Origin of the sequence: Leptospira noumeaensis (assembly GCF_004770765.1) — a bacterium.
In the GTDB taxonomy this organism is placed as follows: domain Bacteria; phylum Spirochaetota; class Leptospiria; order Leptospirales; family Leptospiraceae; genus Leptospira_A; species Leptospira_A noumeaensis.
Genome location: NZ_RQFK01000026.1, coordinates 978,857 through 1,209,542, shown reverse-complemented (window position 1 = coordinate 1,209,542; position 230,686 = coordinate 978,857). Strand labels below are relative to the sequence as shown.

210 protein-coding genes, 4 tRNA genes and 2 pseudogenes (2 of these 216 cut by a window edge) are annotated in these 230,686 nt (G+C 37.6%); 101 read left to right on the top strand and 115 right to left on the bottom strand.

Features of this window, described 5'->3' with window-relative positions; translation table 11 throughout:
- Both EHQ24_RS13905 and EHQ24_RS13900 read left to right on the top strand, forming a co-directional pair.
- Positions 1-702 carry the 3' portion of a serine hydrolase domain-containing protein gene (locus tag EHQ24_RS13905; protein ID WP_135602170.1) on the top strand. Its footprint begins 480 nt before the window's first position, so 702 of the gene's 1,182 nt are visible here — the last part of the coding sequence; its start codon lies beyond the left edge, outside the window; the stop codon is at positions 700-702.
- A 4-nt stretch (positions 703-706) separates the two neighbouring features.
- The gene (locus tag EHQ24_RS13900; RefSeq protein WP_135602169.1) at positions 707-1,018 is read left to right on the top strand and encodes a hypothetical protein; all 312 of its coding nucleotides are present in this window, start codon (positions 707-709) and stop codon (positions 1,016-1,018) included.
- A gap of 9 nt (positions 1,019-1,027) precedes the next feature.
- On the opposite strand, the gene EHQ24_RS13895 is transcribed toward EHQ24_RS13900, so the two are convergent.
- From EHQ24_RS13895 to EHQ24_RS13885, 3 genes are read right to left on the bottom strand one after another with little or no spacing between them, the layout of a single operon-like run.
- Entirely contained in the window at positions 1,028-1,945 is a 918-nt protein-coding gene (locus EHQ24_RS13895) for a TonB family protein (protein WP_135602168.1), read from the bottom strand.
- Positions 1,926-2,951, bottom strand: a complete 1,026-nt coding sequence (gene ruvB, locus EHQ24_RS13890; protein ID WP_135602167.1) for a Holliday junction branch migration DNA helicase RuvB — start codon at positions 2,949-2,951, stop codon at positions 1,926-1,928. The genes EHQ24_RS13895 and ruvB overlap by 20 nt, the downstream gene beginning before the upstream one ends.
- A gap of 1 nt (position 2,952) precedes the next feature.
- Positions 2,953-4,119, bottom strand: a complete 1,167-nt coding sequence (locus EHQ24_RS13885) for a trypsin-like peptidase domain-containing protein (protein ID WP_208725779.1) — start codon at positions 4,117-4,119, stop codon at positions 2,953-2,955.
- 124 nt (positions 4,120-4,243) lie between these two features.
- On the opposite strand from EHQ24_RS13885, the gene EHQ24_RS13880 reads away from it, so the two are divergent.
- Positions 4,244-4,804, top strand: a complete 561-nt coding sequence (locus tag EHQ24_RS13880) for a DJ-1 family glyoxalase III (RefSeq protein ID WP_135602165.1) — start codon at positions 4,244-4,246, stop codon at positions 4,802-4,804.
- Between the two features lie 42 nt (positions 4,805-4,846).
- Here the strand turns inward: EHQ24_RS13880 and EHQ24_RS13875 are convergent, their stop codons facing one another.
- The 8 genes from EHQ24_RS13875 to rpsT all read right to left on the bottom strand — a co-directional run bounded on the left by EHQ24_RS13875 (position 4,847) and on the right by rpsT (position 12,546).
- Entirely contained in the window at positions 4,847-5,203 is a 357-nt protein-coding gene (locus EHQ24_RS13875; RefSeq protein WP_135602164.1) for an STAS domain-containing protein, read from the bottom strand.
- A gap of 43 nt (positions 5,204-5,246) precedes the next feature.
- Entirely contained in the window at positions 5,247-6,848 is a 1,602-nt protein-coding gene (locus EHQ24_RS13870) for a carboxyl transferase domain-containing protein (protein ID WP_135602163.1), read from the bottom strand.
- Between the two features lies 1 nt (position 6,849).
- The gene (locus EHQ24_RS13865) at positions 6,850-7,755 is read right to left on the bottom strand and encodes an alpha/beta fold hydrolase (protein ID WP_135602162.1); all 906 of its coding nucleotides are present in this window, start codon (positions 7,753-7,755) and stop codon (positions 6,850-6,852) included.
- Positions 7,756-7,757: 2 nt separating this feature from the next.
- A complete protein-coding gene (locus tag EHQ24_RS13860) occupies positions 7,758-8,789 on the bottom strand; it encodes a GlmU family protein (protein ID WP_135602161.1) in 1,032 nt (343 codons plus the stop codon).
- Between the two features lie 3 nt (positions 8,790-8,792).
- A complete protein-coding gene (gene glmS, locus EHQ24_RS13855) occupies positions 8,793-10,628 on the bottom strand; it encodes a glutamine--fructose-6-phosphate transaminase (isomerizing) (RefSeq protein ID WP_135602160.1) in 1,836 nt (611 codons plus the stop codon).
- Positions 10,613-11,989, bottom strand: a complete 1,377-nt coding sequence (glmM, locus tag EHQ24_RS13850; RefSeq protein ID WP_135602159.1) for a phosphoglucosamine mutase — start codon at positions 11,987-11,989, stop codon at positions 10,613-10,615. Before glmM ends, glmS begins: the two co-directional genes overlap by 16 nt.
- Positions 11,990-12,094: 105 nt before the next feature.
- Positions 12,095-12,167, bottom strand: a tRNA-Val gene (locus tag EHQ24_RS13845).
- Between the two features lie 103 nt (positions 12,168-12,270).
- A complete protein-coding gene (gene rpsT / locus EHQ24_RS13840) occupies positions 12,271-12,546 on the bottom strand; it encodes a 30S ribosomal protein S20 (protein ID WP_100741859.1) in 276 nt (91 codons plus the stop codon).
- A 121-nt stretch (positions 12,547-12,667) separates the two neighbouring features.
- On the opposite strand from rpsT, the gene EHQ24_RS13835 reads away from it, so the two are divergent.
- Genes EHQ24_RS13835 through EHQ24_RS13820 form a run of 4 tightly spaced genes read left to right on the top strand, consistent with a single transcriptional unit; the run spans position 12,668 to position 16,421 of the window.
- Positions 12,668-12,952 carry a hypothetical protein gene (locus tag EHQ24_RS13835; RefSeq protein WP_135602158.1) on the top strand — a complete coding sequence of 95 codons (285 nt, stop codon included), beginning with the start codon at positions 12,668-12,670 and terminating at the stop codon, positions 12,950-12,952.
- The gene (locus EHQ24_RS13830; protein ID WP_135602157.1) at positions 12,949-14,085 is read left to right on the top strand and encodes an LIC_10450 family protein; all 1,137 of its coding nucleotides are present in this window, start codon (positions 12,949-12,951) and stop codon (positions 14,083-14,085) included. The genes EHQ24_RS13835 and EHQ24_RS13830 overlap by 4 nt, the downstream gene beginning before the upstream one ends.
- The gene (locus EHQ24_RS13825; RefSeq protein ID WP_135602156.1) at positions 14,082-14,876 is read left to right on the top strand and encodes a hypothetical protein; all 795 of its coding nucleotides are present in this window, start codon (positions 14,082-14,084) and stop codon (positions 14,874-14,876) included. The genes EHQ24_RS13830 and EHQ24_RS13825 overlap by 4 nt, the downstream gene beginning before the upstream one ends.
- A 15-nt stretch (positions 14,877-14,891) precedes the next feature.
- Positions 14,892-16,421 carry a thiolase C-terminal domain-containing protein gene (locus EHQ24_RS13820; RefSeq protein WP_135602155.1) on the top strand — a complete coding sequence of 510 codons (1,530 nt, stop codon included), beginning with the start codon at positions 14,892-14,894 and terminating at the stop codon, positions 16,419-16,421.
- Between the two features lie 61 nt (positions 16,422-16,482).
- Here the strand turns inward: EHQ24_RS13820 and pheS are convergent, their stop codons facing one another.
- From pheS to EHQ24_RS13785, 7 genes are read right to left on the bottom strand one after another with little or no spacing between them, the layout of a single operon-like run.
- A complete protein-coding gene (pheS, locus tag EHQ24_RS13815; protein ID WP_135602154.1) occupies positions 16,483-17,508 on the bottom strand; it encodes a phenylalanine--tRNA ligase subunit alpha in 1,026 nt (341 codons plus the stop codon).
- Positions 17,505-18,899: a UDP-N-acetylmuramate--L-alanine ligase gene (locus EHQ24_RS13810; protein ID WP_135602153.1), complete on the bottom strand. Its 1,395-nt coding sequence runs from the start codon at positions 18,897-18,899 to the stop codon at positions 17,505-17,507. The genes pheS and EHQ24_RS13810 overlap by 4 nt, the downstream gene beginning before the upstream one ends.
- On the bottom strand, positions 18,896-19,510 hold the full coding sequence (locus EHQ24_RS13805; RefSeq protein WP_135602152.1) for a hypothetical protein: 615 nt from the start codon (positions 19,508-19,510) through the stop codon (positions 18,896-18,898). The genes EHQ24_RS13810 and EHQ24_RS13805 overlap by 4 nt, the downstream gene beginning before the upstream one ends.
- A gap of 1 nt (position 19,511) precedes the next feature.
- Complete coding sequence (locus EHQ24_RS13800; RefSeq protein WP_135602151.1) at positions 19,512-20,585, bottom strand: hypothetical protein; 1,074 nt, start codon at positions 20,583-20,585, stop codon at positions 19,512-19,514.
- Entirely contained in the window at positions 20,582-22,453 is a 1,872-nt protein-coding gene (locus EHQ24_RS13795) for a motility-associated ABC transporter substrate-binding family protein (protein WP_135602150.1), read from the bottom strand. The genes EHQ24_RS13800 and EHQ24_RS13795 overlap by 4 nt, the downstream gene beginning before the upstream one ends.
- A gap of 3 nt (positions 22,454-22,456) precedes the next feature.
- Positions 22,457-23,188: an ABC transporter permease gene (locus tag EHQ24_RS13790; RefSeq protein WP_135602149.1), complete on the bottom strand. Its 732-nt coding sequence runs from the start codon at positions 23,186-23,188 to the stop codon at positions 22,457-22,459.
- Positions 23,185-24,114 carry an ABC transporter ATP-binding protein gene (locus EHQ24_RS13785; RefSeq protein WP_135602148.1) on the bottom strand — a complete coding sequence of 310 codons (930 nt, stop codon included), beginning with the start codon at positions 24,112-24,114 and terminating at the stop codon, positions 23,185-23,187. The genes EHQ24_RS13790 and EHQ24_RS13785 overlap by 4 nt, the downstream gene beginning before the upstream one ends.
- 32 nt (positions 24,115-24,146) lie before the next feature.
- On the opposite strand from EHQ24_RS13785, the gene EHQ24_RS13780 reads away from it, so the two are divergent.
- A complete protein-coding gene (locus EHQ24_RS13780) occupies positions 24,147-25,661 on the top strand; it encodes a PAS domain-containing sensor histidine kinase (protein WP_135602147.1) in 1,515 nt (504 codons plus the stop codon).
- Positions 25,658-26,053: a response regulator gene (locus EHQ24_RS13775; protein WP_135602146.1), complete on the top strand. Its 396-nt coding sequence runs from the start codon at positions 25,658-25,660 to the stop codon at positions 26,051-26,053. The genes EHQ24_RS13780 and EHQ24_RS13775 overlap by 4 nt, the downstream gene beginning before the upstream one ends.
- Before the next feature lie 24 nt (positions 26,054-26,077).
- On the opposite strand, the gene EHQ24_RS13770 is transcribed toward EHQ24_RS13775, so the two are convergent.
- The gene (locus EHQ24_RS13770) at positions 26,078-27,079 is read right to left on the bottom strand and encodes an adenosine kinase (RefSeq protein WP_167483082.1); all 1,002 of its coding nucleotides are present in this window, start codon (positions 27,077-27,079) and stop codon (positions 26,078-26,080) included.
- An 82-nt stretch (positions 27,080-27,161) separates the two neighbouring features.
- Here EHQ24_RS13770 and EHQ24_RS13765 point away from each other — a divergent pair, with 82 nt between their 5' ends.
- The 5 genes from EHQ24_RS13765 to EHQ24_RS13745 are packed head-to-tail and all read left to right on the top strand — an operon-like array spanning position 27,162 to position 34,638.
- On the top strand, positions 27,162-29,231 hold the full coding sequence (locus EHQ24_RS13765; RefSeq protein WP_135602478.1) for a TonB-dependent receptor: 2,070 nt from the start codon (positions 27,162-27,164) through the stop codon (positions 29,229-29,231).
- Positions 29,231-30,514 (top strand): hypothetical protein, encoded by a 1,284-nt coding sequence (locus EHQ24_RS13760; protein WP_244310425.1) that lies wholly within the window; start codon positions 29,231-29,233, stop codon positions 30,512-30,514. The genes EHQ24_RS13765 and EHQ24_RS13760 overlap by 1 nt, the downstream gene beginning before the upstream one ends.
- 35 nt (positions 30,515-30,549) lie before the next feature.
- Positions 30,550-32,202 (top strand): 2,3-bisphosphoglycerate-independent phosphoglycerate mutase, encoded by a 1,653-nt coding sequence (gpmI, locus tag EHQ24_RS13755; protein ID WP_135602145.1) that lies wholly within the window; start codon positions 30,550-30,552, stop codon positions 32,200-32,202.
- A 7-nt stretch (positions 32,203-32,209) separates the two neighbouring features.
- Positions 32,210-34,258, top strand: a complete 2,049-nt coding sequence (locus EHQ24_RS13750) for a serine hydrolase domain-containing protein (RefSeq protein WP_135602144.1) — start codon at positions 32,210-32,212, stop codon at positions 34,256-34,258.
- 44 nt (positions 34,259-34,302) lie between these two features.
- Positions 34,303-34,638 (top strand): STAS domain-containing protein, encoded by a 336-nt coding sequence (locus EHQ24_RS13745; RefSeq protein ID WP_135602143.1) that lies wholly within the window; start codon positions 34,303-34,305, stop codon positions 34,636-34,638.
- Position 34,639: 1 nt separating this feature from the next.
- Here the strand turns inward: EHQ24_RS13745 and EHQ24_RS13740 are convergent, their stop codons facing one another.
- A complete protein-coding gene (locus EHQ24_RS13740) occupies positions 34,640-37,036 on the bottom strand; it encodes a SpoIIE family protein phosphatase (RefSeq protein WP_135602142.1) in 2,397 nt (798 codons plus the stop codon).
- A gap of 84 nt (positions 37,037-37,120) precedes the next feature.
- Here EHQ24_RS13740 and pgsB point away from each other — a divergent pair, with 84 nt between their 5' ends.
- The 5 genes from pgsB to EHQ24_RS13715 are packed head-to-tail and all read left to right on the top strand — an operon-like array spanning position 37,121 to position 40,695.
- Positions 37,121-38,317, top strand: coding sequence for a poly-gamma-glutamate synthase PgsB (pgsB, locus tag EHQ24_RS13735; protein WP_135602141.1), 1,197 nt, complete (start codon positions 37,121-37,123; stop codon positions 38,315-38,317).
- Positions 38,310-38,774 (top strand): poly-gamma-glutamate biosynthesis protein PgsC, encoded by a 465-nt coding sequence (gene pgsC / locus EHQ24_RS13730; RefSeq protein ID WP_135602140.1) that lies wholly within the window; start codon positions 38,310-38,312, stop codon positions 38,772-38,774. Before pgsB ends, pgsC begins: the two co-directional genes overlap by 8 nt.
- Positions 38,774-39,904, top strand: coding sequence for a poly-gamma-glutamate system protein (gene pgsW / locus EHQ24_RS13725; protein WP_135602476.1), 1,131 nt, complete (start codon positions 38,774-38,776; stop codon positions 39,902-39,904). Before pgsC ends, pgsW begins: the two co-directional genes overlap by 1 nt.
- Before the next feature lie 6 nt (positions 39,905-39,910).
- Complete coding sequence (locus tag EHQ24_RS13720) at positions 39,911-40,099, top strand: hypothetical protein (RefSeq protein WP_135602139.1); 189 nt, start codon at positions 39,911-39,913, stop codon at positions 40,097-40,099.
- 53 nt (positions 40,100-40,152) lie between these two features.
- Positions 40,153-40,695, top strand: a complete 543-nt coding sequence (locus tag EHQ24_RS13715; protein ID WP_135602138.1) for an LIC_12238 family plasminogen-binding lipoprotein — start codon at positions 40,153-40,155, stop codon at positions 40,693-40,695.
- Here the strand turns inward: EHQ24_RS13715 and EHQ24_RS13710 are convergent.
- Positions 40,679-42,769, bottom strand: coding sequence for a tetratricopeptide repeat protein (locus EHQ24_RS13710; protein WP_135602475.1), 2,091 nt, complete (start codon positions 42,767-42,769; stop codon positions 40,679-40,681). The genes EHQ24_RS13715 and EHQ24_RS13710 overlap by 17 nt on opposite strands.
- A 178-nt stretch (positions 42,770-42,947) precedes the next feature.
- Here EHQ24_RS13710 and EHQ24_RS13705 point away from each other — a divergent pair, with 178 nt between their 5' ends.
- Entirely contained in the window at positions 42,948-43,625 is a 678-nt protein-coding gene (locus EHQ24_RS13705) for a hypothetical protein (RefSeq protein WP_135602137.1), read from the top strand.
- Positions 43,626-43,786: 161 nt separating this feature from the next.
- Positions 43,787-46,249 (top strand): PAS domain-containing hybrid sensor histidine kinase/response regulator, encoded by a 2,463-nt coding sequence (locus tag EHQ24_RS13700; protein WP_135602136.1) that lies wholly within the window; start codon positions 43,787-43,789, stop codon positions 46,247-46,249.
- A 49-nt stretch (positions 46,250-46,298) separates the two neighbouring features.
- On the opposite strand, the gene EHQ24_RS13695 is transcribed toward EHQ24_RS13700, so the two are convergent.
- From EHQ24_RS13695 to EHQ24_RS13660, 8 genes are all read right to left on the bottom strand, one after another.
- Entirely contained in the window at positions 46,299-46,616 is a 318-nt protein-coding gene (locus tag EHQ24_RS13695; protein WP_135602135.1) for a hypothetical protein, read from the bottom strand.
- Between the two features lie 36 nt (positions 46,617-46,652).
- Positions 46,653-47,369: a phosphate signaling complex PhoU family protein gene (locus tag EHQ24_RS13690; RefSeq protein ID WP_208725778.1), complete on the bottom strand. Its 717-nt coding sequence runs from the start codon at positions 47,367-47,369 to the stop codon at positions 46,653-46,655.
- 54 nt (positions 47,370-47,423) lie between these two features.
- A complete protein-coding gene (locus EHQ24_RS13685; RefSeq protein ID WP_135602134.1) occupies positions 47,424-47,900 on the bottom strand; it encodes a chemotaxis protein CheW in 477 nt (158 codons plus the stop codon).
- 27 nt (positions 47,901-47,927) lie between these two features.
- Positions 47,928-48,605: a hypothetical protein gene (locus EHQ24_RS13680; protein WP_244310423.1), complete on the bottom strand. Its 678-nt coding sequence runs from the start codon at positions 48,603-48,605 to the stop codon at positions 47,928-47,930.
- A gap of 231 nt (positions 48,606-48,836) precedes the next feature.
- Entirely contained in the window at positions 48,837-49,907 is a 1,071-nt protein-coding gene (locus EHQ24_RS13675; RefSeq protein ID WP_135602132.1) for a mannose-1-phosphate guanylyltransferase, read from the bottom strand.
- A 52-nt stretch (positions 49,908-49,959) separates the two neighbouring features.
- Positions 49,960-50,211, bottom strand: a complete 252-nt coding sequence (gene hfq / locus EHQ24_RS13670; RefSeq protein WP_135571899.1) for an RNA chaperone Hfq — start codon at positions 50,209-50,211, stop codon at positions 49,960-49,962.
- A 21-nt stretch (positions 50,212-50,232) separates the two neighbouring features.
- Complete coding sequence (gene miaA, locus EHQ24_RS13665; RefSeq protein WP_135602131.1) at positions 50,233-51,123, bottom strand: tRNA (adenosine(37)-N6)-dimethylallyltransferase MiaA; 891 nt, start codon at positions 51,121-51,123, stop codon at positions 50,233-50,235.
- Entirely contained in the window at positions 51,120-51,623 is a 504-nt protein-coding gene (locus EHQ24_RS13660; protein ID WP_135602130.1) for an FYDLN acid domain-containing protein, read from the bottom strand. The genes miaA and EHQ24_RS13660 overlap by 4 nt, the downstream gene beginning before the upstream one ends.
- 104 nt (positions 51,624-51,727) lie before the next feature.
- On the opposite strand from EHQ24_RS13660, the gene EHQ24_RS13655 reads away from it, so the two are divergent.
- The gene (locus tag EHQ24_RS13655) at positions 51,728-52,507 is read left to right on the top strand and encodes a pyridoxine 5'-phosphate synthase (protein WP_167483081.1); all 780 of its coding nucleotides are present in this window, start codon (positions 51,728-51,730) and stop codon (positions 52,505-52,507) included.
- On the opposite strand, the gene EHQ24_RS13650 is transcribed toward EHQ24_RS13655, so the two are convergent.
- On the bottom strand, positions 52,476-53,483 hold the full coding sequence (locus EHQ24_RS13650) for a tetratricopeptide repeat protein (protein WP_135602128.1): 1,008 nt from the start codon (positions 53,481-53,483) through the stop codon (positions 52,476-52,478). The two genes, EHQ24_RS13655 and EHQ24_RS13650, sit on opposite strands and share 32 nt — an antisense overlap.
- Positions 53,484-53,595: 112 nt before the next feature.
- Here EHQ24_RS13650 and EHQ24_RS13645 point away from each other — a divergent pair, with 112 nt between their 5' ends.
- Together EHQ24_RS13645 and nadB are read left to right on the top strand one after the other, a co-directional pair.
- Positions 53,596-55,434 (top strand): S41 family peptidase, encoded by a 1,839-nt coding sequence (locus EHQ24_RS13645; protein WP_135602127.1) that lies wholly within the window; start codon positions 53,596-53,598, stop codon positions 55,432-55,434.
- 52 nt (positions 55,435-55,486) lie between these two features.
- Positions 55,487-57,088, top strand: a complete 1,602-nt coding sequence (gene nadB / locus EHQ24_RS13640) for an L-aspartate oxidase (protein ID WP_135602126.1) — start codon at positions 55,487-55,489, stop codon at positions 57,086-57,088.
- A 149-nt stretch (positions 57,089-57,237) separates the two neighbouring features.
- Here the strand turns inward: nadB and EHQ24_RS13635 are convergent, their stop codons facing one another.
- On the bottom strand, positions 57,238-57,822 hold the full coding sequence (locus tag EHQ24_RS13635) for a hypothetical protein (protein WP_135602125.1): 585 nt from the start codon (positions 57,820-57,822) through the stop codon (positions 57,238-57,240).
- Positions 57,823-57,849: 27 nt separating this feature from the next.
- The gene (locus tag EHQ24_RS13630) at positions 57,850-58,065 is read right to left on the bottom strand and encodes a hypothetical protein (protein WP_135602124.1); all 216 of its coding nucleotides are present in this window, start codon (positions 58,063-58,065) and stop codon (positions 57,850-57,852) included.
- Between the two features lie 284 nt (positions 58,066-58,349).
- Here EHQ24_RS13630 and EHQ24_RS13625 point away from each other — a divergent pair, with 284 nt between their 5' ends.
- Positions 58,350-59,480: a tyrosine-type recombinase/integrase gene (locus tag EHQ24_RS13625; protein WP_135602123.1), complete on the top strand. Its 1,131-nt coding sequence runs from the start codon at positions 58,350-58,352 to the stop codon at positions 59,478-59,480.
- Between the two features lie 287 nt (positions 59,481-59,767).
- On the opposite strand, the gene EHQ24_RS13620 is transcribed toward EHQ24_RS13625, so the two are convergent.
- Positions 59,768-60,064 (bottom strand): DUF805 domain-containing protein, encoded by a 297-nt coding sequence (locus tag EHQ24_RS13620; RefSeq protein WP_135602122.1) that lies wholly within the window; start codon positions 60,062-60,064, stop codon positions 59,768-59,770.
- Positions 60,065-60,167: 103 nt separating this feature from the next.
- Between EHQ24_RS13620 and EHQ24_RS13615 the strand changes: the two genes are divergently transcribed.
- Positions 60,168-60,776, top strand: a complete 609-nt coding sequence (locus EHQ24_RS13615) for a DJ-1/PfpI family protein (RefSeq protein WP_135602121.1) — start codon at positions 60,168-60,170, stop codon at positions 60,774-60,776.
- A 387-nt stretch (positions 60,777-61,163) separates the two neighbouring features.
- Here the strand turns inward: EHQ24_RS13615 and EHQ24_RS13610 are convergent.
- The 7 genes from EHQ24_RS13610 to sppA form a co-directional block, all read right to left on the bottom strand.
- A tRNA-His gene (locus EHQ24_RS13610) sits at positions 61,164-61,235 on the bottom strand.
- Between the two features lie 16 nt (positions 61,236-61,251).
- Positions 61,252-61,325: transfer RNA gene (locus EHQ24_RS13605), tRNA-Arg, on the bottom strand.
- Positions 61,326-61,342: 17 nt separating this feature from the next.
- Positions 61,343-61,414: transfer RNA gene (locus tag EHQ24_RS13600), tRNA-Pro, on the bottom strand.
- Between the two features lie 59 nt (positions 61,415-61,473).
- The gene (locus EHQ24_RS13595) at positions 61,474-62,145 is read right to left on the bottom strand and encodes a tetratricopeptide repeat protein (RefSeq protein WP_135602120.1); all 672 of its coding nucleotides are present in this window, start codon (positions 62,143-62,145) and stop codon (positions 61,474-61,476) included.
- Positions 62,146-62,150: 5 nt separating this feature from the next.
- Positions 62,151-62,891, bottom strand: a complete 741-nt coding sequence (surE, locus tag EHQ24_RS13590) for a 5'/3'-nucleotidase SurE (RefSeq protein WP_135602119.1) — start codon at positions 62,889-62,891, stop codon at positions 62,151-62,153.
- Between the two features lies 1 nt (position 62,892).
- Positions 62,893-63,501: a hypothetical protein gene (locus EHQ24_RS13585; protein WP_135602118.1), complete on the bottom strand. Its 609-nt coding sequence runs from the start codon at positions 63,499-63,501 to the stop codon at positions 62,893-62,895.
- Positions 63,498-64,463, bottom strand: a complete 966-nt coding sequence (sppA, locus tag EHQ24_RS13580) for a signal peptide peptidase SppA (RefSeq protein ID WP_135602117.1) — start codon at positions 64,461-64,463, stop codon at positions 63,498-63,500. Before sppA ends, EHQ24_RS13585 begins: the two co-directional genes overlap by 4 nt.
- Before the next feature lie 174 nt (positions 64,464-64,637).
- On the opposite strand from sppA, the gene EHQ24_RS13575 reads away from it, so the two are divergent.
- Positions 64,638-65,153 (top strand): LIC10415 family protein, encoded by a 516-nt coding sequence (locus EHQ24_RS13575; RefSeq protein ID WP_135602116.1) that lies wholly within the window; start codon positions 64,638-64,640, stop codon positions 65,151-65,153.
- Positions 65,154-66,542 (top strand): APC family permease, encoded by a 1,389-nt coding sequence (locus tag EHQ24_RS13570; RefSeq protein ID WP_135602115.1) that lies wholly within the window; start codon positions 65,154-65,156, stop codon positions 66,540-66,542.
- Here EHQ24_RS13570 and EHQ24_RS13565 read toward each other — a convergent pair.
- Positions 66,539-68,011 carry a potassium/proton antiporter gene (locus EHQ24_RS13565; RefSeq protein ID WP_135602114.1) on the bottom strand — a complete coding sequence of 491 codons (1,473 nt, stop codon included), beginning with the start codon at positions 68,009-68,011 and terminating at the stop codon, positions 66,539-66,541. The genes EHQ24_RS13570 and EHQ24_RS13565 overlap by 4 nt on opposite strands.
- A gap of 27 nt (positions 68,012-68,038) precedes the next feature.
- Positions 68,039-68,434: a hypothetical protein gene (locus tag EHQ24_RS13560; RefSeq protein ID WP_135602113.1), complete on the bottom strand. Its 396-nt coding sequence runs from the start codon at positions 68,432-68,434 to the stop codon at positions 68,039-68,041.
- A 78-nt stretch (positions 68,435-68,512) separates the two neighbouring features.
- Here EHQ24_RS13560 and bcp point away from each other — a divergent pair, with 78 nt between their 5' ends.
- A complete protein-coding gene (gene bcp, locus EHQ24_RS13555; protein ID WP_135602473.1) occupies positions 68,513-68,986 on the top strand; it encodes a thioredoxin-dependent thiol peroxidase in 474 nt (157 codons plus the stop codon).
- Entirely contained in the window at positions 68,983-70,461 is a 1,479-nt protein-coding gene (locus EHQ24_RS13550) for a leucyl aminopeptidase (protein ID WP_135602112.1), read from the top strand. Before bcp ends, EHQ24_RS13550 begins: the two co-directional genes overlap by 4 nt.
- Before the next feature lie 106 nt (positions 70,462-70,567).
- Here the strand turns inward: EHQ24_RS13550 and EHQ24_RS13545 are convergent, their stop codons facing one another.
- From EHQ24_RS13545 to EHQ24_RS13535, 3 genes are all read right to left on the bottom strand, one after another.
- Positions 70,568-71,785, bottom strand: coding sequence for an MFS transporter (locus EHQ24_RS13545; RefSeq protein WP_135602111.1), 1,218 nt, complete (start codon positions 71,783-71,785; stop codon positions 70,568-70,570).
- Between the two features lie 62 nt (positions 71,786-71,847).
- A complete protein-coding gene (locus tag EHQ24_RS13540; protein ID WP_135602110.1) occupies positions 71,848-74,418 on the bottom strand; it encodes a SpoIIE family protein phosphatase in 2,571 nt (856 codons plus the stop codon).
- Positions 74,415-76,016, bottom strand: coding sequence for a Ppx/GppA phosphatase family protein (locus EHQ24_RS13535; protein WP_135602109.1), 1,602 nt, complete (start codon positions 76,014-76,016; stop codon positions 74,415-74,417). The genes EHQ24_RS13540 and EHQ24_RS13535 overlap by 4 nt, the downstream gene beginning before the upstream one ends.
- Before the next feature lie 144 nt (positions 76,017-76,160).
- Between EHQ24_RS13535 and EHQ24_RS13530 the strand changes: the two genes are divergently transcribed.
- Positions 76,161-77,183: a rod shape-determining protein gene (locus EHQ24_RS13530; RefSeq protein ID WP_002972591.1), complete on the top strand. Its 1,023-nt coding sequence runs from the start codon at positions 76,161-76,163 to the stop codon at positions 77,181-77,183.
- Positions 77,184-77,675: 492 nt separating this feature from the next.
- Here the strand turns inward: EHQ24_RS13530 and EHQ24_RS13525 are convergent, their stop codons facing one another.
- On the bottom strand, positions 77,676-79,016 hold the full coding sequence (locus EHQ24_RS13525; protein ID WP_167483080.1) for a WG repeat-containing protein: 1,341 nt from the start codon (positions 79,014-79,016) through the stop codon (positions 77,676-77,678).
- Positions 79,017-79,202: 186 nt separating this feature from the next.
- Between EHQ24_RS13525 and EHQ24_RS13520 the strand changes: the two genes are divergently transcribed.
- The 3 genes and pseudogenes from EHQ24_RS13520 to EHQ24_RS13510 form a co-directional block, all read left to right on the top strand.
- Positions 79,203-79,418, top strand: a complete 216-nt coding sequence (locus tag EHQ24_RS13520; protein ID WP_167483079.1) for a hypothetical protein — start codon at positions 79,203-79,205, stop codon at positions 79,416-79,418.
- 114 nt (positions 79,419-79,532) lie between these two features.
- Positions 79,533-80,003: a hypothetical protein gene (locus tag EHQ24_RS13515; protein ID WP_135602106.1), complete on the top strand. Its 471-nt coding sequence runs from the start codon at positions 79,533-79,535 to the stop codon at positions 80,001-80,003.
- A 146-nt stretch (positions 80,004-80,149) separates the two neighbouring features.
- Positions 80,150-80,269, top strand: a pseudogene (locus tag EHQ24_RS13510) (rod shape-determining protein); the annotation flags it as partial.
- Between the two features lie 108 nt (positions 80,270-80,377).
- On the opposite strand, the gene EHQ24_RS13505 reads toward EHQ24_RS13510, so the two are convergent.
- From EHQ24_RS13505 to EHQ24_RS13490, 4 genes are all read right to left on the bottom strand, one after another.
- The gene (locus tag EHQ24_RS13505; protein WP_135602105.1) at positions 80,378-80,956 is read right to left on the bottom strand and encodes an SCO family protein; all 579 of its coding nucleotides are present in this window, start codon (positions 80,954-80,956) and stop codon (positions 80,378-80,380) included.
- An 82-nt stretch (positions 80,957-81,038) separates the two neighbouring features.
- The gene (locus EHQ24_RS13500; RefSeq protein ID WP_135602104.1) at positions 81,039-82,382 is read right to left on the bottom strand and encodes a c-type cytochrome; all 1,344 of its coding nucleotides are present in this window, start codon (positions 82,380-82,382) and stop codon (positions 81,039-81,041) included.
- Positions 82,379-83,776 carry a c-type cytochrome gene (locus tag EHQ24_RS13495; protein WP_135602103.1) on the bottom strand — a complete coding sequence of 466 codons (1,398 nt, stop codon included), beginning with the start codon at positions 83,774-83,776 and terminating at the stop codon, positions 82,379-82,381. The genes EHQ24_RS13500 and EHQ24_RS13495 overlap by 4 nt, the downstream gene beginning before the upstream one ends.
- Positions 83,777-83,853: 77 nt before the next feature.
- On the bottom strand, positions 83,854-84,234 hold the full coding sequence (locus tag EHQ24_RS13490) for a hypothetical protein (protein ID WP_135602102.1): 381 nt from the start codon (positions 84,232-84,234) through the stop codon (positions 83,854-83,856).
- Between the two features lie 977 nt (positions 84,235-85,211).
- Here EHQ24_RS13490 and EHQ24_RS13485 point away from each other — a divergent pair.
- From EHQ24_RS13485 to EHQ24_RS13475, 3 genes are all read left to right on the top strand, one after another.
- Positions 85,212-86,030, top strand: a complete 819-nt coding sequence (locus EHQ24_RS13485; protein ID WP_135602101.1) for an arylamine N-acetyltransferase family protein — start codon at positions 85,212-85,214, stop codon at positions 86,028-86,030.
- 98 nt (positions 86,031-86,128) lie between these two features.
- Positions 86,129-86,629 (top strand): group II truncated hemoglobin, encoded by a 501-nt coding sequence (locus tag EHQ24_RS13480; protein WP_244310422.1) that lies wholly within the window; start codon positions 86,129-86,131, stop codon positions 86,627-86,629.
- A gap of 205 nt (positions 86,630-86,834) precedes the next feature.
- Complete coding sequence (locus EHQ24_RS13475; protein ID WP_135602099.1) at positions 86,835-87,743, top strand: LEPBI_I2678 family protein; 909 nt, start codon at positions 86,835-86,837, stop codon at positions 87,741-87,743.
- Between the two features lie 97 nt (positions 87,744-87,840).
- Here EHQ24_RS13475 and EHQ24_RS13470 read toward each other — a convergent pair whose 3' ends face one another.
- Positions 87,841-89,406: a methyl-accepting chemotaxis protein gene (locus EHQ24_RS13470; protein ID WP_135602098.1), complete on the bottom strand. Its 1,566-nt coding sequence runs from the start codon at positions 89,404-89,406 to the stop codon at positions 87,841-87,843.
- 328 nt (positions 89,407-89,734) lie between these two features.
- On the opposite strand from EHQ24_RS13470, the gene EHQ24_RS13465 reads away from it, so the two are divergent.
- The 5 genes from EHQ24_RS13465 to EHQ24_RS13445 all read left to right on the top strand — a co-directional run bounded on the left by EHQ24_RS13465 (position 89,735) and on the right by EHQ24_RS13445 (position 95,575).
- Positions 89,735-92,341 (top strand): FAD-binding protein, encoded by a 2,607-nt coding sequence (locus tag EHQ24_RS13465; protein ID WP_135602097.1) that lies wholly within the window; start codon positions 89,735-89,737, stop codon positions 92,339-92,341.
- The gene (locus EHQ24_RS13460) at positions 92,338-93,420 is read left to right on the top strand and encodes a hypothetical protein (RefSeq protein ID WP_135602096.1); all 1,083 of its coding nucleotides are present in this window, start codon (positions 92,338-92,340) and stop codon (positions 93,418-93,420) included. The genes EHQ24_RS13465 and EHQ24_RS13460 overlap by 4 nt, the downstream gene beginning before the upstream one ends.
- Before the next feature lie 23 nt (positions 93,421-93,443).
- Positions 93,444-94,430, top strand: a complete 987-nt coding sequence (locus tag EHQ24_RS13455) for an alpha/beta fold hydrolase (RefSeq protein WP_135602095.1) — start codon at positions 93,444-93,446, stop codon at positions 94,428-94,430.
- 86 nt (positions 94,431-94,516) lie between these two features.
- The gene (locus tag EHQ24_RS13450; RefSeq protein WP_135602094.1) at positions 94,517-94,954 is read left to right on the top strand and encodes a DUF3995 domain-containing protein; all 438 of its coding nucleotides are present in this window, start codon (positions 94,517-94,519) and stop codon (positions 94,952-94,954) included.
- 63 nt (positions 94,955-95,017) lie between these two features.
- Complete coding sequence (locus EHQ24_RS13445; RefSeq protein ID WP_135602093.1) at positions 95,018-95,575, top strand: dihydrofolate reductase family protein; 558 nt, start codon at positions 95,018-95,020, stop codon at positions 95,573-95,575.
- 40 nt (positions 95,576-95,615) lie between these two features.
- Here the strand turns inward: EHQ24_RS13445 and EHQ24_RS13440 are convergent, their stop codons facing one another.
- Positions 95,616-96,887, bottom strand: coding sequence for a Kelch repeat-containing protein (locus tag EHQ24_RS13440; protein ID WP_244310421.1), 1,272 nt, complete (start codon positions 96,885-96,887; stop codon positions 95,616-95,618).
- Positions 96,888-97,072: 185 nt separating this feature from the next.
- Between EHQ24_RS13440 and EHQ24_RS13435 the strand changes: the two genes are divergently transcribed.
- Positions 97,073-97,444: a DUF2200 domain-containing protein gene (locus EHQ24_RS13435; RefSeq protein ID WP_135602092.1), complete on the top strand. Its 372-nt coding sequence runs from the start codon at positions 97,073-97,075 to the stop codon at positions 97,442-97,444.
- Here the strand turns inward: EHQ24_RS13435 and EHQ24_RS13430 are convergent.
- Both EHQ24_RS13430 and EHQ24_RS13425 read right to left on the bottom strand, forming a co-directional pair.
- A complete protein-coding gene (locus tag EHQ24_RS13430; protein WP_135602091.1) occupies positions 97,436-98,176 on the bottom strand; it encodes a type 1 glutamine amidotransferase domain-containing protein in 741 nt (246 codons plus the stop codon). The genes EHQ24_RS13435 and EHQ24_RS13430 overlap by 9 nt on opposite strands.
- Positions 98,177-98,229: 53 nt before the next feature.
- Positions 98,230-99,645 (bottom strand): beta-propeller fold lactonase family protein, encoded by a 1,416-nt coding sequence (locus EHQ24_RS13425; RefSeq protein WP_135602090.1) that lies wholly within the window; start codon positions 99,643-99,645, stop codon positions 98,230-98,232.
- 304 nt (positions 99,646-99,949) lie between these two features.
- Here EHQ24_RS13425 and EHQ24_RS13420 point away from each other — a divergent pair, with 304 nt between their 5' ends.
- The gene (locus EHQ24_RS13420; RefSeq protein WP_135602089.1) at positions 99,950-101,038 is read left to right on the top strand and encodes a calcium:cation antiporter; all 1,089 of its coding nucleotides are present in this window, start codon (positions 99,950-99,952) and stop codon (positions 101,036-101,038) included.
- A 7-nt stretch (positions 101,039-101,045) separates the two neighbouring features.
- Here the strand turns inward: EHQ24_RS13420 and EHQ24_RS13415 are convergent, their stop codons facing one another.
- The 3 genes from EHQ24_RS13415 to EHQ24_RS13405 all read right to left on the bottom strand — a co-directional run bounded on the left by EHQ24_RS13415 (position 101,046) and on the right by EHQ24_RS13405 (position 107,580).
- Positions 101,046-103,433: a ribonucleoside-diphosphate reductase subunit alpha gene (locus EHQ24_RS13415; protein WP_135602088.1), complete on the bottom strand. Its 2,388-nt coding sequence runs from the start codon at positions 103,431-103,433 to the stop codon at positions 101,046-101,048.
- A gap of 22 nt (positions 103,434-103,455) precedes the next feature.
- Positions 103,456-104,427 (bottom strand): ribonucleotide-diphosphate reductase subunit beta, encoded by a 972-nt coding sequence (locus EHQ24_RS13410; RefSeq protein WP_135602087.1) that lies wholly within the window; start codon positions 104,425-104,427, stop codon positions 103,456-103,458.
- A 411-nt stretch (positions 104,428-104,838) separates the two neighbouring features.
- Positions 104,839-107,580, bottom strand: a complete 2,742-nt coding sequence (locus EHQ24_RS13405; RefSeq protein ID WP_135602471.1) for an ATP-binding protein — start codon at positions 107,578-107,580, stop codon at positions 104,839-104,841.
- Positions 107,581-107,702: 122 nt separating this feature from the next.
- Here EHQ24_RS13405 and EHQ24_RS13400 point away from each other — a divergent pair, with 122 nt between their 5' ends.
- A complete protein-coding gene (locus EHQ24_RS13400; protein ID WP_135602086.1) occupies positions 107,703-108,104 on the top strand; it encodes a class I SAM-dependent methyltransferase in 402 nt (133 codons plus the stop codon).
- A 43-nt stretch (positions 108,105-108,147) separates the two neighbouring features.
- Here the strand turns inward: EHQ24_RS13400 and EHQ24_RS13395 are convergent, their stop codons facing one another.
- Positions 108,148-108,564 (bottom strand): SRPBCC family protein, encoded by a 417-nt coding sequence (locus tag EHQ24_RS13395; protein WP_135602085.1) that lies wholly within the window; start codon positions 108,562-108,564, stop codon positions 108,148-108,150.
- A gap of 46 nt (positions 108,565-108,610) precedes the next feature.
- Positions 108,611-109,060, bottom strand: coding sequence for an SRPBCC family protein (locus tag EHQ24_RS13390; protein ID WP_135602084.1), 450 nt, complete (start codon positions 109,058-109,060; stop codon positions 108,611-108,613).
- A gap of 77 nt (positions 109,061-109,137) precedes the next feature.
- On the opposite strand from EHQ24_RS13390, the gene EHQ24_RS13385 reads away from it, so the two are divergent.
- The 3 genes from EHQ24_RS13385 to EHQ24_RS13375 are packed head-to-tail and all read left to right on the top strand — an operon-like array spanning position 109,138 to position 111,133.
- Positions 109,138-109,956, top strand: a complete 819-nt coding sequence (locus EHQ24_RS13385) for a helix-turn-helix transcriptional regulator (protein ID WP_135602083.1) — start codon at positions 109,138-109,140, stop codon at positions 109,954-109,956.
- Between the two features lie 7 nt (positions 109,957-109,963).
- Complete coding sequence (locus tag EHQ24_RS13380; RefSeq protein ID WP_135602082.1) at positions 109,964-110,737, top strand: putative signal transducing protein; 774 nt, start codon at positions 109,964-109,966, stop codon at positions 110,735-110,737.
- Between the two features lie 39 nt (positions 110,738-110,776).
- Positions 110,777-111,133, top strand: coding sequence for a DUF3703 domain-containing protein (locus EHQ24_RS13375; RefSeq protein WP_135602081.1), 357 nt, complete (start codon positions 110,777-110,779; stop codon positions 111,131-111,133).
- A gap of 16 nt (positions 111,134-111,149) precedes the next feature.
- On the opposite strand, the gene EHQ24_RS13370 is transcribed toward EHQ24_RS13375, so the two are convergent.
- The 3 genes from EHQ24_RS13370 to EHQ24_RS13360 form a co-directional block, all read right to left on the bottom strand.
- Entirely contained in the window at positions 111,150-112,166 is a 1,017-nt protein-coding gene (locus tag EHQ24_RS13370) for a hypothetical protein (RefSeq protein WP_135602080.1), read from the bottom strand.
- A gap of 245 nt (positions 112,167-112,411) precedes the next feature.
- The gene (gene omp85, locus EHQ24_RS13365) at positions 112,412-113,935 is read right to left on the bottom strand and encodes an Omp85 family outer membrane protein (protein WP_135602079.1); all 1,524 of its coding nucleotides are present in this window, start codon (positions 113,933-113,935) and stop codon (positions 112,412-112,414) included.
- Between the two features lie 146 nt (positions 113,936-114,081).
- Complete coding sequence (locus tag EHQ24_RS13360; protein WP_135602078.1) at positions 114,082-115,635, bottom strand: methyl-accepting chemotaxis protein; 1,554 nt, start codon at positions 115,633-115,635, stop codon at positions 114,082-114,084.
- A 463-nt stretch (positions 115,636-116,098) separates the two neighbouring features.
- Between EHQ24_RS13360 and lsa14 the strand changes: the two genes are divergently transcribed.
- From lsa14 to EHQ24_RS13340, 4 genes are read left to right on the top strand one after another with little or no spacing between them, the layout of a single operon-like run.
- Positions 116,099-116,488: an adhesin Lsa14 gene (gene lsa14 / locus EHQ24_RS13355; protein ID WP_135602077.1), complete on the top strand. Its 390-nt coding sequence runs from the start codon at positions 116,099-116,101 to the stop codon at positions 116,486-116,488.
- A 12-nt stretch (positions 116,489-116,500) separates the two neighbouring features.
- A complete protein-coding gene (locus EHQ24_RS13350; protein ID WP_135602076.1) occupies positions 116,501-116,818 on the top strand; it encodes a TRL-like family protein in 318 nt (105 codons plus the stop codon).
- A gap of 2 nt (positions 116,819-116,820) precedes the next feature.
- Entirely contained in the window at positions 116,821-117,156 is a 336-nt protein-coding gene (locus EHQ24_RS13345) for a TRL domain-containing protein (protein ID WP_135602075.1), read from the top strand.
- Between the two features lie 3 nt (positions 117,157-117,159).
- Positions 117,160-118,152: a hypothetical protein gene (locus EHQ24_RS13340; protein WP_135602074.1), complete on the top strand. Its 993-nt coding sequence runs from the start codon at positions 117,160-117,162 to the stop codon at positions 118,150-118,152.
- Between the two features lie 90 nt (positions 118,153-118,242).
- Here EHQ24_RS13340 and creD read toward each other — a convergent pair whose 3' ends face one another.
- The 4 genes from creD to EHQ24_RS13320 all read right to left on the bottom strand — a co-directional run bounded on the left by creD (position 118,243) and on the right by EHQ24_RS13320 (position 123,630).
- A complete protein-coding gene (gene creD / locus EHQ24_RS13335; RefSeq protein ID WP_135602073.1) occupies positions 118,243-119,571 on the bottom strand; it encodes a cell envelope integrity protein CreD in 1,329 nt (442 codons plus the stop codon).
- A gap of 74 nt (positions 119,572-119,645) precedes the next feature.
- On the bottom strand, positions 119,646-121,055 hold the full coding sequence (creC, locus tag EHQ24_RS13330; protein ID WP_279633559.1) for a two-component system sensor histidine kinase CreC: 1,410 nt from the start codon (positions 121,053-121,055) through the stop codon (positions 119,646-119,648).
- Positions 121,056-121,089: 34 nt separating this feature from the next.
- Entirely contained in the window at positions 121,090-121,758 is a 669-nt protein-coding gene (locus EHQ24_RS13325) for a response regulator (RefSeq protein WP_135602071.1), read from the bottom strand.
- Between the two features lie 9 nt (positions 121,759-121,767).
- Positions 121,768-123,630: a gamma-glutamyltransferase family protein gene (locus tag EHQ24_RS13320; RefSeq protein ID WP_135602070.1), complete on the bottom strand. Its 1,863-nt coding sequence runs from the start codon at positions 123,628-123,630 to the stop codon at positions 121,768-121,770.
- A 324-nt stretch (positions 123,631-123,954) separates the two neighbouring features.
- Here EHQ24_RS13320 and EHQ24_RS13315 point away from each other — a divergent pair, with 324 nt between their 5' ends.
- Positions 123,955-124,413 (top strand): hypothetical protein, encoded by a 459-nt coding sequence (locus EHQ24_RS13315; RefSeq protein WP_135602069.1) that lies wholly within the window; start codon positions 123,955-123,957, stop codon positions 124,411-124,413.
- A gap of 82 nt (positions 124,414-124,495) precedes the next feature.
- On the opposite strand, the gene EHQ24_RS13310 is transcribed toward EHQ24_RS13315, so the two are convergent.
- Together EHQ24_RS13310 and EHQ24_RS13305 are read right to left on the bottom strand one after the other, a co-directional pair.
- A complete protein-coding gene (locus EHQ24_RS13310) occupies positions 124,496-125,362 on the bottom strand; it encodes a DUF4349 domain-containing protein (RefSeq protein ID WP_135602068.1) in 867 nt (288 codons plus the stop codon).
- Between the two features lie 59 nt (positions 125,363-125,421).
- Entirely contained in the window at positions 125,422-126,675 is a 1,254-nt protein-coding gene (locus EHQ24_RS13305; RefSeq protein WP_135602067.1) for a U32 family peptidase C-terminal domain-containing protein, read from the bottom strand.
- 127 nt (positions 126,676-126,802) lie between these two features.
- Between EHQ24_RS13305 and EHQ24_RS13300 the strand changes: the two genes are divergently transcribed.
- From EHQ24_RS13300 to EHQ24_RS13280, 5 genes are read left to right on the top strand one after another with little or no spacing between them, the layout of a single operon-like run.
- Positions 126,803-127,306 (top strand): hypothetical protein, encoded by a 504-nt coding sequence (locus EHQ24_RS13300; protein ID WP_135602066.1) that lies wholly within the window; start codon positions 126,803-126,805, stop codon positions 127,304-127,306.
- Positions 127,307-127,351: 45 nt separating this feature from the next.
- Entirely contained in the window at positions 127,352-128,749 is a 1,398-nt protein-coding gene (locus EHQ24_RS13295; RefSeq protein WP_135602065.1) for an OmpP1/FadL family transporter, read from the top strand.
- Between the two features lie 13 nt (positions 128,750-128,762).
- A complete protein-coding gene (locus tag EHQ24_RS13290; RefSeq protein ID WP_135602064.1) occupies positions 128,763-129,254 on the top strand; it encodes a hypothetical protein in 492 nt (163 codons plus the stop codon).
- Between the two features lie 9 nt (positions 129,255-129,263).
- The gene (locus tag EHQ24_RS13285; protein ID WP_135602063.1) at positions 129,264-129,671 is read left to right on the top strand and encodes a hypothetical protein; all 408 of its coding nucleotides are present in this window, start codon (positions 129,264-129,266) and stop codon (positions 129,669-129,671) included.
- A gap of 3 nt (positions 129,672-129,674) precedes the next feature.
- On the top strand, positions 129,675-130,082 hold the full coding sequence (locus EHQ24_RS13280; protein ID WP_135602062.1) for a heme-copper oxidase family protein: 408 nt from the start codon (positions 129,675-129,677) through the stop codon (positions 130,080-130,082).
- Between the two features lie 82 nt (positions 130,083-130,164).
- Here EHQ24_RS13280 and EHQ24_RS13275 read toward each other — a convergent pair whose 3' ends face one another.
- Positions 130,165-130,602, bottom strand: coding sequence for a bacteriohemerythrin (locus tag EHQ24_RS13275; protein WP_135602061.1), 438 nt, complete (start codon positions 130,600-130,602; stop codon positions 130,165-130,167).
- 295 nt (positions 130,603-130,897) lie between these two features.
- Here EHQ24_RS13275 and EHQ24_RS19325 point away from each other — a divergent pair, with 295 nt between their 5' ends.
- From EHQ24_RS19325 to EHQ24_RS13210, 13 genes are all read left to right on the top strand, one after another.
- Entirely contained in the window at positions 130,898-131,128 is a 231-nt protein-coding gene (locus EHQ24_RS19325) for a hypothetical protein (RefSeq protein ID WP_208725777.1), read from the top strand.
- A gap of 182 nt (positions 131,129-131,310) precedes the next feature.
- Positions 131,311-131,922, top strand: a complete 612-nt coding sequence (locus EHQ24_RS13265; RefSeq protein ID WP_135602060.1) for a GNAT family N-acetyltransferase — start codon at positions 131,311-131,313, stop codon at positions 131,920-131,922.
- A 9-nt stretch (positions 131,923-131,931) separates the two neighbouring features.
- On the top strand, positions 131,932-132,696 hold the full coding sequence (locus tag EHQ24_RS13260) for a phytanoyl-CoA dioxygenase family protein (protein ID WP_135602059.1): 765 nt from the start codon (positions 131,932-131,934) through the stop codon (positions 132,694-132,696).
- 243 nt (positions 132,697-132,939) lie between these two features.
- Positions 132,940-133,239, top strand: a complete 300-nt coding sequence (locus EHQ24_RS13255; RefSeq protein WP_135602058.1) for a PadR family transcriptional regulator — start codon at positions 132,940-132,942, stop codon at positions 133,237-133,239.
- Between the two features lie 29 nt (positions 133,240-133,268).
- Positions 133,269-134,453, top strand: coding sequence for a chromate efflux transporter (gene chrA / locus EHQ24_RS13250; protein ID WP_208725776.1), 1,185 nt, complete (start codon positions 133,269-133,271; stop codon positions 134,451-134,453).
- A gap of 80 nt (positions 134,454-134,533) precedes the next feature.
- Entirely contained in the window at positions 134,534-135,031 is a 498-nt protein-coding gene (locus EHQ24_RS13245) for a DinB family protein (protein WP_135602057.1), read from the top strand.
- A 1-nt stretch (position 135,032) separates the two neighbouring features.
- Positions 135,033-135,440 (top strand): hypothetical protein, encoded by a 408-nt coding sequence (locus tag EHQ24_RS13240; RefSeq protein WP_135602056.1) that lies wholly within the window; start codon positions 135,033-135,035, stop codon positions 135,438-135,440.
- The gene (locus EHQ24_RS13235) at positions 135,430-135,879 is read left to right on the top strand and encodes a GNAT family N-acetyltransferase (protein ID WP_135602055.1); all 450 of its coding nucleotides are present in this window, start codon (positions 135,430-135,432) and stop codon (positions 135,877-135,879) included. The genes EHQ24_RS13240 and EHQ24_RS13235 overlap by 11 nt, the downstream gene beginning before the upstream one ends.
- 27 nt (positions 135,880-135,906) lie before the next feature.
- Positions 135,907-136,512 (top strand): FMN-binding negative transcriptional regulator, encoded by a 606-nt coding sequence (locus tag EHQ24_RS13230; RefSeq protein WP_135602054.1) that lies wholly within the window; start codon positions 135,907-135,909, stop codon positions 136,510-136,512.
- Positions 136,513-136,590: 78 nt separating this feature from the next.
- Positions 136,591-138,153, top strand: a complete 1,563-nt coding sequence (locus EHQ24_RS13225; protein ID WP_135602053.1) for an NAD(P)/FAD-dependent oxidoreductase — start codon at positions 136,591-136,593, stop codon at positions 138,151-138,153.
- A gap of 2 nt (positions 138,154-138,155) precedes the next feature.
- Positions 138,156-139,454 (top strand): DUF2079 domain-containing protein, encoded by a 1,299-nt coding sequence (locus tag EHQ24_RS13220; RefSeq protein ID WP_135602052.1) that lies wholly within the window; start codon positions 138,156-138,158, stop codon positions 139,452-139,454.
- Between the two features lie 41 nt (positions 139,455-139,495).
- Complete coding sequence (locus EHQ24_RS13215; protein WP_135602051.1) at positions 139,496-140,071, top strand: LBF_2127 family putative lipoprotein; 576 nt, start codon at positions 139,496-139,498, stop codon at positions 140,069-140,071.
- Positions 140,041-140,403 carry a hypothetical protein gene (locus EHQ24_RS13210; RefSeq protein ID WP_135602050.1) on the top strand — a complete coding sequence of 121 codons (363 nt, stop codon included), beginning with the start codon at positions 140,041-140,043 and terminating at the stop codon, positions 140,401-140,403. Before EHQ24_RS13215 ends, EHQ24_RS13210 begins: the two co-directional genes overlap by 31 nt.
- On the opposite strand, the gene EHQ24_RS13205 is transcribed toward EHQ24_RS13210, so the two are convergent.
- The 6 genes from EHQ24_RS13205 to EHQ24_RS13180 are packed head-to-tail and all read right to left on the bottom strand — an operon-like array spanning position 140,400 to position 151,793.
- Positions 140,400-141,758, bottom strand: coding sequence for a TolC family protein (locus EHQ24_RS13205; RefSeq protein WP_135602049.1), 1,359 nt, complete (start codon positions 141,756-141,758; stop codon positions 140,400-140,402). The two genes, EHQ24_RS13210 and EHQ24_RS13205, sit on opposite strands and share 4 nt — an antisense overlap.
- Before the next feature lie 8 nt (positions 141,759-141,766).
- A complete protein-coding gene (locus EHQ24_RS13200; protein WP_135602048.1) occupies positions 141,767-144,829 on the bottom strand; it encodes an ATP-binding cassette domain-containing protein in 3,063 nt (1,020 codons plus the stop codon).
- 2 nt (positions 144,830-144,831) lie between these two features.
- A complete protein-coding gene (locus EHQ24_RS13195; protein ID WP_135602047.1) occupies positions 144,832-145,935 on the bottom strand; it encodes a beta-barrel domain-containing protein in 1,104 nt (367 codons plus the stop codon).
- Positions 145,928-148,993 (bottom strand): peptidase domain-containing ABC transporter, encoded by a 3,066-nt coding sequence (locus tag EHQ24_RS13190; protein ID WP_135602046.1) that lies wholly within the window; start codon positions 148,991-148,993, stop codon positions 145,928-145,930. Before EHQ24_RS13190 ends, EHQ24_RS13195 begins: the two co-directional genes overlap by 8 nt.
- The gene (locus tag EHQ24_RS13185; protein ID WP_135602045.1) at positions 148,994-150,604 is read right to left on the bottom strand and encodes a transferase; all 1,611 of its coding nucleotides are present in this window, start codon (positions 150,602-150,604) and stop codon (positions 148,994-148,996) included.
- Positions 150,605-150,611: 7 nt separating this feature from the next.
- The gene (locus tag EHQ24_RS13180; RefSeq protein ID WP_135602044.1) at positions 150,612-151,793 is read right to left on the bottom strand and encodes an acetyl-CoA C-acetyltransferase; all 1,182 of its coding nucleotides are present in this window, start codon (positions 151,791-151,793) and stop codon (positions 150,612-150,614) included.
- Between the two features lie 104 nt (positions 151,794-151,897).
- Here EHQ24_RS13180 and EHQ24_RS13175 point away from each other — a divergent pair, with 104 nt between their 5' ends.
- Positions 151,898-153,280 carry a DUF6938 domain-containing protein gene (locus EHQ24_RS13175; protein ID WP_244310420.1) on the top strand — a complete coding sequence of 461 codons (1,383 nt, stop codon included), beginning with the start codon at positions 151,898-151,900 and terminating at the stop codon, positions 153,278-153,280.
- A 6-nt stretch (positions 153,281-153,286) separates the two neighbouring features.
- Here the strand turns inward: EHQ24_RS13175 and EHQ24_RS13170 are convergent, their stop codons facing one another.
- Positions 153,287-153,595, bottom strand: coding sequence for an Hpt domain-containing protein (locus tag EHQ24_RS13170; protein WP_135602042.1), 309 nt, complete (start codon positions 153,593-153,595; stop codon positions 153,287-153,289).
- A 143-nt stretch (positions 153,596-153,738) separates the two neighbouring features.
- Between EHQ24_RS13170 and lpxA the strand changes: the two genes are divergently transcribed.
- Positions 153,739-154,545: an acyl-ACP--UDP-N-acetylglucosamine O-acyltransferase gene (gene lpxA, locus EHQ24_RS13165; RefSeq protein WP_135602041.1), complete on the top strand. Its 807-nt coding sequence runs from the start codon at positions 153,739-153,741 to the stop codon at positions 154,543-154,545.
- Complete coding sequence (gene galE, locus EHQ24_RS13160; protein ID WP_135602040.1) at positions 154,542-155,510, top strand: UDP-glucose 4-epimerase GalE; 969 nt, start codon at positions 154,542-154,544, stop codon at positions 155,508-155,510. Before lpxA ends, galE begins: the two co-directional genes overlap by 4 nt.
- Here the strand turns inward: galE and EHQ24_RS13155 are convergent.
- Genes EHQ24_RS13155 through EHQ24_RS13135 form a run of 5 tightly spaced genes read right to left on the bottom strand, consistent with a single transcriptional unit; the run spans position 155,505 to position 160,473 of the window.
- Complete coding sequence (locus EHQ24_RS13155) at positions 155,505-156,293, bottom strand: M15 family metallopeptidase (protein ID WP_135602039.1); 789 nt, start codon at positions 156,291-156,293, stop codon at positions 155,505-155,507. The genes galE and EHQ24_RS13155 overlap by 6 nt on opposite strands.
- A 26-nt stretch (positions 156,294-156,319) precedes the next feature.
- Positions 156,320-158,389, bottom strand: coding sequence for an ATP-dependent DNA helicase RecG (gene recG, locus EHQ24_RS13150; protein ID WP_135602038.1), 2,070 nt, complete (start codon positions 158,387-158,389; stop codon positions 156,320-156,322).
- Positions 158,386-158,787, bottom strand: a complete 402-nt coding sequence (locus tag EHQ24_RS13145; protein WP_135602037.1) for a hypothetical protein — start codon at positions 158,785-158,787, stop codon at positions 158,386-158,388. Before EHQ24_RS13145 ends, recG begins: the two co-directional genes overlap by 4 nt.
- A complete protein-coding gene (locus EHQ24_RS13140; RefSeq protein WP_135602036.1) occupies positions 158,788-159,792 on the bottom strand; it encodes a metallophosphoesterase family protein in 1,005 nt (334 codons plus the stop codon).
- Positions 159,793-160,473: a hypothetical protein gene (locus tag EHQ24_RS13135; protein WP_135602035.1), complete on the bottom strand. Its 681-nt coding sequence runs from the start codon at positions 160,471-160,473 to the stop codon at positions 159,793-159,795. It lies immediately after the preceding gene.
- A 57-nt stretch (positions 160,474-160,530) separates the two neighbouring features.
- Between EHQ24_RS13135 and EHQ24_RS13130 the strand changes: the two genes are divergently transcribed.
- On the top strand, positions 160,531-161,532 hold the full coding sequence (locus EHQ24_RS13130; protein ID WP_135602034.1) for an NAD(P)H-dependent glycerol-3-phosphate dehydrogenase: 1,002 nt from the start codon (positions 160,531-160,533) through the stop codon (positions 161,530-161,532).
- On the opposite strand, the gene EHQ24_RS13125 is transcribed toward EHQ24_RS13130, so the two are convergent.
- The 10 genes from EHQ24_RS13125 to EHQ24_RS13080 form a co-directional block, all read right to left on the bottom strand.
- Complete coding sequence (locus tag EHQ24_RS13125; protein ID WP_135602033.1) at positions 161,529-161,933, bottom strand: MAPEG family protein; 405 nt, start codon at positions 161,931-161,933, stop codon at positions 161,529-161,531. The two genes, EHQ24_RS13130 and EHQ24_RS13125, sit on opposite strands and share 4 nt — an antisense overlap.
- Positions 161,934-162,059: 126 nt before the next feature.
- A complete protein-coding gene (locus tag EHQ24_RS13120) occupies positions 162,060-162,851 on the bottom strand; it encodes an alpha/beta fold hydrolase (RefSeq protein WP_135602032.1) in 792 nt (263 codons plus the stop codon).
- 5 nt (positions 162,852-162,856) lie between these two features.
- A complete protein-coding gene (gene map, locus EHQ24_RS13115; RefSeq protein WP_135602031.1) occupies positions 162,857-163,612 on the bottom strand; it encodes a type I methionyl aminopeptidase in 756 nt (251 codons plus the stop codon).
- The gene (gene arsS, locus EHQ24_RS13110; RefSeq protein ID WP_135602030.1) at positions 163,613-164,587 is read right to left on the bottom strand and encodes an arsenosugar biosynthesis radical SAM (seleno)protein ArsS; all 975 of its coding nucleotides are present in this window, start codon (positions 164,585-164,587) and stop codon (positions 163,613-163,615) included.
- A gap of 2 nt (positions 164,588-164,589) precedes the next feature.
- Complete coding sequence (locus EHQ24_RS13105; RefSeq protein ID WP_100741706.1) at positions 164,590-164,928, bottom strand: arsenosugar biosynthesis-associated peroxidase-like protein; 339 nt, start codon at positions 164,926-164,928, stop codon at positions 164,590-164,592.
- Positions 164,929-165,085: 157 nt separating this feature from the next.
- On the bottom strand, positions 165,086-166,555 hold the full coding sequence (locus EHQ24_RS13100; protein ID WP_244310419.1) for a TolC family protein: 1,470 nt from the start codon (positions 166,553-166,555) through the stop codon (positions 165,086-165,088).
- Entirely contained in the window at positions 166,552-169,683 is a 3,132-nt protein-coding gene (locus tag EHQ24_RS13095) for an efflux RND transporter permease subunit (RefSeq protein WP_244310458.1), read from the bottom strand. The genes EHQ24_RS13100 and EHQ24_RS13095 overlap by 4 nt, the downstream gene beginning before the upstream one ends.
- A 166-nt stretch (positions 169,684-169,849) precedes the next feature.
- Positions 169,850-170,626: an enoyl-CoA hydratase/isomerase family protein gene (locus EHQ24_RS13090; RefSeq protein WP_135602027.1), complete on the bottom strand. Its 777-nt coding sequence runs from the start codon at positions 170,624-170,626 to the stop codon at positions 169,850-169,852.
- 1 nt (position 170,627) lies between these two features.
- On the bottom strand, positions 170,628-172,676 hold the full coding sequence (locus tag EHQ24_RS13085; RefSeq protein WP_135602026.1) for an AMP-dependent synthetase/ligase: 2,049 nt from the start codon (positions 172,674-172,676) through the stop codon (positions 170,628-170,630).
- A 68-nt stretch (positions 172,677-172,744) separates the two neighbouring features.
- Positions 172,745-172,957, bottom strand: coding sequence for a hypothetical protein (locus tag EHQ24_RS13080; protein WP_231292475.1), 213 nt, complete (start codon positions 172,955-172,957; stop codon positions 172,745-172,747).
- 166 nt (positions 172,958-173,123) lie between these two features.
- On the opposite strand from EHQ24_RS13080, the gene EHQ24_RS13075 reads away from it, so the two are divergent.
- Together EHQ24_RS13075 and EHQ24_RS13070 are read left to right on the top strand one after the other, a co-directional pair.
- Positions 173,124-173,354, top strand: coding sequence for a hypothetical protein (locus tag EHQ24_RS13075; protein WP_084764902.1), 231 nt, complete (start codon positions 173,124-173,126; stop codon positions 173,352-173,354).
- 205 nt (positions 173,355-173,559) lie between these two features.
- Positions 173,560-175,107: a MutS-related protein gene (locus EHQ24_RS13070; RefSeq protein ID WP_135602025.1), complete on the top strand. Its 1,548-nt coding sequence runs from the start codon at positions 173,560-173,562 to the stop codon at positions 175,105-175,107.
- Positions 175,108-175,109: 2 nt separating this feature from the next.
- Here EHQ24_RS13070 and EHQ24_RS13065 read toward each other — a convergent pair whose 3' ends face one another.
- Genes EHQ24_RS13065 through EHQ24_RS13035 form a run of 7 tightly spaced genes read right to left on the bottom strand, consistent with a single transcriptional unit; the run spans position 175,110 to position 184,209 of the window.
- Positions 175,110-177,188, bottom strand: coding sequence for an AsmA family protein (locus EHQ24_RS13065; RefSeq protein WP_135602024.1), 2,079 nt, complete (start codon positions 177,186-177,188; stop codon positions 175,110-175,112).
- 7 nt (positions 177,189-177,195) lie between these two features.
- Positions 177,196-178,152: an ABC transporter ATP-binding protein gene (locus EHQ24_RS13060; RefSeq protein ID WP_135602469.1), complete on the bottom strand. Its 957-nt coding sequence runs from the start codon at positions 178,150-178,152 to the stop codon at positions 177,196-177,198.
- A complete protein-coding gene (locus tag EHQ24_RS13055) occupies positions 178,145-179,134 on the bottom strand; it encodes an ABC transporter ATP-binding protein (RefSeq protein WP_135602023.1) in 990 nt (329 codons plus the stop codon). The genes EHQ24_RS13060 and EHQ24_RS13055 overlap by 8 nt, the downstream gene beginning before the upstream one ends.
- The gene (locus EHQ24_RS13050; protein ID WP_135602022.1) at positions 179,131-180,180 is read right to left on the bottom strand and encodes an ABC transporter permease subunit; all 1,050 of its coding nucleotides are present in this window, start codon (positions 180,178-180,180) and stop codon (positions 179,131-179,133) included. The genes EHQ24_RS13055 and EHQ24_RS13050 overlap by 4 nt, the downstream gene beginning before the upstream one ends.
- Complete coding sequence (locus EHQ24_RS13045) at positions 180,177-181,187, bottom strand: ABC transporter permease subunit (RefSeq protein WP_135602021.1); 1,011 nt, start codon at positions 181,185-181,187, stop codon at positions 180,177-180,179. Before EHQ24_RS13045 ends, EHQ24_RS13050 begins: the two co-directional genes overlap by 4 nt.
- Before the next feature lie 3 nt (positions 181,188-181,190).
- Positions 181,191-182,237, bottom strand: a complete 1,047-nt coding sequence (locus EHQ24_RS13040; protein WP_135602020.1) for a carotenoid 1,2-hydratase — start codon at positions 182,235-182,237, stop codon at positions 181,191-181,193.
- Positions 182,230-184,209, bottom strand: coding sequence for a SpoIIE family protein phosphatase (locus tag EHQ24_RS13035; RefSeq protein WP_135602019.1), 1,980 nt, complete (start codon positions 184,207-184,209; stop codon positions 182,230-182,232). The genes EHQ24_RS13040 and EHQ24_RS13035 overlap by 8 nt, the downstream gene beginning before the upstream one ends.
- 137 nt (positions 184,210-184,346) lie before the next feature.
- Between EHQ24_RS13035 and EHQ24_RS13030 the strand changes: the two genes are divergently transcribed.
- Positions 184,347-184,799 carry a hypothetical protein gene (locus EHQ24_RS13030; RefSeq protein WP_135602018.1) on the top strand — a complete coding sequence of 151 codons (453 nt, stop codon included), beginning with the start codon at positions 184,347-184,349 and terminating at the stop codon, positions 184,797-184,799.
- On the opposite strand, the gene ispF is transcribed toward EHQ24_RS13030, so the two are convergent.
- The 3 genes from ispF to EHQ24_RS13015 are packed head-to-tail and all read right to left on the bottom strand — an operon-like array spanning position 184,796 to position 186,816.
- Positions 184,796-185,290, bottom strand: a complete 495-nt coding sequence (gene ispF / locus EHQ24_RS13025; protein WP_135602017.1) for a 2-C-methyl-D-erythritol 2,4-cyclodiphosphate synthase — start codon at positions 185,288-185,290, stop codon at positions 184,796-184,798. The two genes, EHQ24_RS13030 and ispF, sit on opposite strands and share 4 nt — an antisense overlap.
- A 5-nt stretch (positions 185,291-185,295) precedes the next feature.
- Positions 185,296-186,282 (bottom strand): quinolinate synthase NadA, encoded by a 987-nt coding sequence (gene nadA, locus EHQ24_RS13020; protein ID WP_135602016.1) that lies wholly within the window; start codon positions 186,280-186,282, stop codon positions 185,296-185,298.
- Positions 186,283-186,303: 21 nt separating this feature from the next.
- On the bottom strand, positions 186,304-186,816 hold the full coding sequence (locus EHQ24_RS13015) for a hypothetical protein (protein WP_135602015.1): 513 nt from the start codon (positions 186,814-186,816) through the stop codon (positions 186,304-186,306).
- On the opposite strand from EHQ24_RS13015, the gene EHQ24_RS13010 reads away from it, so the two are divergent.
- From EHQ24_RS13010 to EHQ24_RS13000, 3 genes are read left to right on the top strand one after another with little or no spacing between them, the layout of a single operon-like run.
- The gene (locus EHQ24_RS13010) at positions 186,776-187,534 is read left to right on the top strand and encodes a hypothetical protein (RefSeq protein ID WP_135602014.1); all 759 of its coding nucleotides are present in this window, start codon (positions 186,776-186,778) and stop codon (positions 187,532-187,534) included. The genes EHQ24_RS13015 and EHQ24_RS13010 overlap by 41 nt on opposite strands.
- A gap of 35 nt (positions 187,535-187,569) precedes the next feature.
- Positions 187,570-188,148: a penicillin-binding protein activator LpoB gene (locus EHQ24_RS13005; RefSeq protein WP_135602013.1), complete on the top strand. Its 579-nt coding sequence runs from the start codon at positions 187,570-187,572 to the stop codon at positions 188,146-188,148.
- Positions 188,149-188,164: 16 nt separating this feature from the next.
- The gene (locus EHQ24_RS13000; RefSeq protein ID WP_135602012.1) at positions 188,165-189,571 is read left to right on the top strand and encodes a COG3014 family protein; all 1,407 of its coding nucleotides are present in this window, start codon (positions 188,165-188,167) and stop codon (positions 189,569-189,571) included.
- A gap of 3 nt (positions 189,572-189,574) precedes the next feature.
- Here the strand turns inward: EHQ24_RS13000 and ftsZ are convergent, their stop codons facing one another.
- The 7 genes from ftsZ to EHQ24_RS12965 form a co-directional block, all read right to left on the bottom strand.
- A complete protein-coding gene (gene ftsZ, locus EHQ24_RS12995; protein WP_135602011.1) occupies positions 189,575-190,768 on the bottom strand; it encodes a cell division protein FtsZ in 1,194 nt (397 codons plus the stop codon).
- A gap of 10 nt (positions 190,769-190,778) precedes the next feature.
- A complete protein-coding gene (ftsA, locus tag EHQ24_RS12990) occupies positions 190,779-192,017 on the bottom strand; it encodes a cell division protein FtsA (protein ID WP_135602010.1) in 1,239 nt (412 codons plus the stop codon).
- Position 192,018: 1 nt separating this feature from the next.
- The gene (locus EHQ24_RS12985; protein ID WP_135602009.1) at positions 192,019-192,750 is read right to left on the bottom strand and encodes a cell division protein FtsQ/DivIB; all 732 of its coding nucleotides are present in this window, start codon (positions 192,748-192,750) and stop codon (positions 192,019-192,021) included.
- 128 nt (positions 192,751-192,878) lie between these two features.
- Positions 192,879-193,244, bottom strand: coding sequence for an LIC_10421 family protein (locus tag EHQ24_RS12980; RefSeq protein WP_135602008.1), 366 nt, complete (start codon positions 193,242-193,244; stop codon positions 192,879-192,881).
- 298 nt (positions 193,245-193,542) lie between these two features.
- Positions 193,543-195,249, bottom strand: a complete 1,707-nt coding sequence (locus EHQ24_RS12975; protein ID WP_135602007.1) for a caspase family protein — start codon at positions 195,247-195,249, stop codon at positions 193,543-193,545.
- A 59-nt stretch (positions 195,250-195,308) separates the two neighbouring features.
- Positions 195,309-196,586, bottom strand: coding sequence for a DUF1574 domain-containing protein (locus EHQ24_RS12970; RefSeq protein WP_135602006.1), 1,278 nt, complete (start codon positions 196,584-196,586; stop codon positions 195,309-195,311).
- Positions 196,576-198,132, bottom strand: coding sequence for an MBOAT family O-acyltransferase (locus EHQ24_RS12965; RefSeq protein ID WP_135602005.1), 1,557 nt, complete (start codon positions 198,130-198,132; stop codon positions 196,576-196,578). Before EHQ24_RS12965 ends, EHQ24_RS12970 begins: the two co-directional genes overlap by 11 nt.
- Positions 198,133-198,192: 60 nt before the next feature.
- Here EHQ24_RS12965 and EHQ24_RS12960 point away from each other — a divergent pair, with 60 nt between their 5' ends.
- The 8 genes from EHQ24_RS12960 to EHQ24_RS12925 all read left to right on the top strand — a co-directional run bounded on the left by EHQ24_RS12960 (position 198,193) and on the right by EHQ24_RS12925 (position 210,230).
- Positions 198,193-200,100 carry a RecQ family ATP-dependent DNA helicase gene (locus tag EHQ24_RS12960; protein WP_135602004.1) on the top strand — a complete coding sequence of 636 codons (1,908 nt, stop codon included), beginning with the start codon at positions 198,193-198,195 and terminating at the stop codon, positions 200,098-200,100.
- A 121-nt stretch (positions 200,101-200,221) separates the two neighbouring features.
- Entirely contained in the window at positions 200,222-201,466 is a 1,245-nt protein-coding gene (locus EHQ24_RS12955) for an amidohydrolase family protein (RefSeq protein WP_135602003.1), read from the top strand.
- The gene (locus tag EHQ24_RS12950; protein WP_135602002.1) at positions 201,456-203,540 is read left to right on the top strand and encodes a sensor domain-containing protein; all 2,085 of its coding nucleotides are present in this window, start codon (positions 201,456-201,458) and stop codon (positions 203,538-203,540) included. Before EHQ24_RS12955 ends, EHQ24_RS12950 begins: the two co-directional genes overlap by 11 nt.
- A gap of 42 nt (positions 203,541-203,582) precedes the next feature.
- On the top strand, positions 203,583-205,982 hold the full coding sequence (gene pheT, locus EHQ24_RS12945) for a phenylalanine--tRNA ligase subunit beta (RefSeq protein ID WP_135602001.1): 2,400 nt from the start codon (positions 203,583-203,585) through the stop codon (positions 205,980-205,982).
- A gap of 47 nt (positions 205,983-206,029) precedes the next feature.
- On the top strand, positions 206,030-207,991 hold the full coding sequence (locus EHQ24_RS12940) for a 7TM diverse intracellular signaling domain-containing protein (RefSeq protein WP_135602000.1): 1,962 nt from the start codon (positions 206,030-206,032) through the stop codon (positions 207,989-207,991).
- 25 nt (positions 207,992-208,016) lie between these two features.
- Positions 208,017-208,574, top strand: a complete 558-nt coding sequence (locus EHQ24_RS12935; protein WP_425270095.1) for a gamma carbonic anhydrase family protein — start codon at positions 208,017-208,019, stop codon at positions 208,572-208,574.
- A 43-nt stretch (positions 208,575-208,617) separates the two neighbouring features.
- The gene (locus EHQ24_RS12930; protein ID WP_135601998.1) at positions 208,618-209,838 is read left to right on the top strand and encodes an MFS transporter; all 1,221 of its coding nucleotides are present in this window, start codon (positions 208,618-208,620) and stop codon (positions 209,836-209,838) included.
- A 71-nt stretch (positions 209,839-209,909) separates the two neighbouring features.
- Positions 209,910-210,230: a DUF1330 domain-containing protein gene (locus tag EHQ24_RS12925; protein ID WP_135601997.1), complete on the top strand. Its 321-nt coding sequence runs from the start codon at positions 209,910-209,912 to the stop codon at positions 210,228-210,230.
- Here EHQ24_RS12925 and EHQ24_RS12920 read toward each other — a convergent pair.
- The gene (locus EHQ24_RS12920; protein ID WP_135601996.1) at positions 210,227-210,736 is read right to left on the bottom strand and encodes an acyl-CoA thioesterase; all 510 of its coding nucleotides are present in this window, start codon (positions 210,734-210,736) and stop codon (positions 210,227-210,229) included. The two genes, EHQ24_RS12925 and EHQ24_RS12920, sit on opposite strands and share 4 nt — an antisense overlap.
- Before the next feature lie 89 nt (positions 210,737-210,825).
- On the opposite strand from EHQ24_RS12920, the gene EHQ24_RS12915 reads away from it, so the two are divergent.
- Together EHQ24_RS12915 and EHQ24_RS12910 are read left to right on the top strand one after the other, a co-directional pair.
- Positions 210,826-212,718 carry a putative bifunctional diguanylate cyclase/phosphodiesterase gene (locus EHQ24_RS12915; RefSeq protein ID WP_135601995.1) on the top strand — a complete coding sequence of 631 codons (1,893 nt, stop codon included), beginning with the start codon at positions 210,826-210,828 and terminating at the stop codon, positions 212,716-212,718.
- 83 nt (positions 212,719-212,801) lie between these two features.
- Complete coding sequence (locus EHQ24_RS12910) at positions 212,802-213,728, top strand: cation diffusion facilitator family transporter (protein ID WP_135601994.1); 927 nt, start codon at positions 212,802-212,804, stop codon at positions 213,726-213,728.
- On the opposite strand, the gene EHQ24_RS12905 is transcribed toward EHQ24_RS12910, so the two are convergent.
- Positions 213,720-214,322, bottom strand: coding sequence for a glutathione S-transferase family protein (locus EHQ24_RS12905; RefSeq protein ID WP_135601993.1), 603 nt, complete (start codon positions 214,320-214,322; stop codon positions 213,720-213,722). The two genes, EHQ24_RS12910 and EHQ24_RS12905, sit on opposite strands and share 9 nt — an antisense overlap.
- The gene (locus EHQ24_RS12900) at positions 214,306-214,902 is read right to left on the bottom strand and encodes a DAPG hydrolase family protein (RefSeq protein WP_244310418.1); all 597 of its coding nucleotides are present in this window, start codon (positions 214,900-214,902) and stop codon (positions 214,306-214,308) included. The genes EHQ24_RS12905 and EHQ24_RS12900 overlap by 17 nt, the downstream gene beginning before the upstream one ends.
- 45 nt (positions 214,903-214,947) lie before the next feature.
- Here EHQ24_RS12900 and EHQ24_RS12895 point away from each other — a divergent pair, with 45 nt between their 5' ends.
- Entirely contained in the window at positions 214,948-215,559 is a 612-nt protein-coding gene (locus EHQ24_RS12895; protein WP_208725774.1) for a TetR/AcrR family transcriptional regulator, read from the top strand.
- A gap of 25 nt (positions 215,560-215,584) precedes the next feature.
- Here the strand turns inward: EHQ24_RS12895 and EHQ24_RS12890 are convergent, their stop codons facing one another.
- The gene (locus EHQ24_RS12890) at positions 215,585-216,790 is read right to left on the bottom strand and encodes an MltA domain-containing protein (RefSeq protein WP_135601992.1); all 1,206 of its coding nucleotides are present in this window, start codon (positions 216,788-216,790) and stop codon (positions 215,585-215,587) included.
- A gap of 514 nt (positions 216,791-217,304) precedes the next feature.
- Between EHQ24_RS12890 and rpmH the strand changes: the two genes are divergently transcribed.
- The 8 genes and pseudogenes from rpmH to EHQ24_RS12850 all read left to right on the top strand — a co-directional run bounded on the left by rpmH (position 217,305) and on the right by EHQ24_RS12850 (position 224,149).
- Complete coding sequence (gene rpmH, locus EHQ24_RS12885; RefSeq protein ID WP_081431642.1) at positions 217,305-217,466, top strand: 50S ribosomal protein L34; 162 nt, start codon at positions 217,305-217,307, stop codon at positions 217,464-217,466.
- Positions 217,467-217,495: 29 nt separating this feature from the next.
- Positions 217,496-217,798 (top strand): annotated as a pseudogene (locus EHQ24_RS12880) (ribonuclease P protein component); the annotation flags it as partial.
- Entirely contained in the window at positions 217,795-218,022 is a 228-nt protein-coding gene (gene yidD, locus EHQ24_RS12875) for a membrane protein insertion efficiency factor YidD (protein WP_135596247.1), read from the top strand. The pseudogene EHQ24_RS12880 and the gene yidD, both read left to right, overlap by 4 nt.
- Before the next feature lie 3 nt (positions 218,023-218,025).
- A complete protein-coding gene (gene yidC / locus EHQ24_RS12870) occupies positions 218,026-219,981 on the top strand; it encodes a membrane protein insertase YidC (protein ID WP_208725771.1) in 1,956 nt (651 codons plus the stop codon).
- A 28-nt stretch (positions 219,982-220,009) separates the two neighbouring features.
- A complete protein-coding gene (gene jag / locus EHQ24_RS12865; RefSeq protein ID WP_135587501.1) occupies positions 220,010-220,741 on the top strand; it encodes an RNA-binding cell elongation regulator Jag/EloR in 732 nt (243 codons plus the stop codon).
- Positions 220,734-222,119, top strand: a complete 1,386-nt coding sequence (gene mnmE, locus EHQ24_RS12860; protein ID WP_135601990.1) for a tRNA uridine-5-carboxymethylaminomethyl(34) synthesis GTPase MnmE — start codon at positions 220,734-220,736, stop codon at positions 222,117-222,119. Before jag ends, mnmE begins: the two co-directional genes overlap by 8 nt.
- 80 nt (positions 222,120-222,199) lie before the next feature.
- On the top strand, positions 222,200-222,451 hold the full coding sequence (locus EHQ24_RS12855) for a hypothetical protein (protein WP_135587505.1): 252 nt from the start codon (positions 222,200-222,202) through the stop codon (positions 222,449-222,451).
- 63 nt (positions 222,452-222,514) lie between these two features.
- The gene (locus EHQ24_RS12850) at positions 222,515-224,149 is read left to right on the top strand and encodes a hypothetical protein (RefSeq protein ID WP_135601989.1); all 1,635 of its coding nucleotides are present in this window, start codon (positions 222,515-222,517) and stop codon (positions 224,147-224,149) included.
- A gap of 40 nt (positions 224,150-224,189) precedes the next feature.
- On the opposite strand, the gene EHQ24_RS12845 is transcribed toward EHQ24_RS12850, so the two are convergent.
- Together EHQ24_RS12845 and EHQ24_RS12840 are read right to left on the bottom strand one after the other, a co-directional pair.
- Positions 224,190-225,101: an ankyrin repeat domain-containing protein gene (locus EHQ24_RS12845; RefSeq protein WP_135601988.1), complete on the bottom strand. Its 912-nt coding sequence runs from the start codon at positions 225,099-225,101 to the stop codon at positions 224,190-224,192.
- Between the two features lie 5 nt (positions 225,102-225,106).
- Positions 225,107-226,855, bottom strand: coding sequence for a GMC oxidoreductase (locus EHQ24_RS12840; RefSeq protein ID WP_135601987.1), 1,749 nt, complete (start codon positions 226,853-226,855; stop codon positions 225,107-225,109).
- A 132-nt stretch (positions 226,856-226,987) separates the two neighbouring features.
- Here EHQ24_RS12840 and EHQ24_RS12835 point away from each other — a divergent pair, with 132 nt between their 5' ends.
- Positions 226,988-228,019 (top strand): DUF2804 domain-containing protein, encoded by a 1,032-nt coding sequence (locus EHQ24_RS12835; protein WP_135601986.1) that lies wholly within the window; start codon positions 226,988-226,990, stop codon positions 228,017-228,019.
- A gap of 10 nt (positions 228,020-228,029) precedes the next feature.
- On the opposite strand, the gene EHQ24_RS12830 is transcribed toward EHQ24_RS12835, so the two are convergent.
- On the bottom strand, positions 228,030-230,686 hold the 3' portion of the coding sequence (locus EHQ24_RS12830; protein ID WP_135601985.1) for an efflux RND transporter permease subunit. 430 nt of this gene lie beyond the right edge of the window; the window shows 2,657 of its 3,087 coding nt (coding positions 431-3,087); its start codon lies off the right edge, out of view; it ends in the stop codon at positions 228,030-228,032.

Below are 230,686 nucleotides of genomic sequence, written 5' to 3'. Positions count from 1 at the left end.
ATGTCTTCAGGACTTGCCGCCGAAGAAGGATATGAAAGTGGTCCGTTAAAATCTTCTGTGATCGCAATGTTATATACAAGAGGACGAAAAGATATGGGAGCCTTTTGTGCAGGCCTTCCCCTCCGTGCAGAACCTGGAACCCAAGTTTATTATTCTAGTTGTGATACCAATATCCTTTCTGCCATTCTCAAAAAAGTATATGGAGTCGAAGAATACGACAAACTTCCCTTTGAAAAAATCTTCAAACCTCTTGGAATCACAAACGTAACTTTTGAAAGAGATGGTTCGGGAACTTATATTGGTTCTTCCTATCTTTATATGACAGCCAAAGACTTGGCAAAAATTGGGTATTTGTATTTAAACGATGGGATATGGAACGGCGAACGTTTGTTACCTGAAGGTTGGGTACAGTTTACCAGGACTCCAGCCCCTGGTTACATATCCACACCATACTCTGAAGATTTAGCAGAGGACAATTATACTGCCCACTGGTATGCCAACACAGGTGTTCCCGAAAGAGGAATCCACGAACCTTGGCCCGATGCCCCAAAAGATACCTTTGCTGGCCTTGGTCACTGGGGCCAGATGTTGTATGTAATCCCAAGTCTTGATTTAATCATTGTTCGGTTTGGGGATGACCGCGAAAAAGCGTTTATCAAAAATGATTTTTTAAAATTAGTGAAAGAGTCGGTAATTCGGTAATCATATGAAAAGAAAAATCTCTGTTCTCCTTTCTTTATTGTTTTTATTTATTTTGTTTTGGGCACAATGGAACTGGAAACACCTATCCAGTTTCCCATCCATCATCTCAAGTTTTTATTCAAAAGAATATTGTAGTTGTTACTTTGTGATGCAACTTTCCGAGGAACAATGCCATGACTTTGCTCGCCAGTGGGTTCCCATTAGCGAATTCAAGTTAGATAAAGAAAACACATCAGTGACTGTAAAAGGACTGGGACGAACCAATACGGCAAAATATCTTTCTAAAGAGTATGGTTGTACCCTTGTGACAGAATAAAAATACCCACTAACGATAATATCTGATTCCGGGAAAGATGAAGTTGATTCCAAAAATAAGACCTTTGGATTTCACTTCTTCTGGAACCGGGCCAAAGTTTTGGCCTCGGATAGAATCCAAACATGCTTGGTCTACCACCACTTGGCCTTGCGAAGAAACCAAACGTACATCAAGCACTTGGCCTTGTTCGCTTAACATAAATAAAACTTTTGTTTCCCCTTCTTTGATTCCTTCTCGTGCCACAATCCCTGCCACGTCTCGGTAAGCATAGTTTCCACCACCTGGCGGAGCAAAAGATTCTTCAATTCGTTTTAACATGTTTTTAAAGTAATAATAACCTGCTAATTGTTTGGTGGGAATTGTGAGGGCTTTGGCTCCGTCCCATCGAAACAAAAAGTCTTGTTGGAATCTATAATTAAACGGAATTTTTGTCATTTGTCCGGAACTTGCGGACTGGTTCGGACTTTCTTCAGCATTGGAATTGGTTTTAGGATCTGCCTTGAAAATTCCTACTTCAAATAGTTCTTCTTCTTTGGATTGTTCTGATTTGGGTTGGGCTTTGCTTGGAGTGGAAGCAGAACTTCCCATGATGAATTCACGAAATTGTGTGAGTGTATGAAATCCTTGTTTTTCGGTAAGACCGCCGCCGCCCGACGAATCTTTGTTAGAGAGTGCTTTGTATTCGTCTTTTTTGTCTGGGTTGATGAACTGTTGTTCTACAAGAACTTCGTAAATTTTTTCCTGTTCTTTCGGCCCTAACATTTCGGCGGCTTGTTCTTCTGCCAACATCTTCCAAAGCATATTCCTTGTGATGAGATGGGCGAGTACAAAGGAAGCGATGAGGATGACAAAGGTGAAAGCGAAGAAAAGTCTACGTTCCCCTTCTTCCTTTTCAGGTAACCGGAAATCAAAAGAGAGTTGGGCCATTTTCGCGATTTTCCCCGATATTTCCAGTATATACAATTCCCAAATGTTCGTAAGCCTTTTTCGTAGCCACTCGGCCTTGTGGTGTGCGGTCAATGAGGCCCACTCGGACAAGAAAAGGTTCGTACGTGTCTTCTAAGGTACGTTCCTCTTCCCCAAGAACCACAGCAATGGGTTTGATTCCCACAGGCCCACCACCATAACGATGGATGAGGATGTCCAAAATTTGGCGATCCACCGCATCGAGGCCCAAATGATCCACTCCCATCCTTTCAAACGCAAACCGACATGTCTCTAAACTAACAGAGGTTTCATTACGAACTTCGGCAAAGTCCCGAACTCGTTTTAAAAGATGGTTGGCAATCCTTGGGGTTTTTCGGCTTCGTTTTCCGATCTCCAAAGCCACTCCGTCCCCAAGAGACACACCTAGTAGTTTTGCGGAACGATCCACGATGATTTGCATTTCCCCATCGGTATAAAAATCCAGTTTGAGATGGATTCCAAACCTTGACTTTAAGGGTTCGCTCACAAGTCCAGAGCGAGTTGTGGCACCGACAAGGGTAAAGGGTTGGAGTTGGATCTGGAGGGCGTTGGCAGTGACACCTTCGCCAACCACAAGGTCTACAAAGAAGTTCTCCATCGCCGGATAGAGTAACTCTTCTTGTTTTTTGATAAAGCCGTGGATTTCGTCGATAAAGAGGACTTCGTTGGTTTTCAGTAAGGTTAAAAATCGAACAAGATCAGCTCCCTTGGAGATGGCAGGAGCGGATGTGGGAGTAAAGGCCACTGCCAGTTCATTGGCAATGATATTGGCTAGTGTGGTTTTGCCAAGGCCAGGAGGGCCGGAAATTAGAACATGGTCGAGGGGGCTCTTTCGTTTCCGAGCCGCCTCTATATAAACCGAAAGATTGGCCAGAACCTCTTTTTGCCCGATAAATTCGGATAATTTTGTGGGGCGAAGGCTCGGTTCATCTTCGCCCGGTTGGATCCAATCTTCTCTTAAACTCACCTCAATTTGGTTTCTGCTCTGGAGTGATGGAAGTCAAGATTTCATTTTTATTTCGAATGATTTTTATCTCAATTCGTTTTCCAATTTTGGAAGATCTCACAAAACCAATGAGTTCTTCGGGTGTTTGGATTTCTTTTCCACCCATTTCTACAATCACATCATAGAGTTTCAAACCAGCTTTATCGGCAGGAGATCCTTTTATGATTTGGCGGACAATGGCACCTTTTGTATCTTTGAGTTTGAGTTGTTCTACGTCTTCCTCATTGACAGCATCAAGACCCACACCAATCCAAGGACGAGTGACTTTCCCGTTGGTTTTGATTTCTTCAGCAACTCTCCGTGCTTCGTTGATAGGTATGGTAAATCCAATTCCCACAGAGCCACCCGATTGAGACGCAATCATACGATTGATCCCGATCACTTCCCCTCGAATATTGAGGAGTGGGCCTCCACTATTTCCTTGGTTGATGGCAGCGTCAGTTTGAATGTAGGATAAACCAGAGGAATCAATTCCGCCTCGTTGTACTGCAGACACAACACCTACAGTAAAGGAATGTTCAAAACCGAGCGGGGCGCCAATGGCAATGGCCCAGTTTCCTACTTTTACTTTATTGGAATCAGCAAGCACAATCGGACGAAGTGTTCCCTTAGGAGCATCTATCTTGAGTAAGGCGATGTCCATCGTTTCGTCAGAACCAATGAGTTTCGCATCAAAGGTTTTTTGATTTTTAAACTTCACTGTGAGTTTGTCCATGTCTTTGATCACATGGTGGTTCGTCATAATATAACCTTCTTCGTTAAGGACGATTCCAGAACCAAGACCAGATTGTTTTTGTTTCATCACACGACCTGACCCACCGGGACGTCCAAAAAAATGGTCAAAATATGGATCTCCTGAAAACGGGTGTTGTTGGACATTCACAGTCCTTTCTGTGGCAATCGATACCACACTTGGTGAAACTTTATCAAATACTTCTTGGAAGGCATCTTCTAAAGCCACAGCTTGAGTTTGGGCGGGAGACAATTTATCAGTCCCATCTGCTTTTAATTGCAGTGGGTTCTCGGAAGAATTTCCACAAGTGAGGATGGGTGACAAAAATGTTCCCAAAAGTAAAAAACTAAAAGCAATGGCAAGGTAACGTAATGGATTCGTTTTTTTAAAAGTCATAGACACTAAGCACTCTCTCCTACTTATATAAGACCCCCAGAGCTCCAGGAAAGTTCTCATTTCTTGGAATCGTTTTTTTACAAAAAAACTTGAACATTTTGTTCCAAACCAAACTAGTCTTAGTATGGCAAAACGAGTTTTGATTCCCCTCTGTCCTGGCTTTGAAGAAATGGAAGCCATCATCCTCATTGATGTTTTAAGAAGAGGAAATGTAGAAGTCACCTCAATAGGAAAATCAAAAGATCCCATCCTTGCTGCAAGAAAGACCCTCCACTTGGCAGACAAAATTTTTTCAGAAATCAATTCCAGTGAATTTGATGCCATCCTCCTTCCCGGTGGACTCGAAGGAACCAAACAACTCATGGCGGATCCAGAAATTAGTTCCATTCTAAAATCCTTCCAAAACCAATCAAAAATGATTGGTGCCATTTGTGCGGCTCCGAATGTACTTAGAAATTTAGATATCATTTCCGGTGATGATCCTTATACGGCTTTTCCTTACTCGAATGATTTAGCCAAAGGAAAAGGTGGAAAGTATACGGGAGATAGGATTGTTTCACATAACCATATCCATACGAGCATTGGCCCTGGTTCTGCTTTTGAATTTGCTTTGTATATTTTAGAAATATTGGAAGGTAAGGAAGTGATGGAAAAAGTGAAGGTTAGTTTACAACTTCCGTCATAACATTAACGAAAAGTTTTACAAAAAAAGCGCACAAAACTTTGATTATTCGGAAGATTCTCTTTCTTCCACGAGGGAAAGGACGGCATTTTCTTCAGTATCAAACACTTCCAAATGGCTTTCCATTCCTGTGAGTTTGAATACCTTAGCCACCGAACCATGAACACTACAGACTTTTAAGTTTCCATGATACTTTTTTAGTTTGTACATGGCTGTCACAAGTGTTCCAATTCCGGAACTGTCCATAAAGGGAACCTTTTCCAAGTTCACCACAATTTCGTATTGGTTTTTACGCATTTTATCATCGAGAATGTCTTTCAATTCTTTTGCATTGTACAAATCAACCTCACCCTCAATGGTGATGATGGCAACTTGATTGGATGACTTCTCGCGGATGATCATTTGTAATTAGTTTGCATTTCGAATGAGAATGAAAAGTCAAAAATTACATTCGAAAGACACCAAATGGTTTTCTTTCTTCTTTCCTTCGACTGAGGACAGACAAAGCTCTACCTAAAATTTTCCGAGTATCCGCAGGATCAATGATCCCATCATCCCAAAGGCGAGCAGAACTATACACAGCCGAAGACTTCTTTTCATAGTCTTCTAAAATTGGTTTTTTAAACGTCACTTCTTCGCCTGCCTGAATGGATTCTCCTGCTGCTTCCTTTTGGTCTTTTTTCACAGTCCAAAGTACGTTTGCCGCTTGTTCGCCTCCCATCACAGAAATCCGAGCATTGGGCCACATCCATAAAAATTCAGGTGCAAAAGCGCGACCACACATTCCATAATTTCCAGCACCGTAAGAACCACCAGTAACGATAGTTAGTTTGGGAACTGTTGTCGTAGAAACTGCGTTAACCATTTTGGCACCGTCGCGAGCAATTCCATTGTTTTCGTATTTTTTTCCCACCATAAACCCTGTGATGTTTTGTAGGAATAAAAGTGGAATTCGCCTTTGGTCACAAAGTTCTATAAAATGTGAAGCTTTAAGGGCAGACTCCGAAAACAAAACTCCATGGTTGGCAATGATCCCCACAGGATATCCATACACTTCGGCAAACCCAGTGACAATGGTTGTGGCATATAGTTTTTTAAATTCATGAAACCTGGAACCATCCACAATCCTTGCAATGATTTCTCTTGGATCGTATGATTTTTTAGAATCTCTTTCGATGATTCCATAAATCTCTTCTGTGGGATACAAAGGTTCTTCTGTTTCTTTAGGGGCTGTTTCTAACTTTATATTTAGATTTTTGACAATAGAACGAGTGATTTCCAATGCATGGAAATCATCTTCTGCATAATGGTCTGTCACCCCAGACACACGGCAATGAACATCCGCACCACCTAACTCTTCACCGGTGACAACTTCCCCTGTGGCTGCTTTGACAAGTGGTGGACCACCAAGGAAAATAGTTCCATTTCCTTTCACAATAACAGATTCATCAGACATAGCGGGAATGTAAGCACCACCTGCGGTACAAGACCCCATAACGACGGCTATCTGAGAAATTCCTTTGGCACTCATTCGTGCTTGATTGAAAAATATACGTCCGAAGTGGTCTTTGTCTGGAAATACTTCGTCCTGCATGGGTAAAAATGCCCCACCAGAATCTACTAAATAAATACAAGGAAGGGAATTATTTTCGGCAATCTCTTGGGCACGAACATGTTTTTTGACTGTGAGAGGATAATAGGTTCCTCCTTTGACTGTGGCGTCATTGGCAACAATCATACAGTCCACACCTTCCACCTTTCCAATTCCAGTGATGATTCCAGCCGAGGGAACGGGATCAGGATACACACCTTCTCCAGCTAATCCACAAATTTCCATAAACTCGGTGCCCGCATCGATGAGTTCGGCAATTCGTTCTCTTGCTGTCAGTTTTCCTCTTGATTTATGTTTTTCAAGGGCTTTCTTTCCACCACCTAACTTTACATTATCGATAACTTGGCGAATGGGCACTAAAGTTTCTAAATAAGCCGTACGATTGGCAACAAAATCGGAGGTATGCGGGTTCGTCTTAGAGATGATTCTTTCCATATTATTCCTTATTCTGTTTGTTAAAATGAAAGGTTTTCGTTTTTTTATGCGAAAAGGAATCTACAAAGTAGTGGAGTTTTTCAAAAACCACTTCTGGACATTCTTCCATGGGTAGATGTTTGGAAGGTAAAAAAACAAGGCTACTCGTCCGAAGTGTTTCTTTCATATACTCTGTTTGCGATGGAGAAATACGAAAATCTTCTTCACCAATATAAATTTGACGAAGACCCACAAAGTTTTTGGCACCTTCTTCAATTTCCCGAAGGGCATGAGTGGAACGATCCACATTCCGAACAAACTCTAATGTGTTTTTACGAGCCTTTCCTTCGAATAACAAATGGTACATGGTCTTTTCCCATTCATAAGTTAAATGGTGTGTTTTTTTCACAAGGAATAGTTTATAAAACATCCGAAGGAGTGGTGGACGAAATAAAAAGGAGAAAACTTCACCGATCAAAGGTAAACGAAGGAAATGTAAGGGAAAATAAAATCGAAATTTAGGTAACTTCATAAATCCACCAAGAATGGATAAGGATTTATATTGGTTTGCGTGTTCTTTAAAGGTGAAACAAAGGATAGGGAGAGCATAATCAAAGGCCACAACATGGACTTTTTTATCTCCAACAACTTTCTCTAAAAATGGAGCCAAATAATGGGCCTGGAGTCTATGAGAGAGGGGGCCATCCGGCCTTGTGCTAAATCCAGTTCCCAAAAAATCTAATGCAATCACTCGGTAATGAGTGGATAATAAATCTACCAACTTTCGATAGTTATATGATGTAGTCAAAAACCCAGGAAGTAGTAAAATAATTTCATCACCCTTCCCTTCATCCAAATAGAAAAAACGTAATTCATCAATTTCTATTGTTTTTCCAGAATTGATATGTTCTAACAAACTGGGTGTCATGTTCACTCCGCAAAACTTCCGTATAACTTTCTCAAATACTCTTCTTCAAATTCAAAAAGATTCATACCACGACGGGCCATGATTTTTTTGGTATCAAAAAGAAACTCTTCCAAACGGTAACGTCCACCCGGTTTGATCCAAGTGAATGCTGGCACATAACCTTGGATTCTGGATTCTACAATGTTACTTGCTATATCAAATACTGTACCTGTATTCGACATCACACCAATCGCTAGTTTTGTAAAAGGGCCAATGAGAGATCCAAACTTTATTGTTCCTGTATTCACAGTCGAATCACCGATCTTTAGTTTGATGATTCCATAATTATTTTTTAAATCACTCGTTGTGGACAAAGCACCTAAGTTTACCCAAGTAGAAACAAAACTATGACCAAGGAAACCTTCATGGTGTTTGTTGGTATAATCTAAGATGATAGAATTTTCGACTTCCCCACCAATCCGGCACTGGTTCCCAATGAGAGAACCCCCGGTGATCCGAGCATTGTCTATTTGAGTATTTTTTCCTACAAAAAGCGGGCCTTCTAAAAAACTAAAAGAAGAAATTTTGGCTCCATCTTCGATAAGGATTGGTCCATGGGTTGTATCAAAAACAACGCCGGGATACACAGTCGCTTGCGGGTGGATGTAGAGGTGTTTTTCTTTTCCAACAATATGAAACCCCGATTGTTTTGCTTTGTACTTTTGACGAAACCGTTTCCAATCTTTTTCTAAAGTCAGTGTGTCTTCAATGATAGAAGTAACGGTTCCAAGTAACTCCCATGGTAAATAAGAATCAGAACTATAAATCGAATCATAGGAATCCAAGTTAGCAGGCAAAACATGTGGATACCGATGAAAGATTAGTTTTTCAAATTCTAGATTTGGGCCTTTATAAAAAATTTTGGCCCCTGGATACTTACCTTCTAATTTTTCGAGTAAGGTGATCCCACCAAGATTCCATTCAAAAAAAGAATGAAACCTAGATAGTGGTTCAAGAGACGGATTTCTTTTGGAATCGTCAAGTAGAAGGTTCACTGTTTACTCCACAGTTACAGATTTCGCTAAGTTTCTCGGTTGGTCCACATTACATCCCCTAAGGATTGCTATGTGATAAGACAAAAGTTGCAAAGGAATGACAGCAAGTAACGGAACAAGAGCATCCGCAGTTTTTGGAATTTCAAACGTATAATCTGCCATAGATTTAATGTCTGTATCGCCTTCTGTGACAATGGCAATGACTTTTCCTTTTCTTGCTTTTACTTCTTGGATATTAGAAATTACTTTTTCATAGGAACCATCTTTTGTAGCGATGAACACAACAGGCATGTCTTCATCGATAAGGGCAATTGGTCCATGTTTCATTTCTGCTGCTGGATATCCTTCTGCATGAATATAAGAAATCTCTTTTAACTTCAATGCCCCTTCGAGTGCCACTGGGAAATTGAACCCACGCCCCAAATAAAGGAAGTTAGATGCACGGTAATAGTTCTCAGCAATTTTTAAGATTTCTTCATCTTTTGTTAGAATTTTTGCCACCTTATCAGGGATGGAATCCAACTCGAGAAGGAGAGTTTGGTAATCAGACAATGAGATAGAACCTTTTTTCAGTCCTAAATAGAGAGCCATCATTGTCAGAATGCTAACTTGGGAAGTGAAGGCTTTTGTGGAAGCCACACCAATTTCAGGGCCCGCATGAAGGTAAGCACCCGCATGAGAAGCACGTGCGATGGAAGAACCCACCACATTACAAACTCCAAAAATAAGAGCACCTTTCGACTTAGCAAGTTCAATGGCTGCCAGTGTGTCTGCTGTTTCACCAGATTGGGACACAGCAATGATCACATCTCTTTCTGTCACGATGGGATTACGATAACGGAACTCGGATGCATATTCTACTTCTGTAGGAATCCGAGCCAGGTCTTCAAATAAATACTCACCGATAAGCCCGGCATGCCAAGAAGTTCCACAACCCACAAGGATCAAACGATCCGCATTTAAAAAACGGTTTAAGTATTGGTCAATCCCACTTAAGAACAAATGGTGTTCTCTTGAGACAAGACGTCCACGCATGGCATCACGCACAGACTTAGGTTGTTCAAAAATTTCTTTCAACATAAAGTGAGGGTATCCACCCTTTTCTATGTCTTCCAAATCTAATTCTAATTTTTGAATGAATGGAGTTTTGGTTACGTTTTCTAAGTTTTTAACTACCAAATCTCCATCTTTGATGATGGCCATTTCTTGGTCGTTTAAATACGTTACATTGTTCGTATATTCAATGATAGGTGTTGCATCAGATGCTACAAAATATTCATCTTCCCCAATTCCAATCACAAGAGGAGAACCTTTTCTTGCGGCAATCATCATCCTTTCATTTTCTTTCGATAAGATGACGATGGCATAAGCACCCACCACTTCATTCAAAGCCAGACGAACGGCTTCTTCAATGGAACAATTGTTTTGTTTTTTAATTTCTTCAATTAAATGGATGAGAACTTCAGAATCAGTATCTGATTTAAATATATGTCCGTTCCCCTCTAATTCTTTTTTGATGGATGCATAGTTTTCAATGATCCCGTTATGGATGATTGCTAATTTTCCATCGGAACTTGTATGAGGGTGGGCGTTTCGATCATTAGGCTCTCCATGTGTGGCCCAACGAGTGTGACCGATTCCAAGCGTAGCCACTAGTTTTCGATTACCAATTTCATTTTCTAAATCGGCAACTTTCCCTTTCTTTTTAACGATATCAAGTCCACCGTTTAACAACGCAACACCAGCGCTATCGTAACCGCGGTATTCAAGACGTTTTAAACCTTTAATGATGAGAGGGAGTGCCTCTCTTTTACCTAAATAACCTACGATTCCACACATTGTTTTACCCTCTTTAAGGTAGTTTCCAAATCAGATTTGGATTTAGTTTCAGTAATGACACGAAAGATTGGCTCTGTATTGGAAGGACGAATGTGAATCCAAGAATCGGATACATACATCCAAAGTCCGTCTTTCTCTGAAATGACTTTCGGAGAAAACTCAGACTTAAATTTTTCATAAAGACTTTCTAAAGACATTCCCGTTGCCAAAGGAAAGGATTGTTTGTCCATGTATAAATTTGGGAGCTCATCTAAAAGAACATCGGCGGATTTACCAGTTTCAGCCATCAAATTTAAGATATGAGCAATTCCGGACAAAGTGTCCCGACCAAATGATGGGATGTTTGGATCAATCACTCCCCCATTCCCTTCTCCACCAAACACTGCTTTGGTCTTAATCATTTCTTCTACTACGTTTGCTTCACCCACTTTGCTACGAATGACTTCGGCTCCAAACCGAGATCCTACCTCTTCGTTTAAAAAAGAAGTAGATAAGTTCACAACAACTTTGGCTTTTTTCTTAGCCGTAGATAAAACATTCATGAGTGCCAATGGCAAAGTATATTCTTCTGATACAGCACCGCGTTTGGGTGAAAACAATACAAGTCTATCTGCATCAGGATCCAAAGCAAAACCAATGTCTGCTTTGGATTTTTTGAAATATGGTTCTACTGATTTTAAAGCAGCAGCCGTTGGTTCCGGAGGCCTTGGAAAAGTTCCATCGGGATTGCAGTTATGGGCCACAACCTTACAACCTAACATTTGTAAAAATCTAGGAACTACATAAGATCCGGCACCACCGACGGCATCCACAAATACTGTAAATTTTTTCTTTTTGATTTTAGCAACGTTTACACGTTTCAAAACAGAAGACAAATGGAGATCAATATAATCTTCACCAGAATCAATATAACCTTTGGGAGAAATTTGTTCTTTGGGATAAGATCCGTTTTGAATGATGGAAAGAAGTTTTTTATTTTCCTCTGCCGAAAAGAAAAAACCTTTTTTAGAAATGAATTTAAATGCGTTCCAATCCATAGGATTGTGTGAGGCGGAAATCATAATTCCACCATTGGCTTTGGAAAGATTCACAACCGCTTTGGTTGTTGGGGTAGGAACAAGTCCCAATGTTAAAACAGAATTTCCAGAAGCTAACAAAGCTGAGGTGAGAAGTGATTCCAAATAAGGGCCACTGGGTCTTGAGTCCCGCCCAATCACTGCCGTCCCACCATTCATCATAGAAGCAAAGGATTTTGAAAATGCCAATGCCTCTTCCAAGCCAAACCCCTGTCCTATTTTTCCCCGAACACCGGAGATAGAAATCATTAGGGAGGACAGATCATACTCTTTTGTAAATCGCATACAATACTATCAAAGCTGGTGGATTCACACTGCAAGTCTATCTTTTTGCTTTTTGGAATGTGTCAGAGGAGTGGAATAAACGTGAAGATTAAAAGAAAAACGGTTTGGGCGATGACAGGATTGAACTGCCGACCCGCTGCTTGTAAGGCAGCTGCTCTCCCAGCTGAGCTAATCGCCCGTTAATATGACCAGTGAACCTGAGTGAAGTTTTTTGTAAATCAGATTTAGAAATAAAAAAGGCCACCATTGGTGGCCTCATTCCTTCTAGCTAAAAGCAAATGTTAGGCGGCTTTTGTCTCGATGGAGTTGATACGAAGTGCCATACGAGATTTTTTACGATCCGCATTTTTCTTATGAATTAATTTCGTTTTTGCAGCTCTATCCAATTTGGATGCAAGTTTAGAGAATACAGTAAGAGCTTCTGTTTTGTCTCCAGCTTTGATTGCTTTGAGAAGGAGGCGAGCATAAGTTCGCAATTCAGTGCGATCCTCACCATTTCGCTCTTTTCTACGAGCGGTTCTGCGAATGTCTTTTTTAGATGATTTTAAATTAGCCAAGGAATGTCCCCTACGAGGAATTTTTACTTATCTTTTGAGTACCACCCTGACGGTCAAGGCGAAAGAGAAAAAAATGGGTACCAAAGAGGGCTTTCACAACCTCTTCCCATAGGAGAAAAACATGTTCCCCATTCTCATTTGGATCGATTCCGAACTCTTTGAGATCCTAAAACAAAAACACTTGGATCTGGCCCTTGTCGTAAAAATGGCTATTTTATCCCTGAAAATAGAGGGAATGGAGCCAGGAACCTTTGAGAAACGCGAATCAGGCCATTATGAACGTATGGAACTCAGTCGATACGATTTTTTTACCTTAACTTTGATTTCTCGGGAGAAGGAAGTTGACCCGAACGTATTACTCTCGTATGCTTTCACAGAAGCTTTGTTGGAAATTTTAAGACTGTGACACCTGAAAAATCAAAATTCCATTATATAAAAATTGATTCCATTTCAGAAATTGATCCTCTCAAATTGTCAATTTCTCAAATCCAACAAAGGTATATCGATAAAGATAACAACCGTTATGCGCTTCGTTTTAATAAAGACACCCGTAGAATTGAGATTTTAAAACTCATTGGCAATCATTTTGAAGTGGTTCCGCAGTCTCCCTCTTCAGCCTCCAGTGACACAGCTAAAACTGCAACAAATCCGACAACTCAAGTCACACCTCCACCCACTACACAAATCTCTGAGGGTTTAAAAGCAAATCCCATATTAGGGAAGTTAGTTGGATTACAATCCTCAACTCAGCCAAATCCAACGGACAAACCGCTTGAATCTCAAAAAGACAATCCCGATTCCGATCCAGAAGATAATCTGATGCAGGAAGATGTAGATTTGGATATTTTTGAAGGAGAAACACCACCTCCCCTTACGACCGAGGAACCACTTTCTCATGACGGTCTTCTCAACACACCGGATTTACCAAAAACGGAGGAACCGGAAGGAATCACAAATACAGAACCCAACTTACAAGTGGGAGAAGACGGCGACAAAACGGCCTTCCAAAGTATAGAAGACTTTATCAAATTATTATCCACTTATAGGGAACGTGTCACAGCCATCATTCGGAACTTACAATCTTCTCGGATCTTTGAACTCACCGGTGACCCATCCGAAAACAAAAATATTGTTGGGAACTTTGCTCGTGAAATGGAATCACAAGTATTTGAAGCCCTTGATAAAATGATCGATCTTCACAAGGAAATGACATCTTATCCTCGTCCTATTACGTATTATATCTCAAAAGCACCTGCAGAAAAAAGGGAAGAAATGAAATTTATTGAATCGGATAAAGAAAAATTAAACAGACTCCATCTGTTTGAAATGCAAAGACATTCCGATACTATAGTCAAAGATTTCAAAAAACTTAGTTTGCAATTGTTGAATATTTTAAACCTAAAGAATGAAATTCAGGTCAAACAATTACAATATGCAAATCAGTTGATGTATGTAGATGCAAAAAATGCATCCCTATATTTTGCACAAGATTTGGATAAAACCATACTTGATATTGAGAACTGGAAACAATCGAAATGAAAGAACTGTCGGAAGCAGAAACAAAAGCAATATTAGAAAAAATCAGATCAGAATACAAAGAACACGGAAAACTAAATCCTAAGGCATTTGACCAAACAGGATTCGAACAAAGATATTTACAAGTCCTGAAACTCCGTGGCAACATCACAAAGTTTCTCACAGAAGAAGTGACTTTCCTCGAACAATTAAAATCCAAATTCCAAGAACTTGCGGCCAAAAAAGAAGCAGCAAAAGCACAAACTCTAAATCGAATTATGGACGAGTCCATTGAGAAGTTAGCTAATTATAAAAAAGTAGATTTCCATCCACTCGCAAAAGTTGAAACAAGATACTTCTACGGTGCTATGTTGGATTTTACAGAAACAGAACTTCCGGTTCTTATTTATATCTTCAAAGGAACCCCAGAATATTCCTATTTACAAGATGCTGTTTTACAAGTCGAACGAATTGGAATGACAAGACGTGGCCTTCCTTCCATGAAAATGCAAGAGTTCATCAAAACCTTACTGGATGCGAATGGAAACAATATTGTGATTGAAAAGGCATCCCAAAATCTTTTAAAAGACGGATGTATTGCTCTAAAAAATATCACAGTTTCTGTGTTAGATTTAGTCGGCAAAAACAGGATCAATCCTGATATGATTGTCCAAGTCAACGATAAGGATTATCCTCATGCGTTTAATGCCTTTAACGGAAAAAAATTCGGCGAAAGCCTGACTTTGATTACTGAACGTTGCAAACAAATCATACAAGATTTTCGAATGAATGCGTTGATGAATATGGAAGGTTAATTCTAATGAGCCATCATGAACCCAATTCTACTCGGTGTCGCTGACACCATCGAATCTGAATTTGATTCGGAAGTTTATAAAAATCTTTCTCCTTTAGAAAAATACCATTCTATATTATTTCGTTCTGTAGATAAACTATTTGGTTTTCTCGGAACGGATCGTTCTAAAATTGCACCCTTTTTAACTGATTTTGTATCTATCGAAGCCCAGTCTCTTGGCCGAGAAGGGTATGGATTTACAGTCAAAGATTCCAATGATTTAGGTTTTGGAGGACTTGCTTGTCATACCGTGGATTTAGGTGGGGCCAGTGTAGGCGGTGCCATTGGCCAAGCACATACCATTGTCAAAGCCAATCCTTATGCTGTTGTTCTTGTGGCCGCTGCCGATGTTCCCAAATCAGTATTCAAACAAATATCTGATTTAAAAAGACTCACGGCCACTGTTTGCCACAAAGATTGGGAAATGCCTTATGGGGCGACCCTCATTGGTCTTTATTCTTTGTTATGTGAACGAATGATGTTTGATACTGGAGTGACCAGTGATGATTTAGAAGAAATCACAAAACACTTTCGGTCACTTGCCGAATCCAATCCCCGGGCTTTCCAATTCCAAAAACCACTCACGGAAAAACAGTTAAAAAAACCCCTTTCTGGAGTTTATAGTACACCGATGATTGCCATTGTCACCGATCATGGATTTGCCACTCTCATCACTTCTGAATTCATGAAACAGAAGTTAATTGAAAACAAAATCATCAAAAAAGATGCCGAACATATTTACTTAGCGGGTTCCGGACATAGTGCCCATGCGGAATACTTCATACAAAAAAAAGACTTAAAAAGTCCAGCCGCACTTGCTTGTGAAAGAGCCGTGGCCTCTTCTGGATTCAAACGTTCTGATATTGATTATGCTTGGATTTATGATTGTTTTACAGGAATGGTCATCCATGAAGCGGGTTTGTATTTTGGTGTACCACCGAAAGAAACTGCAACGGCACTTCGCAAAGGAAAAATTTCCAATGGAACAAAAGAAATTCCAATCAATTTGGGTGGAGGAATTTTAAACTACCAAGCTGCCATGGCACTTTCGGGAGCGACAGGTCTCATTGACATAGCGAGCCAATATGGCCTTGCCGTAGATCCCATTCCAAAAACACTGGAGACACCGCCTAGCGTCAGTTTGCTTGGAGGAAATGGAGGAATAGATAGCATCAATTCCGTAGTTTTATTTTCCAAAGAAAAACCTAAATCAGAAACAAGAGAACCTTTGGCTTTAAAACCATTGGAAGTCAATGTCCCAAATCCAAAAGTGGGAGAAAAAGCCACCATCCTTAGTGTAAGCACCATTTATTTCAATCCAGGTGGAGAAAAAAAACCACCTTACCTCATTGCCTGCTCGACAAAAGAAAATGGAGAGATGGTTCTAACGAACCTTTATGGAAAAGATGGAGTAGAAATTGTATCCAAAGAAGGACTCTCTCTTGGAAATTCAAAAGTGGAATTCCAAGAAATCGAAGGAAAAATCCAGGCGGTGCTTTTAGGTTAAAATGAAAAAGGCCAAGGACGGTAAGTCTTTGGCCTTTTGGTTCAACAACCACCTAACAAAACTAAAACTGTTTTAAGAACCTTAAATTTCCTGATTGGAAATACCGGATGTCATGGATTCCATAACGCATCATCACAAGACGGTCAAGGCCAAGACCAAAAGCAAACCCAGTCCATTTTTTAGAATCAAGTCCTGCTGATTCAAGGACATTTGGATGAACCAGTCCACAAGGGAGTAGTTCCAACCAACCAGAATGTTTACACACACTGCAACCATCTCCACTACAAACCAGACAGTTGATATCGAGTTCAAAACCTGGTTCCACAAATGGAAAGTATCCCGGTCTTAGTCTTGTTTTGATTTCTTTTCGAAACACACGAGAAAGAAGTGTTTCCATAGTATAAATCAAATGTGCGACTGAAATATTTTCACCCACAACCATCCCTTCTACTTGGTAAAACGTATTTTCGTGAGAGGCATCCACCTCTTCATATCGAAACACACGACCAGGAGCAATGATCCGAAAAGGAGGTTTTAGTTTGCGAAGGGCACGCACTTGGATGGCTGAAGTATGAGTTCTGAGTAAATTTCCATCTTCCGTATAAAACGTATCTTGCATATCACGAGCGGGATGGTCTTCCGTAAAATTGAGAGCACCGAAATTGTTTTCATCCGTTTCTACTTCCGGCCCATCCATCACAGAAAAACCCATAGAAGTAAAGATATCTTCAATTTCGTATTGGATTTGAGAAATGGGATGAAGGCTTCCTCTTTCTTTGGGCGCCAGTGGTCGCAAACTATCAAAAAATTCTTGGCCTAACTTGTTTTCATAAAAACTTTCTTTTAAAGAAGTTCTTTTGGTTTCAACAAAACTTTCGAGTCGGTTTTGTGCTTCGTTCGCTTGTTTCCCTACTGTTTTTTTCTCTTCCACGGATAAGGCGGCAAGACCTTTTAAAACAGAAGTGAGTTTTCCTTTTTTACCAATGAATTGGTTTTTTAAAGAATCCAAATCTTGTTCGGATGTGGCTGAAGATAAAACAGACTCTGCTTCTTTAACTAAAACTTCGATTTCTTGGGATAGGCTCATACAGATTCTCGTAATTCGATTAATGATTTTAATTCAGGATAAATTCCACCAAAGGCACCATTCGACATCGCAAGGATGATTACTTTTTCTTTTTGAAATTTTGGTAGAATCTTTTTTAGAAGGACTGGAATTTCTTTGGGATCTTTTGCATACAATGCGTCTTTCTTTGTATTCTTTGAGATGTCTTTTACTAGTTTTTTGACATTCAAACGTAAGGATTTATTTACCTTATCTACTTGATACACTTCGGTAACGATGCTGACATCACTTCCTTTAAAACATTTAGCAAAATCGTCTTGGAAAACATTTCTATGTGAGGTGGCACTTCTTGGTTCAAACAGTGAAATGATTTTATATCCAGGATAGGCTTCTTTGTGAGCTCGTATCGTTTCTTGGATGGCCACAGGATGATGAGCAAAATCTTCTACAAGTAAACTCTTATCGGAAACAAATAGATTTTCTTGTCTTCGTTTGACACCTGGGAAAGAAACCACAGCTTCTAAAATTTCTTTTCTTTTTTGAGGAGCAATTTCCAAACAAATACGAGTCGCCACTTCCACATTGCGGTAGTTATGTGATCCAATCAAAGATGGTTTTAATTTTGTTTTGGTTCGCATCTCAGATAAAATACCTTTTTCATATTTAAAAATGGAGTTTTTGTCTCCTAAATCAAAGGATTCCACGGGTGCATGTTTATAATCTTTTGTGATTTCCACGAGGTTCCGAGAACCTTTCCAATAAAAAACCTTACCACGACCAGGAACCAAATTTAACAGGCGTTTGAACATGGTTTTGATTGCATTGAGATCAGCAAAAATATCAGCATGATCAAAATCTAAAGCATTCATTGCTAAGTAGTATGGTCTATAATGTAAAAACTTAGAACTTTTATCAAAGAAAGCAGAATCGTATTCATCTCCTTCGATGACAAAATAATCTCCTTCCCCCAGAGCAAAACCAGGGAATCCGTCTTTGCGAATCCCACCCACAAAAAGACCGGGTTTTAATCCAATGGATTCTAAAATCCAATGAGTTAAAAACGTTGTTGTTGTTTTGCCGTGCGTTCCAGAAATCACGATGGGTTTTTTATTTTTCAGAAAAAATGTTCCGATGGCCTGGGCCATACTCATGTATTCCATTCCGGTATTTAGAACTTCTTCTACTTCTGGATTCCCACGTGAAATCGCATTTCCTATGATGACTAAATCCGCACCTTTAACATTTTCTTTACGATAACCAGATTTAGGTGATAATCCCCACTCTACCAATTTATCAGACATAGGTGGGTAAAGATTTTGATCAGAACCTGAAACGTCGTGACCTTGATTTTTTAGCATATAGGCCAAATTACCCATAGCAATCCCACCAATGCCTACCAAAAAGATTTTCAAAAGAGTACCGTCCTAACCAGGTTGTAAATAAATAGAGGAACCGAAAGAAGAACCAAAAAAAATAAAATCACTTTCATAAGGAAAAATAAAAAATCAAAGGATGTCCATTCTCTTCGGTGTGATAAATAATAATAAGCTAAATGTAAGGAATATAAAAAACCAACACCTAACGCAAACAAAGGTATTGGTGCAGGAAAAATCCAAAAGATCGTTGTGGCACTGAAAGGAAGATAGGAAATCATAAACACATGTGGCTCTGGTCCTTCCCAATCTTTGGTACGGTCACGCATCTGATGATACATCCGAAAACTATCAACCAACCGAATCAGAACATAGAATCCTAAATAAAAAAAGAATAAGGTCAACATCCCTTGTGTGTAAGTTAACTTTGTTTCTTCATCGACTGTAGATACTTTGAACAAAACAATTTGGATTAAATTACCGAGAAACTTGGCCGCTGGTGCGAGAAGGATGAGTTGGAGATGGGCCAACCACAAATCACGACCACCTAAATCCGTTTTATGATAATAGGATTCGAAGGCGGACATGGGAGAGTAGAATAAATCTCGGATCATTTCCATCCGAGATGCGACTGTAGAAACTTTTTGCACCTTATTGGATTTTCTGGTTGGGACGCTCGTACCGGGAAGCACTTTTCACTTTCATGACAGCATTCACCAGATTTTGGAAGGATTCTTCTTTCATCCAAGTGATGGATTCCGTAAAATAAGGAACCAGTTCCCTACGCACCGGCCTCCATTTTCCCGAATCGGATTCCCATAACGGATAAAAAGAAAGTCGAAACTTGATTCCTTCCGATTGGGTTACATCCAACACCGCTTCAGGAACTTGTGTCGAATTCAGTTCAGGAAAAGCCGGGGCACCCGTCTCGTCGATATAGAATTCTACTTTTAGTCCCTTCACCACAGATTCCCATTGGTTTCCCACATCCGGTGGTAAAACAATCCTTTCACCGGTAATACGGCTCCAATCATTTACATAAACATTGTATTGGTTTTTTTTGGCACGATTTTCGGCCTTTACATTCACAACCTGACCAGAAAAAGACAGTTCCTTCAAGTAACCATCATTAAACGTAACATACATTTTTTCACGAAAACTAGTAACTGGAGAACGGAACTTTTCTATCAGATAGTTATAAGGAGCTATAACCTCGTCTTTTACTAAAACAGATATGCGACCTTCATCCGATCCAATTTTTTTACCAAACAACAATTGTTTGTCTTTCGAAAATTCAATATCTGTTCCGTTTTCTTCTGATAAAGTCAAAGATGGTGAACTAATCCCCAAACAGTAAGTCTTTTGAATTTCAGGTGTAGATTTTTCAATCAACTTTGTTTTAAGAACACTGAGTTCGGAAAAACTATTTTTTACATTGTAATTGGCTTCATAAGAAGTTTGTTTTCCATTTTTTATGGATGATACTGTATAAACTGGAGTTAAGTTCCATCCACGAGGAATTTTACGAAACACCATAGTTTCATCAGCAAACTTTGGCTCCATAACACCACACCAATCTTCTTTCGGTGGAATGTATTGAATGGACTTCCAATCTTCTTTCCAAAAATTTGTCTCAGAAATGTTCTCTGGATGGTCTTCCATCCAGTAGAAAAGTAAAAACAACCCAACAAAGGCAAGGACTACTAAACTAATTTTCTGTTTCATACTTCAATCATAGAACTTTTTCGGCGAACATAGACAAAGTAGGATCCCGCTGCCAGAATGAATCCAGGGAACAAAAACACTCCAATCACCCATGCAACTAACTTTTGATTGTCGGAAAGGGAAATGGTATCAAGTTCTTCTTTTTTAAGTGGAATTTCTGCAACAGCAGTGTCTTGGAATAAACCTGTGATGGACACAGTGGAAAACTGAGAGTTCATCGCGTACGGAATGAACTGATCAGTAATCCAAGAAGTACCAGTATGTAAAATAATTTTTCCTGATTTTTCACTCACAAGTGACATGGGTGTTAAAACAACGGAAAGAATTTTACTTTCACGTTTTTCGTTAGGATCTAGTTTTCCATTTTTATTTTCATCTGTATAAGCTTCGAATCCAGATTCTAACAAAGTTTCTGATTTAAAAACATAGGGAGATGGAATGGTAGCATCTGTTTCCAAATAACCACTGTAAGGAAAAAGAATTCCCATATCTTTTTTCTGAAGTAAATCAGTGAGCCTGTTGTCTGGAAAACGTTTAGCCACAACAAACCCCGGTTTTTCTTCTCTTTCAATGAGCTGAGTAGATTTGAATTTCAGGCCAGCCGTTGTCAGTAACCACCCGAAATCTTCGTTTCCTTTCGGTTCCATGGTGATGAGAAGTTTGCCATTTTTTTCCAAAACAAATTTAGTAATTTCGTCTTTTGCTTCTTTGGAAAATGGAACAGTAGGCCCAAGAACCACTAACATTTCTGCATCTTCTGGCAATTTGGAAGGCCAACCTTGTGCAAATCCAAGTTCCGCTACTTTAAAATTTAAAAATTGTAAAGAAGAAACAAACCGGTTTACTTGTTCATTGGGAAGTGCCTTAAAGGACATTCCATACCTTTCTCCATTGGAAACGGTAAAATATACTTTTTTCTGTTCCGTAGTGACATTTAGAAGGGCGCCAACTAACTTACGTTCCAAGTCTTCCAAATCTTTAGTTTCTTTGGCAATTACCCTTTCTTCTGCAAAAGGAGTCCCCGATGTGAGTAAAGATTGTTTCTGGGAACGGACAAAAATAGTTCCATTAGAAACCTGTCCAAACTCTTTTAACAAATCAACTTCTACATCCGCATTGATAAACTGAACGGTTATATGTGAATTTTCTGCTTTGATTTGATCCAAAAGGATTTCAATATCCGGACGAACTCGAGTGAGAGCAAATGCAGCCAACTTATCTCCGTTTGCTGGCCCATCCGCTTCCAAAGGACGAGGATAAAATGCAGTGATCGTAATATCTTTTGTGATTGGTTTGATAAGATTTCGGGAAATTTGAGAAAGAGAAAATTTACCCTGGCTACTCAAATCAAAGTTATAGTTACGTTTGATAGCAAAATAGTTAACAGCAACGATGATTGGAAGAACAAACAAAAATCCAAGAACTGCATTTTGTAGTAGGGAATTTTTGGATTTTGCTAAATTACTTTGTGCTTCTAAGGATGATTTTCCAATTTCAAGTAAAACCACTTGGAGTAAAAATACGATCGAAAGAAGGACTACGCAAAGTAAAAGAAATTCTCTTACCTTTGGAATGGCACTGACTTCTTCATTGAATCCAGCTACCGGTTTTAGATCTAAAAAATCACGTAAAACAGACAACAAAAAGGCACCAATCCCAAATCCGGCAGCGATATAGCGGTTTTGGTCTTCTTTACGCAAACCTTTAGAGAAGGCTCGAATGATGGTATCAAAAGCTAAAAATAAAAAGATAACGCCAAGGAAAATAATTCTTCTTTTGGGATCCACAACCATCCCATCAAACAAGAAATAGGCGAAAAGTGAAAGTAAACTAATAAACGGTAAAATTCTATCTGCAGTTAAAAACATGATCTACCCCCTCCATCTCCTGGATTCCAGAACCTTTACGGTAAGATATAAAAACAAAAATGTTCCGCTTAAGAAAAACACTATCCCCGTCAAAGGAACTACACCTTTCGCAAAAGCAGCAAAGTGGGAAAAAATATGTAAGTGAAAGAGAACCTTTCTAGTTGTTGCTTGGAAAAGATGTGAAAAATATCCCACAACCCAAAGTGTCAAAATAATCAAAACCGAAATTAAAAGTGAAATCATTTGGTTTTTGCCGAGGCTTGATCCAAACATTCCGATCGTAAAAGTAAAGACACCTAACAAAAATACTCCGACACTACCGGATGCTACCATATAAAACGGAGCTTTCCAAAATGAATATAACAACAATGGAAAAAGTCCATTGATAAAAACGGTAATGATTCCACAAACCGTGACACCAAAAAGAAATTTACCAAAAACAATTTCCAAATCGGTAACAGGGGAAGTAAAAAGTAATTCCAAAGTTCCTTTGTTTCGTTCTTCAACAATCGATCCCATAGATATGATGACCATGGCGATGAGAATGGTTGTCATAAAGGAAATGAAAGTGATGTAAGTTGCAATTTCATAATTTGCAGTTCCATTAAAGTTTAGAATCATCACAAAAAGTGCATTTAAAAATGCAGTTCCGCCGAGAACCAATGGCCCCATATATGTTCCAAAAAATAATCGTAATTCTTTTTTATAGATCCAAACAGCCGTTTGCCAGTTCATATTTTCTCCATAAAAATTTGTTCTAAAGACACTTCTTGTTTTTTCAAAGATTCAATTTGAATTCCACTAGCTAAAGCCTTAGAGAACAAAGATTCTTTGAATCGTTTTGGATTTGTTGTTCGCACTAAAAATTGAATTTCTTCTTTATTGGTTCCTAGCTCAGACAAACTATCACCATCACCAATCGCTGATTTCATAAAATTAAGCAGTTCATCGGCACTCTTACCAGAAAGACCAACTTCCCATCCAGCAAGTCGGTTCATTTCTTCTTCCAATCTACCGAGTGAAAGTTCTTGTTTCAAACTTCCTTTGTGTAGAAATAAAAACTTATCACAAGTTTTATAAATTTCAGTAAGGATATGACTAGAAATCAGAACTGTATGATCACCTGCGAGACTTCGAATTAAATTTCGAATTTCGACAATTTGTTTTGGATCTAGTCCCGAAATTGGTTCGTCCATAATCACAATCTCAGGATCACCAAGTATTGCTTGTGCAATTCCAACACGTTTGCGAAATCCTAAAGACAAAGTTCCAATCAACTTATCTTTAACTGCCGTAATGTTGGTTTTAGACAAAACTTTTTCAATTTCCGATTCAAGTTTTGATTCCTCAATTTTTTTGATCCGACCTACAAATTGAAGATACTCTGTAATGGTCATATCTTCGTAGAGAGGAGGAGTTTCAGGTAGATATCCGATTTTCTGTTTTGCTTCCAAAGGAAAGTCAAAGATAGACTTTCCATCTATGGAAGCATCGCCCGCACTAGGGATCAAATACCCTGTCAGGATTCGGATGGTAGTGGTTTTTCCGGCGCCATTGAGGCCCAAGAGACCCACAATTTCGCCTTTTTCTAATTTGAAATTAAGCCCTGAGATGGCTCGTTTTTCACCGTAAAATTTTGATAAATTGCTGACTTGAATCATAACTCTGGTTTAGTTTTCTTATACCTGCACCTATGAATGAATTTCTGGAAAAAATCAAAGGCTTTTTCAAGGATGAAGATAGCTTTTTTGATGCAAAGCAACTTCTGCAACAGAATTGGCACAAATTTGTCCCCCAATACTTCGACAAAATCCTGGAAACTCGTGCAAATGCCGTATTTGTCTTAGATAAGAACCTAAATTATACCTACGTGAACACTTCGGCAGAACGTATGGTGGAAAAATCCGCCAGTCAGATGTTAGGGCAAAACATCTGGGATCTGTTTCCGAACCTGGACGAAACCGATTTTGGCAAACAATTATCAAATGCGATTAAAAATAGAGAACCATTTCGGTCAGATGAGTTCTTTTTGCAATCGAAAGGATGGTTTGCGACTCAAGTTTTTCCACAGGAAAATTTTACCATCCTCATTGCGACAGAAATTACTTCTGAAAAAAATGCTAAGGATGATTACAGCCAAGTCCTCAATAAAAACAAAGCCATCTTAAATTCTCTTCCTGATAAACTGTATGGAATCCGTAAAGATGGATCTGTAATTGATCACAAAGAATTTCCCGATTTTAAAGGTTGGGATTCGCTTCACGAAGGTAAAGAAGTTAGGATCACAAGAATTGAAAATCTATTTCCAACCAAAAAACTCATCGAAATTGAATCCATCTTAGAACAAGTTTTAGAAACTGGTGGAACCAAAACTTATGAATATTCCATTGAAGACTACGATGGAAAAAAATATTTTGAGGCCCGATTTACAAAAACTGGCGAAGATGATGTTCTCACCATCGTCAGGAACATCACTGAACGAAAAAAAGCAGAAGCCTTAAAAAACGAATTTATCAGTTTAGTAAGCCATGAATTACGCACTCCTTTAACATCCATTAAAGGATCCATCGATTTATTACTTGCTGGTGTTGCCGGGGAACTCTCCAACCAAACCAAATCTCTTCTCAATATCTGTAGGAAAAATACACAAAGATTAGTGCGTTTTGTAACAGACTTATTGGATATAGAAGCTTTAGATTCAGGAAATATTAATTTCAAATTCAGAACCTATCGTTTAGAAGAAATCCTTCAAAGTTCTGTCGATGGAATGAGAACCTTTGCCGAACAATACCATGTTTTATTAAACTATGATCAAAACTTTCCATCCACATCTGTTTTTGTAGATGAAGATAGGTTAAATCATTGTATTACAAATCTAATTTCCAATGCAGTGAAGTACACTCCCAAGTTTTCGGAAGTGTACATTACGGTAGTTCCTTCAGACACTCATGCACAAATATTAATCAAAGACAATGGCCCAGGAATTGATCCGAATTTTGCTCCAAGATTGTTTCATAGATTTGCACAAGGAGCGCCACCGAAAGATAAATTAGTTGGTGGTTCAGGACTTGGACTTTCTATCACCAAAGGATTTGTCGAAGCAATGAAAGGAAAAATATTTTTCACTTCTGATGACAAAGGAACTGTTTTTACTATCGAATTTCCAATCATAAAACCTGGATTCATTCCTTCTGGATACAATCAATGACAGAATCAACCTTAAAACATGTATTAATTGTTGAGGATGAAGAAGATATCGTTGAAATTCTTCGTATTGCTTTAGAGTTTAACTCGAATTACCAGATAAGTTTTGCAAAAACTGGACCAGAAGGTCTACAAAAAGCCATCATCCTACAGCCCGACTTAATCTTGTTAGATGTTCTAATGCCTGGTATGAATGGAATGGAACTTATCGAAGAATTAAAAATTTTTCCAGAAACTAAAGAGATTCCTGTAGCTTTTATAACATCTAGGGTTTTAAAAAATGAAATTTTGGAATACCAAAAAAGAGGAGGCATTGGTGTGATCGAAAAACCCTTTGCCCCTCTTGAAATTGCTGATAAAATTCAAACCCTTTGGGAAGATTCGAAAAAAATTTAAGACCTTTATTCTTATCTATTAAAATTAAACGTCTTTAAACCCAGTCAAAATTTCGTCTTGTCTTCCCATAAGGCGCACTGACAAACGTGGGCCCACTTCACAAACAATACGAGAAGCAACGTAATTTCCCCAACGGGCAGACTTTTGTGCCGAGTATCCTTGCGTCAGTCCATACAATACTCCCGCAGCGAAAGCATCACCTGCTCCCGTTGTATCAATTGGTTTTACAGGAAAACCGGGGACGAGTGTGATCTTTCCATTTTCAGCAACGTAAGCACCTTCTTTACCAGCAGTCATAAATACTAAAGGACAAAGTTTGGATATAAACTCAACAGCATCTTCCGCAGTTTTTGCTCCACTAAGAGCCAATCCTTCTTCAGAATTACAAAAAACAACATCAACGTATTCTTTTGTTAGATGGATGAATTCATCTCTGGAACGATTCACACAAAATGGATCACTATATGTAAAAGAAACTTTTACATTGTTTTCCTTTGCAACTTTCATAGAAAGTTCACTAGCTTTTTTTGTAGAATCTCCATCCCATAAATAACCTTCGACATAAACAAATTTGCTTTTTTTAAGATTTTCTACATCGATATCATCCGGACCAAGTGAAGTAGAAATGGCAAGATTGGTTAACATCGTTCTTTCAGCATCTGGTGTAGTTAAAACCACACAAGTTCCTGTATGTCCGTTTTTATCAGGAGTGGTTTCAAAAAGTACACCTGCATCTTCCATATCTTTTTTATAAAATTCGCCGTAAGTATCATGGGTAACTTTACCCGTATAACAACATGTTCCACCTGAATTTGCAATGGCAATCATGGTGTTGGCAGCACTGCCACCAGAGCGAAGTTCTTTTTTTTCATCATGAAGGTCTGCAAGAATTTGACCTTGTCTTGATTCATCCACAAGGGTCATCACACCTTTCGTGATATTTTGTTTTTGTAAAAAATCGGGATCAATAAAGGCAATGATATCTACCAGGGCGTTTCCCACGCCGAATACGTCGTAATGCTTCATGGGGACAATGCTTTTTTCCTTTAGGGAATTGACACTCAATTTTCCTGTTCCAGGTTGGCAAGTACCGAGAAAATACGGCTCCATGGTTTCCTATTTCCGATTATCAATTTTACTTTTTTTATGTTTCTCATCCCTTACGTTACTTGCTCAAAACAAAGAAACAAAAGAAGTTGAGATTAGAGCCAATGTAGAAAACCAATCAAAAAATTCCAATTTTGCCAAAAACCCAACTGGATTTCAGAAAGAAATAGATTTAACATCAACAAACACTCGATATACGAGTTTGCCCGATGTATTAAACCGAGAAGCAGGAGTTCGGGTGAGGCAATACGGTGGACTCGGTTCTTATTCCACTCTCTCATTGCGCGGAACCAATCCCAACCAAACTAAAATCTATTGGAATGGGGTTCCTATTAATAATTCTATGGGAGGTGAAATCAATTTAGCAGATTTACCTTTCGACAATTTAGATAAAATTGAAATTTATAAATCGGGTACTCCCGCAGGATTTTCTGGGTCAGCAATCGGAGGTTCTATCAATCTAATTTCAAAATCAAAAATAGATAAACCGATTACACGAATCAATTTGATGGGAGGAAGTTTTAAAACTGCCAAAGCCACAGTGACCCATATGGATCAGTTTTCAGGTGGATCTTATTTTGTACAGGCTCTCCAGGAAACTTCTGACCAAAACTTTAGTTATCTCAATAACAAAGGAACTGTTTTATTTAATACTTACGATGATACGATTGACACACGTAAGAATGCACAATTTCGAAAAACCGGATTCACGGGAAACCTCTCGCTTGAATTTGGAAAAACAAAAATAAACATTCTAAATGATTACATACACAGAAAACAAGGGTTACCCGGTCCAGGCAATAGACAAACCGTTGCGGTAGAACGAGTTTTTAGTAAACTTTCAACTGCAGTCACTACGGAAACAAACGAATTTCTTTTTCAAAACCTGACTCTTGAAACAAAAACTTATGGTAACTTTTCTAAAGATGATTTTTTCGATCCTAAATCTGAATTTAGTTATGGAACTCCCAACTCATATACAAAAACAAACCAATATGGATTTCAACTCACACCCACATTATATTTATTAGAATACAATCAAGTGCTCCGAACCTCTTTCCAAACGGAGCAAGAATTTTTCACTCGGTACGAAAAAAGATACAATCACGAAACAGAAAGAAAAGAACCGAAAAAACGTAGAGATACTTTAAGTGCTACATTTCAAGACGAAATCAGACTTTTTTCCAACCGACTTTTTTTAGTTCCACAAGTACGATTTGAACGGTTTTCCGACAGATTTGGAAAAGATGAAACAAGTGTTCGTAACCAACTTTTAGACCCACTCACTGATGTATTTTATGTAAAACAAGCTTTCACCAATCCAAGTTTTGGAATTAAAATTGTTTGGATCAAAAAAGAAAATTTAGAATTTGGAACACTTGCAAACATTAGTAAAGACTTTCGCATTCCCACCTTCTTAGAATTATTTGGTGAACGTGGAAGTATCGTTGGGAACACTAAATTAAAACCAGAACAAAGCCGAAACGGTGATTTTGGATTTTATCTCCATTCAAAACCAAGTAACAATTGGAAAATTCAATCCGATATTTCCATTTTTCAAAAAAGAATTTATGATATGATATTGTTTTTACCCAATTCGCAATTCACACTTAGGCCAGAAAACGTAGACCAAGCTCTCATTCGAGGTTTGGAAACTAGTCATAATTTCATTTGGAATAAAGGAATCAAATTTAACTTTAATTATACCTACCAAGATGCAAAAAACTATTCGGAATCTCCATCCCTCAACGGGAAGTATTTACCGCTCCGATCTAAAAGCCAGGGCAGTGCACTCCTCGCATTCTTCAAAGAATATGGAGAAATTGGATTGGAATACCAATACATCGGTGCCAATTTTAGAGACAGAACCAATGAATATCTGGGTTACTTACCAGCCAGACAATTTTGGAACCTCTACATACAATATATACCTTACAAAAACTTAGAAACAGGAAACGAATTGATTTTAGGATTTGAAGTTCGTAATCTAACAGACAAACGGGTTGAGGACTTGGTCGGATATCCATTACCTGGCCGCAGTTATTATTTTACAGGGAGCTACCGATTCTAATGTCCAATACCACCAATAGCTTTCATGATAAATACAACCCCCTACGCAGGATATACGCACTACGAGTATTCGCTGCAAGGTATCTGAATTTCAAATACAACGCCCTACGCGGGATATACGCATTGCGAGTATTTCCCATCCTTTTCTTTTCTTTCCATTGTGCACAATTGGAAATTGAAAAACCTAATTTCTTTCAATTTCTTTTTTTATCGGCTTCTCCCACTTCCGTGGGTGTTGTTACATCTGACTTTGCTAGTGGAGGTAGGTTTAAGACATTTGAACCAAACTCGTTTACTACATTTCCCACATCCATCCCCATACATTCAGATGCAGTGGGCAGATATACAAACGATAGAGTTTTTATAGTCAATCGATTGAATCGTGACAGTATCCAAGTATTAAATCCACAGATTGGATTTATCACCGAACAAGAGTTTAGTGTTGGCCAAGGAAAAAATCCACAAGACATTTCTGTTTGGAACGACAAATATTTTATTAGTTTATATAATTCAGATGAATTGGCTATTTATTCAAGAACAAATGGAACAAAAATAGGTGGTGTTTCCTTTACTTCACTTCGAGAAACTTTTTCAACCTCGGGAATTCCAGATAGTTCAGTAGAATCATCTTATATGATTCAGGAAGGATCCAGTTTATTTGTATTGTTACAAAGATTGGATAGAAATGATGTATCAGGATATTTGCCGCCTAACTCAGATTCATATCTTGTAGAAATTGATATGGACCTAAATTCAATCAAAGCCGTTTATACTCTGCCTTACAGAAATCCAAGTTCCAAAATTCAAAAAATTAATTTGTTCGGTGAACCTCATTTGGTGATGTCGTGCGTAGGACGTGTAGGTTTTATTTCTCAAATTGATGCCGGAATCATAGCCTTTAGATTAAACACTCGCCAATTTCATCCAAATCGACTTTTTGCCGAAGAAACTGCCGGTGGAGATATTCTCGCCTTTCAAATCAAAAATGAAGAATTAGGTTTTGCAGCTGTTCTAGATTCTGGATTTACAAAAACAGTCCAGGCCTTTCGACCAAGAACTGGCGAACGAATTGGAACCTTATTACAAATACCTGGGAATATAGGAATTAGTCTTTCTGGTTTATTACTTACGAATGAAGGAAAACTTCTCGTTGGATCCACAGATTTCAATCGACCAGGAATTTATGTTTACGATTCGAATTTAGGAAATGTTCTTTTAAACCCAGTTCCTAGTTCCGTAGAACTAACACCTTTTGATATCTTCCAGTTGCAAAATCTTCAATAAATCTCAAAGTGGAAAAAAACAGGGGAATCTAATCTATGTTAACTCTAAAAAAACAATCCAAAGGCCCATTAGCCAAACAAGTTTTGCTCATCATCTTAGATGGAGTTGGGTTTACAGATAAAGGATACGAAAATGGTAATGCTGTAGCGAAAGCAGATATGCCTGTATTAAAAGGCCTTTGGAAATCTCACCCTACCGTATTATTAAAAGCACATGGAACTGCGGTGGGAATGCCAAGTGATGAAGATATGGGCAACTCAGAAGTAGGTCATAATGTTTTAGGATCTGGAAGAATTTTTGATCAAGGTGCCAAATTGGTTTCTCAATCGATAGAAAATGGAAGTTTGTTTACTGGACCTATTTGGAAAAAAACTGTTTCCAATTGTAAATCAAATAAGTCCACTTTTCATTTTCTTGGTCTATTTTCTGATGGAAATGTTCACAGTCATATCGACCATCTAAAAGCACTCATCGATCATGTAATTAAGGAAGATATCAAAAAAATACGTCTCCATATTTTGTTAGATGGAAGAGATGTTCCCGAAAAATCTGCGTTAGACTATCTAAACCCTTTTGAAGAATATTTAGATTCCTATAGAAACAAAGGAATCGACATTTTGATTGCATCAGGTGGGGGAAGAATGGAACTCACTATGGATCGATATGATGCTGATTGGTCTATGGTAGAAAGAGGTTGGAATCATCATGTTGAGGGAGAAGGCCGCGTTTTTGCTACTGCGAAGGAAGCCATTGAAACGTTTCGAAAAGAAAACCCATCAGTCATCGACCAATACCTTCCAGGATTTGTGATTGGAGATTCCAATGGAAAACCTGTTGGTAAAGTAGAAGATGGAGACTCCGTTGTGTTCTTTAATTTTCGAGGTGACCGAGCCATTGAAATTTCCAGAGCGTTTACAGAGGAATCATTAACAAATTTCAATCGTAAACGTTTTCCAAAAATTGAATTTGCAGGAATGATGCAATATGATGGAGACCTATTCATCCCCAAACAATACTTAGTTGCTCCACCAACCATTGATCGCACTATGGGAGAATATTTTGCAAATACTGGGGTGGCACAATATGCTCTTTCAGAAACTCAAAAATACGGCCATGTTACTTTTTTTTGGAACGGAAATAGATCTGGTTACTTTAACCAAACTTTAGAAACTTACGAAGAAGTAAAATCAGACATCATTCCTTTTGACCAGAAACCTGAGATGAAAGCAAAAGAAATTACAGACAACCTTATACTTGCTCTCACTTCACACAAATTTCCTTTTTTAAGAGTGAACTATGCAAATGGAGATATGGTAGGTCATACCGGAAATATGGATGCCACTGTTCGAAGTTTAGAATATCTTGATGTTTGTTTGGATCGTATCAAAAAAATCTGCGATGAAACTGGTACAATTTTATGTATCACCGCTGACCATGGGAATGCTGATGAAATGTATCAACTTTCCAAAAAAGGTACTGCTGAAATTTCAAAAGAAGGAAAACCGGTTCCAAAAACAAGCCACACACTCAATCCCGTACAGTTTGTACTATATGATCCTTCGGGAAAAATCCAACTCAACCAAAACATAAAAGAAAAAGGTCTCGCCAATGTCGCAGCAACCATGATGGATCTTTTAGGATTTGAAGCGCCAGAAGGATACCATCCAAGTCTAATCAACAGAGATTAATTGCAAAATGCGTTTTCGGATTCTCATTTGTTTTCTTTTCAGTTTATTTTTTACAAACTGTGGAGAATCCGAAATAGGCTCTTTCTCAGAAGAAACGAAAGAAAAAATTCGAAAAAGAATCAAACAAGAAGGATTCCTGGGTGTAGTCCTCATTTCCCAAGATGACAATATCCTGTTTAGAGAATCCATTTTTCCTGGTAAAAAAAGGAAAAATTCACAATTATACAAAAAACATAATTTTCCGTTAGGTGAATCAACCAAAACTTTCACTTCCTTTGTGATTCATATGTTGGAAGAAGAAAAAAAAATTTCTTTAACCGACCCCGTTACTAAACATCTCAAATGGTTTCCTTATCCTAAAATTACGATTGGGCATCTATTACATCACACATCTGGTTTGCCAAAAATTATAGAATTTCTCCCAAACTTTGATACAGAAAAAAATCACTTAAAACGTGATGATGTCAAAAGGATATTTTTAGAATCCAAATTAAAACCTGCCTTTCCACCAGGTGAATATTGGAAGTACAGTCGACTTGATTATGTATTTTTGTCTTACATCATCGAAAAGGTTTCTGGATCAACCTACTCCAAATTTTTAAAAGAAAAAGTTTTTGATCCACTAGGATTCCAACATTCAAACGTAGATTCAAATGAAGTATTAATAGGAAATAGCGGAATTTACTCCACACCGGAAGATTTATCTCTATTTAGTTTGGAATTAAAAAAACCAAAATTAATCTCAAAAACTTCCAGAGACAGTTTGATCAAAAAAACTGTTTTATCTGACTCCATATCTGAAGATCCAATTGCTTTTGGCGAAGGCGTTTTTGTTGGAGATTATTTTTATTGGACTTATGGTAAAGAAAAGGGAATTTCAAACTTTATATATCATGACTTAAAGAGTAGAATTTTTATTACAATTATAAGTCCCTATGGAAACAGCAAAGGTGATTTATCTTCAATAAAATCAATCTTAACAGAAATCATTTTTGATGCTAAAAAATTAAACCTCAAAAAAAGAACCAATCTTCCAAACGAAATATATATAGAAGACTTAATGAAAGAGGAAAAAGTTCCTTCACTTGGAATCGCCGTTTTTAGGAACCAGGGATTAAGTTGGAAAAAAATGTATGGAACAAAAACTCAACATACACTTTTTCGTGCAGGTTCTTTGTCTAAAACTATGACCGCAACCGCAACACTTCGATTAGTTGAATCTGGCCAACTAGATTTATACTCAAACTGGATTGGAAAACTCAAACAGTACAAAGTGTCCGTCCCTAAAGGTAAAAGAAGATCAATTGTAAATCTTGATTTATTGTTATCGCATACAAGTGGACTTACTGAAAAAGGAAATTGGGATGATCCGATCAACTCAGGAAAAAAACATTTACGAGAGTTAAAAGATACAAATACAACAAAAGGAAATGGATTGAAATTGTATTATAAACCGGGAAGTAAATCTCGTTACTCTGGCGGCGGATACAGCATTGTACAAGAAATTTTAGCCGAACGAACAGGAAAATCATTTCAAAACCTAATGTCTGAAGTTGTTTTTCAACCTTTACACATGACAAGAAGTACATTTCGTCAAAACCTAACGGCTGATGATGATCGCCTCGATGGTTATGATGAACAAGGAAACCTACTCCCTCAAAAATCCTTTGTCACTCCTGAACTTTCCTCAGGCGGGCTTTGGACAACACCGGAAGAAGTGGGATTATTATTTCATGAAGTGGCGAAGGCGAAACAAGGAAAATCAAACTTTTTGTCCAAAGACTCTGCCGAGTATCTGCTTTCTCCGAAAATGAGTGCCGCCAACCTCACAGTCCATGCCCTTGTCGCCCATGGATTTTTCTTAAATCGCACTGGCAAAACCGAATATTTCTTTCATGGAGGCCATACAAAGGGACATAAGTCGCTTGCCCTTTTCAACACAGAAAAAGGATATGGAGTGGTCATTATGACCAATTCGGAAAATGGTTCTAAACTAATTTGGCGAATCCTCAGATCGATCTCAGTAGAAGAAAAATGGGACAAGTTCGTCAATTAATCTATTGACCAAATCGGAAAATTGGCTATCCTCAAAGCGGTTCAATGGAATATACAGAATCTAAATTCGACGGCATTGTTGTTCTGAAATTATTCGGCAACTTAGATATGTTAAATGCCGGTATACTCAAAGAACGAATTAAAGAATCTGCATCCCAAGAAGAACATCGGTTTATTTTTGATTTAGAAGGAGTCAGCTTTATTGACTCTTCGGGATTTGGACTCATCATGTCGCTTAACGACAAATTGACAGAGTTAGGTGGTGGTTTGCGAATTGTAAACGTTTCCAAAACCATTCGCCAGATTTTTCGCATTTCTAAAATTTCTTCTGTGATTCAAATTTTCGAAAGCACAGAAGAAGCTATCAATTCTTTCAAATAACTCAAGTTACGGAAGTTGCGACCATTTTTTGCCAAAAGTTTTTTAACTTGAGTAGTTTTGGATTTTCGGGTGCCATTTCTTGTAAAGCCAATAGAACTTCTTTCGAACGTTCGATGTCTCTTCTGTGCATTAGAATTTCTGCAAGTAACAATAGATTATTAAAATTTTTCGGATCTCTAAACCGAAGTTTTTCTGCAAAATCTGTGGCTAATTCAAAGTCTCTTCTTTGTTTATGTGCATAGGCAATATAAAACAAAAAATCGGTGTCCCCTGGATTCAGAAATAAATAACGATTAGCAAGTTCGATAGCTTTTTCATAATCCTTAGATTTCATATACAACTTAGATAATTCTCTTAAACAATAAAGATCATCTGGTTCCGAATCTAAAGCAAGTTCTAAAGCAAAAATTGCATTGTTCCATTCTCCATCACGATAGGATTGAATCCCTTCTCCCAACATTTGGTAATAAACATTTGTTTTTGTGGATTCTTTCGCGGCGTAAGCAACTTCCTCTAAAAATGCAATTCTCATCAAACTTAAATCATCGGTTAAATCACCAAATAAATACATGGCTTTACAAATTTGATTTAGATCACCACCACCTTCCCGAACATGTCTTAAAAAAACAGTTTCATCATCGTTGATGACTCTGTTTCCTCCAGATTGTCCAACAAACAAATCATCACGGCCATCCGATCCCAAAATGAGAACATCCCCTGGACGTAAAGGGTAAATTTGGATCACTACTTCGTCACCACTCATCTCAGTAAACCCAATCTTTCGAAGGGAATGTTCATTTTCGAGAAAACTTGCATTTCCATCGCGAAACAAAACAATCCAAGGATGTTCTGCATTGATATAATATAATGTTCCCGTTTCTTCGTCAACTAATCCTAGTATGGCGGATATTAACATATGGCCGTCAAAACTAATAAAAACGTTGTGAACCTCTTGGAAACATTCCTTTAGCCAACGTTCGGGATGTCTATCCTGCATATAACGCAACTTTTGTGTTCGAGTTATAATAGACTTAAAAACTGTTCCCATTACAAGAGCACCACCCGCACCTTGGATGGACTTACCCATAGCGTCTGCGTTTAAAAATACTGTGTATTTTTTACCCATCAAATAGATAGAATCCGAAACTGAAAGGTCACCACCAATTTCAGATTGTTTGTTCCTGAACGTAAATTGTTTCATCTGACGTTCGAAAATTTTGATCGAAACAGTTTCTGATTTTGCAAATGAACCACGTAAAGGTTTGATGAGCAAAGATGTTAAAAAATAATCTCCATCTTGTTTGTCTTGGAGTTTTTGCATTTCCGATAAAGTTTCATTTAACTCCCTTGTACGTTGGTCCACCATTTCTTCCAAATGATTTTGGTGTTCGGCCAATTCCTCTTTCATTTCGACAAAAACTCTTCCCATTTGCCCAATTTCATCACTTCGATGAGTTGGTAAAGTTTCTGGTTTCCACTGGTCTAAATCTACCATGGCGGTAGTGAGAAGTTTGATTGCTTCTACCATATCGCGAGAAAACAAAAAGGAAATAAGGAAAATAACACCACATAATACAAGTGATGCGACAACAAAAAACGACCAAATTTTCCATGTTTTAGATTCTACTTCATTTTCATCAATCATCACATGAAACACTAATTGTTTTACCGACTGAGAACTTCCAACATAAGGAATTTTAACTAAATAATATGGTTTACTTTGAAAGTGGAACCTTTGTTCTTCCATTAACAAATTTGGTTTTTCATTCATCACCAAACGAATCATATCTGATCCTATTGTTTTTACTTTTCCTTCTTGAAAAATTGCTAAATGAATTCGATTGTCTTTAGAAATGGTTTTTGTAAAACTATCATCTACTAGTTGGCCAATGAGAACGGTTCCCCGACCAAAAAGTGGAGCCGCCAACCGAAATCCAAGTCCACTATGTCCATCTTCCAAAGCCGCAGTTGATTGCCCGTTCAAAGCATTTCGAATGATGGGTTGGTTTTTTTTATCATCGCCAAAATCTTTGGGACGATGCACACGAAACAAAACTTTTCCCTTATTGTCTCCAATTTCAAAAATAGACAAACCATATCTTTTTAAGATTTGTTGTAGGTAAGGTAGTTCCTTCGATAAAACGGAACGATCACTGAGTCCCCTCTCTAAAATTCCCCGAGTTTGAGAATTAAAAGTAATTTCTTCTAGTAACAAACGCAGTTTTTCTTCTTTAAATTCCAATTCCCTTTGAAAATTTCGCGAAAGATCCTCTGCCCGTTGTGTTTGAGGGATATTTTTCACCGATTGTAAAAGATAGGCGAAACTAGTCGTGAGAGCAATTACAAGAAGAATTTGACTCACACTCAGTATTAATAAGAATTTGTAACGTATGCTCATAGAAAACTACGTGCATCTTCTCAGTTTTGAGTTACAATCAAATGACATTCCGTTGAAGGAAATGTATCATCAAATAAATTTCAGATGAAACCAAACGCCTTTCTTTTTTTTCTAATTATCCTTGTACTCTTACTTTATTATACATTTGAATATTTTTTACACAACCGAACGATTAAAAAGTTCAAACATCGAATCCATGTCAACGGGACGAGGGGTAAATCAAGTGTAACAAGACTCATACGAGCAGGACTTTCCGCTACAGGGGTGACCGTTTTTGCAAAAACGACGGGGACAATGGCTCGAATGATTTTTCCCGATGGATCAGAAGAATCAATCACTCGATTTGGAAAACCATCCATTTTAGAACAAATTAAAATTCTAAAAAAGGCGAACCAAGTTGGAGCCGAAATCGTTGTATTAGAATGTATGGCATTGGAGCCACGTTACCAATGGGCAAGCGAAGGACAAATTCTAAAGTCAGACATTGGAGTGATTACTAATATCCGGGAAGACCATCTGGAAGTGATGGGACCAAATTTAATCGATGTCGCCAAATCGTTATTATCTGGTTGTCCAATCAATGGAACCCTTATTACAGGAGTTACAGAATTTGAAAGTTTAGTCCAAGAGGTATGTAAGGACAGAAATTCAAACGCCATCATCACAAAAGAAGAATCGCTAGAAAAAATTACAGATGAAGAAATGAACAAATTCTCTTATTGGGAACATAAAGAAAATGTAAATTTAGCACTGACTGTTTGTGAATTCCTGGGAGTCGATCGCAAAAAAGCTCTTGAGTCTATGTGGAAAGTAAATCCAGATCCTGGTGCACTTTCAGTGTCACCCATTCATTTTTTTGGAAAAGAATTTTTATATGTAAATGCTATGGCCGCTAACGATCCAAATAGCACACAGTTCATCTGGTCTTCTGTCATCCAAAGATACCCGCATTACAACAAACGATATATTTTGTTTCATACAAGGGAAGACAGGCCAGAACGGAGCCACCAATTAACAAAAGAATTTGCCAACTGGGATGGATACGATGCAGTCATTTTAATTGGATCATCGACTTCCTTAGCTTTTAAATATTTAAAAACCTATTCCAAAAAAGACATTCCCATATTTGTTTGGGAACATTTAAGTTTAGATGGAATTTTTGAATCCCTACTCTCAATTCTTCCTAAACAATCTTTAGTTTTTGGAATTGGAAATATAGTTGGTCTGGGAATGGATCTATCTTTATACTTAAAAAATCGGTCGGAACAAACCAATGAATGAAATTCTCCCTTTGTCTATAGGGCTAAGCCTCGTTGTCAGTTTGGTTTTTTCAGAACTATTTGGCATTTTGGGAACGGGTCTCGTTGTACCAGGTTACTTAGCTTTATCCTTCCATCATCCCAAAGACATAGCCCTTACTTTTCTCATCGCTTTCCTTTCCTATCTTTGTGTAGAAATTTTATCTAATTTTTTACTTATCTTTGGAAAAAGAAAAATCGTATTTATTCTGTTATTTGGTTATTTTTTCGGTTATTTGTTAAACTACCAAGTTCTTCCCGATTTAGATATCGCATACCTTTCCGAAGTGAGAGGGATTGGGTTTATCATTCCTGGACTCATTGCTATTTGGTATGAAAGACAAGGTGTATTAGAAACAACTTCTGTTCTGATCCTTGCTTCTATTTTCGTAAAAATTCTCCTTATTTTCATTTTAGGTACAGAGTTAGAAACTTTATGATGACTAAAATTTATTGGTCTCCTTGGAAACATTCCAGGATTGCGTTATTTCTCTTAGCGATCTTAGGAGTTTTAGGTTTATTATTAATTGAAACTTGTAAGGTAAAAAAAGAACAATCCTATTTCAAAAAGAAACTTCATGCGGCAAAACTAGCAGAACGTGGGTTTCAGATTCTAAAACCAGAACTATTAAAACACAAAAAACCAGATTATAAAGAATTAGATCCAACAAACTCTGGTCTCATCGGCGACTTCTTAACTCCTGTTACAAGTAACACGGGATCTCTTTCCGCAAAACAAACATCTATTAATCCAAACTTTGCAGCGATTATGATCCAACTTTTTAAAAAAGCAAAGTTAGAAGAAGGTGACACGGTTGCTGTGGCTATATCCGGTTCTTTTCCTGCTGTCAATATTTGTTTATTTGCAGCCCTTGATACCATGAAACTGAAACCAATTATTATTTCGAGTGCTTCGGCATCACAATTTGGAGCGAACCATCCACAAATGCTTTGGTTGGATATGGAAAGAGAACTTGTTGAGTCGGGAATTTTTTCATTTAAGTCAAGTTATGCGTCACTTGGAGGAATCCAAGACAAGGCAATGGGAATTTCAAAAGAAGGGAAAGAATTACTCGGCCGCGCTTTACAAAGAAACCAAGTCAAACTCCTTGATCCCATTCATTTTGATGATTCCATTGAAAAACGTATGAAACTATATGAAGAGTTGGCAGTTGGAAAACCTATCAAACTCTTTGTGAATGTTGGTGGGGGCACAACAATTCTTGGAACAAATCTCGGAAAACAAGTTTTCAAAAATGGACTCATCACCGGTTTACCCGAAGAAGTCCATATCCCCAATTCAGTCATCAAATCCTTTTTAGAAAAGGAAATTCCGGTCATCAACTTCATTCAAATTGAAACCTTAGCGCGAAAGTTCGGCCTACCCCAAACGCCAAAAAAAGTTCCCAAACCTGGAGAAGGAAAAGTATTTTATTCAGAAGAATACAGTCCCTTACTTTATCTTTCCGTTTTCTTTTTTCTCCTAGTGGGATTGTATGGTGTAACCAAGCTCGGTTGGGGAGAAAATGAAGAAGATCGACATCTTCCGAAATCCCTTCGGGCACGTTGAGGTCTTATGGCAAAAATCCTAGTCCTTTCCATCTTACTTTTTTTCATTTTACGTTGGGTGAGCCGCATCCTCATTTTGCCTGCGAAAATTGCAGAAGAATTTGGGAAAAACCAAAGATCGTCAGATCCGCAAGAGAGGAATTCATTTCCCCCGAAAGAAAAAGATATCTCAGAACGCGGAAAAATTATAGAATAAAGTTTCGATTTCCGAGCAGGCGAATTCTAAATTCTGTCGAAAATGAAACTAAGATGAGACAGAATTCGGTGCCTAGTCCCCTCATTCAGATTTTTTACAAACGAATATTTTCCATCCTTCCCATTCTATTCACAATCACTTTCATCCAATGTGGAGTTCCCAAAGGTGAGTTTGGTTGGACTACCACCCAAATGGAAGAAATGGATATTTTGGAAAAACAAATCCAAACCATCACTGATTATAAAATGATGCGAGATGATCTTATCTTTTCTCCGACCGATACCATCCACTATGTGTACCAGTTCTCTAGAAATCCTGGTTCAGAAACTGACTTTTATATTTCACTCAATCGTTATGAATTGGACTTCGTTGAAATTGATATCAAAAAGAAAAGAGCGGAACCAGATTCCCATGCCATCCGAGATGAATTTTCTCTTTTAAGAACTGGTGAGTATTTAATCAAAATTGTTCATGAAGGTGATACAGTTGATGAAGTAAAATTTCGTGTATTACCAGATGAAGGTTATACGCAAGAGAATCTAGAACAAGAATTGGCTGGTGACCAAACAGACGAAATTATTAAATACTCTCGTTAATCGGTGGTTGTATATTTCCAGTTTCTAAAATTTTCCTAACTCGCTCTAACTCTTTCAGAGCAACTCGTATGTCTGTTTCACCACCTTCACTGATGATTCGTTCATAAAATTCTTTTGCTTTAACAAAATCTCTCGTTTCCTCTGCGAGAACACCCAATCTAAATAAAATTTTAATCAAAGGGATTTTACTTCTTTTTGTTTCCAACACACGAATGACTGCCTCTTGGTCTTCAATTTTCAAATCCATCAACCGATATTGGGAAAGGATATCATCGAGTGTTGTGACCATCAGATCTTTTTTTAGAGTTTGTTTTTTCTCAATTAATTCTTTGAGTTCATTTTCTGCGAGGATCAACTTTTCATCTAACTTCTTCCACTGAGCAAAAGAAATATTCAGTTTGTTTCTCTCTAATTCATTTGATTTGTGTTTTTTATCTTTTTTACTGAGATAATAATAAGCAATGGATTCCAATTCCGTGAGACCAGTGTCAACATCCAAAGAAGGATTCCAATCCTTACTATTGCGTTCTAACCAATACTCTAAAAAAGAAACTCCCCTATCGGGATCACCAATTTGCGTATTAAAAAATACTCCAATTTCATAGGCAACTCTCGTTTTATCAGCGGAATCTGGTGATAAATTGAAATACTTTTCGTAATATTGACCGGCGATGATATTGCGTTTTAAGTCTGCATTGATGGTAGCTAAACGAAGATTCGCTTTTGTAATTTTTTCTTTTTCTTCTTCCGAGGGGTTTTTCAATTTCAAAAGTTCATTCAAAGCCTTTTCATAAAAATCTACGGCTCTTTCCTTTTTACCATCCTGTCTATATTGTTCCGCAATATCATTAAGAACATATGGATTTTCATTCCAAACTCGGTAAGCTCTTTCTAAAATTAACTCATAAGCAAAAAAATCGGTATTCCGTTTGTAATCAAATAAAACATAAATCCCTTTACCGGCAGTTCCCAGCTTATTCACAATTTTAAGGCGTTCTTTGTTATCATCTTCTAATTTTCTAACTACGTTGGCAAAGGCATACAGATCTTTTGATTCAACTTGTTTTCGTTTATCGAGATAAACTAAATATCGTAAGTTAACCGATTCATCATATTTTTGTTTGGTTAGTTTTCTATTTTCTTCTGCAATACGAACATCTTCTTTCCAAACTTTTGATTGCGGAGCCAAGTTTGATAAACTTTTTCCTTCGCGAATCCAATTACTTTCTTTAATATGGATTTCATCTTTAGTTTTTTTCAACTTATCTTCTGATTGTTTCCATTCGTTAAACAAACGATCATGTTCTTTGGCCGATGATGCATCATACCCGAGAACATCTTCCTTTTGCCATTCTCCTTTTCGAAATCCTTCTTCGGTCATTTCCAAAGGATGGTATCTAAATGCGGCAAGATAATGACGCAGCGCAGGTGCATATTTTTCCGACTCAACATACAAGCGAGCAAGCCTTATATGTAAGTTGTATAATAATGGAGAATCACGAACAATATAAGTTTCAGAATTTTTATGAGTGCTTTGCCATAACAAAAGACGAATATCATTCATCTCTGTTCTTGAATTATAAACGTTTCCTTTTTCTCGATCTTCCCAAATTCGTTTTTCTTCAATGAACTGGCTATAATAACGTTTGAGAAGACCTTCCGCCTCACGAATCTTAGTTTCTAGATTCTTAGGTCCTGATTCCACTGCAGCTTCCACCGGGGTGTCTCCCCCTGGAATCACAGGAATATCTGCCGCATTGGGATCTACAGCTTTCGGTTCTTCCCGAAGCGCAATTCCAGAATCTTCATCGATAGGAATTCGTTTTTCTGAATCCAGAGTTTGGATCTCTTCCGTAGAAATTACCTGTAAGGGAGATAAATAAAGTCCAGATAAGGGGTTCCGGCGGTCTTCTTCCCCAGCCCAAATTCCCCCACTTCCCACTGGGATGAGAAAAATAAATCCAAAGGTAAAGGTTAGGCAGATTCGAAAGTAACCCACGCGAAAAAGTAACTGACTTACCTTTTTCACCGACTCACAAAAGTGCCCCAGTTTCCAAAGAAAGTGACTTTCCATTTTTGCTCCGTTAACTTTCCCCAATTTTCCTTGGGCCCGATCCTTCAGTTTCAATTCGTTTGGATTCCCTGGTCTTACCTATCGGCGAAAAATCAAATTTCGACAACCAAAAGGTGTTGTATAATTGGAATGACTGGCGTTCACTGTAAGGCAATTCACCAGCAGAACTGGATCTCTTATGTCAAAAAACATCGTGGAAAGGTATCTTGTCCTTAAAAACAAATACCGAAATTATGATACCAAATACGCCCTAAAACGAATGCAGGCCTTCCGACTTGCTACTCAAGAATTATCACGTAAAGGGTATGAAGTTGCCTTGGAACTGCTGGGATCCATCAACTTTGGTATTGTAGATCCAACCTCGGACGTTGATTGTATTTTGATGCTGGAATGTGATCTTCACAAAGATCAAAGTTGTTGTCCCGCTCACTGCACAAATATGAGTTTTGTAAAAACAGAAATTTCAAAATTTGTTTCGAAACGATTGGCTCCCGAAACGGTTAACATCGATTATCTGGACACAATTAACCTAAAGTATGTAGAAGAAAAAATTAGAACGGAATCAGTTCTAGGTGATGAGACATTGTATTGCCTTTTGTTTTATCGGAATATCGGTAGACCAGTCAACCGCCCACTTTTCATTCCCTTCTGTGACCAATTGGAAGAAAATCACGATTTTGTAAAAGAAATTATGTCTTGGGCAGCCGAAGCCTTAGAAGGTTATCTCAACACCAACCAACATAGAATGTCTTTCAATAAATACAATGAAAGAATTCGAGCAAGGGGTCTCAGTCTTCCCGAAGGTTTACAACAAGAATTACAGGCTTATATGGAAGGAAAAGGAAAACCTTCCTAATTTCTAGTAGGTGTACGAGTTTTTAATCCACAAAACTTAATTTATCTTTTCACCGATCCCTTTTCGGATGAGTGAATCGATCATATAGATAGCTGTTCTCGATTTACATCCGATCATAATATTTTTGTTTACCTTTAAAATCGAATCATTAAATTTCTGCCATGCTGGAACGAATTTGGTCAAAAAGGGGTAAATTATTTCCTTACCTTTTGTTGAACATAGTCCTCTTTATTTTTGTCGCCATGGCCTTCCTATTTTATACTGCCAGCGAAAGGAATATTGATGAAGCAGAAGAAAACAGATACCATTCTTTACAAATTGCAAATGAACTCCGCCAATCTTCAGACCAACTCACTAATTTAGTGCGGTTGTATGTCATCCAAAGAGACAAAAAATATAAAACATACTTCCAAATGATTTTGGACATTCGGAATGGCAAACGTCCAAGACCAAATAACTATAGCTATGCCTATTGGGATCTTGTCATTGCAAACAAACTTTCTCCTCCTTCCGAAGAAGGAGAAACCATCAGTATTTATGAATCAATGAGAAATGCAAATTTCCATGAATCAGATTTCATTTTACTTTCGGAATCAAAACTTAAATCAGACGAACTTACAAAAATTGAATTTGAGGCCATGTCTATTGCAGAAAGGGACATGGGAAAAGGATCCAAAGCAAATCCTAGAGCCATTACTCTGTTATACGACGATAACTACCTTCGTGCCAAAGCAGAAATCATGAAACCAATCAATGATTTATACGATCAATTAAATGATCGAACTACAAAAGCAATTGAAGATGCAAAAAATGTAGTTTTTCTTTTAAGAACCGTACTCATAATCACTGGAATTATCTTTGCAATCAGTTTGTTTTTAACACATCGATCCCTAACTTCCATCATTGGAGGTAGTGTGGATGAGGCATTTCGAAAAATATCCTTACTTGGTGATGGAAATTTTTATGGCGATATCCATCCCGTTGATCATAGAAACTCCATTTTAGGTAGATTAAACACTACTCAAAAAAGACTACAGGAATTATACGAAGATGGGGAATCCACAAAACAACGATTAATTAATAGCGAATCTAGGCTTCGGGAAATTTTGGACAATGTTTCGGCTTGTATTTATTTGAAAGATATAGACGGAAGATACATATTCGCAAACAAAGAAGTTTGTAATTTATTTGGGAAACCTCTAGAAGAAATTTTAAACCAAAAGGATGAAAAATTTATAGATAAAGAAATTGCAAAAGTTTTGATTTCAAACGACGAATCCGTTCTTATCGATGGGATCACACTGCGAACAGAAGAATCTATTAAGTACGTACATAACGAGAAGGTCACATCCTATCTTACTGTAAAAATTCCCTTACGAAACCAAAACGGTGAAATTTACGCACTCTGCGGGATATCAACAGACATTAGTATCACAAAAGAAATTCAAAATGAATTAGAAAGAGCTAGAGATTTTGCCGAAATTGCTAATCGAGCCAAGTCAGAATTTTTAGCGTCCATGAGTCATGAAATTCGAACTCCATTGAACGGAGTCATTGGTCTCACACAAATTTTATTTAAAACCAATTTAGACGAAGAACAAAAATCACTTGTCACATCCATTGCTTCTGCTGGCAAATCTCTCCTTATCATTCTCAATGATATCTTAGATTTTTCAAAAATCGAAGTTGGGAAAATGAAAATCGAAAAACTAAATTTTGACATCCACCATTTAGTTTCCGAAGTTTATGATTTATTATCCATTGAATCCAAATGGAAACCTATCGATCTAAAACTAGAAATTGATCCCAATGTTCCTAAGTTTATTTATTCTGATCCCGGTAGAATTCGCCAGATTATATTCAATTTACTCGGGAATGCCATTAAATTTACAGAAAAAGGTTCCGTAACTCTTCGTATCAAAAGAGAATCCGATAAAATTCGCATCGAAGTAGAAGATACAGGAATTGGTATTTCAAATGATAAAATTGAATCCATTTTTCATAAATTTTCACAAGCTGATGCTTCCACCTCAAGAAAATATGGTGGGACTGGACTTGGTCTTTCCATTTCGGAACGCCTTGTCTCTTTACTTGGTGGCACCATTGGTGTCAGTAGTGAACTAAAAAAAGGCAGTCTGTTTTGGTGTTTGTTACCTATCGAAAAGGAAGATTCAACAAATATAGAAAAAAAAACAGATGAAAATACCACCAAACAAAATTTATTCGAATCCACCTTTGCCAACCAAAACTTTCTGATTGTTGAAGATAATATTCTAAACCAAAAAGTAATGGGTGGACTCTTAAGAAAATTTAATATCAACTTTGATGTCGCTGAAAATGGACAGGAAGCCGTAACCCTATTCCAACAAAACAAATACGATTTGATTCTTATGGATTGTGAAATGCCTGTTATGGATGGTTTTGAAGCCACGGAAAAAATTAGAGAACTAGAAAAAAACAAAACGGAAAAAACAATCATCATTGCTGTCACTGCCCATGTATTAGCCGAACATAAAGAAAAATGTTTTGCAGTGGGAATGGATGGATTTATTGGAAAACCATTTTATATAGAATCTTTATTCCAAACATACCAGGAGATCAGCCAAACAAAAAATCTGGTTTAACCAAATTCGTCCCAACTCATTGTAATTAGTCTAGGCAACTGATTCCAAGTTAGGAATTAGTTACATGGGAAATCTCACCGTCACCATAAGTCTTTGTGACTTCTGCAATGATGACTTGGTATCCCGCATACCATTTCGTATATTGTGATTTTGCTAGTGTATGATCGGAATAGGTTCTTAAAGATTCCAAACCAAGATTGGATTTAAAATAATAAACAACTGCCATAGTACCTTGTTCCAAATTCACCCAACTATCTTTTCCCAGATATTCTGGATGGTTTTCTACATGAGATTCAATAGACTTGTCCAAAGTTTCGAACTCGGAATCTGATTTTTTTTGTTTAAAAATAAAAGTAGCACTAATCATTTTATATTTTGAATTAAAATAACTTTCGAACGAAAGTTATTGGTAATTGGAAGCTTTTGTATTGATATTTTCCAAATGGCGGATGTCTTTTCCGGTATTGAGTCGAACAAGTTCTTCTGCTACGTTCACAGCATAATCACCTAACCTTTCCAATGCGAGAATGATTCGATACACATCTGCAAATTCTTGTTTTTCCATATCCGGAACAGATCTATATTTTTGGAAAGCTTGGTCACAAAGGGCATTTAATTCATCTTCTAAAGTATTGACACTGCCCATAAATCTTTCTTTTTCTTCTACAAGAGATTCAATGGCCATTCCTGCAAGTGTAGTCACTCGAGATAAAATGAGAGTCATAGGTTCTTCGTTTTTAAAAAGGCCTTTGCGAATTGTTTTATGACGGAACACATCGGCACAGTTGACCACTTGGTCTCCCATCCTTTCCATGTTTCTTGTAATCCGAATGGCCGAGAGCGCAAACCGCAAAGGATCTTTTTTTAAAACAATATCGTTATCTACATCACCCATTCCGAGAATGTTACGGTTACTCACTGCTTCTAAAATTGCATTTTGGGAAAGGTTATCATTTTCTTTTTCTAAATCATCGATGAGATCATCCCTTTCCACAATCCGTTCTGCTTGGGCATAATCATCATCTTCCAAAGCTTCACTAAGAAGAATCACCTGCTCCAAAACAAGTTCAGCCATGGAGTATAAATTTTTTCTTAGGTAATAAAACTTGGAGATGATCATATTTTACTTACTATGGTTTTGTTTAGAAAAAATTTTCTTTACTCTTGTTTGGCGTTAGACGGTCGCGAGTTCTGATACTTCTTCTACTGTTAAGATTTTTTCAATATCGATGAGGATGATAAACCGATTGTCCTTTTTTCCAACACCAGTAATGTATCTCGAAGATATCCCTTTGACTGAAGGTGGAGGTGGATCCACTTGGTTTGCTGGAAAATGTACAACATGAGAAACTTTATCAACAATCACTCCAATCGACTTACCGGCAACATTGATGACAATGGCACGATCGGCGGTTTCCGTGATGTTTTTGATGTTCAAACGTTTGGCAAGGTCAATCATACGAACGACTTTGCCACGAATGTCCATAATCCCTGCAAAAAAACTTTTGGATTGTGGAACACGGATTAGGTTAGTAATTTTGACAATTTCTTCGACTATGGTGATGGGAATGGCATACTCTTCATCGCCCAAATTGAATATAATGTACTGCTCATGAATGAATTGGTTTGCGGATGATGTTTCTTTTGCCATATAACTTTCTACAATGTAACCTACGCACTAAAAGTAGACGTAGCCATTATAGAAAAAATATGAGCCGAAACTGAGAAATGACAACACTTTTGTCATTAGGACAGAACGTTTTCTGACAAGAAAATCGAGAAGTCCAGCGGCCATTCCCAAAATCCCTAAAGTCAAACCTAATACGACATAATCATAGTAGAGATAGTAAACCAAACATCCAAATCCGACACCCAAGCAGATATCTTGCAAATCACCCCAGACTCGTCGTTTAAAACGCAACCAGAGCGATCCTCGCGCCTCTCTTGCCTCTCGGCGCAGTCTTCTCCAACGTTGGAAACGAGTTTCGCGAACAATCCCAAAAATAGAATCATATCGGGTGGAGGGAAAAAGTGCCGATTCCAAAGGAAGTCTCGAGGAACGACCTTTCTCTTGGGCATCAGGGACAAAGGGGGGGTAAATTTCGTAAGCCCCGCCAATACATGCAAGCATGTCTTTATCGGGGAGGGCACTAAAGTATTCGCGAAAGGGCCAAAGCTTTCGAAAGACAGGATAGGCACGGCCAGAAGTAATATCCTTCTCAGCTTGTACGGTACCGTTTTTCACAGTAGCACCATACATCCGACCCTTCTCTTCTTTGATTTCGACAGCTAAACGAACGAGACGTTCGTGAAAGTTGAACTCAGCCTCCAGGACATCCCCGAGAGGTGTTTCCATGGTAAATGCTCGGATGAAACCGGGTGTGCGGGGTTTCTGTTTCCTCCAGACTTGTTTCATAACAAATCTATCGGAGGAAACATTAAGTCACTGAAGAAAGATTATTTCTTCTTTTTGTGTCTGTTGGCTCTGCGTTTTTTCTTACGTTTGTGGGTTGCGATTTTTCTACGCTTTCTCTTTTTTCCGGAAGGCATTCCTTCCTCCTTATATCAAGCCTGTTCTGTCAAATTTCTAGTCGAGGTACTTTTGTAAAACTTTATTTTTCCTCATTGTGGATAACATCGCTTTGATATCACCCACTCCCTCGCGAGAAGTCACAAGTAAAACATCTGGTTCTTCCACAACAATGAGATCCTTCACACCGAGGAAGGTTATGAGTTCCTTTTGCACCGAAGAAATATTTCCCGAAGCTTTATGGTAGAGCACTTCTTTCCCTTGGTGGTGGTTCTTATCTTTGTCACCGGGAAGGATTCGTTCGAGTGACATCCAAGATCCGACATCATCCCAATTGAAAGTGGCTTCCACCATGCGAATCCGATTCGATTTTTCCATAATGGCAGTGTCGATGGCTTCGGAAGGAAGCATTTGGAAGGCAGTTTTTAAATCCCCAAAATTCTTAAAAGGAAACCCGTTTTTGAGTGGTCCTAAAATATGCGGAGCATGACGTTCCAATTCCGATAGAATGGTTTCTGTGCGGAAAAGAAAAATCCCTGGGTTCCAATAAAAATTCTTTTTCTTTATGTATTTTAGAGCGGTTTTGAAATCTGGTTTCTCAAAGAATGCTTTAACCGTATAACCTACATCAGTTGGTTTTCCAGTGCTGATGTAACCGTATCCTACTTCGGGGCGATTCGGTTTGACACCCAAAAGAACCATTCCATTTTCTGTCTCGTATAAGGCCTGTTCAATGGTTCTTGTAAATTCTTTGATGGGATCAATAAAGGCATCAGCAGACAAAACAATTAGGTTCGGATTCCCAAATTTTTTCTGAAAGTAAAGTGCTGAAAGAGCAATGATAGGGGCTGTGTTTTTTCCTTCCGGCTCTAAAATGAAATTTGTGGAAGGAAATTTAGGATCTTTTTTGAGGATCTCTGCCTTTAAGTTGGCATTGGTTCCAATATAAATTCTGTCAATAGTTGTAATGGTGAGAGCCCGGTCGATGGTCTCACGAAGAAGAGTTTTATTAGAATAAACTTTCTGAAGTTGTTTGGGAGAATTGGTACGGGAGCGAGGCCAAAACCTCTCCCCCTTTCCACCAGCCATAATGAGGACAACCGGGGATTCTTTTGGTAATTTTGCCATAGTGTCTGGAACCAGAATCTAACAAAGCAAACAGAGGAAAACCAGAAAAGAGTTAGGCTCCTCCTGCTTCCTTCGGTGTTTCTTCACTGTGGAGTTTGATTGGTTTTGCTGGGATGATGGTAGAAATCGCGTGTTTGTACACCAAATTCTGTTTGTTATCGTTTTCTAAGATGATGGTGAAGTTGTCAAAACTAACAACCTTTCCTTTCAGCGGTACTCCGTTTAACAAGTAGATAGTGAGATCAATTTTCTCCTTTCTTGCTGTATTTAGAAGTTGGTCTTGGATATTATTTTTTGCCGACATTGGACATCCCGAGTGATTTCTCTATATTTTATCTATATTTGTATACAGTTGGACAGCGGCTTCGAAGGAAATGGGCGAAAGTATTGGATCTTTTTTGAACCAAGTGATCTGTCGTTTCGCATAATTCCTATGGCTTTGGGCTAGCTGCTCAATGAATGTATTACTGTCTATGGTTCCATTTAGGAAAGCAAGCGCAAAATTGTAACCTAAGGTTCGTAGGCCCGGACAGTCAGCTCCATAGAGAGAAATCACTTTTTTTGTCTCCGCTAACATACCCGTGACGATCTCTTCCACTCGTTCATTAATCCTTTGGTAGAGGATTTCACGAGGCCAATCCAACCAATGTCCAACCACTTGGACATCTGGATAATCGTTTAAGTATCCCCCTACCGTTTCCTTAGAAACTTCGGACCACAAAACTCCAGTGAGTACGACTTCCAATGCCCTTTTGATTCTGTATCCATCTTGTGGTGATAAAGATTCGAGAGCTTTGGGATCTTTGGCAAAAAGTTCTGTCCTCGCTTCTTCTAAGGGAAGTTCCAAAACATAATCTTTGGTTTCTTTGGGTACATTTGGTACGGGATACATCCCTAAAAGAAAGGCACGTAGATAAAACCCTGTGCCACCAATGAGAAAGGGGATTTTGCCACGAGCCCGAATGTCGTTAATGGCCTCGCGGGCCCAAAGGGAAAATTGGCTCGCATTGATGGATTCGTTTGCATTTAAAAAACCAACGAGCCAGTGGCGGATATGGGAAGATTCTTCGGGAGTGGGGGCCGTTGTGCCTACCGGTAGATCCCGGTAGACTTGGCGTGAGTCAAAAGAAACAATTTCGAAACGTTTGGGGTCGAGTACTTGCGTGAGGGCGGTTTTACCAGAACCAGTGGGGCCACCAAGGACGGGAAGGATCACTCCTCTTCCTCAGCAGGCGCCTCCTCTTCTTCGGCTTCTTCTAATTCCTCTGTTTCTTCCATGAGTTCATCATCTTCTAAAACTGGCTCTTCCTCTTCTTCCACTTCGTATTCAGAACTACGAATGGCTGCCATTCGCGATTTGATCGCCGGTTTCGCCAATTGGTCTGCACCGCATTTCGGGCATTTTTTTTCTGGTTTGTACAAATCGTAGAACTTGGTTCCACAAGAATAACAACTGAACTTTTTGCCGAGAGGGTTGTTCGGATCAATTTTGACGGCTGGAGCCTTGGCCACGGGAGCCGGTTTGTCCTTCACAGTGGCAGGGGCTGTTTTAGGGGCAGGCACGGCTTTCGCCTTAGTTGCGGGGGCTTTTGCACCAGCTACTGCCTTTTTTTTATCTTCCTTCGGGGAAGCGGACTTGGAGTCCTTGGGTTTTTCTTTGGCTACCGCTTTTTTCTTGGGCGGAGCCTGCTTCTTGACTGCTTTTTTTGCGACCATAAACGTACTTTTGACAGTTTTGGAAATCCCCTCTCGGGGACAACCTTTTTGAAATTGGACGGTTTTCTCCTGGATGAAAATTAGTGAAAAGTTTTTTTTTTCCTATGACCCAATTAAGTGTCAATGTCAACAAGATCGCCACTCTACGCAATTCTCGTGGTGGATCCATTCCTAGTGTCATTCGAATTTCAGAGATTATCTTGGATGCCGGCGCCTACGGCATCACCATCCACCCCAGAGAGGACGAAAGGCATATCACCAAACAAGATGTATTCGAAATTCAGAATTTTCTAAAATCTTACAACGAAAAAATGATAAAAAATGGATCTCCCAAAAAGGAATTCAATATTGAAGGCGAACCAAGTGAACGGTTTTTGAACCTGGTTCTTGCTGCAAAACCAGACCAAGCCACACTCGTACCTGTCAAACCTGGGGAAATCACTTCTGATCATGGATTTGATCTAAAAAACAAAACCGTGTTCCAAACCTTAAAACCAATGGTGGAAAGATTAAACAAAGAAGGAATCCGCGTTTCCTTGTTTATGGAAACGGACTTTGAACAATATCCACTCGTAAAAGAACTCGGAGCCGAACGAATTGAACTGTATACGGGGCCTTTTGCCGATGCTTATGACAAATCCCCAGAAGATGGTGCCCAAAGTTTTAAAAGTTATAAATTGGCAGCGATAGAAGCCCACAAACTAGGGTTAGGTGTGAATGCAGGCCACGACTTAGACACAAACAATTTAAAACTTTTTGCCAAACTCCCTCATTTAGCCGAAGTATCCATTGGTCATAGGTTGGTAAGCCAAAGCCTTGTGGATGGAATGGAAAAAACCATTGGAGATTATCTCAGAGTTCTTTCGATAGGAAACGAAGTTTAGAATACTGAGGGTCTTGTTCCAAAAGTAATTTGGCAGCCCTTTCTAAAGCAAGGGCCAATTGTCCTTCTAGTTTTCCCTTTCGTTTCGCCGATTGGATTTCTGATAAAAAACTACGAAGGCCTTCTCGCGCTTGGGATTCGTTTCCAGAAGCCGAAGCAAGTTTTACCTTTTTCCATGCTTCGGTAATCGGAGCACCGGGTCGGAAGGTCACCCCTTGCATCGGAACTCCTGATTCTGTTCCAAGAGAGGAACTTACAGATACCACTCCGGCACTCGCACCCACAGCTTCTTTTCCTGTTTCTCCTCGGTGGTAACTTGCCGTATCCCAAATCCGAGAAAAAGGATCCGATTTCATTTGGTCGGCATAAAGTCGTTCTTTATAAGAAAGAGAAGAAAGTCGGATTTCTTTTTGCACATTTGATTTATCACCATCACTTAAGTTTTGGAAACAATCGGCAAGAACCCCTCGGCGTAAACTTTCCTTTGTGAGTACACCTCGTTCGGCAAGGAATAAAAAGGATTCTGATTTTGGAGGTTTGTTTTCCTTACAGAGTTTCTGGGTCTCTGTAAACACGGCAAGAACCTCACCGTCTTTTGAATGGGCCTTTAAATCTGGTATATTTCCTGATTTTTCGGCAGATATTCGTAACATATTTTTATAAAGACTATCGTTTGGATTTTTTTCTAGAGCCTTTCTAAAAGCAGTGTAACTCTCTGCATAATTCCCGCGGTGGTATTCGAGTAATCCCCAGGTGTAACATAAATACCCATCGTCTGTATCACGAGTTCGGCAAACGTATCTTAGTCGAGACATAGCCCCTTCTCTCGAATCTGCGGATTCCCATACATCCAAAAGCACCTCTTCCAGAAAGATCAGTGTTTCCAAACTATATGGATCCCGGGTTGGGTTCTTTTGTGGTTCGGAAGTACAAAACCCAAGGGAAAGAGCAAAAATCAGGACAACGAAAGGACGCATGGCACCGTCTATGATATACGTGTGTCCTAGATTTGTCCCGATTTTTTTTGAGTTGCATGGACTGGAAAATCGGAAATTCTTAGGATAATCTATCCACTTTACGAGAGATCCCTTGAAACGAATTGTTTACCTACTTTCTTTTTTCACCCTACTCAGTTTTGCCCTTCCGGTAGGATTCATTTCCTGCGAACCAGAAGCCAAAAAAGCTCCCAACCGAGTCACTAATTTTACATACCAAGACTTCGAAACCGTGGTCAAATCTGTGGATAAGTATTATATTGATAAAAATATTAATAAAAACAGAGCTTTCACTGATGCGGCAGCTTTTGCTGTTCTCAGTATGCCACACCCACTGTATATTTACCCAGAAAGTTATTTCAATGAAAGGGAAAAATACGACGACAAAGAAGATCTTTGGCCAGGGAAAACTTTCAAAATTTCTCCATCCGACAAATTCGTGTTATTTGATCCTGACTACACTCTTGTGGAAAAAATCCAAAAAGAGAAACTAAAGAAAAACGAAAACAGGAAACTTTCCGATGCAGAACTTAAAAAACTCATCGAAAAAGAAAAACTTAAAAAATCGGTCATTGCATCCAAATGGGAAGAAATTAATTTTTCGCGCAAAGAATTTGACCGAGTGATCTCTTACGTCCAAGACAATTTGGAAACTTACAAAACACCAGTTCTCAAAGGACTTACGGAACTTGACGGGGAACTTCCCGAAGAAGAGGAAGATAAAAAAGAATTTAGCATGGAACAAGTGTTTCTTGCTGCGGCCAATGGTTATTTAAATTCTTTAGATCCACATTCCAACGTTTTCCTAAAAGAAATGTGGGAAGAGTCCATGGCAAAAATTAGCGACGGTTCCTTTGAAGGAATTGGAGCCATCCTTTCTGGCGGGGGAAGCCGTGAAGTCGTGGTGGAAAATCCATTGGAAGGAAGTCCTGCCGTTCGTGCCGGAATTCGTAGTGGTGATACCATTGTGGCAGTAGATGGAAAGGTCATCAAAAACCTATCTCTCGATAAAGTGGTAAAAAAAATCAAAGGGCCAAAAGCCACGAAAGTAGTTCTTACCATCACAAGAAAAGGTAATACCGGAAAAACCGATATCGAAGTCATCCGTGATAAAATTACGATTAAAAACGTAACACATCACATCGTAAAAGAAAATCCTCAAGTTGGTTATATCAAACTCACTGGATTTGTGAAACCAGGTCCTGGCGAAGCTCCGATTGATACACAAATAGCAAATGCTGTTGTTGAAATGGAACAAGAGGCCAAAGAAAGTGGTAAACCATTAAAGGCTCTCATCCTAGACTTACGTGGAAACTCGGGTGGATATTTGGATCTTGCCATCGACATTGCTGATATGTTTATTGAAAAAGGAATGATTGTGTTCACAAGAACTCCATTCCGCAGTGATGAAGAAAAATATGCAAAAAACAAAGACATCACCAAACTTCCTTTAGTTGTAATGATCAATTCCAAATCAGCATCGGCTTCAGAAATTGTAGCAAGTGCCATCCAACACCATGGCCGTGGAATTTTGCTAGGTGAAAGAACTTTTGGAAAAGCAACGGTTCAAAGTTTAAATAACCTTGAAAACAATCCTGATTACCTACTCAAAATCACAAATGCAAGATACTATTCTCCATCTGGAAAAACCATCCAAGTTGTGGGAGTGTCTCCAGATATTGAAGTATCAGAAGAACCAGATGGTGGTTTTCCTTTCCGTTACCGTGAAGAAGATATGTGGAACCACCTTCCACTCATACCACACGAAGGTGTTGTGAAATCCAAGTTCAATGTCAATGCCATCAAAGAGTATGCAAAGAAAAATGGAAAGGCAGATGCTTTCTTAAAATCACATGCCAACGATGCCATCAAACCAGATTATATGTTAATCAGAAGTTTGGATTACATTGAAGGAATGTTAAATACAAAATAATCCGAAGCCCAAAAGGTTAGGATATAACTCAAGAGATACAATTGGAAATCATGTGACTCGAATTAAATCGGATTTTTTGATCATTGGAAGCGGAGTGAGTGGTTTATTCACTGCGCTTAAATTGGCTCCGCTTGGATCTGTAGTGGTTGTTACCAAAAAGGCTGACTACGAATCCAATACCAATTATGCCCAAGGGGGAATTGCCTCTGTTTTTGATGACAAGGATAAGTTTGAAGAACACATCAAAGATACCTTGGAGTCAGGGGCAGGCCTTTGTGATTTAGAAGCAGTGCGAGTCCTTGTCGAAGAAGGACCAACCAGAGTTAGGGAACTTCTAGACCTAGGAGTTCCTTTTACCAGAAACCAAACTGGGGAACTCGACCTTGCTCGCGAAGGTGGTCATAGCAAAAATCGAATCATTCACTCTCTTGATAGAACAGGAAGTGCCGTAGAACAGTCATTACTCGATCATGTTCATGCAAACAAAAACATCCAAATTTTAGAAAACCATGCCTGCGTGGATCTAATCACCAAACACCATTTAAAGGAAAAAGAAAATCTTCCCCTTCGATGTTATGGTGCTTACATTGTAGATACAGAAACAGGAGAAGTATTTCCAGTTCTCGCTAAAAAAACCATTTTAGCCACTGGTGGTGCCGGTCAGGTATATCTGCATACCACCAATCCCAACATTGCCACTGGCGACGGAGTGGCAAGTGCCTACCGTGCTGGTGCCATTGTAAAAAATATGGAATTTTATCAATTCCACCCCACTTCTCTTTTTCATGAACAAGGAAATAGTTTTTTAATTTCAGAAGCTGTTCGTGGTCATGGCGGCATCTTACGAGAGATAGGTGGTAGACCTTTTATGAAAGACTACCACGATATGGGGGAACTTGCACCGCGTGATATTGTGGCTCGCGCCATAGACGATACAATGAAAAAACGAGGAGAGCCCCATGTCCTTCTCGACATCACTCATAGACCCGCAAACGACATCATCAACCACTTCCCATCAATTTATGAACGTTGTAAAAAACTAGGAATCGATATCACAACGGATCCCATCCCCGTGGTGCCAGCGGCACATTATATGTGCGGTGGTGTGGCCACTGATCTTTTGGGGCGAACCAATATTGCCGACCTTTATGCATGCGGCGAAACCACTTGCACAGGAGTTCATGGCGGTAACCGATTGGCTTCGAATAGTTTACTGGAATGTCTTGTTTTCTCGCATAGAATTGCAGGAGATATCAAGTCCCAAGGAAAACTAAGTTATTCTGCTGAAACAGACCTTATCCCTGATTGGAACAAAGAAGGAACCACCAATACAGAAGAATGGGTTCTGATCTCTCATGATTTGATTGAAATCAAAACCATTATGAGTAATTACGTGGGAATTGTGCGTTCTGATATGCGACTCGAAAGAGCCCTCCGTCGATTGAAACTGATCTCCGAAGAAGTGAAAGACTACTACAACAGAACCACTGTCTCTATTGAATTATTGGAACTTCGAAACTTAGTGAAAGTGGCAGAACTGATTGTTCGATCCGCACTCTTAAGGAAAGAAAGTCGTGGGCTTCATTATAGCACCGACTATCCAGAAGACAGAACTCCTTCGAGACAAGATACCATCCTTTCTCACAAACTTTAAGACATAAACGAAGGTTAGGTGTCAAGATTCATTTACGGCTGATTTCTAATTTTTAGTTTTTCTAAACAAAAGGATATTTTATCCGTTAATAAATTTCCAGATTTTATATCAATTCGATTATCTTTTAGAAGTTGATAGAATAGTGAATGTTAATCTCCTAATTCAGTTTCCAAAAATTCATTTGTGAATGTATTTTTTTTAACGACTTGCTGGCAGAATGCAACTTGTTGCTTATTTTTGAAAATTGAAACCCTTAGTGCGACAATTAAAGGAAAACCTATCATGGATCTTTTGAAAAAATGGTATCTAGATTGATGATCCATCATTAGAAAAATGTAAATTGTATTATCTTCAAATGTATTTGTTAAATGTGTGTCCTTTGGAAAGAGTTTTAATTCAGAATATACATCCTGAATCTTTTCAAACATAAACAAGTTTTGGTAGGTATTCATTAAATTTTCATCTGATGAAATTAAAATGCGTAGTGTTTGATTTTTCCATTTTTCCGTCGGTTCTTCGACCGGGTATGGAATGTGATTTAGAAAAAAGAATTTTATAGCTGAGATATTTGAGAAAACACTATCTTGATAAATTGAATCTTGAATTCGGACTCTTGTATATATGGTTTGATTAAAATCTTTGTCACTTAAAATGCGAATTTCTGATTTTTTGTCATCGTATACACATCCATAAAAAGAAAAAACCAACAAAAGTATGATTTTATTTAGAAACATTATTTTCTAAATTTCACATAATAATCATTATCCAATGATCCCCAAAATGGTATAAACAATTCCAAACAAAATAGGAAGGATCGAATAACTAAACACATGGATGAAGTATCCACGTTTTTCACCCCATTTTTGTTTCATGGGTTCCAACTTCCAAAAAAATTCCGGTTTGTATATGCGTAAGATATAGGTTGTAGTTCCGTATAGAATAAAAAATACTCCAAGCCCGACTGTGATTAGATTCATAAGCCTCCGTATTCACTTAAGGTACGTGAGAATACGAACTTTCCAAGAAAAAAAATGGTGATGTAAAGATTTAGCTTTTCTGACGCAAGAGATCGTGGTAGAGGGAGCACATTGGGTGGCGGGTCTAGAACCCCTCCCTCAAATCAGGGCGGGGAGATTAGATTCACACAAACCACTCCAGAAATACCCGAAATTCCATTAAAAACATCAAATTCTACAAAATTAGAGAACCAAACCAAAGAGAATCCACCTAATAAACTTACCAATACAAGGTTAGGTGCCGTATGATCAAACTTCGTTACTCCCCAGAGGACAATCGATTCCATTTGCAATTTGGATATTCGAAAACTTATTTTCCAATTGCAAAGTCCATTCCAAATGGCTTTTACCATCCACGGGACAAATCTTGGTCATACCCCAATGACCCAAAAACCATTAAACAATTGTTAAATGCATTTGAACCACATGATATCAGAATTTCACCAAAAGAAATTCCCAAACAATGCGGAATTTTAGAAGATTATTTCAAAGCAACGAGAGAAAGAAATTTTACCTTTTGCACAACCAAATCCTATTACTCTCATTTATTTCGGTTGTTGGTGTTTACAGGAAAACTTCCATCGAATATTAGAATGATCGATTTAGAAAATTATCTCGATCATTTGGTAACAGAAGAAAAACCAAAAGTTGCCAGTGTAAGAGCATCCAGACAAGCCTTTATCTTCTATTTCCGCGAGGTAAGAAAACAGTTCACTCATCTAAAATTTCCAAGAATGAAGGTTGAAAACAAACTTCCCGAAGTATTATCTGCAGAAGAAACAAGGGCCATCTTTGATGCACTACCCAACCGCAAACACAAAATGTTACTTCTGATTAGTTACTCTTCAGGTCTGCGAGTCAGTGAAGTCATTCACTTAAAAATTACCGATATTGATTTTAAACGGAATATGGTTCGAGTGACACAAGGAAAAGGAAAAAAAGATAGATATACTGTTCTTGCTTCCTCACTAATAGAAGAGCTAATGGAATATTTAAAAATAAGAGAATACAATTTACTTCTTAAACATAGTTATAACGAAATGCGTTCCAATCCCTGGTTATTTCCGGGAATGCGAAATAGACCTCTTAACATTCGTACGGCGGAAACTATATTCACAAATGCTGCACGAAAGGCAAAAATCAAAAAGAAAGTCACTTTTCATAGTTTGCGCCATGCCTTCGCCACCCATCTTTTGGAACTAGGTACGGATCTCCGAATGATCCAAACCTTACTCGGACACGCAAGTGTCCGAACCACCCAAATTTATACAAAAGTTGCCAGAAGCCGGTTGGAAAATATTGCGAGTCCGTTAGATCGAATTCCCCCCACAACTGAAAAAACAAATCTCAATAAAGACTCAAAAAAAGAAATTTAATTCTCACCACCTAATAAGTTCCACTCGAGAAAAATTCCTGATCCACTTCAAACTACTAACATTCAGTAGACAAAAATCCAACTCTCTATTGTTTAATCCATTCTCATTTAAATCTAAGAAGTAGCGCGTTCCCAATTGTATTGAAGATTAAAATAATAGATCAAAAGGGCCGGGCCACTCCGGGGTTCGCTGTTCGCTCCCGTCACCAACCATCTAACGATGGCAGGTGACCAAGCCCTTCGTCTCCCTAACGCCTAAAGGCAACAAAAAGGAAATTTTAAAATCGTTTATTTCCCTTTCTGAGCCCAAAAAAAGATCAGCACAAGAATTCCAATTCCCGTAAGACCGATCAATTGCCACCAGCCACTCATTCCTACATCATGTAATCTTCTGGAACCAACACTGAGACTAGGAAGTAAGATCGCTAAAGAAAAAACTCCCCCAATCAGCGGAAGGATCATGTTCAGCGCTGCACTGATGATGATACAAGCAACAACCCACCACCAGAACTCGGGTCGTTTTGCTTTGCCACTAAAATCAGCATACTTTTGTAAACATACTTTGATCGAATCTTGGAATGACATATAGTTTTACCTTCTAATGAACTAGTAAATTTGTTTCGTCACAAACGAGGCATACTAGAAATTAATTATTTAACTTGTAAAGAAAAAAAGGAAAATTGATTAAATGTTGCAAATAGGAATTCTTATTTTTCCGGAAGTCGAAGTGATGGATTTTGCTGGCCCCTTCGAAGTATTTTCAATCGCAGAAACTAAGGATCAAAAGAAGTTATGTAATGTATTTCTAGTCGCTGAAAACCTTTCTCCAGTTAAGGCAAGAAACGGAATGATAGTTTTGCCTAACTTTCAATACACAAATTGCCCTTCTATGGACATATTAATCGTCCCGGGCGGCTACGGGGCCGAGGAGTTAGAGATCAAAAATCAAACAACTCTTAGTTGGATCAAAGCGAATTACTTAAAAGTTAAGCATTTAGCTTCTATCTGTACAGGTGCATTTCTTTTAGCAGAAATAGGGCTTTTAGATCACTTGGAAGTCACCACTCACTGGATGGACATTGAAACTCTTAAAAACAACTATCCAATGTTAAATGTAAAAGAAAACGTTAGATACACTGACAATGGAAAAATTCTAACTTCAGGAGGAATTTCCTCAGGAATCCATTTGAGTTTTTATCTCCTCCAAAAACTATTTGGATCGGAAGTAGCCTCTCGAACCGCAAAACGGATGGAATACGATTGGAGTTCAAGTTCACTGAACAAACATAAGCCATAACACTTACCCATTTCACTACTTAATTCGATTTCTATCTTCAACATGCCTAGGACGCCTTGCGTTGGCCAAAGGCTTGAATCCGCAAAGAGCTGCCGATTATCCTGTTAGTATATCGGTTAACGTAAGTTAGGCAAGGTGTCTTGCCAAATTGGCTACTCGAACTCTATCGCAAAATCGTTCGAATCCCAATACACTTTAGTCTTAAAAAACTTTTTACTTATACCAAATTTCCCAATGAATTCGAAGCCTTTCTTAAAAATGGCATGGGCGCCGAACAGCATACACGGATGTATGCGTGCGAGAGCTCTGGCCACGGAGGGCCAGGCGAACGCGAGGCGCACATGCCATTTTTAAGAAAGTATATCGTTGAAGGGGAAATTAAAAGTGGGTGGATGACGGGATTCGAACCCGCGACGACTGGTACCACAAACCAGGGCTCTACCGCTGAACTACATCCACCATTTCTATATCGTTTTGACCCGGGAGGGATTCGAACCCCCGACCAACTGCTTAGAAGGCAGTTGCTCTATCCAGCTGAGCTACCGGGTCGGATAGAACCAACTGATTCGGGATGACAGGATTTGAACCTGCGACCCTCTGTACCCAAAACAGATGCGCTACCACTGCGCTACATCCCGAGAAAGTCCTTGAATCACCAGTGTTTTTGGCTTAAGGACTGTGTCAACAAAAGGGAGATTTATTTCTTTAGGTTCTTCAATCTTTCTAAAAGGATGGGATGGTTTGGGTTCTTTTGCAGAGCTTTCCGGTAGGCCTTCCAGGCTTCTTCTGGTTTTCCAATGGTTTGCAAAAAATAACCAAAGGAGTCCAAATAGGCGGGATTGTTTGGATCCAGTTCTAAAGCTTTTTTTAATGAACGAATGGCTTCCGCACGTTCCTCGGAGTTTGGCTTTTTTTTCAAAGCCAGCAGGTAACCAAGGGAGTTCAGACTGTTTTTGTAATCAGGAGTATGCTTTAGAATCCTTCTATGGATATCAATGGCTTCTTCCAGCCGGTGTGTGTATTCATAAACATGGGCTAAAAAAGAAAGGAGTTTGGCATCATCGACCGCAACCTGTAATCTTTCTTTGATGATGGATTCGGCTGTTTCCCAATCCTTTAATTCCACAAGTGCAAATACTTTTAGGCGGTAAACATTATCCAGTTCAATAAAACCAGGGTATCCGCTGAGGATCCGATCCAAAACCTGAATCGATTTTTTGAAGTTTTTGGTCTGAAAACAACACAAAGCAAAATTGTATAAAAGGACGGGGTCTTCTGGATTTTGGAGTAAGGCCTGATCCAAAAGATTCAGTGCCATGGCATAATTGCCCTTGTTCATGTATCCGAGGTAGTCAGTTTCTTCTGCCATGGGTTCTACTTAGATTGTAATTCCGTAAGTCGTTTTTTTTCTGTAAGATCCAATTGAATGGGAGTCACTGGAAGTTTTCCTTGGTAATAGGCTTCAAAGTCAGTTCCTATTTCGTCGTCGTGTCCAAGCAAACTTCCGTTTAATTGAAATTCGCTGACACCTTCAATGATTTGTTTTTTTTCATATTTTTCGGAGTAACGACGTCGACCAAGTCTCGTAAATACGATTTCATCCAATGTGCCTGAACCAGAAATTTCGGGAGGAAAGTTTAAATTCCAAACTTCACCGGACTGGATCTGTGATTTGTATTTGTTTAAAAAAGATAAAACCAGTTCCGCTTCTCTTGTATAATCATCCTCTGGATCAATACGACCGGAACTGACCGCAAGTGATGGAATTCCATGAAGGGCACCATGTTTGGCAGCACCGACTGTTCCCGAATAATGGACATCATATCCCATATTCACACCACGATTGATCCCGGAGATCACGAAGTCAATTTTTGGAAAAATTTCTGCATACAATCCAATGTTCACACAATCCGCAGGAAATCCATCCGCGATGTAATGATTGTCGTTGATCCGTTCGACTCGCATTCCTTGAAACACTGTCAGCGCCATGGAAGTGACAGAACGTTCTTTTAAAGGGGCAATGAGATATGTATTATAAGATTTACCGAGAACTCGTTCTAACGCTTTGATTCCGGCGGAAGAAATTCCGTCGTCATTTGTGATGAGTAAATTCAAACTAAAAACCGCCCGAAATCGATTGGAGAATATTGGTTGCTGTATATAGATTCATTAGAAAAGGAAATAAAATGGTTAATCCCAAAGCATAAAACGAAAATCGAAGAGAATCGCGATTTCGTAATTCATAAATAGATTTAAGTCCACGAGAAAGGGACAGGCTATAAAGAAATACGAACGTTAAAAGTAAAAAGAATCCTGTTCCAAGTCCAGAAAGACCGACAGCATGAAAAACAATGCTAACAGGAGCAAATAACAGAAACAATACGACCGAATGTCTAGAAAATAGAAGTAAAAACAGCAATTTCTGTGATCTTCCTTTCTTTTGCACATAGTAGTCTGCTACCAATGCATAAAAGAAAGGGAAAAAACGAAACATAAACAAATTGGCGATAAATCCAAAAAACAGAAATGATATAGTGGAAATGGTATAAGGAGCAGAAAGGATACTCATCCCCACTGACAAAGACAAGGCCGCCAAAACAGAGAACAACCAATTGGATAAAGGACTTTTTGCAAAAGGAATTTCTTGGATCTCCTCCGAATACCGAAGCGGATCCAAAAATACCAATTCCAATACATCAACTAAGTCGAAGAAAAAATCTCTCATAACATTAATTTTCCAAGTGCTGTTGGTAAAATCACCAAAACCTGTGATTGGATGAGAGATTTGATTTTGGAAACATGGGATTTGTCTCCCAAAAAGCTAACACCAATTGATTGTAAAAAACGATCAAAAGGAGAAATCTCTTGTTCAAACAGTGGAATGAGACCATCGTATTGGCAAAGTTCAGAAAGTTTTTTATGAGCTTCCCGTCGTCCACCTATGTCGTCCACAAGTTTGTTACGGAATGCATCTTCGCCTGAATAGATTTTTCCTTCTGCTAACTCTTCGATGGACTTAACCGTTTTGTTTCTTCCTTTGGCAACATCTTCCACAAACTTGCGATAGGTGTCTTGTAACTGTTTTCCAATCATATCATCTTCTTCGTTTGTCGAATCACGGAAAGGAGAATACATATCTTTGTATTTCCCTGCTTTGTAGGTGCGAACCCCTACCCCATAACGATCCAAAAGTCCCTTCACGTTAGGTGCAAAGGAAATCACTCCAATGGATCCCGTGATGGTTCCGTTTTGTGCAAAGATATAGTCGGAGGCCGCGGCAATATAATAACCACCGGAGGCCGCCACGTCTTTCATACTTACCACAATTTTTTTGGTTTTACGCAAATGAAGGAGTTCGTTGAAAATTTCTTGCGAAGCAGCTACTGTTCCGCCTGGGGAATTGATCTCAAGTAAGATTCCTTTGACATTTCCATCCTCTTCCAATTCGCGTAATTGGCGTAAAACGGTATCAGCACCCGTAGAGTCAAAAGTGGATTCCCCTGAATGGATCTCACCTACGATCGGTATGACGACAGCTCCAATTTCACTGGCCTGGAAAAGACCACCACCGGTTCCACTAGAGAAACGGGCTAGGCTAGATCCAGATACCAGGATGGCAATTCCGAGAATTGTGGCAATGGTGGAGAACAAAAAGGAGAGAAAGAGAAGAAATTGGTTTCTTTCCATAAACTCCCACAAGCAAAACCTTGCAAAAACCCGAGTCAACTTTAATAATTCTTTACTTTTTTTTAGAAAAAGTTTATTTTCCTTGTACGCGCTAACCGAAAATTAGATAGGTAGTCATAGGATTTATGTCCAGGCACCGCCGAGACATAAGGCCATTACCAAGGAAGGTAGGACATGGATGTTCGTCTCAATCGTCTCCTCAACTCAGCCGAAAAACTAATCCAGGACAAAAAGGAATCGAAAGATGTCTCTGGAAAATCAGGAGTTCCTGTACAAAAGTCAGAAGAAAAGTCCGACTTTATTGTCAGCCTACCTGTTCAGTATCACAATATACAATCGCGACTCACAGAGTTGCAAAAACAACTTTCAAAGGAACAATCTAGAATTGGACTTTTGGAAGATTCCACTCAGGAAGAAGACAAACTCAAAGAACTTCTTTTTGAAGGAGAACCACTATTCCCAGAGTTAGGTGATAGTAAAATAACCAAACCTGAAATTTTAGAAAATAGCAAAGGGAATATCTCAAGCCTACTTGCAGAACTAAAGAAAAAGGAAGTAGAAAGCGAAAATATCTTTTCCCTTGGAATGATGTTAAACCCAGAAGAGTTCAACGGTAAAATTGGGACTTTGTCTGCTTCTTCTATGAAGCCAATTTCTGAAACAATGGTGAAACGACTCCTCGGCAATTAATTGGAATTAAAACGTAGTCTCAATACATTTGATTCCATCTCCGTCCTGTTCTCTTCTATGGTTGGATCAGGAATATTTTTCACTTCCGGGTATTTAATCAAAGAAACCGGAAACCTCTGGATTGTTTTGTTCTGTTGGATTGTGGGCGGAATTTTAGCCCTCTCTGGTTCCATTACTTATGCTTATGCAGCCCGCCTCCTCCCTTTTGCTGGTGGCGATTACGTTTACTTAAAAGTAGCTTATTCTCCTGCCATTGCTTTTATGAGTGGTTGGTCTTCCTTACTCACCAATTTTTCTGCCTGCGTATCTGTACTCGCTCTTGCCTTTGGAAAGTATGTTCAAATTTTATTTCCAGAACTTCCTGTTTGGGAATCACCTACATACACCTTACTTGGGTTAGATTTACAAATCAGCTCGATTACTTTTATTGGTGTTATACCGATTTTATTTTTTAGCATTCTCAACTTCTTTGGAATTAAGTCTGCCGTTCGCGTACAGAATGTTTTTGCTGTCTTAAAAATTACGGGCCTCCTTCTTTTTCTAGCACTTGGGTTTTCTATCGGAAATACCAATTGGTCTTATTTATGGAACACTCCTTTTCCCAATCTAATGGAACTTTCTTTTTACTCCAAAGTTTTGATTGGGATCGTTCCTGTTTCCTTCTCTTACTTGGGATGGAATATGATTACTTATATCGCAGAAGAAGTGAAAGACCCGGAAAAAACCATTGTCCGTTCTGCCATCTCCGCTTGTTTTCTCGTCGCGGGTTTGTATTTTGCGATCAACTTACTTTTTGTTATTTCTGCTCCGATTGAAGAATTAGCGGGCCAAGACGGGATTGGCGCCATCGCCTTTCAAAAGTTATTTGGAGTTAACTATTCAATTTTAACTACGAGTTTTATTGCTTGGGTGATTTTGGGATCTATGTCGGCCATTCTCATTGGAGGAAGTCGAGTGTATTTTGCGATGGCAAGAGATGGAGTCTTCCTTCCTTCTTTTTCCAAGATCCATCCCAAATGGCATAGTCCTTATGTTTCGATATTTTTTCAGGCCTTTGTTGCGATTCTCTTTTTGTTTGTCAAAGAAATTGAAGCACTCCTCTATATGATCACTTGTTCGATTTTGATTTTGTCGTGCCTCACAGCAGCCACTCCCTTTCGGTTTGAAAGGATGGGAATGAAATCGGATTATAAAATTCCTTTGTATCCTTTGCCCATTTTCCTATATATTTTGGCAAACGTCGCAGTGATGACCATTCTCTTTATCGAAAAACCGGTGACGGCAGGATGGGGGCTAATGATCACCTTGATAGCCCTTCCTATTTATTATGTATTTCGATTAGATAAAAAACTAGCAAATGTTAAGAGTAACGGAAATCCAAGTATCTAAGCCACTGCCATAAAGGTTCTACCGATGATGGGCATCACATCATCTTTTGCTAATACCCAAACCACATCCCCACCTTTCACTTGTGTGTTGCCGGAAGGAATCAAAAATTGTTCCCCTCTTGCAATGAGTAGAATGTGAGATTGTTCGGGAAGTTTGATTTCAAACAACGCTTTGTCCACGATACTAGAGTTATATGGAACGATCAACTCTTGTAAGGTCATTCCAGGGAACTCAATGTTATCAAAATCTGTGGGATGATAGATTTTACGATCTGGATCTTTCTTTAATATTCCTAACCACTGCGCCACTTTGGGAATAAGGGAACCTTGGATGAGAAGAGAAACAAGAACCACAAAAAATACAATATGAAAAAGTAAATCACCCCAAACCAAACCTTGGGCAATGGGAAATGTTGCAAGGATGATGGGTGAGGCCCCACGTAATCCCACCCAAGATATAAATAACTTTTCTTTGACCGGTAGCTTCACACGCAATAATGAAATAAACACAGCAACTGGTCTTGCAAAAAGAATGAGTAATACCCCGATGAGAAGTCCTGGTACCCAAATATTGGCCATCCGAGAAGGATAAACCAAAAGACCAAAACAAAGAAACATACCTATTTGTAAGATCCAAACATATCCGTTTAAAAAACGAAAGATGGATTTTTTGTGAATGAATTTGTTACGACCAACAATGATCCCTGCGATATAAACTGCTAAAAATCCATTCCCTTGGAACACGGTAGTCACTGCATAAATAAAAGGAACAGAAGCTGTAATAAAAACTAAATATAAACCATCATATCCAAGTTTGACGGAGTTCATTAAATAAAGAATGAGGATACCTAAACTATACCCCATCATCGCACCCACAAGCACCTGCATGACAAAAAACCTAAAAAATTGGAACCCACTAAAACTTGCATCTGCAGAAATTAAATTCATAAAGATGGTAGTGAGTAGTACACCTACGGCATCGTTGGAACCAGATTCAAACTCGATGATTTTTCTAAGATGAACAGGAAGGTCAGAAGAGTCTGTTTTGAAAATATTAAAAACAGATGCTGCATCTGTTGCACTGACAATGGAACCGAGTAAAAACGATTCCATAAATCCAAGGACAGGAAATAAATAATGGATGAGAACACCTAAAATCAGAGCAGTAAGGATGGTTCCTATGACAGACAAACGAATTCCAACAGCCAAAAAGTTTTTAAGACTATCCCATTCGCTTTCGAGTCCGCCCAAAAACAAAATATAAATTAGAGCAAAAATCCCGATCGACTGGGCCAATCCATAATCACTAAAGTCAATTTGTCCGGGGCCATCAGAACCAGCTAACATGCCGAATGTTAAAAAAATGAGTAAGATAGGAAATCCAAAACGAAAGAAAAGTTTACTCGAAAGAATAGAAAATAAAATGAGAGTAGAAATGACAAGGGCTTGTAAGGTAAAACTATCGATCATGTTTATTCCTTAGACGATGAGAAAGGGTTATCGTCTGGAAGAAAGTATCTCTAAAGCCTTAGCTTTGAGAATGGGATGAACGACAAAATCATCTGGATTTAATGGACGAGAGTCGGTAGCTCCCGAGGATTCCGCTTGGTTTGCTGGTGTGGGAAGTTTCCATTTGTCACGACCAAGCCAAACAGAGAGCGCATAAACCATACGTTGGAAAATTTCGTCCACTTTGTCCTGTCTGCCTGCCTTTTTGTAGTATCCAAAGGCCAACATGGGAAGTTTCCGATCGTACATAAAATGATCACCTAGACGAATGAGGCCATCTTTGTAGTCAGTTTTGAGGAAGAGTTCACGTGCTTTACGAATATCGCCTGCGTTGAAGGCAGTATTTGCTTCGCGAATCAGTGCTGCTCTTTCCTTGGAGTCCATACAAAGAGTATCGAACCAATTTCCGAAATTGACAACTGAAAATTGTCTAAAAGTATGCAATTACCAGGAGAGAAATTTATGTTGGAAGTAGGGAAAAAAGCCCCCAATTTTACAAGTATCAACCAAAACGGCGAAAAAGTAAAACTCGCAGACCTAACAGGAAAAAATGGGATCGTTGTCTATTTTTATCCCAGAGATATGACACCAGGATGTACAACAGAAGCTTGTGACTTCCGTGACAATTTTGCACGTCTGAAAAAATTTGGGTACAACGTAGTGGGAATCTCCAAAGACAATCCCAAATCCCATACCAAGTTTATCGAAAAACAAAACCTCAATTTTGATCTCATCTCTGACGAATCGGGAGAAATTTGTGAGGCCTATGATGTTTGGAGAGAGAAAGTTTTTATGGGAAGAAGAGGATTGGGAATCGTAAGATCCAGCTTCCTTCTCGATAGTTCTCTCAAAATCAAAAAAATCTATGACAGCGTGAAGGTAAAAGGACACGTTGAAGAAATCATCAAAGACATTCAGGAAATCCAAGGGAAATGAAAATAGAAATCTCTCCACTCCAAATCCAAATCGGTTCCCCTAAATCTGGAACATACTACAAACTCATCCCCATCTTCCAAGAGGATGTCAAAGAAGAACTGGGGAAAAAATTCCCAGTCCAAATCGAAACCAAAGTTTTTTCTGGAGAACTTGGAAAAGAATTTCGAGATGAGACAAGCCAGACCATCTATCTAGGATTAGGTGAAAAAGAAAAACTCAACTTTAGAAAGTTTATTTCCCATTTTTTCAAATACGGAGAAAAAATACTAAGTTATGACGGAATGGGACTTGAGATCATTATTTCAAAATCCCTTTCTAAAAAGTTTTCTGCGGATCGTATCGCTTACCAAATTGCAAATACTCTTTTTATAGGAAGTTATCCTGTTTCTGTTTTACAAACAAAGAAAAAAGACAAAAAGAAAGTGGGAGCGGTGTATCTAAAGTTCGAAGACAAATCAGTCACTACCCTCGCAGAATCAGGACTTTCCAAAAGTAAAATTGTCGCAAAACACGTAAATGGTGCTCGTCACATTGCCCACCTCCCCGCAAACTACTTCACTCCCGATGATTTTGTTTCCCGTTCTAAAGAGATCGCAAAAGAATACAAACTTTCCATCAAAGTATGGGACGAACCTCAATTGAAAAAAGAAGGTCTTGGTGGAATTTTGGCCGTGGCACGTGGGTCTGAGCTCAATGGCAAGATGGTCATTTTAGAATACAAACCGGCCAAAGCCAAAAAGAAATTCGCCATCGTAGGAAAAGGATTAACCTTTGATACAGGAGGAATTTCTTTAAAACCGCCTGGTGAAATGCATGAAATGAAATACGATATGTGTGGAGCCGCAGCCACCATACACGCGATTGGTGCCATTGCCGCACTAGAACTTCCCATCCACATTGTTGCTGCGATTGGTGTGGCAGAAAATATGCCAGATGGTAAGGCAATCAAACCAGGTGATGTGTATACAGCGTACAATGGAACCACTGTGGAAGTACAAAACACAGATGCAGAAGGAAGACTTGTACTCGGTGATGTATTGTCCTATGTTTCCAAAAACTACAAACCGGACTATATGGTGGATTTAGCAACCCTCACAGGGGCTGTGATCATTGCTCTTGGCCATGAAGCGGCTGCCATCCTTACCAATTCAGATCCACTTCGGGAAGCCCTCTTCAAAGCATCTGATGCTTCGGATGATCGTGTTTGGGAACTTCCTCTTTGGGAAGAATATGGGGAAGATTTGAAATCAGACATTGCTGACCTAAAAAACATCACTGGTGGTGGAAAAGGTGCAGGGACTATTTCTGCAGGAATTTTTCTTTCTAAGTTTGTGGATGAGTCAATCAACTGGGCCCATATTGACATTGCAGGTGCTGCCTGGAGAAAGAAAAAATCGGGGACCCAATTCAGTGGACCGACTGGCTACGGAGTACGTTTGTTAGTGGATCTTGCGAACGAACTATCAAAGAAATAACCAAATTCAAAAATATAGAACCTGGTTTTTCGGGTTCTATGTTTATCTACTTCTTAATCTCAAACAATTTCCTATATATACAATTCATTCTTAAAATTAGCAAATTTTATTTAGAATGTTTACTTAAAACAATTTTGTGAACACTGTACATAAGGATGACAGTGATTACGATGGCCGTTGCTACCACATAACCTAAAATATCGTACCTTTCCATATAACCACTGGAAGTTTGGACAACAATGAGTCCTGCAACGGAGGCTGCAATTCCACCGGAAATTTGTTGGATGGAGGAACTGATCGACATAAAGGCACCTCGGTCATGTAAATCAGGAACAGCAGAAGTCATCGCATTGGCTGAAATCATTCGTGCGGCAACAAACACAAAAAGAAGGGAATTCACTAAAACTACAATTGGTAATGCAGTGACTCCCATTTTTGTATAATAAATAATGATACACGCAGCTATTCCTGAAGCAATCACGAACATTCTGTACTTTCCAATGGCATCACTGAGCCTTCCCATAATTGGTCCACCTAACATAGAAACCACCCCAGTGACCATATATACTAAAGGAAGATCTTCTAATTTTACCCCGAGATTGTGGACAGAAAATGCGGAACCAAATGGCATTAACATAAAACCACCAGTTGCAAGTAAGGTTGTGGCAACAAAGGCTGGTAAATATTTAGGTTGAGTCAGTGTTTTGATTAGGTGATGGAAGGCATGAGTATCTACTTTATTATCAAGATGGGTTGTGACTGGCTTTAAATAGAAAAATATGACAAACCCAACAAATCCACTGATACCTGCAATCATAAGGAAGGGAGATTGCCATCCCCATAAATTGGAAATATAAATACCGATGGGAAGACCAAATACTTGGCTTGCGGCGAAGGCAGTCATAATAAATCCCATCACCCTTCCCCTCACTTGCAAAGGAAACAAATCGGCAACGATGGCAAAGGAAATGGAAGAAAGAACACCGGCAAATAATCCGGTCAAAATTCGGGCTCCGAGTAAAAAGATATAATTCGTTGCAATTCCACAGAGAAAGGTTGCGATTACAAATCCAATGTAAAAAAATAATAACATCTTCTTACGGTCAAAACGATCAGCAAAACCTGCAGCTAAGATTCCGGAGATTCCTGCGCTAAACGCATAGGCAGAAACCACAAATCCAAATTGTTGAGTTGTGATTTGTAGTTCTTGCATCACCAAAACTCCCAAGGGAGAGAGAATCATAAAATCAAGGACTACTGTGAATTGCAAAAAGGCAAGGATGCCCACTACGAAAACATGATATTTAGAAAACTTAAAATCCATGGTATGTAAATAAATACCTTTTGATCAATTTTTAACAATTCTAAAAACAAGAAATAGTTCGATTAAATGTGAATTTCTTGGTCTATCATTTCCTTTAATTTCAGAACTTGAGGATTTTCGGGTGCCAAGGCTAGTAACCTATCAAAAATCTTTTTAGCTCTATCTGACTTTCTAGAAAGCCGATAACATTCTACCAAATTGATTAAATTTCTTATGTGTTTTGGATCCCTGGCCCGTAACCTTTCTGCAAGATCAATTGCCTTTTTTATGTTTTTCGATTTTCGATAAGCAAAACTTAGTTGAAGGAGAATTTCATTGTCAGTGACAAAATAAGGAAAAACCGATTCTAAAGTTTCGACAGCAACATCATACTTTTTCAGTAGTAAAGAAATTCGAGATTTTTCTCTGATTAAGTTGATACGAACATCGTCATTCAACGTATCATTGGACAGTAAAGATTCGATCATTTGAAATGCTTCTTCGGCATTTCCTTTTTCGAGTAGGTCTTTTACTTTTCCATATACATAATCATCTGAAGATTGATCAAAAAGTGATTCCCTGGACACACGTTTGAATGAACCAAGCCATTCTAACCTAAGAATCGTTAGGTCATCCGATAAAGATCCGATTTCGAGTAAGTTTTCAACGATCAAATTCAAATCACCATTTGATTTCTCTACCGCTAACGGAAATTTTGTTTCATCCTCATTGATTTGTCGAATTCCATCTTCGGAATCTAACAATACCAAATCATCTCGACCATCGGAACCTATAAAAATAACATCACCTTTCTCAAGTGGAAAAATGCGGACGCGGACATCTCCGTCCATTCCCTTGGTTCCGATTTTTCTGAGTTCCAATTCATCTTCAATGAACGAAGCCGCACCATCACGATATAATACTGTCCAAGGATGTTCTGCATTCAGATAATACAAAACTCCGGTTTCCTCTTCGATAAGACCAAGTACAACCGAGACCAACATGGATCCGTCAAAGGATTCAAATATAGTTTGGAGTTCATAAAAACATTCTTTGATCCATCGTTCTGGAGATTTATTTTGGCTCTCTAAAATGATTTGAGTACGTTTGATAAATGATAAAAATACAACACCGAGTACAAGAGCCCCTCCCGCACCTTGAATGGATTTCCCCATTGCATCCCCGTTAATAAACACCAAATAGGTTTTGCCATTTAAAGTGATGGAATCACTGATAATGATATCTCCACCGATTTCTCTTTTTTTACCCTTAAACTCGAATTCTTTTTTTTGTTTCACATAGGAATGAATTAGGACATTGGAAGATTCCGCTTTTCCTTTACTTAAGGGATCCAAAAGTAAAGAAGTCAGAAAATAATCTCCATCTTGTTGTACTTTTAATTCCTGTACTTTGGTTAATGTATTTTGTAATTCGTTTGTTCTTTCTTCTACTTTTTTCTCTAAACTTAAATTGAGTTCCTCGACCTGTCTATGGACACGTAAAAAACGATTTGCCAGTACCACCGCAATCCCCAATACAAAGGTCAAAAATCCAAATCTTAGCAAATTTAGATTTTGGAAAGGCAACAAACCAGTGGCACCTAACACATCCCATGTTCCTGTACCCAAGAGAAAAATCAAACCAAGCAAAAGTCGTTTCGCATCTTTATTATTTTTTCTTACCGCAGAAATGGTTAAATATAACAACATAACTGCGAATAGAAGAACGGAAATCTGCCAGACCCTAAGGATCATCACAGAAACTGCACGAGAAACAAAAATCTGACTGACACTCAAAAACAAACTAAAATAAAAATATACTTTAGAAATGATACTGATTCGCGAACGAAAAAATAAATCGGCAAAAATTAACAACCATACGGGAGTTAAAAATACTACAAAATATTCGATTCTTGATTGTGTGAAAGGATCTAATCCAAATCGATAAATTCCCTGAGATCGAAAAATCATATAAACAGCCAAAAATATGGAAAATAAAGCATAATATAGGTTATACGATTCTTGTCTACGTTTCCAATAAAACAATCCGTGATAGATCCCTACAAAAAAATACAAAAACAATAACATATAGGTTTCATATTCATCGACTATATTCAAATGTTCGGATGCTAAATCGATATTTGCGGGAAAATCATTAAATAGTTTGTATACGTTTAGTTCTTCACCATCTTCGGCAGCTACCAAAATCCGAATTTGATTTTGGCCTACTTTTAGTAAGTTTCGATTTAATCGAATGATGATATGTCTTTTATAACCACTTGTTGTGATGACATCATCTTTAATGACACCACCAGAAGAAATCAATGTATCGTTCAGATAAATTTCAAAACAATTCGATATATAAGGAATGTGCAAACTAAACGCATCGTCTTCTGCTTTTTTAAAATCTGTTGGTGACAACAAAATGGATTTGATCATTGTGATCTTGCGAAGTTGATTGGGTTCCCAGTCAAAACTAGAGTTAATGGTTGATAACGGAAGTGTGTCTAACTGTTTCCATTTTGAAAAATCTTTTGGATCTTTTAATTCAAATCCCTTAGTCACCAACCAGTTTTTTGTTAAATCAATCGGCAAAGAAAAAATCGAGTTCGCGATCAAAAGAAATAAAAAAATAGCAAATAAATTTTGCTTCATATCAAACTTAATTGGAACTCAATTTTTGTATTAAAAGTATCTTCGAATAGATCTTTTTTTTCGGATACTGACCATAATTCTAAATTCGGATCCTCTCCTTTTTTATGATACAAACGACAGACTACTTTTCCTCGTTCTACAACAGCATCCAATCTTTCAATAATGGATTTTTCTGATCGGTCAAGGCCATCCCCAATACGAAGAAAAGCTGCCAGTTTTTTGACAAGTAGTTGGTCCTCGGGCCGAAGTGCCTTAAACTCTTCATGTTTCCCTTTGGGCCCACCCTTTCTATGATAACGAGCGATGAGAGCGATGATTTCAATTTCAGCATTGGAAAATCCTACCATGGCTTCAGAATTTCTGATAATATAATAACTATGTTTGTGGTAGTTGTGGTGCGAAATACAAAGGCCAACTTGGTGCAAATAACAAGCCGTCTCCAAATAATCACGTTCCAAATTTCCAAGACCATGTAAATCCTTCAAATCATCAAACATCTGCAAGGTGATTTTCACCACTGCTTCTGCATGCTGTTTTCCTTTAGGATAAAGGTTGGCAACGGTTTTGATGGCCTTTTCACGAATATTGTCCAGGGGTGGTAAAGAGGAATCTTTATGACGAAACCAAGATTCAATGGTATCATACACAATCCCTTCCCTGAGAGCAAAATCACTCACAGTAAAAGAAGGAGCTTTGATCCTTTGCAAAACTTCATCCAAAACCAAAACCCCACCAACAATGATGTCCCCTCTTTTGGCATCAAGGCCTGGAATTTTAAGTCGTTTTTTCAAGCTATCAGCATCTAATACTTGTTTGCGGGCTTCCTTAAAAAGATCAATAGGGATTTCTGTTCCGTTCAATCTGTCCCTTTTTTCCATCTTTTTTTCCAGAACAATGGAGGTCACAGAAGAGATGGTTCCCGAACTCCCCACCACCATAAAAGGTTTCCAAGTTTCAATTTGAGGTAAAAAGGCAGATAAAACCGATTCAATATGAATCCGACATTTTTGGATGTCAGTCGGACTGATGGGATCTTTTTTTAGATACTTTTCTGTTAAACGAATGGCACCAAGTTTTAAACTAGTAGAAAAAAGGATCTCCCCCTTTTCTCCCACAAGAAGTTCTGTACTCCCTCCCCCAATGTCGATGAGTAGGATTCGTTTGTCATAAACCGGAAGGCCTTGTAAAATTCCGAGGTAAATCAACCTTGCTTCTTCATTTCCAGAGACCACTTGGATTTGAATGCCCGTTTCCTTTTCGGCTCGGTCAAGAAATACCTGGCGGTTCTCTGCTTCCCGAAGAGCACTTGTGGCAACAGCACGAATTTCGGCCTGATAGGAATCCGCAAGGGTGCGAAATCGTTTGAGACAAGCAAGTCCCCGCTCCATGGCATCTTCTTGGATGACCGCATAATCACTGCTACCACTCCCTAGCCGCACCGATTCTTTTTCTTTGGTAAGATATTCGAGTGTACCATCCGGTCTTAGTTTTACGACAACGATGTGGAAGGAATTGGTGCCCAAATCAATGGCAGCAAGGATCTTTTCCGTGCGAAATGCCTGGTTTGGTTTTCGTAAGATTTGTGAGAAAGGTAGCATTTTGTATCTAACTAGCCTATCGAAAATTTTTACGGTTGAAAGCAAAAACCAGCCGAAAATTATGGGGAACGGGTAGAATTCTATTGTTTTGGTGTGAACCCACCGTAAATTCCCCCTTTCGTACTTCTTTCACCAGGATCTGATATGATATTTGATAACCTTTATGGACTTTTCTCGAACGATATGGGAATCGATTTGGGAACCGCGAACACACTCGTGCATGTGAAAGGACAAGGGATTGTCTTATCAGAACCGTCGGTTGTGGCAGTCCAAGCCTCTACTGGTCGAGTCCTCGCTGTGGGACAAGAAGCAAAACGTATGCTAGGAAGGACTCCTGGTGACATCGTTGCCATCCGCCCCATGAAAGACGGGGTGATCGCCGACTTCGAAACTGTAGAAAAGATGATTCGTTACTTCATCGCTAAAGTTCACAACCGCACTACATTTGTAAAACCACGCATCGTCATCGGAGTTCCCTCTGGGATTACCGAAGTAGAAAGACGTGCCGTTCGTGAGTCCGCGGAACAAGCAGGGGCTCGCGAAATTTTCCTCATCGAAGAAGCACTTGCTGCTGCCATCGGTGCCAACATCCCGATCCATGAACCAGCAGGAAACATGATCGTTGATATCGGCGGGGGAACCACAGAAATCGCTGTGATCTCTCTTGGTGGTATGGTAATCGCTGAGTCCATCCGAACTGGTGGTGACGAATTTGATGAAGCCATTGTGAAATATCTCCGTAACCAATACAACCTAGTCGTTGGAGAAAGAACTGCTGAGGACATCAAACTCACTATCGGAAACGCATTCGCCGACAAACGTGTCGACACGATGGAAGTGAAAGGCCGTGACGCGATCTCCGGTCTCCCACGCACTCTCGAACTTGATTCTAACGAAATCCGTAAAGCTCTCAAAGAACCAACAGACGAAATCCTAGACGGAATCAAATCCGTATTGGAAAGAACTCCTCCAGAACTTGCAGCCGACATCGTAGAACGAGGAATCGTTCTTACAGGTGGTGGTTGCCTCCTCCGTGGTCTCGAACACTATCTCACTAAAGAAACAGGAGTTCCGGTCTTCCGTGCTGAAAACCCACTGACTTGTGTGGTTCTTGGAACAGGAAGATACCTGGATGAACTGAAATACATTAAGCCCGGAATCCGATAAACATCGGTTACATTGTCTGGTGAGAGAAAGGGAACGAAAGTTCCCTTTTTTTTGCCCAGAGCTAATGGCGCGTGGCGGATAGAATGATGCAGGGGCGAATATACGAAATACGATTAGTAGCCAAAATAGAGTGCGCTATACGCAATGCAAATAGCCGCATTATTTCACGGTACTAAACGAAATGCGTGTAGCTGCAAATAGAGTGTGGATATACGAATCACATATATAAGTTTTAAGTTCTTTTGGGCGCACATTTCCGGCTATCCGCTTCAATCTTTGCATTCGCAAAGGATTTCCGCTTCTATCCGGGGCGCGGGGTTTCTTGGTGGAAAAATACTAGAATTTTGAATTAAAAAAAATATATAAAAATATCAACATTCAAAGATGAATTTGGAACCGGAATCTTGATTCAAAATATCACTGCCATTCTCAACTAACAAAGTTCCACAATTTTAGAAATGGAAAAAATGCTGGTTTCCTTTTTATCATACATTATATACAATTTGGTTTTTTGATCACTCCCCATTTGCTACCCAAAAGAACCGAAGCAAATCCATTTTCGAATTCTCTCACAGAATCAAACTGCAGTTTGATGATGATTTTGCCTGTTTTATCAATATAACCATATTTGCCACCTTTCTCAACTTGAACTGCAGCTAGGCCGTCCTGAAATCTCTTGATTGAAAAGTAATTTGATTCGATCGCTGTATTTCCGACTTTGTCGATAAATACACTTTTGCCATTGATAGAAGCAACAGCGAGACCTTCGTTGAAATAATAACCAACATAAAGAAAAGGTTGGATGATATATGATCCAGTTTTATTGATGTAACCCGTCTTACCATTAAAACCCTCTTTCACTGGTGCAAGACCTTCTCTGAATAGAATCGAATCTTGGAACTTAGGTTCAATTACAAACTTTCCTGTTTTGTCTATTAGGCCATACTTTTCGTCTAGTTTGATCGAAGCCAAACCCTCCTCAAAATCGGTTACCTTATCAAATTTTGGTTCTATAACAATCTTTCCGGTTTTATCGATAAAACCAAATTTACCCTCATCTTCTAACTCAGGTACTGCTCCAACAGAAAACGGCGCCAACCCTTCTACAAAATCACGAACATCTTCGAACTGTGGTTGGATTACAATTTTCCCATTCTTGTCAATGAATCCCCAATAACCATCTATCGAAACTTTAGCCAGTCCTTCATGAAATTCATTTACTTCATCAAACTTTTGTTTAATAACTAATTTATAAGTTCTATCGATAAAGCCAAATTTACCTTGGATTTTCACGGCTGCAAGTCCCTCACTAAATGACTGAGCCGATTCAAACTTTGGTTGGATTACCAATTTACCTGATTTATCTATATAGCCATATTTGTCATTGAGTGAAATGACAGCTAAACCCTCACTAAATGACTGTGCCGATTCAAACTTTGGTTGGATTACCAATTTACCTAATTTATCTAAATAGCCATATTTGTCATTGAGTGAAATGACAGCTAAACCCTCGCGAAAATCACTCACTCCATCAAACCATTGGTCCGTGATAAGACGATTAGAAGTGTCAATGAAAGATCGTTTCCAGTTTAGTTGAACTTCTGCAAGACCCTCATGAAAAGGGCGAATATAATCGAACTGCAACAAAACTGTTTCTTCTCCTAATCTGATTGTTAAAATTTTTTGACCATTCACAATAGTATAACTTTGCGAATATTCGATAGGGCAGTTTAGTTGAATATTGTCTTGTTGTTGATTGATTAAACTTTTAAAACCCATGCACTCAATTAGTAGCAGAATTAAGACAAAATAGAGTCGTTTCATATCTTCCATTAGATTCGAACAAAATGAAGCTAAACAAATTGGATGTAAAGTAAACATAAATTAAAATGATCACATAAAGTTTTCAAAAAAATCTGAACTATGTTTCATTTTTGCTGTACTTTTGAATTGGGGCATTCTATCATTTGAATTCTAGGGGAAAGACAAAGGCTTTTTAATGCTTGAGAGAAGGCACCTTTGTCAAATAATTACAATATGGCTGAGATTCTAAAAGATGCAAGTCCTGAGTCTCTAAAGGCTGGGGATCGGTTTATCAAACGAATCAAAGCAGGGATTATCACAAAACAAACTCTGCCTAACAAATCAGAAGAATACCCTTTAGAAAAAGCATCAGAAAATTTTACGCTCTACTTAGAATCAGAAGATTTTAAGAAATTGATCAACAATCAATAGAGACCTCATTCTCCATTTATATCCGATGAAAATTATGAATATGTTCTTACGAATTTTGGGGAAGAGAAAGTAAGAAAAAGGTTTATATTCATCCGAGAGAAAGCTCTAGAATTTTTGCGAGGAATATCTAAAAACTTTTCTTTAAATCAAGATGAGTATTTTTTCGTAAACGATGCTGTCATCGAAGAAGCTGTTATCGATTATTTTGCCGACCTTCATCGCTTAAAAGAATTTCATCATATCGAAAAAGCCCAGCCTCAAAAAGTTGCAGCTTATACTTCTTATTGGATTTTTCGCAGAAAACCTATTCAAATAATAAAAGATCTTGATGATGAAATTTTAAGGAAATTCCCGAATATTAAATTCATAAATGAGATGTTCGCATATATATTATTAATGAATTTAGTTTTTGATGCCAAACAACCATTTGTTGGTCGAAGTATTGATTTATTTCGGAGACTTATGCTCTACAACTTTAAATACAGACAGATCAACTCCCAAATATTGGAATTAGTGATTATTTCACTGAATACTGATCCAGGACGAGAACTTCTTGCTGAAATTGAAGACGAGAATGTAGGCTAACTTTTTTTGATTGAATGACACACCTCCCCCCCGCACCAGGGATTGCAGTGGAAATCCTTTTCATGACAATGAAAAGATTGGAACGGAAAGCCCGGTCGCGAACAAAATAAAACTGTGCTTAAACTAATGTTTGCGAGGTGCCCCACTACCTCACAAAAGAAACAGGTGTTCCTGTATTCCGTGCTGAAAACCCACTGACTTGTGTGGTTCTTGGAACAGGAAGATACCTGGATGAATTGAAATACATTAAGCCTGGAATCCGATAAACATCGGTTACATGGTTCGGTGAGAAAAAGGGAACGAAAGTTCCCTTTTTTTTGGCGGAACTGATAATTTAAGATATCTCAAATTTACTCTTGGAAATATTCGATATTTTAATTTACTATCTCCAATATTTCTTGTTTTAATGTTTCTAATCCAATCTGGTGCGGTAAAGTTTTTATAATTTTATGGTTTTTTTGGATCAGGTAAATATTTGTTGAATGTAGAATTTTTCCCTCCCCTTTGACTTTACCAAATTTTGGATTATCTAACAACACTAACTCATAATCATTCGCAATTTTTTTGATTTCCGCTGCATCACCAGTAAGTGCAATAATCTTTTTGGAAAATTCCATCATGTAATTTTTTAATGTTAGCGGGTCATCATTCTTTGGATCAATTGATACATAAACAAATTGAATTTTTTCTAGGATTTCTTCAGGAAGGTTATCGCTCAAACTTGAAAATTTATTGAGAGTTGTAAGGCAAATATCTGGGCAATGAGAGTATCCGAAAAAAAGTACCACCAATGATTTTGATTGCGTATCTTCATAAAATCGAAAGGGATTTTGGTTTGTATCTATAAGCTGAAAGTTAGTTGCGAATTTTTCATTGTCTTGGTTCTGGAGAAAAGAACTTGGTTTGCAAAGTAATATAACAAAACAGAGAATGAATCCGATCAAAAGTCGCATGGATCAAAAATAGATTGAGATAGATTCGTCTCAAGAAAAAAAATCGGAGGGTGTCTCCTCCCTCCGATCCAGTCATTGGCTATTACGGGTTGTCTAAAATGTATTCCGCTAAGGAATCTAACTCTCCTGGAGAAAGTGATGGAAATCCAGGCATTTGAGGGTAATCTTTCCTTTTTTTGCCTGGGGCTTTGATCCAAGCAATTAAAGCTGACCTATCTTTTTTGTATATAGAGACCATTTCAGTTACAGGAGGACCCACAACTTTCGTTTTTAGGGAATGACAAGCAGAACAATTTCCGCGGAAAATTTTGCCACCTTCCTCTTTATTTGGTTTTTCTGAAATAACAATGGCGCCTTCTTTTTCATTCGCCTTAGATTGGAATGCTTCTTGAATTTTTGATTCGTAAGCGAGTGTTCTTTCTTTTACCAATTTTTTATGTGGACCGAGTGCTGTTTCTCTTACGACATGCCTACCGCTCACCATAAGTACAACAACAACGGATAGAGTGATCACAACTTTTTTGAAATCTTTTCCAATCATTTCTTCATTAGCATTAATTCCATTCCACATCAAATAGAGTGAATAAATCGCCAAAAGAATCGCAGGCCCTAAAAGATAAAACAGATTCCAACTGATGGCAATACTTGGAAGTGTGAGAAGAATGAGAGGGCCAGCAACAAACTGAAGTAATGTTGCCATAAAAGCGAGAGAATACATTCTCTTTCTTACTTCATATCTTGATAAAGTTAGAAATTTTTTTTCGAATGAGTAAGATTCTCGCCCAAAGTAATAAAAGAGAAAAAGACCCGTTGCTGTTAAAGAAGCAAAAATAAAATGTAAATACCTAGGGAACACATTGGGAAGAAACATGGCGGAGAAAAAACCTGTGATGGTTCCCCATTTATCAGGGTATAACATTAGGTTGATATTGGTTAAAAAAATCAGAGGAATAAAAAGAAATATCCCGCTGGCAGCTCCGATCATTGAGATATGCAAACCTTTGTTATTTTGTAATTTTTCCCAAAGGTATTTGTGCGGATAAGTCAGTAGAAAAGCAACAGTTACAAGTGGTACAATGGATATCCAAAATAAACCTGTTAAAGCATTTGCAGAATAAAAATAAACTGTATACAAAGTGTTGATGGCAAGAAGTGGAGCTACTCCTAAAACAACAGCCATACTCTTGTTTACAGTGATGGTTTTTGCAATTTCGTGTGCTAAAGTATCATAATCTTTTTCTTTTAATCCTTTTAACTGTGCGAAAAAAGTAAGAAGTGTTCCCCCTACCATTAAATTGACAAAAAGAATATGGCACAAAAAAGAAAAAATAAGAACTCCTACAAGTAACCATTCTGGTGCCGGTAATGGTAATGGGATGTCTTTAGGGACAGGAACATTTGCTAAAATTAGAGAGATGATATTCATTGATGACCTCTTTTGATGGAAATTGAGACTCCTGTTTCTTGAGCACCTTCGGTGGGGATTGGATAGTCTTTTGTTTTTTGAATGTAAGTTACCAAAGCCTTCATTTCCAACTCTGAACCTGGAAACGGGGGCATAAAGTAACGAGCATTATGCATTCCCTGTATATAAGCAACCATAGCATCTGGGTTTAAGTCTGGTGATCCATACATAGTTTGGAATTTCTTAACAACAGAATTAATTCCATGTGAAGTATGACATCTACTGCATGTGAGTAAAAAAATATCTTTTCCCGCTTCCACTATGTTTTCTTCTGTTATGGAATCGTGTTTTACATAGGTTGCATATTTTAGAATTCCTTCTTTTTGTAATAGAGGGTATTCTTCAATACGGAACATATTGGAATACATATAATTTCCAATTACAAATGGTTTGCGTATAAATTCTCTTGCCCTTTCAAAGACAGTTAGTAATGAAAAAGAAATTAAAACAGGGATGATCGAAAGTGCGATCGGTAAGTTTTTGCCACTCAAGGAATAGAGAGAAATTCCTATCACAGAAATAATTCCAACTCCCATCACAACGAGGAGACTATCATACCAATTTGAAAATTCCATGGTTCCCACTGCGGTGGACAAATTGTTCGCCATCATATCAGGAATCACAGAATAGTAAAAAATTGAGCCAACTACCACCCAAATCGACCAACCTAGAATCCAAATGGAGGTAGTTTTGGTAACGGATTTTCGTAAGGGACTGCCTTTTTCTGTAAAAAATACAGATAAGAATAATACTACTGTTCCTGCCATAAACATAGCAACAGGTGTTCTAAAAGCCAATTGAGCCATATAAACTGGGTTGATTACTGCATCGACAAAAGATTTGGTTTGGCTCCAACTTCCAGGATCCATCATAAAACTAAGAATTGCTACGATGATAGCCATCGTGATCCAAGAAAAAATAGAAAGGGCAATTCCAAATTTGATGTGTTTCTTTTTTGCCTCTTCAGATTGAAGTGATTTTTTCCAAGTTAAAAAGTATAGGAGGATTAAAACGACTTCGGTGACAAAAACAATCCATTCCGTAAACCAGGCCCAGAAGAAAACACGAATTAAACTACCGATAGATGCAGGACTGACAAGACTTGCGGAAAGCCAGATGCCAACTCCAGTCATAGCACCGAGTGAAGTTGTAATGACAAACCCAACAAACATAACTTTGCTTGCAAATTGATCCATTTCTTGGGATTTATTTTTCCAACCCAAATATTCAAAATAAGTAACTAATGGAGCAAGTCCAACAGCTAAGGAATGATTGATGAGAACATGTAGAATGGCAATGACAGCAATAAGCAATCGATTGCCCATAAAATCTAAGTGAAATATGGGAAAATCCATATAACATAACTCCTTTCTCGAAATTGATTCGAGAGAATCTTTAAACTATATATTGATGTGTGTTAAAAATTTAGGAGTTAGGCAAGAGGAGGAGCACGAGCGAGAAGGAAAGAAAGTAAAATTTGATTGGTGAAAGTTTTATATAAAGTGTAAAATTCTTTAGTACACTGAAGTTTTTGATGGCTGGTTTCTACTAATGTAAGAGAATCAAAATCTTCCTTTGGTTTCGATGAGCCTATACAAGTGGAAGAATTTAAAAGAACTCCTTCCGAGTTTTTTGAGCCAGCATTTTCATACGTCTTAGCAATATCCAAATCATTGATATGGTCATTTTGGATACAAATCGTTGTGAGATTAATGGTTTTAGATGGGAAAAAGGTAGCAATTGCGAAAGTAAAAGCTAAAAAACATAGAGGATAACCAATCCTACTGAATGATATCTTTCTTAGCCGAACCATACTCCAAATATCACACAGACTTAACTTTTGTAAACTTAATTTAAGCAATCGACCAGGATTTATAAAAAGGAATTAAATTCATAAGTTTAGATCATTTCACTTCTAAAGAATTTTAAAGGAATGATAAAAAGTCCTAAACTAGTTAGTATGATGGCCAAAAACCGTATCGAGAAACTTGTGGGAAAATTTAAAAGATTTTCGTTCCGCTACAGATATATATCTCCCACCTAACTTTTTACTAATGTGAAAATGTTGTGCAAAAAACTGATAACCGCTTCGAGTATAAATGCTTGGTCATTTAAAAAAATTCCAAATTCCTTTGAAGTTCTATCTATCCCTTTAGGATATTTTTTGTTGAACAATAAACTTAAAATCCCCTTCTTCCAATTGCCTTTTCCTGAATGATATACCTCCCCCGCACTAGGGATTAATCCGCAGCGACCATAGGAGCGAGGATACAAGCAAACTGAAAGTTTGACTTGGTGAGTGAACGATAGAGAACTCAACATACGATCGACATGAATGACATTACAGCTTAATCTCCGAGAACAATTTGATGGAAGAAAAAGCAAATTATGGAAATCCTTTTCACGTAAGTGAAAAGATTGGAATGGAAGTTCGCTTTTTTTTTGCCCAAAACCGATGCATAAAGTAATGCATAGGATGATGTAGGGGCGAATATACGAAATACGATTAGTAGCCAAATTAGTGTGCGCTATACGCAATGCAAATAGTCGCATTAATTCACGGTGCTAAACGAAATGCGTTTATCCGCGCAGAGATAGCGAATATACGAATCACGTATATAAGTTTCAATTTCTTTGGGGCGCACATTTCCGGCTATCCGCTTCAATCTTTGCATTCGCAAAGGATTTCCGCTTCGATCCGGGGCGCAGGGGTACGATTCCACTCCTGGAAAACTTATTTACTTTTATAAAAAACAGATAAACTAAAAGAAAATATTTAGGATTTTATCTTTGAATGATCATCAATTTTTAGATGCGTATTTTGATCGCATCGGATATACGGGCCCTCGCATTCCCTCACTCGATTTATTAAACAACATTACTTTGGCACATGTTCGTAGTATCCCTTTTGAAAATTTGGATATTCTATTAGGTAAAAGTATCAATATTAGTTTGGATTCAGTTTTTGAAAAATTAATCATTCAAAAACGCGGCGGTTATTGTTTTGAACAGAATGGACTTCTATTACATGTTTTGCAAAAACTAGGATTCGAAGTCATTCCTATCAGTGCGAGAGTTCGTTTAGATAGACCGCGGGATTTTACTCCTCCGCGAACACATGTTTTTCTACGAGTAGAACATTCTGGAAAGTCTTGGTTCACTGATGTTGGTGTGGGTGGAGTATCACTCACATCTCCGATACAATTCGTTCAAAATACGGAACAAAAAACAAATCACGAAACAAGAAGAATTGTATATGAAGGAAATCGTTATTTCCATCAGGTTCTTTTTCCAAATGGATGGGCCGATGTTTGTGAATTTACTTTAGAAGAAATGCCTGAAATTGATCGTGAGTTAGCAAACTGGTATACGAGTGACCATCCAAAATCTCATTTTAAGGATCGTTTGATTGTTGCAAGGGCCGGAGAAGACGGGAAAAGATTTACACTTGTCAATAGAGAATTCTCGGAACGGGACAAAAATGGAATTGCTAACAAAATAACCATCAGTTCACCCAAAGAACTAATCAATATTATTAAAGAAAAATTCAATCTAACATTTCCGTTAGATACAGAATTTCGAACACCTGGTTTACAATGGGATCTATAATTTCAAAAATTAATATTGCAAATTTTAAAAAACTTGAAACCGTAAATAACAACGATTAGATGAAAAATGACCCCCAAAGAACAAACGGAGCATACCTTTTGAGCAAAGACAATTTTAATCAGAAAAAAATCCCTACACTTTTCGAATGGGCAGGCGACATGACAACTTTTGAAAAGTTATTTGGCAGATTTTACGAAAAGGTTCTCAAAGATGATTTGTTAGGTGATGTGTTCAAAAACATGAGTCCAGACCATGTACAACATGTAGCACATTTTGTTGCTGAAGTTTTTGGTGGTGAGAAACTATATACCAACCTAGACAAAGGTAGCCATTCCAAAATGATTGGGCACCACATTGGAAAAATGTTATCAGAAGAGAAAAGGCAGCGCTGGGTTCATTTATTATTACAAACCGCAGATGAAGTTGGTTTAAAAAGCGACCCGGAATTTCGTTCTGCCTTTGTAGGTTACATTGAATGGGGCACACGCCTAGCGGTCATTAATTCTCAGCTTATCGAAAATCCAATGGCGACTAGCGAACCAATGCCTAAGTGGGGTTGGGGTGAAACAGGTGGACCTTACCAACCAAACGAAAACTAAAAATTTAATTTGGTGAGCGAACGAAAGAGAAATTAACATTTAATAGTCATGAATTTCGTTACAGCTTAATTTCCAAGAACAACGTTTACATAAAAAACTCGATCCGATCTTTTTATGTAACCAAGAGCTTACAATTGAGAAATGCCAGCAAATTTCTGTTATATTTTACTTGCAAGTTTTTCCGAATATTTAAATATTCTGCTGTATGATACAGAATATTCAATCTTCCAAAATTAAAATTACTTTGTTTCTCATATTGTTTATGAGTTTTAACTGTGCGACATATATGAGAAATTCTTCCCAAGAATTACAAATCATGGGACCAGAAAATAGTTCTATTTATATCGAGAATGAAAAAGTAGGTGAATCATTGATTTTAACAAGATCTGGATTTCCAGAACTTGAAAAGAAACCAACCAAAACGATCCGAGTGGAAAAAGATGGTTTCAGTCCAGAATCTACAGAAATCGAATCTTCATTTAGCTTATGGTTTTGGGGAAATATACTATTACTTCCTGCAGCACCGATTGGTTTTATAACAGATTACTATTTAGGTTATCACAAAACTTATAGACCAAGTGCCGTAGTACTAAACAAATTAAAGGAAAATCCAAGTTTCAAAATTCAAAACAAAAGTGCTTCTCATGAAAAATTCAATCAAAGGGTAACACAAGACAAGGACAAAAATATAAGTGTCAGTTATGGAAATCTAATCAATGTTCGATTAACAAAAGCAGATGAATCTGGAAAAGAAATTCCTGGTTCAGAAATCAAATTTGCTGGATTACTAACACCCAATCAAGAAGCAGTAATCACTTCTGGCAGATATTTGATCCAAGGAACTTTTGAAGGAGAAGCCTACACTGGTAAATCTAGAATTAGATATACTGCAAAAGTCCCAGGTCAGGCAATCATTGATCTGCCAGGTGGCGGAGTTGGTGTTTTCTGTGGAACTATCGACTTTGAAAAAAAGGGAACAGGTATTCGATTCCTTCATATCAATGAAGAAGACACTACAATATTTCAAGGTTTATTGCCAAGGTTCGATTTTCTGAGAAGAATTGCCTTATCGAATTGTAGGGATGTATTCAATCCACAAGACCTTAAAAAATAAATTCACATTGAATTGATTTTGTTGGAGCTGAGAAACCAATTTTAGTCTCAGCTCCAGGTAGAAACAAATACGGACTCAAATAAAGACAAACCCAATTTTAAATGTGTTTGGCTAATCGTTCCGATTGTTTTGAAAGTTCATCTACATTTTCACGTAAGTGAGAAGTATTGGATGCAAGCGAAGAGGCCGATTGTTCAATCGACACAAGGGCTCTCGACATTTCTTGTGTTCCTATTTTTTGTTCTGATGCCACAACTTCCAATTGTTTAGAAAGTGAGAACAAATCTTGAAAAGAAATCAAAAACGATTTATGAATGGACGTTTGTTTTTCCACTTTGGTTTTTAAATCCGATAGGTTAGAAACAAGAATTCCGAAACTTTTGTCCTGAATTCCCATTTTTTCTTTTGTTTCGGAGGCAGCAGCGTTTCCACTGACAATTTGTTTGGCTGCTTGTGTAATGATTTTTGAAATTAAGGATGCATTTTCCTGCGCACTATCTGCCAGTTTTGCAACTTCCTGTGCTACGACGGCAAACCCTCTTCCATGTTCACCAGCTCTCGCAGCTTCAATAGAAGCATTTAATGCAAGTAAGTTGGTTCGATCAGCAATGTCTCTTAAAATTTGGTTCACCTCTTCCACTTTCTGAAAACTTTCTTTGATTTCTTCAAAATTGGAACTTACGGAATCCATTGCTGTAGTGACTTGAAAACTATATTGTTTGGATTCATCTGTAGTTTGTGCTAAATTGATCGTTGAGGAATAAACCTCAGACAAAATTTTATCCATCACCGAACTTTCTTGGTTTAAATCATCAATTCTTGTAAACTGCGATTTTACAAAATCACTAGCATTATCCATGGAAGCGGCAAGTTCTTCCATGGAGGCACTGATTTCTTCTACACTTGAAACCTGTGTTTGAATTTCAGAATTTAAAGAATCCATAAATGTTAACATTTCTTGGACACTTTTATTTAAAGTTTCCGCTTCTGACTGGATGTTTTGTTTTGTAAGATTGGCAGCATCCGATTTTTGTTTTGCTTCTTCTGCAGATTTAGTTGCCTCATTACTAGAATTCGACATAAATTTTACAACAGCACTCATCATATGAACACCGCATATCAAAGCAATGGTATTGATCCCAACAAAAGGAATTCCAAATTGATTTGTTCCTGTGGCAATGAATTTGATTTCAGCTCCTCCAACCACACCTAAAAAAACATAGAGAAGTAAACTGAAAATTGCAATGTATCCAACTGTCATTGTTAGTTTGTAAGATAAAAGAAATCCTGAATAAATCACAACAAAGAGGAGAACCAACATGACAAATGGTAAAGTTGCAATGGAAACTTTTTCCACAGGTGTTTTGGACATAATGACCACAATGGCAAACACACTGGCGTAGATAATGATATCGAGTAAAATGGAAATATAGGCAAATTTTAAATAGAATTTTTTCTGTTTGTAGAGCCAGAACGTATAAACACCATACGATAAAACCACAAACTCTAAAGTAGACAGGATGAGACTCATGGTTTTTTCCGTTGTGGGAATTGCTATCATAAAGAAAATATTGATGGATAACATCACAATCGCAAAAGAAATACGAATCGTGTTCGCAATCATACTTCCTTTTTCTAAGTAGTTCCCGGTAACAGCTGACATAAGGCAAAATCTCCAATACAATTGACGAAAATTTTTAAGGAAATTCGCCTAGAGTTATATTGTAATTAATCAAACAGGCCACGAATCGTCAAAGTGATTTCGCTCATTATGAGTCGATTTTCTAGACCATTGTTTAATTCCCTACAAAAACGAAGAACTAAACATACGGCGGTATTGGGCATTGTGTCACAAATTTCGGGTATTCACTTTGGATGTGATGCCTTCGTCTTAGCATAACATTTACTAAATCCTATCTAATAAAATTTAGAAGTTTTTGATTGCAATTTAATTCTATAAATATAGAGATTAACCCTCTAGGAGAGTTTTTTTGAAAATCAAACAGCTTCTGCCAGTTACATACTTACTCTTAAATTATAAGGGACGGATTGATAGAAAAATTTATTGGGTTGCCTCATTGTTTATGTGGTCAAATTTTTATGTTTTTTATCAATCTTTGGACTATTTCTTTGGAGAGAAAAGTACATGGATTATTTATCCACTGATGCTTTGGGGTGTACTTGCAGTTTCAGCAAAACGATTTCATGATATTGGAAAGTCCGGAAACACAATCCTACTAACGCTTATACCCATTTTTGGTCCTTTAATAGTCATTTATTTCTTAGCCTTCAAAAAAGGAGAATCTAAGGACAATCAATATGGTTCAATACCTGGCTCGGAAATTGATTATTATAAAAACGACGATGGAACAAACATCCCTCACTTAAAATCAACAGAGACAATCATCAATGATGTTACGCGATTAAATCCTGTTATCGTATCCTCCGTCATTAGGCCTGAATCAATAGAAGAACTTGTAACCTTTGTAAAAACGTCTACCGGTGCAATCTCTGTGGGTGGGGGTCGGTTTAGTATGGGCGGTCAAACAGCAAGTCCAGGTTCAGTCCATATTGATATGCGTAAACTCAATCAAGTGATTGAATACAAGCCGTCTGAAAAATGGATTAAGGTCCAAGCAGGTATTCGTTGGTGCGACATTCAGCACTTTATCGATAAGGACGACTTATCTGTTAAGATCATGCAAACCTATGCAAACTTCACCGTTGGTGGTGCTTTGAGTGTCAATTGCCACGGTCGTTATATGGGATTAGGCCCAGTTGTTTTATCGGTTCGATCAATTGATGTTATTCTTGCGGATGGCAGCTTGGTAAAGGCAAATAGAAAAGAAAATTCGGATGTATTTGCTGGAATGATTGGTGGCTATAACTCTGTAGGTATCATTGTAGCAGTAGAATTTGATTTAGATGACAATGTTAAAGTCAAACAAGTCAGCAAAAAAATGAAGAAGAACCAATACTTCCAATTTTTTAAATATAGCATTCGGGAAGATAAAAAAGTCATTTTTCATAATGCAGATATCTATCCCCCCAAATACAAAAACATAAGAGCAGTTAGCTGGGAGTTTTCCCTAGACAAACCTACTGTAAGATCTCGATTTATGCCCTTACAATCATCTTATCCAATCCATCGTTATTTTTTCTGGGACTTTACTGAATCTCCTTTTGGTAAATGGAGGCGTGAATACATTGTTGATCCACTTCTATTCTTCTCCAAAAAAGTTCACTGGCGAAATTATGAAGCTGGTTATGATGTTTTAGAACTGGAACCATCTGCACGCGAAAAATCAACCTACGTATTACAGGAATACTTTGTTCCGATTGAAAAATTCAATGTGTTCTCTGATCGATTGTGTGATATCTTAAAACGCCATAAAGTAAACATGGTAAATATTTCTGTTCGTCATGCGAAGGCAGATGAGGAGACTTATTTGTCTTGGGCATCCAAAGAGTGTTTTGCCTTTGTATTATATTACAAACAAAAAGTAAATGAAACTGATAAGCTAAAAGTTGCTGTTTGGACTAGAGAATTAATGAATGCAAGCATTGAGGCAGGCGGCACATACTATTTACCATACCAAACACATGCTTCAAGGGAAATGTTTCAAAGAGCTTATCCAAAATACAAAGAAATCTTTGCTCTGAAAGATAGATTGGATCCTAGGTTTCGATTTAAAAATATTTTCTGGGATACATATTACAAAGAAAAACAAAATCCAGTTACAACTGATTCTGATTTTCATCAAATTTTCGCGAATGTTAAGTGGAGTGATGCTCTTTATCGTTTTCTGCAGGTGATCTTTAATCTTTATCCAGAAGAAAGATTTTTTCAGCTTATTAGCGATATCACCAAACAATACAAGACCGATAAGGAAATTTATTTACAAATTGTACAAAGATTAAATTCGGTAAAACCTTTTCATGCCGATTTGACTTACGCTTTACCAGCTTTAATCAAACAAAAAAAAGAATTATCTGCACAAATTCTAGAACTTTTGGGAACAAATACAACAATCAATGGTTATTTGGAAATCGGTACCACTGGAAGGTATATTTCGAGCTTAAAAAATAAATTAAAACTAAATCAAAAAATTTATTTGGTGAATTCAGTTTCGCCGAAATACAATCCAGTTGATATTTTAGAAAGGGGTGGGATCAAAAAAATTGGTAACTTTTTCCCACTCAATGATTATGATCCGATTAGTAATGAAATACCTACAGAGAGTTTAGATCTTGTTACGTGTTTGATTGGTTTACATCATATACGATTAGATAAATTAGATTCATTTCTTCAATCGATCAACCGTGTTCTGCGAGTAGGAGGTAAATTTATATTAAGAGATCATGATGTAAAAGATCCAGAAATGTTTAGATTTGTTTCCTTGATCCATACAGTATTCAACGCAGGTTTAAAAGAAACTTGGGAGTATGAATCTGCTGAATTTAAAAAATTCCGATCGATTGATGAATGGGTGGAAATTCTAAAAAACTTTCATCTACAAGCAGGACCTGAGAGACTACTTCAGAAGGATGACCCTTCTGATAATATTTTAATGATTTTTACAAAGGTATCAAAATGAGTCGATTGATCTTCACAACTCTAATTTCCTTTTCCCTTAGTATTAGTGTTTGGACAGCAAAACAATCCACCACAGAATACATTGAAAAAGTGCCAAATGAATGGATGATGAATGATACAAAGTCATTCACTCCCAAAGAACATTTACGTCCAGGAGACCAAACTTTTTTAACCTTTCCCGAATGGTTTTTAGTTCATAGTCCAAACGAACAGGCCATTTATTTTAGAAATCGAACCTCCAGTACCTTTCCTTATTGGGAACATGTTCAACAGTTATGGAAATCTTATATGATTGTTTCAGATCAAATTTTAGAATCATATAACTTTAATTATGGATACCATCTAATGATTGTTGTATTAACTGTCAGTACGACAGTTGAGTATGGAGCAAAACAGATTTATGAAAAGATGATTGGTCGTATTACTTCAATAAACGAAGACCAGGCACTCACCGAAGAGGACAAATTTAACGCAAAATTCACCCAATCTTATGTAGATTTTATCTTACAAACCCCTTGGTATGAATATAATTTTTTTCAAGAACTCAAGTCACTTTGGGTCGAAGTTCCTTTGTTTGGTGACCATATGATCCGGAAATGGGAGAGGCGCTATTATCTGACCACTGATATTTTTGTAAAAGCAGTCTATGGTTTTTTGATTAAAAAAGCAACAAAAGCAACTTATGAAGATCCCATCTTAGGAACTGCCATTGTATTGGATGAGAATATCCCAACCAATGATAAAGTAAAGTTACTAAATGGAAATGATCCATTTCATTCCTTGTATTTGATCCCTCGATATGCAGATTTCCATCCCACTTTAGAATCTATCCTCATAGGAAAAACTGTCGAATTACGAGAGATAGCCGGGAATACATCTGCAACCTTGGTGACAGTGTTACTCAAAAAGGAAGTGAGTTTACCAAAAATTCCCAACTCAAAAACCTTATTCCGACAAGAGATCCTGACGAGACCCGGCGAGAACCGGTATGCACTTGTCTCAAAAGTTCAAAACTTAAAAACAATGTTGGAAGTTTTAAGAGAAAATAAGATAGAAATCGAACACATCTACGATTTTTAAAATGCCTTTCAGGTTAGGATTTTATGAAACTAATTAAATATATCGTTTTATTCACTTGTTTGATTGTTCTCTCGGTTTTTGTCTTCTATTCAAGTTTACGATACTTTCGAGAATCTTTTTCTCCCGAAGAAATTGCCCCAAAAAATGGACGATTTGTACAAACTAATGATGTAAAAATCTACATCCAGGAAATGGGAGATCCAAAAAATCCAGCAGTCGTTTTGATCCATGGAATGGGTTCATGGAGCGAACTTTGGAAAGAAACAATGATTGTATTGTCACAAAATGGATATTATGCGATTGCTATCGATCTACCTCCTTTCGGTTTTTCCGAAAGACCTGGATCTTCCGAATTGAAGTCGATACAACAAGCAAAAAGAGTGGTGTCGATCATTGATTCTTTAGGATTACAAAACGTACACTTACTTGGACATTCTTTCGGCGGTGGTGCAACTTTACATACTGCCCTTTTGATTCCAGAACGTATCATTTCATTACAATTAGTTGATATCGCTGTTAACTTAGAAGAAAAGAAAGAAACAGCTCCTTCCGAACCAAACCTGTTCGAAAGACTATGGAACTTTGCATTTTTACGTAACAGACTCCTTGAAGTGACGGCAACAAATCCTCATTTAACAAAGATATTGTTTAGTCAATTTGTTCATTCCGCTGATTGTATCACCGATGAAAAAGTAAAGGTAATTCAGATGCCAATGCAACTAAAGGCCACTACTTCCTTTTTTGGAGATTGGCTAGGGGAATTTATTTTCCACTCCGACGATCAGTTAGCCAAAGATTTCAAACGGTCTGGAAAAGATTTAACAATGCCCATTGATTTACTTTGGGGAGATTTAGACACTGTGACACCGATTTCAGATGCCGAAACAATTCAGAAATCTCTGACAAATTCTCGTTTGCATATTATCCCCGAAGTTGGGCATATTCCACAATTGGAATCACCAAACAACTTCCATAAAATTTTATTAAGTAATTTGAAGGATGTAAAGTGAGGGCGCACATTTCCGGCTATCCGCTCCAATCTTTGTTAACACAAAGGATTTCCGCTTCTATCCGGGGCGCGGGGAAATTGTAATCTATGATCCTAATTGCCATCACCTTAAACTCCCTGCTCTTATCTCTTGCCATTATCCATGTCTACTGGGGTTTTGGAGGTCTTTGGCCAGGAAAAACCAAACAGGAATTAATTGATTTAGTTTTCGGTAAGGGGGAAAAATTTCCCTCTCGTTTCATGTGTTTGTTTGTTGCTATTTTTTTGGCTCTGTTTTCCTTATTACCAATCATATGGACACTCAGAGTTGATCTTGGATTCAACAGCGATCTGATCTTTGGTTTGAAACTGATCATGGGAATTGTTTCAGCGATTTTTTTCTTACGAGGTAGTTTCGGTTATGCTCCGTTTGTCACCAAACACTGGAAGTCGATATTTGTTTATTATACAAAGCGAATTTACAATCCAGTTTGCCTTTTCATTGGTTTGGGGTTTTTGATACTTATCCTCCAAAAAATTCCCTAAAGTGACCAACGATCCGACCAAAATAGACTTTCATCTCAAACTGAATCTATTATAAAAAGACTTATGAGAAAGGTAATTTTTGCAATCAATACATCAACAGATGGATTTTATGGCCATGAGGGTATGGTAGCCGATGAAGACTTACACCAATACTTTGCCAACATTTTAAAGAATGCAGATCAAATTCTTTATGGGCGAACCACCTACCAACTGATGGTGCCCTTTTGGCCGGATGTAGCAAGGAACCAATCCATGTCAGAGGTCACCAACGAGTTTGCAGAATTATTTACTTCACTTGAAAAAATTCTTTTCTCCAGAACAATAAAACAAGTAGAAGATCCAAATACAAGGTTGGCAAAAAAATCTTTAGCGGACGAAGTGAATGATTTAAAACAAAAACCAGGCAAGGACATTTGTATTGGAAGTTTGAGTCTTGCTTCCCAACTTTCGGAAGCGCATTTGATTGATGAGTATCGATTTGTGGTCCATCCGGTGATCGCAGGAAATGGACCTCGGTTGTTTGATACAGTCAGATTACCAAAAACCTTTCGATTGGATTTTTTAGAATCAAAAACTTTTCCTTCCGGTTCGATCGCTCTTCATTATAAAACACAAAGGTAATTTAAAAATTGATTCGAATATCATTTGAATCAATTTTTTATTATAATTTGTTCAAATAAGAAGATTCCAAAAGTGATGGGCAAAAGGATCCAATCGATTTCGGATCCATTACCAATACTGAGTTAGTTGTAGTAGAGAAAGGAATTCCATAAATTTTTCCATTTGGTGCAACGGTTCCACCGTTCCATTTATTCACCCCGACTAACCCTGTCATTGATGTGATATCTGTCGTATTCGTGGTTGGATCAATAATTAGGACTACATCACTTGATGCTGGTATCCCATAAATTTTACCATTAGGAGCCAATACCCCTCCAACCCATTTTGTAGTACCGGAAGGTACAGAAATAGAAGTTGCATTTGCTGTATTTGTCTCTGGATCAATGATGAGAACAGTATTCGAATCATTTGGAATTCCATAAATTTTGCCATTGGGGGCTAATACTCCAGATGACCATCGAAAGGCACCAGTAAGACCTGTGATGGAAGTTGTATTGGCTGTATTTGTCTCTGGGTCAATGATCAGAACACTATCCATAGCGTTATAAGGAATTCCATAGATTTTACCATTGAGGGCTAACACTCCAGATGACCATTTAGATCCACCGGCACCTAACCCGGTGATCGAAGTTGTATTGGCCGTATTTGTCTCTGGGTCAATGATCAGAACACTATCACTCTCTAAAGGAATTCCATAAATTTTACCATTGGGTGCTAATACTCCACCATTCCACTTACTACCGGTGCCAAGCCCAGTAATGGAAGTTGTATTGGCTGTATTTGTCTTAGGATCAATAATTAGGACGTTTGTACTTGCAAATGGAATTCCATAGATTTTACCATTGGGAGCAAGAACTCCGCCATTCCATTTATTGGATCCAGTGAGACCAACTATAGAATTGTTGTCCGCTGTATTAGTTACTGGATCTATGATTAGAACTGTCGTGGCTTGGTAAGGAATGGAATAAATTTTCCCATTTGGCGCAAGAACAGATCCTGACCATCTAAAGGAAGCAGCGGGAACAGCTATTGAGGTAATGTCATAAGTTGGATTACCTGATGAACCTTTTTGAGATTGGATGTTGATTTCTTTTATAAACTCTTGCGAATATTCAGATTGAATTAAGGATGTTATATCTAGATTACAAATATTGGATGAAATTTTAATTCCACAATGAGAAGAATTATCTCCTCTCAATCGTTTTACTATTAAAGTTTCCAGAAACATATTAGAACTGGAATCACATGAATTTTCCATTGCCGAAGGGTTACATGCAAAAAGAACTAGGAAAAATCCGAATATTAATTTCATTGTTTCTACTTTGAAGCATTAACCAAACAAGTGCTACTTTTTTTTAACATTCATGAAATATTTATTGATTCATACAATGAATTTACAAAATATTTTCTACTAAAAAAAGAAAAAAATATTTAATTAATATTTACTATCAATTAAAATTGATTAAAATCACCTCTAAATCAATTATAATCACAACCATGGAACCAAGCGCAAAACACCACGAAAGAATGGCAGAAATGACTTTTGCCTCTGTCTACCCACTCTACCTGACAAAGATTGAAAAAAAAGGCAGAACCAAAAAGGAGTTAGACCAAGTGATTGAATGGTTAACTTCTTTTGATACAAAAAAGATAAACGAACTCATCAAAGAGAATGTGACCTTTGAAAGTTTCTTTGCCAAAGCTAAATTACATAAAAACGCAGAGCAAATCAAAGGAATGATTTGTGGTTACCGAATCGAAGAAATTGAAAATCCCCTAACACGAAAAGTGCGATATCTAGACAAACTTGTGGATGAACTGGCAAAGGGAAAAACGATGGAAAAAATTTTACGAAATGGATCAAAGTAGTGTTTTGAATGCATTAGTAAATTGATACGCGTCCCCAGGCCATCTAGCAGAAACATAATTTCCATCTACAACGGTAAAACCAACATCGGGATTCTCTAAACTATCTCGTACAGATAGACTTCCTCCCGTTTTAAACTGCTCTTTAGATTTTAAAAAACTTGTGACTTCTGCTTGTACAGTCAGCGGATAGGTTTTGTAATAATTTCCTAACCAAAGTCTGGTTGTGTAGTAAGCGAGGAGTTCCTGTTTTTGCAAAAGTGCTGTTGTATTTTTTTCATATAACACAGATTTGTTTGTTTTGGGATCAATACTTCTTGCCGCAAGTAAAACGCCATGACAGATCGCGGCAATGGGTTTATTCGAATGAAAAAAATCCACGATTACATTTTGTAAAATTTTGGATTCTAGGTATTCTTTCATACCTTGCGCATGTCCCCCTGGCAAAAGAATGGCTTGGAAATCTTTTTCTTTGATTTCAGAATAGGAAATAGGGTTCTGAAATTCTTTAGAATTTTCCATTTCCAAATAAGCATCTCTTGCATCTTTACGTGCCATAAACCCAGATTTCAAAATTCCCAGTCCTTTTCCAGTTAACATCCGTTCATCTGCTTTTGCTTTTTTTCCATTAGGTGTGGCAAACTGGAATTTGAAATTTGATTCTGATAATAATTTCCAAGGAAGGGAGGCTTCACTTGGATCAAAATCAGAACTAGGGATGGGAATTAGAATCATAGGGTTTCCTTAGGCGAGGATTCCAATCTCAAGTGAAAACTTGATTTTGGCGATTATAAAAAAGTTAAATTCCACGGATTCCCCCCTGGATTAACATTTCCCAGAAATGTAAGTGCACCCGTGGTTTGGTTAATACTAAATTGCAACAAGTTAGCTGCATTAATATCGGCAGCGTAGGCAAAACGCCCCGTAGGATCGATCACCATAAATCGCAAATTACCCGGTGTATAACCAGTCACATTAGATGAATAGGAAATTTTTCCCGACTTGGGATCAACCGTATAACAAGAAATAATACCTTCATTGATATGTAATAAATAATAAAAAAGTCCACTGGGATGGATCGCAGTGCTATTAATGCTCAATCCATGAAAAACAGAGTCCACAAAACTCATATTACCTGTATTTTCATCAAAACTGAAAATGGTCACAGCCGGAACGGAACTAACATATATATAATTGCCATTGGGATGAGTCGAAACATGGCCAGAACCATCATTTGGAAAACTAGGACTGGTGCTTGCATGTGATAATGTTCCATTAGCATAATTGATACGGTATGAAGTCATTTCTGTGACTAAGGTTCCCATATAAAAAATAAAATTTCCATTCCGAGAGATTTGAATTTGAGAATGGCCAATGTCAGTTGAATAGGAAGCTATAAAGGTGAGAGTGCCATTTGCATTGATTGAAAACGCACGAATTGCTGAAGTACCTTCGGAAGCTAAATACAAATACTTGCCATCGGGTGTGATGACTAAATTTCTCGGACTTGCCTCATCTGTCAAAAAACTTGGCGTATTGGATGTAAGCGCTCCTGTCGTTTGGTTGATTAAAAATTGGGAGATAGTTCCACTATAAAAATTTCCTGTGAATAAAAACTTACCAAAAGGGTCGACTCCAATACCAGTTGGCCCAGTACCGGCACCGGTACTGTATGTTGCAAAGGATGTCAATGCGCCAGTGGTATGATTCATCGTTAGAAAACCAACAGTACTCATGTCATCCAAACTGACATAAAGGTATCCCGAATAAACTGTGATCGCACTTGTGGCACTTGCCTTTCCATCAGCGGTAGTGGCTGTAATGATTATCTTTCCATTACCAATACTTTGCACAAGACCCGTTGGCGATACTGTGGCAACGGATTCATTGCTACTGGTCCATTGGAAGACTGTGTCTGTTTTGTTACCGTACAAATAGTACTGTGCTTCCAATTGTAAACTATCTCCTTTATAAACCCCGGCCCAGGTACGGTTTAGTTCCACCACTGAATTGGAATTAGATAACAAGGCCCATAGTGCGAATAAAGAATTGCGGGAAGGATCTTTTTCGGGAAATAAGATACATTGAACAATGGGATTGAGAAGGCAGGCATTAAAAGAAAACAGGCAAACGAGTAAGGAAAAGATTTTTGCGACTACTAGTATCTTTGAATGATAGAACTGTTTAGAAATTTCCGAATTCATAGGGAGCAACAAACATAAATCAAGTGGCTCAGGAAAAAATGTCATTCTTAAAATTTGAATGTTTTGGAAATTCTCTTTGTTCTCCTAAAGGATGTTAGCGCCAGGGATTGCAGTGGAAATCGAAGCGAAAGCGGAGATTGGAACGGAAAGCCCGGTCGTGCCTAAAAGAGAAGAAACTTTATATATAAATTCGAGGCGCCCAAAGTTCAAACAGAAATTGTAAATCCATAGATTTACTTGAACTTTATGGTATTTTTAATAGTCTGAAAATAGAAGATTATAAAAATAATAAATCAGAGACTCTATGGCAAATTCAAAAACAATCTCATCCAATGACTGGCTCTCGTTCACATCTTTTTTAGTATTATTATTTGCTATGATCGCACCAATTGGCGAAGGGCTTCTCATCGCATTCGCTGTTGTTTTTTTGGCTGCCGGTATCTCAAGCGCCGTCCATAGTGCAGAAGTTATAGCCGAACGTGTTGGTCCTGCACTCGGAACTTTAATTTTGGCAATATCAGTGACTGTCATTGAAGTAGCACTCATTGTCAGTCTTATGAGTAATGACACCGCCGACTCACCTCAAATTGCAAGAGATACAGTTTTTGCAGCTTTAATGATTGTAACAAATGGAATCATAGGCATTTGTATTCTGTTAGGTGGATTAAAGCATAAAGAACTAGGATTTCAATCGGTGGGGACAACGGCTTTACTTGGAGTTTTGGCCGTACTTTCAACACTCACTTTAGTATTACCTCTATTCACTACTTCCACCAACAAAGGAACTTATAGTGCAGGGCAACTGATTTTTGTTTCCTTAGCTTCCCTTGTTTTGTATGGATCTCTTGTTTGGTCACAAACAAAATCTCATAAAAACTTTTTTGCCGCCGGGGAAACTGAAGTTTCAGAATCAGAAATTACAGGGACAAGACCGAGTAAAAAAAGAGCCATTACTAGTTTTATTTCCCTTCTATTTTCTCTCGTAGCAGTAGTTGGATTGTCTAAAATCTTGAGTCCGACCATTGAGAGCACCATCAATGCGTTAGGTGCACCAAAAGCAGTGGTTGGGATTGTCATTGCGATTTTGGTTTTGGCTCCAGAAACCTTGGCTGCTATGAATGCAGCCAAAATCAATGAACTACAAACAAGTTTGAACTTAGCTCTGGGATCAGGAGCGGCGAGTATTGCGCTCACAATTCCCGCTGTGAGTTTGTATTCTCTTATGTTTGATAAACCATTAACCCTTGGATTGGATAGCAAAGGGATTGTGTTTTTGATGGTTACTTTTCTTGCAGGAAGTTTTACTTTTGGATCGGGAAGGACCACATCACTGCATGGACTCATCCATTTAGTGATTATGGCTTCCTTTTTAGCTATTTCACTGATGCCTTAGAGTTTCTTTAACTTCCGCAAACGAGGCAACCTTCTTCCATAGAACAGGCCTCACCGACAAATTCAGAATTCACCTCTTTTTTGTTAGCTTGCGAAGAAGATGACTGGATATCTTTTTCCATAGGGATTTCTTCCTTTCCCTTTTCTACAGTGAATTGGATGGCCTGCGTTGCGGCTTTGGTTCGCAAATAATACATCCCTGTTTTTAAACCTTGTTTCCATGCGTAAAAATGCATGGAGGTTAGTTTGGAAACGGTAGGACTTTCTACAAATAAATTCAAAGATTGCGACTGGCAGATAAAGGCACCACGATCCCTTGCCATATCAATGAGAGCTCTTTGTTTCATTTCCCAAACTGTTTTGTATATCTCTTTGATGGAATCAGGAATGGAAGGAATAGACTGGATGCTCCCACCTGAAGCAATGATTTGGTTCTTCATTGTAGAATTCCAAAGTCCAAGTTCAATCAAATCATGTAACAAATGTTTATTGACAATGATAAACTCACCACTCAGGACTCGTCTGGTATAAATATTAGAAGTGTATGGTTCAAAACATTCGTTGTTTCCTAAAATTTGCGAAGTGGAAGCTGTTGGCATTGGCGCCACAAGAAGAGAATTCCGTGTTCCAAATTGAACTACTTCTTTTCGTAGCGAATCAAAGTCCCAACGACCCGTTGGTTTTACATTCCATAAATCAAATTGGAAAATTCCTTGGGAGAGAGGAGAACCTGCGAAACTCGAATAACTTCCTTCTTCTTTGGCGATGTCTTTACTGGCTGTCATGGCAGCAAAGTATATCGTTTCAAAAATTTCGATATTTAGTTTTTTTGCGGCATCACTTTCGTAGGCCAAACGAAGGAGGATAAAAACATCGGCAAGACCTTGGACACCAATCCCAATCGGACGATGTTTCAAATTTGAATTTTTGGCTTCTGGAACAGGGTAATAGTTTTCATCGATGATACGATTCAAATTTACTGTCATTTGATAGACAATTTCATACAATTTATCAAACAAAAACTTACCATCGGCAACAAACTTTGGCAAGGCGACAGATGCTAAATTACAAACGGCAACTTCGTCTGGACTTGTGAATTCTAAAATTTCGGTACAGAGGTTACTACTTTTGATGGTTCCTAAATTTTTCTGATTACTTTTAGAATTGGCTGCATCTTTGTATAATAGATAAGGAGTTCCTGTTTCTATTTGTGATTCCACAATGGCAAACCAGAGGTCTTGCGCTTTGACTTTAGTTCGTGCTCGCCCTTCTCTTTCATATTGTTCGTATAAAGAAACAAACTCTTCCCCATACACATCAGAAAGCCCAGGGGCTTCATTTGGACAAAACAAACTCCAATCACCACCCTCTTCCACTCGTTTCATAAATAGATCTGAAATCCAGAGAGCAAAAAACAGATCACGAGCACGCATCTCTTCTTTACCATGATTTTTCTTTAATTCCAAAAACGGAAAGATATCAGCATGCCATGGTTCTAAATAGATAGCAAAGGCACCTTTTCGTTTTCCACCACCTTGGTCTACATATCGTGCCGTATCATTAAACACACGTAACATGGGAATGATTCCGTTACTGGTTCCGTTAGTTCCTCCAATATAAGAACCTGTGGCTCGAATGTTATGAATGGAAAGTCCGATCCCACCGGCACTCTGTGAAATTTTTGCTGTTTGTTTGAGGGTATCATAAATCCCATCAATGCTGTCGTCTTTCATCGTCAAAAGAAAACAACTACTCATTTGTGGTTTAGGTGTTCCTGCATTAAAAAGAGTGGGCGTTGCATGTGTAAACCAACGTTCGCTCATTAAATGATAAGTTTTGATTACATCGTCAATTCTATGTTTGTGGATACCTAGGGCTACACGCATATACATATGTTGCGGGCGTTCTACAATTTTGCCGTCGAGTTTTAACAAATAAGATTTTTCGAGAGTTCGAAATCCAAAATAATCAAACCCAAAGTCTCTGTCATAAATAATGGAACTATCTAACAGTTCCGAATGTTGTTTTACGATCTCCCATACGTCTTCTGCAATCAAAGGCATAACTTTTTTTGTTTTAGGATCGATATAAGAATACAACCGTTCCATTGTTTCCGAAAAAGATTTAGTTGTGTTTTTGTGTAGGTTACTTACGGCGATACGACTAGCAAGAAGTGCATAGTCAGGATGTTTGGTGGTAAGGGATGCTGCAATTTCAGCTGCCAGATTGTCTAGTTCCGAAGTACTGACGCCGTCATAAATTCCTTCGATGACTTTTTTGGCTACATCGATGGGACTAACCAATCGACTCAGGCCATAGGATAATTTTTCAATCCGAGCTGTGACTTTATCAAACTTTACTGATTCCTTTTTTCCATTTCTTTTGAGTACGAACATATAATTTCCTTATCTTAAATTTTTAAAAATCTTCATTTAGAGAGAATGTAAAACCTTGTTCCGAATTTAAAACACCGGCCTTTTGGTAATCCCCTACTCGTTTTTCAAAAAAGTTTGTTTTCCCTTGTAAAGAAATCATTTCCATAAAATCAAAAGGATTTGCGGAATAATAAAGTTTTTCAAATCCAAGTTCAATGAGCCAACGGTCAGCTACAAATTCAATGTATTGTCGCATTAGTTTAGCGTTCATACCAATAAGATCCACTGACAATGATTCGGTGATGAATTCTTTTTCGATATTGACTGCATCTGTAAATATTTCGTAAACACGATCGGCACTTGGTTTGTTTTGTAACATTTTAAAAAGAATACAAGCAAACTCACAATGCAAACCTTCATCGCGACTGATCAGTTCATTGGAAAAACTAAGGCCAGGAAGGAGACCTCGTTTTTTCATCCAAAAGATGGCACAGAAACTTCCGCTAAAAAAGATTCCCTCCACTGCGGCAAAGGCAAGTAATCGTTCCGCAAAATTACCTTCACCAATCCAACGTAAAGCCCATTTGGCTTTTTTTTCTACAGCAGGAATGGTTTCTATAGAATGGAAGAGTTTATGTTTTTCTTTTGGATCTTTGATGTATGTATCAATTAAAAGTGAATAGGTTTCTGAATGGATATTTTCCATCATAATTTGAAACCCATAAAAACACCTAACTTCAGGAAGTTGGACTTCACGCATAAAGTTGACAGCTAAGTTTTCGTTTACGATTCCATCACTTGCTGCAAAAAATGCCAAAACATTACTTAAAAAAAACCTTTCGTTATTGGACAAGGAATTCCAATCATCTAAATCGCTACTTAAATCAATTTCTTCAGCAGTCCAAAAGGAAGCCTGTTGTTTCTTATACATCTCCCAAATTTTAGGGTACTTGATGGGAAGGATCACAAATCGATCCTGATTCTCTTTTAATAAAACTTCCGATTGGTAATCCATCCAACAACTCCAGGTTTACAATTTTTATATTTGTATATGTATCCTTTGCCAAAGGAGTATTACATATATTACCAACAAACATACATTTGTTGGTAAAGACTGGAATGGAATGTTTGTTTTCCACGGCCAAATCTCATCGACCCGGAACACTACAACTTGTTTGGAAGAAGGTGTGGGTATCCCGGTAGCAATAGTCCGGGGCCCTGAAAAAATTTTCGGTACAGATGATCGTTTACGGGCGATTCATATGTGGGAAGATCCGACTTTCCTTATCTTTATTGGATAAGAATTTACGGTTGCGCCGTCAGTTGAGGAGTTCCACCTCATTCCTCCCGGAATAGAATCTAAATAAACTGAATGAGACATATTTTGTCAATGGAATAAAACGAGGGGAAATTTAAAAAAATAAGGTTATTTTTTTAAATTTTTATAAATGGCTGTCATCAACTCAGTAAGGATGATTGGTTTTTTTACATACCCATTCATTCCATTTTCCAAATATTCTTTTAGTTGAGAATCCATACTATTTGCAGTGATGGCAATGATAGGTATATCTCGATATGAATCATTACGTTTCCGAATGAGTTTTGTAGCTTCCATTCCATCCATGAGAGGCATTTGTATGTCCATAAGGATCATATCAAATCTATTATCAATATGGACCAGCGATTCATCTAACAACTGGATCACTTCGATTCCGTTAGTAGCAACACTCGTTTTAATATTTTCTTTCTCAAATAATTTCACTATAAATTTTTGGTTTAAAGAATTATCTTCTGCGATCAACACATGGAAATGATCATTTTCTCCAACTAACTTCAAATGTAAGTTTTCAATCTGTATTTCTCTTTGATCCGTTTCTTCAAAAGGAATTGTAAACTGAAATGTTGATCCTACATTCAAAACACTTTGTACTTCAATTTCCCCACCCATCAAATTAACAAGTTGTTTAGAAATATAAAGACCAAGCCCAGAACCTTCAAATTTTTTTGTTCTTGAATCTTCTAGTTGGACAAAACGATTGAATAACCTAGAAATGTTTTCTGGCGAAATCCCAATTCCAGTATCTTTGACTGTGAACACTATATAATTTCGATCTTCGCTCAAGTTTACATCCAAACTTAGAGATCCAGTGAACGTAAATTTCAATGCGTTTCCAATTAAATTAATCAATATTTGACGAAGACGATTTTCATCCACTAACGCATAAAGATTGGAATCCAAACCAGATACATTGACATAAAACTCCAAATTCTTCTTACGCGCATCTGGTATAAAAAGTTGAATCAAATCCTTACATAGTTTATGTATATTTGTAGGCTTTAGATCCATCTCTAATCTTTTATTTTCTAATTTTGAGACATCTAGGATGTCGTTGATGATTGTCAATAACGACAAAACTGCCTTTTTTGCATTATCCAAATAATCTTTTTGTTCTAAATCAACATTAGTTTGTTCTAATAAAGTTAACATTCCTAAAACCCCATTCATGGGCGTACGAATCTCATGACTCATATTTGCCAAAAACTCTGATTTCACAAGATTGGCTTTTTCCAATTCGAAAGTTCTTTTTTCAACTATGTCTTGAATGCTTTTTTCTTTACCCATAATGATGAGTAAAAGGATTCCGAGAAGTCCTGTTAGTAAGGATGAAATGATTAGAATAAATCGTGATGCATTCGTAAGATTTTTTTGAAAATACTCTTTCGTAGCAATTGCTCTTATGTTTAATACATGCGACCCAATTGTGATTGGGTATTCATAAAAATAATCTGCAAATATCCTTTCTTCATTGTTCAAACAATCTTTTGAAAAAATATCTGTATGAAAAGGATCTTTAAATTCCTCAACTTTTATACACAAATGATTTGGATCATTACTAACAAGTGATTTATTGATAATGGATTCAAGCCGAATCACTGCAGTGGCAAATCCAAATTCTCCATTCCATCGGGTCACAGGATAAAAAAGCAAAAAACCCAAGTTATTATCTAAATTTTGTATTAAATTAATTTTACCGGTTATCTCAATGTCTTTTCTAGACATTGCACTGAATAGAGCATCCTTCCTAACTTGATCAGAAAGTAAGTTATACCCAACAGCTTGTTTATTTTCTAAATAAGGATGAATGTATCGAATCAAAACATATTTATCACTGATTGGAGATCGTAACATTCTATTTTCTTTTCTGATTGTGACCCCATTTGATTCGGAGTAGTCTTTTTTAAGTTGAGCCTCCACAACGGCACGCGACGAATTAGATACCAGACGATTCCATGATAATGCAGTAAAACTACTGGAGTCGCCAATGATTCCGTTGGAAAACTGTTCAAAGTATTGACGATTTAAGTTTTCCGTTAAAGAAATAAAAGCCCCTAATGATTTAACAAGCCTTATGTTTTCATAAAGTCGGTTTTCTATATCGCTAGATATAATATGTCCATCTGATTTGATTCGGTATTTGATAAATTCTTTTTCCCAGTTTCTTGTAATGAAAAAAATTGATAAGGTAAAAACAAATGTACTCATTGTTGCCGAAGCAAAGATAATTAATCTTATGAGTTTCTCTTCCCCTAAATACCATTTCCAAATAAGAATGAGAAGAGGAGTAAAAATAATAATCCCGATAGAATCACCCATCCACCAAGTAAGCCAAGTTTGAAAAAGAAACTCAAAGTAAATGATCTTAAAATAATATAAAGAAAAACTTCCAATAGTAGAAGCAATGAATGCAGTGACTGGACCTGCTAAAATAAAAAATACCAAAAGTTCGTGGACTTGGAAAATATTCAAATTGGGATCCGAATATTTTTTTAAAAAATAAGCTCCTAAAACAGCCGAACTGGAATTCCCGAGTGATATGGTTATGTTTTGTGGGTTAGAAATCAGAAACTCAATCCAAGTTTCTGAAGTGGGGAAATACGTGGTATTGGTAAAGTAAGCTCCCAAAAACAAAGCAGGCCAAACACGTTTCCCAAATAATAACACGAATCCAAGTGCCAATCCAGCTGGTGGCCAAACCGGAGTACTGTATCCATCAATCGAAGATAGATTTAGACTTAGTTTTCCGACAACTAGGTAGAGAAGGAATACTGAAACCAAGAGAATCGATTCTTTAAAGAATTTTTTGACCAATAGATTCCAGGAAGGCATTTGATATAAAAGACGATGAAAATCCAAAGAAAAAGAGAGAAATTCATAAGAACGAAAAGGGAATGGAGATTATTTTTAGTTTGAAGTAGAAGGAACGGGTCTAAACAAAAGAAATCCCCGTTATGGAACCAAATCGATTCAATCAAATTGCTAGCAAATATGATACGGTAGAACGAAAGGACCTTGCAAAAGTAATTGATTCTGATTTTACAAAATTGAAATCCAAGATCAATTCCGACATCATCTTGGCATCTTTGGTTTTACTTCATGTTCCCGATACGCTCACTTTACTGAAACAATTTTACTCCATCTTAAACACAGATGGGAAATTGATCATTGTGGATTTTGATAAAAATGAAAACATCAATCATCCTAACGTACACAATGGATTCAACAGATCACACTTAGAATCATTATTGACCGAGGTTGGATTTAAAAATATAGAAATAAAAACATTCCATCATGGGAAAAATATTTTTATGAACCAAGATGCCTCTCTGCTAATTTCTTTAAGTTCAAAATAAACATAGAGGTAACCACGAATACGCGAAAGAGCCTAACCTAAGTTTAGTGGGATTCTGTGTATTTTTTGAAATTATCAAGGATAGCTTGCCATCCACCTCTTTGCATTTCAATTGGATTTTGGTTTTCTGCATCAAACGTTACGGTTACCTGAGTTTGGTTTCCCAAAACTTCAAAGGACACACTTGCCTTTCTACCATCTTCCATAATATAACTAATTAATTTTTGATCGATGACTTTGTCATAAGTTGCTTCAAACTCAAAACCAAAACTTCCGTCTTTGGCTTCCATTCTTGCACTATACTTACCACCAACCGTTAGATCGTTTTTGGCCCAGGGACATTGCCAATCGTCGGAGGCAAAATTCCAATGGATGATGTGCGTAGGTAAAGTATAGTAGTCCCAAACTTTTTTATTGTCTGCACTGATAGTGGATTGTACTGTGATTTGATTCGAGTCCATAAACGGAAATTGTATCAATAGAGTTCTTTTTTTGGAAAGTATTTTCTCAAGTTTTTTCAGCAATTTGTTTAATAATATCCAAACATTGATTCCAACTTTCCTCAGAATGTTTTAATTTATCTTCGGCAGTGAAACCAATTTGTTTTAGGTGAATGGTTACAATTCCATTTTCTTCGGAGAGTTGGTTCTCGATGATTGAATAGTTTTCCGGGATGTCTGGTAACCCAAAATAGGCTGTAAAATAAGAGTATTTGAATGTATAGGGAGGTTTAAAACTAAGAATAATTCCGTTTTCTTCGTAAGAATTTCCTTCCCAAACTCCTTTAAAAACAAGAGAACTTCCCTCTTTCCAATCTGATATAACATCTGTTCCATATAAATATTCTTTAATGTATTTTGGTGATGTAAGAATTTCCCAAACTATTTCCAAAGAAGAGTGAATCCTTTTTTCTAAATTCAGTTGTAAGCTATGATTCAATTGATTTGTCGATTTCATAAATTTCCTCTAAAATACTCTATCAAAAATGAAAAGATTTGGATTGTAAAAACACGACAAAACTCTAAATAAGTTGTATGGCGAGGGAAAAAGGAAAACCAACTAGAGGAGTTTTACGACAAAACAACGCAAGTCTTTTCGCCAAACACAATCGATACTTTGCCAATGAGAAATTAGATTTTTTTATAGAACATTATTGGACTGTAAGTTGGGACTTAACAGATAAAAAACCATATTTAGCTGAAACCCTTCCTTTCCCTAGTATTCACATTGTATTTGAAAAAGGAAATTCGAAAATTTTTGGAGTCACAAAAGGAAGATTCTCTACTCTTTTACAAGGGAAAGGTTCTGTTTTTGGAATCAAATTTCGACCAGGTGGATTTTATCCATTTTTTAAGAAACCAGTGGCTACCCTGACGAACAAAACAATTTCAATTCAGGAGATCACAAACGATGATGTCTTTGAATTAGAAAATAAAATTTTTCAAAGTGACGAAGTGGAAAAAAAAATCCAATTCATCGAAATTTGGTTAGAAACACTCCTTCCAAAACCTGATCTTAAAGTTTCATTTATTAATAGGATAGTCGACCGAATCAAAGAAGATGGAAACATTAAATCAGTAGAACAATTGGCAGAACTATTTTCTATCAATCTTCGGAATCTCCAAAGACTATTTCAAGAATATGTGGGAGTAAGCCCCAAATGGGTCATCCAACGTTTCCGGATTCAAGGGGTGGCCGAAAGGATCGAAAACCAAAAAACAATCCAATATGCAGAAATGGCTTTGGAATTAGGATATTTTGACCAATCTCACTTTATAAAAGATTTTAAAAAGACAATTGGATTAAGCCCAGAAGATTACTTGAAAACAATATCGAAGATACCAACAATTTAACCTACTAATGAAACTAATATATACTTCTACAGATTATACCAAAATCAAAGTCATAGAATCGGCCCTCGCAGCAAACCAAGTTAAGTTTATGACGAAAGGGGAAGACCTGGATGTTTTGAATGCAATGATTCCCAGACAGTCGAATTTAATGGAAATTTATGTTTCAGAATTAGATTATACGAAAGCCTTAGAAATTATTGAAAATGGTTCTTATTCGGAAGAAGCTCCGGAGGAAGATGTATTTCCCATACAAAGATACAATCGTTATAGAGAACTCACTAAGTTAAAGGGAAAAAAAGATACAAAATTTATACTGACAATAGTCTCTGGAATATTATTCATTTCGAACTTATACTTTCTTTTACTGTTTGCTTTGGAAAAAGATAAGTTTAATAAATATAAAAAATCAATGGAAAGTGAATTGTATGAATATAATTTCGATGAAGACAACTATTGTACATCTACTTATTATAAAAAAACAAGAAAACTCATTGAACTTTCCTGTTATGACAAAGAAACAGATAAAATTTTAAATCAAAAAACTTATGATTTCAGTGGAATATTAACCTCTGAATTTTTTAATCCATATCTTACTGATTTTTTCACAATCCAAAGGTCGTATGATACAAACGGAATCAAAACCGCAGAATTTGCAGACAATGACCAAGATGGTGAATTTGATGAATACATTATCTTTGATTCCAAAGGTTCCAAACAAAAAAGATATTTGGATCAAAACAGAGACCACCGTTTTGATGAATCGGAAATCGTAGACAAGTAATGTTTTAAAAACCTAAAATTGTTTGAGGAGAATTAGAGCATGCACCCCATTCTAAAAAAAGCATTCCAAGAGGAAATGGAAATCGCCAAAACACTCTATAAAGATTCAAAGTATACAGAATCTTTTTTCCACCTAGAACGGGCCCATATTTTGGGACAAAGGTTTGTTCTTCCCCATACAGTGAACCATTGGTGGATGTTGAAAGTGGGAATTCGTAAAAAAGACAAAAGAGAAGTCTTTGGACAAATCATCAGATTGGCCGTGGCAGGGATTGGATCTCTCATCGGTAGGGTTCCGATTGGAAATACTGGTGGTTCCAATATTGGAATTATGAAAGTTTTACCCATTGAAGGAGACTTAAAAGTTTTATTTGAGAAAGCAGAAAAGAACGAGTAACCTTATGATAATTATTCTATAGAATATCATTCAGGCCTAGGTATTTTAATAATTCTCCGCGATTGTTTTTCAATTCAGGACTAACTTTTTTGATATTGATTTCACCTATGTTCTGGCATTTGCCTTTTTTATTGTCATCACTATAAAAATAACTATCAACTTTGTTAGTTTGGATATGATTGGATGCACCCAACATCTCATGATCACCATCAACGATGACTTTAACCATAACATCCTGCAAATAATTTATCTGAAACTCATCAGTGTAAAATTGTTTTGTAGTTACGCCAAGGTTACTAATTCCAATAACTGAAACTGAATAATTTCTATTAGAAGGTTTAATCCGTCCAGTTAGACAAGTAATGTTCTTACGAGGAACGTCGAAATTCCACCAAACAAAACCTTTTATACCACTGACAATTTTATCAATCGAACTTAGATTGAATTCAAAATTATCAGAAGTTGATTCCGTTGTATTCACTGATGTTTGAATATCCTTATTATCTTGTTTTTTTTCCCACAAGTTGTTTTGATAAGAATAAAGATTGTAAGCATTGGTTGGATTCTGTACAGGAAACTGCACCTCAATGCCAGGACCATCAAATGGGACAGGCCTCCCTTTATAAAATGCATCCATTCGAAACATTCCGCCAGATTCGAAAATTGAACTTTCGTTATATGTTAGATCCAAACGACTCAAGTAATAATCAAGTGGATTGATGACTTCAGTGATTCTCAATAAAAGAGTATCCCCTTTTTTGAATTCTTTCGGAAGTTTAAAACTATAATATTTAAAATAGAACTTAGTACCGTATCTTCCCTCTGCCATATTTTGAGAAAATGGATCAATATATGTATCCAGGGTAATTAGATTGTTAACAGATAATTTTCCGTTTGAATCTGGAGTATTTTTTTGACCCCATTTTTTTTCAACTTCCTTGTTCCATTCTAATCTTTCCGATGGATCTTTCCATTGTGCTGAAACGGAACTTACAAAAAATACAGTCATGAATAGAGTGAAAATTAATTTCATATGATTTCCCAGCTTGATAACAATAATCTTTATCGAATTTATCTTAAAGAACTTTATACTAAAGAATACAAAAGTTCTTGCGGCAGGGATACGAAAGGCTTGGTCACTTGTCATCGTTAGATGACAGGTGACGGGAGCGGAACGCGCACCCTGGAGTAGCCCGGTCAAGTCCTACGGGCCCATTGGGAACTTAGTGCCCGTGAGCCGCCCACATTTGGTTTGTTCCGTTTTTTAAATCTTAAATTCTAAAATACGTGGCTGAAGTTTACAAACAATTGTTCGTCTTCTCTAGACTTTGCATAATCGATCATAATGATGGTGGCTTGGTTCCATGCAATCCGAAGTCCAAGCCCTCGAGAATAGGCATAACCTTTCCAACCTAACTTATGTTCATCGTCCCAAACACGGCCGTAATCAAAAAACGGAACTAAGTTAAAGGCGAAAAATTCATCCCCAAACCTTGCCTCGGCAAACTTCCAACGAACTTCTGTGTTCCCCCAACCCATAGCTCGTCCCACAAACCGGTCTTGTTTAAACCCACGTAAAGTTCGAAGACCTCCAAGTCCCCCCACAAGGCCTTCGGTTCCCCACATATTTCTATATTCATAAAATGGAGTTTCTCCTTCGGTCACACCCAAACCAAATCGGTTGGCGATGACAAGTTTATCGAATACCTTAGGGAAAGGACTCCAGAAGAGTTTGGTTTGTGCAAAATACTTTTGATAGTCGTATTCGGATCCAATGGCTTTGGTATGTTTTTCGTAAGTGGCTTCTGCAAATATTCCGGAGTTTGGATCTGGTTCAAAATCTCTAGTGTCGTAAACAAGACCCAAACGAAGGGAGTTCACATAACCACCATTATATCCAATGATCTTTTTGGCTTCATAATCTTCGGTGAGTCGAGTTTTTCCATTGGGAACATCTGCTGTATGTTCACCACCCAGAAGTGGATCCACACCACGGGCCAACTTACCGTCATAAGTCCTAACTATGTTATTTGAAAATTTTAAACCAGCAACCAATCTTACTGTTCCACCAACAAACGAACGTTCTGTACTTGCGGTTGCCATCGGAGTTTCTATCGTATAACGGTTGTACATTTTATCAGTGACAACATAACCTTGGCCTTGTGGAAATCCGGAATATGTTTTCCCTCCTAAACTAATGGGATCAGAACTTGTTCCTGGTCTGTAGTAAGCCAAGTTGTTTTCTTGGTCCATATAACTTGCATTCACTATATGCCTTCCATCCGGTTGGTTACGATCCAAATAGGATAGAGGTTTCATACTATCTTCCCCAATTCCAAAATACAATGTTGTGGGTGTGATAGTTAAAAATAAATCCGCACGTAACCTCCATTGTGTGTCGGCAATAAAAGGCATATCCAAACTGACTTGGTGGTATTGAGCATTTTTGTTAGTATTGAAATATTGTGCAAATACGCGCATACGATAGGGAGTATAATGAAAAAGCGGATCGGTTTTTTTTCCATTATCATAAATATAAGCACGGGCACCATACCCGATCCCTTCGTTAGGATCGGAGTTGATGAGTGGCAAACCCGTTAGATACCAACTATCTTTTTTGTCCTCTATATCCTTTTTACAAAGTTGTTTGGTCGGATCCATAGGAAAGGGAAGGTTTTTTGGCGGAGGATCTTTTTCGCAACCGGCACTGGGAATGTATTCCTGCGCGGAGAGAGAAATGGGGTTTGCTAAAAAAAAGCAAACAACGAAGGAAAAAAGAACAATCTGTGAGTATCGGTTCATAGTTGTGCGTGCGTATACAAACCATGGACAATGCGTACTCAAACGATTTGGTCAACCAGGAAATGAGTTCCCACTCACTTTTTGTGGAAGGCCAGCAGGGTTTGCGAGGATTCGATCCTAAGCGAGGAATATCTGCATTCTAATGCCTATTTTGTCATCTCCTGGGCCAAGGAATCCAGCTGAACAATGATCCCTCCCGTGGATTTACTGCTTTCCGAGATATGTTTGGAAATTTCGACAATGTTTGCCGCAGATTCTGAAATGTCGGCAGTGATTTTCGTGGACTCCTCGGTCGCGATCTTTTGGAAGTTGGTGGAGTTTTCGATGGTTTTACTGGTTTCGTAAATCCGCGTATTCAGATTGTCGATAGTTTCGATGGCTTTGTCAATCTCTACAATTTTGGAACCAACCCCTGTGATCTCTTCTTTGATGGAGCCAATGGCAAAATCCAATTTTCCCATCATACTAGAAGACCGATTGATGAGTTCACTACTTTCACCGATGAGAGAAAGATTCTCTTGGATGATCTTTGAAATTTCTTTGGAATTACGAGTGGTCGCAGCAGCTAACTTCGATATTTCTTCGGCCACAACAGCAAACCCTCGTCCATGTTCCCCTGCCCTTGCTGCTTCTATGGATGCATTTAACGATAACAAGTTTACTTTATCGGCAATGTCATTGATCACAGAGACAAAGTCGAATATCTCTGTACTTTTTTCTTTTAGGATATTGAACTTACTTTTTGAAAGTTGGATATGTTCAGAGGTATCATTAGAATAACCCATGACTACATCTAAATTTTTATAAATCCTTCCTGTTCCTACTTGGACAGTTTCATTGATGGTTTTTAAATCATTCACAGACTGAATAGACACTTCTGATTCGTTATACAACAATTTGGCAATTTTATTATTAGAATCTGCTTTGGAAGATAGTTCTTTTAAAGAATTTGATATTTCAGAAAGAGAAGATGCTTGGTGTTCCGAAATTTGTTTTAATTCTTCAGAAATGGTGTCTTGGTTTCTGATTTGTTCTTTCATCAGATCAATAGTTCTGAGGATGGTTTTTGCCATATTCAATAAATTGTCTAAAGCCTTTTTTGCTTCTTTTTGTTTTTCCACCGCTAAATTGAGTAAATTTCTTGTAGCCGTTGCTCCCACAGTGGCCCCAATTCCTACCCAAACAAAAATGAGAAACCTAACGATGATATTACTTCTTGGGCCTCCAGGAATGAGTTCAGGTCGTAATACAAACAAAAGAATTTCAGAAAAGATAATTAAAATAAAATTATAAATGGAAGCATTTCGATTGAAGTACAATACACTGAGAACAAAGGAAATATAAAAAGTTGCGGCTAGTTCAGTAGCTCCATAAATCACATATTGGAATACAAGTAAACATAAGGTAACACCGGTGATCGAAATGTAACTGGATGCCCAATGTGTTTTTAATTTAGTAGAAAGTAAAAAACCAACAATCAAAATGGAGGTGGCTAGGACAAATTCTATTAAGATACTTTCATAGGTTAGATAATCAGAACCTTTTCCTGAAATTTTGATGGAAAGTGTGGCGATATTAGCGAGGGCCAAAATCGAAAGAAAAGACAAAAACATCCGTTTGTTGTTTCGTAACATCACTTCTGTGAAGAGATCATCCGAAATGGTCATCGCGTTTTTGGGAGCAAAAAATTTAGAGAACAAACGAAACCGTCCTAGAACCTAGATTGATTTTAAAGCCATACTTTAGGGAAAGAGAGCCTTGGCAAGAAACGTTCCAAACCTCCCAAGAGCGAAAACTGAATTCCGTTCACCCCAATAGAAATGGGACGAATCAAATGCCTTAGAATTATCAAAAAACTACGGAAAAAGAGAATTTATCTTTATGAATTATCAAAAGTAAACCAAACCGATGAAAATTTGATACTATGGGGGAAAAAAAGAATCCTCGAAAGAAAAGCACTACCTAACAAGAATCATCTTATATTCACAATACATACATTAGGTTACAACTCTAATTCCATTAGAATCTTCAATTTTTTGAATATTTTAGGTATTTCATAAGTAACCACAGATTCTCTGTTAGTTTTTCATAGAAAACTTTCGACTCGATTGACACAAAAGACCAAAATATTTTCACTGTATGAAAATCTTCATGGAGAAACATGTGAAAAAAATCATTTTTATTGTAATCGTATTTACAATCATTCTATTCATTCAAAATTGCAGTGGAGGATCGGTACATTCAAGTTTAGTCCCAAGTGCAAATACAAACCCAACAAGGGAATACTCAACCCCTTCCGTTTTTTCAAAAGGTGGTTTCTTCTTTCACAAAACATACGTTCCTGGGCCACTTGGAATCAATGCAGAAGCCCATTATGAAGGCAAAAGTTGTAGTCATACTTTTTTATATTTAGTTTCCTCTGGTGATTCCTCTATTGAAGCTGCAAAAAGAAATGGGAACATTAAAAAAATTGCATATTTAGATTACGAACAAATTGGTATTGCCATGGGTGTTCTCTACCATCGAGTTTGTACGATTATCAAAGGATCATAAATAGGTATTATCATGAAAACAAAAACGATATTTTGTATTATCTTAAGTGCATTTCTTCTTACAAATTGTGCGATTGGGCCAACTCACGGTTACATATTTACTTCTACAAAATTTGCAGGTACGTTTAATCCAGAAAATAACGTAACATCAACTAAAGAAGCAACCGACTGCCAATTTACTGTTTTATACCTTTTTAGTTATGGGGATGCAGGGGCTGGATCAATTGCAAAAAAGAATGGAATTAGTAAAATAGCAACCATCGACCATTCTACCACTTCTTTGTTAACAGGTTTTTATCGAACATACTGTACCATTGTGTCAGGAGAATAATTATGAAATATCTTATTTTTGCTTTTTTAAGTTTATTACTTTTTTCAAACTGCGTAACCACTCCGTTTCCAAGTTATTTTTACTCCTATACCACCCAACATTTGAATGGAGATGCCACGGGAGCTATGGTCACCTCGGCTAAAGTTGAAAAGTTTGGAAAGTCTTGTAGTTTTTCTGGGTTCATCACGTATCCTTTCTTTTATGGTTCGGGAAACTCAATTGAGGAAGCAACCCAACATGCAAATATCAAAAAAATTGCTGTCATCGACAGAGAATCTTTAACTATTTTGCCTATTGGAATTTTCTATCGCGAATGTGTGATTGTTTGGGGAGAATAAACAGTGGCACATAAAATACTAATTACTGTTTTATGGATAACAATTTTATCTACTAACAGTTTATTTGCGAAAGAGTTCGACTCAACTCATGAATTACCCAAGGTAATCACACCAGACAAACATCGAGTTTTTATCCGCGGTGTTGATGGATCAGGGGGATTACGTTTCCCTGTGATGGATTATCTAAAATACGAACCTATTAATTATATGTTGGTCAATGGGTTTGATGAATACGCTGCTCTTAACGCTTTTTCTAAACAAAAAGATCAAACTGGTGGTTCGAGACAATACGAACTTGAATATAGATATTTAGATAAATTCCGCCTGATCTATGAAAATAGAAGGTTGGTAAATGTCCCAACATCAGATAACGATTCAGAAGGTTTTAGATTCAAAGAATCTTATAAAGGATTTGGGGCTGGTTACTTTCATCCGCTATCTCCTAACTTTAATCTTGGAGTCAGCTTAAGAAGAGTCAGTCTTGATCAAGCCACTACTATAGGTACTGTTACATTTAATTTTTTGCCAACTAATTCTGGTATAGGTATTATGGGGCGAGATTTTGCTATGCAGGCAAAAGGTTATGTTCCGGGCATTCACTTGGAAATTAAACCGATGCGTTGGTTTGAAATTCATTTGGGAAACCAGTTTTACAATATTGTCGGTGATGATACTAAAGTCAGAGTTGATTCCGTACCATTTACATTTAGGAACGTAACCACCAATGTGATGTTTTATGAACTTGCGAATGGAAACGTGAATTACACCGGAGAAAAAACTACCTTAGACTTTATTTTTCGTTTTTCATCATGGTTTGCCACCCGATGGGGTTATTCCGTTGAAAAATATAGAGTCAAATACAATAACTATTTTATTTTCTTAGGTGATATTGACTCGTCAGTTGTATATTCAGCTTTAGAGGGTTCACAAAAACAAAAAATGGAATATTCTTCACTTAATATAACCGTAGAATTTTCAAAAAGTTTTGGTGAGTAAAAAAACTTTTCCTAACAGGGTGACACCTGTTAGGACTTTCGTTTATTATCTTATTTACTTTCCACTTTTCATCGAAGTTTTTCCTTTCCATTAACCAACATTTTTTCCTCCAAACTGATACCAGTCCACTTTACGAGTGAAGTGCATGACTGCGGCAAGAACCATAAACAATGCCAAAGATCCAAGAAGTAAGGCTTGTTCTTCTGAAGCCAAAATCACATACAAAAAAGAATACAAAACAAGATAATAAGATGCAGTAATGAGTCCCTTCTTTTGATTTTTTAATACATTAATGGCGTAATAACCAATGAGACCTGTCACTGCCAAACTCGAAAGAATGTATGCCGGTAAAAATCCCAAATGTTCTGAAAAAGATAAGTTGAGAATATAAAACAAAACCATGGCACTTCCAATGAGGACGTACTGGATGGGATGTAATAAAACTCCGCCAAACACTTCCATAAGAAAGAACAAAGCGAAACTAGTCACAATGAAAAGAAGTCCATATTTTACTGACCTTTCCATTTTTAAATAATGATCCACTGGGATCACAAGACTCACTCCATATCCGGAATTTAATATTGTCTCTAAAATGGAATCATTCATGGAATGGATGATTTGTGGATAAGATCTTGCAAAATAAGAAGATTCCCAAACCGCAGAAAATCCTTCCTCATTGACGGAACGATCCTTAGGCAAAAGATTTCCGTTAAAAGAAGGATCTTTCCAATCGGAACTCATCATTAGTTTAGATTTTTTACCGATGGGGATCACGGAAAATGATTCGGAACCTTTAACTTCTAATTGAATTTCAAACGGAATGGAGTTTCCTGCTTCTCCGATCGAAACAGTGGCGTTCAGTCCTGAATGCAAATAAGAAGATCTAGTTCCTGGTAAAAACTTTTTATCCTTACCTGCTAAAGTTAATTTCATTTCACCGCCAAGTCCCTTCAGATCAGAAACGGAAACAACGAGCCGAACATCATCCCAATAAATATAGGTGGTATCAATAGGAAAGTCGGATGAAAAAATAGGAGAAAATTTACCGGTAATTTTCACCTTACTCGTGTATAATGGAATCTCATAGATACTTCTTTTACGAAGTTCTGTTTTCATATCCACTAAAGAGTCCATTTCCTCAGGTAAAAAATAGGCGTAATCCGTTACATAATCCCATTTGTCCTTTTCTTTGGAAGATCCAGATTTTGGAATCCTAAGATTATAAGGAACCATTAGAACAGGACCTACAATCGTTTGGTTGGATCCCCATTTTTCTCCCACTTCCAAAACCGCTTGGTTTCTCGAAGCACTTCTTTCCTCAATCAAAGAACCAACCATAACAAGAGGGATGATAAATAATAAAACCATTCCACCGAGGATGGCCAACCTAAGATTTACCGATGTTTGTAATTTACTCATAAAAATCTCCTACCTTTAAGATAGATGATCTCCGTGAGTCTTTTATGGTCGAATTGTGAGGGTTTTGTGAGGATCTATGTTTTTTGAAAAAAAAGAGAAACTTCCACACCATTTGGAATTCGATTTTGAATCTCTAATTTCCCTCCGTGTAGTTCTAGAATTTGACTCACAATACTAAGTCCGAGACCAGAACTCTTACGGTTGTTATTTGGTCTCGGCAAAGAATAGAACTTTTCTGTTACCCGGTTCAGTGCATAATCAGGAATCGAATGACCTTCGTCCAACACGGAAAGTTTTAGACGAAGATCAGAATTTTCCTTAATTTCTATCGTGATTGTATCTTTTTCATTCGCAAAGTCGATGGAATTTCTAACTAGATTTTCAATGGCTAAAAACAAATAATTTCGATTTCCCTTTACTTCCCAAAGTTTATTTTCGCAAACCACAACTACTTGAAGAGATTTCCATTGGAGTTCCGATTGAAAACTAGTGATGACTTCATTTACTAAATCATACAACAAAACTTGGTCTTCCATTGAGATAGATTTTTTTCCCTCGAGGGAAGTGAGTTCTAACATTTGTTCAATGAGTTTTTGGATTCGTTTGGATTCCTCGTGGATATTTTTGGTAAGACGTTCCGATTCGGTTGGATGGGATTGTAATAGTTCCACAGAAGCTAAAATGGAAGAAAGTGGACTTTTGATTTCATGGGTTAAGGTTTGTACATAGGACTCTATGTATTTTTTTCCTTCAATTTCTTCGACAAGTAAATCCACTTCCTTGCCGAGTTCATTGAGTTCCCGAATTCCAATTTTTGGGAAGTGAACTCTTTCTCTTTTTCGTAAAGAAGTAACATACTTAGAAAGCCTTCGAATCGGACGAAAACTCAAATAGGCTAACAAACTAAATAGAATGGCTATGGCAGAGGCAACGAGTAAGGATATCCGCCAAAATTTTGATTTTGCTTCTTCAATGAAGGGAATCACACCTGTTTTGGGTTTGATGACAGTGAGAACACCGATGATTTGATTTTTATAATGGATGGGAGAGGCAACAAAAAGTGCTCCTTCTCCCTCGGTATCGACCAGTTTACTGGATCTTGCTCCATACTTACCCTGGAGGGTTAAATAAACATCATTAAACTTTGAATAGTCGAGTCCTTCTCGATAACTCTCAGAATCAAAAATCACAATTCCTTTTGTATTAGCGATATATACTTGGATGTCTGTATTTGTTTTTAGAAGTGAATAAATTTTCGCTTCGAAAGAACGATTTTCTGTGTTTTTGAAAACAGGAGAAAATAAAGAATGGAGGGACGAACTAAGTTGTAAATATTCATTTGGATACTTTTCCAATCTTTCTTCGACAATGGCAGATAAAATATGAGCTGTATCGTTTAGTGATTCTTCGACCGTTTCCATATAACGAGGCCGAATGGATTCTTCTGTTTTATCGATTAAATAATAAAAACCAATGCTTAAGATAAAAAAAAACTAATGATGATGCGAATCCAAAGGTTCATATTTTTTCCTTTAATCCATACCCTTGTCCCCGTCTTGTTTCAATTGGGTCGAAGTCTGGTTCCATTTCTTTGAACCTGGCACGGATGTTTTTAATCACAGTATCCACTGCGCGGTCGAAACTATCTTCCGGTTCTGTCCAAACACTGTCCATAATTTCTTCGCGAGTAAAAATTCGACCAGGCCATTTAAAAAATAATTCGATAGTTTTGTATTCGTAAGGAGATAAATTCAGTGTTTGCCCATTAAAATAAACCAACTTTTTATCCAACGAAATTCTAAGTTTATGATCCTCTAGATTTTGTGATGGGTTTGTCCTTCGCAGAATCGCACGGATCCTTGCCAAAAGTTCCCTCGGACTAAATGGTTTTACAATATAATCATCTGCACCAATTTCGAGTCCAAGAATTTTATCTATCTCCGTATTTCTTGCCGTCAAAAAGATAACAGGTGTTTGGTATTTTTTTCTAATTTCTTTTAAAACTTCAAATCCATTTTGGTCAGGTAAACCAATATCGAGTATGATGAGTGAAATATCGTTCGATACTTTTTGAATCCCTTCCTTTCCAGTGGAAGTGACCAAAATAGTAAATCCTTCTGATTCCAATGAAATTTGGATGGTTTCCTGAATTCCTGGTTCATCTTCTATTAGAAGGATTTTTACCATAATCGCTTGTTATTTTCCTTCGGCCCAAGATTCTTCTCTAGGATCAGCAACACCTATCAAACGTTTGTTCTTTGTATCATTCAAAACGGCACAAACAGAACCAAGATCGTTATCCAAATGACCTTTTTTATATACCTTATATCCTTTTTTTGTTAATGAATCAGATACAGTTTGGTACAAAGATTCTTCTAATTCAATTCCACCTGGGCGATAGGTATGTGGAGAAAAACTATCGGGCCAATTCACCGAACGAAACCTAGGTGCTTCTACTGCTTTTTGTGGATCCATTCCAAACACAATGACATTTAGAAAAAATTGAACCATTGCTTGGCTTTGGACATCACCACCAGGAGTTCCAAAACTCATCCATAACTTTCCATTTTTCAACACCATACCTGGATTGGGAGTGATCCGTGGTCGTTTGCCAGGAGCGAGTGCAGAAGGATGGTTTGGATCCAATCGAAACTGAGTCATTCGAATTCCGAGAGTAAGTCCCGTTCCCGGAACCATAGGGGATTGCGGAAAATCACTGGGAGTGAGAGAAACTGCATTTCCTTTGGAATCGATAATACTCAAATAGGTTGTGTCCTTTCCATATTTGATTTCGTCAATTTCCTGATCCTTTAGATCGTTAGGTGGAAAAGGAAAAATAGAAGGTTTTTTAGAAGAAAAAACCCAAGGGTTCCCTGCTGGTGGAGTTTGGCCAAACGCATCTTTTTGTAAAAGTTTTCGGCGTAGTATTGCATATTTTTTAGATAACAATCCATCGATAGGAACATCAATAAACTTTGGATCTCCGAAGTATCTTTCCCGATCAGCAACAACAAGTTCGATGGCTTGTGATACAGTATGAATGTATTCAGGAGAGTTATGGCCCATAGACTTCAAGTCCACTCCATCTAATAGCTGTAATACCATTGGAACTACAGGGCCTTGTGTCCAAGTTTGGTTGGATAAAATTTTATATTCACCAAACTCACCACTCACAGGTTTTTCCCAACCTCCCACATAACCTGCCAAATCTTCTTTGGTAAAAAGACCACCTTTATCAGAATGAAGTTTTACAATGGCATCGGCGATTGGCCCTTTATAAAAATAATCTCTTACCGATTCTAAGGCTTGGTTTCTTGATTTTCCTTTTTTTAAGTTTTCTGATTCCTCAAGGGCCATAGAACGCCAAGTTTTTGCGAGGTCTTGTCGTTTTGTTAATTCCCCTTCCCGAATCCCATACCACCATTTTTTTTCTAGATACACTTCCGAATTGTAAGGCATGATGACGGTAAAACCCAATCGTTTGTACAATGGTAAGTCTAAATTTTTAACAAGGATTCGATTGGCAGGAAATCCTTCTTCTGCTACAATGATGGCAGGTGATACCAATTCGGAAAAAGATTTTGTTCCATGTTCTTGTAACAGTCGTACGATGACATCTGGTGAAGCAGGTACAAGTTGTGTTAGGATGGAGTTTTTGGGCATCACATCATAACCTTGTTTTTTAAACCATTCGATATTGGCTTTTCCAGGAGCCGTTCCGGCCCCTATATAACTTTTAACCTGTCCTGATTTTTGATCGTAAACTAACGTTGGCGCCACAGACGGAAAACTGGCAGCCTCTCCATTAGTCACATTTAACACAAGCAATGCGGCCACGGCAGCATCAATTGCGTTTCCCCCGTCTTCTAAAACCTTGATGGCAGCTTTTGTGGCGAGGGGATTTCCCGTCGAAACCATATATTTTTTCCCGAGACTCACATCCCGCAAACTTCCTTGGGGATCAACATAGGAAGGAATTATAGGCCTACGACTACCTAAACATTGAAATAAAAAAACAAAGAAAAATAGAAGAAGGAAATTTTTTAGGAACTGCATCATAAATCAAAAGACCACCATTTCTTAAAAATGGTGGCAAATTTTGGTTCTATGTCGAACCATTTTAAGATTTTTATAACATAAAACTTTCTGTAATTCCTTTTAAAATCTCTGCAGTTGAGGCTAAGTTTTGTGCCGAAGAAGACATTTCCTCGTCGTAAGTATGTGCGTAGACGTTTTCATAAACACAATAACGATCATTGGTTTCCCTGTTTTAATGGACTCAATGGTAAGAATTTGGAATCCTAGTTTTTTGACAATCTACCTAGATTCATTCTTACAAGAATCTTTTTAAGATTTTGGGATTTATCCGTAAGTCAAATGGATATGGACAAAGAACTTTATACACGATGGGATGATAAAAAAAATCTCATTACAACCCGCCTTTCTGGACTCATTACCGAAACAGAAGTAAGCCAATGGAAAGATGGATTAGAAAAAACCTTCACCGAACTTCCCCAAGGAACCAAATTCAAAATCTTTGTGAACCTTCATGGTTTTAGCCCCGCTTCCATGTCTGCGCACAAAATGTACAGGGAAATCATTCCTTTACTTCTCAGTAAATACAATTGGCGAATTGGTTATTTGGATTTGTTCGAAGAGGCCAAAGATTTAAAACTAACATCCGAAAATGGAACGGAGTGTCTGGCCGCTGTCCACTGCCACCATGATAGTTATAAAATTAACGAATACGAAAAAAAATTTGGAAAAGACTCAGAACATTTTTGGGACGATCCTGAAAGGTCTGCAACCTGGATTGAAAGTTATTCCATTTCTGCAAATTAAGATAATGGCTTACAATGGATTTTATTGTAAGCTTTTATTATTTAATATTTAAAAAAACGGAAAAAACATCCACCGTCTTTGGTTATTTTTTAAAATGTTGGTAAATCTTTTTCAAAGGAAAGTATAGAATCCCAAAAACGATCACTAATGGTAAAATCCATATAAAATAATATGTGAGTTCTAAAAATAAATTCAGAATTCCAATGAAAGCATTTTTATAAACAGGAACTTGGATGCGATCCGCAGGGATAGGAGTTGTAAAATTGATACTAAGAGTAGCCCATTTTACTTTATCTTTGATTTTCCATATCTCATGTTCCGAATTATCTAAATTGTTTTCACTATCGGTAATGGCTTCTTCGATTGCTTCCCAGTTTTTCGAATTGGCTGAAGTTTGGTTGTTTGCATTTGTCCGTCTTACCAAACGAAGTTTTTCACGATTTGATTTGATCTTTTGCCAAACCATTCCTTCTGTATGATCCACAGTGGAGATGTCTTCACTTAATAAAACTCCATAAGTATCCAACTCTATCAAGGCTTCATATAATTTCTCAGATTTTATATGTACGCGAAGGTTCATATAAGGAGAGTCCATATTGACCGCCGAACTACTTTCAATAAAACCATATTTGGTAATAAAACTAAGTAGATCCTTACGTGTTTTGATTAAATCCGGCGTTTGGTAATTCAATTGAACTTGGTATTCGAGAAGTCGTTCCGTAGTATTTTGAATCGGTACAAATACTTGTCCCAATTGGTTGGGAGTGGGTTCTGTCTCAGAAATTACTTCTGCTCTGGGAGCACTTGGTGCTACTTTTTTTTCCAACGGCATGTCTGAGGACATCTTTGCCGATTCTACAGTTGCCACCGATTCCTCGTTAGCTTCTTTGCCACAATTTAGGAAAATTACAAACAAAACGAGGAAAATAATCTTTATACGGTTTTTCACAATATCCTTACCTTACATTACTATATTCTATTAACAGTTCTCCTTAGACAGATTCTCTCTTACAGTTTTTTACTTAAAAATGACCGTGAAGGGATGGCAAAAGGAATTCCCAACTCAACGGTTCCCATCCCCCCGCTGATGACCTCCACAAGGTTTTGTTTATAAAAGATTTGGTCTACTGTGAAGGTTAAGGGATTGGAATCTACGGCAGTGATGACTTCCATGACATCCCCTTTTTGGATTTTGTTTTTGACTTCAATGACAATCCGTTTTGTATCAGATTTATATTCTTTTACAAGTCCCGCATACTTTTGGCTCATAAAAAGACTAGTTCCAAATTCATTGTTTTGAAATTCTCTTTCTTCTTCTGGAATGCGATCTTCCATTCCTCGAGTTAAAAAACCAGAGAAGTATTTTCGAGAAGATACTTTGTCTAGTTCCTCCAACCACTTGCGATCAAAACTTTCACCTCGCGATATACGATCCAATGTATGTCTATAACTACGGGCCACCATTCCTACATAATAATCATTTTTAGTACGACCCTCTACTTTGACAGAATCAACTCCTGCATCACATAACTCTTGCAAAAACTCAATGGCACGAAGGTCTTTCGAATTCATTAAAAAAGTTCCCTCATCATCTGTGATGAGTTCCATTGGTTCCTCATTTTGTTTAGGGTTGGTGACAAATACCTTATACAAATCTCGACAGGCATTGTTACAAGATCCTTGGTTAGCATCTCGTTTTTTAAAATAATTACTCATAAAACAACGACCGCTGTGAGCAATACAAATGGATCCATGAACAAAAACTTCAATTTCCATATCGGGAACTTGATTTTTAATTTCGGCAATTTCAGAGATAGATACTTCACGAGATAAAATGACACGAGTGGCTCCGAATTGTTTCCAAAATCTGACGGCAGCATAGTTCATAGTGTTCGCTTGGACAGAGATATGGATGTCTATTTCCGGATGTGCTTCTTTGGTCATTAAAATCAATCCAGGATCTGCCATAATAAAAGCATCTGGTTTTAATGCGGCCATCTGATCTAAATATTTAGGATATGAAGGTAGTTTCGAATTCCTCGGAATGTTATTTACGGTAAAATAAATTTTTTTACCGAGTTCTCTTGCAAGTGTAACTCCCTTTTCCAGAGCTTCCATCGTAAAATCATTTTCTCTTGCTCGAAGTGAAAACCTAGGAACACCACAATAAGCTGCGTCCGCACCAAACATATAAGCGATTTCTAATTTATCTAAGTTACCAGCGGGTAATAACAATTCTGGAATTTTTCTAATTTGGGACATACTGTTTACCCATCCCAAAAGATTCCTTTTTTCTAAAAAGGAAAATATATAAACTAAATTTTTAGATTGTTTCTAAAACCAAAAAAGGAAACGACAAACAAGTGTATGTATCTAAAGATAACTCATCATGTCGTTTTATCTTATACTTTTAATTTTTCATATCTTCTCAGCGATGGTTTGGGTTGGTGGAATGATTTTTTATGTGATTGTTGTTATCCCTGTGATTAGAAATCCAGAATTAAAAGATCAAAAATTAAGATTGTTACAACTCACAGCGACTCAGTTTAGAAATATTTCTTATTATATATTCTTTGTGTTTATCATTTCAGGATTTGGACTTTTGTTCGAGAAAGGATACTTTCAGTTTGGTTTCCATTGGGATTTTTGGACATCTAACATTGGTTTCATGTTTATTACTAAAATAGGACTATTTACAATTTTATTTTTATCATCGTTGTATCATGATTTTGTAACTGGCCCAAAAACCTTTTCTTATTTAACAACAGATCCCGTACGTTTTGAACGGTATAGAAGGACTTCCTCGTTTTTTGGAAGGTTCAATCTTTTGATTTCGATTACAATTGCAATCTTGGGAATCCTAGCCTCCAGAGGTTTCTCTATTTTTCCTTAGTTGATTTCACTTGACACAGTAGCTGTGACTCTTTCCTTGAGATAAATGATTTCGAGTCGCATTTTCAAAGTTTTATTCATTCTAATTCTAAGCCTTGGCCCATGCTTTTCGGAAAGAAAACTTTTGGCCTTCCACGGGATCATGCAACCTGCCTTCGGGGCCAGACAAGCCGGAATGGGAGGAGCCTTCGCGGCCGTCGGCGGATCGGTGATGGATCTAGAATCGAACCCATCCCATTTGGCTCGAGTGAAAAGAACCAAATGGGAGTTAGGTTCCGGAATCCACTTCCCCTCTATCGAATATAATGATGAATACATAGATTCAAATCCCAATCGTTCTTATCAAAACTCAATGGTGGAACACCCAAAAGCAGTTTTGCCTTATATTGGAATCATCCAACCTGTTACGGATAATATCAGTATTGGTTTCGCATTGTACGCGCAAGGTGTAGGTGGTGGACAATTTAAAAATATCAAACGAAATACTCCCGATGGAAAAACATTAAATGAAACATTTGGAACAAACATCCCCATCATTGGAGAAAGTACAAAAGCAGTAGAAGATTTGAATTTTCGATTTATGACCGTAAAATCAACATTTGGTGCTGGATATCAAAAAGGAAACCTTGCGATTGGGGCTGGAATTGATCTTGTTTATGGATTTATGGAACTTAAAAGAACCTACCAAGATGAAACTAGGAGTCTCACCATTCCCGGAGGAATTCGATACCAAAGTGATTCAGCCTATACCTTGGGAGGAAAAATCGGAACTTCCTACGACCTAACAGAGAACATTCGAATTGCTTATTCTTATACTACGAGAAATGTATTACCAATGGATGGAACCATGAAGGTGGATGGTTATGCACCCGAACGATCATTCGGAACCAGAGTGTCACGATATATGATTTGGCCTGATAAACATATTGTTGGAATTTCCTACCGAACTGACAGGTTTATCATCGACTTTGATATCAAATACATACCTTGGTCAGAAAGTTTTAATTCTAGTAAATTTCGGACAGAAGATGTTTGGGTAAGAACACCAATAGGTTTTGAAACCAACTCCTTTCAATTCAATCTAAACTGGAAAAACCAAACTATATTTGCAATCGGAGCCGAATACAAATGGAATGATCGTTATATGACTCGTATGGGTTATAGTTATGGAAATAATGTAATCCCCGCGAGTGGAGTGAGTCCTATGTTAGGAGCAAGTATCGAACATCATGTTTCACTTGGTGGGAGTGTTTCCTGGAACGATTCTACATTCCATATTGCTTGTGAGTATGGATTTCCCAAAAAAACATACGGAGGGAAAACTTCAGACTGGACGTTATCCCATGCTGTCTATTCTAGGACAGAGGTTCATCCATTCCAATTTTCTTATAACAAACAAATGAGTGTATTTAGTATTTATTTGGGAATGGAACAAAATATTTAATAGGTAATCAGGTATGAATTCTAATTTGATTGGAAAATTTTCTATCGGGCTTTGGATCGTAACAGTATTAACACTCGGTTACTTTTTTTACTTTGGAAGTACAAGTCGTTCTCTCGATGATAGAACTGCCATCCACTTAACACCAGCAGAAAGACAATTGGTATTAACTGAAATGCGAGCATTATTAACTTCCGTCAATGGAATCTTAAGTGGACTTGCAGAGAAAGATTATGAACGTGCGGCAAAAGCTGCCGATGCTGTTGGTATGGGTCTTGTTGCCAGTTTAGAAAACCAAGAAAAAACAATCCTTTTGAAACTTCCTGTTGAATTTAAAAAATTAGGATTTGGAACTCATGAAAAATTTGATGAAATAGCGGCAAAAATTCGGAAAAAACAAGATATCCATACTTTACTTAAAGAAATGGACGAACTCACTCGTAATTGTGTCGCTTGTCATGCCAGTTACAAAATAGAAATTGAATCTGAAAAAAATAATTCTAAGTAAATATACATTATGCCAAAAATTTCAAGATACTTTATCAAATCAGGATTGTTGTATCTTTTGTTTGGTGTTTTATTTTATTTTCTCTCAGAATTTCCAGGTGCAAAATGGGAAATTCATTTAATGCCTGTTTATTGGCATTTGATAGCACTAGGTTGGGTCACCCAAATCATCATTGGGGTGTCCCTTTGGATGTATCCTAAAGGAAAAAAATCAACTCCCAAAGACGGAGCAGTCCTTGCTTGGATTGCATATTTTTCCTTAAATTTTGGCCTTATCCTTAGAATCATTTCAGAACCTTGGATTTACCAACATCGAGAAATTTTAATTTTACCGTTTTGTCTTTCTGTGATTTTACAATTTACGGGAATCCTTTGTTATGTGTTGGAAATTTGGCCAAGGTTAAAACCACAAAAATAGGTTATGTTTCCCATTCCATCCATTTGGCTCATCCGAATTTCATTGATTTACCTTTTACTCGGAACATCTCTGGGGGCCATCCTCATGTTAAACAAAACCTTTGTATTGAGTCCTGGAATATGGAAACTCCTACCATTACATTATTCTATTGTTATATGGGGATTTTTGATCCAATTCATTATGGGGAATGCTTATTGGATGTTCCCCAAACACATGTCAGAACATCCCAGAGGTTCGAGATTAGAGGTATGGTTTCTATTTTATAGTTATAATTTAGGACTTATTTTGTATTTATTCACAAAATTTTTAGATCCAACAAACCATCTAATTTTATTTGGAAAATTTCTAATTTTTTTAGGAATCGTTAGTTTTGTTAAACTAATCTGGGTTAGATCCATTACCTACAGATAAACTAGATTCTAATACTTTTTTATTAAAAAAAGTCGCTGAATTTTCATTATACTTTGAATGAACAAAGTATAATGAAAAAACTTTAAATATTAAATTTAATGTACGGTTTGTAATCCATATCCTCTTTTAGAATATGATTTGTAAGCCATGCACGCAAAAAATTAAGAAGGTCACCAAAGAATTGATCTAATTCAGCATCATTTGTGAGAAGATTACCGGAAGTTAGACGGTTCTTTAATTCTAAAATTTTATCTGTGAACTTGTCGTGTTGTTTTTTATGAGCTTCCAGTGCAGGATATTGGTTTAACTCCATTACACGTTCTTCAATTAAAAAATGACTGAGTGTGTAATCCTCTAATTCAGAAACCGCATCTAGTAGTATTCTTGATTTTCCGGAAAGATGTTCTTTGTTTTCATCATAAACTGTTTCAATATTATTGATCAATCGAAAGAGTTTTTTATGTTGAGAATCAATCTCTGAAATATTCGTTTCGTATTTCGAATCCCATTTTGTAACCATGAGAAAAACCTCGTTAATTCAGGATTTTGCAACCTCCTTAGAGAACAAGTGATAATCCCTAAGAGTAGACCAAGGTCACGTCGCTCATTCCAATTAACTATAATTAGTATAATTCTAATATTTTACCTAAACGCAATTCTTCTGCAACGTAGATACAGTTTTAAACAAAGTCATCTCTTTGATCTCTGAATTGGAATCATCTCATTTCTATTGATTGATAAAAATCAATAAGAAGGATTCTTCCCCTCTTGACCTAGACCAATGTAGTTTCGCTCATTCTGGCATCCCATGGTAAATGAACCAAGAAATGAGCGGTATATATGAACAAAAAAATTTTCAAGTTATAACAATCGCAACTATCACCTGTCTTTCGCTAGTCGGTGCAAGTTGTGGTAAAAGTGAAGATTCGAATTCAGGCAAAGCAATTTCCGCCGTTTCGGATGACAAACCTTTTCATCAAAATTTAAATGACCCTCAATTGGCAACAAGGGCACTCATCAACATTTTTGCTCCTTTTACTTTTTAAAAGAATTGAATGTATTTTTTTGGGCGCACATCTCCGGCTCTCCGCTCCAATCTTTCCTTACGGAAAGGATTTCCGCTGTGATCCGGGGCGCTATGAAATAGAAATTCTATATTGACGAAAGGGGCTAGAACGATTTACATTTGGAAAATCAAACTTTATCTTTTATAGTAAAACTAAAATTCATGACAGATTCAAAACTTATCATAAGAAATGCCACACCAAACGATGTAACAACCATTGTCCCACTCATTTATTCTTCAGGCCCAAAAGCTTGGACTTATGTTTTTTCAGAAGGAGAAAAAACAGCTTTTGATTTTTTAAACTCATCCTATATCCAACGTGGCAATACTGTTTCGTATACGAACCATTATGTGGCAGAAGTTGGTGGCAAAGTGGTGGGATCCATTCTTTCCTATACACAACCAAGTTTTCTTGCACTCACAGCAGGAACAGCTATACGAATCCTTTCCCTATACAAATGGCATGCGCCCAAGGTAATGGCGAGAGGTCTAAAAACAGAAACCATCATCCAACCACCTAAATCCGGTTGTTTGTATTTAGGACATATTGCTGTTTTAGAAACAGAAAGGAACAAAGGAATCGCAAAACAATTAATCGAGTATATGATCCAAAACAGTCCAAAATACAAAACTATCTCTTTAGATGTATCTGCTGAAAACAAACCCGCAATCTCCCTTTATCAAAAGTTAGGTTTTCAAATCAAAGAAACAAGAAATCCTATCGGATGGGAAGGAATCATTCCATCACATCACTATATGGAAAAACAAATTTAGTCACTCTGTATGAATGAGGTGATTCCTTCCGAAGTAAAATCACAATTAGAAACTTCGGGTTATTATCTGTTTCCCAACTACCTTCCCATGGATATGGTTAGGATCTTAAAAAAGATCCTTCTTCGTTCCAATGCCGAATGGTCTAAGGAACTCAATCATCCGAAAAATGTAAATAGTGCTTACCTAACTTCGACGAAATTCACAAAAGATATAAACGATCGAAATATACTTTTTCAATTTATAGAATCAGAGCCACTCTTGAACATTGGTAAGATTGTTTTTAACGAACCAATGTATTTTCTCAATACACAAATATTTTTTAATCCAGAAGATCCAAACAAACTTCCCTATTGGCATCGGGACATTCAATACATGGGCATGCCGGAAGAAGACCAATACAAAAGAATTCAAAAAGATTTTGTTTGGCACTTTCGTATTCCCTTGGAAACAGATCCAGGGATATGGTTTGTTCCAGGATCTCACAAACGTTGGGATACCGAAGAAGAAAGAAAGATTCGTTTGGAACTAGAAGGTAAAAAAAATCATGAAGAACTTCCCAACCAAATCCTCATACCGCACAACCCAGGAGATTTGTTGGTGTTTTCAGCTCACCTCATCCACAAAGGAAACTATGATACCAATCGTTTTTCTTTTGATATCATATACACAAACTTTCCAGAAAGGAAAGAAACTGCAAACCATTGGGATCACTTTCCAGACAAAGAGACAAAGTTAGAAAATCTAAAAAAACAATCCATCTTCCAATTGATTTAAAAATTCCAGTATAAAATGAAGTCCCCGCGCCAGCGACCGCAGTGGAAATCCTTTCCCCAAGGGAAAGATTGGAACGTAGGGCGCGGTCGGTGAAGGATATTATTTGACTCATTCAATAGATCCGAGGCGCCCCCTTCCTACCCCTTTCGGTTGTGAAAAAAATTAAATTGTAATCATTTAAAATTATACATAATTGAATTTTTATTTTGACTATCGGTATTCGATATCGTATATTGATTCTGAATGAAGATAAATGAATTTTTTTCAAGTTTTATCAAAATTCATATCTTACATCACTGCGAAAAAGAAGAAATTTATGGTGTATGGATGATGGAGGAACTAAAAGAACATGGGTATAAAATTAGCCCTGGATCTTTGTATCCTCTACTAAAAAACTTAGAAGACAAAGGGCTCATTCGTTCGCGCAAAGAACAAATGGGAAAAGTAATGAAAAAATTTTACCGTATCACACCCAAAGGGAAAAAGGAACTCTCTAGTGCAAAAATAAAATTAAGAGAATTAATTGGCGAAATACTCAGTTAACTGAATCAAAAAATATAAATTAATAATATATGAAAACTAAACCAATAAAATATTTAGAAGTATTTTTTACCGCTTTCAAACTCGGCTGTACCTCGTTTGGTGGCCCCATCGCTCACTTAAGTTATTTTCATGACGAGTATGTAACCAAAAAAAAATGGATTAGTGCAGAGGCCTATGCTGACTTAGTCGCACTTTGTCAATTTCTGCCAGGGCCTGCCAGTAGCCAGGTGGGAATGGCCATTGGACTTTCACGTGCCGGAATTTTTGGTGCGATTCTTTCTTGGATTGGTTTTACTTTGCCATCGGCAATCATCCTCATTCTTTTTGGACTTGGAATCTCTGAGATAGATGTTAGCTCAGATAAAAATTGGCTGCATGGATTGAAAGTAGTTGCCGTTGCCGTTGTGGCCCAAGCCATTTTAGGAATGGGGAAAAAACTTTGTCCCGATAAAGAACGAATTACAATTGCAGTAATAACAAGCGTTATTTTACTTTTTTTTAGTTCGGCTTTTTCTCAAGTATCGGTTTTAGTGGTTGCAGGATTTTTTGGTATATTCTTTCTAAAACCTTCTTCTAATCTACCTGAGGAACCATTACATAAAGGAAACAAAACCATTGGTTTGCTATTTTTAATTTTATTTTTTGTTTTGTTATTTTTTCTTCCTTTTTTAAGAGAAATTTATCCTGACCAAAAAATCAAACTATTCGATAGTTTTTATAGAGCCGGTGCACTTGTGTTTGGTGGTGGACATGTAGTACTTCCCCTTTTACAAGCAGAAGTAGTTCCCTCTGGTTGGGTAAACAATGATCTTTTCCTTGCCGGTTATGGAATGTCCAATGCAATCCCAGGACCGTTGTTTGCGTTTAGTGGTTATTTGGGTGCCATATCAGAAATAGAACCAAACGCCTGGTCTGGTGCTATCATTTGTTTGGTGGCAGCTTTTTTGCCGTCTTTCCTTTTGATCATTGGTGTTTTACCATTTTGGGAAAACCTAAAAAAAAATCCGAACATACGAAAGTCAATGTCTGGGATCAATGCAGCAGTGGTTGGAATTTTACTCGCTGCTCTATACCAACCTGTTTGGACAAACGCTGTCTTTTCAGGAAAGGATTTTGCTCTGGTTGCTACTGGGTTTTTACTTCTAGAATATTGGAAAATCCCATCATGGGCGGTGGTCTTAGTTACCGTTATCGTTAGTTTATTCCTTTATTAAAAAGAAATCACTGTATCTCTATTTTGACCTAAACCAAATTAGTCGTTGATTTCCCAAATGTCTTGGAAAAATCATTCTCTATGAAAGATTTTTTCTTAAGGAACAATGCTTACCATCTATGGGCAACCAATCTTTTATATCAGTCATTAGAAACAATATCTGATGCAGATTACAAAAAAGATGTAGGTTTATTTTTTAAATCCATACATGGAACTCTAAACCATTTGTTGGTTGTTGAAAAAGTATGGTATTCACGTCTTATTGGTGAAATTTATGTTCCAACATCCTTAAGTGAAGAAATTGAAGAGGATCGCCAAACATTAAAACAGCGAATGGTGCAAAGTTTAGAATTATGGAGTTCTTGGCTTCTTGGACTCGACAATTCTATTTGGGACACTATCTTCCGTTATCAAACGATGCGAGGATTCGAAGCCGAACTGATCTTTAGTGACGTCATTCAACACAATTTCAACCATAGAACCCATCATAGGGGGCAAATCACTGCCGCCATAACAGGGCTAGGTGGTAAATCTCCTGAAATCGATTTTGTTTATTACCTACAAACCCAAGGAAAATAGTATGTGGAACCCATCCAAAAAAATTAGAACCATTGCCAGTAAAATTTTAATCGTTTTGTTTTCCTTCACAATGATCTTTCATTTGATTGCCCTATTTCAATTCATCCCTTACAAATACCTTTGGGGTGGAAGGCTTAGTAGTGTAGAAGAAATGTATTTGATGGAGACCGTTTCTCTCGTTGTAAATACATTCTTTTTATGGGCAAGTTTTCAATACACTCAATACCTAAACAAAGGTTTGGTGCCTCTTTGGATTCGACTTGTGTTCGCTTTCATCGGAATTATATTTTTAGCCAATACAATTGGGAATCTGGTTGCCGTTACCGATTTAGAAACTTTACTGGCTACACCGGTAACAGCAGTTTTATCCGGAATTTGTTTCTCATTGGTACCAAAATATGAAAATTAGACAAGCTAACTACAAAGACGTTTTAAAAATCTCTCCTGTATTCGATGAATACAGACAATTTTATGGACAATCAACTAACATAACAGGCGCAACTCGCTTTTTGCAAGACCGAATGGAACATGCTCAATCTATAATTTTTGTGGCGGAGGATCCAAACACTGGCGAAATTGCTGGTTTCACCCAACTGTATCCCGTGTTTTCTTCTATTTCTATGCAAAGATCTTACATTCTAAATGATCTTTATGTGAAAAAGGATTTTCGTAAAAAAGGGATCGCCAAGCAACTGATTGGTGAAGTTAAATCTTTTACAAAATCCAATTCGGGAAAAGGATTAGAACTTTCCACTTCCACACACAACAAAGAAGCCCGTGCTTTGTATACAAAGGAAGGATTTGAACAAGAAACCGAATTCTTAACTTATTTTTGGAAATCTGTTTAACAAACGTTCAGAAGGAGTAAGGACAAAATGTACATCCCCGAATATTTCCAAATGGAAACTGATTTCATTTACCAATCCATTGAAGAGAATCCGTTTTCCATCCTGGTTTCCAATCACCAAGGAGAAATGATCGCAACACATTTACCTTTACTCCTTTCTGAAAACAAACAAACATTAGTAGGTCATTTTGCCAAACCAAATCCCCAAGGTCTTTCTAACGGTAAGGAAGTACTTAGTATTTTTTCTGGCCCTCATTGTTATATTTCGCCTTCTTGGTATGAAACGGAAAGAGCAGTTCCCACTTGGAACTTCACAGCAGTCCACGTAAAAGGAATTCTAAATATTGTGAAAGATCCTTTGAAAATTCATGAAAGTTTATTAAATTTAATCAAACGATTTGAGGCCAAAGATTCTAAGTATAAAATTGATTCCGTGGATTCAAATTATATCGAAGGTTTAAAAAAGGGAATTGTTCCCTTTGAAATCAAAATCACAAACATGGAAGGGAAACAAAAACTCAGCCAAAACCATTCTGTGGAACGCAGAAATCTTGTGATCTCAAATCTAGAATTGTTGCCTGGAGAAAATGAAAAAGCGATTGCCTCTTTAATGAGAAAAGATTTAAATCAATAATCCATTCACAAATCGTGGTAGACAAAACATCCTTTTCAATAGTTCTCTTATTTTAAAATTTGGATTACGAACTAAACCTTGAAACTTGAATTAAACGTCAGAGTCACACCAGAGATTGCATCAAATCCAGACCATTTATTGCAATTCGTATCCAAACAAAATAAAATTCCCAAAGCAGATATCAAACATATCGAATGCACATCTCGTTCCATTGACGCCAGGCAAAGAAATGTTGTTTTCCAATTACGTTTAGATGTTTACATAAACGAAGATTTTATCCCTCTAGAATTTCCCATTCCCAATTTTCCCAATGTCAATTTAGAAGAACCCGTTCTCATCATTGGTGCGGGACCCGCTGGTTTATTTGCTGCTTTGCGAGTCCTAGAGTTAGGAAAAAAACCAATCATCTTAGAACGTGGAAAAAATGTCAAAGAACGAGTAGAAGACCTTCGCGGAATCAATGTCCATCATATAGTAAACGAAGATTCGAATTATTGTTTCGGAGAAGGAGGAGCTGGAACCTATTCCGATGGAAAACTCTATACAAGATCAAAAAAACGTGGAAACATTCGAAAAGTTTTAGAATACTTAGTCAGTTTTGGAGCCACCAAACAAATACTAGTTGATGCACACCCTCATATTGGAACAAACAAACTCCCTCGTATCATTCAAAATATCAGAGAATGTATTCTTTCCGCTGGTGGGGAAATTCATTTTAAAACTCGTATCACCGATTTAATTCTTTCTGGAAATTCAATTACAGGTGTAAAGTCTGCCTCCGGTGACAAGTGGATGGCAAAAAATGTAATCATTGCAACAGGACATTCTGGTCGGGAAATGTTCCAACTCCTTTATGAAAAAGGAATCGAAATCCAAACCAAACCTCTTGCCATCGGCGTACGTGTGGAACATCCGCAAAGTTTGATTGATTCCATCCAATACCATTGTGACGTTAAAAATCCATTACTCCCTGCTTCCGAATATTCCCTTGTAAAACAAATTAATGGGAGAGGTGTTTATAGTTTTTGTATGTGTCCTGGTGGAGTGATTGCTCCCTGTGCTACAAAACCTGGTGAAGTGGTCACCAATGGATGGTCTAGTGCAGAACGTTCACGTCCGACTGCTAATTCTGGAATCGTCGTAGAACTACGATTTGATGATTTCAAATCATTCGATTCTTATGGAGTGTTTTCTGCTCTCCAGTACCAATCGTCCATTGAAAGAAAAGCTTTTGAAATGAATGGTGGAACACAAAAAGCTCCAGCACAACGAATGGTCGATTTCACCAAAGATATCATTTCAAATGATCTTCCAAAAACTTCCTATACACCTGGACTGGTTTCTGTTTCTCTCTCTGAACTATTACCACCACTCATTGCAGATTCATTAAAAAAAGGATTCAAGGAATTTGAATCTTCTATGAAAGGATACTTCACAAACGAAGCCATCATCCACGCACCAGAAACAAGGACTTCTTCTCCTATCCAAGTTCCTAGAAATCCAGAAACATTAGAACACATTCATATCAAAGGATTGTTTCCTTGCGGAGAAGGTGCTGGTTATGCGGGAGGGATCGTATCTGCTGCCATTGATGGAATGAAATGTGCGGAAGCAGCACTCACCGGTAATTTTACAAAATAAAGATGAAACAACTTCGTTTTCATCTACCTTCCTTCATTCTCTGGATGGTGGTCTTTTATTTTTTATCAGAAAGATCCATCTTTCGTTACCAACATCTGGGTGCAGGAGTCGATATAGGATTATTTGAAAACTTATTCTATAATTTAGTGCATTCGGGAAAGGCAGTCACATCCATAGGAATTGATGGAACTTCTCATCACTATTTTTCCGATCATATCAATTGGTATATTTACCCTCTCGCATTATTATACAAATTTTTTCCTTATGTAGAAAGTTTACTCATCTTTCAAGCATTCGTGATTAGTTTACCTATCCTATTTTTTCCTATTTATCAAAAAGATATCCAAGGTCAGTGGATTTATCCATTGTTATACGCACTATTTCTACCGATTTATTGGATTCAGATTTTTGATTTTCATCCCGAAGTCCTTTGGATCCCTTTATTTTTTTTATTTTATTACTTTTGGAAAAAACAATCTCCTTATTGGATTTTGTTTTTTATTCTAAGTTTACTCACAAAAGAAGAATCCGCATTACTTTGGATCGTCTTTGCTTTGGTCGAAGGAAAATCGAAAAAAAAAGAAAGTAGCTTCATCGGACTTACGGCACTTGTTTATTTTATTTTTTGTATCATTCTACTGAGTCACTTGCGAAATTCAGGAAGCCAAATTCCGATACCAGCACATTGGGAAAGATACAGTAACCCCATTGCCGCTGTACAAAACTTACATTTATTTCCTTATCTAATTCTATTCCTAAACCTACCGTTTCTTTTTTTACAATTCAGAAATAAACTCATCTTATGTTTGGCTCCTTATTTTCTATATTCACTTTTTTCCTCTTATGAAGTGAACAAAACTCCTTTCACCCATCATAGTTTTATCGCAGTTCCCATCATTATGATTAGTTTTATAGAAAGTTTGGATCGTCTGAATCAAAAAAACAAACTTCTATTTGGTTATTTATCGCTATTCGTTTCCATTCTAATATTCTGTTTTTTTGGTCCAATCTCCAAATCTTATTCCTATAGAAAAGAATATATGAATCCTGGTGGATCCCCAAAGGATGTCACAACTTTACGTGGTCTGTTAAATGGAAAATCAGTAGTTTCCAATCTTCCACAATACCTTTCCAACCGAACTTCTGTTCAATTATTTTTACCAAACCAAGAGTATACGGCAGATTATTTAGTGTATTATGTATTTTCAGGAAACTCACAAACCCCTCCCTTACCTAACCATTACCAGTGGGAACAAATGATAGAAAACCATATACAAATCTACAAACGTACGGAAAATTGATTGATTCATTTTAGAAATCAATCACTCTAAATACCTGAAAAATGAAACCATTCGTTTATAACCTTTTATTTCTTTTGTTTATCCATTGTTCTGTTGATTTGCGTCAGGTTCCACCACCATCACCAAATGGATACTTAAACAGATATCAAACGAATCTCCCATTAGTAATTGGTAAGTTTGAAATTGTTTCTGCTGATCGTGGAGTTTACACCGATGCATGGCGCATGGCCTTCAAAGGCCAACTCACCTCCTCAGGTATTTTTCCCGATGTAGTCTCAACAATAGACCCAAAAACTACTACCAATTTTTATACCATTGATGTAGAAATGAAAACCCATTACGAAGATAAATACAATTGGTGGTATACCTGGCCTGCTCTTTATCCATTCACTGGAATTTGGCCTCTCCAACATAGAGAAGCAGAATACAATGTTGAATTTAGATATAAATTATATAAAAACAAATCGATTGTTAAAGAGGAGACCATTTCCAAAACAGGAAAGGCAAATGAATCTATATACGGATTTTATAAAGTGCGGAACTTTCATCGTATGATTGAAGAAACTAATTTAGAAGCTGTTAGAACATGTATCCAAAATTTATCCGAATCATTATAATTTTAAATCTTTTTAGTTTTGTTGGATGTGTTAGTATTCCCTTTCATCCTGCTAACAACACGGAAGAATGTTTAGCCTATTATTACCAAACCAAAAGGCAAGTTACCGAAGTGTTTGATGAAAATTTACTCACATTGGGACTAGTCATTACACTTTCCCTCTTGAATTCTGCATTTTCACCCATATTTTTATTACCGATCCTTACGACTCCATACATTCAATATCAGAATAAGTTAAGATCGGATGAAATTCTAAAACAATGGAAAAGAGAAAGATGCGGAATTGCTGATTTCAATCCAGAACAAAACCAAACTAGACCAACAGACCTTTAATTATTTAGAAACTTCATAGTGTCTCCCAAAAGGAGACCAATTTGTAATCGAAGCTGTATTAGATCATAACGATTTTGGATTTCATTTCTCATCACATCACGAAGTCGCCTATCAACCGTTTGTAGTTCGATCACAGAAGCAGATCCAGTTTTATAAGCTTTTTCCATAATTTGATAATTTTCTTCCGCAATACGTTTGCTTTCACGGGAAATATCATACAACTCAACTAAGTTATTGTGTTGTTGGATGAGTTCAAAAAGATACAGGCCTGTGTTTTCTCTTAAAAACTGGGATTGGGATTTGGCTAATTTGATTTCAACTTTTGATTTATCATATTCATTTTTAGACAACCAACGATTGAACAGAGGAAATCGAAATCCAAAATTACCACCAACATCAAAATCTGCATCGGATGATCTTGCATATCTACTGAAATCATTCCGACTATAATCATAGAGTTCCATGGAGTTTGTCCATGTCCCACTGAGTCCAGAAAAAGATTCTCTGCTAGATTGGTTGTAAACATTTACAAAAAAATCAGGAACCCAAAGTTCATTAAAACGAACTAACTTTTGTACTTCTAAAATTTTGACTTGGTTCACAGTTAATATAAGATCAAAATTCAAGTCACCTAGATTCTTTTCATATTCCGCTAAAGTAGATTCTAAAGGCAGAATTTTATATTCCCGTTCCGGGATTGGTTTTAGAACCACATCTTTCAAAAGGAATTTTCTTCTAAATACCGACTGGCTTTTTTGTTGGTCTAATCTTGACTTAGTAACATTATACTTATAAAAGAAATAATCTACTTTAGAGTTCTGAGTGACTAAATAAGATTCGATTCCTTGTTTATAAAGTTTTTGAACCGATTGGAATTGTTTGTCTGCACCAGACTCATTTGAAAAATCATAATTATAAAAAGCTAACAGTTTTAGGGTTTCAGCATATTGAAAGGCCTGATCAAATAATTCCTTTTGGTATAAGGCCTTATATTCCAATAACAATCGTTCGTATTCCAATTCCAAAATCATATTGGCAAGAACGGTATTTCCTTGTTCTTGAAAATTCCAATTTAGATTGAGGGATGTGCTCCAACCCTTTCTATTATAACCATCACCCCTTAATGCCTCAAAAAAAGGGGAATGGTCTATATTTACAGCTGGTAGATAACGTAAACTTTTGGAATCTATATCCACTTTTTTACGTTCGATTTCCATTTCCTTGAGTTTTAATTCATACGACTTCTCACCAACTAACTTTGGCAAGTCATAAAAATCCACCGCATCTGGCCAAAGAAAGGAAACCGGCAAAATGACAAGCGAAGAGAAAAATATAATTAAATAAAAACGAATCACTAAATCAATTATCGGATTGCTTCCTGTTTGGAATGAAGTAATTGGTAAATTCCACCTTTAGAAAGTAACTCTCTATGAGTGCCCTTACCCTCTAATTTACCTCTTTCCAATACAAAAATCTGGTCATAATTACGAATTGTATCCAATCGATGAGCCACTGTTATGATCGTAGCATTTGCGAACACAGAATTCAAATGAGACAGAATTCGCGATTCGGTTTCCTTGTCCAAGGCAGCAGTCGGTTCGTCCAAAAGCAAAACGCTCGGTCTTTGTAAAAACAAACGTGCAAGAGATACCCTTTGTTTTTGACCACCGGAAAAAATAAACCCTCGTTCTGAAATTTCCGTATCATAACCAAGCGGCAGTTTAACGATATCATCATGAATACATGCAAGTTTGGCAGCTTCAACCACTTCACTTAAAGTTGCTTCCGGTTTCGAGATTGAAATGTTTTCTCTGACTGTCCCCGCAATGAGCGGATTCTCTTGAAAAAGGACACCAATTTTTGTTCGCAAACTAGGGAGCCAAATCTCATCTAATGAAACATCGTCAATGATGATCTCCCCTTCCTGAGGATTGTACAAACCAAGGATCAACTTTAATATCGTTGATTTGCCACTTCCGCTCCGACCAACAAAGGCAACTTTTTTACCAGGTAGGATTTTTAAATTTAAATTACGAATTCCCGATTCTGGTTTTAAGGCATCATAAGAAAAAGTTAAATTTTTAAATTGAATATTACCTTTAACTTCAGGTAAGTCTACCTTAAACAAATTATCTCTATCAGTTATTTCACTATCCAAAGATTCAAAAGTACGCAAACGATTCCAAGATACATTTGCTTTTTGAAGTTTCAAAAAATCATCATATAAAGAAACAATTGGATTTCGAATGTAGGCCACAAGCCCAATGATGGCATACAAAGTTCCGAGTGTCATTTGATCTTTCAAAATCAAAATACTACCAACTAACATTACTATGACAACAGTAATCTGCTTAAAAAATTCCGTATTAGTAAAAAGCAAATTTGAATAAAACAACTTTTTACCTTCTGAATTCAATTGTGAGGTGAGTCTTTTTTCGAAATCCCATCGATGCGAATAAGTAGCACCTAAATTTTTGATGGTTTCAAATCCATTGATGGTTTCGATGAAATAACTTAAAGTATCTGATTTTTTTAAAGATTCCTTTTTTGTTTCTTCAACTATCTTTGGTGCAAACGCACGGAGGATCAGCATCTCCGGCAGAATCAATAAACCAATAATTAATAACAACAAAGGAGAGAGAAAAAGAAAGATGATAAAAACCAAAAAACTAAATAGTAAATCAAAAATCTTCATGGCTCCTTGATCGGAAAAATATAAAATCACCGATTCTATTTCTTCCCAACGATTCAAAATTTCACCTTTTCTGTTTCTTTCAAAGAAAGAGATCGGTAATGAAATCAATTTTACCAAAAATCGAATTGCGATGGTTTGGTTCACTCGATTGCTAGTAAAAAAAATTACATTAGATCTGAAATATGCTAGAAAAGATTGTGAAAAACTAAGAAGCACTACAACTAAAATTACCGGTAAAAAAAACTCTTTGTTTTCTTTCAAAAGAACCGCATCAATTAAATATAAGTTGATTAATGGAATGAACACTTCCAAACCTTTAATTACAAAACTGGCAACAATACCGGCTTTTAAATATTTGATGGCTGGTAAAAAATACTCTGCCAGTCCGGAAAAAAATCTATTTTTCCATTCAAAGTTTTGTTCTGGTTTGACTTTAGGAACAAAATAGATAACAACTTTGGAAGATTTTTTTTCCCACTCTTCTCGCGATAGACTGATCTCTCCAAGTTCTGGATCCATAACGAATACTTTCTTTGAATCAATGGACTTTAAGATTACATACTTTGAATTTTCAAAAAAGTTAATTGTTGGGATGTTATTTAATTCTGATTCGTGATCTTTCCAGTTTACAAAATAACAATCACCTTTGCCTTCACCAAAACTACCTTTCCAATGATTCGGTCGGATATCAGGATCAAAATCTGGAAAAGAAGGATCTGCGTCGTAATCCACAAACGAATATCCCCAATAGCGAAATATCATTTTACGACATGCATCACCAGACTGTGATTTACCATCTTGGAATAAAAAAGGAAACCGAATTTGATTTCTTAGCGGAGGAGAAAATTTTAGTTTCGGTAAAAAATGAAACTGATCTTCTTCGTAAATGGTTGATGTTTCAAATTTATCTTCCTCGGATCCGTCACCAAGGTTTAGTTTTCTTTCGCTCATAATGGAACGAATGGTAATGAGTAAACTTTCAGACTTCTTAAAGAAGTTAGTTGCATCTGTTGAAGAAAGTTCATAAACAAAACTTTCTTCAACAGCCGTTACAGTCGCATTTCTGGCTTTTTTTTCCAAAACTCCCATTTCACCTAACACAGATCCTGCTTCTACAAACGAAAAATAATCTTTTTGCCAAGTAGACTTGGTGACTTTAAATCTTCCAGAACGGATGAAGAATAGCGAAGAACTTTTACTTCCTTCTTTGATTAAAATTTGTCCCGGATTTATTTTTTGTTTTACTAATACTTTTGATAGATATTCAATTTCTGAATTGGAAAGTTTTCGAAAATAAGGATGGATTCTTAATTCATCGCGAAGTTGAACATTTTCTTTATATTCATTCCAGGATTGTTTTCTTTGTTTATCGGATTCGATAAACTTTAAGAACAAAGTAGAAGATAAAACTCGAACTTTGGAATTTTCTTCTGCTTGAAAAATTTGTTTTTTTAGAGAATCGGATGATAATTCGGATACTCCATAAAACGAACCTTCCGTTAATGTTTTGATTAATAATTCTTTCTCATTGATTTTAAGTTTTACCTGAATTCTTCCAGTTTCTAAAAATAAAATTGGTGTTGGATCCAATTCACTTGAACCTATTCTGTCGTTTGCTACTAAAGATCTAAACTCAAATAAACCAAAAAATTTTTTTAAGTCGTTTGATGACAAACTAGATAAAAAATCATCATCGGAGATAACCTTAGGAATTTCTTTTACAGTTTTCAAAGTTAATTCCTAGGATCAGCATAACGAAACAAAATTTGATAAATACTCTTTCTATCGATGACTATATCAGCAACTACCTTAAGTCCGGGAAACAACTGAAACTCTTTTCCATCCTGGTTTAGATCTTGTGTTCCTAAAATCAAAACTACGGAAAAAGAATCTTTATCTGTAGTATTAGGAATGATTTGAGAAACAGTACCTGAAACAACACCAAAGTCATTTTGATGAAATGCCTTTACCTTTATTACTGACTTCAAACCAAGTTTTACTGCTGCAATGTCTTTGCTGTTTACTTCCACAATTGCTTCTAATGGTTGACCTTCCTCCATTAGTGAAGCAACAGTTTGTCCACGAATGATATTTTGTCCGACGTTATTGACAGTAAGTTCGCCGATGATGCCAGAAAAAGGCATACGAATGATCGCATTGGCAACTCTCTCTCGTTTTAACTTTGTATCCCCTCTGAGACTGGAAATTACATTCTCTTCTCTTTGGATTTCATCTTTTAAGTTTCCAAATTCTTCATTAAATTCTAATAAACTTTGATCATAAATAAACTTGGCACCAACTCCATTTTGAAAATCCATAAAAGCTTTTTTTAAATTTACAAATTTATTCAAAACACCACCAGATAATGCTGAACCGGAATTATTTTCTAAATTATATGCTAAGTTTTTAGAAATTTTTTCTGCTTCCCTTCTGTTACGAATGAGACGTTGTAATTTTTTTTCTTCATAATCTAAGTTGTTTGTATCTTTTGATAACTCAATTTGTTGTTCAGAAAATTCTAACTCCATAATGGGATCTCCCTTTTTAAGAAAATCCCCTGATTTTACATACAAATTTGTAAGTGTTCCCGTTTCCAAAGCTTCAACCATATGATAGTTACCTTTTGGACGGATGGTGCCACTTGCCTCTACAACAACATCAACTCTTCCAAAAATTAAAAAAAGAATGAAACAAATAAAGAATGTACTAATTAGATAAATTCCTTTTCTTTCCCAATTAGGTGCTGGATGTTTTAATAACTCATCATAATAGGATGCAGAATGTCTTGATTCCCAATTAGAATCCGTTTCTTTAATGTTCTTAAATTTTTTAAACATCTTTATCCCCTTCGCTTAATGTAGGAAACAAATGGTAATAAAAACCTTTGGTAGTGATTAACTCTGCATGAGTTCCCATTTCAACAACTCGACCTTCGTCTAATACGATAATTTTATCTGCACTCACAGTACTATGAAGTCTATGTGAAATTTGGATTACCGTTCTATCTTTAAAAACAGTTTCCCATTGTGATTGGATATGAGATTCTGTTTCTGAATCAAGGGCAGAAGTTGGTTCATCCAAAAACAGAATACTTGGATTTGTAACAAGAGCCCTAGCAATGGCTAATCGTTGCCTTTGGCCACCCGAAAGTCCAATTCCCGATTCTCCAATTTTTGTTTCGTATTTCATTGGAAATCTTTCGACAAATTGATCTACAGAAGCAAGTTTTGCTCCAGCTAACAATGATTCCAAGTTGAGTGATGGATTTTTTTTCGAAAGATTCTCTGCGATACTACCAGAAAACAAAATGGGATTTTGTTCGACTGCTCCAAATTGAATTCGTACTTCTTCTGGATCTAAAGTGGAAAGATCAAAGGAATCAACAAATACCTTTCCTTTTGTAGGAGTAAGAGTTCCCATAAGAACTCGCATCAATGTGGATTTACCGCACCCACTCCTTCCTACGATAGCGATTTTTTCACCCGCTTCAATTTCTAAATTGATATCAGATAATATTTCTGGACTTGTTTCCGAATATCGAAAACTAATATGATCTAACGTAATTTTTCCAGATAGTCTCGGTAGTTCACCAAACGGACGTTGGCTGACAATTTCACCTGGAAGAGAATATATTTCAGTAAGTCTCATCCTGGATTCTCGTAATTCACTCAAATCCTCATACACATGACATAACCGAACAATCGGTTCCATTAGAAGTGAATACAAAACTAAAAAGGCTAAAAAACTTCCTAAACTTAAGGATTCGTCTAAAACATCACTGACACCGAATGTAATCACCGCAATCAAACCCATTTGTTCAAAAAATTTACTCACCAATTCCAAAACATGGACTCGTTTTCCCACCCTCAAATTGGTAAGGATGGTTCTTGCTATTTCATTTAATCCTTTGGAAAGGTATCTACTTTCCATTGCAGCGGATTTGATCAGTGGCATTCCAGCAAACAATGAAAGGAAAAATGAAGTAGTTTTCTTTTTAGATTCAAAACTATGTTTTTGTAATTTTTTTATTTTTGCGCTCGAACGAACAACAAACAACGAATAAACAATTAGAAAAAATAGCCCAACAAATGTTAAAGAGTTATCCAATCTAAATAAAATAAAAAGGTAAATTGGTAACGTTACTAAATCTAAAATCAAAAATAAACCTGATCTCTGAGTAATTTCTAATATTCTTTGGTTTTCTTTTAGTCTTTGGGTAAAGTCACCTGTTTCAAATTTTCGAAATTCTGGTAAGGTTAAGTTTAGAATGTGTTGAAAAAAACGAACAAAATAATTATATTCCAAACTTTGCATAAGCCCTATGGCAATTAAGTTACGGAATAAAGAAAACAAAGTTTGGAAAAGAACAGCTAAAGCAACGCCAAATACCAAAGTAAATAAAAAGTTACGATCAGAAAAAACAATTACCTGGTCTACAACCTGACGAACTAAATACGGTAAGGACAAAGTTAAAATTGCTGATAATACAGTTGCGACTAATATCCAACGTATTTCTCTTTTTTTAGGACTGAACAACATTCGTAGTTCTTTAAAAAAACTAATCAAACTAACATCGGCCGACAGTGCCGCAGGAGCTGGTGAAAACTGCAAAATCACCCCGTCCCAAATTTTCAAAAACTCTGTTATAGAAATTTCATAAACTCCTTTGATTGGGTGAGAGATAAGGACAGCATCTAACTCTTTTTCGTACAAATATAACAAACAAGGAATGGTTTCATCATCTGTTATAAAAACAGGGTTTTCTAAATCGGAAAGTTGTTCTAAAGACAAATGTTGTTGTTTAGTTAAAAATCCTAATTTTTCTAACTCAATGGCTAACTCGAAAATTCCAGGTATTATATTTCTGGTTAGTTCATTTTTGATTCTAATTTTCCAATTGGTTGGTAAAGGTTTATCAAAGGCTCTTAAAGCAAGTTCGCTACAAACAAGTCCAACTAACGTAATTTGATCTGTGGTAACTTGTTCTATGTATATTTTTTTTGTAGTTTTTCGAAACTCAAATCGTTTGGAAACAAATGGTCGTATTGAATTTTCTTCTTTTTCTTTGGCTTTGTATGTTGAATAACGTAGAAGTCGTGACTGGACGATCTCTTCTAATTTGTTTCCTTTTTCAACGCCGATGACTTTTCTGAATACAGCTCCTGGAATTTTATACAATTCGGAATCTTCTGAGGCAACTGCACTTGCCAAACGTTTTTGATGTTTGAAAATTGCTATCTCACCTAAAATATCACCCGAACGCATAATCGAGATAATTTTTCGAGGGTTCTCCGTTCTTATCTGAATTTTGCCTGACCGAACAATATAAGCAGCATCTCCATCTTCCCCTTCTGCAAAAATAAAATCTCCTTGTTCGACTTTTACTAGTTGGATGGATTTTAGAATGAGTTTGATTTCTTCTGGGGAAAGTTCTTCGAAAAAACTAAGTTTACGAACATAATAAAACTTTTCTTGTTCTTCTTCTCTGTGTTTTGCTTTTTCAGCAATCTCTGGATGAGACTCAACTAACTTTAAAAATCGAGATGTAGGAAGTAATAAAACGATCGAAGGTTCAAGTGCATAATAATCATGTTTCGATGGAGTTTTTGTAAGAGTGATCCTTTCACCAATGGATTCTCCCTCTTCGACAAAAGTATTTCTACCTAAACTAATTTCTTGTTTAGATTGTTTCATTCCAAATCTGCCAGTCATTACAAAATGAATGTACTCTGGCATTTGGTTTGCTTTGATTAAATTTTGTCCCAATCGAACAAAACGTACGTCAATTAATGGAATTAGGTTTTCTCTTTCCGATTCTTCTAATTCCGCAAGTAGATAATTATTTCGAAACACAGCGCGGATTTTTTCAAGATTTCGCCTAACTTCGGATTGCATTTATTTTTCCGCTAATAGAAGCATATGAGTGACCGGAAAATCCATAGGGATTAGGTCTTCGTGAGAACTAGGAACTTCCTTATCCGAAGTGAATATTTTGGTTTTACCCAAATACCGATTTTCAACCAACCATTCATTTCTATATGCATGTGACTTAGGTGAAACCTGGAACCCAAAAGATTCCAAATGAGTTTTCCAATCACTAAAACTCCAAAAACAAAAGGACTCGTGCATTTCACTTTCCCAGTTGTCAGTATAATCTTTTTTGGAGAGGAATTCACAGACATCGGCTAGTTTCATGCGGTAGTATTCTATACCATCGACGGAAAAGACTTCAGTCCTAAGCACATAACCTTCTTCCTTTCGAAAGTCGGATTGAAATCGGAAAAATCTTTCCTTTGTGGACATAGAATCCAAATACTCTTTGAGATTGGCATAGGAATTTGGTTTTTGTCCTAAATTCGTACCATCCGTATCCTGAAACCAAACATACACTTCCCTATCCTTATCTTCCGGGCCAACTACATCACGGTTGATCCAAACCCCACCCATCGCCAATTCTAGGTAACGGTTTTGAATGAAGGAAAGAAGTTTCTCTCGATTCCCATAAGATTCAATTTCATGAGTGAGGGAAGAGGAATGGATGGTGTTCATCGTTCCCGCTGGGAATACAAGTCCACTGACGGCATTCTTTCGTAAAAAAAATACATTTGGGTTTCGGAACTCTCCATTTTCTTTTCTCTGTTCGCAAACTTGGAAAAGATGCCTTGCGATCTCTACTCCATAAAAATCCGATTCAAATAAATTGGATTTTTCAGAAGCCAGTTTGATCCAAGAACCAACAGCACAACCAATGTCCCCAATTCGTCCCGGCAAAATATAGTTTTTTGTATCATTAAACTTTAGTTCGGCGATCAAATCCATTTCTCGCACATAAGTATTATAATCTCTAGACTCAGTAAGATCTCCATCTTCACCAATCAGTGAATCGGAAAACAACATTTGTATTTTATCCCAAACTTGATACTCATCCCACAAACGAACACTTGCCGGATCCATATAAGAAACTAAATCTGTTTTTGTTTGGGAGTTCATTTTAACTTCGGATTTTGCAAGTCCTTCCAAAATTTCCCAGGGGAGTTTGGTGATAAACTTTTCATCCCTACCTGGAATACGTTCCACGGGAAGGATCGAAAATCCTAAATCAGAATACAAATTTGCAACAGGTGTAGAACAAAGCACAATGGTGTTCTTTGGTGTTAGAGAGAGTGACATTTCTGTTTCTGCTTCAATTTTTTTAATTGTGTAGGAAGCAAAGTTAGGTGATTGACCAACGTCATCAATAGGGATTACAAAAACGGGAATTTCTAGATCTCTAGAAAAATCCTGAATCATCATGGCACGTTTGTAAAGAGGGAGAGGGTTTCTTCTTGTATTGTTATGATTAGCGGAAGTGACTGCAAAGATGATAGCAGTAGGTAACTCTGAAATTTGTAGAGGGTTTCCTAGATGGTTTTTTACTTCCGAGAGGCCATCCTTAACCAAACGGTTCAGGTATTCCTTTTGGTACCGTGTCAGTAAATGGTGACGACCCGGAAGTAGTAAATACATAGTAGTTTTAAGCTTTTGGATTTTCTAAAACGATAGCAATTCCTTGTCCACCACCAATACAAAGTGAGGCTACACCGTATTTCACACCACGTCTTTGCATCTCTAGTGCCAATGTCAATGTGACACGACTTCCAGATGCTCCGAGCGGATGTCCAATCGCAACAGCCCCACCATTTACGTTTGTAATTTTAGGATCAAGTCCCAGTTCTTTTTGAACGGCTAAGTATTGTGCAGCAAATGCTTCATTGATTTCAAAAAGACCAATGTCTTTCAAACTAAGTCCGGCTTTTTGTAATGCCGCAGGGATTGCCACTGCTGGACCAATTCCCATCTTTGCTGGTTCACAACCTGCATGGCCCCATGATTTCACAATGGCCAATGGTTCCTTTCCTAATTTTTTTGCTTGGGATGCAGAAGCCACAATCAATGCAGCTGCCCCGTCATTAATTCCAGATGCATTTCCGGCAGTTACAGTTCCATCTTTTTTGAAAGCAGGTTTTAAGTTTGCAAGTTTGGTTGCTCCCGCTTTCCCTTTGATAAACTCATCTTTATCAAAGACAATAGGATTTTTTCCATTGATTGTGATGGCATGAATTTCATCTTTTAAAATTCCTTTGTTGGTAGCTTCTTCTGCTCTTTCTTGCGAAGTGGCTGCCCAAAGGTCTTGTTCTTCTCTTGAGATTTTGTATTGGTCACTTAAGTTTTCTGCAGTCATTCCCATAGGAAGTTCTACATACACGTCAGTTAAACCAGTTGCCAATGAATCTTCAAATTCAGTGTTTCCATAACGAACTCCGAACCTTGCATTACGTACCACATAAGGTGCGTTACTCATAGATTCGACACCGCCAGCAAGAACTGTATTTGCTTCACCTAACATGATTTTTTTGGCGGCTTGGATGACAGCTTCCATTCCAGATCCACAAAGTCTGTTGAGTGTGAGTGCAGGACTCGCAATTGGAACTCCTGATTTCAAACCAATGTGCCTTGCTAAATAGATTCCGTCTTTTCCTGTAGGGATAACGTTTCCAAAAATACTTTCTTCAATGAGGGAAGGATCCACGCCAGTCTTTTGAAATGCTGCTTTTGAAACTTCGACTCCGAGGTCTACGGCACTCATGTCTTTAAGAGTTCCGCCAAAACTACCGAATGCGGATCTAAGTCCGCCCAAAATGTAAACTTGTTCCATAGATACCAGGAATGGCCAAATTTAGTCCTCTGTCAGCTAAGAATTGAAATTTCACTTGAAAGAGAATCTAGCATCGTTACACTTCCTGCATGAATCGAGAACCCATGTTCGGCCTGGAAACCGGCTTTTTATCCAAACAAACCGCAGGTCTCATTCGTGGCATCCTCCAAAAGAGGTACTCCATTGGAAAGACCTCTGTTCCGCTCTTTTCTACCCCTTCCGAGCTTTATCCTGGATTGGAACTCATTACCGACAAAGGCCCAAATCCCATCCAAAAACGATTGGTGGTCGGTAGCATTCGTATGGGTTATGGCCACCACCGCATGGCTCTTTCTGTTTATTCCCATTCCTTAAAAAAACAAATCCCCACTTACCTTCACGATTTATTAGCAATCGAATCACCGGAAGCCAAAGCCATTGCAGACATTGATTCTGGTTATAGTTATTTCTCAAGACTGAGTTCAGAAATTGGTGGGCCAGTGGAGTGGTTGTGGGGTTTACTTATGTCCCAAGGTAATTTGACCTCACTCGAACTCTCTTGCCAATTGGCAGAACTTTACAAAGGACTGATGAAAGGAATCCCCACAGACTCACCTATCATCACCACATACCCGTTAAATGGTCAAATCGCTATTACATCAGGATTTCAAAAAACAATCCATTTGATTTGTGATAACTACCCGCAGTATTATTTACTCGTACCGGGAGCTCTCAACTTAGTTCAAACTCCTTCTGCTTATACAAAGTTTATAGAGATGGGTGTTCCTAAAGAAAACTTGGCAGTCGCAGGACACTGGGTTTCGGAAGATATAGTTTCGAATGCTGTCACTGATTGCGAAAATCGAGTTCGTAGGATTGATGCAAAAAAATGCAGAAGGTTTCTTTTGCCCATTGGTGGAGCTGGAGCACAGAAAGGTTATGTATTAGATTTAATCCGTTTGAGTAAAAAGAACTTACAGAATAAAAAAGCTGTCTTTTGGATCAACACAGGTGATCATTCCAAAGTTCTCAAATCCATTGAGGAATATTTAATTTTACAAAAAATTCCTTATTTATCGATCAACACTTGGGAAGATCTAATCAAATTTATCGAACGTCATCCTCTTCGTTCAGAAGACAATGAAAATAATCCACCAGTTGTGTTATTTCATTTTCCATCACATACAGAAGCTTTTTCTGCGACAGAAAAACTCATTCGTATCACAGATGTCCTTGTTACAAAACCCTCGGAGCTTGCTTTTTATCCAGTTCCCAAACTTTTCATTCGCAGAGTGGGCGACCATGAAGCGGCTTCCGTATTTCGTTCCTTGGAACTAGGTGAAGGGACTGTAGAATGTCGTGAAGTGATCCATGCCAAAGAACTGGTTCAAATATTTACAGAATCAGATGACTTATTACTCCGAATGAACGAATCAGTCATAAAAAATATTGTAGAGGGAGTCTATAACGGTAGTAAGACGGCCGTGGAAATGGCGACCGCAAACTAATGGATTTTATTTAGAAAACTTTTTTTCTAATTCTTGTTTTGTGGATTCCCAGATAGCCGCAATTTTGTTTCCTTCTTCCACAGCGGAATCAATCTCACCTGTTTTGGCAAAACCTTCAGCTTTGACCACAACCTCAGAAAGTGCTGCCAAACCAAAATTTGCAGCCACACCTTTGATTTGGTGTAACTCCGCCTGCAATTCCTTGGGTTCTTTGGACACAAGAAGCCCACCCAAATTTTGAACCCGAGTTGCCATGTTTTCTAAAAGAGAGGTCATCATCTCTTTTAACCAAGCCTGGTCTTCCGGATCGTTCATATCCACTAAAGATTCTATTCGAGACCAATCAATTAGCAAGTTGCACCTTCCTAGCAAAAGTAAACAGACGGAAGAAAGCGTGTAAATTACATTTTAAAAAATCATTTCCATGGCTTCGGAATCGTATTTTTTTGTAAAACACTATGAAAATTCACCCCACTGCCATCATCGATCCGAAGGCGGAACTCCATGAGTCCGTAGAAGTAGGACCATTTTGTATCATTGAGAAGGATGTTAAAATCGGCGAAGGAACCGTCATTGAATCCCATGTCAAAATCCACGCAGGAACTCGAATTGGTAAGTTCAATAAACTCTTTTCTGGGGGAAGTTACGGCGGATTACCACAGGATTTAGCTTTCAAACCGGAAACAAAAACATATTTGGAAATTGGTGACCATAACATTCTAAGGGAAAATGTTATTTTCCACCGTGGAACTGTGGAAGGAAAAGCTACAACTGTCGGGAATCATAATTATCTTATGGGAAATGTGCACCTTGCCCACGATGTCATTGTTGGTGATCACAACATTATGGTGCAAAATACAATGCTTGCTGGTCATGTTGTCATTGGTGATAAAGTTTTTATCTCAGGATCTGTGGGTGTCCACCAATTTGTCCGTGTATCTGATTATGCAATGTTAGCTGGACTAACAAAAGTAGTCAAAGATGTCCCTCCTTATGCAACTGTCGATGGACACCCCGGTGCAGTTGTTAGTTTGAATGTAGTTGGAATGAAACGAGCTGGAATTTCTGCTGATGTTCGTTTGGCAATCAAACGTGTTTACAAAGTAATTTACCACAGTGGACTTAACACAAAACAAGCGCTTACCGAATTAAAAAAAGATCCAAATCCTGCACCGGAAGTACAAAAAATCATTCAATTCTTTGAAACAAGCAAACGTGGTGTTGTGGATCACCGTTTTGTTTCAGGTGGATCTGACGAAGAATGAGAGTTCTCGTCACCGGGGGAGCCGGTTATATTGGAAGCCATATCGTTTTAGAACTGATGGAACTTGGCCATGAGATCCTAGTTGTTGATGATATGGAAAAAGGAAACGAAGCTAATTTGTTTCCAAGAAATGAATTCATCAAAGGTGAAATCCAAAATCCAGAAATTCTAAAACAAATTTTTGCAAAAAAGATAGATGCAGTGTTTCACTTTGCTGCTTGGAAGGCAGCAGGGGAATCCATGACGGATCCACTTAAGTATACAATGAACAACTTAAATGGAACCTTTATCTTGTTAGATGCAATGGTAAAATACGGTTGCCAGTACTTTGTTTTTTCTTCTTCGGCTGCAGTTTATGGAGCACCCAAATACCTACCAATCGATGAAAAACATCCTTTGAATCCAGAAAACTACTACGGATATACAAAGTTATGTATTGAAGAAAACTTGGAATGGTTTGATAAATTAAAAGGTTTAAAATCAGCTAGATTACGATATTTTAATGCCGCCGGTTACGATCCCAAAGGTAGAATCAGAGGGATTGAAAAAACTCCTGCCAATTTACTTCCGATCATCATGGAAACTGCTTCAGGCATTCGCAATGGATATGAAATTTTTGGAACTGATTACGATACTGAAGATGGAACTTGTGTACGTGATTACATTCATGTTTCTGATTTGGCGAAAGCCCATGTTTTGGCTCTTAACTATATTATTTCGAAAAATGAAAGTTTAACAGTCAACTTAGGTTCTGAGGCTGGGTATTCGGTCAAAGAAATGGCTGACCTTTCTGAAAAAGTGGTAGGGAAAACCATTCCGCACAAAACAAGCGGTAGACGAGCAGGCGATCCTGCAAAACTTTTGGCATCCTCAGCCAAAGCGAGAGAACTTCTAAATTGGAAACCAATTTATAGTGATGCAGAAACTTTGCTTTCTAGTATGTGGAGCCTTTACAAAACCCTATAAAGAAGGGTTTTGAATTCTCTCACAATCCGGGTTTATGGATCGAACATAGTCCAAAGCCCGGTTCCCTAAAACATCAGCACCTAAAAAACTTCCCGTCAATTGGATCTCTCCTGATTCAAATCCTTTGATCCATTCTTTCGTCAGTTGGTTGGATATGGGAGCATAAGACCAATGCCACTTTTCTTCTTGGTATCCTTTATTGTTTCTAGTCGACAAACTATTGTAAGGTTGACAAAACCCATATTTGCCGGCATTTTGTTTGAGCCAATCGTAAAGAATTTTTCCTTTTCCATTTTCTTCGAAGTAACCATTGTCTAATGCATTGATATCAAAATCGGTTCCCCAATGGTGACGAGAAGTTCCAGGTGCACTAGAAAATTCTAAAATCAAACTAATGATTTCTTCTGGAGTTTTGCCTTTGATCGGAACTCGCATAGCTTTTTTACCGGTGAACTTAGATTCCCAAATTCCTTTTTGGTGAGTAAAATTGCGAAAGGAAGATACTAAAAAGATATGTTGTTTGTAAGAACTTGGTTTGGAATCTTCAAAATCATTTATCATTTGGTGAAGGGCTTTTTTGACTTCAGGTCTTAAAAAATGGTCTTTGCCATTCTCTTCTAAGATAACAGGTGCTAATGGGCCAGGTGAACTAAATTTTCCAGTCAAATAGGAAGTTTTTTCAAGTCCTAAATACAAATCCGCTTTGGATGGTTTGACTGGTTTTTCTCCGCAAACTAAAAAGAAAGAAACAAACAACAGAGATACATACTTAGTTCGGAACATAGTTAAGTTCATTAAAAATTTAAGGATTAATTCGCAAATAAAAATTTGCCTTCGCTGAATCTTGTACTCAATTCGGTAAGTTCTTTGGGATCATCCAAAGGAAAAGAAGAAGCGTCTTCTTTGGCCTCATCTAGTAGGTTCCGATCCGATACTAAATCAGCAATTTTAAATTCAGGCAGTCCGCTCTGTTTGACTCCAAGAAGTTCACCAGGTCCTCGGATGGCTAAATCTTTTTCGGCCAAATAGTATCCATCATTGGATGCGACAAGTGCCTCCAAGCGGTCCCTTCCCTCATCACTAATAAAATCGCCCGTCATTAAAATACAAAAACTTTCGATATCACTTCTTCCCACACGACCACGTAACTGGTGTAATTGGGAAATTCCAAATCGATCAGCATGTTCTACTACCAAAATAGTAGCATTGGGAACATCCACACCCACTTCCACAACTGTTGTTGTCACAAGGATTTGGATTTCTCCCGATTTGAATTTTTCCATGACTGATTCTTTTTCTGCACTTTTCATTTTCCCGTGCAACAAACCAATTTTTAGATCAGGGAAAATATTGGTTCGTAAATTTTCATAAGCAACGGTACAAGATTCCAAATCTACCTTTTCTGATTCTTCTACTAACGGATACACAATATAACACTGTCTACCCGATCCTACATACTTACGAATCGAATTATAAACTCCTGTCCTTCGGTCTTCTTTATACCATCTTGTATCAATGGGTTTACGGCCTTTGGGTTTTGTTTTGATATTTACAAGTGTTAGATCCCCATATAAAGTCAGGCAAAGAGTTCGCGGGATCGGTGTGGCCGTCATTGCGAGGATATCAGGATTTTTTCCTTTAGAACGAATCGTTTCTCTTTGATCCACTCCAAACTTATGTTGTTCATCAATCACAACAAGCCCAAGGTCAGAAAAAATCACATCTTCCTGTAGTAAGGAATGTGTTCCAATGATGATATTGGATTCTCCCGTTTTGATTCTTGTCAGTTTCTCCGAACGAGTTTTTTTGTTTTCCCCACCAAGCAGTAGTTCTATGCCAAGAAAGGGCATATTTCCCATAAATTTATATATGGTTTGGTAGTGTTGGCGTGCTAAAATTTCCGTCGGCGCTAAAAATACCACTTGGATGTGATTATCAATATAGTGAAGACCGATCAGAAGTGCGGTGATGGTTTTTCCAGAACCCACATCCCCTTGGAGTAAAAAGGCAGCCGGAGAATCCGAACTCGTTTGGGATAGAATGCTATTTACAGCGACTTTTTGATCTTCTGTCAATTCGAAGGGAAGATTTTTTTCCAAATTCTCTCTGGAAGGGGATTTGGGTAGTGGCCATAACAATCGTTTTACTTTTTGACGTTCTCTTTGTTTGTAAAGAAGGAGTCTTTGAAAATAAAAAAACTCTTCGTAAGCAAATCGTTTTCGTGCAATTTGTACGGCTTCCATGGTTTCAGGAAAATGGATTTCATGAAAGGCTTCGTCGCGACCAAGCAAGGATCGTTTTTTGACTAGTTTTTGTGGGAGATTTTCCGTGATCTCTCCCCCTTCCAAAACTTGATGTATGAGCTTTCGTAATCCTTTGGAATCAAGACCATCTTCTTTCAATGCTTCTGTGGATGGATAAAGGGGAATGATTCGACCCGCATGGATGGAATCTTCTGGATCTTCTTTATCTGATAAAAATTCATACTCAGGATGGAGGATTTGGTATCCTTTGAAGTATTCTAATTTACCAGATACGACAACCTTTCTATCGACTGTAAAAATCTTATGAAAGAAATTCACCCCGCGAAAGAAAACCAAATTGATGCGTTCGTTGTTGAGCGTTCTAAATCCAACTAATAACCGACTTTTTTTTCCATGTACGATATAACTGTCTGCAATAGTTCCAAGAAGGGTGACCACATCTCCTTGTTTTAAAATAATGTCTTTTGTAAAATTACGATCTAGGTAACGACGCGGAAAATAAGTCAGGAGTTCAAAGAAAGTTGAAATTCCGTGTTCCAAAAGAACCGATTTTCTTTTAGGTCCAATCCCTTTGAGTGAAGATAAACTCTGTGATAAATCAAGACTTTGTTTCATAGTTCATCCGTAGGTTTTGGTGGCCCAAAACCATTGTCATTTAGATAAGAAGTATCGGTTGTGTTTTTTTCTGAATCCAAAATCAAATAACAATACTTACATCCATAAATTTGTGCCTGTTTTTTCCCTTCGCTGTTTGTATAAGCAGAAATCGCAGCATATAAAAATTCATTTTTGTTTAACACAGTCCCACAAACAGGACATAGGCGAAGTCTCGGAAGGTTTGGATCTTTTTCCTTTCCGTAAACTTTTCTTGGATCACCCACACGCAAATTTCCTTCTTTGGCAAGGCGTTCCTTTTCTTTTTTGTCTAAACTTTGGTTGTCAACGGCAGAGAGGGCATACAAAAAGAAAGCTACTGTAAATAGGACACCACAGATCGTAAGGAAGGTGACCATTTAGTTTCCTCGAATGTAATCTTCAGAACTCACTGTGGAAATGGGATTTTGTGAAATAAGTTTCAAATGTTTTTCGGTACAATCCACTTCAATGAGTGTGTGCCATTCATCTCCTCGTAACTGACAAAGATTTGATTGGACTACATCTTTCCCATCCATAATGATTTCGGCATAATAGCCACCTTCTTGAAATCCATGTAATGAATCCACAGCACCAAAGTTTGATGGGTTGATAAAAACAGTATTTCTAGTTTTTTTGATTCCTTGGTCTTCATGGACATGACCTGAAACTACAAGAGAAGGAGATTCATCATCTAAATACCGACGAATCCCTTGGCTTCCACATTTTCCGACACCAGGAATGTTATCAAAATAACCGTAAGCTGGATTGTGAATCCAACAAATGTCAGGAAGTTCTTGTCGAAAAAAGTCTTCCGGTTCACTATAATTTTTTCCGTTTTTTGTATACTCATGAAAAACTACTGTGAGTTTTTCAGGGATTCCAGAAGTCCAAATGGGTGCCCCACCATAACCGGAAACTTTTAAATTATTAAAATCAAAACTTTTTCTATGAACTTCCCTTTGGTAGAGTTCTGTGTATTGTAAATCCAAATCATAATTTCCCGGCAAACAGTAAACAGGTGACTTTGCATATTTGTTGATTAGTTTTTCGATGATTTCATATTTTTCTTTCATCGTTTTGGCAGCAAGTTTATACAAATCTCGATACTTTTGCGATTTTTCTACAATGGCAGTGGAATACTTTTCGGGAAAACGAATGGCATGAGTGGTAAAATCAAAAGGAGTGGAATCGTCTTTACGTTCCGTTAACAAATAATATAACTCTTCTTGTACTCCACAAAAATCGATGATACGATCAAAAGAAAAAAATGCCTTATAAATGATATCTCCGGAAAACATATACAAATCTGCTTCCGTTGTTTGCAGAATTCGTTTTAGTCCATGAAGTCCATCATGGATATCCGTTAGATAAATGATTTTCATTTATTCATTTTCCCAAAGTAACATCTGAATGTCTCGATCTTCTTCAATATAATCGATCTTTAAATATTCTGGTCCAAAAAAATCCACAAGTGGTTTTAAGATGGTAGAAGATCTTACAAAAATATATAGTTCGTTGTTGTCGCCAATGATGTATTGGATTTCAATTTTTCCCGCAATGGAAGGAACCAAATTTAAAAAATAATTCAAATCAAAGAGAATTTCCCACTGTAAACCAGTGATTGAAAGAAGATGAGGTGCTGCATTTAAGATGGATTCAAAAACCTTTTTTTTATGAAAAGGATCTACTTTGCCAAACCACCTAACAAAGTCGAATCGTCTAGGTTTTGTGTCCCATACTCGATACCCAACAATTTTTAATCGGGCTTTATTGTCTTTTACTGAAACAGGTTTTAGGCGGACACGGTAACGAATGGACTCAACTTTTAAAAAACGAGCGATCCAGAGCCAACCCATTCGGTAAACTCCAGTCAGTATGACTTCACCCTTGGCAGAAGAGACTTCCAAACTCTCTAAATCGGGATCCTCTGCGATGACCTCTGTCGATATGACCTTTCGTAAGCTACCCAAAAGTAGGGTAACCTTATAATTACTCTTTGGGACCACTTTGGGTGGCAAAAAGAGATTCAGCGGATTGAAACGGAGAAGATCCGTTAAAAGCATATTTTAATTTTTATTTTCTATTGCCTTTTTGGAAAGCAGATTTAGAATACAGAACTCATGAAGATTGGTATCATTGGCGCCGGAAGTTTTGGCACTGCACTAGGTAGTATTTTAGCGGACAAGGGTTATGATGTGACCCTTTGGACAAGAAGCGAGGATCAAGCAAGATCCATCAATGAAAACCATTTGAATTCCAAACAAATGCCCGATTTGGTGCTTCCAGAGAAATTAAAAGCGGATACAAATCTCATCCATGTTGTGAAAGACAAGGAGATGATTGTCTCGGCTCCTCCAAGCCATGCGCTTTCGGGAATTTTAAAAGAAATTAAAGATCACATTCCGCCAAAAGTGCCGATTGTTTCTGCTTCCAAAGGGATCGAAAACGAAAGCCTTAGACTGGTATCTGAAATTTTTGAATCCGAACTTCCAGGACAATTCCATTCGCAACTCTCTTATCTTTCGGGCCCTAGTTTTGCCAAAGAAATGGTGAAACGAGTGCCTACCATTGTTTCCATCGCTTCCAAAAACGAAGCAACCGCCAAACGAGTGCAAGAGATCTTTAGTTTTACCTATTTCAGAACTTATTGGACTCCCGATGTGGTGGGTGTCGAAGTCGGTGGTGCCTTAAAAAACGTAATCGCCATTGCCGCAGGAGTTGCCGATGGACTCGGGTTTGGTCAAAATACGAGAGCCGCTCTCATCACACGAGGGTTAAACGAGATCACTCGTATGGGGATCAAAATGGGTGCCGATCCGATGACTTTCCTTGGACCATCGGGAATGGGAGATTTGGTTCTTACTTGTTGTGGAGAAGGGTCAAGGAACCGAACTGTAGGTTTTCGTTTGGGCAAAGGTGAAAAATTAAACGAAATTTTAGCTTCTATGAATGAAGTAGCAGAAGGTGTCAAAACCACTCTCTCTGCCAAAAACCTTTCTGACAAACTAGGTGTGGAAATGGCCATCACCCAGGAAGTCTATCGCATGTTATACGAAGACAAAGACCCAAAAGAAGTAGTCAAAGCTCTTATGGGTCGTGACCTCAAACGGGAAGGTGTCTAAACAAGGCGAACCAGTAATACAATATAAGTGATTACTTGTGTCATATAAAATGTAAACCGGATGTTGACTGCGAGGACACTAGTAGAAGTTAGATGAGTGAGGGATTGTAAAACCCTTGCTCCTAAAATCACAAGACCTGCTTGGTTTACAAAACTATCAATCATTCCTAGGTTAGCAGTTAAAAAAACAACTGCCACAAACAAGGGAAGGTTTTCTAAACAATTAAGGTGAGCTCGGTTGAGTCTCCAATTAAACTCCGATCCATGTTGGATCCCTGCTGGAAATTCATTCGATTTTTTTTTGCCGAGTAAAACCTGCACACTTCTAAATGAAGTCAATGAAACACCAAGCACTAGTGTCCAAAGCGTAAATCCAATGAGTGTAAGATAAATCGTTTCCACAAATCCTCCTTTTGTATCAGAACCAAATCATCTTAGTTCTGAAGATACAGGTGGAGATTCTAAATGACTTTAATTCATTTGTAAACTAATTAAATGAAATTCTTGGTTGGATCTGAATGCTTTCTATTAAAATCCAATCTTTTTGATTTGTTTCCAAATCATAAGCCATGAGGAAGAAAAAAAATGGTCGGGTGCTTCGGGAATTTCGATACAGTTCAGTCCGTTCTCTTTTGCAAAACTGATGGTGTATTCTTTAGGAAACCACTTATCAACCTTTGGTAGAAAAATTGTATAATTAGTTCTTTTTTGAATGACGGAGGTATCTACCACAAACCCCGGTAAAAAAAGATTTTTTAAAAATAGAGACAAGTCATCTAAACGAATCCTAGAGTTTTGGATGGGAACATTCAGATGACTAACATTTCCATCTTCTAACCACTGAGGGTTCGAAAGAGTTTCTAATATCTGTTTGTTGGGTTTTTCTTCATCAGAACTTCCTGGTAACAAAAGAAGCCGACTAAACTCCTCAATCGAACCTGACTCATATAAAAATCGAAGACTAAGAACACTATCCAAAATGGGAGAAAGTAAAAACAATTTTTGAAAGGGGACTAAATTGGCATACATCATAAGAGCAGCCCCTCCTCCACTATGCCCAATCCCATACAATTCTTTGTTTGTATAACCTCGCTCTTTTAGATAATCATCTAACAATAATATGGCGGCTTTTGGATCATAGATTCCTTTTGAATTTCCATGAGAAGGAGGATTGAACCGAATGAGTCTTAACCCTAAAGTTTCCAGTTCACTATCACGAATCCGAAACGATCTCGCATTACCACCAGTGCTTGGCCAAATAACAAGTATACCTCTCGCTTTTTCTGGAGAGGCTCCCGATTCAATGATTTCTAAGGACAATGAATTTATAATGTGGCGATGATGGGTTTTCCGTTTTGGACAATGACAGTATGTTCGCACTGTGCTACATAACTGAGTTCCCCTCGACGATTGCTTGCAACCAGTGTCCAACCATCTTCTTCTTCGTAAGCGGTTTGGCTTCCTGTAGAAATAAAGGATTCAATTGCTAGAACAAGACCGTTCCCGAGTTTTCTTTGGTCACGTTTTTCTTCGTAAACCAAAACTTGCGGTTCCTCATGGAGTTTTTTTCCCGTTCCGTGTCCTGCTAAATTTTTAATCACAGTAAATCCATTTTCTACTGCCGCAGAATGAATTTCTTTGCCAATGTTTCGGAGATAATTTCCAGTAAACGCCTGTTTTGTGGCACGCATCGTTCCTTCGATGGCTGTTTCACAAAGTTTTTGAAGAGAAGCATTGGACTGACCCACAACAAAGGAAATTCCTGTGTCGGCATAATAACCGTCTAGTTTTGCAGATACATCGATATTCACTAAATCTCCATCCTTTAAGATGGTTTCTTTTTTAGGAATCCCATGTGCGATTTCAAAATTGGTACTGATACAAGTATAACCAGGAAATTTATAATCAAACTTAGGTGCGGAAAATGCTCCTGCCTTTTCAAATTCCTGTTTGGCGGCGTTGTCTAGTTCCAAAGTCGACACTCCAGGTTTGGCCAGAAGTTTTAAAAGTTCACGAACCTTTGCGACAAACTTCCCTGCTTTTAAAATCCCTTGAAGGTCTTTTTCATTTTGAATCGACATCTAAACAATCTCCCCACCACAACTGGATCCCGCACCGGCAGTACATCCGTAACAATGATTTGCTACTACGATATCTCGGCTAAGGAAAGATTGCAAATCGAAATCCTTTAGATGTTTTACGTTTTGAGACTTCAAATCTAACATTTGGTTGAAATCACAATCATAAACGGAACCATCATATCCTACGGATATTTGATCCAAACACATAAGGCCTTCTACAGTCGCAGGATTGTAGGCATTGGCTAACGTTTCCATATACATTTCAAACTTACCACCCCGAACGAGAGCACCTAAAAATCGGCTGATCGGAAGGTTATTGATACAAAACAATTGGTTGAATACGATTCCGTATTTTTTTTGTAAAGTTTCTTTATATTCTCTTTCTAAAACAGACTGCCCTGAACCTAAAAATAAACCGTTAGGATTATAAACTAAATTTAAAGGAAGTTTGGTTCCATAACCAAGAGCATTTAACTTCTTTAATGCAGTAATGGATTTTTGATACACTCCCTTTCCTCTTTGGTTGTCCGTCGTACTTTCAATGAACGACGGTAATGAGGATACAACTTCCACCTGATTGGATGCTAAAAATTCATACAACCAATCATATCCTGGTTCTTCAAGGATGGTTAAGTTACAACGATCCATCACTCGTTTCCCCAGTTGTTTCGCACCTAAAACCAAATCCTTAAAATGAGGATTTCCTTCTGGGGCACCACCCGTGATATCTACGGTTTCTATACCCGGTGTTTTTTCGATGATTTCCAAACACAAATCAATTGTGGCTTTATCCATCATCTCAGTTCGAATGGGAGACGCATCTACATGGCAATGCCGACAAGCCTGGTTACACCATTTGCCAACATTAATCTGAAAAATCTTTAGAGACCTTGCATGTATAGAATGTCCGACAGAATCAGAAAACTTTTTACCACTGAATGATTGTAAGGTAGAAAGTTGTTCCTTCGTTTCCATAACTAAAAAGAAAGTTCGTCTATTTTGTTTTGCATTTGAACACTATGAACCAAATTGATTCCAGCAGCCATTGCGGCAGCCACATGAACTGCTTCGTTCATTTGGGCTTCGTTTGCACCTTTTTGGAGAGATGTAGATGTATAGGCATCAATACAATACGGACATTTTAATGCATGAGAAACGGCTAGAGCAATCAGTGCTTTTTCTCTTTCTGTGAGTGCCCCTTCCGCCATCACGGCATTGTAATAACCAAAAAATTTATCAGCAAGGGCTGGATTTGTACGTCCTATTTCTCCAAATTTTCCAAGATCTTTCGCGTTATAATAATGATTTTCTGCCATTTTTTCCTCAAACTTTAACTATATCGTTATAGTACCAAAATCCAGATTTTCAAACCAAATATTTAGAGCAACGACTGTAAACGCCATATCATCTTCAGAATGTTGGATTCATACAACATATTAGACAAATTATAATCATTAAATCCATCGCTCTAAATCATTCTTCAGAAGATTGTGAATCTGTAAGGAGGGGCAATTCGCCTGTGGCAACACCGAGTACCACTCGATTTAAGTGCCTTTGGTAATCCATTTTTTGTAATGCCATTTTGGAATTGAGGGTGCTAATTTTGGTTCCGATTAAATCCACCAAACTTGTCCGTCCCAAATGATAGGCCGACTCCTGGCTTTTTAATGTATCCAATGCAAACTGGTATGCCTTTTCATAAATCCCAAATAATTTTTCTGAATTCTTCAAACTTTGTATCGCATTTTGAATTTCTTGAACGGCCGCCCTTCTTGTTTGTGAAGCGGTCAACTTTGCTTGTTTGGTTGCCGATTCTGCCATCTCTAAATCTGCATATTGAGTCAGTGGTGTGAGTGGCATGGTAATCGCAAGTTGAGCTGTCACATCTTTAGTATGTGTTTGCCCAGGTGTAGGAAATGAATAAAAAGTATTCACTGCAACATTAGGTGCAAAACCGAACATAGCTTTACTTTCGTTTGCTTTGGCTACTTCTATTCCTTTTTTGGATGAAATCACATCATACCGTTTCACTAAAACATCATCCACATTTTCAATATTAGGTGATTTAAAGCGAGGAACAGAATTTTCCAAAGGTATTTTAGATTCCATTCCGACCATAGCCGATAAGGTCAGTTGAACTTGTTCCAGTTGTGACCTTGTATCTTCTAACACGGCCTGGGCATTGGTGACTGCTGTTTCGGAGTTTAAAAGTTCATAACGAAGTATTCTTCCAAGAGAAAAAAGTCTTCTTTTTTCTTTCGCAGCTTCCAAATGTAAATGGAGAGATTCTTCCGCTTGGTTTAAACTATCTTCCAATTGCAAAACATTATAATAAGCCAATGCAATTTCCATATACATTCGTCCCGCTTCAAACTTGGCTTCCATCCTTCTTTGTTCAGCCAAACTCGTATATGCTTTGTAATCTTGATAAGCCAAAAGCCCATTTGATAATGGAAAACTTAGTAACAAACGAGAACCTGCTCCTACCGTTGGAGGGAGATTGGATGAAGTTGTTCGAGATGGCAAAAGAGAAGCATAATTCTCACTTTGTATCGCTTGGTATGTTTTATAATTATCCAAAGGAGTTGGATCAGAAGTATGGCCAGGAATGGAATAAAACTTATTATAAACATAAGATAGAGTGGGTAAAAACCCAGCCATGGCTTTATTTTTTCCGTACTGAGCTTGGTTTGCAGCTTCATTTTTAAGTGCGATTCTTTCTGTTTTTTCCACAGCTAACACAAACAAATCATCCAAACCCATCGAATTTTTAGACAATGTTCGTTCTAAATCTTTTGTAGTAACTCCCGTTATCTTTCTCAAACTATCTTCAACAACGCCATCAGCAACCTTTATATCTGGACTGGATGAACAGAAGGAAATTAAAAAAGAACCCATTAAAAATAAACAAAATCGAAATAAATAACTATTAACCAAATTCATTTTGATTTCTCTTTTTCAAAAAGTACATAAGCAGCAGGCACCACAATAAAGGTAATGAGAGTGGAAAGTATCAAACCACCTAATATAGTCACAGCCATAGGGATTCTTGTTTCTGCTCCAGGTCCCAATGCAAGTGCAGGAGGAATGGCGGCGGCAATGGATGCGAAGGAAGTCATAAGAACCGGCCTCAAACGAACTGGGCAACCTTCTAATATAGAATCCTTTATGTTTTTACCTTGGGAACGTACAAAATTTACAAATTCAACAAGTAAAATCGAATTTTTTTTCACAAGACCTAACAACATGATTAGACCGATAAAACTATACATATTAAATGTTTGTCCCGTTACATATAGTGCAACAAGGGCACCCGAAAAACTAAAAGGCATAGCAAGAAGTACATATAACGGTTGTTTCAAACTATTGAACTGACTGGCGAGTACCATATAGGAAATTAAAATTCCTAAACAAAGTGCAAAGACTAAACCGTTGGTTGATTCATTTGCAGTTTTAGCCGATCCTGAAACGGCAACGGAATATCCTTCAGGAAGGTATTCTTTTGCTATTTTAATAGATTTTTCCATGGATACATTTTGCCCTAATTGAATCGGAGGGTTCCCGAACAACTTTATTGCTCTATCCCGATTAACTCTTGTAATGCTCTTTAAGGCTTTTTTGGATTCAAATACCAGAATCTCTTGCAAACGAATGAATTCTCCATAGGTATTTCTTACCTTGATATTGGGTATGATGTCTGCATTTTCACCTTGTTCTTTATTGATTTTGATGCGAACATCATAACTCCTACCATTTTCGGTAAATCTACTTACTTTTTTTCCTCCCATAAGAGGCCCAATGGTATTACCAATATTAGCCATACTCACACCTCTTGCAGCTGCTGCATCACGGTTTGGTAAAATTCGAAGTTCGTCTTGTCCCAAAACATAATCTGTATCGATGTCTTGTAAAACAGCTTCTTCTTCCAGTTTAAGCCTTATTTTGTCTGATACTTTTGCCAAAACTTCCCAATCAGGGCCAGTTAACACAAGTTCTACTGGATAACCACGCCCTGCACTAAAACCTCGTTGTGAAATGTCTATAATCGTGAATTTTGCTTCTGGTACGATGGGCTTTAATTCTTTACGCAAATCTGCAAAAATTTCATTTTGTGTGATTTCTTTTCCTGTTTTGGAACTGATAGGTCTTTTGCCCATGGATTGCATCGAAACAAAAAACATGGCAGCATTCGATTCTGATCCATCAAATCCACCGACATTTCCCATGTATCTTTCAATCCCTGGTTTAGAAAGTAAGTATTCTTCTACCTTCCGCATAGCAGAGTCTGTTCCCTGAATAGAGGTTGTGACAGGTAATTTGGCACGTAGAATGAACCTACCCAAATCTTGGGATGGAATGAATTCTTTTTTTAATAACAAAAAAAATCCAAGGGAAAATATAAATACTAAAGTAGAAACAACTAATATTGTAATGGGATATCTGATAACATACTTTAGTGTATCTTCATAAAATACTTCTGCTCTTTTGAGAAAGGTTTCCATGATTGGATCTAAGATTTTAAAAATCCCGATTCGATCCCAAAACTTCAAAAACAATTGAATCCATCGATTCGCTTTCCAATTTGATACTTCATCTACCATTTGAAGTTGTTGTTTTGATTTCGATTTTTCTTTGTCTTTGTATCTGGAAGCACGCATAGGCGTAAAACTAAGTGCTTCAAATAAAGAAAGTACAACCGCCACTGCTACAGTAATTCCAAATTCTAAAAAGTATCTGCCAATGACTCCTTGCATAAAGGCAACAGGCAAAAAAATGGCAATGATCGCTAGTGTTGCCGCAAGTGCCGCAAAACGAATCTCCGCTGCACCTTCGAGGGATGCTTGGTACCAAGTTTTACCCATTTCTTTATGGCGACTAATGTTTTCAAGTACCATGATGGCATCGTCCACAACAATACCCACTGCCAATGACAATCCAAGTAATGTGAATGTATTTAATGTAAACCCGAGTATATATAAAACTAAAAATGTTCCAATGATGGATGTAGGTATGGCGAGTAAAACATTCCCTGTACTACTCCAACTTCCTAAAAACAAACGACAAACTAAACCTGTTAAGATGATAGAAAGAATTAAAGTGAAAATAAGTTCTTCAACCGATTCACTGATAAACGTTGTATTATCATTTGCGATACTCAATTTATACCCTTTAGGTAAAAAGGGTTTGAGTTCTTCCATTTTTAATTTTACTGCTTTTCCAACCGCAACGGCATCAGAACCTTTGATTTTTTTGATACCCAAACCCACTGCTGGAATTCGATTAAACCGACTAATTCGTTTTACTTCATCTAACCCATCTTCTACGGATGCGACTTCTTTTAATTTCACCGGGCGGTACATTGCTGAACCAGTACGTGAATTGATATAAATATTAGAAAGTTGTTCCACTGTAGGTACATCACCCACCGCACGAAGTGAAACTTCCGATTTTTTGTTTTCTAATTTACCTGATGGAACTTCAATATTTTGTTCCAACAATGTATTTGCAATGTCATCTACTGTTAGTTCATTGCGAGCCAACCGATTAGGATCCAAATACACGTTGATGGTTCTGTCTACATAACCCCCAAGTAAAATCTCGCCAACTCCAGGAATTTTCTGAAATTTATCTTTGAGGTATGATTTCACAAAAATCATCTTCTCTTGGTCCGTTTTTCCCTCAGCAGTCAAAGCAACCCAAATGATCGGTGTATCATCCGGGTTTGCTTTTAATAATATTGGGGGATCCAGTGCATCGGGAAGTTTGTTTTGAACTTGCGCAATTTTGGTTTGGATTTCTTGAAGAGCCACATCCACATCTCTATCTAACTCGAGTTCTACGGTGATCGTTGCAGCACTTTCATTCGATGTAGATCGAATTTCTTCGACCCCTTCCACCGTTAAAAGAACTTCTTCCAACGGATCAACAACGTCTGACTCCATTACAGAGGGATTGGCTCCTTGTAACGTGAGAACGATATTGACCACAGGAAAGTCAACATTGGGCATCTGGGAGAGCCCAAGTCTAGAAAGTCCGATAGCGCCAAGGAGAACCATGGCGAACATCATCATCCAAGAAAAAATAGGATTGCGGATGGAAATTTCAGAAAGATGCAAGTTACCTCAAAGTGTAGGCAAATAGCGCCTAAAAGTAAGACCCATCTTTACATCATAAGGTTCCAAACGAAAAGAAAAAAGATAAAAAGTTTTCGAATCGCTTGGAAAGGTTGGCCTAAATTCAAGTGATGAACTTTGGCCTACGTTTTTCGATGAGGGAATGAAACCCTTCCTGCCCGTCATGAGACAAAATGACTTTTGTGAAAAGGTCTGCATCAATTTGGAACAAGGATTCCATCTTTTTTCGGTAAGGTTCCCTTTGGGCAGTTTTCATTCCACGGCTAGAATTGTTTGTGAGTTTGGAAAGTGACTCGGCAAATTTTAATGATTCACCAAACAATGTTTCGGCGCTAAACAATTCATCCACAAGTCCAATTTCTTTGGCTTCAGGGCCTTTGATTTGTTTCCCCGAATAAAGAAGGTCACGAGTCACTTTAACACCCACTAAATCTTGTAAAACGATGGTGGGAATGGATGGAAAATTAAGACCAACGATGGCTTCGGAAAATCCAATCCTTGCCCCTTTGTCCACCATATACCGGTAGTCTGAAAACAATGCAAATACAGCCCCTGCCGCCATACAATGTCCGTTGACTACAGCAATGGTAGGAACTGGAAAATGGAAATAGGTTTGGGCTGTCCTTAACAATTGTTCAACGGATTTACGAACATCCGATTCTGTTTTTCCATACATGAGAGTGGGTTCGATCCCGTTGGAAAAAAACTGTGTTTGTGCGGATGTAAAAAGTAAAACACGCAAATTTGGATTGTTTGCGTGTTTATTTAAGATTTGTTCGAATAATACAAAAGCTTCGAAATCAAAAGTATTCTTTTCATTGGATTGCATCTTGATTTCCAAGATGCGGTCTCCATGAAAGATCTCTGCAAAAGGATTCATATTAACTGTTTTTGTAGAGTTCCAAAATTCTGTCTTTGTATTTTTCCGTAATTACGTGTCGTTTCATCTTCATTAAGTTAGTCAGCTCATCTCCAACCTCAAAAGATTTTGTGATGAGTGTTACATACTGTACTTGTTCGAAGTTTTTGAATCCTGTTTTAACACTGTTAAAATTACGAACTTCCTTTTTATAAAAATCTACAATCTTTGGATTGGTGATTAGTTTATCAGGATTTTTTTCTGAAATTCCGTTTTCTTCCGCCCAAGGAATGAGTGCATCAAAGTCAGGAACAATGATGGCTCCAAGAACTTTTTGGTCTTGGCCCACAATCATCGACTGTTTGATATAAGGTGATTCATCGATTTTGTTTTCAATAGGAACTGGTTCTACGTTTTCCCCGCCGAGAAGAACAATTGTATCTTTGGCACGACCAGTAAGAGTCAGTGTTTTTTTGAAGTTGATCATACCGATATCACCGGTATTCATCCAATTGTCCACGATGGTTTTTTTGGTAGTTTCTGGATTTTTATAATATCCTTTCATTACCTGAGGCCCTTTGAGATGAACCACACCTTTTACACCTAACTTACCAAAGATGATATTCTTTTTGTCGTCGATATGACAAAGAACATTTCCCGCATCATCACGAATTTGTACTTGGCTGAGTGGAACAATATCACCCACAGAACCCATAATCGGACGATCAAATGTCCGTGCCGAAATCACAGGTCCAGTTTCTGTCATTCCATAACCTTCGAGCACTGTGATCCCAATATCCATAAAAAAGGCATCAACGTGTTTTTGAAGGGCACCACCACCAGAGAGGGTCGCACGCAAATGCCCGCCCGTTGCCTGGCGAATTTTAGAAAGGACAATTCGGTCAAGAGTGAGGTAATTAAAAATAAGCCCGAGGCCAGCCACCACATACAATGGAGTTTTGAAAGGGCTTCCTTCTGGCAATCCAAACTGTGCGGCTACTAGTGAAAGAATGGTCACCGTAAATGGACCAGTTAACAACAATTTAATGATGGATACAATCGACAATCCCAAAGATTGAATGATGTTTCTTCCTTCATAATCCACTTCCCAACCTTTGAGAAAACGAACTGCTGAATGATAGTGTTTTGAAAAGAAGTATGCTACTTTAAACAAAAACCTTCGAACTGGTGGAGTTTGTTTTGGATCATTGATACGAGTGTAAATCCCGTTATAAATACTTTCCCAAACCCGCGGAGCCGAAGCCATAAAGGTTGGTCTTGCTTTTTGGATGTCGTTACGAAGTTCTGTTACCTTTGTGTAGTAAGTAGAACCACCATTGATGATGGCAAAGTATTCAACAACACGTTCAAAAATATGCCAAACAGGGAGAATGGACAACATACGATCGTCAGGTGTTACTTTAGCAACACGAGGAACCACGTAATGCATTTGGTGGATCATATTGGAATGCATGAGCATAACCCCTTTTGGCATTCCTGTTGTTCCTGAAGTATAAATGAGAGTGTACAAATCGTCCGGTTTGATTCCGGCCATACGTTTTTCCGCTTCTCGTTTTCCTTTGGCACGCATCTCTCTCCCTTTTTCTAGGAGATCATAAAAATGAAGGATTCCGGCACCTGATTTGAGTTTGGTTTCTTTATCCATAATGATGACGGTTTTTACCGACTTCACTTGGGATTTATTGTTTTTATATTTTTCGTAAACTTTGTCATTTTCAACGAATACAATCTTCGCTTCCGAATGATTCAAAATATAAACAATTTCGGAATCGGTAATATCGGATCCTCGTGGAACATTGGCGGCACCTGCCGTGAGCACCGCACAATCAGCGATGATCCATTCCATACGGTTGTCAGCCAAAACACCAACGTGTTCTCTGGCCTTAACTCCTAAATCAATGAGGGCTTCTGCAAGTGCTAGTCCGTCTTCGTAGAGTTCTTTGTAAGTGAGGGCTTGGTAATCCTTTTGAGCATTCTTATACCAGAATGCGGGTCTTGGACCGAATTTTTCTGCGGATTCCTTATAAACGTCTGCTAGGTTATTTGCCATATCTCTCCATCTAAAAGCGGTCTTTATGATAGGGCCTACTTTTAGATGGTCAAGAGAAATTTAGGTGTTTAGTCCCAGTGGAACCCTTCGCGTTGGTGTCCTTTTTTCAGATGGCGTTTGCGAATTTCGCGGAGTTTGGTCATTTGTTCGAGATTGAGTAGGTTACGAGCCGCAAGTCCCATTTGCGGGAGTAGGGTTTCGTCTTGTGTGTTGGCTAAAAACTGGTTGGTCTTCACAAAGGAGCTTTTAAACTCCAAATTCATATCGGGATAGAAATCCATACAAGCCTCCGTGCTTTCCGGTTTCCGGGGTATTTGTTTTTAAGGTTCCTCAACCATCCGTGGTAAGTAGCCTTTCCCCAATATATGTATCGCCGGAAAATGAATATCCTGAAGCAAAAAATTTTGCTTGTACTATTTTTTTTTATCTGATTTTTGGTAATCGTTCATGACGATTCGATTGGAAAATTCTACTGGCAGACGGAACGGGCGGTTCGTTGCTTATGAGTATGGGGAAGACCTATTTGGCACCCTGTATTTGAATAAATTTTCTGGCCGGGAAAGAGGACGTCTCATCGACAAATGGAGATTAAATGATTTAGGAAGTCTCATTCGTGTCCTAGATACGGAGATTTCTCGCAGGGAAGAAGAAAATTACGAACGACCTCTTTTCCACTAATCCAACTTATCTGTTCCTAATTCGTAGGAACCAACGCTACCAAAACAAAATCCAATTCCTTTCGAAGATATTAAAACGGGTTTCGATCTTTCGATTTGTTTCCTTTGCCATTTTTATAGCAGCGATTCTATTTTGTTATCTGAACAAAGAATCGTGGAAAGAGTATTTATATTCCCTTCTGATCCTTCTTCCCTTTACGTACTTGGTGCGGCTATATTCCAAACGAAAAACCCAAATTTTATACGCGAAAAAAACACAAAACTTCCTACAGGAAGAAATTTATAGACTCACAGGTGAATTTAAAAAAATCAAAACGAGAGAAATTTGGGAATATCCGGAATCCGTACGGAACCACCCTCTTTCCATTGATTTGGATCTTTGCACCAAACAAGGGTTTTTGGGAATATATGATACCACAATTACAGAAGTGGGATTTCAGACTTATCTAAAACGTTTTTTACAAGAACCCATCGAAGATACAAATCTTCATTTCCAAACATTGGAAATTCAAAACATCCTGAAAAAAAATTCTTATTTTGCATACCATCTCCTTCGTAAGTTTTTGGTACCTGATGCGGAAACCAATGAAAAGTTTCCTCTAACTTCTATTAAAACAGAAGATTCCTTTTGGAAAAAAAGAAGGTTTTTAAAGGTATTTTTCCCAATTTGGGGAGTGATCTCTCCTCTTTATATAGTTTTGGGTTTGTTATTTGACTTACCTCTCATCCCACTCCTTCTCCTCATCAATGGAATTTTGTTTGTTACCTACCGAAATGATTCCTTAAAACAATGGAAAGAAATTAAGGCACTTGCTTCTGGGGCATCACGTTTTCAAAAAACATTTATTTATTTGGCAAAAAACAGAAAAACAACCAAACAAATGATAGGTCGCATTTCATCTCTTGGTGATTCTTCGGAATTACTCATTTCCCCTTTACCACATTTAATTTTGAATCTTATTTGTTTGTGGGACCTTTGGAAAATCAAATCTCTGGAAAAATGGAAACAGAAATTTGGTTCCCTTTGGAATGAACTCCAAATTCAAATTTTAAAAACAGATTCTCTCCTTCCCCTTGTGAATTTTGGATTTTTGTTTCCGGAAGCAAGTTTTGGAAACGTTTCCACAGTTGGAAACTTAACTGCCAAAAGTTTGGTACATCCTCTCCTACCTAAGTCCAGCCGTGTTTTTAATCCTCTTACCAAAATGGAACCCGGAGATTTAATGATTGTTACTGGCTCCAACATGAGTGGAAAAACAACCTATCTTAGATCCATCGCCATGTCCTTGTTACTTGCCGGTTCTGGTGCCCCTATACTTGGAACTGAGTTTGAATTTCCAAACTTCCAGATTCACACGCTCATCCGTTCTCAAGATTCGATGGAAGATGGAGTTTCCTTTTTCTATAGTGAAGTAAGAAGGTTATCTTCCATTATCCATAATGCCAATGATTCTGAGAAAATTCCTGTTTTGTTTTTGGATGAAATTTTGAAAGGAACCAATTCCAAAGAACGGTTTATTGCCACACGGGAAATTCTTTCTGTTCTACGAGAAAAAAGAGCAATTGTTTTTTTAACGACTCACGATTTGAAACTAGCAGAAGTCCCTTGGGCCAAACGATACCATTTCACCGAACTTGAAGTTGATGGACAAATGGATTTTGATTACAAAATTCGCGATGGGGTATCCGGATCCACCAATGCACTTAAGATTTTAAAAAAAGAAGGGATTCCGATTCGAAATGAAGAGGAATGATCCTACTTTTCCGGTTCTTCCTCTTCCGTCCCACCAAACAACGATTTAATTCCCTTCCAACCTTTTTGAACACCCCCAGTCACATTATCTACGGCCTTATTTACATAATCCGACATGGCTGAACCGGCGATCCCACCCACAGCGGCACCTGCAGGACTTGCCAAAAATATTGTCCCTACGTAAACAGAACCTAACCAAATAGGATCTATGAAGGGAGCAGAAACACCGTAAGTTCCGCGATAAATGATCGGAAGTTTTAAAGCTTTGCCGGCCATTCCTGGCATAGCAATGGTAAACTTCATATCTATATTTTTATTAAATCCTATTTTACCACTGCCAGAACCAACAATTCCATCGGCCTTTAAGGCAAAATTTCTTACCTCGATATTTTCTTTCATATATTGAAAATCAAACTTGAGTTCGTTATACGGTGTCGCTCGACTAAAATCTATTTTTTTTAAGTTGATGACACTTCCAATGGAGCTGATTGGTTTTAAAATATTTGTATAACTTAATAATTCTCCATTCTTTGCATTAATATTCCCAGTCATTTGTAAGTTATTAATGAGTCCATCTTCTGTATCAGCGGGTGATGATAAAAGAAATTCAGAATCTAACTTTCCAGTGATAGGTGCAATATTAAATAAATCGGCAAGCACGGGTGCCACACTTAAATTTTTGATGTTCCCTTTGACTTCTAGATTAGGTTGGTTACCCCAAATGTAATGACCTGTCCCTATGGCAGTTCCCTCATATGCCTTTAATTCATATTTTGTAATATTTAATTTTCTTTTTGCATAATGAACATTTAACTTTAGTGAATCTGCATTAAATTTATCAATTTTCAAATTCCTAAAATTAAAATTTAAATACACGTTCATTCGGTTCACATAACCAGTGCTTGGTATATTTCTAGTTAGGATTGATTTTTCTAAATCAGGATCTACCCAAATTTTAGTGACTTTGATAAGACTAGGAACATCTAAATAATCAGAGGTTCCTTCAAAAGATATTGTTGGTGATAAAGGTGGTTTTAAAAAGTTAACAAACCCAGATCCATAAAGTTTAGATTTTCCTTTCCAATCGACAATAATATCCGCAAAAGATATTTTGGATTCCCGAATGTCATAGTTCATGATTGTAGATGCATAACCATCAGCAAATGGTTTACCATCTTTCAGAGCCAAATCACGAATGTGTACTCGATCAGCAATGGCATAGATTTTTGCGTCATCCCGTTTGTAAAAAGGAATGGAGCCACTTGCTTTGGCGGATCGTAAATCCCCATAAGTAAAAATAATGAGTATATCGTGCAGATCGATACCTTTGATATTTTGGAATGTAAATTCCCCTTCCAACCTGGAAGATTCATAAGACATTTCATCGGTAACAAAATAAATATTTGTGCTAAATGAAATAGTTTCTTCGTTTAACTTTCCATAGATGTAAATATCTAAGTTTCGTAAATCTTGATCCAGTTGAAATGATGTTTCCCAAAGATACAATTTGATCTTTCGTGAATATAATTTATCTTCGAATAGGATTGTAACATTTTTAATTTCGATTTGGTTTACGAAGTTTGCAAACGTTTTAGAAAAATAGGTTTTTGCTTCGTTATCAACTGGTTCTTCTATTAGTTTTGGCTTTTCTTTAAGATTTGTATCTGATCCTGCAAGAATCTTTGCAAACAAGGGAAAGGATTCGTCCTTTTCTCTCAGAATCTCAACCGTACCAGTATTCAAATATATTTTTCGAATTTCTAGTGTTTGGCCTACAAAAACTCCATAATAAACTTCGATTCTAAGTTTATGTACATGAATCAACTCATCGTCATTTTTTGATACAGTTACTTCAGTGAGTTCAATTCCTGGAAATGGGAAAAATACAGGTTCAGAAATTTGATAATTCACCTGTAGGCCTGTTAGTTGGTTTGTAGTATCGAGGATTAATTTTTTATAATAGTCTGGATCTGCTAATAGCGGGTATAAAATAAAAAACATGGTCATCGATAAAACAAAAATCCCTGTCAGCAGGATTTTACCGATAACTCCCTTGATTCTGTCTCGAATGCTCAGTTTCATAGTAATTCTAATTTAAAGGGAAGTGACATTTCACCTTTCTTGTTGGTGTAGGATATGATTCCACAGGTTCTTTCGTTTTACAAATATCTTTTGCAATGGGACATCTTGTATGGAACCGGCAACCAGTGGGTTTGTTCATCAAACTAGGAATTTCCCCCGTTAATGGTTGGGAATTTTTGGTTCTATCCTTTAAATCAAAGCTGGCAGAGAATAATGCTTTTGTATAAGGATGTAATGGTGTTTTGCTAATCTCATCACGGCTACATTCTTCGACAATTTGTCCTAAATACATGACAGCAATTCGATCCGACACGTGTTTTACTATATTCAAGTCATGTGATATAAACAAATAAGATAGTCCGTACTTCTCACGTAACAACAAAATATTATTGATGACTTGTGCTTGCGTGGAAATGTCCAAAGCAGAAACGGCTTCATCGCAAACAACAAGACTAGGTTCTAGAATTAATGCCCGGGCAATGGCAATCCTTTGCCTTTGTCCACCACTGAATTCATGCGGATACCGATGTAAAATATCAGAAGGTAAATTGACTTCCGAAAGTGCTTTGATCGCTTTTTCTTTTTTTTCAGCGGCACTTAGATTGGGAAAATGAATCTGTAAACCTTCTGTGACAATTTCTTCAATCGTAAAACGCGGGTTTAACGAAGAATATGGATCTTGGAATACAACTTGGATCTTTCTTTTGAGAGCCTTTTCTTCTTCTTTAGGAATGTTTTTGATTTCCTTAGATTCAAATTGGATGGAACCAGAATCAAAAGGTAATAAAGAAAGAATCGCACGACCAATTGTAGATTTCCCACAACCAGACTCACCGACAAGACCTAAAATTTTTCCTTGCGGAATGGAAAAACTAACTCCGTCAACAGCCACAAGTCGTTTCGAAGAAAAAGAAAGAGATTGGTTTTGTTTATAAGAAACAACTAAGTCTTTTACATTAAGCACTTTCTTTTCCTCCATATAAAAAACATTCTACGGATTGGTTTCCAGAAATAGGAATTCCAATGGGAAGAGATCGATGACAAACTTCTAGTTTTTCGCTGCAACGAGTGTGGAAACGACAACCTGTAGGATAGGATTTTGGTGAAGGAACAATTCCTTCTATTGTGACTAATTTTTTACCAATATTTTCATGATTTGGATACGCAGCAATGAGAGCCTTAGTATATGGATGTTTGGGAGTATCAATCACCTCGTTTACAGTTCCTTGTTCGATCATTTTCCCTGCGTACATGACGACAATTCGATCGGCAATATTGCTCACAAGTCCAATATCATGCGAAATAAAAAGCACCGACATTCCATTTTCTTTACGTAGTTCTTTTAGAAGTTCGATTAATTGTAATTGGATGGTGACATCGATGGCACTTGTTGGTTCATCTGCGATTAAAATTTTGGGATCACACATAAGAGCCATAGCAATACAAACTCTTTGTAACATACCACCGGAAAATTGATTGGGGTACTGGTTTAATCTGAGTTTGGCGTCAGTAATCCCCACTCTTTCTAGGAGATAAATTGCCTTTTTTTCTGCTTCTTCTTTGGAACCAAGACCATGTAACAAAAAACCTTCCGTAAGTTGGACGCCAATTTTATGGAGTGGGTTAAGAGCAGAAAATGGTTCCTGGAATACATAAGAAATTTTTCGCCCACGAACAGATCTTAAATGGTCTGAGGAAGTTTTTAGTAAATCGTCACCTTCAAACAAAATGGATCCGGTTGGATACAAAGTAGTGTTCGAAGGTAAAATTTGTGTTAATGCCAAACTGGTAATCGATTTTCCACAACCTGATTCACCGACGAGAGCCAATGTCTCCCCTTTCGATAAATAAAAACTTACCTTATCGACAATAGATAAAATTCCATCATCGGTTTTGATTTGGATGGATAGATCCTGAACTTCGATGGCTTTTGAGTTACTTGTCATTCGTAAACCACCTTATCCTTAGGATCAAATGCATCACGTAATCCTTCTCCCACAAAAGCCGAAAACAAAATGGTAAGAAACAACGCGACGGATGGAAAAGTAATGAGCCACCATGCCGTGAGTCTTTCTCTTCCTTGTCCAATGAGTTCTCCCCAAGAAGGATTGGGAGCAGGAATTCCATAACCCAAAAAGTCAAGTGCCGACAAAACAGAAATCGCAGAGATTAATATAAACGGTAAAAAAGTCACAAGCGGTGTAATTGAATTGGGTAATAAATGGCGCATGATGATGGATAGTGAAGAGGCACCTAGTGTTTTTGCTGCATCGACAAACTGTTGTTTGCGGAGTTTTAAAAATTCCCCACGCATATAATAACTAAGTCCAATCCAACTGAGTGATCCATAAGTAACAATTAATACAAAAAATCCGCGTCCAAAAAAAGAACCCATGATTAAAATGAGATAGAGGAAGGGAATCGCAGAAAGGATTTCTATGATTCGTTGTAAAAACAAATCGAGTCGCCCGACAAAATATCCTTGGATCCCTCCGATAAAAGAAGCAAGGAAAATCTCTACAACAATCAAGATCAAACTAAAGGTCATCGCAAGCCTATATCCATAAATAATACGAGTGAATACATCCCGACCACGATCATCTGTTCCCATCCAATGACTGATGGTTGGTTTGGAAGGTGGGTTTGTTCCTTCTTCCAAACTTTCCAAATTGTCTTCATTCACTCCAAAAGGAATCGGAGGAAAAACCATAAGATTTGAAGATTCAGAAAACCTAGATTCTAAATTTAGTTTTTTATAATTGGGTTCGGTAAGGTTATTTCCTCCGAATTTTGTTTCTGGATAAAAACTAAAAATGGGAAAAGATAAACTTCCTTCGTACAATACAAAAAGTGGTTTGTTATTGATAAGAAGTGGTGAAAACAAAGATAAAACATAAGTATAAAAAAGAATTAACATCGAGTAGTAAGCTCGTTTGTTTTTTTTAAACTTTTCCCACTTACGTATGTTTGCCGGGTTTGAGATAAAATTCATTCGAAATCAATCCTCGGGTCAATGAGTATATAACAAAAATCAGAGACAATTTTTCCAATGAGTCCTAAAAAACTCTGAGCAAGGAGTAAACCCATCATTAAATCTGTATCTCTTTCTCTTACGGCTTCAAAACTAAGAAGTCCCATTCCATCAATATTAAAAACAAGTTCAATGAACAAAGATCCAGAGAATATCAATGTTAAGTTACTTCCAAATCCTGTGGCAATGGGAATGAGAGAATTGCGGAAAGCATGGCGAAAGATGGAATCAGAAAAACTAAGTCCTTTGGAAACAGCAGTGCGAACATATTCCTTTGCAATTTGATCGAGTAGGCTATTTTTCATGAGTAAGGTAAGGACAGCAAAACTTCCGACCACATAACAGATCACAGGTAAAAACATATGAGCAAGTCTATCGTTTACTTTTCCCCAAAAACTTAAGTCTTCATAAAAATCTGATACTTCGTGCCCCAAGGGAAAAAAGGAAAACACTTCACCCGAAGCAAACAAATACAAAAGTAACATGGCAAAGGCGAAAACAGGAAGGGAATAAGTAAAAAAGATGATGAAACTAGAAACGAAATCAAACCGACTGCCTTCTTTTAAGGCCTTTTGGATTCCCAAAGGAATACAAATCAGATAAGTTAAAAAGAATCCTGAAAGCCCAAAAAAAAGGGAAACAGGAAGTTTTTCTACAATGAGATCAGAAACTTTTCTGGAATGCAAACGGGATTCACCTAAATCAAATTGAACAATTTGTTTCAACCAAAATAGATAGGCCACAGGTGCTGGTTTGTCCAAATGAAGTCTTTGTTTGATGAGTTCAATTTCTTCCTTTGAAATTTGTTTGGTGGAAGCTCCAGCCAAATTCCCAGAACCTTTTAATTTTGCAATTTCGCTATTGAGTGGACCCCCAGGAGCAAAATGGGAAATTAAAAAAACAAGGAAAGTGATTCCAAGTAGGGTAGGAAAGATGAGCAAAAACCGTTTTAAAAAATATTTCCACATGTCTTAGAACTCCCACCACTCTTTCGGTTTTTTATAACCTTTCAATTCTAAATATCCTTTGGCAGACTTTTTTTGAATTGAATCCATTGCACTCACCCCACCTTCCCAATAAATGGTTCTAGTAGATTTAGTTCCATCAAACTCTTGTTCATTGAAAATGGGAGAAACCATCCATTCGCCACCGGGATATTGAATTTTCCAGTGTAAAGGGTATTCAATTTTTGTTTTGGAACTTTTCCATTGGGTTCCAATGGCCTCCATTTGGATCTGACCTGGTTCCGTCCAGGAAGTGACTTTTCCTTCTGAATTGCGATAAGTTCCAAATATTTCAGGAGGATCTGTTTCCGATTCGCGAAACCGGAAAAAAACATAATCTCCGCCGAAATCATCGGATAAACAAATCCAATCCCAACTGGTATTTCCCGTGGCAAGGCTCGGAATGGATTTTGCATTTTTTTCGCTCCATTCGTGGTCCATCCAAGAACTTCCAGAAACAATGGTTTCTTTTTTTCCATTGACCGAGAGTGTTCCCAAAGTTTTTAATCTCGGATAACTGTAGTAATACGAAAATATATTTGGATTTCGGTTCGATTTGATGGATAATCCCTCTTTGCCATGGACAAGAATTTTTCCATTTCCAATTAATTCTAAGTCCAAACTTAAATCTTTTGACTTTGATTCGGCAGAAATATGAAACCTATCTTTTGAAATGATTTTTAAATGATATCCACCACTATAAATGGTTTTGTCCGTATAACCGGCAAGATCACCTATGGTTCGTTTAATGGTCTGAGATGTATGATGTTTTTTCGAAGAAAAATCAGAAATCGCAAAATGCACAGGGAAAAGTTCGGCATTCCATTCTTCCGCGTCTGAAAATTTCAATCGGAAAAAAGAAAGTTCATAACCATACGAATTTCCAGAAGTTGATTCCACAAATCCAACAAAATAACACCACTCCAACCCATAATCAGAATGAAAACTATGGTCTTTAGGAAAACTAAAATGAAAAAAACAGAGTGATAAAACTAAGATTTTAATTTTATTCATCGGGCAAAGATTCCCACTTTTTTTCAAGTGGAAGGATGTGGAGATACGACTTTTCAATTGATTTTATCTTTTGAATGACATCTTTCATTTTTTTCTTTTCATTTAACTTTGCATAAACTTGAGCCAAGTTACATAAATTAGATAAATTTGCATCGCTTATGGAGTGTGCTTTTTTCCATTCGAGTTCCGCTTTTTCAAACATTTCCATTTGGTAATAACAATAACCTAAAACAGAATGTGATTTAAAATGGTTGGTTTTGAATTTATTATAAGATTCTAACAATTGTATGGCCTTTTCAAAACTTCGACTATAAGCCAAAGCCTTTCCATACAAAAGTTGTGTGTCTAAATCACGTGGCAAAATTTGATGCGCTTTTTCATAAAAAGTAACTGCTTCTGAAAATTGTTTATTTTGATAGGCTGCATCACCTTTTGATTTAATCGTTTTGAATTCGGGTAACCGAGGAGATAACTGAAGGCCAAGAAGCGTAATATCGTCCATCGGATCTGTTCCCATGGTAAATTCTTTGTGGATGCTAAGAATGTTCTCTACTGTTTCTTGGATTGATTTTTCTTTACAAGATTCTATAATTTCAATGAGTTTGGTTTCTCCAAAAGCATCTCCTTTATCATTTTCTGCTTCTGTCAGACCATCTGTGTATAAAAATAATTTATCTCCTGGTTCCAATTGGATTTGGAAATCCATAAAGGTTTCACCAGCATCCGGAAACATTCCAAGAAAGGTTCCATCTCCTTCACAAATTTCTGCCTTGTTTGTTTTGGCGCGAAATAATATTGGTCTTGGATGTCCAGCAACGGAATACAAAACTTTGTAATCATCATGAATCAAAACATAAACACAAGTTGTGTAACCTTGTTGTTTGACTAAATCCAACAACTCTCGGTTAATCAGTTTGAATGTTTCTGATGGTTTTGGTTTTTTATAATTTGAAAATAATAACTTAGAAAGTGCAGTAATAAAGGCAGCAGGAACCCCGTGACCAGACACGTCACAAACAGCAACTCCCAACTTATCCATATTATACGGAAAATAATCATAATAATCGCCACTGACTTCTTGCATCGGCGTAAACCCAGTCCAAAACTGAATTCCATTCCAATCAGGGATAATTTCTGGAATTAATCCTTTTTGAATGTTTTTTGCCAGACGTAAGTCTTTTGCCATGGAAAGTTGTTTTTTCTCTAACTCTTGTTTGAAAGATTTTAATACTTCGACTGCCGCTTCTAAATCCCTATTTTCAATGGCAAGTTCTCTTGACTTTCTTACCACATCCTTGACATCGACAATGGAAATTTCTTCTAAATGAGAATCCGAACGTGAAGTCACCATAACCCGATGGCGGTTTGATACATCGTCTTTAGTCAAACGAGACCTAGACAAAAACATTTTGTCTTCCAACCACTCCAATTCATATTCATTGGAATCGGCCCCAAACTGAATGTCTTCACCTAACTCTTTATGTGAAACGTGGATTCCAAAAAGTCGAGTTTTTGTCATTCGGATCGTAAACGTTTTAAGTTCGAAAAGAACTGCTAAACCGTTTAACATTCCTTGAAAAAAAACAGCATCATACCATTTCTCTTGGTATTCCGGTAAATACTTGAAGATAAATAAAACTTTATGATCCGCAACAGGTTTTACGTTTAAATACACTGCACGTGTTAGTCGACCAATCAAAATGGGCAACCTTTGGATCATTTCCTCTAAATCAATTCTTGAATCATCAAGTGGTAATAAATCATACGCATTGGTGATGAGGCTTTCTGTTCCCAGGTGGTATAAAATTCCTGAAATGTCCAAAGATTGGGCGATGATTTGAATGATTTTATCTTCTAAGTCTTGTGAGATCCAATAATTAGGATCTTTCAGGATCCGAACGTAAACGGTATCATCTAAAATTTCAGGAAATGGATTGTTGTGGCGCGAAAGATGATTTTCGCGTAGGTACACTTGCACTAGTCCTGAGACACGTTTTGATGATATTTCTCTTCCTGATTGCAGTGGTTATTCCCTCACCTAGGTTTCCCTTCGGTAGGAGAAAAATAAATTTCAATCGATCCCTAGGCAATAGATTTTTCAATGGAGATATGATTTGGTATCTACGTGTATTTGGTGTTTTTGTTTTGGTTTTTGCGGTAGTTATCTTCCGTCAAAGTGAAACTAAGGTGGAACGAACTTGGGATGTGACAAACAAACCAGACCAAGTGCAAAAGATTCTTTACGAATCCTTCCAACCCAAATCCTTTCGTTCCCCTGTGGTGGGTGAAACCTGGGAATCTAAAGTGATGGGAGAAACAGTAAAAAGCACTACTACTTTAGCAAACGCACAATCACCGGAATTTCAAATTGCAACAGAAGGATTCAAACATTACCGAATTCTAAAAGAGTCTTACCGCCTAGAAACCATCCAGAACGGTGTTCGTATTCATGGAACTTGGGAAGCAGAAACAAATCCCAATACCCTTTCCAAACTTTTATTTTTATTTTTTAGCGATGCGGACTTAAACCATATCGCGGACGGAAAACAAAAACTCTTCTAAGATTTTGCCTTAGTACTTTCGAGTAAAACGGTGGCCATCACCATGGCACCTTCACTACGACCGAGAGAACCCATCCCCTCCGAAGTAGTTGCCTTAATCGAAACACAGTCTAACGGTAATTTGGTGATTTTTGCCAAAGATTCGTTCAGTTCTGCACGAATCGGATTGATTTTAGGATGATCCCCCACATAAGTACAATCAACATTCACAAGTTTGAACTTTTTTTCTGCGATGAGTTCTAAACATTTATCAATGATACGAGTGGACTTCATATTTTTATACTGAGGATCTGTATCTGGAAAATGAACCCCAATGTCACCGAGAGCCAAAGCTCCAAGAATGGCATCTGCCACTGCATGTAAGACGATATCAGCATCGCTATGGCCAAGAAAGGCAAATTCTGATTTTATCTCTACACCGGCAAGTATGAGCGGCCGAAAAGGTTCATGGATTAATTTATGAAAATCGATTCCGTTTCCAACTCTAAACATAGTTCCTACTTTTTATAACTCAATTCTAACATTCGATTCACAGACTTTTGTGCGAGACGAATCACTTCTTCATCCAAAAAGATTTCATATTGTTCTTTGAGAAGTGCGTCTCTTACTTTTTCCAAAGTAATTTTTTTCATATGCGGACAGGTTTGACAAGTGGAGACAAATTCTTTTTCCGGGAACTCGGCTCGCAGGTTGTCTCCCATCGAACACTCTGTCACTAACATAATTTTGTTTGTTTTACTTTGGCGAATGAAATCCACCATTTGTGAAGTAGAACCAGAAAAATCAGCTTCTTTCACAACATCTTCGTGGCATTCTGGATGTGTGATGACAGTCAAATCGCCAGAAAACAAACGTTTTGCGGACTTAATGTCCTCAGGTGTGTACATTTCATGAACCATACAACGACCGGGATGAGAAATGATGGTTTTTGTTGTATGATTACGAACATTCCCTGCCAAATATTCATCCGGTAAAAAAATTACAGTATCCCCTTCCACAGCGTTTACAATTTGTAAAGCATTGGCAGAAGTACAACATACATCAGTTTCTGCTTTTACTTCCGCCGAACAGTTGACATACGTAACTACGGGAACACCTGGGTATTTTTTTTTGAGTGCTTTGACATCGTCTCTTGTGATGGCTTCAGCCAAAGAACAACCAGCTTTCATATCTGCAATTAACACTCTTTTTTCAGGAGATAAAATTTTGGCAGTTTCAGCCATAAAATGAACCCCATTAAAAAGGATCATATCGGCTTTGGTTTCCTTTGCCATTTTGGAAAGATACAATGAATCTCCAATAATATCAGACACACCCCAAAATACATCGGGTGTCATATAATTATGACCAAGAATGACTGCGTTTTTTTCTTTTTTGAGGCGGTTAATTTCTTCCGCTAAAGGAATGATCCTTTCTTCAATTTCATGCGGAAGATAAATAGGATTTAACTTTTGAACCAACTGGTCTTTAGTAACTAATGACATATAACACTCCTTTAGTGAATATTAAAACGGATCGGAACGAAGGATGGTACCTGTTTCCGAAATTCCCGAATCAGATGGTGGAACTTCATTTTCCAAAGATCCACATTTGTTGAATGCTTCGCGCCAAGATATTTCTGCTTGAGAGGTTCCTGTCCTTTGGACTCTTCTGTAATCGGAGTTTGAATTAAAAGAATTTTGGTTACAAGCCTTGGCAATGTTATAAGCATAATTTGTTTTTGTAAAACAATCAAAGTATAAAATGGTTACGGCATCCGTATTCAGTTCTTGGGGAAGGATTTCTCCTTTTAACTTCGTAATCAGTCCCGTACAAACAGTCGCACTGGAATCGGTGGTGGCCACACAGCTTGATTCCGATAGAATAAATCTTTGACAGGCGGCTTGGACCGCGCTTTCTTGCGATAGAATCGAACTAAGTAATTCTGCTTCAGAATTCTCATCTGATTCTTTTTTACAACCATTCGCCGTAAAGACAATGCCTGCTAATAAAAAGAAAATTACTACCTTCCTTTTCATACTGATTCTACTTTCCCTCCTTTTGGGTGGTCTTGTCTATTTCCTTTTTCAGAAAAAAACGAACCCGGATCCTAAAGAATCTTCGTATGATTCCCGCTCCGAGGTCTATTGGCAGAGGTTACAAAATCGCCCAGAGGTTCTACAAGGGCCGGGATACCCTTCCGATTTACGTGATTTTTTAGAAACCCTTCGCGGAAAGGAATCCTACCTTTGGGAAGGGGATCGGGACAAAACTTACGAATTTTTACTCGAAACCTATCCAGATGAAAGGGGCCATGTCCTTTATGCCATTTATATTGCCTTTATGAATTGGAAGGAAAAAACTAAGGAAGTAGAAAGTAGAGACGATCTTTCCTCTTATGAAAAACTAACAGCCGTGAATCGTTTATCAGAAGAAATTTTCCCCGTTGTACTCCGCGATCACCTGTTCCCAAAACATCCCACAACTCCACCTGTTTGGCTACTCTCCTTCTTAGAAGATTACATTCAGAAAAATCCCTACAGTTATTCGAGAGAACGAAAGAGAATTTTTCTAAAGAAAAAAGCGGAACTCTACCAAAAAGAAAAATGGGAAATTAGGTCCTGGGAAAGCCCTATGTTTTTCCGCAAAGTGGTAGACCTGATCTATGCTAGGGAATTATTAGAAATGTCCGAAGAAGAAAGAACTTCCTATCGCAGTGCAAAACAGGAAGAACTGAAAGCTGATTTTTGGAATTGACAAGACCCAGTTGTATCCCCCATATAAGTGGGGTTATGAAACAAATTCTTTTCTCGTTTCTCTTAGTAGGATTCTTATTCCAATGCAGTAGCAGTCCCAAACGACTCGACAACGCTGATGATTATATCTCTGACTCAGGTGGGCTCACAAGCCAGGAATTGGTGAAAGCTGCCGACAAACTTGCGGGCCAAATTGGTGAGTATTTTAAAGAAAACCCACATGAAGAAGGTGTTTTCGTTGCTCACTTCCCTACTCGTAACGATACTTCCGAACAAATCCAAACAGAGCTTTTTGACAATGCTTTTGTTTCTAAACTCATCAAAGGAAAAATTTATACCGTTCGTACAAAAACAAGAGAACAATCACTCAATGAAATTCAGTTCAGTTTATCAGGACTCACTTCCAATAGACTTTCTATCGGAAAATTAAAATCTCCAAACTTCTTTGTTCGATGTGAAATCAATGAAAACATGTTTACTTCTAATGGAGAAAAAATCGTAGAACAGTCCATCAATATTGAACTTGTAGAAGTTGAGACTACAATTGCTGTTTGGTCTGAAAAAGTTTCTTATCGTAAACTCGCCGTTCGAGGAAATAAAGGGGTTAGTTGGTAAACCTCTCCGTCACTCCATGAAAAAAACGATTCTCTTTCTTTCTCTTTTCATTCTCGGTTGTGCCAGTGATTACAACAAAATCATCCAAGCAACCGAATCGGCATACTACGGGCAAAACTATGATTCTGCCATTCCAAAAATTAGAGAACTTTACGAAGGTTCGTCTAACAAGGACAAACTTTTGTTTTTGATGGAAGCTGGTATGATTTTTCATACCAAAGGGGATTATGTTACCTCTAACAAAGTTTTCAAAGAAGCAGAAGACATCGCAGACAATATCAAAGTCAGTATGACACGGTCTGGATTATCGTTTATTCTATCGGATAACGAATCCAATTACACCGGGGAAGATTTCGAAAGGGTGATGATCAAGTTTTACATTGCTAACAATTACCTACTCCAAGGTGATACAAACAATGCAAAAATTTATTTCAGAAGGCTCGACTTCGAACTAAAGGAAATGCGTTTTTTAGCGGCGGAGTATCGCCAAAACAATGCCGCTCGTCTGATTGATGCTTATGTTTCAGAAAGTCTTGGTCGTTACAATGACGCTAGAGTCCAATACAAAAACATGGAGCAACTCATTGGAAAAAGCCAAAACCTAATTGCCGATAGGTATTTGTTAGCTTCTAAAGAAGGGGATTCTTCCGACCAAAACAAATACGCTGCTGGACGTTCTAGTTTACAGGCTTACAATAGTTCTATGCAAAGAACTTCCCCAGAAAATCAAAAACTTTCTGAGGTCATCATCATCCATGAAGCAGGGAAATCTGCTATCAAAATGTCTCGGGGAAAACTCATCGAAGATGAATACTTTGCGGCAGTCCTTCGTGGTGCAGTAGAAAAAGGACTTATGGCCAAAGGAGCCGGTGCTTCACTTCAAGGTGCCATTGCTGCGTTAGCAGTTGCAGAAAATCCTATTCCTGTTTACAAAGAAAGAGATCCAAAAGGTTCCCTTCCTAAAAAGTATTACATCAACGGTGTGGATGTTGGTTATTCAGACATTATGAATAATTATTCTGAAACAGCCATGAACAATTTCAATGAGAACTACAAAGCACTCATTACAAAAAACTTAACTTCTTTGGCAGTTAAGGTAGTGGCCGCAGTCATTGCATCGGAAGCTTTGGCCCGTGCCATTGAATCCGGTGGGAAAAATAAAAACAATGATTTGGTATCTAGTTTGATTCGAGTGGCGGCCGGTGCTGCTGCTGGACTTGCTGTTTCACAGACGATTGCTCCTGACTTACGTTGTTGGAGGACCATTCCTGCCAACTTCCAGGTCAAACGGATCCTTCTCGCTCCTGGAGAATACGATTTTAAAGTAGAATCTCCAGGATCAGTAGTCACTGCGGCTCCGAAAAAACTCCTTGTCGAAGCCGACAAACCGTTGTTTGTTTCTGTTCGTTCTTATTCGAACTAATTTTTAATCGTTCTTTCTTCTTAAAAAAGCAGGGATATCGTAATCCTCTCCGTAGTTTTGAAACGGGGAGGATTGTTTTTGTGAAGAAAATCCTCGGTTCGTTTGGCGAATAGAACGGGCCGAATCTGCATCCCTTCCCAATCCAGATTCCTTTTCTTCCGTCGACTTTCGGATGTAAACCATAGGAGAAATGGATTCTTCCGAACCTACCACCTTTTGTTCTCTTTGGTATTGTTTTCCCTTTTTATTAAATCCAGTCGCAATCACAGTCACTCTAATTTGGTCAGAGAGAGAAACATCTTCATTCAGTCCAATGATGATATTGGCATCGGGATCTGCCTGTGCTGTAATGATTTGAGAAACTTCATTCCATTCATGGATGGTAAGATCATTTCCCCCAGTCACATTGATAAGAAGAGACTTGGCACCTTGGATGTTTGAATCTTCGAGGAGAGTGTTGTTGATGGCTTGTTCTACAGCCTCACTCACACGAGTTTCTCCACTTCCTTCACCCACTCCTAAAATTGCATCCCCAGTATCCTTCATAATGGTTTTTACATCGGCAAAGTCTACATTGATGATCCCTGGATGGTTAATGATATCACTAATCCCACGAACACCATTTAACAAGATATCGTCGATCACTCGAAATGCCATATCCACAGGAGTATTTTTGTCCACCACTTGGAAGATAGAATCGTTACGAATGGTGATGAGTGTGTCTACGTTTGCACGGAGTTGGTCAATACCTTGTTTTGCAAGTTCCGCTCTACGTTTTCCTTCAAAAGAAAATGGAACTGTTACCACACCAACAACCAAACATTTCATTTCTTTGGCAATGGCTGCAATGATAGGAGCCGCACCGGTTCCTGTTCCGCCACCCATCCCAGCAGTGACAAACACCATATCAGCCCCTTTCAATGCCGATACAATTCGTTCCTTGTCTTCAATAGCTGCCTTTTCACCGAGTTCTGGATCACCACCGGCACCCATCCCTCTGGTTACTTTGTTACCTAACTGGATTTTTACTTCTACAGGAGATTTTAATAATACTTGTTCGTCGGTGTTCATCACAATAAAGTCAACACCAGTCATTTTAGAATGAACCATTCGAGTGACGGCGTTCATCCCGCCTCCACCGACTCCAATGACTTTAATAATTGCTGGGCTTGTTTTTTCTTCTTCTAGGTACAACATTCACTTATCCTTAGAGATTATTCTCCATCCAACGACGAACCTTCTTCATCCAACCGTCTGAATCAGATCCGGAATGCATGTTTCTTTGTTCTAGATTTTGTATTTTTGAACTATATTTAATTAGACCAACAGCCGTGGCATATTCAGGTGAGGAAATTTTATCCACAAGTCCACTAAGGCCTGCTGGTTTCGCACGACCGACTGACAGGCGCAATACTTCTTCGGCAGTAGCTTCAATCCCTTGTAAAAGCGAAGTTCCGCCGGTAAGGATCACTCCTCCCGCCAAACTAGACTTAAATCCTGACCTTACGAGTTCATGATCAATCATCTCTAAAATTTCGCGAACCCTTGGCTCTAAAATTTCAACGAGTTCTTGGCGAAAGACAGAACGTGCAGGCCTTCCTGAAATCGAAGGGATTTCAAATTTTTCCGTAGGGTCAACCATATCGATTCTTGTATGGCCATAACGTTTTTTGATGACTTCAGCTGTTTCCACAGTGGTTTTTAAACCAATGGAAATATCGCTAGTGATATGAAACCCACCAAAGGGAACTACGGAGGAAAAAGCAATTCCCCCATCCACATAGATAATGATATCACAGATTCCGGCACCAATATCAATGACAGCAGTTCCTAAATCTTTTTCACCTGATGTGAGGATGGCCTCTGAAGAAGCAAGACTGGATAACACTCGATCCATTTGCAAAAGACCTGCTTGTTCCACACAACGATCAATGTTGTTGAGAGCTGTATTCCCACAAGATACAATATGTACTTCTGCCTCTAAACGAACCCCAGTCATCCCAATGGGATCTTTGATATTAACTTGGTCGTCCACCTTGAATTCTTTTGTGAGAACATGGATGACTTGTTGGTCGTTAGGGACATGTACTGCTTGGGCTGCTTCCACAACTCGCATGATATCGGTTTCAGAAACAATCCGTTCTCTGTTTGTTACAGCGATGATTCCTTTTTCATTGAATCCATACACTGACTTTCCAGAAACATTAACCACAACGGCATTTACTTCTTGGCCAGCCATTAGCTCTGCATCACCAAACGCTTCTATGATGGATTTGGTAGTGGTTTCAATATTAACAATGGAACCATTTTTGATTCCAGCAGAAGGATAAACTCCCGTCCCAATAATTTCAATTTCATGATCCCCAACAAGTCGTCCAATGACAACTTTTACAAGTGAGGATCCTAAATCCAAGGCCGTTATGATAGGTACATCATCATAGCTCATATTAGTGGTAAATTGCGTCCTCTCCTCTTAAATCAATAGAAACTGCTTTTACAGATTCAGTTTCCATATAAGCCAAGGATGCATATAATTTGCGAAATACATTTAACTCTAACTTATCACCTAAATAAACTTTTATAGAGTTTGGTGATTTTAGGTACATAGTAAAATTGCCGTCACGTTCAGCGACAAGTTCTGAAATTCTGGATTTAAGTGTTGGGTATAAGGAGATAGCCTGTCGCATTTCTTTGGTGATATCAAAAATTTGTCTGCCTTCTAGTTTGTTTTCCCCCACGGTGAACTGCCCACTAATCACAATTAAATGATCAGCTAACACTCGATCTCTGGAAAGTATCTCCAGATCTTCATTCACTTCATACAGGGAACTTCCTACATGTATGACAAATTCGGCGACTTTCTCCTGTACATTGATATTTAAAAATCCATCAGGGTCTCTTGTGATTCTTACCTTACGAATCCTAGGATGGTTTGCGAGTTTTTTCTCCCAATCCTTCCAATCTCCTATCTTTGGTGATTCTGGATCCACATCTAGAAACGTGAGAATCAAATTGGGAGAAAGAACCACAAGCCCTTCCCATTCCAATCGAACCACTGGCTTCGCGGGTTTAGCCCAGCGAAAGATCAGTCCCAGAGCCACAAGGCCCAAAAAAACAAGCAGAATGGGAACCACGCGCCCAAATCGTTTTTCTTTGATTTCTTGGGGAGTGTCAACCATATATTGATTATGTCACATAGTAAGGCTGTTTGGAAAGCATTAATATAACTAGGAAATTGAGAGGGTACAAAAAAAGGTCAGGCGAACCTGACCTTTCTCACAAATCTCAAACGGGTGTTTGAGGTTGATTAGTTTTGTGCTACCAACATGGACTTTTGGCTTAGGTCCATGGAGACAGTGCGGTATTTTTGTGCTTCTTTTTCGAGAGCCTCAGCACGGCGAAGAAGTTCTTTCTTCTCGTTCATTTGGCTAACAATTTTACCACCGCGAGTAGATCCAGCTCTGTCACGAAGTGACTGAGCAAGTTCCACTTTTTCTTTTGCGATATTCGCTAGGTATTCCGAAACAGCAGATTTTTGCGCTGGAGTGGTTGCTTGTTCAATCATAGCAGTCTCCAAAAGCTCTAATCTTTCGTTTGTATCTAAAGCTTGAAGGTTTGCTGTTGCAAGTCCGAAAGCCAAGATCCCTGTTGCGATAATCTTTGTTGTTTTCATGTGATCCTCTCTAGAGTGGGAACCTCTTTTTCCGATTCCCTATTTGTATTCTATGACTCTAAAACTCTTCTCGTTAGGATTAAATTCAATCGGAAATTATAGAAAATTTCCCCATTTGGAGCCCAAAAAAAGAAAAAAAGAAGAATCCGGATTAATTTTAATCAAAACGAGATTAAAATTAATCATCTTGCCCTATAATCAGGTACAAAAGAGAACTTTGGGAAACCTTAGGGCATAAAAAAACCCTCCGCGAAGGAGGGTTTTGTAAAAAATCAAAAACTTGGGATGAGGTTTTTGATCAGTATTTGGTCTTTGTATAACTCAATTTTTTATTGAGGATGATGTCCACATTGGTCACTTCCCCAGGTTGTACCTGAATCTCTGAGTTCTCTAACTTCATTTCTTCCATGAAACTAGCTCGGATTTCGTATTTCCCCGGTTTTAGGTTGGTGAACCAAAAATATCCATCTTTGTCTGTGGTGACCTTGAAGATTTGGTTTGTGGAAACCACTGTCGGCATGTAGATGGGGTGTTTTTCAATCGGATTGTCCAAGGTTTTGTAAAACACTCGGCCCCGAATCGCACCAAATCCATCCATAGAATTTACTGCATCTACAGTCACAGTCTGTTTTGGGAGAACTGCCGTTGCTGTTTTGTAAATCGGGTATTTGTCTGCACGGATTTCGATTTGGTGTACTCCGGCAGGAAGATTGTCTATTTTTACATTGTAGATATCTCCCTGAATGAGAGTTCCGTTTTTGGTTACAGATCCCCAGATTTTGGATTTCTCAGTAGTGACTTGAGAAGTGTATTCCTGGTCATCCACAAGAACCTTGATCGACCTTACTTTGTCTTCAGCAGGGGAAGATTTTAGTTTTCCCTGTTTGTTCAGGAGGTCATAAGGAGATTTTGTAGCCGCTCCCCCATAAGACTTGTCTTTGATGATGGAGGTACGAATGAGAATGCTTCCCGTAGTGACAGAAGGCGGTGCCGGCGGTTCTACCTCAACAATGGGCGGAATGACCACTGTTGTATCGTTGGCAGGAGTTGGTTCCGGCTCTGGTGCCACAGGAGGAGTTGTTGTATTCGTATTTGGAGTGGTGGTTTCTACCGGAGTGATCGGAACGTTCACCACAACATTGGGTGGTTTCGGCGGAGGGGTTTGTGGTTTTGGAGATCCTGATAAAAAGATTCCTGCCGCATTCCCAGAAACTTGCGGGGTCTGTTCGTGGTTGAACTGGCGCGCCATTTTGACAGTATCTTCTTTGGCAACAAAGAAGGCTTCAAGGGCAGTCACCACGCTATCTTTGTTTAAATCCCCTTTTTCCAGAGCATTTCCAAAGTTATAAGTAAAGATACCATGATTGATGGTTCCACCCACTTCGATGGAAGTTTGGTCATCGTCAGAGGAAGAAATGACAGCTTTGTCTTGGAAAAAATAGTCCTCAGCATTTTGGCGGACTACCCCATCGTTCCCTTGGGCAATGGGGATTTCTGCGGCACCACGAGTGTTTTTCCCTTTTTTGGCAATCCCACCGGAATAACAACAATCCATCACAAGTACGGTTTTTTGGGATTTGATTTCTGTTAAAAATTCATTTAACTCTTCATCGGAGATATGCGGGCGATCGTAACAAATGAGATAGTTACGCATTCCGTTTTTTGCTTTCGCATCTTTCATATACATTCCATGGCCGGAGAAGTATAAAAAAACTGAGTCCTCTTTGCCGACTACTTTCCCCAATTGGCTGATGGCATTTTTGACATTATCACGAGTGACCATGGAACCTAACAGGACTTTGATATCCTTGAAGTTTCCTTTTTTTTGAATTTTTTCTTTTAAGAAAGTGGCATCTGCTTCACAGAGATTCAACTCAGGGATTTTTGCGGTGTTTCCTTTGTAGTTGGTTCCAATGAACAACGCATAACGGTTTTGCCCAAACACCGGTAATCCGATGAGATAGGCCGTTAGAATACAAACAAATATGTTTCGAAACGAAAACATGATTGGGTTTCCTCTTATCCGAATGGAGTGCCTAATTCTCCATCACCGGAAATCGGAAATCAATTGGATTTTTGTTTGGAATGCAAAAAACGAAACACTTGGGGGATTACAAAATTACGGAATTCTTCGTTTACCCGTTTTTCCCCTTGGCAATCGTAATGGATATTATCTACAAATCTCTCGCTTGGGTAAGAAGAATCAGGAAAGAAAAAAAGGCCTGCATCCGGATTCTCTCGGAAAAAAACTTTTAGGTCACGAAGTAAATCCTGTGATTCCCTTGTGTTTTGCCTTTCCTTTAGCCAAGGCATATAAACGAGTCCAAACCCAATGCCCCTTGCCCGAGTGTATTCGATTAAATCTTTGAGTACCACAAAATCTGGACTTGTGTAAACATAAGGAATCGGATTTTTTAATTCTTCCTCCAATTCCTTACGAACCAGTTGTTTGGAAAACATCACAAGTTCTGGTTTCAATCGATTGGAGATATTGTATTTTCCTAAATGACGAGTGATTTGGTCTTCAATGGTAAGATTGTCCTCTAATTGGGAAGGAGACGGTTTACAAAGGCCCGCTTCTATATTTTCACATGATTCGCAGAAAAGAGACCTTTCTTTGTAATTTTTATCTACTTTCCAATTGGATCCACTGAGTGCATTGCGAATGGCTCCGTGGAAACGGTAAGATTCGTATAACAAAGGTGCTGCTTTGGATAGAATGAACAATCTTTCCACACCTGAATATTGTTCGGAAAGTTCAGAATAAGTAAATTGGTGTAAGTATCTATGACCAAAAAATTCCCAAAGGATTTGGTTGAAGTCTTCTTGTTTTCCACTGTAACTCACAATATTACTTGGTGCCGGAGTTCGAAAAAAATTCTTTTCGATTCCTTCGTTCCACCTGCGGTTCAAATAAGTAGAAACGGATTCGTTTTCCTTAACTTGTTTTGCATCTGGATCATACAGCGGTGGGCCGTAACCCGTCGAATAGAGTTTAGGTGATGCGGCAAACAAAACCATTTTTGGCTTTGTATTTCCTTTTTGTAAGTATTTATCCAAAAAGAAACGGTAGTATTTTGGCCCCATCGCAGGTAAACTATGGTTATAAACCGAAAATTCAATTCCCGATTGTTTTGCATATCCCGCAAGGGCCATCGACCTGGAATCACCTAACACAATGATATCGGCATCACCCGTTCCAGATTCCACGAACTTTTTCTTTAAGTTAACAAAAAAGATCTCTGGTTGTTCCAGATAGTGAACTCCGGTAAACCGAACCACAATTTCCAAAACTAAAAACAATAAAAGGGTAATCCCTATTCCTAAAAATTTAGAACGCAAAGTAGATTACCTCCTTTCCAAAAACTCCTCGTGTGAGGATGAGAAATCCCATAAAAAACAAAACAAAAACTTGAATGAGTGGATGAGATAAAAATACCCAATACCTTTCCTTTTTGAAATAGGTGATTCCATCGATGATGAGGAGAGGTAAAAAAATCTTAAAATACTCTTCAAAAAGACCCAACATGTCCTTAACGTTATTATTTGGATTTAAGTCCCAATCCCAAACCATTAAGAATTTTTTCATATAGAGAAACATCATACTGGCATCGTAAGAACGAAATCCAACGGCACTAAATACAACCAGTGTATAAATGAGTAATCTAGAAAAAGTTCCAGAAAGGATACTTTGGATTTTTCCCCATAGAGTCGGCGTGGGTATTTCCAAATCACTTGATTTGTCTTCTTTCTTTTTGGCAAAGGCAACTAGGTAAATGATTGTATAGACACCTTGTAAACAACCCCAAGTGATAAAGGTCCAATTGGCTCCATGCCAAAGTCCCGACAAAAAGAAGATAATGAATAAGTTTCTGTATTGTGCAAACTTTCCGTATTTACTCCCACCAAGTGAAATATAAATATAATCACGGAACCACCTGTTTAGCGTTACGTGCCAACGATTCCAAAACTCTGTTGGTGTTTTAGAAAATTCTGGGGTTTCAAAATTAACGGTGAGTGTGACACCGAGAAGCCTTGAGACTCCAAGAGCAATAAAAGAATAACCAGCAAAGTCACAATAAATTTGTGTTAAAAACAAAAATCCACCAGCAAAAACTTGGGATCCGTCCATGGCTTGGATGATGTCTGGATTTTGTGTATAAAGAGATTTACCAGCTAGGAAAACTTGGTCTACGTATGTGGATAAATTATCCGCAACAAAGACCTTCATAAAGTAACCAAGAAGGATATCATATAATCCTTTTTGTACTCCGTCCCAAGTAGGGAATTTTGGTTTTTTCAATTGAGGAAGAAGGTCCGCGGCCCGTTCGATGGGACCTGCCACAAGTTGTGGGAAATAATTCACAAAAAGAGCAAAATCAAAAAAGTCACGTTCCGCTTTGATTTGTCTGCGAAACACATCAATCGTATAAGACATGGTTTGGAAGGTATAAAAACTAATTCCCACTGGTAAGATGATATTTCTTAACAGATACGTATGGGAATCCGTTACGGCAGTGTAACCCATCCACAAGGACAATTGGTTCCAGGAATCAATGAGATTCACTGCGAAAAAATCGTAGTACTTCATTGTAAAAAGTAGGCCCAAGTTGGCAACAATCGAAACTGATAGATAAAGACGACGACGAACTTGGTTTTCCGTATTCTCAATAAAGATCGCAGCACAGTAGTCGATGATGGTACTAATGAGGATGAGGGTTAGGAAAAACCATTCCCACCATCCGTAAAAAAAATAGGATGCAAGGAGTAACCATAGGTTTTGTGCCCGGTAGGCCCATTTCTGTTTTCCGGCAAACCATCCGAATCCCAAAAAGACCGAATACACGACCAGAAAGAATAACAAAAAGACAAAAGTATTAAAAAGCATCGGTCTTCGTTACAATTTCCGGATCACTCGATTCTGTAAAATTGAAAAAATGAGGGTAAAATGGGGAATCTTATCGTTGACCCTTTCGGATTTACAGAAATCGTGAGAGTTACCTTGGATCTACGTTCGGAACTCAAAACCAAATTCGGTTTTTCGGAATTTCGCCCGGGCCAAGAAGAGGCCATTCGTTCCGTCCTGAGTGGACAAGATACCTTGGCCATTTTACCTACGGGGGCCGGAAAGTCTCTCATCTACCAACTTCCCGCAACCATCCAAAAAGACAAACTAACGTTAGTTATCTCACCTCTCATTGCTCTGATGAAAGACCAAACGGAGAGTTTGCTTGCCAAAGGAATTCCTGCTGCGTTTTGTAATTCCACCCAAGACGAAGTCGAACAAATGACGATCCTTGCCAAATCGGTAAAAGGAGAAATCCGAGTCCTACTCGTTTCACCAGAGAGAGCCCTTTCGAATGGATTTTTACATATCTTTCGGGAATTGGATTTGTTTGCCCTGGTTGTGGACGAAGCCCATTGTGTTTCGCAGTGGGGTCATGATTTTCGCCCCGAATACCGTCAAATCCATGTTTTGCGGGAGCGCCACCCTCGTCCTAATTTTCCAATCCTTGCACTAACTGCCACGGCCACAACCAAAGTCCAATCCGATGTTCAAGCAGCATTGGGAATGAAATCACCCAAAGTGGTGCTTTCTACTTTTTATAGACCCAATTTAAAATTCAGTGTGGAATATCCGGCTGCCGAAAGGGACAAAGCAGATCGATTGATCGAACTATTAGAACCTTGGAAAGATGGAAGAAAATTTCCGGGTCGAGCCATTGTTTATTGTGCCACAAGAAAAAAAACAGACGAGGTTTATGAACTTTTAAAAGACTTTGGATTCTCTGTTGGAAAGTACCATGCCGGTAGAACCGATGGGATTCGAGAACGAACACAAAATGCCTACTCTTCTGGAAAAGTTCCCATCCTTGTTGCCACCAATGCCTTTGGAATGGGGATGGACCAACCTGATGTTCGTTTGGTGGTACATTACCAAGTACCTGCTTCTTTGGAAGCCTATTACCAAGAAGCGGGCCGTGCGGGAAGAGACGGACTAAATTCGGAATGTGTTTTGTTTTTTAAATCGGGTGATGTGGCCACACAAGCCTTTATGTTATCCAAAGAAACCAATTTCAAAGGTGGGGATACTCTTCTTAAGTATATTAAGGAATATGCAAACAAAGAAGAATGTAGGCAAGTCCAACTCTGTTCTTATTTTGGTGAATCCATTTCTCTTTGTGGAAGTTGTGATATCTGCACTGAGACAGGAACCAATCTCCATCGTACTCATTTTTTAAAATCGGAAGCGGCAAAAATTCAAAAGAAAAATGAAAAAAGAGATTATCCCCTTTCTGATTGGGAAGAAGAAACCATTCAAAATTTTTTAAAAGAACATCCGGCTGTATTTGGAAAAACCATCATCGCTAAAACTCTTGTAGGCAAACGTACAAAAGATGTACTCCGCTACCGAATGGAGAGAAATCCCTTTCATGGAAAGTTGGATGGGATTCCCGAAGAAGCAGTGGTGGCAAAATTAGAAACGTGGGTGGAAGATAAAAAAGTTTTGGTGGCCGGATCCAAATACCCAAAATTATATTTACCCAATTTTGCAAAAACCAAATCAAAAATTTCCTCATCTAACTCTGATGATACGAACTCTTCGCCATCAAAATTAAAAAAACCACCCACTCTTCATTCACAAATATTAAAAGAACTCATAAACTACCGAGATCGTAAGGCCAGACAACTCAAATGGAAAAAGTTTATGGTATTTCAAAATCCTGTTCTCAAACGAATCGCCGAAAGAAAACCTAAAAATCTTTCGGAACTAGAAGCCACAAAAGGTGTGGGCCCTGCCAAAGTAGAACGATTTGGAAAAGATATTATCGAAATCTTATCCAAGTGGGATTAAGGAATTATTTTTTTTTCCGTACCTTTGAAACTTACGAACAGGGTTCTAGACTCTCAAATCCAAAGTAAATTCCCTTGAAACTTTCCATGTCTCTTAGAATCTGCAGATTCATAGGGGCAAAATGGAAAAAATTGCAGGGAAGATCGTCACTCACGAAAAGGAATTCGAGGGCACAATCGAATTTGATTCGAATACTGGGCTTATCACAGATGTGAAAGATGGGATCGATCCAGATGCCCGCCAGTTTTCTGATGGTTCAGTGATTTTTCCTGGTTTTGGTGATATCCACATCCACGCAAGGGAAGATGTGAGTGGAAAACATACATACAAAGAAGATTTTATCTCAGCCGGCAATGCTGCCATCAACGGTGGTGTGATCCATGTGGCTGATATGCCAAACAATCCAGTTCCTCCCATTGATGACGAATCCTATGCCGCAAAACAAGCGCTCACCAAGAAAGCTCCCATTCATATTACCTTGTATGCAGGGATTGGACCTCATACAAAACCACTAACAAAAAAAGTTCCTTATAAAGTGTTTATGGGCCCGTCAATTGGAGAATTGTTTTTTCATGACAATGCTTCATTGGAAGAAGTGATCAAACACTATGTGGGCCAAGACATTAGTTTCCACTGCGAAGATCCAGAGATTTTAATTGCCAACCAAACACAACCCACTCATGAATCAAGACGTCCGAAAGAAGCAGAAACTGTTGCCACTGATTTTGCTTTGTATTTGATCGAAAAATACAACCTCAAAGGTAAACTTTGCCACTACTCGACAAAAGACGGTCTTTCTAAAATCATCGCTGCTAAAAAACGAGGAGTGAACGTAACTTGTGAAGTGACACCCACTCATTTGATGTTTGATACAGATATGTTAACAGAAACCAATCACAAATGGTTTCAAATGAATCCACCACTACGTGGCAAAGAAGACCGCGAAGCAATGGTGAGAGGGATTTTGGATGGACATATTGACTATTTAGCAACAGATCATGCTCCCCACTCCATTGAAGAAAAACAAAAAGGAACCAGTGGAATTTCACAACTCGATACCTATGGGTTATTTGTAACCTATATGATACTCAAATTAAACATTCCGATGAAGACCATAGCAAAAATATGTTCCAAAAATCCAGGAGAGTTTGTAGCACCTTACTTACCGAATCAATTTGGGAAAGGGGTTGGGGTCATTAATCAAGGTTATGCGGCTAATTTTTCTGTCTTAAATTTAAAAAAACCAGTTGAATTTAAAAAATCAATGGTTAAAAGTAAGTCCGGCTGGTCACCCTTTGAAGGATTCAGTTTTCCTGGATCCATTGAGGCCGTTTACTTTTTAGGCAAAGAAATACATGCAAAATGAGCCATTAGGCAGTAAAATTCTCTCTGGACTCACAGTTAAGTCTCTCCTTTCGGAATATCCGAATAGCTTTCAAGTTTTAGATTGGGAAGGAAATTTTATATCGGTTACCGAACGTTTTGCTCGATTTTTGGAGTTTGAACCCAAAGAAATTGTAGGCAAATCCATTGTTGACTTTGCTCACGAAGACGACAAAGAGAACACAAAATACACCTTTGATAGTCTAGCTGAAAATCCGCATATTGTAAATTTCGAAAATCGTTTGGTCACCAACTCAAAAGAAGAAGTGTGGATCATTTGGTTACTCATTCCACTACGTGAATCCAAAATCATTTTGGGTTTTGATCGTGATATCACCATCCAAAAAGACATATCGTTTGAATTCCTCCTCCAACAACAAAAGTACAAATCTATCTTTGATAACCTACCGATGGGAATTGCCATCACAGACGAAAAAGGGAAAATTATTGAAACCAATAAAACAGCAAGAACCTATTTCAACATCCAAGATGGAGAACTGTTAAATCGTACTTTAAACATTCGTAAATATACTCTCATCCAACCGAATGGAAATAAAATTTATCCAAGAAATTCGAGTCTTATGCGAGCCCTTCGCCACAAAGAAGTGATTCGTAATTTGGAAATTGGTCTAATCAAAGAAGAAAAAATCACTTGGTTTGATATTTTAGCCACACCAATCCCGATGGAAAACTTTGGACTCGCGGTTGCCTTCCTCGACATCACACAAAGAAGGCACGCGGAAGAAAAAATTGCTTATATGGCATTTTTTGACCAACTCACAAACCTACCCAACCGAAACTCTCTCATTGATAAACTATTTCCCATTTTTGAAGAAGCAAGAAGGCATGGAAATCTTGTCGGAGTTCTTGCAATTGATTTAGATAATTTTAAAATCATTAATGATTCTCGTGGTCACGACTTCGGTGACAAAATCATCAAACTCGTTGCTTATCGAATCCGGGAAAGTATCCGTGTGTATGATTTGATCAGTAGGCAAGGTGGAGATGAGTTTACAGTTGTATTACCCGATCTTTCGAACGAACGTGATGCCGCCGTCATTTCTGAATCTATCTTGGATGCGATGACCCATCCATTTGTCATCGATGGAGAAAGAATTTTTGTTAACATATCAATTGGTATCGCACTTTATCCAACAGACGGAAAAGATTCTAACACTCTTCTAAAAAATGCAGACAGTGCCCTCAACTTGGCAAAATCCCAAGGTAAAAACTGTTATGTATTTTTTACAGAAGAACTACAAACCGTCGTTGCGGAAAGATTAGAAATCGAAAATCGAATGCGAATTGCCATCATCGAAAATCAATTCACATTGATGTACCAACCCAAAATCGATCTTTATACAAAAAAACCAACGGGTGTAGAAGCTCTCATTCGTTGGCGTCATCCGGAACGTGGGCTTATCTCTCCGAATGTTTTTATTCCTATCTCTGAAGAAACAGGAATGATTTTGGCAATTGGAGAATGGGTAATTAAATCAGCCATCCAAACCATGAGGTTTTGGAAAGATGAAGGGATTAGTGATGTTTCGATGGCGGTGAATATCTCCACCAAACAGTTCAAACACGAAAGACTCATCTCTACCATCGCGGAAAACTTAAAACTTTTTAAAGTGGATCCACATGACTTGGAAGTGGAACTCACAGAAAGTTCGGTAATGGAAAATGCTGATGCTGCCGTTCGTACGATGCAAGAGATTCGAAAACTCGGGGCTAAAATCGCCATTGATGATTTTGGAACGGGATACAGTAGTTTGGGATATTTGAAAAAACTCCCCATTTCTTCCTTAAAAATTGACCGATCTTTTGTATCAGAAATCACTTCCGACAAAGATTCCAAAACCATCATCCATGCTGTTTCCAACTTGGCACATAACCTTGGTTTGAGTGTGGTTGCCGAAGGTGCAGAAACCGAGGAACAAGTCAGATTACTTGCTGAAAGTGGGGTGGATCTCATCCAGGGATTTTATTTTGCCAAACCGATGACTTCTGAGGATTGCCTTCATTTTCTGAAGACAGAACTTGGAATTTCGGATTGACCCGACCGCTTTCCCGCCGTTTCTATCAATTAAGGATTTCACTTGAAACTTTCAGTTGATTGGTTAAACGAATTTACCCCGCTCTCCCAGATCCCATTTGAGAAGGTTCTGGAAAAAATTAATACATCCATTTGCGAGATCGATGATGTGGAAGAATTTAAAATCCACCTATCATCGGTTATCACTGTCAAAATCAAATCACTTGAAAAACATCCCAATGCGGAAAAACTTTCCACAACGATAGCTACAGATGGTTCCAAAGATTATCAAATTGTCACTGCGGCCACCAATGTAAAGGTGGGTGACATTGTTCCTTTGGCACTTCCGGGAACCAAATTGGATGGAAAAGAAATTTTAGATTCGGAACTTCGTGGTGTTCGTTCCCAAGGAATGTATTGTTCTGAAAAAGAATTGGGCCTCGCATTAGAATCCTCTGGAGTTTTGATTTTCCCCGCTGACACAAGTCTTGGAATTTCTGTACGCAAACTTTATTTATGGGAGGATACCATTCTCACAATTGATAATAAGTCCATCACACATAGACCAGACCTATGGAATCATTTTGGATTTGCACGTGAACTCGCATCGCAACTCCAATTGCCTTTAAACGACTTTCCATTCCAAACAAATACAAAATGGGAATCGGGAAACGAAGGTTTGGTGGTAGAAAAATCGGATAACGCTCATGCGTATTATGTTTCTTCCATCCAAAATGTAAACATCGCTCCATCGAATACTAAAATCAAATCTAGACTCGAAAAATGTGGAATTCGTTCCATCAACAATGTTGTGGATGTATCCAACTATCTTTTGTTAGAACTTGGCCAACCCACACATTTTTTTGATCGTGAAAAATTAAAATCCACAACCTTCTCAGTTGTAAAATCAAAAGATGGCGACAAATTTCCATTGTTAGATGATACCACTCCCAAATTACAAAAAGACTTACTCCTCATTCAAAATGGAAAAGATCCTGTTGCCCTCGCTGGTGCGATGGGAGGAAAAGAATCTGCAGTAACCGATTCTACAAAAAACATAGTGATAGAATCTGCTGTTTTCAAAAGAGAAGATGTTCGTTATACAATTCGTAAAACAAATATCCGCACAGAATCTGCTGTTCGATACGAAAAAGGATTAGACAGTTACACTTGTTTACCTGTTATCAAACGGGCTGTACAACTTTTAAAAGAAAACGGAAATCCAAATATCAAAGTTTATGAACCACAAGGATTCAACCAAACAGAATCAAAATCAGTTACCATCCAAACAAATCTAAGTTTCCTTCGTCATAAACTTGGAAAAAATATTTCTCAAACTGAAGTCACAGAAATATTAAACCGACTTGGGTTCAAAGTCACAAACAAAGACGAAGAACTATCCGTCCTTGTTCCAAGATTCAGACAAAATTACGATGTGACCATCCCCGAAGATCTTGTAGAAGAAATTGGAAGAACCATTGGTTATGCTTCCATCAAAACCGAAGCACTTTCTATGGCAGTGGAAACACCAATACGTAATCCATTACGAGAATTAGAAAGAAGAGTGAAAAACTTCCTCGCTTTAGAAGTGGGATTCAATGAAGTTTATAATTATTCTTTTGCCTCACCTACTGATTCTAAATTAGAATCAAAGGAAGAAAGTTCGTCTTTAAAAATTGCAAACGAAATGCCCGACGAACATTCGTTACTACGAAACAGTTTATTCCCAGGACTTATCAAACAAGCCAAACTAAACCAAGACCGATTTGAGTCTGTTAATTTGTTTGAACTTGGTAGAACCTATCATAAAGAAGGAAAAGGAACGGAACTTGCGGAAGAAAGACGTTGGATGTCTATCCTTTCACTTTCTAAAAACAAACCAAATGATTTATCCGCGGTTGAATTAGAATTTTTACAAGTAAGAGAAACTATTTCCGAACTTTTCCAATATTTAAACCTTCCTAAGTACGAATGGGCAAAAACGAATCGCAACTATTTCCATCCCAACGCTGGACTTGTTTTGTCCTATGATGGAATTGAAATTGCCGAATTAGGAATCCTTCACACACGTTATGCGGACGAATATGATTTAAAACGTAGGGCTATCCTATCTAAAATTAACATGGAAAAGTTAGTGGAAGTATGGGAAAAACAAGGTAGGAATTCACATTTTGTTCCACCGTCTAACTTTCCTCAAGGCCAATTGGATCTTTCCTTACTAATGAACGAAAAAGATACGACAGAATCCTTTGTCACTCTTGTTCGAGGTATGCAAATTCCAGAGTTAGAATCCGTATTTGTTCAAACGATCTTCCAAGGAGAAACGGTGGGGGAAGGTAAAAAATCTGTTACCTATCGATTTAGACTTATGTCCTATGACAAAACGTTTACACAAGATCGATTCAAAGAACTTTCAGATTCCCTTGTAGAAACAGCCAAAGCGAACGGTTATAACTTAAGATAAATTTGTTTTGACAAATCCCGATTTTTATCGGGAAATCATCCGAGTTTATGCGGACACTCCTAACGGTCATTTTGTCGGGTTTGCTATTTTCTTGTTCCCGATTGGAAATTCAAAAATCCATTACCGATGATAGTTTTGTTCCGCAAAAAATCGATTATGCGATCTCTTCTGGCTCGGACATTAATTTTCAAAAACTCCGATGGACACCGATATTTAAAAACAATTTAAGTTTGGGTTTCCAATCGGATCATGTTTATCTTCGGATCAAAGCTACTAACCAAACTTCTGCCAACAAACTGATCTTAGATTTAGGAAATCCACATTTAGATTTTGTACGTGTATATGAAGAAGGAAATCTAGAACCCATCAAAGAAGGTGGAGATTTTATCGCACATTCACACTGGGATGCTTTTTCTAAATCCATCGCTTTCGAATTGGATTGGAAAGAAAATGAAACAAAAACTCTAATCCTGGAAACAAAATCATCATCAAATGTAAGTTACCTGATTCGATTTTATTCCAAAGAAACGTTTTATTTAAAAGAAAATTTAGAAAATACCATTTTGGGATTTTTTTACGGAACCATATTTATTATGGTGATTTATAATTTATTCATATATTTTATCTTAAAAGAAAAGGCATACATTTCATATTCCATATCAATTTTTTTTAATTTGGCCTTACAAATGTATTTGAATGGAATCCTCAATCAGGTAGTCACATTAGACCATCCAGAAATTCACAACCGAATTGGCAGTATCATTGTCACTTGTTCAGCCGTATCAGGTTGGACTTTTGCTCAACAAACATTAAATCTGCGAGAATTAAATCCTTGGTCTCACAAACTCATCCAATCATTAAAAATCATTGTTTTGTTTTATATTTTGATTCCTTATTCCTATTTGCCAATTCCCATTGCCGTTCGTTTGGGTAATGTCATTGCACAGTTATTCGTAGTTTCTGTTCTTGTAGTTGCATTGATCAATTATAGTACAGGAAATAAACAAGCCAGATTATTTCTTTTTGGTTGGATTACCTTACTTTTTGGAATTTTAATGTACACTTTGATGCAAAACGGTGTATTACCTGTAAATCTATTCACCATTTATGCAAATCAAATTGGTTCCACTTTGGAAGCAGGCATTTTATCACTTGCTCTTGCCAACAAAATCAACGAATTAAAAGAAGAAAAAGCAAATACCCAAGCCTTAGCACTAGTGACATTGGAAGAAAAAGTTAGGGAACGAACAAAAACTTTAGATGAATCATTGAACTTGATTAAAAAAGATTTGAATGTTGCTAAAAAAATTCAAAAAACTTTATTTTCCGACATTAAAACAAGCGATCCAAGAATTCATTTTCATTCCTATTACCAATCGATGTCAGAAGTTGGTGGTGATTTTTATGACCTAACACAGGTAAAACCTGACTACTATCGCATCTTTGTGGCAGATGCCACAGGTCACGGAATCCAAGCCGCTCTTATCACCATGGCAATCAAAGCCGAATACGAATCACTCAAAATGATTTATGATCATCCTGACGATTTAATATTTCATATGAACCAAATTTTTATTAACAAGTATAGTAATGTTCAAACAATATTTACTTGTTCTGTCTGTGATATTGATCTCAAAAACAAAATGTTATTTTATGCTTCTGCAGGACATCCCGACCAAATCCATCAGAGAATTCATGACATAAAGTTACTTCCAAGAACTGGAAAAATCATTGGGCTTATGGATCATACCCAATACAGGATCATTGAACACCAAATCGAAGAAGGTGATCGTATTTTCCTTTTTACCGACGGAATTTTTGAACAATTTAACGAAGAGAAAGAACTTTTTGGTGAAGACCGTTTGTATGATATTTTAAAAGAAAACTTAAAGATGAGTTTGGATCATACAATGGCAAAAGTACTCACCGAACTCGCTTCGTTTACTGAAGGAGATGTAAAACAAGACGATATTACATTTATCGGTTGCGAAATTCAAAGTCTAAGTTGATTTTGATATCATGTCCTATTCAGAAATTCCCGTTTTTACAAAACCATTCATCCACCCTTCAGCCACTGCCTTCGGTATGATTGAATATGGAACTTCCGTATCTTTATGGCCGGGTGCTGTGGTGCGGGCCGATATGAACACAATCAAACTAGGAAGTTATGTCAATATCCAAGACAACTCTACTTTGCATACAGATAGCACAAGTCCTATAAGTATCGGCGAATGGACATTAGTTGGTCATAACGTAATGATTCATGGTTGTAAAATTGGAAGAGGTGTTCTTATCGGAATTGGATCAATCGTTTTAGACAATGCGGAAATTGGAGATGGTTCCCAAATTGCTGCTGGATGTATGATCCGAGGTGGAAAAAAAATTCCTGCCAGATCTCTTGTGATTCCCGATGGATCGGATATTAAAATTTTTCCAGGTAAAGCAAAACCAGAATTAACGGTAGCAGGTTGTATTGAATACGCACATCTATCGGTTCGATTTGAAAAAAACATCTTTGTTCCATTTAAAAAAGAAGAAGAAGTACATTTTGTATCCCAAGCTAAGGAAATTATTTCTAAGTTGGGAATCTAAGTTTTGAAAATCGAAACCCAAAAATCTAAAACTTACGCTTTATATGAAAAACATTATAGATAAAATACAAATCCTAGGAATATTTTCAATCACTCAAACTGTCTTCCAAATTGGAACTGTCATGATTATGGCAGTTTCTGCTTTGGCAGGCCAAAACATAGCACCTGCTCCCGAATCTGCTTCCTTACCCATATCCTTTGTGATTTTGGGTACTCTTCTCGGCTTAGTTCCAGCATCTAGGATCATGAAGTGGAAAGGTAGTAAATTTGGATTACTCACAGGAACTATCATTGGAATCTTTGGTGCAATTCTTGTTTCTTATGCGATGTATGAGAAAAACTTTATTCTATTTTCCGCTGCACACTTGTTATATGGATTTCATCAAGCATTTGTCCAATACTTAAGATTTGTTGCCATGGAATCAGTTCCAACTCATGACCGCGCAAGTGCTTTATCATGGATTTTAATTGCAGGAATTCCTGCGGCATTTCTTGGTCCACTGGCTGGTCTCTACGGAAAAGATTTTTTTCCAAATTCAGTTTATTTAGGATGTTATTTAATTTTAATCTTTAACTTATGTTTACAATTTTTATTGATTCTATTTTTACCAACACCTAACAAAGAAACTAAAAAAAATACAGAAGTAACAATTGATCCTTCTCCCAGATTATTGGCCCGACCTTTTTCTTTTCATGTTCAAAATTTCGGATTGTGGATTTCCATTTTAGCAACTGCCTTTAGTTTTGGAATCATGGCGATGCTTATGTCTGCTTTACCCATTGCGATGAAATCACATGGCCACGAAATGCATGCATCCACCCTTATTTTACAATGGCATATCTTAGGAATGTACATTCCTTCTTTTTTTTCAGGCCAATTGGTACGAAAAATGACAGCACCCTATTTGATTCTTTTAGGGATTTTTATTATGGGACTAGAAAGTTTTGCCGCAATCCAAGGCACAGAATTTTTACCTTTTGCAACAGCCCTCATTTTACTCGGTATTGGTTGGAATTTTATGTATGTGGGTGGAACCAATTTACTTGTGGAACAGTATCATCCTTCGGAAAAAAATACGATCCAATCTGTAAATGATACAATCGTTTATTCTTTTGCGATTCTATCCACATATAGCGCAGGTTATTTGGAGAATAAAGTTGGTTGGCTTTCTCTCAATTTGGTAAGTATTCCATTTTTAGTTGTGATGGCAGTTCTGGTAATTTTCTTTATCCAGAAGAATAGAAAAAAACTTAAGGTTTTATAACTAGTCATTGTTCTAAATAATCAATATCAAAAAGATACAAAATGTAATTTAATTTTATATGCGGTAAAAATATGGAAAAACAATTATTATCATTGGAAACTATTATAGGAATCCAAGTAAAGGATGATGAACTTTATGCGAAATATAGAGCAGAAATGAAATATTTATTAGATAAGTATGAAGGTGGTTTTCGGTATGATTTTAAAATCCAAGAGACATTAAGATCGGAAACGGAAAATTCCATCAACCGTCTATTTTTGATTTATTTCAAAAACAAAGAAAACAAACTCAGTTTTTTTGCGGATCCCGAGTACAAAAACATAAGGGAAAAGTATTTTGTACCTTCCGTGGAAAGTACAACTCAAATCGCTGAGTATGAAAGATATAATTAAATATCTTTTCTTCCCACTTTGATTCTAGCAGCAAATTCCTTTGCCATCTCAATTCGAAGTTTTCCCTCTGCAAACCTACGTTTTTCTAGTTCTGAATCCAATCGTAAAGGAGGAACAGGGCATGGTTTTTTATTCGAGTCCAAAGCAACAAACGATAAATAGGCGGTAGTAGCTCGAACCATTTCCCCTGTATATGGATTTTCTCGGTTCACTTGCACTCCTACTTCCATCGAAGTAGTACCCACATAATTGACCATGGCCTTAAGATTGACATGGTCACCAATTTGAATCGGTGTAATAAAATTTATTCTATCGATACTTGCTGTAACAGCTTCGTGACCGGAATGTCTTTGTGCTGACATCGCCGCAATCGAATCGATCCAACTCATGATAGCCCCGCCAAATGCAGTTCCATAATGGTTAGCATCGTTAGGAAGTACAAGATGTCGAGTTTCTACTGCTGAATCTCGAGGAGACTTGGCCGGTAAATCATTAGTATTCATCACAATGAGGATAACTTAGTCTTGACCAATCGCTAAGGAAAGGCTTTTTTAAGGTTTTCCGGAACAAGTTTCAATCGTCTAATGAGAACCAAATGGTAACAGAGAGATACAACTATGTCTATTGGACGAAGTTCAGAAAGGATACAAGTCCACTACTACGTCGTTTTTTATTAGTTACATCTGCTTTGTTTATCTTCGCGGCCATTTTACACATCATTCCATTTTTTACAAACCAAGGTGAAATCGATTATATTTTCCTTTTTGTCGATTTAGGAATATCTGGAATCTTATACCTAGAATATTTATTAAAAAACAAAGTTCCATTGATCGTTCGAGTTTTTAGTTTGATTGGTACCACTATTTTCATATCCGTTTTGTCATTTGTTCGCAGCGGATTACTCGGAACCGGAGAAATTTCCTTAGCCTTTATCATCATTTCATTTTTTGTTTTCCTTCCACCTATCTTAAGTTTGGTTTCGTCACTTTTAATATCCATCCTTCCTGGGATATTTGGTGTCATGGTCTATTTCTCTTGGATTCAATTCCCAGAGTTTTTAGGAATTAGAAATAATAGCCCAAGAGAGTGGTATTTTAAATCTGTTAGTCTTATAATTTTTTCAATATTAAGTGGATTTTTAATCCAAAGACTGAGAGCAAAATTAATCAAAAATATTGTTTTTCTAAAAGATTCAAGACGCAAAATACTTAAAAACAAAAAACATATCGATAAACTTGCATTTTATGATTCTTTAACCCATTTACCGAATAGATATTTATTCGAAAATATAATTAAAAATAAAATTGAGTTAAGTAAACCTGAAACATTTCTATTGCTCATCAACATAAAAGGAATTAAAGTGATCAACGCTTTACACGGAATAAGTTTTGGTGACCAAATTCTCGGTCTGATTGGAAGTGTTTTAAAACAATTCAATGAAGAAAGACCAGATATACTCGTTGCCAGTTTAGGTGGTGATGAATTCATTCTATGGATTCAAAATTCAAGTAAAACAAAAATTGAGGACGCAATCGTAAGATTTGACTTAAATAACAACGAAATTCTCACTCCAGAACGATTGGGACATAGATTACAATATCGTGTTTCAGGAATTCAATTCGCAAATGATACAAATAATTTAGATGAAATGATTCGTAAACTTTCGATTGCGATGAACGTAGCAAGGGAAGAATCCCTTCCAAAATTAGTTTGGTTCCAACCAGACATGGAATTAAAAATAGAAAGAGAACAAAAACTTAAAATCTATCTAGAAAAAACAATCAATCAAAAAAGTTTTAAAATTGCCTACCAAGAAAAAGTTGATATTAGTTCTGGAAAAACTATAGGCCTGGAAGCGCTCGCAAGATGGAATGCACCGGAATTTGGAAATGTGCCTCCTGACGAATTCATTCCAATTATCACCAAATCAGAGTTAATTGTCCCGTTTGGAAAATGTATTTTCGAAAAAGTAATTTCACACATTCCTAAACTACTTGAAACCTACGGAAAAGGAATTCAAGTTTCTATCAACATATCACCCATTTTCTTTTTATATCCAAACTTTAATGAATATATCATCCATTGTTTAACAGAACAAAAAATAGATCCAAAAAATATAATATTCGAAATCACAGAAGATGTATTCTTGGATGAAATCGAAACCATTGAACGAATTGTTTCTGAACTTAGATCCAAAGGAATTTCTGTATCCTTAGATGATTTTGGAAAAGGTTATTCTTCTCTTCATTATATGCAGAAAATTCAATTTGATGAATTAAAAATTGATAAATCGTTTTTAGATGATATTGCAAGTTCCGATAGAAATTTTCTACTTCTAGAATCAATTTGCCACTTAGCTGATTCCTTAGGATTAAAGACTATTGCAGAAGGGATTGAAAACGAAGACCAAATCCTCCGGCTAAAACAAACTTCTTGTCATGTAGTCCAGGGTTATCTATATTCAAGACCAGAAATACTGTTTGATTGATTAATCCCAATCCTATCATTTGATTTTGTTTTCCCCTCTTTCTTTAGTTGCAGAGAAAAAACGAATCTAAAAATATATCCTCTATGGGACAAGGTCATAATCATTCTAAACACGACCATCATTCGCACAACCATAACCACAATCATTCTTCTTCCTCGTCTAAAAATCTAGCCTGGGCATTTTTACTTAATTTAAGTTTTTCAATTCTAGAACTGATCGGGGGTCTTTTTTCTAATAGCATCGCCATCATCTCCGATGCCTTCCATGATTTTGGCGATGCTTTATCATTGGCCCTTGTTTGGTATCTGCAAAAAATTTCGACAAAACCAAAAGACAATTTATTTGATTATGGATACAAACGATTTTCCATACTTGGTGCACTCATCATATCCGTAATACTTTCTGTTGGTTCCATATTTATGATCATCGAATCCATAAAAAGATTCGTCACGCCAGAAGAAACAAAAGCAGATGTAATGTTTGTCCTCGCTATCATAGGTGTTATTGTCAACGGGATTGCCATGATTCGACTCAACCATGGCAAATCACTCGCTGAAAAAGCAGTGTTTCTTCATTTTTTAGAGGATATACTGGGATGGGTCGCAGTCCTTATCGGTAGTGTTGTTATGATGTATTTCAAAGTCCCTTGGTTTGATCCGTTATTATCATTATCGATTGCATTATGGATTTTATGGAATGCATACGGTAACATCAAACAAGTAATGATTGTAATGTTACAAGCTGTTCCCGAATCAGTGGATCGTAATGACCTCATTGAACACTGGGAAAAAATCAAAGGGATTCAGTCGGTTCATGATATCAAAATCTGGAGTTTAGATGGAAGTCATCATGTGGCTTCCCTACATGTGCTCATAGACAAAACAGTCAAACTAAATGAATTTCAAAAGATTAAAGAAAAAATTAGAGAAATTGCCTTAGAATTTGAAATCATTCACACTACCATCGAACTAGAAACAGACGCTGAACAATGTAAACTTCATTCAGAATGAATTCATTGGTTTAAATTTATCTAAAGATTGGATTCGTTTGATCCAATCTAAGATCTTAGGATACAAAGATAAATCAAATCCACCTTCATGAGCAACATGAGTGTAAGCAAATAAAGATATATCTGCCGTAGTCATAAAATCTCCAACCAGAAACATTGTTTTTGTTAGTTGAGTTTCCATAACTTGTAAGGCCTTATGACCGCCAACTTGTTTTGATTCGTATTCGGCACGTCTCTCTTCAGGAATCCCCAAATAATGACTGATAAATCTTGCTACTGCAATGTATGGTTCATGACTGTACTGTTCAAAAAACTGCCATTGAAACATTTTGGCTCTTTCAAAGTTATCTTTGGGAATCAGATAACTTCCTTCTGCTAAAAAATTCAAAATGGCATTGGACTCAGATAAAATCCTTCCATCATTCCAAATCAAAACGGGGATTTTTCCATTGGGATTCATCTGTAAAAATGAATCTGTTTTGGTTTCTCCTTTTCTGATATCAATGTCTATCCATTCGTAAGGAATTTCTAAGAAGGAAGTTACTAGTAAAAGTTTATAACTGTTTCCTGATTGTCTGTCACCGTAAATTTTCATTTTCTTTCCTATAAAGATTCGGTAAAAATTTTTCGAACTGACCTACTTCTTCAATGTTATGTTTGATCCAAAAAAAACCATGTTGTTTGTCAAAAAACAAAAATTCAAAGATGTGTCGTATCAATTTAAAACTAAATCCCTTCCATCCAATAATCAAACGATTTTCATAACGAGTTCCTTCGGCGCTGTCCTTAAAACTATATTCCATTCTTGCAATAGGTAAAAAACCATATAGTTTTGGATTATGAATGAAACCTTCTTCATCTAATTTTTCAATGGGACTCATTACATTTACTAAATAGTTTTTGTTTCTACCCAAGTATTCTACGAATCTTAATGCCGCTCCAGGTTCCACACTACCATCAGGTTTTCTCTTTTCATAACTGATATGAACATGATCTTCGGGATGCCAAACATGGTATCTATTGTAAATCTTTCCTTCATATTCAATATCTCCTTCTAAATGTTGGAACCACCAAACCAACATTTTTGGGTGCACGCCCTTGATTGTATCATGTCGAATCCAATATTTGACGCGTCCGTCCGCGAGCACCTCTCTTCCCGATTCAGCTGAATCCACAGACTTCCTCGTTCATTCAATTTCCAACTTTGGCAACAAACCTAATTGAACTTTTTTCATTTCGATCCCCTCGGTATAGTAAATGCTGCTGAGGATGTATTTGCTGAGTTAGGATTTACTGGTGCCACAACAGCAGAACTGGCGAAAAGAGCCGGTGTTACAGAACGCACTCTCTTTAAATATTTTCCGTCAAAGAATGATTTATACAGACGGGTTTTATCGGGATTACTTCTATCCACAATTGTGCCAGGTCATATGTCGGACCTAAAAGAAAGATTACAAACTCTGAAACCAAATTTTAAAGATTGGTACATTTCTATTTTAAAGGCAAGGTATGAAGCTGTAGCAAAAGAACCCAAAAAATTAAAACTACTTTTAGGTGCCCTTCTTTTTTCCAAAGAATTCGCTGAGATCTTTGGAAATCTTTGGAAGACAAATTTATACGATACCTCAGTCCAGGCTTTCCAATACTTTCAAGAAAATGGAGAGATCAGAAAGGATTTGGATCCAAATCAAATTGTAAGAGCATCTTTTAGTTTGGCTGCGAGTTTTCTAATTACTAAATTTGTTTTAGCACCAAAATATCCCTTAGATCCAAACCAAGAAATCGAATCAATTTTTTTGATTTTCTATCAAGGAATCAAAAACGAAACGTAAAAAGTTCTCTAACATTAAAAGAAATTTATTTATTTCTAGTTTTCTCTTTTTTAGGAAGTAACAAAATCACTTTTCCTTTGGTTAACAAATTGTTTGCCATTTCTTCCGCACCGTCCCCACTTCCCAAATAATAATCCAAACGACCAAGACCGGTGATTGCATTTCCTCTATCATGAACAAACACCAAACGGTCGTTTATCGTTTCTTCAGCCGATTGAAAAGAAAGAAATACGGGCAATCCTAATGGAATTCCTTTGTCCATAGCAACAGATCGAAATGAAACCAGACGAATTCCGTCACTTCCCATTGGTCCGAATGAATTTTCATTTACTTGGTTTTTTGGAAACGATTCTTTTTCAAAAAATATATATCTTGGATTCTTTAAAATGGCTTCAGTAACTTCTTTAGGTTTGGATTGGATACAATTTGAAAGATGGTATGGTTTTAAACTGGGACAAATTCCTTGAAGGTGAATAGAAGGACTGATATAATTCTGACCATTATCTGCAGCATAATTGATTCGAAATTTTTCTTTTGTTTCTGTTTCGACAACTGCGGATCCTTCCAACTGGGCTAAATGTAAGTCTGTCAATCGTAGGTAAATGATCGGTTTGGAATATTTCTCCCAAATAGATTTTTGATTCCATTTTTCCCTAAGAAAGAGTTTTGGATTTTCTGACATCGTAAGATCAAATTTGGGCGGAAACAATGCAGGATATTGATATTCTCCCTGTGGTTTGTTTTTCCCATGAATTCGTATTTCATAATATCCTGTTATAGTTGGTGGTTCATCAGAAGGACTCAACACAACAGATAAAAAATGTTTTTTGATTTCATTTTGAATTTGGTGAGAGGGTGTATCTCGGATGATCGTTTGGAGATTTTCTAAAGAACGAAGGATCTCCTCATTTGTATATTCCTCTTCTCCAAAACGAAATTTGCTGTCTTTAGGTCTCCTCTCAAAATGATGGATGGACTCCTTAAAAGCAAACTCTAGATCCAGATCTTTTGTATGATCCGAATTTTTGAAGGAGTTAGAAGTTTGAGGGTTCTGCGAAACTAAGGATAGGTCTGTTCGTTTCTGACTCTTTCTGTAACTTCGATTCTGCTTTGGCTCTGCAAGTAAAGCCAAAGTCCAAAGTAAGCCGATCACAAAGGAAACCGAGGCAATTTTGAACATCAGTTGAAAAGGTAAGTCACTTTCTTTTTTCAGCTGGTTACCGTTGCACATAGGGTATTGTTTCATTTAGCGCCAAGATTTTGAATACCTTTAAAAGAATAGAAACCGAGGCCAAGAAATTCATGAAAGAAGGTTTCTAATTTTCTTTGGAAAGTGATGGGAAAAGGTAACTCAGTTTCGAAGTAAAGTGATACGATAGGGTAACTCGGTTTCGAGAGAAAACGGTGCGAAAAAAGAACTCGCTATCAAAGGAAAGAGACTTTAAAAAATGTGTCAGTTTCAAAGGAAAGCGATGCGATAAGGTAACTCAGTTTCGAGAAAATGGAACGAGAAAAGATCATTGAGTTTCCTTGGAAAATAACGCGATGAAGTGACTCTCTTTCAAACGAAAGCCACTGGAAAAGGTAAGTCACTCACCTCAAAGGGAATGTTTTTGCCTTATGTCTCATAAGAAAGTCGCTGTCCAATCATTTTTACCAATTCCCCTTGACTTCCATGGGGGTACCAAAAACCTTTCAAAAGACCTCATATTTTTGCGATCATATATAGATTAATTAGGTGTTTCATGAAACGTACATTCCAACCGAGTAAAATTAAACGCGTGAGAACTCACGGATTCCGAGCCAGAATGGCTACCCCAGGCGGAAGAAATGTGATAGCCAACAGAAGAAGAAAAGGGCGTGCTAAATTGACTGTTTCCGACGAAAAAATCGGGAGAAAGTTCTAATTTAGGAGCTTCCTGCGGAGACCCTTCGCGACCAAACCAGGATCCAGGAACTCTTTCGTCAGAATCGTAAAATGGGCAGGCCACCGATGCGATGGCTTGTCCGAAAAAACGGCCTTCCGTTTGCCAGTTTTTTATTTTGTCCCGATAAAACTCACAAAACAGCCGTTGCACGAAACCGTTCCAAACGAATTCTCAGAGAACTGGTTCGGAACCATATTTCTTTAATACCAGTAGGATACGACTGTGCCCTACTGGTTCAGAAAGAATTTGCGAAGTTATCTAAGGAAGACCGAGAGGTTCTGTTCCTTTCGGCTCTAAAACAATTCCCATGAATCGGCTGTTTTTGGTTCTTATTTACCTCTACAAAAAACTGCTGTCCCCACTATTGCCTCCGGCTTGCCGGTTTACCCCCAGTTGTTCTGAATACGCCAAACAAGCGTTTGAAACCTATCCATGGTACAAAGCGTTTGTTCTCAGTGTAGTTCGAATTTCTAAATGCCATCCTTATCATGAGGGTGGGCATGACCCATTACCGAAATCCTTTAACAAGAGTTAACTTATGCAAAATGATTCCACTAACAGACAAAGTCGTTTATTCCTCGCGCTATTTTTAAGTTTAGCAGTATGGATGGGTATAAACTACTTCTTCTTTCCACCACAAACACCGAAACCAAAAACCGCAGATGAAGTCTCCAACAAGGAAACCTCCGAAAAAGAGAAAACTAACGGAACTACTACAGATCCGAAAGCAGAATTAAAAAAACCAACAACTGAAACAACAAAGTTAAATCCGGTAAAACCAGAAGATGTAAAAACCTTTGCGTTAAAGACAGATTCTTTTTTAGTTCGTTTTTCTAGTTTAGGTGGAAGGATCACTGAATATTATATCAAAGATCATAAAGAACCAGATGGTTCCGAATTTGCCATCGCAAAAGATCCTAAGTTTCAAATTGAATTTGATGGACAAACTGAAAAAGCAGTCGAACTCTCGAGGGGTCAAGGTTTTGACTTCAACATCATTGAAGACAAAGACACCATTCCTTTTTCAGCTTACAACTTAGTAAACTTTAGCTCCAGTTACAACTCTGAAACAAAAACTGTAATCTTCGAAGCACCTTCGTTAGATGGAAAATTTACCATCCAAAAGAAATTTCAATTTTTTCCTTCTGAAAATTATTTCAAATTTCATTTAACACTTAAAAATAGATCAAACGAAACCATCAATATTTCTTCATCAAAATCTGATGTTTATTTTAGATCCTTTAGTTCCCTTGGTCCAGTACTTAAGAAAAAAGAAGATTTTAACGATCGGGACAATGCTCACTACTTCCGTTATTACTATTTGGATGGAAGTTTTAAAGACCACGTAGACGGAACAACAACACAGGGATTTTTTGATAATCTATTTGGTTCCAATGATGGAAAAGACACTCGTTACGAAATCAAAAAAGGTTCGAATGACCGCGTTGACTTTGTAGGGACAGGAAGTCGTTATTTCATTGGGGTTATCGATCCATTAAATGATAAACCAGCTGGTGTTCTTCTCGATAATCGTAAAGGAAATGAAACAGGTGTTCTTCTTGTTTATGATAATTGGAAACTTGGTCCCGGTGAAGAAGTTAACTTAGACTACGCGGCTTATGTTGGTGTTCGGGAACTTGATGGAACCGCTTTCCGTGACAGCAAACTTGATCCAAAAATCAACAAAGACTCTGTATTTGCAGGCCTTAGTGATTCTCTCGACAAATCATTCAACCAAGGGATTACGACCCCTCTTCGTAATGGAATTGTTTGGATTCTAAAAAAGATTTATCTCGTCATTCCTAACTACGGTTGGGCGATTGTTATTTTTGCCATACTTTTCAAATTAGCATTTTATCCGCTGAACAAAAAACAAGCGGAATCGATGAAGAAGATGCAGGAGTTATCTCCACAAATCAAACTCATCAACGAAAAATATGCGGATGATCCAAAACTCAAACAAGAAAAAACTGTAGAGTTATACAAAAAGAACGGAACCAATCCAATGGCTGGTTGCCTTCCGATGCTCATCCAAATTCCTATCTTTATCGCATTGTATACTGCTTTCTCTGATACAGTGGATCTTTGGAATTCTCCATTTTTATGGATCACCGATTTAAGTGAACCAGACACCGTTTACACAACTCCAAAGTTAGCTTTTATTGGTGCCCTTGCGATCAATATCCTTCCACTCATTATGGTGGCTACACAAGTTGTTCAGTCTCGAATGACAACTGTTTCCTCAGATCCTAACCAAAAGATGATGATGTACATGATGCCTGTAATCATGTTATACTTCTTTTGGTCTATGCCTGCTGGTGTGACAATGTATTGGACAATGCAAAACATTCTGTCCATCGCACAACAATTGTATACGAACAAGTTTGTTAAATCGGAAGATAAAAAACCAAAAAATAATGGACCAGAACCAGCAAACAACGCTTCAGCGGTTGCAAGACCGGGTTTTAGAAACCAGAACAAAAAGAAAAAATGAAATCATTGTTTAACAAGGAAGATCACAGATGAATAATTACATTTTCGAAGCCGAAGGAAAAACTAAAAGTGAGGCAGAAGAATATTCACTCGAAACACTTCGCCTCCAACCAGGCGATTTACGATTCGAAGTAGTTGATTCCGGAAAATCCGGATTTTTAGGAATCACACAAAAAAAACCAGCCGTCGTACGTGCGTTTGTTGCGAACAACGACATCCCATCCGAAAAAATCATTCATGGAGTGATCATTACTATTTTGAAAAAAATGGGGATCCCTGCCGAAGTGGTTGGAATGGGTGATGTAGATGGAAAAATCTATGTCGAACTTACTAGTAAAGAATCTGGACTCATTATTGGAAAAAGAGGCGGCACATTAGATTCACTTCAATTCCTTCTCAACCTAATGGTCGATCCAAAAATTCGTCATAACCGAAAAATCGTTTTGGATATTGAATCGTATCGCGACAAACGCGAGTTATCTCTCATTCGATTGGCAAAATCAATAGCTGCATCTGTCATCAAATCGGGTAGATCAAAACTACTCGATCCAATGAATCCTTTTGAAAGAAGAATTGTTCACATGGCAATCCAAGAAGACGAAAGAGTGTTCACAAGATCAGAAGGAAACGGAACTTTCAAACGAGTTCGAGTCATCTCAGCAAAAGAAAAACATAAATATAAAGATTTGGAAGATCCAACTAAAAAAGGCCTTCCAGTGGAAGACTTTGCTGACGGAGTAGACCAAGAAGATCTTGATTGATACCATTGCGGCATTGTCCACAGCCTCAGGGCCCGGAGCGATTGGCATCCTTCGGGTATCGGGCTCTGCCGTATTGCCAATTGCCCTTGCCGTTCTCCAAAAAAACGGATCTCCTCTCACCGAAGAATTCATCTCAAACCAAAAACGCACTGCCATCTTCTGTGATTTTATAGATTCAGAAAAACCATTAGACCAAATTGTATTTTTTTACTTTCCGGCACCTAACTCATATACAGGTGAAGGTTTAGCGGAGTTCCACTTACATGGAAATCCAATCCTTCTCAAACGTGCCTTACAAATTCTTTTTGAAAAAGGAGCAAGACCTGCGCAAAAGGGTGAGTTCACAAAAAGAGCTTATTTAAATGGAAAAATCAATTTATCCGGTGCAGAAGCGATTGGTCGACTCATTGAAGCTCGCTCTCGATATGAATTAGAGTTAGCACAAAAAAATGTATTTGGCGAAATTACAAAGTTAAGCTCTAAAATTCGCAGTGATCTCATTTCACTGAAAGCAGAATGCGAAGCAGAAATAGATTTTTCTACGGAAGACTTAACCTTTGAAAGTTTGGAAGAAAGAAAAAATCGAATGATTTCTTTAAAGAATCTTTGTTCCAAATTAATTAAAGATTCAGAACGTGCAGAAACTTTGATTTTGCAATCCACTGTTGTTCTATTTGGAGAGCCAAATACAGGTAAGTCGAGTCTTATGAATTTACTCATTGGAAAAGATCGTTCGATTATCTCTGACATTCCCGGCACTACCAGAGATTATATCGCTGAGGAATTGAGTTTGGACGGAATTCCGATTCGACTCGTGGACACTGCAGGCATTCGAGATACATCAGATAACATAGAACAAATGGGAATTGAACGGAGTAAACGCGAAGCGGACAGTGCGAATGTAAAATTACTTCTCATCGATACATCCCTTCCCTTTGACAAAACTTCATTTTTGACAAAACATAAAGAAAGGCTTCATGGTGCCATCCTTGTTGCCAACAAAATCGATGATCAAAACAAAGATTGGAACAGAAACCAATTAGATGAGTTAAAGAATGAATTCGAATTGGAAATAACAGAGATCTCTTGTAAGACAAAAATCGGGATTCCTCATTTATTAGAACTTTTGAAAACCAAACTTACTTCCCAAGATAACTCGGAAGATGTGGTTCTATTGGAAGACCGACAAAGATATCATATTCAAAAAATAGAATCTAGTTTATCAGAAGCCATCCGACTGATGGAAGATAATGCACCTGCAGAAATTTACATTCAGGAAATCAACTCCTCCCTTAAAGAAATTGGTGAAGTCAACGGACATGTGGACAACGAAGAAATCCTCGGTAGAATTTTTAGCAAATTTTGCGTTGGTAAATAATTCACAAAAATCCTAAAATTTACGATTGTCTATTCATCGAAATAGTATCTAATAGGTGCACATTCCATACGAGGTAAAAAATGAAAAAAATTCTTGTGATTCTCTCTATTTTCTCTTTCAGCACTTTTGGTGTTTTTGCTCAAACAGAAGCAGACGAAGAGCCTACAATGCAAACTGAAGAGGCTTCCGAAACCGTTAAACCTAAAAAAGAAAAAATCAATAATAAAGACGGTGAGAAAAAAGAGAAAAAAAATCATAAACATGGCGAGAAAAAAGGTAAAAAAGCTAAGAAAGCCAAAAAAGAGAAAAAAGCAAAAAAAGACGCAGAGTAATCTAAGTCTTTCTAAAGCAAGGAACCCCTGGTTACAGGGGTTTTTTTATGCCCTAAAAAACAAATGAAACCCATCACTAAAATGACAACCAATCTCTCGTTAGCAGTAATCTTTCTTTTAATCATTTCTTGTTCTAGTTCTGAAAGGAAAGATTCGGAAATTACAAAACCAATATCCGTAAGTTTCCAATTCAAACTCAAAGCCATTCCCAAAGAGTTGAAAGGGGAAAGCATTTCTTATCGCTTAAAATTCTATTTTTGTCCAAATACAAGTGGTAAAGACTGTTATACTCCCGTTGCCATCCTATCGCATAAGAACGCAAAAAAAATTCAGTCATCTACGGATCAAATAAGTTTTCAAGAGGTTACACCAAACCAGTGGACTCATCTTTCCATTCGCTTAGAAGGAATAGAAAAAGTTTACGGAAAATATTCGCCAGGTCATAATCCATTTTGGATTCAAAATACAGATTCGTTTTCTAAAAATCCAAACATAACTCATGAGTTTACTTTTGTGAGCCAAGAGAACTTAATTCCTAATCGAAAACAAGAGGAGTTAGCATCAAAATTTGCGCCCATCCTTGTCTTTCACAAAGATAAAAAATACTTACCAACAAATATAGAAAAATATGCAGACTACTTTCAATCGAAAGAATACACACTTCCTATTAAAGACATTCGTCGCAAATCCCTTGGTCAAACCACTTGGAACTATGTAGAATTTCCTGACCTAAGAGAATCAGGAAAACAAACCCATTTGTACTATCATGTACGTTATGCCAAAACCACTGTATCGGGAACTGGGAAGGAAGCCTTACCTGGATTTAGAGATAATGGAAACTACTGGTATGAAGTTGGAAATGGAGATATGGTTATTTCGTATTGGATTTGGTATGATTGGAATGAAGGGCCAACCAAATTTGGAAACATCCACCAAGGGGATTTAGAATCCTATGCCCTACTTGTCTCAAAAGATGGAAAACCAAAACGAATTTTACTCACAGGCCATGACCATATCTTACTTGATACGGATTTTAAAAATATTAACTCTTTAAAAAATCATCCCATCCTTTATGTGGCCACAGGGAATATGGGCTCCGATGGGGGAAATCCAACATCAGCTTATGGTGGTTACACGGTTAAACTCCATGCAGGAAATGCACTCTTTAATTATATTTCTGATCCTTGGGATGTATTTCCTAGTTTCGATCCGGAAAATTCAATTCTTATCATTCCCAAAGATCTAACTGAAAAAGATTTAACGAGTGTTAAGATTGGATCGGGAGTCAGAGACAAAACAACTACACTCGATGATTGTGATTGTAAAGACCTTCCCGAGCCCACTCGTTATGTGGATGCACGGAAAATGATCAAAGCAAGAATTGAAAGGCTCGTTTCTTGGGAAGAACCAGGATGGGTGGGCCAACCGGCAGACAAAGATCCCGACGGCCACCATAAAGTAGATCCAAAGGTATCCGCGTTTTTTCAGTTCCAAGGAAGACTTGGAAAACATCCGAGATCCGATTTAAGGATTCGAGAATTACACCAATACGGCGAATCTCCGGAGAATGCACCTTTCAAAACCAATATCGAACAACATTATACTTTTGAAAGTCCCAAAACGGAGAGATCTTATTCTGACAGAGAAGGAAACTATGGACCAAAATTTTTAGGAGATGATTCCACTCCACAAAAGTAGTCCGATTTAACCTATAAAATAAAATATAATCAAACTAGAACTAGATTAGTTCAACTAACTTTGCTTTGGTTAATTCTTCTGGTTTGAAAGGTTTTTCTTTTCGAATAAATTCGATCATTTCTTCTCGGCGTACATACCCCGCGCCGAGGATTGCTTTTTGGATCACAAAATCCTTCCAAGTTTTGAACGAATGACCAAACTTTTCACGGTCAAGTAACCTCGTGATTGATTCCTCATTTTCTCCCCACACAAAAGGATTGGCACCGGCATGGAGTAAATCTGTCATACATTCGACTGCGTCGGCAGAAGCAGATAAAAACAAAGCCGTATTTCCGAAATTATCTTTTGTTTCTAATGAAACTTTTTCTTCTTCCAAAAGAAACGAACATAACTCATGTAAGTTTCTCTCAGCAACCAAATGGAGTGCTGTTTTTCCTTCACGATCAATTTGTTGGACGATATCTGGAAACTTTGACAAAAGTTTAGTTACGATCTCAATTCGGTCTTCGATGATTGCTTCTAAAAATACAGATCGACCTTCTTCATTTCGCAAAGAAACAATCTCATCCGATAAGGAATTGAATAATACATCCCAAAGAGATTCTGCTGACTCAAGAACTGCCGAATGAAAGATGGTGTTCCCGTTTTTATCTCTGGTGAGAAGGTGATTTGAATTTTTCCAAACAGAAACTGTATCCACTAAGATTTGAAGGAAAGAATCTTTGTTTTGATTCACTACATCAAAGATAACATTGCCTGGAATGCGATAAGGAGATAAGGGATCGGCCCCCTTTTGGATGGCGTGACGAAAGAGCTCCGCACTCTCCATCTTTAACATCCAGGAGAGAGCATTCGTTCCATAAGAATCTAATTCATTCGGATCGGATCCGGCACTGATCGCGGCATCCCATTCCTCGATGTTACCTGATTTGGCTATGTCAATCAAACTCATTTAGGTTATGATACGCGTGTCCTCACTGGAGTCGATTTTTTAACGGAAGATTTCTTTGGAACAGATCCAAGGATTTTATCAAAACCCTTTTTTGTTTCAAAGGACAAAAATTGTGTTGGTGCTTTGTCTTTGGTTGGAACAAAACTCATGGCTCGTTCGGAAAGGGCCGTAATGGTCAAACTGGGATTCACACCTAAGTTTACTGTAAGCATGGACGCGTCACAAACACGTAGGTTCTCGTATCCAAAAACTTTGTTTTCCATATCGATCACACCCCTTTCCGGTGTGTCAGCCACAATACATCCACCCATGATATGGCCTGTCAAAGGGGCACTGAGTAAAGTGTCATTGAAAGAACTGCGAGGAATCCCACCAACAATCTCTGCGAGTTTCCTTGTAAAGGCATTGGCAATCGGAATATAAGTTGGTGTGGGTTCACCAGTGGAAAGAGCCGATGTGATGGTTCTTTGGAAAGGCCAAATGATTCGTCTTTTACGAACAAGTCGTACGCTATTATCAACAGTTTGCATCACAAGTAAGATGATGGAGTTTTTTGCAAACCCAACTGGGTTATGGGCTTTTAAAAAATAAATGGGATGGCGAAGCATTGTCCAAAAAAATTTAAGTGGTCTTGGAAACTTTCCTCCCCCATCGGTCATCACACTGGCAAGGAGAGCAAAAAAATCAGATCCTTTCGAATACCGAACCGGTTCAATATGAGTATTTTCATCCGGATGGACAGAGGAAGTAATGGCAATCCCACGTGAATAATCCACACCTTTGCTTGCGGGAACTGTTACTGGTAAAACTGTTTCACTATTGGTACGAACGGTATCACCTAACTTTTCTGACAATCGAATCATTTTGTTTTCAAATTGCATTTTGAGTAGAAGCCCAACCGTTCCCATCACACCGGCAGAAAGCACTACTTGTTTGGAACGAAATTTTCTTTTTGGATAACCAAACCAACCAGTGGTACTGTTTGTTTCTAATTCATATCCAAACTCACCACTTGCTTCTGGATCAGGAATTCCTTTTTCATTGAGTGGGACAAGAGAAGTGACTTTTGTTTCGGGAAGGATTACAGCACCTAACTTTTCTGCTAAGAATAAATAATTTTTGTCAAGAGTGTTTTTCGCGTTATGACGACAACCCACCATACAACCACCACAAAAGTTACAAGGATCTCGGTCGGGACCATCACCTCCAAAAAAAGGATCCTTGGGATCTTTTTTGTTTCCAAAATAAATTCCAACAGGTGTTCTGCGGAAGGTATCTTCCTTACCGAAGGATTTGGCAGTTTCTAATAAAATTTGATCCGGTTCCCAGAGTTGCGGGTTCTCTGTGACTCCAAGCATATGCTTTGCAACATCATAATATGGTAATAATGATTTTTCCCCACCCATTTTAGAATACAAAGGAGAGTTTAATACTTTAGAAGATGGAACATATAACGTACAAGCATAAACTAACGAACCACCACCTACACCCGCACCACTCACAAGTAGAAAATCATTGAGTAAGTTGATTCTTTGGATTCCGTAAAAACCTAACTTTGGCATCCATAAGTATTTACGAAGACTCCAATTGGTTTTGGGGAAGTCGGTTGATTTCCATCTTTTACCAGATTCAATCACTAAAACCTTATAACCTTTTTGTGATAACCTGTAAGCAGAAACAGAACCTCCAAAACCAGACCCTACTATAATAAAGTCATAATCATAATTTTGTTCTTTTGGAATGGATTGACTCATGGTTCGTTTTTCCTTCTTTATGCTGCGTGAGCGAAACTGAGTCTGCAAATGATTTCGATTTCTGTCAATTCGCTCTTATTAATTCTAATAAAAACTTCTCGCCGAAAGTGATGAATCCTTTTGAATCAGTTTATGCCTGAGATTAAAAAACAAATCCCTTTACTAAAAACTGATGGAACCCTTACAGAAGAAGGTTGGGCTAGGTCTCCTTTTTGGATTTATAACCGTGAAAGTATCGCCGCCTCCGCATTAAAAATCAAGGAATGGGATTATTACTCTATTTTGTCGCCTACAAAAGAATTTGGAATCACAATAACGGCATCTGATTTAGGTTATGCGGGACTATTTGCAATTTGTTTTTTAGATTTCAAACAAGGAACATTCAAACAAATTGATACTCTCTCTGTTTTACCTTTGGGTTCTACTGGATTCCCTCGTGTTAATAGCAGTGGACTCGTTCAGTTTGAAGATAAAAAATTACGAATTCGATTTGAAGTCATAAACGGAAAACGAATTTTAGAATTTGAATCCAAGTCTTTTGACGCGCCCGATGGTCACAAAGGTATCCAGGGAAAAATTGAACTTACCGAACCCAAAATGGATTCGATGAATATCGCAACCTCTTGGAAAGAAAACAGAAAAGCATTCTATTATAATACTAAAATCAATTGTATGCCTGCTTCGGGCCAAGTGTCTGTTGGAAATACCATTTATCAATTTGATTCCAAAAAAGACTTTGGAGCCCTAGATTGGGGGCGTGGTGTTTGGACTTATAAAAACAGATGGTATTGGAGTTCCGTCTCGGCTTGGGTGGATGGGAAACCATTTGGTCTCAATTTAGGATATGGATTTACAGACCGAAGTCCTGCTTCTGAAAATATCATTCTTTATGATGGCAAAATTCATAAACTAGAGGAAGTGGATTTTATCATCGATACCAAAAACTACATGGCTCCATGGAAATTTACTTCCAATAACAATCGTTTGGAATTAGATTTTACGCCAATTGTCGATAGAAATTCTTATATGAATTTTTTAATCATTAAAACAGTCCAACACCAAGTGTTCGGAACTTTTAACGGAACCGTGGTTTTAGACAATGGAAAAAAATTGAAACTTGAGAACATCCTCGGGTTTGCCGAAGATGTTCTGAATCATTACTAATACAACTAACTTACGTTCGTTTTTTTAGTTTGTAATAAGCAGAGAAACTTGCAGGGATAAAGATGAGTGATCCAAAGGTTCCAAATCCAAGTCCCCATGCCAAAGAAAGTGTCATAGGAATTAGAAGGGGATCCGATCCACCGATCGCATAAGCAGTAGGAATCATTCCGGCCATGGTGGTGAGTGTTGTTACCAAAATCGGTCGGAATCTTTCTGCTGATGCGGTAATGAGAGAATTATACAAACCTTCTCCCTTCGCCTGGAATTCTTCGATGGTATCCACAAGTACAATGGAGGCGTTCACGATCACTCCCGCAAGACCAATGATCCCGATCATAGCAAGAAAACTTAAAGCCTTTCCTGAAATCAAAAACCCAAATACAACCCCAACAAATCCTAAAGGAATCGATAACAAAATCAGAATTGGTTTTTTGATACTATTGAAGATGATCGCAAGGATTGCAAAAATTCCAAAGAATGCCAGAACACCGGCGGTAAGAAGTGAAACCATAGACTTGGCAGTTTCTTCTTGTTCTCCTCGAAATTTGATTTTATAACCAGGATACTTTTTACCAATGTTTCCAAACTCATCCACGATTTTAGCATTCACAATAGAAGAACTTGTTTTGGCTTCATCCACGTCAGCAAGGACAGTAATGGCTTTTTCATAATCATTATGATACAACGCTTCAATCCCTTGGACGGTAGTTTTTGTAGTAACCGCGGTGATTGGTGTTAGGAGGCCAAATTTATTGGATATTTGAATGGAATCCAAATCTTCCATTCCATCTCGGAACTGGTCATCATTCTGGATTACGATTTTGACTTCATCTTTACCCTTACGTAGATTAGATGCCTCTAATCCTTCCATGGCGGTTCGCACATAATAAGCAGTAACTTCTGTATCAATTCCCGTAATGGCAGAGGCAGTATCTTTCATACGAATTTGAATTTCTTCTCTACCAGGTTTGTAATCATCGTTGATATTGATGACACCGTCTTGTTTCCGTAGAAAATCTTGCATCTCATTCGAAATTTGTTTCAAAGTTTTATAATCGCGTCCTTCGATTGCAACAGTCACCGCAGCCCCAATTGGTGGGCCGTTCACAACCAAATCCACCATAACTGAAACAGCACCTGGAAGTTTTTTTAAATCTGGTTCTAATTCACCAAAAATTTCCTGGGCAGTTCGTTTTCGTTCTGTTTCAGGAACTAGAATGATCTGTGCCATTCCCAACTGTTCCCCAATCCGGGTGAGTGGATCTGTTGGATCGGTTTGTTGGATTCCAATTTTTAAAATAATACTTTGGACTTCTTCTTTTGGAATTTTATTCAAAATGGGTTGGAAGTATTGCAATTGTTTGGTGGTTTCTTGAGCAGAGAAGTCTGGAGGAAATTCCGCACGTACCATTACATAATCAATTCCTTCTTTCGGAAACAAATTGAAGTTCATGAGTCCGACAAGCCCACAAGAAGACAAAAACACAATTAAGATGGAACCCAGGGTTAGGAAAGGACGATTCACAACCTTTGTAATAAAATTGGTGAATCCTGATTTTAAAGAATCAAATCCATTTTCTAAGGCAGTACGAAACCTTTCACGTTGTTTCGAACGTTTTTTGACTTCATGTGATGTGAACTGTGCATACCGAACAGGAAGTAATAAAAAGGATTCAAACAAAGATAAAGTCAAAGCCACAATCACCATAAATGGAATTTGCCAAATGAATTTACCCATAATTCCGGACATAAAAGCCATCGGTAAAAAAGCTGCTACTGTTGTGAGATACGATCCAATAATCGGAACAAACAACTCGCTGGCACCAAGGACTGCAGCTTCTTTAGAATCAACTTTTTTAGATCGATGTTTGTAGATATTTTCAGAGATAATAATACTATTATCAACTAACATGCCCAGGGAAATGATAATCCCTAGCATTGATACTAAGTTGAAGGATACATCAAAGATAGGAAATGCAATCGTTGTTGCAAACAATGTTAGCGGTAGAGAAAGACTTGTGAGCAGTGAATCTTTAAGACTAAAAAAGAGGATTAGAACAACTACAACCAAAAACAAACCTTGAAGTGAGTTGGTGATCACCACATCCAATCGTTTGATGGCTCGTGCCCCTTCGTTGTTTAATTCCGTAAATTGGATGTTTGCTGGAATTTGTTTTTTTAATTCATCAATTCGTTCTTGGACAGCTTGTACAGTTCGAATGATGTCGGCACTGTCTTTTTTAATGATTTGTAAGACATAGGCCGGTTCCCCATTCACAACCGCAATCACACGTGGCCTTTCATAAGTATCTTTTACATTGGCAACTTGCGATAAAAGAATCGTATTTCCGGTTTCATTCGAACGAATAGGAATGTTCTTAATATCATTGATTTCATTAATTTCACCAGTCACTCGAATGTCTTGAGTGATTGGTCTTAAAAAAGAACCTGCAGGAACACTGATATTTCTTTTGGAAATGGCGTTGATGATATCAGAAAAACCAAGTGTATAACGTTTTTTTAAGTCAGGATCAACGCGAATGCGCCACTCTTCTTTTCTTTTTCCAAAAGCATCCACACGTGACACACCAGAAACTTTGCGCATTTCATCTTCGATGAACCTACCCATTTCTTGTAGTTCCATTTCGTTCATGGCACCATGGATCG

Excerpts from the sequence above, each read along its gene's own strand:
- EHQ24_RS13900 (WP_135602169.1), top strand. The coding sequence starts at position 707 with ATGAAAAGAAAAATCTCTGTTCTCCTTTCTTTATTGTTTTTATTTATT.
- EHQ24_RS13895 (WP_135602168.1), bottom strand. The coding sequence starts at position 1,945 with ATGGCCCAACTCTCTTTTGATTTCCGGTTACCTGAAAAGGAAGAAGGG.
- EHQ24_RS13885 (WP_208725779.1), bottom strand. The coding sequence starts at position 4,119 with ATGACTTTTAAAAAAACGAATCCATTACGTTACCTTGCCATTGCTTTT.
- EHQ24_RS13880 (WP_135602165.1), top strand. The coding sequence starts at position 4,244 with ATGGCAAAACGAGTTTTGATTCCCCTCTGTCCTGGCTTTGAAGAAATG.
- EHQ24_RS13875 (WP_135602164.1), bottom strand. The coding sequence starts at position 5,203 with ATGATCATCCGCGAGAAGTCATCCAATCAAGTTGCCATCATCACCATT.
- EHQ24_RS13870 (WP_135602163.1), bottom strand. The coding sequence starts at position 6,848 with ATGGAAAGAATCATCTCTAAGACGAACCCGCATACCTCCGATTTTGTT.
- EHQ24_RS13865 (WP_135602162.1), bottom strand. The coding sequence starts at position 7,755 with ATGACACCCAGTTTGTTAGAACATATCAATTCTGGAAAAACAATAGAA.
- glmS (WP_135602160.1), bottom strand. The coding sequence starts at position 10,628 with ATGTGTGGAATCGTAGGTTATTTAGGTAAAAGAGAGGCACTCCCTCTC.
- glmM (WP_135602159.1), bottom strand. The coding sequence starts at position 11,989 with ATGCGATTTACAAAAGAGTATGATCTGTCCTCCCTAATGATTTCTATC.
- EHQ24_RS13835 (WP_135602158.1), top strand. The coding sequence starts at position 12,668 with ATGTTCCCCATTCTCATTTGGATCGATTCCGAACTCTTTGAGATCCTA.
- EHQ24_RS13825 (WP_135602156.1), top strand. The coding sequence starts at position 14,082 with ATGAAAGAACTGTCGGAAGCAGAAACAAAAGCAATATTAGAAAAAATC.
- EHQ24_RS13820 (WP_135602155.1), top strand. The coding sequence starts at position 14,892 with ATGAACCCAATTCTACTCGGTGTCGCTGACACCATCGAATCTGAATTT.
- pheS (WP_135602154.1), bottom strand. The coding sequence starts at position 17,508 with ATGAGCCTATCCCAAGAAATCGAAGTTTTAGTTAAAGAAGCAGAGTCT.
- EHQ24_RS13800 (WP_135602151.1), bottom strand. The coding sequence starts at position 20,585 with ATGAAACAGAAAATTAGTTTAGTAGTCCTTGCCTTTGTTGGGTTGTTT.
- EHQ24_RS13795 (WP_135602150.1), bottom strand. The coding sequence starts at position 22,453 with ATGTTTTTAACTGCAGATAGAATTTTACCGTTTATTAGTTTACTTTCA.
- EHQ24_RS13790 (WP_135602149.1), bottom strand. The coding sequence starts at position 23,188 with ATGAACTGGCAAACGGCTGTTTGGATCTATAAAAAAGAATTACGATTA.
- EHQ24_RS13785 (WP_135602148.1), bottom strand. The coding sequence starts at position 24,114 with ATGATTCAAGTCAGCAATTTATCAAAATTTTACGGTGAAAAACGAGCC.
- EHQ24_RS13780 (WP_135602147.1), top strand. The coding sequence starts at position 24,147 with ATGAATGAATTTCTGGAAAAAATCAAAGGCTTTTTCAAGGATGAAGAT.
- EHQ24_RS13775 (WP_135602146.1), top strand. The coding sequence starts at position 25,658 with ATGACAGAATCAACCTTAAAACATGTATTAATTGTTGAGGATGAAGAA.
- EHQ24_RS13770 (WP_167483082.1), bottom strand. The coding sequence starts at position 27,079 with ATGAAGCATTACGACGTATTCGGCGTGGGAAACGCCCTGGTAGATATC.
- EHQ24_RS13765 (WP_135602478.1), top strand. The coding sequence starts at position 27,162 with ATGGTTTCCTATTTCCGATTATCAATTTTACTTTTTTTATGTTTCTCA.
- EHQ24_RS13760 (WP_244310425.1), top strand. The coding sequence starts at position 29,231 with ATGTCCAATACCACCAATAGCTTTCATGATAAATACAACCCCCTACGC.
- gpmI (WP_135602145.1), top strand. The coding sequence starts at position 30,550 with ATGTTAACTCTAAAAAAACAATCCAAAGGCCCATTAGCCAAACAAGTT.
- EHQ24_RS13750 (WP_135602144.1), top strand. The coding sequence starts at position 32,210 with ATGCGTTTTCGGATTCTCATTTGTTTTCTTTTCAGTTTATTTTTTACA.
- EHQ24_RS13745 (WP_135602143.1), top strand. The coding sequence starts at position 34,303 with ATGGAATATACAGAATCTAAATTCGACGGCATTGTTGTTCTGAAATTA.
- EHQ24_RS13740 (WP_135602142.1), bottom strand. The coding sequence starts at position 37,036 with ATGAGCATACGTTACAAATTCTTATTAATACTGAGTGTGAGTCAAATT.
- pgsB (WP_135602141.1), top strand. The coding sequence starts at position 37,121 with ATGAAACCAAACGCCTTTCTTTTTTTTCTAATTATCCTTGTACTCTTA.
- pgsC (WP_135602140.1), top strand. The coding sequence starts at position 38,310 with ATGAATGAAATTCTCCCTTTGTCTATAGGGCTAAGCCTCGTTGTCAGT.
- pgsW (WP_135602476.1), top strand. The coding sequence starts at position 38,774 with ATGACTAAAATTTATTGGTCTCCTTGGAAACATTCCAGGATTGCGTTA.
- EHQ24_RS13720 (WP_135602139.1), top strand. The coding sequence starts at position 39,911 with ATGGCAAAAATCCTAGTCCTTTCCATCTTACTTTTTTTCATTTTACGT.
- EHQ24_RS13715 (WP_135602138.1), top strand. The coding sequence starts at position 40,153 with ATGAGACAGAATTCGGTGCCTAGTCCCCTCATTCAGATTTTTTACAAA.
- EHQ24_RS13710 (WP_135602475.1), bottom strand. The coding sequence starts at position 42,769 with ATGGAAAGTCACTTTCTTTGGAAACTGGGGCACTTTTGTGAGTCGGTG.
- EHQ24_RS13705 (WP_135602137.1), top strand. The coding sequence starts at position 42,948 with ATGTCAAAAAACATCGTGGAAAGGTATCTTGTCCTTAAAAACAAATAC.
- EHQ24_RS13700 (WP_135602136.1), top strand. The coding sequence starts at position 43,787 with ATGCTGGAACGAATTTGGTCAAAAAGGGGTAAATTATTTCCTTACCTT.
- EHQ24_RS13695 (WP_135602135.1), bottom strand. The coding sequence starts at position 46,616 with ATGATTAGTGCTACTTTTATTTTTAAACAAAAAAAATCAGATTCCGAG.
- EHQ24_RS13690 (WP_208725778.1), bottom strand. The coding sequence starts at position 47,369 with ATGATCATCTCCAAGTTTTATTACCTAAGAAAAAATTTATACTCCATG.
- EHQ24_RS13685 (WP_135602134.1), bottom strand. The coding sequence starts at position 47,900 with ATGGCAAAAGAAACATCATCCGCAAACCAATTCATTCATGAGCAGTAC.
- EHQ24_RS13680 (WP_244310423.1), bottom strand. The coding sequence starts at position 48,605 with ATGGAAACACCTCTCGGGGATGTCCTGGAGGCTGAGTTCAACTTTCAC.
- EHQ24_RS13675 (WP_135602132.1), bottom strand. The coding sequence starts at position 49,907 with ATGGCAAAATTACCAAAAGAATCCCCGGTTGTCCTCATTATGGCTGGT.
- hfq (WP_135571899.1), bottom strand. The coding sequence starts at position 50,211 with ATGTCGGCAAAAAATAATATCCAAGACCAACTTCTAAATACAGCAAGA.
- EHQ24_RS13660 (WP_135602130.1), bottom strand. The coding sequence starts at position 51,623 with ATGGTCGCAAAAAAAGCAGTCAAGAAGCAGGCTCCGCCCAAGAAAAAA.
- EHQ24_RS13655 (WP_167483081.1), top strand. The coding sequence starts at position 51,728 with ATGACCCAATTAAGTGTCAATGTCAACAAGATCGCCACTCTACGCAAT.
- EHQ24_RS13650 (WP_135602128.1), bottom strand. The coding sequence starts at position 53,483 with ATGCGTCCTTTCGTTGTCCTGATTTTTGCTCTTTCCCTTGGGTTTTGT.
- EHQ24_RS13635 (WP_135602125.1), bottom strand. The coding sequence starts at position 57,822 with ATGTTTCTAAATAAAATCATACTTTTGTTGGTTTTTTCTTTTTATGGA.
- EHQ24_RS13630 (WP_135602124.1), bottom strand. The coding sequence starts at position 58,065 with ATGAATCTAATCACAGTCGGGCTTGGAGTATTTTTTATTCTATACGGA.
- EHQ24_RS13625 (WP_135602123.1), top strand. The coding sequence starts at position 58,350 with ATGATCAAACTTCGTTACTCCCCAGAGGACAATCGATTCCATTTGCAA.
- EHQ24_RS13620 (WP_135602122.1), bottom strand. The coding sequence starts at position 60,064 with ATGTCATTCCAAGATTCGATCAAAGTATGTTTACAAAAGTATGCTGAT.
- EHQ24_RS13615 (WP_135602121.1), top strand. The coding sequence starts at position 60,168 with ATGTTGCAAATAGGAATTCTTATTTTTCCGGAAGTCGAAGTGATGGAT.
- EHQ24_RS13595 (WP_135602120.1), bottom strand. The coding sequence starts at position 62,145 with ATGGCAGAAGAAACTGACTACCTCGGATACATGAACAAGGGCAATTAT.
- EHQ24_RS13585 (WP_135602118.1), bottom strand. The coding sequence starts at position 63,501 with ATGAGAGATTTTTTCTTCGACTTAGTTGATGTATTGGAATTGGTATTT.
- sppA (WP_135602117.1), bottom strand. The coding sequence starts at position 64,463 with ATGGAAAGAAACCAATTTCTTCTCTTTCTCTCCTTTTTGTTCTCCACC.
- EHQ24_RS13575 (WP_135602116.1), top strand. The coding sequence starts at position 64,638 with ATGGATGTTCGTCTCAATCGTCTCCTCAACTCAGCCGAAAAACTAATC.
- EHQ24_RS13565 (WP_135602114.1), bottom strand. The coding sequence starts at position 68,011 with ATGATCGATAGTTTTACCTTACAAGCCCTTGTCATTTCTACTCTCATT.
- EHQ24_RS13560 (WP_135602113.1), bottom strand. The coding sequence starts at position 68,434 with ATGGACTCCAAGGAAAGAGCAGCACTGATTCGCGAAGCAAATACTGCC.
- bcp (WP_135602473.1), top strand. The coding sequence starts at position 68,513 with ATGTTGGAAGTAGGGAAAAAAGCCCCCAATTTTACAAGTATCAACCAA.
- EHQ24_RS13550 (WP_135602112.1), top strand. The coding sequence starts at position 68,983 with ATGAAAATAGAAATCTCTCCACTCCAAATCCAAATCGGTTCCCCTAAA.
- EHQ24_RS13545 (WP_135602111.1), bottom strand. The coding sequence starts at position 71,785 with ATGGATTTTAAGTTTTCTAAATATCATGTTTTCGTAGTGGGCATCCTT.
- EHQ24_RS13540 (WP_135602110.1), bottom strand. The coding sequence starts at position 74,418 with ATGAAGCAAAATTTATTTGCTATTTTTTTATTTCTTTTGATCGCGAAC.
- EHQ24_RS13535 (WP_135602109.1), bottom strand. The coding sequence starts at position 76,016 with ATGCTACCTTTCTCACAAATCTTACGAAAACCAAACCAGGCATTTCGC.
- EHQ24_RS13530 (WP_002972591.1), top strand. The coding sequence starts at position 76,161 with ATGATATTTGATAACCTTTATGGACTTTTCTCGAACGATATGGGAATC.
- EHQ24_RS13525 (WP_167483080.1), bottom strand. The coding sequence starts at position 79,016 with ATGGAAGATATGAAACGACTCTATTTTGTCTTAATTCTGCTACTAATT.
- EHQ24_RS13505 (WP_135602105.1), bottom strand. The coding sequence starts at position 80,956 with ATGCGACTTTTGATCGGATTCATTCTCTGTTTTGTTATATTACTTTGC.
- EHQ24_RS13500 (WP_135602104.1), bottom strand. The coding sequence starts at position 82,382 with ATGAATATCATCTCTCTAATTTTAGCAAATGTTCCTGTCCCTAAAGAC.
- EHQ24_RS13495 (WP_135602103.1), bottom strand. The coding sequence starts at position 83,776 with ATGGATTTTCCCATATTTCACTTAGATTTTATGGGCAATCGATTGCTT.
- EHQ24_RS13490 (WP_135602102.1), bottom strand. The coding sequence starts at position 84,234 with ATGGTTCGGCTAAGAAAGATATCATTCAGTAGGATTGGTTATCCTCTA.
- EHQ24_RS13475 (WP_135602099.1), top strand. The coding sequence starts at position 86,835 with ATGATACAGAATATTCAATCTTCCAAAATTAAAATTACTTTGTTTCTC.
- EHQ24_RS13470 (WP_135602098.1), bottom strand. The coding sequence starts at position 89,406 with ATGTCAGCTGTTACCGGGAACTACTTAGAAAAAGGAAGTATGATTGCG.
- EHQ24_RS13460 (WP_135602096.1), top strand. The coding sequence starts at position 92,338 with ATGAGTCGATTGATCTTCACAACTCTAATTTCCTTTTCCCTTAGTATT.
- EHQ24_RS13455 (WP_135602095.1), top strand. The coding sequence starts at position 93,444 with ATGAAACTAATTAAATATATCGTTTTATTCACTTGTTTGATTGTTCTC.
- EHQ24_RS13450 (WP_135602094.1), top strand. The coding sequence starts at position 94,517 with ATGATCCTAATTGCCATCACCTTAAACTCCCTGCTCTTATCTCTTGCC.
- EHQ24_RS13445 (WP_135602093.1), top strand. The coding sequence starts at position 95,018 with ATGAGAAAGGTAATTTTTGCAATCAATACATCAACAGATGGATTTTAT.
- EHQ24_RS13440 (WP_244310421.1), bottom strand. The coding sequence starts at position 96,887 with ATGAAATTAATATTCGGATTTTTCCTAGTTCTTTTTGCATGTAACCCT.
- EHQ24_RS13435 (WP_135602092.1), top strand. The coding sequence starts at position 97,073 with ATGGAACCAAGCGCAAAACACCACGAAAGAATGGCAGAAATGACTTTT.
- EHQ24_RS13430 (WP_135602091.1), bottom strand. The coding sequence starts at position 98,176 with ATGATTCTAATTCCCATCCCTAGTTCTGATTTTGATCCAAGTGAAGCC.
- EHQ24_RS13425 (WP_135602090.1), bottom strand. The coding sequence starts at position 99,645 with ATGAATTCGGAAATTTCTAAACAGTTCTATCATTCAAAGATACTAGTA.
- EHQ24_RS13420 (WP_135602089.1), top strand. The coding sequence starts at position 99,950 with ATGGCAAATTCAAAAACAATCTCATCCAATGACTGGCTCTCGTTCACA.
- EHQ24_RS13415 (WP_135602088.1), bottom strand. The coding sequence starts at position 103,433 with ATGTTCGTACTCAAAAGAAATGGAAAAAAGGAATCAGTAAAGTTTGAT.
- EHQ24_RS13410 (WP_135602087.1), bottom strand. The coding sequence starts at position 104,427 with ATGGATTACCAATCGGAAGTTTTATTAAAAGAGAATCAGGATCGATTT.
- EHQ24_RS13405 (WP_135602471.1), bottom strand. The coding sequence starts at position 107,580 with ATGCCTTCCTGGAATCTATTGGTCAAAAAATTCTTTAAAGAATCGATT.
- EHQ24_RS13400 (WP_135602086.1), top strand. The coding sequence starts at position 107,703 with ATGGAACCAAATCGATTCAATCAAATTGCTAGCAAATATGATACGGTA.
- EHQ24_RS13395 (WP_135602085.1), bottom strand. The coding sequence starts at position 108,564 with ATGGACTCGAATCAAATCACAGTACAATCCACTATCAGTGCAGACAAT.
- EHQ24_RS13390 (WP_135602084.1), bottom strand. The coding sequence starts at position 109,060 with ATGAAATCGACAAATCAATTGAATCATAGCTTACAACTGAATTTAGAA.
- EHQ24_RS13385 (WP_135602083.1), top strand. The coding sequence starts at position 109,138 with ATGGCGAGGGAAAAAGGAAAACCAACTAGAGGAGTTTTACGACAAAAC.
- EHQ24_RS13380 (WP_135602082.1), top strand. The coding sequence starts at position 109,964 with ATGAAACTAATATATACTTCTACAGATTATACCAAAATCAAAGTCATA.
- EHQ24_RS13375 (WP_135602081.1), top strand. The coding sequence starts at position 110,777 with ATGCACCCCATTCTAAAAAAAGCATTCCAAGAGGAAATGGAAATCGCC.
- EHQ24_RS13370 (WP_135602080.1), bottom strand. The coding sequence starts at position 112,166 with ATGAAATTAATTTTCACTCTATTCATGACTGTATTTTTTGTAAGTTCC.
- omp85 (WP_135602079.1), bottom strand. The coding sequence starts at position 113,935 with ATGAACCGATACTCACAGATTGTTCTTTTTTCCTTCGTTGTTTGCTTT.
- EHQ24_RS13350 (WP_135602076.1), top strand. The coding sequence starts at position 116,501 with ATGAAAACAAAAACGATATTTTGTATTATCTTAAGTGCATTTCTTCTT.
- EHQ24_RS13345 (WP_135602075.1), top strand. The coding sequence starts at position 116,821 with ATGAAATATCTTATTTTTGCTTTTTTAAGTTTATTACTTTTTTCAAAC.
- creD (WP_135602073.1), bottom strand. The coding sequence starts at position 119,571 with ATGAGTAAATTACAAACATCGGTAAATCTTAGGTTGGCCATCCTCGGT.
- EHQ24_RS13325 (WP_135602071.1), bottom strand. The coding sequence starts at position 121,758 with ATGGTAAAAATCCTTCTAATAGAAGATGAACCAGGAATTCAGGAAACC.
- EHQ24_RS13320 (WP_135602070.1), bottom strand. The coding sequence starts at position 123,630 with ATGATGCAGTTCCTAAAAAATTTCCTTCTTCTATTTTTCTTTGTTTTT.
- EHQ24_RS13315 (WP_135602069.1), top strand. The coding sequence starts at position 123,955 with ATGGACAAAGAACTTTATACACGATGGGATGATAAAAAAAATCTCATT.
- EHQ24_RS13305 (WP_135602067.1), bottom strand. The coding sequence starts at position 126,675 with ATGTCCCAAATTAGAAAAATTCCAGAATTGTTATTACCCGCTGGTAAC.
- EHQ24_RS13300 (WP_135602066.1), top strand. The coding sequence starts at position 126,803 with ATGTCGTTTTATCTTATACTTTTAATTTTTCATATCTTCTCAGCGATG.
- EHQ24_RS13295 (WP_135602065.1), top strand. The coding sequence starts at position 127,352 with ATGATTTCGAGTCGCATTTTCAAAGTTTTATTCATTCTAATTCTAAGC.
- EHQ24_RS13290 (WP_135602064.1), top strand. The coding sequence starts at position 128,763 with ATGAATTCTAATTTGATTGGAAAATTTTCTATCGGGCTTTGGATCGTA.
- EHQ24_RS13285 (WP_135602063.1), top strand. The coding sequence starts at position 129,264 with ATGCCAAAAATTTCAAGATACTTTATCAAATCAGGATTGTTGTATCTT.
- EHQ24_RS13280 (WP_135602062.1), top strand. The coding sequence starts at position 129,675 with ATGTTTCCCATTCCATCCATTTGGCTCATCCGAATTTCATTGATTTAC.
- EHQ24_RS13275 (WP_135602061.1), bottom strand. The coding sequence starts at position 130,602 with ATGGTTACAAAATGGGATTCGAAATACGAAACGAATATTTCAGAGATT.
- EHQ24_RS19325 (WP_208725777.1), top strand. The coding sequence starts at position 130,898 with ATGAACCAAGAAATGAGCGGTATATATGAACAAAAAAATTTTCAAGTT.
- EHQ24_RS13265 (WP_135602060.1), top strand. The coding sequence starts at position 131,311 with ATGACAGATTCAAAACTTATCATAAGAAATGCCACACCAAACGATGTA.
- EHQ24_RS13260 (WP_135602059.1), top strand. The coding sequence starts at position 131,932 with ATGAATGAGGTGATTCCTTCCGAAGTAAAATCACAATTAGAAACTTCG.
- EHQ24_RS13255 (WP_135602058.1), top strand. The coding sequence starts at position 132,940 with ATGAAGATAAATGAATTTTTTTCAAGTTTTATCAAAATTCATATCTTA.
- chrA (WP_208725776.1), top strand. The coding sequence starts at position 133,269 with ATGAAAACTAAACCAATAAAATATTTAGAAGTATTTTTTACCGCTTTC.
- EHQ24_RS13245 (WP_135602057.1), top strand. The coding sequence starts at position 134,534 with ATGAAAGATTTTTTCTTAAGGAACAATGCTTACCATCTATGGGCAACC.
- EHQ24_RS13240 (WP_135602056.1), top strand. The coding sequence starts at position 135,033 with ATGTGGAACCCATCCAAAAAAATTAGAACCATTGCCAGTAAAATTTTA.
- EHQ24_RS13235 (WP_135602055.1), top strand. The coding sequence starts at position 135,430 with ATGAAAATTAGACAAGCTAACTACAAAGACGTTTTAAAAATCTCTCCT.
- EHQ24_RS13230 (WP_135602054.1), top strand. The coding sequence starts at position 135,907 with ATGTACATCCCCGAATATTTCCAAATGGAAACTGATTTCATTTACCAA.
- EHQ24_RS13220 (WP_135602052.1), top strand. The coding sequence starts at position 138,156 with ATGAAACAACTTCGTTTTCATCTACCTTCCTTCATTCTCTGGATGGTG.
- EHQ24_RS13215 (WP_135602051.1), top strand. The coding sequence starts at position 139,496 with ATGAAACCATTCGTTTATAACCTTTTATTTCTTTTGTTTATCCATTGT.
- EHQ24_RS13210 (WP_135602050.1), top strand. The coding sequence starts at position 140,041 with ATGTATCCAAAATTTATCCGAATCATTATAATTTTAAATCTTTTTAGT.
- EHQ24_RS13195 (WP_135602047.1), bottom strand. The coding sequence starts at position 145,935 with ATGTTTAAAAAATTTAAGAACATTAAAGAAACGGATTCTAATTGGGAA.
- EHQ24_RS13190 (WP_135602046.1), bottom strand. The coding sequence starts at position 148,993 with ATGCAATCCGAAGTTAGGCGAAATCTTGAAAAAATCCGCGCTGTGTTT.
- EHQ24_RS13185 (WP_135602045.1), bottom strand. The coding sequence starts at position 150,604 with ATGTATTTACTACTTCCGGGTCGTCACCATTTACTGACACGGTACCAA.
- EHQ24_RS13180 (WP_135602044.1), bottom strand. The coding sequence starts at position 151,793 with ATGGAACAAGTTTACATTTTGGGCGGACTTAGATCCGCATTCGGTAGT.
- EHQ24_RS13175 (WP_244310420.1), top strand. The coding sequence starts at position 151,898 with ATGTTCGGCCTGGAAACCGGCTTTTTATCCAAACAAACCGCAGGTCTC.
- EHQ24_RS13170 (WP_135602042.1), bottom strand. The coding sequence starts at position 153,595 with ATGAACGATCCGGAAGACCAGGCTTGGTTAAAAGAGATGATGACCTCT.
- lpxA (WP_135602041.1), top strand. The coding sequence starts at position 153,739 with ATGAAAATTCACCCCACTGCCATCATCGATCCGAAGGCGGAACTCCAT.
- galE (WP_135602040.1), top strand. The coding sequence starts at position 154,542 with ATGAGAGTTCTCGTCACCGGGGGAGCCGGTTATATTGGAAGCCATATC.
- EHQ24_RS13155 (WP_135602039.1), bottom strand. The coding sequence starts at position 156,293 with ATGTTCCGAACTAAGTATGTATCTCTGTTGTTTGTTTCTTTCTTTTTA.
- recG (WP_135602038.1), bottom strand. The coding sequence starts at position 158,389 with ATGAAACAAAGTCTTGATTTATCACAGAGTTTATCTTCACTCAAAGGG.
- EHQ24_RS13145 (WP_135602037.1), bottom strand. The coding sequence starts at position 158,787 with ATGGTCACCTTCCTTACGATCTGTGGTGTCCTATTTACAGTAGCTTTC.
- EHQ24_RS13140 (WP_135602036.1), bottom strand. The coding sequence starts at position 159,792 with ATGAAAATCATTTATCTAACGGATATCCATGATGGACTTCATGGACTA.
- EHQ24_RS13135 (WP_135602035.1), bottom strand. The coding sequence starts at position 160,473 with ATGCTTTTAACGGATCTTCTCCGTTTCAATCCGCTGAATCTCTTTTTG.
- EHQ24_RS13130 (WP_135602034.1), top strand. The coding sequence starts at position 160,531 with ATGAAGATTGGTATCATTGGCGCCGGAAGTTTTGGCACTGCACTAGGT.
- map (WP_135602031.1), bottom strand. The coding sequence starts at position 163,612 with ATGTCGATTCAAAATGAAAAAGACCTTCAAGGGATTTTAAAAGCAGGG.
- arsS (WP_135602030.1), bottom strand. The coding sequence starts at position 164,587 with ATGGAAACGAAGGAACAACTTTCTACCTTACAATCATTCAGTGGTAAA.
- EHQ24_RS13105 (WP_100741706.1), bottom strand. The coding sequence starts at position 164,928 with ATGGCAGAAAATCATTATTATAACGCGAAAGATCTTGGAAAATTTGGA.
- EHQ24_RS13100 (WP_244310419.1), bottom strand. The coding sequence starts at position 166,555 with ATGAATTTGGTTAATAGTTATTTATTTCGATTTTGTTTATTTTTAATG.
- EHQ24_RS13095 (WP_244310458.1), bottom strand. The coding sequence starts at position 169,683 with ATGATGATGTTCGCCATGGTTCTCCTTGGCGCTATCGGACTTTCTAGA.
- EHQ24_RS13090 (WP_135602027.1), bottom strand. The coding sequence starts at position 170,626 with ATGAATCCTTTTGCAGAGATCTTTCATGGAGACCGCATCTTGGAAATC.
- EHQ24_RS13085 (WP_135602026.1), bottom strand. The coding sequence starts at position 172,676 with ATGGCAAATAACCTAGCAGACGTTTATAAGGAATCCGCAGAAAAATTC.
- EHQ24_RS13080 (WP_231292475.1), bottom strand. The coding sequence starts at position 172,957 with ATGGATTTCTATCCCGATATGAATTTGGAGTTTAAAAGCTCCTTTGTG.
- EHQ24_RS13075 (WP_084764902.1), top strand. The coding sequence starts at position 173,124 with ATGACGATTCGATTGGAAAATTCTACTGGCAGACGGAACGGGCGGTTC.
- EHQ24_RS13065 (WP_135602024.1), bottom strand. The coding sequence starts at position 177,188 with ATGAAACTGAGCATTCGAGACAGAATCAAGGGAGTTATCGGTAAAATC.
- EHQ24_RS13055 (WP_135602023.1), bottom strand. The coding sequence starts at position 179,134 with ATGACAAGTAACTCAAAAGCCATCGAAGTTCAGGATCTATCCATCCAA.
- EHQ24_RS13050 (WP_135602022.1), bottom strand. The coding sequence starts at position 180,180 with ATGAATTTTATCTCAAACCCGGCAAACATACGTAAGTGGGAAAAGTTT.
- EHQ24_RS13045 (WP_135602021.1), bottom strand. The coding sequence starts at position 181,187 with ATGTGGAAATATTTTTTAAAACGGTTTTTGCTCATCTTTCCTACCCTA.
- EHQ24_RS13040 (WP_135602020.1), bottom strand. The coding sequence starts at position 182,237 with ATGAATAAAATTAAAATCTTAGTTTTATCACTCTGTTTTTTTCATTTT.
- EHQ24_RS13030 (WP_135602018.1), top strand. The coding sequence starts at position 184,347 with ATGATTTGGTATCTACGTGTATTTGGTGTTTTTGTTTTGGTTTTTGCG.
- ispF (WP_135602017.1), bottom strand. The coding sequence starts at position 185,290 with ATGTTTAGAGTTGGAAACGGAATCGATTTTCATAAATTAATCCATGAA.
- nadA (WP_135602016.1), bottom strand. The coding sequence starts at position 186,282 with ATGTCATTAGTTACTAAAGACCAGTTGGTTCAAAAGTTAAATCCTATT.
- EHQ24_RS13010 (WP_135602014.1), top strand. The coding sequence starts at position 186,776 with ATGCCTGCTAATAAAAAGAAAATTACTACCTTCCTTTTCATACTGATT.
- EHQ24_RS13015 (WP_135602015.1), bottom strand. The coding sequence starts at position 186,816 with ATGAAAAGGAAGGTAGTAATTTTCTTTTTATTAGCAGGCATTGTCTTT.
- EHQ24_RS13005 (WP_135602013.1), top strand. The coding sequence starts at position 187,570 with ATGAAACAAATTCTTTTCTCGTTTCTCTTAGTAGGATTCTTATTCCAA.
- EHQ24_RS13000 (WP_135602012.1), top strand. The coding sequence starts at position 188,165 with ATGAAAAAAACGATTCTCTTTCTTTCTCTTTTCATTCTCGGTTGTGCC.
- ftsZ (WP_135602011.1), bottom strand. The coding sequence starts at position 190,768 with ATGTTGTACCTAGAAGAAGAAAAAACAAGCCCAGCAATTATTAAAGTC.
- ftsA (WP_135602010.1), bottom strand. The coding sequence starts at position 192,017 with ATGAGCTATGATGATGTACCTATCATAACGGCCTTGGATTTAGGATCC.
- EHQ24_RS12985 (WP_135602009.1), bottom strand. The coding sequence starts at position 192,750 with ATGGTTGACACTCCCCAAGAAATCAAAGAAAAACGATTTGGGCGCGTG.
- EHQ24_RS12980 (WP_135602008.1), bottom strand. The coding sequence starts at position 193,244 with ATGAAAACAACAAAGATTATCGCAACAGGGATCTTGGCTTTCGGACTT.
- EHQ24_RS12975 (WP_135602007.1), bottom strand. The coding sequence starts at position 195,249 with ATGTTTTCGTTTCGAAACATATTTGTTTGTATTCTAACGGCCTATCTC.
- EHQ24_RS12965 (WP_135602005.1), bottom strand. The coding sequence starts at position 198,132 with ATGCTTTTTAATACTTTTGTCTTTTTGTTATTCTTTCTGGTCGTGTAT.
- EHQ24_RS12960 (WP_135602004.1), top strand. The coding sequence starts at position 198,193 with ATGGGGAATCTTATCGTTGACCCTTTCGGATTTACAGAAATCGTGAGA.
- EHQ24_RS12955 (WP_135602003.1), top strand. The coding sequence starts at position 200,222 with ATGGAAAAAATTGCAGGGAAGATCGTCACTCACGAAAAGGAATTCGAG.
- EHQ24_RS12950 (WP_135602002.1), top strand. The coding sequence starts at position 201,456 with ATGCAAAATGAGCCATTAGGCAGTAAAATTCTCTCTGGACTCACAGTT.
- EHQ24_RS12940 (WP_135602000.1), top strand. The coding sequence starts at position 206,030 with ATGCGGACACTCCTAACGGTCATTTTGTCGGGTTTGCTATTTTCTTGT.
- EHQ24_RS12930 (WP_135601998.1), top strand. The coding sequence starts at position 208,618 with ATGAAAAACATTATAGATAAAATACAAATCCTAGGAATATTTTCAATC.
- EHQ24_RS12925 (WP_135601997.1), top strand. The coding sequence starts at position 209,910 with ATGGAAAAACAATTATTATCATTGGAAACTATTATAGGAATCCAAGTA.
- EHQ24_RS12915 (WP_135601995.1), top strand. The coding sequence starts at position 210,826 with ATGGTAACAGAGAGATACAACTATGTCTATTGGACGAAGTTCAGAAAG.
- EHQ24_RS12910 (WP_135601994.1), top strand. The coding sequence starts at position 212,802 with ATGGGACAAGGTCATAATCATTCTAAACACGACCATCATTCGCACAAC.
- EHQ24_RS12905 (WP_135601993.1), bottom strand. The coding sequence starts at position 214,322 with ATGAAAATTTACGGTGACAGACAATCAGGAAACAGTTATAAACTTTTA.
- EHQ24_RS12890 (WP_135601992.1), bottom strand. The coding sequence starts at position 216,790 with ATGTGCAACGGTAACCAGCTGAAAAAAGAAAGTGACTTACCTTTTCAA.
- rpmH (WP_081431642.1), top strand. The coding sequence starts at position 217,305 with ATGAAACGTACATTCCAACCGAGTAAAATTAAACGCGTGAGAACTCAC.
- yidD (WP_135596247.1), top strand. The coding sequence starts at position 217,795 with ATGAATCGGCTGTTTTTGGTTCTTATTTACCTCTACAAAAAACTGCTG.
- yidC (WP_208725771.1), top strand. The coding sequence starts at position 218,026 with ATGCAAAATGATTCCACTAACAGACAAAGTCGTTTATTCCTCGCGCTA.
- jag (WP_135587501.1), top strand. The coding sequence starts at position 220,010 with ATGAATAATTACATTTTCGAAGCCGAAGGAAAAACTAAAAGTGAGGCA.
- EHQ24_RS12855 (WP_135587505.1), top strand. The coding sequence starts at position 222,200 with ATGAAAAAAATTCTTGTGATTCTCTCTATTTTCTCTTTCAGCACTTTT.
- EHQ24_RS12850 (WP_135601989.1), top strand. The coding sequence starts at position 222,515 with ATGAAACCCATCACTAAAATGACAACCAATCTCTCGTTAGCAGTAATC.
- EHQ24_RS12845 (WP_135601988.1), bottom strand. The coding sequence starts at position 225,101 with ATGAGTTTGATTGACATAGCCAAATCAGGTAACATCGAGGAATGGGAT.
- EHQ24_RS12840 (WP_135601987.1), bottom strand. The coding sequence starts at position 226,855 with ATGAGTCAATCCATTCCAAAAGAACAAAATTATGATTATGACTTTATT.
- EHQ24_RS12835 (WP_135601986.1), top strand. The coding sequence starts at position 226,988 with ATGCCTGAGATTAAAAAACAAATCCCTTTACTAAAAACTGATGGAACC.